The sequence below is a fragment of the Salinimicrobium oceani genome, from assembly GCF_012037645.1.
Window position 1 is genome coordinate 1 of record NZ_JAAVJR010000006.1, and the last position, 169425, is coordinate 169425.

The window sequence follows — 169425 nt, forward strand, 5'->3', positions numbered from 1 at the left end:
ACGGATTGCTGTTACTTCTTTCATGAGGTTCGGGTACTTCTTCAACCAATGTTTGGAGTGGGTAGTTTTAGTATAACTTTTTGTTGATCTGATCAGCATATTCTCTGATCGCAGATATTTAAACAGATTGTCTCTTCCAATTTTAAGGTTGCAGCGTTTAAAATCCTCTTTAAGAAGATAATACAACTTTCGAGTACCAATCCTGGGCATTTTTCTACGAATCTCACTCACCATGGGCTTGATCAAAGCAAGTTCCGCAGCTCTTCTCTCACTGCGGATCTGCCCCTGATAAATGGCTTGTCTGCTTATCCCAAACAATCGACAACAACGAGAGAGGCTTACTTGTTTTTGCTGTCGGATGCCCCAGATTGTTTGGGAGAATACTTTTTTCTAATAGAAGTTCCGTATTGTTGATCGGAGATATCTATCATTTTGTTGAGAATCTCATTTTTTAGTTTCTCATCTGAAAGTTCTCTCTCCAATCTTTTAATTTTCTGGGCTGGTGTCTCTTTTGATTTAGGCATGGTCAATCTTCTTGGTTGGCTCCAATCTAAAGTACCATGTTTTCTTAACCAAACCAATACTGTACTTCTTCCTTGGATGCCATAGGTCTTCTGAGCTTGTTTATATGTCAACTCACCTTTTTCTACCTGGGATACTACTGCCAATTTAAAGCCTAAGTTGTAATCCTTCTGTGTCCGTTTAACTGCTTTGTTTGTTATTGATTTCATAAATAAGTCGATTTGTTGTCAACTTATTTCAGGACGGGTCATTTCAAAGAAAAAGGGCAGCTAAAAATATAGCTGCCCTTTTCTGTTCAGGAACAGAGAAAATCTAGAGGATGGAAAAATTTCCCTTTTCTCCATTGCTATTCTTGTATCTCTCAATACAATCTTCAATGATGGTATTTGCTTCCTGCAGGTCTCCCCAGCCTTCTACGTCTACCTTCTTTTGCTCAAGATCTTTATAGACCTTGAAGAAATGTTCAATCTCTTTGATAAGGTGACCGTTAACGTCATTAAGATCGTTCAACCTGTTCCAAATAGGGTCTGAAACGGGAACACAGATCACTTTTTCATCTGGTCCCTTCTCATCGGCCATGTGGAATACTCCAATGGGCTTCACTTCCATCACACAGCCTGGAAAAGTAGGTTCTGTTACCAGTACCAGCACATCAAGCGGGTCTCCATCTAAGGCAAGGGTTTCGGGAATAAAGCCATAATCTGCAGGATACATCATGGATGAAAAGATCATCCTGTCATAGCGGACTTTCTTGAGATCAAAATCGTACTCGTATTTATTACGGCTCCCTTTCGGGATCTCGATAAGAACGTCAAATGTTTTACTCATTACAATATTATATATTTAGTACTCTTTTTGCTTAGGGGCGGCAAATATACTACTTCATTCGGTTTTAGGCAGCAACATTATTTTAAGAAGTTGCTCTGGGATAAAAGTTTAGGTTTTTATTTAGAAAAATGAAATAGAAATTCTAAAAAGTCCTTTTAGTTCGCCACGAATACACGAATGCAATTTTCGCCCTCTCCCGGCTCTCCTAAAAAGAGTCTGGCTCTTGGTTCCTGTAGCGAAGCGGTCTTGTCAAAAGATACGCATGAACAATTTAGTTGCACTATCATCTAACAAAAAAAGCCTCCCAAAAAGGAGGCTCAAAAATGTCATTTTTGGAAGGTATTATTTAATCCTTGTACATTACTTTCTTTACCGCCTTGATCACATCCATGTGATTTGGCAACCACTCTTCCAATAGTACGGGAGAATATGGTGCAGGAGTATCGGCCGTATTGATTTTCACAATTGGTGCGTCAAGAAAATCGAAAGCCTGTGACTGCACCTGGTAAGTGATCTCTGTTGCAACATTTCCAAAAGGCCATGCTTCTTCGAGAATGACCAGCCTGTTGGTCTTTTTAACAGATTCCAGAATGGTTTCGTGATCCATTGGACGAATAGTACGCAGGTCGATGATCTCACATGAAATGCCGTCCTTTTCCAATTCTTCTGCAGCCTTATAAGCTTGTTTGATGATCTTTCCGAAGGAAACTATAGTAACATCACTACCTTCTCTTTTAATATCGGCTTTTCCAATTGGCAATACGTATTCTTCTTCAGGCACCTCTCCTTTATCTCCATACATTTGCTCAGATTCCATGAAGATCACAGGATCGTCATCACGAATTGCAGCTTTTAAAAGTCCCTTAGCGTCATAAGGATTAGAAGGTACGATCACTTTTAAACCGGGAGTATTTGCATACCAGCTTTCAAATGCCTGAGAGTGTGTTGCCCCTAATTGTCCTGCTGAAGCTGTTGGCCCACGAAAGACTATAGGTACATTGAATTGCCCACCACTCATTTGGCGCATTTTCGCAGCGTTGTTAATGATCTGGTCAATTCCCACCAGGGAAAAGTTGAAGGTCATGAATTCGATGATAGGCCGATTTCCATTCATGGCGCTTCCCACACCTATTCCTGAAAAACCTAATTCTGAAATGGGTGTATCAATAACCCTGTCCGGACCAAATTCGTCCAGCATTCCTTTTGATGCCTTATAAGCTCCATTATATTCAGCAACCTCTTCCCCCATAAGATAAATGGATTCATCTCTGCGCATTTCCTCGCTCATGGCCTCGGCAATTGCTTCCCTGAATTGGATTGTCTTCATTATACGTATTGTGTTTAATTTTTTTCGAACCACAAAAATAGTAATTCATAAAAGGATAATCACCTACTTCGGAACAAAATTTTCTTATGCACGCACAGTAATTTTCCTCACATTTTATGTATCTTCGTAGACCAATTATAAACTTTTTTTAAAAAATTTCTGAGATATATGAAAATATTAGTGTGTATTAGTCATGTACCTGATACTACCTCTAAAATCAATTTTTCTGAAGGAGATACAAAATTTGATACAGCAGGGGTACAGTTCGTGATCAATCCAAATGATGAATTCGGCCTTACCAGGGCCATGTGGTTCAAGGAGAAGCAGGGAGCAACCGTAGATGTTGTCAATGTAGGAGGTGCCGAAACAGAACCTACCTTAAGAAAAGCACTAGCCATTGGCGCCGATAACGCTATAAGAGTAAACACCCCGGCAACAGACGGAATATATGTTGCAAAACAAATCGCAAAAGTTGCTAAAGATGGTGGATACGACCTCATCCTTGCCGGAAGAGAATCCATTGACTATAATGGAGGAATGGTGCCAGGAATGGTGGCCGGACTTATAGACGCAAATTTTGTGAATACCTGTATAGGCCTGGAAGTAGACGGTACCGAGGCTACAGTCATTAGAGAGATAGATGGAGGAAAGGAAACTTTAAAAACCAGTCTTCCACTTGTAGTAGGGGCGCAAAAGGGAATTGTGCAGGAGAGCGATCTTCGAATTCCAAATATGCGTGGTATCATGCAGGCACGTAAAAAACCACTTAATGTAGTAGAACCTGTAGAGGCCGGTAGCTATTCTAATGCTGTGAAATTTGAAAAGCCACAGCCAAAAGGAGACATAAAACTAATTGACCCAGATAACCTTGACGAATTGATCAACCTGCTTCACAATGAAGCCAAGGTAATTTAGAATTCAAGGTTCAGGATTCGAGGTTCAAGGATTCAAGGATGGCCCTCCTTCGCTAAAGCTACGGCGGGTAAAATTTTGGAATTTGGTGCCTGGGATTTGGAATTTAATATTCAATAGTCAATATAAAATATTCAATAAAGAAAATATGTCAGTTTTAGTATATACAGAATCAGAAGAAGGACAGTTCAAAAAGACAGCGTTGGAAGTTGCTTCCTATGCAAAAGGAGTTGCCGACATGCTGGGAACAGAAGTCACGGCAGTCGCCTTTAACGCCGATAATGCAGCCGACCTCGGCAAGTATGGCGTAAGCAAGGTGTTAAAGATCAACAATGAAAAGCTCCAAAAGTTCAATGCCAAGGCCTATGCCGATGCACTGAAGCAAGCTGCAGAAAAAGAAGGCGCAAAGGTCATTGTTCTAAGCCAGAGTGCGAATGCAAAATACCTGGCTCCCTTGTTGGCCGTTCAACTGGAAGCAGGTTACGCATCAAATGTGGTAAGCCTGCCCGAAGGAACCGAGCCACTACAGGTGAAAAGAACAGCTTTTACGAATAAGGCCTTTAGTTTCACCACCCTGGATACAGATGTAAAGATCATCGGTTTATCTAAAAACGCTTTTGGCCTGAAAGAAAGTGCTGCCACGGCCAGTGAGGAAGATTTTTCCCCTTCTCTTTCAGAAGGAGACTTTGCAGTGAATGTGATATCGGTAGATAAAGCAGCAGATAAGGTAACCATTGCCGACGCCGAGATCGTGGTTTCTGGCGGTCGAGGCATGAAAGGTCCAGATAACTGGGGCATGCTCGAAGAACTTGCAGAAACCCTTGGCGCAGCAACAGCCTGTTCCAAGCCGGTGAGTGACATGGGCTGGAGACCTCACAGTGAACACGTGGGGCAGACGGGAAAACCAGTTGCAGCAAATCTTTACATTGCTGTAGGAATTTCCGGAGCTATTCAACATTTGGCAGGGGTAAGTGCATCGAAAACCAAAGTGGTAATCAACAATGATCCAGAAGCTCCCTTCTTCAAAGCTGCAGATTACGGCGTAGTTGGTGACGCTTTCGAGATCGTACCCAAACTCACTGAAAAATTAAAGGAGTTTAAGGCGAATAACGCATAATTTTTATAAATTGCGTGCCGTTTAAAGGGCTGTCTAAATTAGGTTTTTGCCCGTTTTAGACAGCTTTTTTTGTATTTTTGAAGTATGAGTTTAGTGCGCCTTAATATTAAAGGAATTTCTTACAGCCAAACACAGAACGGAGCTTATGCCCTAATCCTGAGCGAGGTAGAAGGAGAACGCAAACTCCCCATAGTTATTGGAGCCTTTGAGGCTCAATCTATTGCCATTGCTCTCGAAAAAGAGATCAAACCCCCACGGCCTCTCACCCACGACCTGTTTAAAAATTTTGCTGATCGCTTTGAAGTGGTTGTAAAACAGGTGATCATTCATAAACTTGTAGACGGTGTTTTTTATTCAAGTCTTATCTGTGAAAGAGATAAGATCGAGGAGATCATTGATGCTCGCACCAGCGATGCCATTGCACTGGCCCTAAGATTTCAGGCTCCCATTTTCACCTATAAGAATATCCTGGACAAAGCAGGTATATATTTAAAAGGTGACGAGAAGAAGGAACATGAGGAAGAACAGCAAAAAGAAGATATCATCGTAGAAGAACTGTTTTCAAACGAGGTCGAAATAAAATCGGATCGGCCAGATTATAAAAAACTTTCCCTCAGCGAACTAAATAATATGTTAGATCAAGCCGTAAAAAATGAAGATTATGAAAAAGCGGCCCGCATTCGTGATGAAATTTCGAAGCGAAAATAACCCCCCTTTTTATGAATAAAATCTGGTGCTGCCTGTTCCTGATCTTCTTCGGAATATCTCTCTCTTTTGCCCAATCGATCTCAAAAACCTGGAAATTTGAAGCTGTTGAAGACAGTACCCAAAATGCCTTTTTTGACACCTCCCCGGGCATAGATCAACTAAAACTGGATAACGGGAATTTCGAACTCCTGGGGAACCAGGAGACTACCCCCCGATCCAGTGGGAATTATGTTTTTCAAAATGACGTTCTGGTCTTTTTCCACGACAGCCCAAAAGATAGTATCCAGAATTTCAGAGTAACTACACTTACAGATTCTACCCTTGTTCTTTCCAGCCGAAGTTCAGAGTACAAGCTAACTGAAATACCTCAAACGGTAGACGAGGTCCTCCCGGTAGCAACCGCAAAAGTGATGATCCCAAACGCCGGATTCACCTTTCAGAGCTTTTGGAGAGGTGCAATTGGAATGATCTCCTTATTACTACTGGCCTTTTTGTTCAGCAGTAACCGGAGAGCAATCAACTGGAAAACCATTCTTGTGGGTCTAGCAGCGCAACTGCTGCTCGCAATTGGGGTGTTAAAAGTGACAGTTGTTCAAAATGTTTTTGAATTTGTAGGGAAGGGATTTGTACTTATCCTGGAGTTCACAGCCGCAGGAAGCGAATTTCTTCTGGGCGGGCTCATGGATGTGAACAGTTATGGTTTTATTTTTCTGTTCCAGGTTTTGCCAACCATAGTTTTCTTTTCTGCACTTACCTCGGTACTTTTCTACCTTGGCATCATACAGGTGGTGGTAAAAGGAATGGCATGGGTGCTCACAAAGCTCATGGGAATTTCGGGCCCTGAAAGTTTAAGTGTGGCCGGAAACATCTTCCTGGGGCAAACTGAAGCCCCTCTTATGATCAAAGCATATTTGGAAAGAATGACCAGATCGGAGATCTTGCTGGTGATGGTTGGTGGTATGGCTACAGTTGCCGGAGGTGTACTGGCAGCCTATATTGGCTTTTTAGGTGGGGATGATCCCGTACTAAGGCTGGAGTTTGCGAAGCATTTGCTGGCCGCTTCAGTTATGGCAGCCCCGGGAGCCATTGTAGTTTCCAAGATCCTGTATCCGCAGCAGCAGGAGATCGACACCAATGTCGAAGTCTCTTCAGAAAAAATCGGTTCCAATATTCTTGATGCTATTGCCAATGGTACTACAGAAGGTTTAAAGCTTGCAGCCAATGTAGCGGCAATGCTTCTTGTTTTCATTGCATTCATTGCAATGATCAATTACGGACTGGGAAAAATTGGAGAATTAACGAGCCTTAATGCGGTAATGGCCGAAAATACACCTTATGCAAAGCTCTCTCTTGAGTCTCTTCTTGGACTCGTATTTGCACCACTTATGTGGCTTATTGGAGTAGCTACCGAAGATATGATGCTCATGGGACAACTGCTGGGAATAAAACTCGCAGCAAGTGAATTTGTGGGTTATATTCAACTGGCAGAATTGAAAAATCCGTTGAACGCTCTAAGCCTGACTTACGAAAAATCGATCATCATGGCTACCTACATGCTCTGCGGCTTTGCAAATTTTGCTTCTATAGGAATCCAGATCGGAGGGATTGGTTCTCTCGCTCCTGGCCAGAGAAAGACCCTTTCAGAATTTGGAATGAAGGCCCTTATTGGAGGAACTATTGCCTCCTTGCTTTCAGCTACCATTGCGGGAATGATCATTGGTTAATTTGCACTTTTAGTCCTAAAGGAGAACTAAGAGCCAAGAATAAAGACCTTTATTTTTTTTACCGGGAGTCTTCTTTCTCTCAACCCGAATAAAATTCTTCTAGTTAATAAGTCTGTTATAACTCCCTTTTGGAATTAACTTTATTAATTGGAACAGTTTTTTATTTTAGCTGAAATTGATCCGGAATTTGTCATTTTTGACCCGGAAGCATCCGGCAACTTATACCTCTAAGGCAGTTACTTACAGAACTACAAAGTAGAATATCAGGCATTGCAGTTCTTTTAATCTAATACTATGAAGCAATACCACGACCTTATAAAACACGTGCTGGAGAACGGCAATGAAAAAGGAGACCGCACAGGTACGGGTACTAAAAGTGTTTTTGGTTATCAAATGCGCTTTGACCTCAGCAAAGGTTTTCCTATGGTAACCACTAAAAAGTTACATCTTAAATCCATCATTTACGAATTGCTCTGGTTCCTTAATGGGGACACGAACATCAAGTACCTCCAGGAAAATGGGGTGCGCATCTGGAACGAATGGGCCAATGAACATGGTGATCTTGGTCCCGTATACGGCCACCAGTGGCGCAACTGGAATAGTGAGGATATTGACCAGATCAAGGAAGTTGTGGAGACGCTCAAGAAGAATCCCAATAGTCGCCGAATGCTGGTGACCGCATGGAACCCTTCAGTCTTACCTGATACTTCAAAATCGTTTTCAGAAAACGTGGCCAATGGGAAAGCAGCCCTTCCCCCCTGTCATGCTTTTTTTCAGTTCTATGTGGCTGACGGAAAATTATCTTGTCAGCTATACCAGCGCAGCGCAGATATCTTTTTAGGCGTGCCGTTTAATATCGCATCTTATGCCCTGCTCACGCTCATGATAGCGCAGGTATGCGGCTATGAACCCGGAGATTTTATTCACACTTTTGGCGATGCCCATATCTACAACAATCACCTGGAACAGGTAAACCTCCAGCTGTCACGGGACCCAAGGGAGCTGCCAACCATGAAGCTGAACCCGGAAGTGAAAAATATTTTTGATTTTAAATTTGAAGATTTTATATTGGAAAATTACGATCCGCATGCTGCCATAAAAGGCAAAGTAGCGGTATAATTTTTTTCTAATTTTTAAATTTTCAAGAAGTATGAAGAAGTTCTTAATGATCACCTGTTTTTTCTTTGGAGGAATGGCAGCAGCCCAGGCCCAGCAAACATCTCCCGTTTGGCCCGGCTGCGAAGACAGCGAAGACAAAGCAGCATGTTTTAATGAGAAATTGAGCGCACATGTAAGGGAACATTATGAATACCCTATGAAGAACAATGAATACATCAGGGCCCAGGTAAAGGTTTCCTTTGATGTAAACGAAAAAGGAGAGGTTGTCGTTAAATCTGTTGAGGGACCAAAACCTGAAGTAAATAAGGCAGCAAGAGAGATGCTGGAAAAGATCCCAGATATGAAGCCAGGAACCCTAAATGGAAAACCTGATTCAAGAAATTTTACTACCACTTATAAATTTTAAACTTAAAAGCCCCTGTCATGAAAAAATTACTGCTCATCCTTTTTCTTTTTACAGGGGCTAGCCTCTTTGCACAAGAAGGCGTTAAAGTCACTGGCAATACCATGACCACCAAACAGACGCCACCGGTATGGCCGGGGTGCGAGGCAGCCACTGTGCCATCAAAAGTTTGTTTTAAGGAAAAACTTACGCAGCATTTAAAGGAGAATTACAAATTCCCCAAAGATGCCAATGGTAATTTCATTCGGGGAAAAGCTATTGTTTCTTTTGTGATCAACGCCAAAGGAAAACCAGAGATTACAAAGGTAGAAGGTGCTAAAAAGGAACTTAACGAGGAGGCAAAACGCATCATTCTCGCAATTCCGCAAATGAAGCCGGGACAAGTAGCTGGAAAACCTACAGCGGTAAGTTATAAAGTTCCCTTTACTTTTTGATACGGCGTAGATTTCTCTATTGCATATTCAGAGCTGCTGCCGTACAATTGTTAGTATAGCTTTAACTAAAAGGCACTTATAAAATTTTAAATTTGAAGGAAACCGGCAGGTTTCCTTTTTTGTTCGAGATAAAAGGGGCTGCCGGAAATCCTTTTTTTATGAATAGAACAAAACCTCCGGAATTTAAAACACAATTTGCTGAAGATGTTTTTTGCGGCCTCACTTCCTATCCTAAGAAACTGAGCTCCAAATTTTTTTACGACGAAAAAGGAGACCAGCTTTTTCAGCAGATCATGGGTTTGCCCGAATATTATCTCACAGGTAAGGAATACCAGATCCTTGTACGGCATAGAGAGGAAATAGGCGAGGCCTTTGCTTCCCTAGAAGGTTTTGACCTCATCGAACTGGGAGCAGGTGACGGCAAGAAAACAAAGGTTTTGCTACGGCATTTTGAAGAAAAAAATTATGATTTCAAATATTTGCCTGTAGATATAAGTCAGAATGTACTTGAGCAGCTAAGCCAAAGCCTGGAAACCGAAATTCCAGGGATAGAGGTCGAACCTCAGCAGGGAACTTATGCCCAGGTACTAACCAAACTTTCAGAATACAAGAACAGAAAAAAGATCATTTTGTTCCTTGGGTCCAATATTGGAAATCTATCGCAGCAGGAGGCAATCAATTTCCTTTCTGGGATAAAGGCTTCTATGAATAGTAAAGATCTGTTCTTTATGGGCGTTGATCAAAAAAAGCATCCCCAGGTAATTCTTGATGCATATAATGACACCTCCGGCATAACTGCAGCTTTCAATAAAAATCTGCTCACCCGAATAAACCGTGAACTGGAAGCCAATTTCGATTTGGAAGCTTTCATGCACTGGCCATTGTACGATCCGGAGACGGGGATTGCAAAAAGTTACCTGGTGAGCAAAAAAGAGCAGGTCGTTCAAATCAATGATCTAAATCTCGAAGTGCATTTCCAGGCATGGGAAACCATTCATACTGAAATATCCCAAAAATATGATGACACCTCAATTTCCTGGCTCGCCGAAGAGGCTGGGCTGCAAATAGTAAAGAACTGGACCGATAAGGAAAAGTGCTTCAAAAATTACCTTTTTCAAACCTTATGATATGAAAGCTATCTGGAACAACACCATCATTGCCGAAAGCGATAAAACAATTGAAGTAGAAAATAATTTTTATTTTCCTCCCGATGCTATAAGATCAGAATTTTTTCAGCTAAGCGATACTCATACTATCTGTTCCTGGAAGGGAAAAGCTTCATATTTCCACCTGCAGGTGGGTGATGCTTCAAATCCCGATGCCGCCTGGTTTTATCCGCATCCAAAGCCAGAAGCCGCCCAGATTAAAGATCATGTTGCATTTTGGAAAGGCGTGGAAATTCAGAAATAATTTTTTATTTCAGAAAAAACAGCTAAGTTTACAAAGATCAAAAAAGACAAATCTGGTGATTTTCAATAACAACAATAATAATTTCAATAACAATCTGAATTTACTCAGATTGCGGAGAGCTCTTATTGTTTAGAAAAATCCTACTACAATATTTAAAGCCTTTCCGCCACCGGAAAGGCTTTTTTTTTGCACACATATGAAACGACTTCAGAATAATAATATCAATAATAATAGTCCGCCACCCGAGGGAGAGGAACTCTGCGCTTAAAAGCCTGCCTCCTTCCCGGGGCGGGCTTTTTAATTTCAGGAAAAATTTTATAACACACAAAAACCACATAAAATGAAATCTACAGTACAATTATCAGAAAAGTTAGCCACCGAAGAATCGGTGCAATTAGTAAAAACAGCTTTTGAACAGTATCTTAAGGAGCAGCTTGCCCTAACCAAAGTTTCGGCACCAACTGTTGTGCTTCATGGAACCGGGGTAAATGATGATCTTAACGGTGTTGAGCGGCCCGTGGGATTCCCTATAAAATCAATGCAGGAACGAAGGGCCGAAGTGGTGCAGTCTCTGGCAAAATGGAAACGGCTCAGATTAAAAGAATACGAGCTTGAACCGGGCACAGGAATTGTCACCGACATGAAGGCGCTAAGACCAGATGAAGATTTGGGACCCTTACATTCCATCTCGGTAGATCAATGGGACTGGGAAAAAGTAATTGCTCCAGAAGATCGTAACCTGAAATTTCTTAAGCAGGAAGTAAGAAAGATATATGCCGCAATGCTTGCTGCCGAAGCTGCTGTTGCTGCATCTCATCCCCTGCTCACTCCTGTACTTCCTGCAAAAATCATCTTTTTACATTCCGAAGAACTTCAAGAAAGCTATCCTCATCTCTCTCCTAAACAAAGAGAGGATCGTGTAACAAGAGAATTTGGAGCTGTCTTTTTAATGGGGATCGGAGGGGTACTTGGAAGTGGAGAGCCGCATGATGGGCGTGCGCCAGATTATGATGACTGGAGTACTCCAACTTCGGCTACTACCAAAGGTCTTAACGGGGACATCCTGGTATGGCACCCTGTCCTGGAGCAGGCATTTGAGATTTCCTCTATGGGAATAAGAGTAGATGCAGCGGTACTAGAAGAGCAGTTAAAGATAAGGAAGGCAGAAGACAGAACAGCATTCCATTATCACCGGGAACTACTGCAAGGAAAATTACCTCAAACTATTGGCGGCGGAATTGGGCAGTCAAGACTTTGTATGTTTCTGCTTAGAAAAAACCACATTGGAGAGGTACAGGTAAGCATTTGGCCAGAGGAAATGCGACAGGAACTAGAAACAAAAGGTATCTTTCTTCTATAATACAGAAAAGCCTCCAGGATTTGAAAACCCGTGAGGCCTTTTTTTTATTCATTCGTTTAACCTAAGAGATAGAAAATTAATGCTAGTCAAAAATGCCATTTTTGACTAGCATTAATTTATTTGTTTTAGCAGTTGATCAAGATCAGCCTCAGTATTGAAATAATTAAAACTAACTCTTATGCCATCTCCTCTTTGAGAGCAGATGATCCTGCTGCCACTAAATTTCTGAAACAATTTCTCGTCTCCTTTAATATTGAAAATGGAAGAATGCTGCTTCCGGTTAACAACCGAATTTTCCAGCATACCTTTTTCAGAAAGCTTCTGTTTAGCGAGCTTAGAGAGGTCTTTAATTCGCGTCTCGATTTCCTCCATCCCTACCTGCTTTATAAGATCAACAGCAACTTTTAAACTTCCGAAGTTAAGCGTATCCAGGTGACCTGGCTCAAATTTTCCGATAAAGCTGCCGTGATAAGGCTTGTTCCTGCTTTGAAGCTCTTTTACCTCAAGATTTTCAGAAGTAAAGAGCTCCTGCATATGATCTTTGAACAGGAAAAAACCATTTCCGTAGCCGGCATTCAGCCATTTATAAGCACTGGCTCCAAGAACATCCAGGGCAGATGTTGAGAAGTCAAAGCTTTCGGTGCCGCAATATTGCGTACCATCAGCAAAGAGAAGCAACGCGGGATATTGCGATTTTAGCTGCTTTAAAAACTCCTGGTCCATCTTGATGCCGTCGATATACTGCACCAGACTAAAAGCAAAAATATCTGGCCGCTCCTTTGCAACTGCCTCAGCTATATTCTTTTCGAGATCTTCATTGATCTCTGCATAACACACGTCAAATCCCCGAGAGGTCACGGTCCAGTTCACAGCCGGGTAATCGTTCTTTAACAAGAGCACCTTTTTACTGGGATCTATACCAGCCATAAGGAGATTAAAACACAGGGAAAAATTAGGCGTTAAAGCCACCAAGTTCGGGGCGCATCCAAACAGGCCGCCAACCGCTTTTCTAGCCAGTAGAAATACCTCATTCCGCTGTTCTCTAAAAAGGCTGCCTCCAATCAAAAAATCGAGATCGTGCTCCTGTCTAAAATCAAGTAAGGCTTCAGAAAGTAATCCTGAAGCAGCTGCGTTAAGGTAAGTGTACTGCTCAAGCAGCGGAAACTGTTTCTTAAAATTCTTCATTTGCGGGAATTATTCCGAAGTAAAATCAATAAATTTGAGATCCTTACTAAAATAGATCATAAAATGATGTCAAAAAATAATACTTCTTCCAAGATCGATCCCGAACAACGGGAGTTAATTGAAAGGGCGCAGCTAAGGGCGAGGCAAAAAAGAAGGCTCTACCAGCACTTTATAGTCTTTTTATTTGGCGCTGTAATATTGATCCTCCTCAACGTCATTTTCGAGATTGGCACAGATATCAATCCCTTTGGCATCGATTGGTTTGTATGGGCGATCATCTTATGGGCAATCATTTTTCTCATTCACGTTTTCAATGTGTTTGTGACCAATAAATTCTTCGGAAGGGCCTGGGAGAATGAACAGGTGGAACGGCTCGTGGCGAAACAGCAGAGAAAGATTGCCGAACTTCAGAAGAAAGTAGAGCGGGATCATCCCTTACCCCATAAAGAAGAACCCTACATTCCTCCTACCACACCCCGCCCCATAGATCCCGATCAACCTACTAACACTTGAAAAATGGCAAAAATCACCATAATTGCAGCGGCTGGAGAAGGAAATGAACTTGGCAAGGATAAAGATCTTGTATGGCATTTGCCAGATGATTTCAAGAGGTTTAAGCAACTTACTACCGGCCACACCATCATCATGGGCCGCAAAACTTTTGAAACCTTTCCAAAGTTGTTGCCTAACCGAAAACATGTCATCATCACCCGCAAGAAGGATTATCAACCAGCTAATACTATAGTAGTACATTCTTTAGATGAAGCTCTCGAGCTTGTAAACAATGAAGAGGAAGCCTTTGTCATTGGGGGCGGTGAGATCTATGAACTGGCTATGGAAAAGGCAGATTGCATTGAGCTTACAAGGGTTCATGGCACTTTTGAAGCCGATACGTTTTTTCCTGAAATAGACAAGGATAAATGGAAACTCACAGCTTCTGAAAAACATTCGGAAGACGAGCGCCACAACTATGCCTTTACCTATCTCACTTATGAGCGTTCAGAATGACGAAAAGGTAATAAAACAACTTGGAGAGCAACACAATTTCCAGGTAAAGACTAGCATTTCCCTCGCCGGCGGAAGTATTAATCGGGTTTATCTTTTACGGACCTCTGAAGGTGAAAGGGTTATTAAAATAAATTCTGCCACAAAGTTCCCCGGTATGTTCGCTGCAGAGAAAGCGGGACTGGACGCGCTGAAAATTGCCAAAGCTTTAGATGCCCCAGAAGTTTTTGCCGTGGGACAAATTGAAGAGTCTGCTTATCTCCTGCTGGAGTACAAAAAAGAAGGGTCTCAAAAAGTGCATTTTTGGGAGGTATTTGGTCAACAACTTGCTCAGCTTCACAGAAACACTTCCATAAATTTCGGATTTCCATCTTCAAATTATATTGGCAGTCTTGCTCAATACAACAATGCTGAAAGTTCGGCCGCCGACTTTTATATTCATCAACGATTGGAACCGCAAATAAAAATGGCATCAGAAAGAGGATTTTTACTCCAGAATCTTTCCCGTGTTTTTAAAAACATCGCCCTGGAAATACCCAATGAACCTCCCGCCCTCATTCACGGAGATCTTTGGAGCGGAAATTATCTTGTCAACCAGGAAGGCCTGCCCTGTCTCATAGATCCTGCTGTTTGTTATGGCCCCCGGGAAATGGACCTGGCGATGATGAAGCTTTTTGGAGGTTTTCCCGAAGATGTCTTTCAAATATATCATTCTGCTTTTCCGCTTGAATCGGGATGGAAAGAAAGACTTTCGATGTGGCAATTGTATTACCTCCTGGTGCACCTCAATATTTTTGGGAGCAGCTATCTTCCGCAGGTAAAAAAAGTCATCGCAGGCTTTTCATAATCTTAACAGGCGCACTGGCAGTTTTAGCAGTTCTTTAGTGGAAGAGCCCTCTCATTTCAATTATATTTAAGAACATAAATAAAAAATTGATATGAGTACCGAAAACCTGAATAAAGAAAAATCCTGGGAGAAACTCAGAGATCTGGTAGATGATATAAAGGTGGCCATGATGGTCACAGGGCTGGAAAAGAAGCCCATCAACGCGATCCCGATGAGGACCAAAAAAGTAGATGACAAAGGTAATATCTGGTTCATAAGCATGGGCAATAGTGACCATAATAATAATCTACAGCTCAATAAAAATGTACATCTTCTGTACAGCGACCCAGATGACAACGAGTTCCTAACGATTTATGGAGAGGCTGAGATCACTAAAGACCGGTCCGTTCTAAAGGATCTTTACAACTCCACCAGTGATAACTGGTTTGACGGGGTTGACGATCCTAATCTCACTGCAATTAAAGTACGCCCAGTAGAGGCTTACTTCTGGGATTCTAAGGTGAATAAGTACGTGACCCTTCTAAAAATGGGCATTGGAGCCTTAACCGGTGAGCGACAGGACATTGGAGAAAAAGGAAAATTGAACCTTTAAAAAGAGGAAAATTCAGAAACCTTACAGGCTGAAACTGTAAGGTTTTTTATTTTATTAATTTTGCAAGCCTAATCAATAAAGTTATGAAAGCATACGTTTTTCCGGGACAGGGAGCCCAGTTTAAAGGAATGGGCAAAGATCTTTACGAAAGATCTCCTCTTGCAAAAGAACTCTTTGAAAAAGCCAATGAGATATTAGGTTTCCCCATTACCGATATCATGTTCGAAGGAACTGATGAAGACCTGAAACGCACTAAGGTGACGCAACCGGCTGTATTCCTGCATTCAGTTATCCTCACCAAGGTATTGGGAGCTTCCTTTGATCCTGATATGGTTGCGGGGCACTCTCTGGGAGAATTTTCGGCACTTGTTGCCAACGGAGTTTTGGAATATGAAGATGCGTTAAAGCTGGTCTCTAAGAGGGCAATGGCCATGCAGAAGGCCTGTGAACTGGAAGAATCAACAATGGCTGCAGTATTAGGATTGGAAGATCATTTGGTGGAAGCTGTTTGTGCTGATATTAAGGGTACAGTGGTAGCTGCAAATTATAATTGTCCGGGGCAACTGGTGATCTCGGGAGACTTACTGGCCGTTGAAAGAGCCTGTGAAGAGCTAAAAGAAAGAGGAGCGCGACGTGCCATGATCTTACCAGTTGGAGGTGCCTTCCACTCTCCCCTAATGGAACCCGCCAGGGAAGAACTCGCGGCTGCTATTGAAGAAACGAATTTTGCAAAACCTGTTTGCCCAATATATCAGAATGTTTCCACCTTTGCAATGACCGATGCTTCGGAAATAAAGAAGAACCTTATTTTACAATTAACAGCTCCTGTAAAATGGACGCAAAGTGTTCAAAACATGATCAAAGATGGAGCTACGGAATTCATTGAGGTAGGACCAGGAAAAGTACTGCAGGGACTGGTCAAGAAGATCGACAGAAATGCCCAGGTAAGTTCGGCAGAAATCTAAGAACGAACCAGGAATAATGATTAAGACTGATTAAACCCGGTTGATACAATAAAAAACTCCGGAGGTATTTAAGACTTCCGGAGTTTTTTTCCAAACAGAGGATTTGTTGAGCCAAATATCTCGATGCCTACTAGGCACTACTTCTTATAGACTTCCCCTGCTTTCATCACAAAATGCACCTCCTCGAGAGTTTTCACATTCTTTGTTGGATCTTCCTTTACGGCAATGATATCGGCGAAGAATCCAGGTGCAATTTGTCCTAGTTCATTTTCAAGATTCAGAATTTTTGCCGGCACTATTGTGGCACTCTGAATTGCTTCAAGAGCTGGCATTCCTGCCTCTACCATATACCCAAATTCTTTTGCATTTTTACCGTGTTCAAAAACTCCTGCATCGGTCCCAAACGCAATTTTAACTCCTTTCTTATATGCTTTTCCAAAAGTGCTTTGCAGCTGTGGACCAATTTCCCGTGCCTTTGGCACTACCAGTTCGGGATAATAATTCTGGATCTCAGCTTTTTCTGTCACTTCCTTTCCTGCGGTGATGGTCGGGACGAGGTAGGTGCTATGTGTTTTCATAAGATCCATTGTCGCATCGCTCATTAGCGTCCCGTGTTCAATTGTAGTTACACCTCCCTTGATTGCCCTCTGCATACCTTCATCTCCATGGGCATGTGCCGCTACATGAAACCCGTAGTCTTTAGCAATATCTGTAATGGCCTTGATCTCTTCTAATGTAAATTGTGGATTGGAACTGCTTTTGGCAACACTCAGCACTCCTCCGGTTGCAGTGATCTTGATGAGATCGGCTCCATTTTTATATCGCTGCCTCACAGCCTTTCTCGCGTCATCCACGCTATTCACGACCCCCTCTTTTGGACCCGGATCTCCGGTAAACTGTCGGTTCATTCCATTAGAAGGATCTGCGTGACCTCCTGTAGTGGCAAGAGATTTTCCTGAAGTATAGATTCTTGGCCCCTTCACCTTACCTTTGTTGATCGCATTGCGAAGAGAAATATTCACCCCTGTACCTCCCAGGTCGCGCACTGTGGTAAATCCAGCCAATAATGTAGTTTCTGCGAAACCTACAGCGTTAAAAGCATCATCTGCCGGATCGTTTGTAAAACGCTCCAGGTATTTCGACGGATTGGTTTCACTTTCAAGATGCACATGCATATCTGTCAAGCCAGGGAGCAGGAACATATCTTTCAGGTCAACCAAACTATCGCCAGGATTTGCAGGTTGTATAAACCCATCTCTTATTTCTTTTATTCTGTCTCCTGAAACTATAATGGTCTTTTCATTGTGTACTTTTCCAGTCTTCGTATCTAGAAATTTTCCGCTGTGGATGTAAGTATCCTGAGCAGCGACTACTATAGTGAATAACAGGCTGCAGGCAAAAAGAAAATATTTCATAAGTTTCTATTGATTAAAAAAATCTTTTATAGCACCCGTAATATATGAAATTTGCTCCTCATCCAGTTCTGTGTGCATCGGGAGAGAAATTACCTCCTTTACCAGTTGGTTGGTAACAGGGAAATCGGCTTCATTATAGCGTTCATCCTTGTAAGCCTTCTGACTGTGCAGAGGAATAGGATAATAAATACCAAAAGGAATATCCTTTTTTGAGAGGTATTGGGCTAAAGCATCACGCTTTCCATCGGCAATTTTAATGGTGTACTGGTGATAGACATGAGTATCATCAGAGTTTTCAGTATACGGAACAGTAATTCCATTGATATCATTTAAGGCTTCAGAATATTTCCTGGCAGCCTTCTGCCTCGCTTTATTATACGTGTCCAGGTTTGGAAGTTTAGCACGAAGCACTGCTGCCTGAATACTGTCAAGTCTTGAATTCACGCCAACCACATCGTGATGATAGCGTTCATACATGCCGTGATTTACAATTCCTCTAATGCTATGTGCAAGAGCTTCATCATTGGTGAAAATAGCTCCTCCATCTCCATAGCAGCCTAAGTTTTTGGATGGAAAAAACGAAGTTGAGCCCACATGTCCTATGGCTCCTGTCTTCCTGATAGCACCGCCCTTTGAATGGAAATTTGCACCTATTGCCTGCGCATTATCTTCAATAACAAAAAGGTCGTGTTCCTCTGCTATTTCCATAATGGCGTCCATATTTGCAGTCTGCCCAAACAAATGTACTGGTACAATTGCCTTTGTTTTAGGAGTTATAGCTCTTCTTATAGCATTGGGATCAATATTAAAAGTATCTGGCTCTACATCCACCAGCACCGGTGTGAGTTGTAGCAGGGCAATGACCTCTACCGTCGCCGCAAAGGTAAAATCGGCAGTGATCACCTCATCGCCGGGTATAAGCCCCAGACCCATCATGGCTATCTGTAAAGCGTCGGTACCATTTGCACAGGGAATCACATGTTTTACCTGAAGGTAATCTTCCAGTTCCTTCTGAAAAGCATGAACTTCGGGACCGTTTATAAAAGAGGTAGTATCTATTACCTCTAAAACCGAAGTATTTACCTGCTCTTTTATTTTCTCATATTGACCCTTAAGGTCAACCATTTGTATTTTTTTCATTACTTAATTTTGTGTTACGAAAATACGAAGAATGCCACTTTTGCCAATGCTATTTTCTTAATTTAGCACCTCAAATTCCTCATCTTGAAGTTTCTTTACGATTTCGTTATTAGTTCTGCTGAAAAGCTCCTTCCCGTTGCAGGAAGATTGCATGATAAATTAAATTTATTTACAGAAGGAAGACTAGGTCTTTTTGAACACCTTGCCGCTGAAATTAACAACAGTGACAGCACCATCTGGATCCATGCAGCTTCTCTTGGAGAATATGAACAGGCAGTGCCGGTAATCAAGGAGCTACGGCATCAATTTCCAGACCACAAGATTGTAGTAAGCTTTTTTTCTCCCTCAGGATATGAAGTGAAGAAAGCATCCTCGTTAGCCGATGTGGTGACATATCTACCTCTGGACACGAGGAAGAATGTCAGGAGATTTCTAGACCTCGTACACCCGGAATTGGTGATGTTCGTAAAATATGAGTTTTGGCCAAATTTTTTGGACGAACTTGCAACACGCAGGATCAAGAGCCTGTTAATCTCGGGTGCTTTTAGAATAGACCAGGCGTTTTTCAAGTTTTATGGAAAATGGATGCGCAAATACCTGTCTGCCTTTGACTTCTTTTTTCTTCAGAATCATAGCTCGCTTGAGCTTCTTCAGGAAATGGGCTTTAGCAATGCTGTAGTAAGTGGGGATACCAGATATGACAGGGTCTTTGCCCAATTGTCACAGGATAATCATCTAGATTTTATAGAAGAATTTGTAAACGGAGATCTCTGCATCGTTGCCGGAAGTACCTGGCCCGAAGATGAAGATCTGATCCTGGAATTTATCAATTCAGATGAAACTGGAGCAAAATTTATTATAGCGCCACATACAATAAAGAATTTCAGGATCAAAGAATTAGAAGCCAAACTGGAGGTCCCTTCAGTAAAATATTCAGAATGGGAAGGTGAAAACCTGAAGGAGAAGAAAGTATTCATCATCGATACTATAGGCCTGCTTACCAGGATTTACAGCTATGCCGATATTGCTTTTGTAGGAGGGGCATCTGGAAATACTGGCCTTCACAACGTACTTGAACCTGCAGCATTTGGAGTGCCAATCATAATTGGTAAGCACTACGGCAAATTTCCGGAGGCAGCAGAATTGTTAAGAGTCGGAGCTCTTTTTTCAGTTAAAAATTCCGAAGCTGCCACAGAGACCTTCAAGGATTTGGTAGCAGATAAAAACCTCAGGAAACAATTGGGTCTTATGGCGGCAAATTATATTGCAAACAAGCGCGGTGCGACTGAAACAATCATGGATTATCTTAGCAAAAACCGTAACCCATAGGTACCTAAGCATCTCTTGTTGCACTTTATGCAAAGACTTCTTTGGATATATAAAAAATAGTTTAAATTTGTTTTAACTAATTAAACATACTAACATGAAAAAATTATTTTTAGGATTACTGGTTGCCGCATTTACTTTGTCTATCTACTCTTGTAGAGAAACTACTGAAGAAAATGTGGAAAACAACGTAGAAGAAGTAGAAACTGACCTTGAAGAAACTGGAGAGGATGTAGAATCTGGTCTTGAAGAAGCCGGAAACGAAATAGAGCAGGCTGGTGAAGAAGCCGGTGAGGAAATCGAGGCAGAGGTTAACGAAACTGACGATGTGCAGTAGTTTATAACCTCGAATAAATTTAAAAGCCATAAGATTTCTTATGGCTTTTTTTAATTTAAAAATGAAGGATATGAAAAAGTTGATGTTAGTTCTTGTTACGGTAGCATTAGGTTTTGCTACTTTTTCCTGCAGGGAAACCACTCAGGAAAAAACTGAAGATGCTCTTGAAGCAATTGGTGAAGATGTAGAAGATGGCACTCGCCGTGCTGCAAAGAAGGTTGAAGAGGGTGCAGAGAAACTGGAAAAGGAGATCGATGAAGAAATTCATGAAACCGACGACCAGATAGAGCAATAAGAGAAATCTTTCACAATAAGGCTGCTTTTAATGAGCAGCTTTCTTATTTTTCTCGGCCTATTCAAGGCATAGGCCAATTTTTTTACTTTGCGAACGTTATAAGTGTGAAAAATAGTTGGAGGAAACAGCTATTTTCTTTTTTATTTGTAGTTATATCAAGACACCAAATCTTATGAAAAAATGTATAGTAGGGCTGGGAATATTCTTCAGCCTCATTTCCTCTGCCTTCTCACAGGAATTTAGTTATGGATTAAAGGGAGGTGTGAATTATTCCATGGGGGGACAAATAACAGGGGAAAGCTCTGGAGTAGGAAACTGGGATGAGACTATTGAAGGCACTCCTGCATATGGTTTTCATGGTGGAGTTTTCGGTCAGGTCAATTTTGGAAAATTTTTCATCAGGCCCGAAGTGGTGTATACTTCGTTGGAACTGGATTTCGAATTTCCCGAAAAGACTTCCACTTATTCGGTGCAAAAGTTTGATATCCCTTTGATGATAGGCTATAATGTGTGGGGACCATTGGACATTTTTGCAGGCCCCTCTTATTCCAACATTCTTGATTCTGCCTTGATGGGAAATGAATTAGAAGATCCCATTGTTGTTCAGAATACCCCTATTAATGCTCAGATAGGTGCTAAAGTGGAATTTGGACGGTTTGGAATTGATGTTCGCTACGAACATTCCCTTTCTAACGCAGAGGTCCAGAATCTGGATATCGTTCGGTCTGAGTATGGTGTGAACAGAGCTTATTTTGATGATGCACGAATCAACCAGTTGATTGTAGGTGTCATCTTCAAAATTGGTGGCCCAGGGCTGAACGAGAGGCGACGACGAGCCTGCTATTAAAAATCCTTTATTTCTTTAAAGAAGTGTCGTTCCTGAAGGAGCGGCACTTTTTTATTAAAAGACAAATAGCAGAATCTTAATTTTAGAGACTGACTCTTGAAGTTTATCAACACTCCTTCTTAACTTGTACTATATAACAATGCAGGTGAAAAAGCACCACAAAAATAATGTTCAGATCATCGGCCATAGAGGAAATCCTGTCTCCTTTCCCGATAATACTTTAGAGGGTTTTTTAAACGCCCTGAGCCTAGGTGCCGACGGTATAGAGATGGACCTGGTGCTTTCAAGGGACAGAAAAGTGGTAATCTCTCATGAACCGTACATGGACGCAGGCTACATGTTTAAACCCAACGGTAAAAACATCAGAAGAAATGAAGAACGAGATCTCCTGCTTTTTAAAATGGATTATGAGCAGATCAGAAAGTTCAAAATAAAATCCGCCCCCGATCCTGAAAGTTTTGAAAACATACAAAAGCCCAAAACTAAACCGCTTCTTGAAGAAGTGATTCAGGTTATAGAGAATGAGGTGAAAGCACAGCGTATAGCACCACCCACGTATCACCTGGAACTAAAATCGGAAGTATCAGAATATAACATTTCCCAACCTCTGCCCGAGGAGTTCATGTCTGTAATCATGCAAGTAATAGAAGCCTTTCCAATTTCCCACCGGGTCTTTATATCTTCTTTTGACCCAGTACTTCTAAATCTATTTAACGAAAACAATTCTCCTCTTAAAATTTCGTACCTGATAGCCGGAGGATCAATACCTGAAGAACTCCAAAAATTACATATTAAACCCGAGGCTATTGCACCGCATTTTTCACTCATGCAGGAACAATCCGAAGTGCTCAACTTATTGGAACAGGGATACATGATCTTTTCCTGGACAGTCAATGAGGAAAAGATGATAAACAAAATGATCGATCTCGGGGTAACTGGTATAATTACAGATGCCCCAGAAAAAGCTGTTAAAATTAAGAATAGGAAATCAGCAACCTAGGAAGTTCTATCGTTTAATACTTCAGATATTTTCTTAGTGAGATCATCCATCTCAAATGGTTTTGCAATGAAATCATCTGCCCCCGCTTCCCTGCATTTTTTATCGGCATCATGTAAGGCAGACATCATGAGCACCGGGGTATCCGCGGTTTTAGGATTTTGTCTAATGCCTTTACAAACGTCTGTCCCATTCACTCCAGAAATGAGCATATCCAGCATAACCAGCTCAATTTTTTCACGAACAATGAGTTCTTCTGTCTCCTCTGGTTTTGCTGTAACTGTCACCTGATATCCATAATATTCCAGCAAAGTTTTAAGCATCTCTCCTATTCCGGAATCATCATCTACTACAAGAATTCTGTGTTTACTCATCGTACTGTTTATTAGGTGAATATTCTGAAAGAATAAAACTAAAATCTGAACCTTTTCCTTTTTCGCTTTTGACAATGATTTGTCCCTTGTGCCTTTCAATAATCTCATCTGCGAGATAAAGGCCTATCCCAAAACCGGAATAGGTATCTTCACTCTCTCTTCCAATTCTATAGAAGCGTTTGAATATATTCTTCTGGTCGCGCACGTCAATTCCTATCCCCTTATCCCGAACACTCACTGCAATCTTTCCTTCCTCTGGCTGTAATACGTGAATTTCGATATATTGACTCTCAGGGGAATATTTGATCGCATTGGTAACAAAATTTATGAGCACCTGCCCTATTCTGTCTTTATCGGCATTCACTCTGGACCTGTAGGAATGAAAGATTTCAATCTTGTGTTGAGTATTGGTGAGTTGGATATCCTGCACGGTTTGCACAACCAGATCATTGACACAAAAAATTTCCTTTTGAAGTTCCAGCTGATGTTCTTCAAGTCTAGAAAGGTCCAGCATTTCGGAGATTAGTCGTGTAAGCCTAACGATCTGATTATCTATTCTTTCTAACGAGGGTTTAATAGGTAAGGTAGATGCAGGTTGATCTTCTTCCTTTCTAAGAATATTTAAAAGAAGCTGCACATAACCCTTTATTGAAGTTACGGGAGTTTTAAGCTCATGGCTCACCATCTTTAAAAAATCTCCCTTCCTTTTTTCTTCCTCCTTTAGCCGCTGAATTTCTGTGTTTGTGCCTATCCACATCAATATTTCTCCGGCCTCTTCTTTTACTGCTTCTGCTCTGCTCAGATGCCAGAGATACTTACCCTCTCTGTCTCTAAGTCGCAATTCCATTTCAAAACCATGACCTGTTGATATTGATGCCTCCCATTTCCTGGCGAACTCTTTCTGCTCTTCTGGGTGTACGAGTTTCTTCCAATCTACTAGTTTTAATTCCTCACTTGTTTTTCCTGTGAATTCCAGCCAGTTCTGGTTAAAATAAACCGCTCGCCCTTTTGCATCGGTGTTTAGTACTTTCTCGGGCATAAGATCTGCCATCAACCTGAAATGCTGCTCTCTCTCCCGGAGCAGGTTTCGTGACTCTACCATCTCGGTGACATCTAAGGCCATATTCAGAATTCCGTAGATCTTTCCCTCTCCGTCTCGCAGTGGCTTATACGTGAAATTGAAAAAGCCGGTTTGTAACTGTCCGTTTCTCTCAAGATCTACTCTATCTTCTTTTCCCCAGTAGGTCTTCCCGGTATGAAATACCTCCTGAAGCAGACCATGGAAAGGCTGTCCTTCTAGTTCTGGCAATGCCTCTTCCAGAGGTTTCCCTATTACACTGCGCTCCTTACCCCATAATTCAAGCATGGCATCGTTTGCAAATTCGATGCGCATATCTTCTCCAACATAAACTCCGGTGGCCACCGTCGCTTCCTCTACAATGCTTCTGGTACGATGCTCCTTTTCCTTTATGATCTGCTCCTTTATCTTATCTTCATGTACATCAAGCACACTTCCAATATAACCTTGAAAATCTCCATTTGATGCAAATTTTGGCCTTCCTCTATCAATTACCCAGCGGTATTTCTCAGATTTTGTTCTTAATCTATAGGCCAGGCTAAATTCTTTCTGCTTTTGATTTGCATCGAGAAAATTTTTCTTTACCTGGTCACGATCATCTGGGTGAACAGCAGTCATCCAGCCATGGCCTCTCGAGTCTTCATAAGTTTGACCGGTGTAACTATACCAGTTCTTATTAAAGAAAACGCCCTGACCTTCAGGATTGGTGAGCCAGACAATTACCGGCACAGTGTCGATCACATTTCTCAGTTCTTTTTCACTGTTTTCAAGGGCACGGCGATTGAGCACCTTTTCACTTACATCTATGGCATGAACGAAAATACCTTCTACATTTCCCGAACTATCCTTTATAGGCTGATAAACAAAATCCAGTAGAGAGTTTTTTAGCTCTTTTCCATCAGCCAGGTCAACAGAAAATTCTTTCCCTATGTATGCTTTCCCTGAGTGGTAGACGTCGTTCAAAATTTCCAGGAGTCCCTGACCTTCCACCTCAGGCAAGACTTCTCTTACCGTCTTACCTATGATTTCCCTATTGCCTACCAGTTGAAAATATTTTTCATTGGCCAACTCGAATATATGCTCAGGTCCTCTCAAGATACACATCATTGCCGGAGCTTCAGAAAGTACCTCGTTAAGAAGTTTCCTATAATCAATTTCACCATTCCATTGATCTCCTATGATCTCAAAGGAAAGCAGACAAAGCTTTGGTTCCTCATTATAAAAGTTTAATGGATTTCCATTGATCCAAACAGGAATATAGTTTTGATCAACAGTAGGAAGATATAAATTTTGCTTGACTTTCGGATCGGGCTGGTCCCACAGTGTTTTGAGGTATTCCCTCAATCCACATTGTGCCCAAAGGCCCTTTGAAAAACTAAAAATATTATTGCCAACTAAGGAAATGCTTTGAATAGAAAACTCTGAACAAAAGCTCTCATTTGCTGCAAGAATTTCCCCATCCTCCCTTACAATCAAGACGGGTTCTCTAATAGGAGATACTATAGAGGAGGCTAATTCTTTAAAATCAGGACAATTGGTAGAAGGCTCCTGCGAATCTATCATGAAAAGGAAAAGTTGAAAGAGAAAAAAGCTAAAATAAACTTTTAGGTCTGTTCTTTTCTAAAAGAAATCAAAAAATTACGGGCAACCTACCCCTTTCTCACCTAAGCAGTATATTTAAGAACTACGTACACCGCAAGGGCTACACTAGAAATAAGAAGAAGAGACCGCCAAATACGATAGGATTGATTTAACATGCTAAAAGATTTGCAATCAAATTACAGTGCCCTGCTACAAAAACCTATAAGGGAATTCCCCCATTTTCTAACAGAAAAAATGGACAGGCGAAAGACGTAAACTAAAAAACCCTTGAGAATCAAAAGATTAACAAGGGTTTCTGTACTCGGAGCGGGATATTGAATTTTATTTTAGTTAAAGCCTATTGTTTAGTTACATCCTTTAATAGCTGATTTTTAGTGGTCTACAATATTTTTCCACAGTAAATAATCTTGTTTAATTTCAATGGATGTCGGGAAAGTGTCGGGAAAGGTTTATTTTTATAATAAATAATTTTGCCATGGCTACAGTGAAGTTTATCATCAGAGGAAAAGAAGATCCCGTATCTATTTATGTTCGCTTTATCCATGGCAGGAAACATGACTACACTAAAAGCACCGGAAAAATTGTAAATCTTTCAAATTGTATTTTATCTGGTATTGGCAAAACAAGTCCAATACTAGAAGGAGTAAAACGGAATTCTCCCGAAATGAAAAACCTTAATAGAAGGTTGAGAGATCTCAAGAACCAAATAATAGATTGGTATGACGAAGCTGAACCGGGTGAGATTAGCGGAGAGTGGCTTCAAAAACAGATCGATATTTTTAACGGCAACTTAAATCCGGCAGGAGAGACAAAAAGTGATCATTTAGTAGATGCTATTCAATATATAATCGATACTGCTGGGCTACGGGCAAATTCAAAAGGAGGGTTAGGTCTTTCTAAAAACCGTATTGACTCTTATAATAACCTTCTAAAAATCATTAAAACTTACCAGGGCAAAAAAAGGCTAAAGGTCCAGGACGTAAATATCAAATTCGGTAAGGATTTTCTTGAATGGATGCTTAATAAGAGGAATTATTCAGAAAGCTACTCAAAAAAGAAAATAGATGATTTGAAGACTGTCTGTGCTGATGCCGAAATTAATGGTCTCACAATTAGTCCGCAACTCAAAAAGGTAAAAGGAGGCAAAACAAAAAACAAATATATTATATATCTCAGTCTCGAAGAACTCAAGAAAATTGAAGGGACCCCTCTTACCAGCCAATCATTAATAAATGTGAGAAAATGGCTCCTACTCGGCTGCAATCTCGGACAAAGAGGCCAGGACCTTCTTAACTTGACTGAATATAATTTTGTTACAAGACATGGACTTGAAGTTATCGAACTAAAACAGCAGAAGACCGGCAAACAGGTTACAATCCCAGTTCTTCCAGTAACCAAGGACATTTTGAAAGAAGGTCTCCCTTATAACATTTCCCTACAAAAATTTAATGAACTACTAAAACAATTATGCAAGGAAGCAGGAATTGACCAAGAAATTCCGGGAACGAAAATAGAAATGGTGGATAAATATGGAAAAATAATTCCAAAAGATGAAAACGGAAAGAGGAAGCAAAAAGGGGAAAAACGAAAAGTTAAAGGATCTTTTCCAAAGTGGCAGTTAATGAGTTCACACGTGTGCAGGAGATCATTTGCTACCAATACGTATGGAAAATTGCCGACCCCTTTAATAATGCAAATAACTGCCCATAGTACCGAAAAGATGTTCCTTGGCTATATAGGTAAATCTTCAATGGACTACGCTCAACAAATTGCAGATTTTTACGCTAAGGAAGCACAGAAACAGTCGTAAAACAGATTTATATTTAGATAAAAACTTCTTTTTACTAAAAGGGTCAGCACTTAAAAAAGTTTTTCAAGGGATTGTAGTAAATTTTCTAATAAACTTCTAAAATGGATTTTTGAATCTCTTATAAACAGTGGGGGAAGAACCCATGACATGGCGCAGCGTGTCATCCTCTTGCTTTCTCACTATATATAATTTAATGAAAAACAGGAGCTCTAGGAAAAAGTCTTGAGACAACTACCAAAATAATTTGGTCGAAAAAATTGAAATTTTATAGTATGGTCAAAAAATTTTAAGTAACATATTTTTAATTACCATTAATGATATTCAAAAGTTTCTTCATAAAATCTCCGAATTTTATCTCCAGGTTTAACTCCCATTCTTCTAAATATACATCATAGGTGTCTTCGAATTTATTTAGAAATAAATCAATTTCTGGTCTTGTCAGATAAAGTTCTTCCAAGGTTTTTGATTTGATAACCTCGATACTATTATAAATATTGAGTTCATCTTCTATAAGGTTTCGAAAATCTTTATCTTCTTTAAGATTATTGTTGTCCATTTCCGCTAAAATTCAAATGTATTTTATATTCATTTATGTTAATCCTAATTTAAGTCTGCCTATTCTTCTAACAATTTCTTCATACATTCTTTTCCTTTTTCAGTTGTAATAGCATTCATATATAACATTAAGGCTTCCTGCTGATAAGTAGCTCTGGAAATTTCTTTGGTATCAAGAAATGCAGAATTATCATAGGTCATAGTCATTTGAAAGTATAGTTTAGAAAAAATCTTCTCATCAAAGTTCTCCCGGTATAGCCCCTGTTTTCTGCCTCTTTGAATATTATGAATCAGAATCTCCGAAAGCTTTTGAGAGAAATAAAGCATATGCTTATTAAAGATCTGCGGATAGTATTTAATTAGTTGCCTGAGCATAATAGAATCATTGGTCCTCGATGCTCTTTCAATATCAGAATCCCTTTTAAACATTCGCTCCACGGCATTTTCAATGGTCTCATCCAAATTTTTCATTTTGCTTAATACCACTTCTAATTTATATGCCAGCACTTCTTCCAAAAGTGCTTCCTTATTTTCATATTTCTGGTATAAAGTTTTTTTGGAAATCTTTAATTCTTGTGCAATATCATCCATAGTTACTGTTTTAGCACCGTTCTCAATGAACAGATCAGAAACTTTTTCCAGTAGTTCGGTATCTTTTTCCATATTTCCCATTTTAAGTATGCTTTTTCAAAGATCCATTATTTTTAAAATTTATTATTCAGGAAGACTAAAAAACCGACTGTTCTGAGACTGTCGGCTTATCTTTCTTAGTCAAATTCCAATTCATGTTCGGGATGGATGTGCTCGAATTCTGCTACCATTAACTCCTCATAATTGGTCTTTTCTTTTTTGCTAAATTTCTCTTCAAGGCGCACAAAGATCATGAACACCACCGGGACGATTACCAGCGTAAGGAACAACGAAGACAATAGGCCACCAATAATCACGATGGCCAGTCCGTTACTCATCTCTGCCGCCGCACCAGATGCCAGTGCAATTGGCAACATCCCGAATACCATCGCAATGGTAGTCATCAAAATTGGCCGAAGCCTTGCATGGTTCGCCTGGATCAATGCCTCACGAATCTTCTCCCCGTGAGCGAGTCTGTGGTTAGCAAAATCTACTAACAAAATGGCATTTTTGGCAACCAGTCCTATGAGCATAATAATTCCCAGGATGGTAAAGATATTTAAGCTGTTATTGGTGAGTGCAAGTGCCCATAATGCTCCGATAAAGGAAAGTGGAATGGAGAATAACACTATAAACGGCTTTACAAAGTCATCATACAATACCACCATGATCATGTATACAAGCATAATAGCAGCTAAAAGTGCTATCCCCAGGGTTCCAAAACCTTCGCTCTGGTTCTCCATGTTTCCACCCCAGGACCAGGCTACTCCTTTAGGCTTCTCTAGGTTTGCGAGTTTTTCTTCCCATTCCTGGGCTACTGCTCCCGTTGTTCTACCTACAGTTTGTGCCATTACAGTTACCGAAGGGGAACGGTCATATCGCTCCAGCAAAGAGGGACCAGATTCATAAGTGATTTCTGCAAACTGAGCCAGGTCAATTCTTTGCCCCTGGTTGTTTGTAAATTGAATATTCTTTACATCTTCAATACTGTTCCTGGAAGCTTCATCAAAGATGATATTAATATCATACTCTGTACTTCCGGTACGGAATTTATTGTCTGTATTTCCGCTGAAGGCTGTACGGAGGGTCTGCCCCACTACAGCAACATTTAGTCCTAGAGAAGCCATTTTGTCCCGATCTACATTTACTGAAATTTCGGGGTTTCCTTCCTCCACACTCATATCTATTTCTGTAGCCCCGTCAATATTTCTTAAAACTTCTTCCGCTGCTTCAGCATAAGTAATGGCTTCCTCAAATGAGTTTCCGGTAATGGTCATTTGTAAGGGTGCCTGTTCCGCCCCAACAATTCCAACAGGTACTGTAGTCACCTTGGCTCCTACCAGTTCCTGTTCAAGGGCACGGGTCAGTTTAGCAGCAAAGACATTGGTCTTATCCTCCCTTTCAGATTTATCCACCAGGGTAACATTAATCTCAGACTTATAATTTGTAGCCTGGGCTCCACCCATTCCGCCACTACTGGATTGACCTACAGTGGTGATCATTCGTTCCACCTCGGGCAGCTGCGAAAGATAATTCTCTGCCTGCTGAGTGATAAAATTCGTTTCCTCAATAGAGGCATCTTTATCGATCTCCAGTTGTACCAGAAACTCACCCCTGTCTGTTCTAGGGAAGAAGTCTGATCCAATATAACCCATACCCACCAGAGTAATAGAGCTTACAAACAGAACAAAAACAATAAAAAAGGTCTTGATCTTGTTGTCAAGTGACCAGTTAAGGATCTTTGTAACTTGTTCGGTAAACCAAGTAAGACCGGCTTCAAACTTATGAATAATCTTTCCGAAGAACGAGTCTCCACTAATCAATTCCAGTTTTCCATACCTTGAAAAAAGCCATGGTACTACGGTAAATGAAACCAGCAATGAAAGTAAAGTTGCGATAATAACGGTCACACAGAATTGTGCAATAATATTGGCAACCAAACCTGAACTAAGCGCAATTGGAAGGAATACCACCACAATTACAAGGGTAATTGCCGTTACGGTAAACCCAATCTCTTTTGAACCATCATAGGCCGCACGCACTTTATTTTTTCCCATTTCCATATGGCGGTGAATGTTCTCAATGACTACAATTGCATCATCCACAAGAATACCCACAACCAGGGAGAGTGCCAATAAGCTCATAAGGTTCAGGCTATAGCCCAGAAGTAGCATCCCAATAAAGGTCGCGACAAGTGAAGTTGGAATGGCCACCATCACAATTAGCGCGTTTCTGTAACTGTGCAGGAAGAAAAGCATCACAAAAGCCACAAGCCCTACCGCTATTAAAAGGTCTTTTATCACAGAGTCTGCCGCAGCAAGAGTAAAGGTTGACGTATCATTGGCCATGGTAAGTTCTATACCCTGCTCTGCATATTGCTGTTCTATCTCGGCCATTTTTTCCTGTACCAGCTCACTCACAGTTACCGCGTTAGCATCTGTTTGTTTTTGAACCTGGAGTAAAATGGTACTTTGGCGGTCAATTCTGGCAATCTTCTCCGTTTCCTTTTGAGTATCCTGAACTTCAGCAACATCATTTAACCGAATATTTTGTCCATCCTGAGAAGCGATCACCAGATTTCTTAACTCATCTACAGACTGGATCTTTCCTGAAAGTCTAATAAGGGTGGTATTCTCCCTGGTGGTAAGGTTTCCGGTAGGAAAATCCAGGTTGGAGGCCGTAATGATTTGCTGTACCATGGGCACAGTGAGACCGTAGCCTTCTAGTTTGTTGGGATCAAGGTTCACCCTAATCTCTCTTTCCTGTCCACCTACTAAATTCACCTGTGCAACTCCAGGAAGTCTTGAAAAAGCCGGCTGGATCTTTTGATCTATAAGCTCATAAAGCTCATTTTCTGAAAGATTCCCTGTCACCCCAAGACTTACAACCGGTAAGTCTGAAAGGGAGAACTGCGAAAGTGATGGCTCTTCGATATCTTCAGGTAAGTCTGAACGTATAGAGTTGATCTTACGCTGAGCTTCGTTCAACAAGAAATCTACATCGGCGTCATTATTAAATTGAATAGTCACTACAGATAAGCTCTCGAAAGACTTGGTCTGGATCTTTTTAATATTTTCAAGAGAAGAAACTGCATCCTCAACCTTACGGGACACCGTGTTCTCGACTTCGGCAGGTGATGCGCCGGGATAAATAGTCATCACGGTCACCACCTTTACTTCAAATTTTGGGATCAACTCATAATTAAGCTGACTATAGCTGAAAAGTCCGCCAATGATAAGCAATGCAAGCATTACGATCACTAGGCTGGGCCTTTTTATAGATATTTCTGCTAATTTCATTTTCTTATTTTATAATGTTTACCGCGGTATTGTCGGTAAGGTTGATTTGTCCACTGGTCACCACTACATCTCCTTCATTCAATCCTGCAGTCACCTGTACTTTATTTCCGTAGTTAATCCCAGTTTGAATCTCTTTTAGTTTTGCGGTTCCGCTTTCTACAACAAATACAAGATTGTCACTCACACTGCCTACAAAAGCTTCTCTTGGAACAGTAAGAACATTATCCTTTCCGGTTTGATTAAAGACAGCAGTCGCATACATTCCGGCTTTTCTTTGGCCTTCAGCATTATCTACAGTAATCTCTACAGGGAATTTAAGTGCTCCATTTGAAGCAGGGGCTATAAAAGTGATCTTTCCTTTGATGGTATCTTTAGTCACACTGGGTACTACATTTACGGTATCGTCACTTCTAAGGCGACTTACCACAGCTTCATCAACTTCTACCCTGAGTTTTAGAGATGAAATATTAACTACTTCAATAATTGGAGTGCCGGCACCTACTACCATTCCTGCTTCTACCATTTTCTTATTCACAATTCCGTTAGACTTGGAGCGAACACTAGTATCTCCCGAACTTATTTGTGCAGATTCGTACTGAGCCCTTGCATTTTGTACCTGCAAACGCGCCTGGTCAAGTTGGACTGCAGTAACACCGCCGGTTTTATACGCTGCTTCATATCTTTCAAAAGTTGAAACTGCATTATCCAAATTTGCTTTCGCGTTATTGACATTCACATTGATTTTATCTCCGGAAAGTTTTGCGATCACCTGTCCCGCTTTGACTTCACTACCTTCTTCCACATAGATCGCTACAACCTGTCCCCCCATTTCTGCAGAAATATTTGTGCGGGTTTCAGGCTGAAAGGTTCCATTTACTGTGAATTGTCCATTTATACTTTCACTTTGAGCAGTTGCGGTCCTTACAGCAACCTCTGTATTCTTTTGGGCTACAATCTCTAATTCTGCCTCGTTTTTGCTTTTGTTATTCTGAAGGATCAGATAGAAAGCTACAGCAACTCCTGCCAAAGCTAATATGGTGATGATGGTTTTCTTTTTCATTTTAAAGTGTTTTATTAGTAAGCATTTCTAGTTGTCCCTGTGATCTCAACAGTTGTACCTCGGCAAGTTTATATTCCAGTCTGGCATTGGTAAGATTATTCATCGCTGCGGCAAGATCTCTCTCCACATCGAGCATATCATTTAGGCTTGCCAGGCCAAGACCATAGTTATTTTGAGTATCTTCCAGCACTTCTCTTGCGAGTGCCACATTTTCTTCCTGGGTCCTAATTGTAAGCAGGCTATTCTCTAACTGTGCAACTGCATTGGCGTGCGCCAGCTCCATTGCCAGTTTGGTATCTTTGAGGTCTTCCCGAGCTTTTTCAATTTCGATCTGATTTTGTTTAACCCTGGATTTTGTTGCCCCTCCGTTAAAGATGGGAATGCTAATATTTACGCCCACAGCTGCAAGGTCTGACCAGTAGACCCCTTTATCTTCTCCATTTCCAACAGGAAAAACATCTCCCTGTCCTAACCAGCCGTAATTAGCAACAAGGGCTGCCGAAGGATAAAACTCTGCCAGGCTTGCTTTTTTCTGCCAGTTAAGCAGTTCCAGTTGTTTGTTCAAAAGCTGAAGTTCTGTTCTTTCAACCTCTTCTATATTCGTTTCCGGAAGGATTTCAGGTTTAAATGTTTGCTCGGGCAGACTTATTTCCTGCGCAATAGGCATTCCTATCATGAACTTTAGAGCATTCTCACTAAGAGCTACCGAATTTATCACCTGCTGCCGGTTGGCAATAAGGTTGTTGAGAGCTACTTTACTGCGGTCAAAGTCTATTTTCTTTGCAAGTCCATTCTCAAAAAGACCTTTTACTATGTCTACTGTCTGCTCTGTAAGCTCTAGATTACTTTGTAGATTTTCCAACATTTGCTGTGCCTGATATACCTGGTAATACGCATTTGCAACCCGCTCAATAATTTCTTCATTAGTAAGCTGCGCATTGAGCTGGTAAAATTCCTTGGTAGATTTTGCCGCCTTTAAACCTGTAAACACCTGCTGATTAAAAAGTGTTTGTGTTAACTGGGCATTGGCATTGGAAGTCCATTCCTTGCCAAAAGCCACGGCTATATCCTGGCCCGGTATTCCAAAGATCTCCCCGGGCAGTACATTCTCTTGTAGTAGCGGATTGTAAGTAGTGTTTGCACTTGCAGACACGTTGGGTAAAGCATTCGCTCTTACTTCGGCAATCCGTGCATCGGCATTTTTAATATCCAGCCGTGCCTTTTCAGCTTCTGCTTTATACTCCAACGCATAAGCTACTGCTTCTTCAAGATCCAGTTCTACGGGATCCTGGGCAAAAGCAAAGCCGGTGGTAAAAAGCAGGCCTATTAATAATTTTTTCATTTTCAATTCTGTTTTTAATTCTTTGATCGTGTAAATCGAATGCAAAGATAAAACCAAAATAAACTAAAAAACAAAAAAAGTTTTCTAGTTTATTTATAAATATATGTTCTTCCCTATTAAAAGCGTTTAGATTTTTCACCTAATCCTCATAAAACACTTAATTCCTAAGCATTGAGAATAAGAAACTCCTATTTTTAACTTAATTAATGAGATATAATTATTAGGCATTTTTTTAGTACGCTATTTATTTACTTATTGTATCCTGAAGCGTCTTCCATTTTCTTTTTGATTTTTTCCCTCTGAACATCGGCTAATCTTATATTTATTTACTTCCCGTAGAGCCTTCGCGCAACCATTTTCTATTGCTCTTTTTTTGTAATTCGGAATTAGGATAGGCCGTAGTGATAATTATGAAAAGTATTTTCCCGTTCATCCAGGCCGACTAATTTCCGAATTACATTGCTTTGCATTTTGAAAATGGTTGCCTGAAGGCATGGGAAGAATTATAGGGTGAAGGAGGATTCTCTTTTGTATTTAATTTGAATTGAAATTCTGTTTAGCGAACTCGTGGTAGGAGTGGCGACCGAAATGGAGCGACTGGATTTTCCCGGGAGCGAAATGGAGAGAGTCCTGCTGCCATGTGTTCAAGATCTTTTCCGAGGCTCTTTTCCCGCAGCAGAGCGAAGGGGAATGTACTGAGGAATGTTTTCTTTTAAAGCTTTTTAAATTGCTGCGGTAGCAGCCTAAGTTTTTCATTTAAATCTTTAGAACCTTTATAGGTACAGGAACAATCCCGGATGTTCAATGGAAGTACTTTTATTTTTTGTGCAGCTTTCTTTCCAGCATGATCATTATCCAGATATAAATAAATCCTCTGGTACTTATTCAGCAGTGGCAAGCTTCTACTTATAAAGCCAAGAGAATTGAGCACCAGGCTATCTGATGAAGCTATTAAATCTTTATCCATGGTAGCCAGGGATAGGAAATCAAATATTCCCTCAAATAGTAGAAGCTTTTCTTTTTGTTGACCGATCAGACTGTAAGATTTTGGAGCCGTTGAATTTTTGAAGAACTTATTCCTCAGCTCCCAGCCTCCTGAAGAGTTCGGAAGGCCGATTGAAAAATGAGTTCTTCCATTGTACTTGTACCATACCTCTTTACAAAAGTTCCGAGCAGTTGATACTAATATTGATCTTGATCGAATATATTGGATTAGTGCCGGGTGTTGTATTTCTTTAACCTTAAATACTTGAAGTGTTTCATCTCTTTTAGTTTGGTCGATTTCCGGCGGGATAAAGAAAAAAGAAGTTTGGCTGCTTAGGTAGTGAAGGGCTTCAATTGAAGAGCAGGATTTTAATTCTATAATCAAGTCTATCACATTTCCTCCTTTTGCAATTCCGAAGTCGTACCAAAGGTTTTTGTTCAATGTAACACAGAAAGATGCTTCCTTTTCTGTTCGCAGCGGACTCAGATACCAGGCAGCTTTGACGGTTTGGGTTTTAGGCGCAATACCCATGTCTCCGAGAACTTTGATGATACTCTTTTGCCTTGCCTTCTTCCAATCTAATAATTTACTCTCCATTTTACGACTTTTCACATACCTATCTTACCTACCGCGTCCCTACTGGTCTGGAACTTACCTAAGCCCTTATTTTCCTCTCTACCTTACTTACCTTTTCCAGGTAGAAACAGGTAAGTCATTTATTTTTTCTTTTACCCGCTCAGAACCCTTTATTGAAGCGGCTTTCCGTTAAATAGGTAAGTAGGTAAGTAATTTTTACTTTATTTTATATTACCTATATATCACGAAAGCTCCAAAGGAGAAGCTTTAAAAAGGGGCCGGACCAGGTAACCGTAAACCTGCCGCTTAGGCTCCTTTATCCTCTCAAATCCCCGGCTCTTGAGTGCCTTCCCCATACTAACCACATTCAGCCGGGAATTAATACAATTAAGTCTGGCAATAATATCTGAAGCTGTCATGAATTCCTGTGGATCACTGCTTATCTCAAAGTACTTCGATAGAAATTCTTCCTCCATTGTAGGTTCATTGTAAGGTTTATTGCGCTCCTCATTTTGAAGGATATCCTGTAAGGACAATTCCGGATCAAAATTTTCTTCGCTATAAGCAAGATAATAAGCCTGTGCCCAGACATCATTTATATTTACTTCCTTCCGGTAATCAAAATTGATCTTCCCCTGAAGATCAAAACATAGCCACCTGACAGATCCTGTTTCATCATTAAGAAAGGTTGTTCTGTTAGTTGATCCTATAAAGCTGCAAATTCTTTGGAGGGAAGTATTTTTCCGATCATACGGCAGTCTTTCATTGATCATGGTTTTAGAAAAATAAGCTTTAAGAGCATTTATTTCCTTTTTAGCCAGGATTGACAACTCATCCAGGTTGATCAGGAAATTCCTTGCCAGCTGGATCCTTGCATCTTTATCTGTGTTCATGTCTTCAGCAAAGTAATTTTCCAGTTCAGGAGGACACAGAAATCGACACCAGGTTGACCTGCCTGAATTCTGTTGTGCCTGCACCAGGACAAGGCATTGCTTATTAAAATAATTATTCTGCAGAGCACATTTCACGCTCCGGACCAGCCACTTCTTAAAATGATACTCGAATAATGCTTGTTCTTTCAATGGTAAATAACCGGTGAGTTTACTTATATAATCTTCTCCATCCCATTGAGGTAAATTTTCAAAGTATTCCCTGATAGGGTTGAACTTTGGAATCAGATGAGAGTTAAGGAAAATTTCAAGTTTTGATAAAGTGACTTCAATATTGGCCTGGGCCAGTTCTATGAGAAATGAATTCACTGCTAATTTCTCCCAGATGTGCTCATCTTTAAAGGATATTTGAATATCATGAGTGATCTCATTATAGCGGATATCGTATTTCTTATTGATGTAATTCAGCATCACATCATAAATTGTCTTCTTATTAGATCGGGAGACCTGGTATATTTTACGTTCGTCCTTCACAGCTCCATTTTTTTAGATCTCCCCTTCATTAACTGCCACCTGTTTGAGTTCGAACAACCTTATCCTACTTCCCTTGTATGGATTATGAGAAGGCATATAAGAAATGTACTGCTAGTTATCCAGATCTTTTATGCAACGATGATAGGTGCCTTTGGCTCCTATTTTTGCCACCTGCATCACGTCCTCCCTGTTAATATAAAAGGATTCAGGAAACCGCAGAATGTTCCAAAGTCGGAATAGGGAAAGGTAGAGACTAATGTGGGTAGGATTCAGCCTGGGATCCTTCCTGATGTTTTCCATCAAGATGTTCATGTGTTGTACATAATTCATAGCTTAGAAATTAAAGGTTAGGTTTCTGTTCATCATCGAACAGCAACCGGTGATCTGATTCTCGTCCTTCAAAGATGAATGAGAGCAAGACAACTTCTAAACTCTTGAAGGAAGTTTAACTAATTTCAGGCTGTAGAATTATGAAAATCTCATTAAAAGCAGCATTTCTTAAAGAATTATCAGGAACCAATTTTTCATACACCGTCATTTATTGTATCCAATCTTTCAAACTCAGATGATCTAAAGTTAACAGGAAAGGCAAATGAACTAATAAAAAAGGGTGTCAGATCAAATAATATAAAATCAAAAGAAATGCAGTGGTAATATCATTGCTTTGTCGGGAAAGTGTCGGTAATAGAAACTTTTTAAAATCAGAAAACCCTTATAATCAACTGATTATAAGGGTTTAAAGTACTCGGAGCGGGACTTGAACCCGCACGAACATTGCTGTTCATTGGATTTTAAGTACTAAATCCCAAATTCCTGTTTTTCTTAAACCTCTGTTTTTATTGCTGTTATATTTTTTTTTACCCTTTTATATCCTTTACTATTCTGGATTTTGTGCCGACTTTAGGGCTATCATATTCTTCTAAAAAAAGTGCCTAAAACAGCACTTACTCTTTTTTTTCGTTACTCCAATTAATTTTACTTTCGCGAATCGGGCGGAAGTTTATGAACTACCTTTAGGCTATTTTACTTTTATCTGCACTTCTTTCTCCTGTGAGAGTTTGAATGTGAAGCTGAAGCATTTCTTTATCTTTCTTTAAATCTTCCTTATCACACTCCAGATCTTTCACTCTTTTTTGGAGCATTTCATTTTCTTCTTTCAGCTTTTCATATAGCTGATGGTCAGCCCCAACTTTTAACCCTTCTCCTTCAGGAAGAAATTGAGAGAACTCGTACCGGATTAGTTTTTTTACCGTTTCGGTAATATTCCCACCAGCCTCGAACTTCGTTATACTCTGAGAAGTCAATCCCAACCTGGCACCGAACTCCTTTTGAGACAATCCTGTCTTTTCGCGTAACTTCTTAATATTCATTCATTTAAAAATCTAAGCCTATAAAATTTTACATAACCTATTTTTTATGTAATAATTTTTATAAGTTTGTACTGTAATTAATTACACAATGATGTAAAATAGTATAAGTTATTGTCAAATACTGTAAATATCGAGCACTAAGATAATAAATTATGATTACGAAAAAGGAAATAAAGAAGCTAAAAGAAATATCGGAAGAGGATCATGCCAAAGACATCGCTCAGAAATTGAACGACCAGGGAATTAAACCAAGAAGATCTGAAGAATATAATGCCCGAACAATTACCCGCATAATGAGAGGTGAACAGGAGGATATTAATGCTGAATGGGCAATTTTCAATCACTATCATGAATTAAAAGAGCGTAAAAATGAGCTGGAAGAGAATAGAAGAAAATTAACCCAGACCGATGAAAATGGTCAACTAAATCAATAATTACAATGAGTACAGAACAAAAAGTAGAGAAAACAGCCCACTTGATTGCACAACTTAAAAGTAGAAAAATTTTTGATTTCCCAATTCAGAACAGCAGGGCCATAACCAATTATTATAATCGCAGACTTAACCACTACAGTACATTTTAGAAGTAATGAGTCAGTTAACCGCACATATTGTATATGCCACTTTTAAAGCCTTAGATGAAGGCGAAAAGGAGGCATTTGTGCAGTTGATTGCAGAAGAAAAGGAAAGGTACAGCAGGCGTAAAAATCGGAAGAAAAAATCCGTCTATGATAAACTGCCTGAGAAGTACCGACCTGAAAATTTAGAAATGTTAGTTGCTGAAATAATGCACGAATGAAACCCGGGAGCAAAAGCTCCATAAATGGGGCGAAGTCTTCGCATAGGCCGCCCCATTTTTTATGAACAGGAATTTGAGATAGGATATTTTCCAGAAGATTAGGAAATAAAAAGGAGGGCACCCCTGCCCTCCTAAAACAATTTGTCTTCCAACAAAAAGTAGAGTAATGCAAACATACAATAATAATGATAACTCCCTCATGCTTAATAAAGCAATATTAGAATTAAACGGGATTTTTAATGTCAATAAGAAGTCAACACAAAGTTTTCCACAGCAAGAAACAACGGCTGCAACGGCTACAAAACAATTTGTTCACCCAATCCTTACAAAGGAGAATATCAGGGAAACAATGTCTAATTACCGTAAAGCCGTTGATGCCTATAACGACCGAGTTTTAGCAGAGAATGTGACTATAAAGTCTTATAATAAACAGGTGAAGCAACGGCGGGAGAAAGAGCCGTTGCAAATGGAACAGAAAATTCTTCTCAGCCGCTTCTACAGTTCCATTGCTCCCCTCAGTACGTGGGAAAGAAATGAGCGAATAAAACATTTTAACCAGGAGAGCGGGATGATTGCAGAGAAGGACAAAATCCAGACGGTAAAATTTCCAGCAGAACAAGTCTTTGCAGCCATTTTGTGGCACTATAACCAGCAGCTGTACAAGAGACAATACCAGCGCATACAGTTAGATGTATATGTGCCTGGAAAACTTCCTTACATAGAACTTCACAGCGGATGGATCACCAGGGCAAAAGAAGATGGAGTGGTAAGACTTAAGATCTGCAACCGCACTTTCAGGCGATACAGGGAACGTTTAGAGGAAGCAGGGATCTTACAGGACTATATTTTTGAAGGTTCCTCGCGGCCTGTTAAAATGCGTATCAACCCTCAAATTTTAACCATTACAGACAACTATTCCTCCAAAAAAGCCGCTATTAAAAATCAATGCGTTACCTCTGGCGGACGGACAGAGTTACCACATAACAATGTATCTAATAGAACAGATTTAAATAAGTTTCAAATAAAAGCGAATGTTGAAAAACATTCTGAAGAAAGGAGTTCGGCCACAGGCCTCACGTCACTTAATTCTTCTTCTATCAGAAACACCCGGAAGCAAGGTGAAGAAAAAAAAGTTGCCGCCGCCGGCGAAAAACTTTCTTTGAGCCAGTTTTTACGGCAAAGAATAGAGGATAAGGAAGATTTTGCCCAGGATCTTGCCGCGCACCGGTTCGACAACTACACGCCGTTGCGCATTGAGATCCTGCAGAAGGAAGCTTATGCCGGTACCCTGGACCGGGATGAATTTAAAGAGCTCGTTCTACAGGATTTTTTTAAGACCGCGGCCAAACTCTGGAAGGACAAGCAGCCATATATCGGTAGCTGGATGAAGGCGTATAATCATTGGATGGCCCAAAAATGGATTACTCCCGGAGGCCTCAGTAGCAATAAACACAACATTCTCACAAGGATTCCTGAACTACGCTACCGCCTGCAGAGCGTAAACCGATTCCTGAAAAAGCACGAAGAGTTTAATCTTCTTTTCCCTGGAGATTATTTCGACACTACCCGCACAACGGCCAAAGAAGGAGGTTTTGAATACACGCGGAAAGCTTGGAAAAAACATGAAGTTTATCTGCAGTCTAAAAAATCTACAGAAAACAAGACCGGAATCAAGGCTAAAAACAGAAAACGCCGCCTTTCAGAAAGACAGAAGGCAGATAAACATGTACGGGATTATTTAAGAGGCAAATATGATCTGCAGGAACTTTTCACCAAGGTAGAGCAATTAGGAAACAAAGAACTTTCTGCCCACCTGCCAGAGATCCTTAAGAAGGCAAATCTGAAATTCCAACTTAATCAACGGTAATTATGAGCTCCAGAAGATGTACTTGTGGTGCCGGTCAAAAGATCTACTGTAAGAACTGCAGTAAGATCCAAATGGCAATTTTGCTCAAAAATGGCAATGATCATTTGAAATACCAGAATAACAGGGGCCGCCTTTGCAATCCTGTATGGTATAGTTTATTAAAATTTAATCCCCTTGGGGAGAGGCAAATTATTGAAGGAATGATGCGCCGTTTTTATAATACTCCCCTGCTTTCTTCTGCCAACATCATTGAATTCTATAACAATTCCACTAACGAAAAAATATACAGCCACAGATTATGACTTTACAACTAAAGTTAGAAAAGGTACTTCAAAAGGACCTGCAATTGTTCAAATGTGCCATCAATCATTACTCCGGCACCCTTCAATTTCTCTTGGAAACATCGGATAATAAAATATACGCAAAGGATCTTTCAATAACCGTGGAGCTCTGGTATGAGATCAACAAGAAAACAGTGCAGCAACACCCGGCAGAAAAATCTAAGGTGAAGTTGAGCCTGCATAAAGCCTATGTTCTTCTTGATGCTCTAAAAAACTACAGCTGTAGCAATATTACAGATTATGAAAAAAGCCGTTGCAATCGCTATTTCATGGCAATAGATCAACAATTGCCAACTTTTACTCAACTCGCAATCACCTTGAAATAATCGTATAACCTAAATAACTTAACTGATGAATATCCTTAACATCACTTCTTACCTTTTTTCCTCCATATTCCTAATCTTTTTAGTTCGTGCTGTTTATTCAGTTCTAAAAATGAACCGAATACACCATCAAACGATTCAACAAAGGAAAAAAACAAAAGATGAGAAAAAGGAACTAAAAAGATTAGGCCTGAAAGAGTTCTACTTTGGGAAGAACAAAAGTACTATGATTATGGCCGTAAATTATAAAGAGGCCGCCGCGCTATATCAAACCAATCGCAAGAAAAATAACCGTTAACAACCCTAAACTCTCATTTATGTTTCCCGAAAAAAAAATAAAGAAACTTTTGCCCTGTGGTGCTTTCAAGCGACAAGTATTTAAGATGTACCCCAAAACTCCGGAAAAAACTTTAAGGGAAGATATCCTGTACTGCCAACAAATGGTATACCCCCACAAATCTGAAGAAGAATTGAAAAATAAGCAGTGGTTGAACAGAAAAGTACTAAAAAAGATTGTTGAAATACATGATGCACCTGAAGGGTACCTCCATGAACTGGATTAATTCCCCAGGAAATGGGATTAGTTCAAGTTACCTTTTAGAAAATAAAATCTCAGAGGAAAATCCGGCGTGGATCGTACCGTTATATTTCCATTGTTAATATCCCTACGCAGTCTGACTTCTAAATAGGAAAAAGCGATCTGTTAGAGCCATTTGAATTAAAGAAGGAAAATTCATTCAAAATATATATCTTTAAAAATGCAAACAAATACTCGGTACGTGAAATTCTCGCAGTTCATTGAAAGCAATAAAGAAGAAATTGTTATGGAATGGGTGAAATATGCTCAGGACAATATAAGTCTTGTTAACAAACTGCAGTTGGAGGAGGTTCAGGATCATCTTAATGATATGCTTGACAGGATAGTACAAGACATGGAGACAAAACAAAACGCTGCGGAACAGGAAGTAAAATCAAAAGGTAATAAAACTTTGCAGGTTAGTGAAACCATAGCTTCTATTCTCCATGGTGAACAACGGGCAGACATCGGTTTTACTATTAAGGAATTATGTTCCGAGTTCAGAGCTCTTAGGGCCAGTATATTAAGACTGTGGGAAGTAAAACGTAAGACAGAAAAACTGGAAACTGATTTTCAAGAAATGATTCGTTTTAATGAGGCCATTGACGAATTATGGATGTTATCTATAGAGCGCTTTGAATATAAAATCGATGAAAGTAAAAATTGGTTTATAGGTATCTTAGGACATGATTTGCGCAATCCCCTTTTTACTATTTCAGGCATACAGTCGATCCTCAAGCTATCCAAGAATTTATCAGAAAAGGAAAGGTCCTTGGTTGAACGTCTGAGTTCTAGTGTAAAGCGTATGTCAGAATTGACAGACAATCTTCTGGAATTAACAAACTTGAGATTGGGAACTGGAATGACAGTGAATAAATCTACTGTTGATCTTTCTACTCAAAGTGAGAAGATAGTTCAAGAAATGCAATTGGGTTATCCTGAAGCCAACATTGTCTTTGAGTCTACAGGCTCGATACAGGGGGAATGGGACGCTCTACGCCTCGATCAATTAGTGACGAATTTAATTACTAATGCCCTGCACCATGGAAAACCAGGAGGCCCTGTCATAGTAAAAACTTCCGCTAAAGGCAATGAGGCGTATTTTGAAGTTCACAATGAAGGACTGCCAGTTCCGGAGAAAATTAGAGACATGATGACAACAGGGAAGGTTACTAAGACCGAGGGAGATCCTACACGAAAAAACAGTCATGGTCTTGGTTTATTTATCGTGCAGCAAATAGTAAATAAACATAAGGGAAAAATAAAAATAAGAAGCACTGCAGAAAGCGGTACGACTTTTACAATTATTCTTCCAAGACAGCATTGAAATAAATTAAGATTAGTTAACCGTACATCTTATAGCCGTTGCAACTTGCAACGGCTTTTTTATGCCTTAAACTTTCCTAAACCTTTTAAACTTTAAAAAAATTTCCTGTAAATCCGATAAGAGAATTAATTAGTTCTTAAAGCTGCAAGATTGTAGATAAGTCTCTCAGTTCCTTCCCAAACCTTAAACCGCAACCTTTTTCTTCCCCACTTTAGCAGCCTGAGAGCTAAACAAAAGTTCATTGCATTTTGATTAATGGCTAACAAAACAGGAATATCTACAGCTTTAAAGCGCGATCTGAAAGATGGGAAAGAGTACAGTAAACTTATCCCACGTGTAAGATGCGAGCGCACCAATTTAGGTGAGGGCGATACTTTTCACACTGTAGATGCTATGCGGGACTGGATTAATAAATTCAGGTTCCAAACAGAAAAACTTGCTCCTAAACTTGTTGGCCGGGATTTGAAGGAAACAGTAGATAATATCTACAACTTCCTTTACAGTCATATCCAGTATGAAGCAGACGGGGCTTTACAACAGTTGAGAAGCCCCGCCTGTACCTGGATGCAAAGATCCTCCGGGGTTGATTGTAAAAGCTTTAGTGTATTTGCAAGTTCAATTCTTTCCAATCTGGGAATAAAACACGCTATCCGGCAGGTCCGGCAGCCTTATTTCTACCCCGAAGAATTTACGCACGTGTATGTTGTAGTCCCAAAAAATCAAAATAGCAGCAGTAATAAAAACGCAACGTTCGTCCTGGATGCCACGAAGCACCGGAATGTAGAAGGTAGTTATATCGAAAAAGTAGATCTTAATATGAATCTAAAACACATTGGACTGAATGCACCGCAGGACGAGCGCACACAGCGAATAATAGAGAATTTTGATAAGTTTTGTGCCTTTCTTCTTCAAAAAGGAGTACCCGTTGAGTCAGTGAATGATATCCGCGACCGCGTAAGTACATTTACTGCTAAAGGAAAAGATCCTGATATTAAGATCGTCCCCGAAGGTCTTACTGTTCAGGGTCTTACTTTTCCTCTTGAATTAAGAGAATATGTTCCCTTTTTGGCTATACAACAGGCTTTTGGAGGGCCTAAAGGATTAGGTTTTGCTTCCGCTTTTGGCCGTTCGGGATTAGGTTTCAGTTTCGGTGATGCTTTCTCTAAGCTCTCCAGTGGATCTTTCACAGGTGGATCTACAGGGGGGAATCAGACAGCAGGAATAGTAGATGCAGGTATGGAATTAGCTGCAGGTGCAATTCCTTTCGGAAACATCATTAAAGGCCTTTTAGATAACCTGGATCTTTCCGGAAACATTAGCAACGTGCTAAAATATGGTCTTTCTTCCTGGGGAGCTTCAACTACTCCTGAAAAGAAAAAAGCACAATTTGGCGAAATGGTCTATCCCTGGTTACAAAAGGAGCTTTCCGCAACCACTATGGATAACGTAGCCGAAAAAATGACAGCTATCGATATTATGCTAAGAGGTAACGCCGCTTTTGCAAAGGGACTTCTTCATAATCACTCAAGGGCAAAATCTACAAGATTGGCAAACGATTGGGCTACTAAAGAATATACCAGGCTTGCAAATGAAACTCTGGAAGGTTTCAATAAGAAGTTCCAGGAAATAGGTGTTCGCGTAACAAAGAGGCAGGTAGATGCCAAATCCTCTGAAGTTAACAGGTATCCTATCACAAACTTGATCAAAGCCGGCCACGACCTGAAAAAGGACCGGTATTGGGATCAAACCCAATTCTACGTGTACAGTGTAGATAAGTCAAGCCTTAAAAACTGGAATAATAGCCTGCAACAGCAAGCCAACGGCTCAACCGGTAATGGATCTGTAGGCAATCTCAAACCTGAAAAAGAATCAAGTAATACAGGGTTAATTGTTGGAGGTATAGCCGCCGCAGCCCTGCCTTTATTCTTTATGATCAAAAATAAAAAGTAATGGTCTGGTATCAGAGGTTAATCAGTCGTATTGAAGTTGCCGGTAACGGTATGGTTGCGGAGTTTTTGAGATCCACCGTTGAAACCGGATTATTTTCAAAAGCACCTAATATCAACGCCCTTGATGCTTCAATCCCTGGTGACGTTTCGGAGTGGTTCGCTTCAAGCTTCAAGCCATGGTTTATGAAAGTAACCCTAAATCTTGGGGTGCTGGCAAACCAGGAAATTCTTACTTCTCAGGCTTTCATCAATACAGTAAACCAGGTAGTAGAATCCCTGAATGTGGCCCGGTCCTATTACGCAAAGGAAGCAGATTTTTCCATGATCACTTCCCTGGAGAATGCAGCCCGGTTAAAAGCTCAAATGTGCGAAGAAGCAGCTTCAGCAGTTTTCACCGCCTATGAAAAAGCCCTGGCACAGTTTGGTCTGGTCCCGCAGTACGGTATGGCAATAACAGAATCTTCCTCTTTCGATGGTTCAACGCCGGAGGTTTTCAAGTGGAAAAAAATAACTGAAGCGTATCACAAAAAAATTATTGACGTGAATAAAGAAGGAACAGAAAACCAGGAACAGCAACAAAAAACATCACATATTCCGCAGTATTTACCCTGGGTATTTACAGCAGCTTTCGGATTGATCGCCTGGAGTGCTGCAGCGAAAAAGCAATAAAAACAACGGCAAAGCAACGCAATTTTTAATCAGTAATCTTTTAAACAATTAATTATGAAGTTCGGTAAAATTACAGCCGCAAATGTTAGCCACGATGCCCTCTCTCTGGGTGGTGCGCTTGCCGGTGGAGCTTTGTCCGGAGGTATTATGACTTTCGTACCTGAAAAGCAGGCTTTGCTTGCTAAAGGAGGTATGGCAGCAGTAGGCCTTTTGGGTGCAGCTTCATTGAAAGGAAAAACCAGTGCTGAAAACCTGGTAAAATTTGCCCTTTTAGGTATTGGAATCCGTCAAGGATCTGAATTGATCAAGCATTTTGCAGGTCGGCAAATCACTATTAACGAAACATCAACTGCAGCTAACAAGTTTGTTGGTGGTATGGTTGGTCTTGCCTGTCCTTGTGACCACGTGCCTGCCCTTGCAAGCCCGGTAATCAATTTCCCTGCATTAAGAAGCGCAGACCCTTATCAAGTACAAGCTTCTTACCAGGAAGAAGAAACTGCCTCATCAGCAGTATTTATGTAACCGGTCCAACAAAATCATCATCAATCATTATTCAATCAAAAAACAACAGTAAAAAATGAACTCAATCGCAAACCGTTCAAAAATTCTTGCTGCCTTTCAATTCCTGGTAGCTATATCTACAGCTTTTTCTTCTGAATTAGCAAGTTTAATTAAGCCTGGTATGGGTCGCGAGATCGAAGCCGGTCTTAAACCTACAGTAGTTTACGTCCGTAGAAATGCAACTAACGCTTCAAGTCGTTGGGCAATCATTGACGAGAACACTACCAAAGTAGATGGTGTTTCTACAATATCAAAAACTTCTCTTCCGAAGAACGAAGCAGTAGTATTTGATAAGATCGCTCTTGGGTTCGCTAAAGGAACTGCAGAAGGTCAGGAAGGAGCTTTGGACTACTCCAGTACAAAACTTCCGGCAGCCCTGAGAAACGCGGATCTTGTAATCATTCAAAATGGAAGGGAAGTAGTTTCTATTCCTGTAGCTGAACTTGGTAAGCAAGTTTCTCCTGCAGCCAACGAGGACTACTACCACGATCTTGAATCTTTCCAATACCTGGTTGACGATCAGCCAATGCAATGGGATCTACGTTTTCCTGCAGGTCAAGCTCTGTCCCCTGCTGCAGCCGGCGATGTTAACTACATCGAGGTAAGACTGAAAGGTTTCAAAACTCAAAGAAAGCAGAAGTAATCTTAAAATTTGGTGAGTTAATTAGTTAAAAAAAGCCCTACCTGCTTGGCTGGGTAGGGCTTTTTTTATCCCGATTCCTACCTAAAAAATTCCACAAATGAGAAAAGTACACTGGAAAACCTTACGGGTAGTATTGCCTGTAGGTGAAACCAACGCAAATAAAGATCTATTCCTGGATAAAGGAGAAAGAATTGTTACTGCAGTAGCAGTAAACCAAGATCCAGGGCAGCTTGTTAGCCTGGGATTATTTGAAGGCAATCAGGAAGTATCAACGCCAATGAATGTTGACTTCTGGAAAAGGAGTAACGCCGGCCAGTACCTGGACGGATTTAAGCCTATTGAATTTACCGGGGGTAGTACCATCACTGCCAGGATCACAACTTCTAAAGCTTTGGCTACCGCCACAGATCTTGAGGTAGAAATTGTATTCGGAATTATACAAGAAGATAAGCAATGCTAAAAGCAACCCTGGGCTATAAAAAGATCACCGAGGATCAGGACAACTTCAGCCTTAAAGGAATGATCGAACCGACGTTCTACAATTTCGGAGCTGAAACTGTATGGGTCCTGCATTCCCCTGTTAAACCTGGTGAAAGTTTCTTAGCCGGGGTTTCGCAAATGGTGATGGATAATGACGTAGTAATACGATTTGAAGGAAACGATAAAAGAGGCCGGAACCTCATGGTTTATTATGGGGAACCGGTAAGCAACTGTTAAGACAATGGCAAAACCACAATTAAACGAACTATTCGAATGGTTGAAGAAAAGTGGTGCAAATCGCTTTGAGATTTACGATGTAGATCGCAACCGAACTATTGAAAAATGCGCCGGTTATGAAGATCTGACTGCCGGAGGTAAAACCCTGGAACAATATTTCATAGATCTATTGGATAAGGGAGTAAAAACTATACAGCTTGTCAAAAAGCGCAAAAATGGATCAACATATATTCGTGAAGGTTGTGGCTTAAATTATAGTCTTTCAACGGGTGCTGAAGATAACGTTGCTGCCAGTGGTCAGTCTGCTTCAAGCAGGCCGGCCACGCCGCAACAATATAATTCACCCGGTCTCATGGGTGCCCCTTCAAGTTTCGGTCTTGGCTTCCCGGAAATTATGAGTATGCGCAGTGATGCCGATCGCTTTAGGGAAACAAAGAGCGAAAACAGCGAGCTTAAATCAAAATTAGAACGCCTGGAGGCAGAAAACCGGAAACTGGAAACAGAATGCCTTACCTACAAGATAGGGGCTGACAGCAAACCTTCTGCAGTAGATAAGTTGGTAGAAGCTTTGGCAGCTAATCCTTCAGTCATTCCTTCTATGATCCAGTCTTTTAAAGGTGGCCCGCCTAACCCTGGATTAAACTCACCGCAGCAGCCGCAATTGAGCGACACTAAATCCCAGGTAGTAGATACGATTTCTAATCCTGGAATATCTGATGATCACGTTGCAGCAGCTTACTATGTCTTAATAGAGGCCGTAAAAGGCAACCAGGACTTTATGAATCAATATCATTCACTTTTAATCAAACACAATATAATTTCTGATGGCAGCGACAGTAATAGTGACAAAATCTAATAAGGCTGAAGAAGCCAAAATGTCAAAGGCCCTTCAATTTATGGCGAACAATTTGTCTTTACAGGAAATAGGCCGCCTTGAGGAAATGGCAAGAAGTAAGAAAGCCAGGGCAATGCTCAATGAGAACTGGGAATTGCTCAAAACCATGATCTAACATTATGATCCCCTTAGCAATAGCATCTATGGCAATATCATCTATACCTTTGGTCAGCAACACCAAATCTGCAGTAGCAAAATATGCTATACCCGTCCTGGCAATTACAGCAGTTGGAGGGGTAACCTATGTTGGTTATAAGTACCTAAAGCAAAACGAACTTCCAGAGCTACGCACAAACCCAAGCTTCCCGGCAAGTAAGTTAACCGATGTACAGGCCCAAGCTATTGCCGAAAGACTTTACGTTGCAATGAAAAGTGTAGGGACTGATGAAGCTGCGATAAGATCTGCTTTAACTAATCTGTCTGAAAATGATTTTGTAAAGGTTTACAAGGCCTTTGGCAAAAGACAATATTCCCTTACCTGGGGAAATATGGGAGATCCATTGACAAGCAGCAAGCACCACTTGATTACCTGGTTGCAAAATGAATTGTCTTCTTCAGATCTGAAGGAGATCCAAAAAATAGTCCCCAACCTTTTAACTGTTTCAGTGTAATGATGGAAATTAGAACTTTATCAAGCCGGCCCCTGGTAAAACCTGTTTTGGACCCAAATTACACCAGGCAAACAATTACAACTACCAGACAGCCGATATATAGAACAACTTCAGCCCCGGCACCTACAACCAAAATCACCAAAAACGTAAGGGTTTTGGATGATCAGGGAACTCCGATACCAGGTGCACATGTCTATTTTAATCAAAATACCGGTACTACTACCAACTTTAACGGCCAGGCCAGTATTTCTTCCACAGATCCAAACAAGAAGGTTTATATCACTTTTGTTGGTTTTGAGGCGCAGGGCTTCAGACTTGCAGATCTTCCTGCAACTGTAACAATGAAAGCCGGAGAAACTTTGAAGGAGGTAGTTATAACAGCCCCATCAGGAAGAAAAACAGATAGCAAGGTGCCAAAATATCTTTTCCCCGCAATTGGAGGAATTGCCTTGCTTGCTATTCTTATGTCGATGGCCGGAGGGAAAGGATCAACACCTAAAAAGGTTACTCTGTAATGGCTGATTTCTATTCATATTTGCCGCTTCTGCAGCAGGTCGAAGGAGGCTTTCAGAAACTTTCTAAGGATCGCGGAAATTATAATTCACGCGGAGAATTAGCTGGTACCAATTACGGCATTTCTGCCCGTTGGTACGAATCTGTTTTAGGTCGGCCCCCGGTGGAGGCAGATATGAGAGCTATAACCAAGAGCCAGGCTCAAGAATTATTCAAAAAATATTTTTGGAATGCCCAGGGAGGAAACTTGATCAATAACCAGGCAGTTGCCAACACGATTATAGATCACGAAATAAACGCCGGAAACGGGGTTTTAATAGCTCAACGTATCCTAAACCGTTACTTCGGTTTCAGGCTTTCTGAAGATGATGTAATTGGCCCTAAAACTTTAGCTGCAGTAAACAGTGTAGATCCTGCTGGATTTATTGAAAAATACAACGAGGCCAGGGCAGCACATTACCGTAGTCTTAATTCCGGTTTTTTAAACGTTTGGCTTAACCGATTAAAAAAATTTGCCGGCGCACCTGAAGCCGGTATTTCCATGTTAGCAGTTGTCACCGTTGCAGTTGCGGGCTTTTTGATTTACTACCAAATAAAAAACTAAACTATGCCAGGGTTAATTATCGATAAAGTTGGAGGGGGAAGTAATATTGCATTACAGAATATATACAAGGAAGGGGACTATAATTTTCTAAAAGCCCTGAAGGATGAAGGGAAGCTTTTGCCAGGGCAAAAATACCTGCTTAAAGGCTATCAGACCAAATATTTAATTGCTGGAAGCGACACTTCTTCAATTATTGAAGAATCTCATGTTGACGAGCTTCTTTACAACTACTACCATCACTTTGCCAGTGGAATAAGTTACCCGGATCTCACGAGCGGGGATAAATTCACAATCACTTGGCTGCCGGAAACCTATACCGGGAACAGAAAAGTTGGGGATAGTTTTGTTATTCAGACAGCTTACGAAGGTGGATATTTTACAGTACCGGGACTTCCTTTGGTTATGGGAATGAAGGTAAGTTACCAGGCTTCATTTTATAAAAATGAATATGTACACGAAAAAACAATCCGGGAGCGATTCTACCGGGATCTTACCGGAACTATCACAGCAACCGCAGACAGCGATGTAATTGCCGGAGAGGGAACAATATTCATGCAGGAGCTTCAGCCAGGGGACCGGATCAGCTACTTTGTGGATGCCGGGTACCGATGGGACCGAGTAATACAGAGCATTGAAAGCGATACGTCTTTAACGATTACGCAGGTAGTTGCCCCGGAGGATATTGCTACCGGAGTTACTTTTGAAAAGTTGACTTTTGGAAAGGTTATTATGCAGCCTGGAGGTCTTTTAAATACCGATGTTTACGATGGTACGCCTTATTCCGGCATGACTGCAGCCGAAAACCAGGCACCGCCGGTAGAGGATCTCATTTTAACTGCCCTTACAGAAAATGAATTTTCCAGGGAAGCGGAGAGCGCGACTTTTATAGGGGACCAGGTAGAATATCTTATTGATGAGACTCAGATCTTTGATAGATCCAGTAGATTAGTGGCTACCAGACCAGGCCTTGTAATTTACCGGGAGAATAAAAAGCTGAAGATCCGGGCAGATAAAGACTGGAGAGCGCAAAGGTATAGAAGATTCAGGATGAATGACGATCACTGGAGCCGGATAGACTACAGGAATAAGGATCTTTATAAGCTTGCCAGTGAAGCTAAAGACGGTGGATCTGCTCATACTTATTACGTTGGAGGGATTAGTGGGCTTAGTAAAAAGGAGCATAAAAGATTTATGTTCAGGGATATTCAAAACGGCTTCAGTCTTATGGATTTCACCCTAAAAGGCGAACAACCAAATCCTTTTACCAGTGGTTACGAGGCTTCAAATTATGGTTATTATCCTTCCGATGATCCAAACAAGCGCGATTATTACCAGTATAATTTGCTTGCCGGGCAAACTCATGGATCTTATTTTCAATACGACTTACTGCTAAACTTCAATGAAATTGAGGTTAAAGACTATACCATTATTCCGCTTGATGAAAACCACAATCCTAAACCGGTAGTTACCAGGTTTAAAGTGGATCACTTAGAGAATACCATTTTTCTTGATCATGGAAAAGGCCAGGGAGAGAGCAATAAAATTGATATTGACTGCAACCACATTACAAACAGTGTATTCTTTACAGGAGGCAGGATCAGCGCAAAAACCGGTACGATAAACAAGGTTACTTCCCTGGAGGATTTTGATATAGAAAACGCCGGAGAAATTGATGATCTCCTGAATTTTGCCAGTTTAAATATTTTAAATCATGGTAAATTAAAATCCGTACAGTTCGGTGGAGCTTACAGCTACCCGGTAAATTTTGTAGCCCAGGTTTCTATGTCTTTCAGCGCAAATAGCATTGTAGTAAACAGTGTTTTTGGTTTCGGACACGCGATTGCCTGGACACAGGTAGTTGACACCTTCTGTAAAGACGTGCTTTTCAGATATTTTTCATTTGGAAATAACATACTCAAACTCAACGGCTGCTTTTTCACTGTAGCAAACACCGAGGACCACGATTTCTTAGGAAATGGATATTATCAAAAATCCGCTACGACAGGCTGCAAGTTAGACTTTCATCCTGGTTGGTATAGGAGGACCGGCCTGCAATATTGGCTGCAGGGGGCGATCCGGGATAGGGAGATTAAAACCAAAAATTCTGACAAGACTTTGTACTACGAAACTATTTCCTCTACCGGAGTAAAGGCAATTATTTCTATCGGACCGGACGGTACCGAAACAGAGCAAACGATCACTCAGGGTAATATCAGGATTAAAGATCTTGTTTTAGAAGCCGCCAACTGGAAGCAAAATGTTGACACCGGAAAATGGGAATACCTAATAGAAAATGAACTCATATCAGCTTCCAGTGAAGTAAAGTTTATTCCAACCACAGGAAGCCTAGATGCTGTTTTCGCTGCGGAAATAAGCCCCTTTACCCCTGCCGTTGCAGGAGGAATACTCATATCTGCAAACATACAACCTACTGCAGAAATCCTTGTTGACCTTTTAATATCACCGGTACAAGATGTATAGTTTACTGTTAATGAATAACTCCTTTGCTCCTTCTGGTTAATTACCAGCAGTATCAAAATAAATTTTGAATCAATTTTAATCTAATACAATATCTAAATGAACAAATTCCTGAAAATAGTAGAGAACACTACCTGGTACATTCAGCTCCTTTACGGCGCGATCTTGGCCGTATTCTTTGGAGCTATCACCTTATTTTGCGGGTTTAGTCTTTTTTGGACCCTTCTTCAGATAGCACTTATTGCTACAATGCGCGAACATTACAACGAGCATTTAGATAACCGGTTTAACTGGAGGAACTTTTTTCTTCTCCTGGTGCCAATTATCCTGGCGAGCTACCTGTATTAATCAAATCATCAATCATCAACGCATCACAAAATGAAAAGATTTTTAACCCTTTTTTTCGTCCTACTTCTGGCCGCAACATCAACGGCCCAGGATCAGGAATTTTCAGCCCAGGAAAAAGCAGATCTGCAGGCTTACGCTAATCATTTAGGGAGTATCAGAGATCAGAACTTTCCAGGTGCAAGACAAATGCACGTTTTTAAAGTTGGTCCTCTGGATCATATAGATACCCATAATGATCCGGTCCTGGAGGATCTACTTGACAGCTTTTATAATGGTGCGCGATTTGCCCAGGCTAATTATGCCGCGAAGCTGCAGAAGCTTCAGAAAGTAGTTTATATAGATGCAGATCCCTATTTCTTAGGTGAAGTTTCTAAAGATGGCAGCTCTATCTACTTAAACTCAAATCTAAAGAACTTTAAAAATCTTAACTGGATCATTTTTCACCGGCAGATGGGGAAGCTTTACGGAATGAAGGAAATTAAAACCGGCCATGAGATCATGTCCAGCCATTGGGAAATAGATGTAAAGCATGAAGATATCGCTGAAGCCCGCAGATCCCGCCCGCATGACAGGAAAGCTTTTTTTGATGCCCTGGCAGAAGAAAACCCGTCAAAAAAGAAAATTTAACCCTGTAAAAGCCCAGGCCTATGAACTTACCTCTTTTCCAAAGTTTTTCAGATGCTACTAATCTACTCTCTATTGAGAATGTATCGGTTATAGGCTTGTTACTGGCTTTCTGCGCTTACCAAGTATGGCAAAACAAACTTTCCAAGGACGATTTTAAAATCCAGGTTGAACGCCTGGAGGCTGAAATTAAGCTGAAAGACGATAAGATTGATCAAATAATTGAGGAACACAGGAAAGATCTAAAAGATTCTTCTAAGGATGCAGTAGAGATGGTCAACCGCTATCACATATTTGTTGAGCAATTAGGCACCCTTACGAGAAATGGCAGATCACACCACTAAACCCGATTACAGCGAAAAGTATAGGAGGCAGCGCGTAAAGATCAAGGCCTTATTAAGTCAGATTGACGAAAGAAGGGACCTTGTTTTTAGGCAATTCCAGGAAACACAACCGGTCCAATGATCAAAATAACAGTAGAGCGAGTATTAATCCTATTTCTCCTTGTAATTCTTGCCTTAAGGAGTTGTACCGGATCTGCTACAGGTAATTGCGATCCAACGCCCGCAGAAGTGGAGATTAAGAGGGAGATCATTACTACTATTGATTCTATTTCCAATACTACGGTAAAGGATCAGGAGCCGGAAAAGATACCGATAATTGAAACACCGGACCGTATAGAACGTGTTGAAGATCCCCTGAAGCTTCCGGCCAAAAAACGCCGAGAAGTAAAGGAGGTTTATCGATATCTTGACACTACCAGGTTAAACGGAGCCATCATATTCAGTGAAATCCTTTCCGAAGGTCGAATTTTAGAAACCAATTTGGTTGCTGAAGTTGATCACCAGGAAACCACACTTACAAAAACAGTTATAGTCAAGCCTGAAGGATTTTATATTTCTCCAGGCTTAGACTATTCCCCCCTTGGAGGCCTGGAAGCTGTTGAAACAACAATAACGTACTTAAAAGGCAATTTTGGCGGCAGTATAGGCCCTTATTACAATTTTAGAAACATTCCCTTCATTCCAGGAGTACGGGCATACGATACCGGCTCCCTGGGATTGAAAATTAAAATCCATATTAAATTATGAATATCAAAACAATTCTAGGTGTTGCTGCAGTAACTGCAGTAGGTAGTACACTTTTTGGAAGCAACAAAATAAGTAAATACCGGTCCCTAATGGAAAACCTTGAATTTGAAGTCAAGGGAGCCAGAAATATTAAGCTGAAGAACGGAATTGTTTCTGTTGATGTTGATTTAGCCGTTATCAACCCCACCTCAATAGCAATTGATATTCCAGGAAATAATCTTGTAATAAAAAAGATTCATTTATTCAGTCCTTCCGGGCAGAGAATAGGAATTGCAGAGCCTAACATTTCAGATATAAATGTACCGGCCAATGGCACCAGGAAGATCACCAATATACCTGCAAAGATTTCCCTGGTCACGATTGGGAACAACTTTTCCGAAGTTTTAAACATTATGTCTAACCCGAAAGAAAACCTGGTAATTGAAACTGAAGTTTCTGTTTTCGGGAAATCCTTCACCGTATAAAGATCCCCAATGACAGTAATAGAGAAATACAACGCCCTGGATGGGCGAACCGTTACCCGCGAAGAATTACAGCAGATAGCACAGCTCGGAAAGGAGCAGGAAGTTTTTGAGGTTCACGAAAGAATCAAGGTCGTACTGGAGGCAAACGATGATGATACTTTTGAGATCAATATTTCAAAGCCTGTTGGTCTTAATGCTGCCCGGCATACTGGAGCCGCAAGAATTGCTTTAGATGAATGTGGCCGCTTGAAAAAAGGCTACAAGTACCAGAACGGGAAGATTGTCAAGATTCAGAGGAAAAAGAAAAAAGCCGTCACCAAAAGAAAGCCTGCAAACAAAAAAAGCACCAGAAAAAAAACAAATTCCGGAGCCCAGAAAAGACCGAAAGAAAATTCTGAAAAAGAGAAGCTTAGGAAGAAGGTTTTAGGGCTTAAAAATTTGCTTAAAAAAGACCTTCCGGTAATAACCAGAGGACTTAACGGTGCATACCTAGCGGATGGTCATGAGATCTTGACAGACGAGGAAATTGACCTTTTCGGAGAGGTAGAATACTTAAACGGACTTAATGCTGCAGCAAAAGATGTTGAAGCAATAGTAAACGAATTGATCCTGGAGAAGATCAAGACCGGGCAAGAACTACCACCCTGGAAACAAAGTTGGGCAAACAAGGCAGATATTCCCGCACAAAACTTTGTCACAAAGAAACCATATACCGGTAGTAATTCAGTAATCCTAAACGTCCTTTTAGGATCTGTTATGCCTACCCCTTACTACGTCACTTTCAACCAAGTTAAAGAGCTTGGCGGAAAGGTAAAGGAAGGTGCAAAATCGGTCCCGCTGGTTTATTACAACTTTGTACATTCCTTAAAAGATTTTTCAGACGAACCGGCAAAAGAAGCTCAATTGCTTAAAAAGATTGACGGTAGAATGATTAAGCGGAAAAGGCCAAAAAAGGATATAATCCTTTCAAAAGCGAATTATGCAGGCGTTGCTGTTTCTGAAGCGAATATCAAATATCTAGGATTAGATGATGATGAATACATTTCCAAAGGCTTTTTAAGGTACTACAGGGTATTCAACATTGCAGACACCACCGGTATTAAGTACGAGGTGCCAAAGGGTCAAAATAAGACCAAAAAAGAGCGCATTGATATAGCGGAAGCCATAGTAAAGAGCTTCAAAGATAAGCCGGAGATCCTAACAGATAATAAGAAAGCTTATTATAAACCGAAGGAGGATAAAATTTGGGTCCCGGAGATCCACGAATTTGATACTGCAGAAGAATACTACTCTACTCTTTTCCATGAATTGATACACTGTACACTTCACGAAAGCAGACTAAACCGGCAGAAAGATTATGAGAAAAAAGAGAACGAAGCTCAATATGCGTTTGAGGAATTGATTGCGGAGCTTGGTGCTTCTTATCTGTGCGGCCTGGCGGGAATATTAGAGGTGACACATATTAATCAGGCAAGCTACCTCAAAGGATGGTATGAGAAGTTAGTTAAGGCTGCAGGGAAAAATAGTGACTTCTTTTTATACGCCACAAGGGAAGCGCAAAAAGCCGTTGACTACATCATAAAAGATTATGATCCTGAAAAGTCGGAGCCTAAAAAAGAAACCAAAGGATCTACAGGGAAATATGATGAAAAAACAAAAGCCCTGGCAAAAGCCAAAGCCCTGAAATTGAAATTGAAACTAAAATTAAAAGCTTAATTCCCCCTGAAATGTATTTTACAGAAAACTTAGATAAGGAAGCATTATTATTAATCAAATCAGACAGTGATATTAAAGAATCTTACGAGGCTATTAAAATCCTTTCAGATGATTTTCAGACCAAACAGGAAGATGCCCTGGAACTGGATAACATGATTGCTTCCTGGCTACAGAAACAAACCAAAAAAACAAAAAAGGAAGCTAAGCCGAAGCCGCAGAAAACTTCAAAGCCACCAAAAAGCAAAACACCGAAGCCGCCAAAAGCACAGGAGCCAAAGGAACCTAAAAAACCAGGCAAAAAGAAGAAAGAGGATCTTATTAAAGAACTACTAGAGCAGTTGGGGGATGATCAACAGGTTTCCGCAGATCAGGTGGAGATCATTGTAAAAAACATTCTCAATAACCGGAAGATCTGTTTCGAAGATCTTTGCGAGGATCTTACAAAGGCTATCAGCGAAACCAGGAATGTAAAGGTGCATATCCCGAAGATGAATACCAACAGCTTCAAAGATGAAACACCTAATTTACTGAAGATCATAGATGATATTGTCCTCGGAAATAATGTTATGCTCATTGGAGGGGCCGGTACAGGTAAAACTTTTCTGGCTGAAAAAGTTGCTTCTGTCATGGGACTTGACGTGGAAGTAATCAACTGTAATCAATTTACATCCCCTATAGAAATCAACGGAGGGCAAACCATAGAAGGGTACCAGGAAGGAAAACTGATTAAAGCCTGGAGTACCGGAAAGCTCTTAATCCTGGACGAATTACCAAAGCTAGATCCAAACACGGCGGGAATCTTAAACGAAGCCCTGGCAAAAACTGCATTACCTGAAAATTCTTCAAGAGCATACATCACCAACACCAGGGGAGATCGTTTTAAAAAGAAACAAGGTTTTGGAGTAATTGCAACCGGTAATGTTTACCCAAACACTGAAAGCACTGCATACGGAGCCAACAACAAGCAGGATCTTTCCCTACTGGATCGTTTTGGAGGATCTGTTTACGAGATAGAAAAAAATCCTGATTTTGAAAAGAATGTTATCCTACCTAACCACCTGTTTATTTGGGCTGTGGCAGATTCCATAAGGACCCTGGTAGAAACTAACAAATGGGAAGCTCAGGTTTCTATAAGGTTTATGGAAACTTCTCTAAGATCTTACCTGGCTGAAATGGCCGCCATTAGAGATGGGGAGAAAAATATGGAGGACCGGAAAACCTATAAATCGGTAGTAGATAGCTTCTTGTGGACCTTTACAGAAGTACAGCAGGTAGAGATCAAGAGAGTAATTCAATATTCTAAGTATTTCAACAACTATCAATACAGGAATATTGATATTGATAAAAACCCACTTTAGCAATGGCTTTTGATTTTTTACCCGACCAACAGCCGCCGGAGCCAAAACCCAACACTGAAGAAGCCGCAGGGGGGCAATTTAGCGTTGGGAAAAACGTGTTTTATGACGACTATAAGCACCATTTGGATGCACACGCTTTATTTGAGACCCCACCCCAGGCTAAAAATTTCAAGCTACCATACAACTTTAACGAGGTAAAGGATTATTATTTCGATGAATATAATCTGAAAAATAAGATTAAAAATAATTTCTACGGGTCTGGCACTACCTTGGAGAAGCTAAAGGAAGGATATACTACATTCCAAGATCCGAAGTTGCTCAATGAAACGATAAACAAAATTGACAACGAGATACCGGCAGAAATGTTTTCAGCTATTGATAAGCCGAAAATGAAGATCAATGATCGTTTCGGCATGTTCAGCTTTGATTTGGCTTCAATGGCAATGACTTTCGTTTTTGATTATTACACCAGGAAAGGTGAGCAGGTAGATTCTTCTTTTGTGGAAAAAGATAAATCAACTTCCAGGTTTATTTTTCTGCCGACAAAAGAAGAAGTAGAGCAAAGAATCCGCCGCCGGGCGGACGGTACGCCAGTTGTGGTTTCATCTGTTCGCAATTCTCTTATAGATTTTGAAAAGGATTCAAAACAGGATAGATCTGTAGAGATCATGGTTTTTAATTCGTTTGCCGGAAGAGAAGATGCAGGCACCGTTATTTATAATTCTATGGCTTCTATTAGTGTTGCTAAGAACTTGCTTTTAAAAGGATTCCGGGTGAAGCTAACTTCTGTTTTGGTTGTCGCCGGAGCCGGTAAAAATTATTTTCATTTTGTCCCGGCCAAACGTTTTAATCAGCCCCTGGATATTAATGCTGCAGCTTATGTTTGTGGAGATCCACGTTTTTTCAGATACCAGGGATTTAAAATGATCTGCTCCGGTTATGACCGGGACGGAGAGAGGATTGTAGGAGGCCTTGGGACTATTTTAACCAACATCAAACCGTTATCTTTAACTATAGAAAAAGAGTATGTTTCTAATTCAGAATTAAAGCAGGCAGATACCAGGCTTTATTTTGGAGGATCAAGATCTTTAAGATCTGTAAACAGAGAGGTTAAACAAGCTATAGAAATTCTCAACAACAAATATGGCAATGAGAAAAATTAAAACAAACCACCCCTTTAGCAGAAAGCAACTGCAGACCTTAAACGAGGAATTAAGGAAAATTTCCAATGCGGAAATCGTTGCTTTACGTGGCCCTGGTATTCAAGGGAAAAGCAATGATTATATAGATATTAGGATCACGCATTCACCCTACTTATTGGATGTTTTTCTGTCTTATATGGATATTTCAAATCCGGACCGGCCTAAATCCAATATGATTAAAATTGACACCAAAGGAAACGTGGACCGGAGCGTAAGACAGACCATGAACTTTAACACACTGGCCGACCGGGTAAGCTTTTTTAATTCTCTTTTACCCGTTGAACTAACATATTAAATACATGATTTCAGTAAAAAAATTTTCTTCTGTAAAGAAGCGGGATCTACCTTCGAGGTACCAGGATCACTACAGCACTATTGAAAAAACTATTTCTTCCGGGCTTTACCTGGAGGATAAAGAAGTACAGAAGATTATAGATGCGCTGATCAACCAGGTAAACAATGAAATTAGAGCCAAGGAGCCAAAGAAAAAAAATCAGGTAAAGATCAAGGGATCTGAATCGGATGGATCTGTATTGAGCTATCCTATTTCCAGGATCAAAACGGATGAAAAGAGGTTTCAAAACCGAAGCCGGTTAAATGAAAATACTGTAAACAATATTGTTGACAACTACAGCCCTACACAATTAGATCCTCTTATTGTTTGGAAAGATCCAAAGACCGGCGAAACATTTTTACTGGCCGGCCATCACCGCCTGGAAGCTTTAAAACGCATGAAAAAGTCCAAAGGACCTGTAAAATTTGCGAACAAAGATTTCCCAACAGAAAAGGATGCTATTAAATACGCCCGCCAATTAAGTAATGCCAACCGTACCCTGGAGCAACCGCATGAGAGAGCGAAGATCTACCGTGAAATGCGCTTAGCCGGAGAGAGCAAAAAGGAGATCGAGAAAGCAGCGCAGATCGAAGGAAAAAACAAAAGCTATATCCTGAATCTTAGCTATCTGAACCCCAACGGCACCGTTGCTGAAGGTTTGACCAGGTTTGAAGGTGCAACAGACAAGGATAGTAGCGCAAAAGTGGAGAGGATTGCAGATTGGATCGGGCAGGCCCGCAGGCAAAATAATAAGCTTACCAACGCCCATGAATCTGAAATGTACAAGTTTCTGAATGATGCAGCCCAATCTAAGCGAGTTACCTCAAAAGCTGATTTCCTGCAGAAAGTTTCCAGTATTACCGGGGATATGTTCTACAATTACGAAGATCCTTTGAACCTGGCGAAGTTTAAATACCAAACAGAAGGGGAAAAGGTTTATGATGCTGAAGTAGAAGAATTAAAAGAAGCTATTGCGGCCAGGCAAGACAGTATTGACGAGATCAAGCAGCGTTTTGTGAATCCGAACAGCAAAAACTACATAAGCCCGGACGCCAAAGATTACCAACAGGCCAAGAATATTGCTGACGAAAAAATTTCCAGGTATAACGTGGAGATCCAGGAGCTTCAAAAGTTACTCCAGGAGCTTTACCAAAACAAAGGGAAATATGTAAACGCCGGAAGTAATCAAATCGGTTTGTTTGGAGCCTGGAAAAAGAAGCAGAAAAGCAGATCTACCGGTTTGGAAATGCCGGCTGCAGATCCAAGTGATTATTATCCTGCAGCACCAATATCAAAACCGGTAAAACAGCCCAACGGGGCCAAAAATCTTGCTGATGCCATGAACCTGGATAACCCGTCAGAGATTTTCCCGATTGCAGGCGAAATTGGCCGCTTTTTAGGCCAAGTTGAGAGAAAGCCGGTACATTCGGTAGTAACCACTCTCGACGCAGAGCAGGGAGCCGGCAAAACTCGTTTCTTATTTCAGGTAATGAACGAAATGGCCGCCGCCGGATTAAATTGTCTTTTTATCTCCCTGGAGGAACACCCTACAAGTAATCTTTTCAAAGACAAAGTAAGGCAGTATATAAATTCCGACAATCTAACTCGAATTTCAGTCTTAGATGAAGTTGACAGTTGGGGTAAAATAAGTCCAAACATTAATCGCGCAGACGTAATTTTTATAGACAGTTTTCAGAAGTTACCCCCTAACTTGGATCTTGACCAGGATATTAGAAAGGCATTTCACGGGAAATGGTTTTTTGTGATTTACCAACAGACCGGGACCAAGACTATGCGTGGTGGTAGTAGAGCCGCCTTTGATGGTGATCAAATCTTAAAAATAGAAAAAAATGATGATTATAGAGAGAACTTATTATATGCTAATAAGAACCGCTATAATGATGCTCCAGATTTAAAGCTAAATATTTTCACAGGGAAATTAGTTGGAAATAGCTATGAAGAAGTAGAAGAATTTGAAACGATGAATACCCCTCTGGCACATATTAGCAGTGGACAACTAATTGCAATTCCAATTCTGTAAAGCAGGACCTAATTTCTTAGGTCCTATTTAATCTCCCACGCATTTAATGGAGCTTTTAAGCATTGGCATTTTTATCCGTTTAATGTACTCTCCAAGGTTGTTTTAAATTCATTCTCATTTGCGTAATTGTAGAACGGTACTGCTGTGATCAAATACTTGTCTGTATGTATTTCGATGGTTTTTCTATCCGTTCTTATTTCTTCCAAAAAGTCTTCCTTCCACTTGTCTTTAGCGATAAAGCCGTTTCCTTTCGGTTCGATGAATACCTGAAAAGTCAATTGTTCGCCTTCTCTTTGTTTGCAAAATAGGAGAAAGTCAGGTTCAAATGCTCGTCCTTGCTGGTCGAAGATTTTTAATTCTCGCTCATTACGAATCAAGTAGATGTTCTCAAATTTTTGGTTGAGCCCTTTAAAGCGTCTGGAGAAGAGTTCTACAAACTGCTTTTCTTCAGATGTTCCGTAATTGGCATTGTAAACATACCAAGGTTCATTAGCTACCAGGTCTTCTTGACCATTGGCACGTTCATCGTATTTGTTCACTCTAATTTCTTTGTCCTGGAATACTTCGTGAACGGGTTTTTTGATGTAGTTAGAGCCTTCGTACTCGGTGGAACTATTTTTTATTTCAGATTCGATACTTTCCAACAATCCGCTGATGGCTTGCAGATAGTCAAAGTTGTCGATGTTCTTAATACTATCAGGTGTTCCACGGAAGGTCATCTCTAAACCTGCTAAATAATTTTCGCTTTCAATAAATTCAGATAGCGACTCAATGTTTGGAAATTTTCTTGTCAGATGATCAAAATGAAAAAATGGAAACTGGCTTAAAGCGTATCGAATTACATGTTTTGGAATATCAGCGAGTTTGACATCAATCGGTCTAATTGAAGTTTCTAATGAAGAAGAAGAATCGTTACTATCTCCAAAACCACGAGACATATCACCAACACCTGACGAAAGAGTATGTCGATGATTTTGTTTGGCTACTCCTAAGTCAGCGAATGATTTAACATTGTTAAAGCTCCGAGGCACTTTTTTATTAAAAAAAACATGACCGTCACGATAAAAATCAGTTTTCTTAAATTCTAACTTCAATGTGAGCTGCTTCTTAACCAAATTTTCATCATCTTCATAAATTCCTGAATTAATAAGAGCTTTCTTCAATTCAGAAATGTACTTACTGTCCTCTTTGGTGTGGTAATAGAGTTCTTCCAATGTTTTTAAATCATTGGAAATGTCATCATATTTTCGAGTAAATTTTTCCTGCTCGTCTTCAATGATAAAAGGAAAGTATCTTGCTCCACGACCAATCAATTGAGCTTCTGACAAAGTGGTTTTACCTGGATTTCCTGCCCGACCATCTCGACCCTCGTAGAGACGCACGATATCGAAAAGGTTGAGTACGTCCCATCCTTCATTAAGTTTTTGAACGGCAAATATAGCCCGAATAGGGTTGTTTTCATCTTCAAGCGTGTTCAGCAAGATTTGATTTTTCTCTGCTTCCTTATCGTTGTTTGCGCTCAGGCAGTTTTCTTCTCTGAAATTATATTGGATGCGTTTAACGATATCCGTAGTTGATATTCCTTTTTGTTTGAAGAACTCAAATGCCTCTTGAACTATGCTGACTGTGGATGTTTTCTGAATCTTCTCGATCTGTTCTTCTGAAAAACTTTCAATGAGCTTGTGGAAATTAGCCTTATTCTGTTCCGATTCTGCTATGGTTCTCTTGGCCTTAAACAGAATAACTGGTTTAAGATTGACATTATGGGAAGTGGCTAATTCTTGACGATAAAGGTTTAAAATTAAGGCTTGGATAATTCGCTCCTGTTCATCATAAAGTGAGCGAATCAGGTTGATTTCTTTGGAATACTTGTCAAGTCTGAACTGGGCTAGATCGTATTTGTAAATAACTTTATCCTGATACTTTTCTACAATCTTTTGGCTTTCGTAATCTAAGGTAGCCGTAAATTCCAAAAGGATGTTTTCATAATTCATCTGGTGAATTTTTTCCACCAAATCGCCCCAAACTTCTGCGTTGTTGTGATGAGCTTCATCGCCAATCAGAACCAATTTTCGGTCTTCAAAATCTTCAAAGCTTAATCCATTTTCCCGAACATTTAGCAGTAAGCCCGAAGTAAGCATCTGAATAGAAACGAACTTGATATTGATGTTGCGGTCATCGGCTTCATCAAAGTTGTCGATTTCTTTAATCAATACTTCCTTGCCGTCAATTACTATCTTGTCAGTGAAAAGGTATTTTGAAGCCTGCGGGTTGAGAAAGTTCTCTTTAGTCTTTTGAATGATATTGTTGCTATTGACAAAAAAAAGAAAGTTGCGATAGCCTTGCTCGTAAAGGTGCAATATTAAGCCTGCCATCACCATTGTTTTGCCGCTTCCTGTGGCCATGTTATACAATAAGTGTAACGGCTTTTTTGGCTTTTCGTCAAACTCTTCCTGGTCGGTGTATAAATAGCGTTTGAATGCTTCTTCCTGATAAGGACGAATACTATATTTCAAATTATCTCTGATTCCATTTGGAATAGGCACTTGTGCTAAAGCCTTTCTCGCAAATGGGTTGTTGAATATTTCATAGAGAAATGCCATTTGCTTAGTCTTTTATTTGGTAAAAATCTTTGGTTACCGCTTTTTCTTCATCCGTACATGCAAAGTCGTTATCATTAAGTGAAGAAAGATTTACGTAAAGCTGATTTAAATCAAGCAGCTTGAGCAAGAGCTGCTTCTGATTTTTGAGCGAATCTGCCTTGAATTCTTCTAAATGCTTTTCCTGTTCTTGAATATCCACGTTATAATTAAGGAAGCTTTTAGCTTTCATTTGCTCCCAAATGTCTAAAAGTTCTTCCGTGTTTTTGGATGCTTCAATTTTGTCTATGAAAGTTTGGTTATACTTTTTAAGTTCGAAGTAGACAAACGATCCGCCACCTTTCCAATCTACTGCCTTTGAAATTCCGCCTTGCTCTCCTTCGATGACCTTTTTCAGTCGTTCAACGGCAACATCTTCTATGTATTCCATTTGCTCGACACCTATATATTGACGGCCCATTTTATGAGCTACAGCCGCGGTCGTTCCGCTGCCAAGGTGATAATCTAAAACTATTTCTGATTCAATTGTAGCGATTTCTATAATTCTTTTGATTAATGCTTCAGCTTTAGGGAAGCTAAAAGCTCTATTGCCGAATAATGACTGGATTTCTTTTGTACCCTTGTTTGAAATAAATTCCGTCTCGAACCAAACAGTTTTTGGCATAGTGGTAGATGAGCGATACTTTTGATAAATTCTCACCACACCATCTGAACCTTTCCTAGCGGTCAGATACTTATTTGTTTCATTACCTGACTTCTCTTTTCCCCATCTCCAAACACTTTTATTTGAATTAATTGTGATCGGCCAAACTTCTGTTAATCCCTTATTAGACTTTATTGATAATTTGCATAAACCGTTTTTGTCTGGATTATCTAAGTCAACATAAAAGGGGTATCTTAAATTAGGCCGGTTGGTCGAGTTGAAAGCTTGAGTATTCTGATTTCTTAATTCCTTTAAGTCAAAACCACCAAATTCATCTTCGTAGGAGAAAGTTTTTCCTTCAATTTCCATTTGGAACATTTCAGTATCATTAATGTTCTTTGAGTAGAGGAGGATATACTCATGAGTCTTAGCTACATTTCCATATCTCCGTCCTTCGGTTTTGACAATTGTTGTGAGATTTGCTTGAAAGTTCTCATGTCCAAAAATTTCATCCATTAAAACTTTGAGGTACGCTTGTTCATTATCATCACATTGGATTAGAATGACACCATTGTCGCTTAACAAACTCTTTGCATTAACTAACCTGTTCTTCATAAAAGTTAGCCAAGCTGAATGATTGAAATTGTCATTGTATCTAAAACTATCACCACCCGTGTTATAAGGCGGATCGATATAAATCAACTTCACTTTACCCGCAAACTCTTCTTTGAGTGTATGCAAGGCTAAAAGGTTGTTACCTTTTATAATCAGGTTGTCGATTATAAAGCCGTCTTCGTCTCGGTTAAATTGTTTAAGTGGTTTTTCTCCATCTTTGTCAATTCGTTTGGAATTTGTTAAAACTTTAGGTTCAAGTAGATGGGTAATTTCATCCTGTGCTAAAACTTCATTGAAGAAAATTTCTTCACGGTTTTGTTCTTCACGGCTTTGTCCCCCTTCTAGAATGCAATCTTTAAACGGCCACACCAAAGCCACGTCGTTTCGTTGTTTCAGGTATTCCCCGTCAATGTTCAACCCAACTTTGTTTTTATATTGAGTGTAACTGTCTTTTAGATAGCTCTTTTGTTCCAAGAATTGGCTGAAAATATTTTGATTAAAAACCAAGATGTCTTTCACCTTCACAAAAAACTTTTCTTTCAAGTCGGCATTGTCGAGCAGCAAACCGATAAGTTCTTCATCAAAGTTCTGTGCCTTGTTTAATACTACCCATTTTTTCAACTCTCCGTCATCTGTTACGAAGTTGGGCTCTTTTTTTAGTTGCTGTTCAAGTGTTTCGTATAACTTCATTTATGATGTCTCAGTTTTTCTCGACAAATTTAACTCTTTCCTTCTGTTTCTTCGTCGTGCCCCAGCTAAAAACCAGGCTCTTTTGCTTGCGAAGCATCAGCCTAGTTGAGACAAGAAAATTTGCCTGTTTTCGCATGGATTTTTTAGCATATTGCACAACGTTTCTCAATTCATTGTTGCCAAGTATTTTAACCTCAAATCTTCGTGCTTTTTGTGTATTTTCTAACGGTTTTTATCAAAAGAAAGATAATATGGAGGAGAATTGCTACACCTAAGCAAGAGAATATGATTATTAAACCGACCTTTATGTCTTGGTCATATCGAATATACTTGGAAATGAGTGTTGCTACATAATTTCCTAATGATAAAAATAAGCTTATAATTAAATGGCGATTTAAGTTGCTTAAAGAATTTATATATGAAATAGCATTCGCTTTTCTTTGAGTAAGTATTATGTCTTTCTCGCCGCTTTTGATTCTGTCGCTTATTTCTTTTAATTGTTCTCTACGACCAATAATAAAGGAATATAACACTGTGAAAAGTGTAGCACTAAACCCAAAAATTACAAGTGAAAAATTACCTGCATCACTCAAAATATTGTTTAATAATATGTCTGTTGGACTACTATTCATTTTCGCTTAAATATTCTTGAAGTACAGGTGTCAATTTATCAATTATGAATTCAATATCGAATAATTTTTCTGTTTCAACTTCTCCAATGATAACGTCCGGATTAAAAATTTCTTCTACTGTCTCTTTAATCGTTTCTTGAGCTTCGACATATTCGCTGGTAAGCTTTATTTCTTTTTTATTTAAAATGAATTTCAAAACTCTTTTTTGAAAGTCCTTTTCATATTCTTTATCATTTATCAATTTTTCAGCATCTTCGAAAGGAACATTCTGGAACTTTTCATTTTTAATTTGTATCAAAGATGCAGAAATTAAGTATTGCTTTAAATTAGTATCAATCTCATTTTCATCATATGTCTGTGATTTAAATTCCATTTTCAATTCCGAAATCACTTTCCTGTCTGAAAGTTTTTTAAGTACTCTTTCCAATTTAATATTAGCCACTTTTATATTGAGTACTTTGTCTAGAACTAATTTGCAAATAGAGGTAAGCTCGTGATTATCTTTTGTCGGATCTTCGTAAAGTAAAATCTTCCATTGATATTGGTATTTATTTGAATCCATTCCAAAGATCGTTGGATATAACAACATAAAATTTGTTTCGCTTCCAACTTTATCTTGTTTGGTAAGATTTATTTTTTCATTAGTTTCCACATAACCATCCATAAGATTGGTGTTGTAGGCAGTGATTTTTACAAGTCTTGCGGGAATTTTTCCTATTTGACAATTATGATTTTCAATATTCTGAACTTCAATTTCTTTAATTTTATTTCTCCTTTTCCTCGATAATTTGGGTTTAAGCCGAGAATATTCATCTATTTTTCTATCAAGATAGCCTATCATATCCTCATAAGAATGTCCTTCAAAAAGTCCCTTTGTGTTCTCAAATAATTCTGAAGAATAAACCGGAACTTTTATTTTGTAAGTTTTTTCTTTTTTATCCATATTTTCTTAGATATCGTTGCCAACGCCCCAGTTAACAGTGCGGAGTTGGGGAACGGAATTAATTTTTCATCTACTGCTTTTAAAAGCACTCAAAAATGCCATTTATGACTGGTCTGCCGTATTTGGTATTTGTGTTAACCGCCTTTGTTGTACACGGTTATTTTTAGTTGCTTTTTGAATTCCTTTTTATTCTTTTTGAAGTTTTGAAGTAGAAGTTTTTTATTGACTCTAATCTTGAATGTTTCTGTTGCGCAAATTTCCTTTTTAACCTCCGGCAAATTCAGACTAGAGTTTGGTAAGTAAGTATCTTTAAAGTCTGACAAAGTAATTTTTCCATTAACTAATGCTTGTACAAATTGAAAGTTGTCATTTAAGTTTGAATAAATTAAGTCGCATTCTTCAATTACTTCCGAACTACTACTTTGATGCCGAGTCCAGAAAATAAAACCGATCAGATAGAGTGTATATGTTTCAGGTCCAAACAGTGAATTTTCAACTGGTTTTTCTAAAGTTAGTGGCGCGTAAATTTCTTTTAGATAAAGAAGGTTAGCTACAGGTTTTGGATTTGTATGTATTTGGAAAGCACTTCTTATTAAGAAAGGACAATGAGTCTGATTTACTTTTGAATAAAACATGGTGTAGTGTGCGGAATTATGGTCATAAATAACACCTGTTTTGAAATGTTTATATTTTACAGTCTCTGAATTAGTTACAAACCGATGTAGTGGCTTTACAACGAATTTTTTTCTTTCTGTTTTAGAGGATTTTGGAATCTGAATTACTTGATTACTGTAATAATTAACCAGTTCGAGATTATTTAGAAAAAAAACGAAAAATGAATTCGTATAAAGTGAGCTATTCTCCTCTCTATCGAAATACCTGATCGCATTTTCAATAGTTGATTTAAGATAATACAAAAGAGTAGCTACATCACTACTGCCTTCTAATGACAAGAAATATGCATCTTTAATATTATTCTGAATTTCAATTAAATCATTTTTTTCTATTCTTTTGTGTAAATGAACCTGAGGAAAGTATTTATCCTTTAATTTTTGAACTAATAAATGAAGTTTGAAATTACTGGATTGAATTTTTTCTAATCTCCACGAAATATGATTTGCCGTAAGTTTTCTTTTAAACAATGGATAGGATAATATAATACCAAAAAGTGCAACGAGTGGTCCGGCAAACTCTGCCAAGTAGTCTAAAAATTCTTTCATTTGATTCTCTGGAAACGAATTTTAATAATAATTCTGTACGACGTATTCCTAAATGCAGTAATACTTTTATTTAAAAATAAAAAGGCGTACAGCTATAAATCAATTTAACTAAACCTGCGTCTTATCCCAAGCTGTTTGTTAGAAGGCTTCCCTCCGTCACAATATGTCCTAATTCAATTGAAAAGACCAATTTTGGTTTCGTTAAAGCTACACATTTTTAAATTTTTTTTAACAGGAATTTTAATTTTTGAGCGCCATTACGATTTCAAAATTCTATGGTATAAATGTCGCTGTGATCTGCAGGCATGATCATTTTTAAGTTTCGGAGATAATTTTTTAATCCTGCGATACTCTTATGCTGAGTAATAGGCATTAACTTGAACAGAATTTCCTGCTCATTCATCTTTCTTTTTTGGAGAGAATAATACAAATCTAAAATAGCGGTATGCCGGCAACTGTAGAGACCGTATTCTCTTCCATAGCCTAATGCTTTTTTAACAACGCGAAACCGTTCACCAAAGTGATCATAACGACTTTTTAATTTGGCCGAGCTCCAGTCTTTGGGTTCATTTTCATTTGTGAAGATGTGGAATGATCCCGGCTTTCCCTCTATATCCAAGGCAGCCAGAGTAGGTTTGATTTTATCAATAATTCGGCGGTAACTTATACTACTGGTTTTTGTCTCGACAGAAAAGAACCAATTTGTCGTATTAATATCCCTTACCCTTAGACGACATATTTCCCGTGGGCGAAGAAGCGGGTAAAGCATAAAGCTAATAAAATGAATCAGATATGGATCGCGCTTAGCGAGATACTCCTTAATTTCTAATATTTGATCTACCGTAAATGGTTTGTTATTTACCGGTTCAGAATCAACTGCAGGAATATCTTTAATGAAATTACTGTCTATTAACCTTTCATTCTTCATCGTCGAAAATAAGGCCGAAATAGATCGTTTGAAATTATTTACCGAAGATCCTGATAAAGGCTCTTTAGTATCTTCCTTTACATATTCAAATCTCAAATAATCATGAAATTGGTAGAAGTGATCCAGGGTGAAATTACGAACGTCCATTCCATAAAAACCATTATTCTTTGCCCATTCAAGAAACTTGTTCATGTGGAATTCGTAACCGTGAAGTGTAGTTTCTTTTTTCCCAGATCTTCTTTTGATCTCCATGGCAAATTCCATAGCAGATGCCAGGGTTTTTATATTTCCCCTGTCAATCTTTTTTGGATCTGAAGTTTCTTCTTGTTTCTTGTTTCCTGGAACCCATCCTCTGTCTAATGCAACGGCAAGACCTTTTTTTAATGCTTCCCCTGCAGCTTTTCTTTCCTGAACAGTTTTGAGGAAATTAATTTTTTTGGAGTATTTAAATTTTTGTCGACTTCCGTCACTGTAAGTCCACCGGAACCAAACATACCAATGTTTTCCAGGTGCAACCGTTGGTTTCCCGTTGATCTTTGGAATATATAATTTTGGATCGGTGTACTTCTTCACCGCCATGTCGATGGTTATAATTTTGTGCCGACCGTTGGGCCGACTTTCATCATAAATTTCAATTTTCATACTCGATAAGCGAGGACGAAAAACAAAAAAACCCCTGTGTTTACAGGGGTTTCAATGGTACTCGGAGCGGGACTTGAACCCGCACGACCGTTGCTGGTCATTGGATTTTAAGTCCAACGTGTCTACCAATTCCACCATCCGAGCCTGGTACAACCAAAAAAATAAAACCCGGAGAAACCGGGTCTCATTTTAACTTTTCAGAGCGAAAAACGGGATTCGAACCCGCGACCTCCACCTTGGCAAGGTGGCGCTCTACCAACTGAGCTATTTTCGCGATTTTAAAGAACATCTCTCATTGCTGAGAGTATTGCGGTGCAAATTTAATACATTTCTGAAACTGGCAAAGATTTTTTTAAAAAAACAGTTGTCATTCCCCTCCTCCCAATAACTATCTAAACTCCTGCTTTTTGCCCCTTGGTAAGCATCCTTTTGATCTCATTTAGTTTCATAAGCGCTTCAACTGGAGTGAGCGTATCTATATCGGTATGGAGAATTTCTTCCTTAAGCTCCTCCAAAATAGGATCATCCAGGTTAAAGAAGCTAAGCTGCAGATCCTCTTCTGCCGATTTTCTTAATTGCCCTGCCTTTTGCTGTATACCACCATGCGACTCTTCAAGCTTTTTAAGGATCTTGTTAGCCCTTCTAAGCACTTGCTGCGGCATTCCTGCCATTCGGGCCACATGGATACCAAAACTATGCTCACTTCCTCCAGCCACAAGTTTCCTTAGAAACAGCACATTGTCCTTTAGTTCCTTGACAGAAACATTGAAGTTCTTTATGCGCGAAAAAGTCTCGCTCATATCATTTAACTCGTGATAATGGGTGGCAAATAAAGTTTTTGCCTTTGCAGGATGCTCGTGAAGAAATTCTGTAATTGCCCAGGCTATTGAAATTCCGTCATAGGTACTGGTTCCTCTTCCTATTTCATCGAGCAGGACCAGGCTTCTATCAGAAAGGTTGTTGAGAATGCTGGCAGTTTCATTCATCTCTACCATAAAAGTAGATTCGCCCATTGAAATGTTGTCGCTTGCCCCTACCCGGGTGAAGATCTTGTCTACTAATCCCATTTTTACTGCCCCGGCAGGAACAAAACTCCCCATTTGCGCCATGAGTACAATAAGGGCAGTTTGTCTTAATATAGCCGACTTTCCACTCATATTGGGCCCTGTGATCATTATGATTTGCTGACTCTCCCTGTCGAGATACACATCATTAGCCACGTAAGATTCAGAGAGCGGCAACTGCTTCTCTATCACGGGATGCCTTCCATTGGTGATCTCCAGTTCAAATGAATCATCTATTTGAGGCATACAGTACTGCTCGGAGATCGCCTGTTGCGCAAAGGAACACAAACAGTCTATCTGCCCAATTAACCCGGCGTTTTGCTGCACCGGCTGAATATAATCGGAAATCCATATTACAAGCCTCTGAAAGATCTCCTGCTCGAGCTGCAGGATCTTTTCTTCTGCTCCAAGGATCTTTGCCTCATACTCCTTTAATTCTTCGGTAATATATCGTTCGGCATTTACAAGCGTTTGCTTCCTTATCCAGTTCTCCGGCACCTTATTCTTATGTGAATTACGCACTTCAATGTAATACCCGAAAACATTATTACTCCCAATTTTTAGGGAGCTGATCCCTGTTGCAGCACTTTCCCGCTCCAGGAGCTTATCAAGATAATCTTTGCCCGAAAATGCTATTTTTCGAAGCTCATCTAGCTCCGGATTGTATCCATCTGCAATGGTATTTCCTTTTGCGATGTTTACAGGTGCATCTTCGAGAAGTGTTTCCTTGATCTTATTCCGAAGCAGATCGCAGCTGTGTAATTTATCGCCCAATACTTTCAGGGCTTCATCATCTGAAGACACTAAAATTCCTTTCACCGGAATGACCGCCTCCAGCGAATTCTTGAGCTGAATAACTTCCCGCGGACAAACTTTCCCGGTCGCCACCTTCGAAATAAGCCGCTCAAGATCATTGATCCTTTTAATGTTCGACTGGATTTCCCGAAGCAAATCAGGATGTGACAGCAAATAAGCCACTACCTGATGACGTCTTCTTATCTTCTCGGCGTTCTTAAGGGGAAGTGCCAGCCATCGCTTCAACATTCTCCCCCCCATTGGGGAGATGGTGTTGTCGATAATATCCAGCAAGGTCACCGCATTTTGAGCTGTTGAACTGTAAAGCTCAAGGTTGCGGATGGTAAACCTGTCCATCCACACATACTCCTCCTCTGCAATGCGAGTAATACTGGTGATATGCTGCAGGCGATGATGCTGGGTTTCGCCCAGGTAATAAAGCACCGCTCCAGAAGCAATAACTCCTTCCTCCAAATGGTCCACTCCAAATCCCTTCAGAGATTTGGTTTTGAAATGTGTATTGAGGGTTTCAAAAGCATAATCTGCCTTGAAGATCCAGTCTTCCAGAAAAAAAAGATGATGATCTTCACCGAAGTTTTGATAGAATTCTTTTTTCTTTTGCTTTGGAACCAGCACTTCACTGGGACCGAAATTTTGCAGCAGCTTATCAATGTACTCTACAGAACCTTCGGCAGTAAGAAACTCGCCTGTAGAAATATCCAGAAAGGAAATTCCCATTGATCTCTTTCCGAAGTGAACCGCACATAGAAAGTTATTGCTTTTACTTTGCAGCACCTCGTCATTCATGGAAACCCCAGGCGTAACAAGCTCTGTCACCCCACGCTTAACGATCTTCTTCGTTAGTTTTGGATCTTCCAGTTGATCGCAAATCGCAACCCGCTCTCCTGCCTTGACCAGCTTTGGCAGGTAAGTGTTAAGAGAATGATGTGGAAATCCTGCCAGTTCACTGCGCTCACTTCCATTGTTTCGATTAGTAAGAACAATATTAAGGATGCGCGCTGCCTTCACGGCGTCTTCTCCAAAGGTCTCGTAAAAATCGCCCACCCTGAACAGCAACATCGCATCTGGATATTTCTTCTTGATAGCATTGTACTGCTGCATTAACGGGGTGATCTTTTTCTCTGCTTTTCCTGACACGCGTATCGTTTTTTACTGCTGGCTAATGTAAAAATTCTCTTCTTTTAAAGATAATCTTCCCCTTTCTGATTTTCAAACTTTTATCCACAACCTGTTAAATTTTTTTTCATACCGGTCACCAGCCGAAAAATGTATCTCAGAAGCCATGGGCGTTAAGAAGATTTTATTCAGGGAAATCCTACATACCTGGTTGAGAACCAAAAAGATAAATAGTGCATTTCATCGATTTTTTTTGCTGTTTATCTGATTAAGTGCTTTATTTGTTCCGTGTAATGACAGAAAGATGAAGAAAAATTTTACCCTGCAAATAATTACGAATCAGAATCTTATGGAAAAATTAACTTTTTCAAAAGTAATTTTTTCTGTTCTGTTTCTTTCCTTCGGCCTTCTTAGCTCCTGTTCTAAAGAGGAACTGGATCCACTTAACCTGGAGGCAAAACCTTCTACAGGTGTAACCGCAACTCAGGAGATCCAGTATAAAGGAATATACGCCAGTAAATCCTCCAATACCCGCGGAATTGTTGAACTGTCCCTAATACAGGAAAAGGAAAACCCTGCTAATATCATAAGTGGTAAAGCAAAGTTAACCTTGTCTACAGGCACAGTTGTTGAAGCCGACATGACCGACTCAAAGAGCACAGATAAAGCTTCTGAAGATTTTAATGTCTCTTTCGATTCTAATGACATGTCTTTCAATTTTTATCTTGATGCTAACGGCGTTCCCGTGGTGGCCGATGTGGTTTATAAGCAGCAGGAAGGCGCTGTAGTTGTTGCTGAACATTCTTCAGCTTCACCAGTGACACCAATCACTGGAATTTACAGATGCACAAATTGTGAAGATCAAACTTCTACCCTTAATGGCATCGAACTAAACAACGAAGACAGAATATTTAATATGCTCCTCACCACGAAAGACGGCCAAACGGGAATGACCATTCAGGCGGTCCTGGGATCCCTTGTCAATGCCGAACTTGTGGTTGAGCAGGCTTGTTCTACAGATGCTGGTTATACTTTTTGCACACTGCAAACAGGAGCAAAGGCCACTACAGAACCAGTACAGTGGAGCGGAATTCATCGATATACAACAGATAGCAGTAGTGGCGACGCCTGTTCTACCATTTGGGGTGACCTGGTATTTAATTCTCCCGAAAATGGCATTATTGAAGCAGAATTCCAAAGTGATAATACTTGTCCAAATAATACATATTATGTAAGTGCCACTGGCGACGATTCCAATTCTGGCCTGACTCCAGAGGATGCCTGGAAAACCATTTTAAAAGTCAACAGTGTTACCGCCAAACCTGGAGATCGAATTCTATTTGAAGGAGGAAGAACCTTTAACGGCAGCCTTAAATTTACAAGTGAAGATGCAAATGGCGGAAATAATCCAGTCACTATCTCCTCTTACGGAACCGGTGAAGCGACCATCTTCTCCGGAAATCAAACTGGGATCGATATCTACAATACGGCAGGTTTCAGGATCGAAAATCTTATCGTGACCGGAAATGCCTCCCCCGAACTAAGAAATTCAGGCATTCAGTTCTATACAGATCTTGATGGCGACGTAAAACTGGATTTTGCCGAGATCAAAAATGTAAAGGTGCATGGCTTCAGTGATTATGGGATCGTTTTTGGCTCCTGGAAAGATGGTTCAATAAACAATGCAGGCTTTAAGAACATAGTGGTGGAAAATGCTAAGGTTTACAATATTCTCAATGTGGGAATTGGATCTTATGGGAATTTTTCAGCCTCAAAAACAGGATATGCCCATGCTAATATCAGCGTTCGCAACTGCGAAGTTTTCAATATTACCGGCAACTCGACCATCACGCATAAACATTCCGGAAACGGGATATTATTATCTGACGTTCAAAATTCAGTAATTGAATATTCTACGGTCTACAATTCAGGACAGCTCAATGCAAACCCAAGCGGAGGACCGGTAGGAATCTGGTATTGGGATGCAGATCAGGTCACCATTCAGCATAATGAAGTTTACGGAATGAAATCGGGCACCAGCAAAGATGGCGGTGGCTTTGATCTTGACGGCGGGGTAACTAATGGGATCATGCAATACAATTATTCTCATGATAATTATGGTGCAGGTTATTTGATTGGCCAGTTCACAGGAGCTCGCCCAATGCGTAACATTACTGTTCGCTATAACATCAGTGAGAATGATGCTGCTACCAACGGAGGGAGCATCTATCTTTTCAATGGTGCCTCCCCTTCTTCTATGCGAGACATCTGGGTGTACAACAACACGTTATATATTAAAGAAAAACCCTCAAATTCTGGTGCGGCGGGTATTAAGCTCCTTCAATGGAAGACTATGAGTGAGAATATCAATTTTCACAATAATATCATTGTTGCCGAAGACGGTGCAGATCTTGTACAGGTGCCTGCAGGTTATAAAGCTAATTTCTCCGGAAATCTCTATCACAGCACTACAGGTTTTTCTGTGAAGTACCAGGGAATGGCTTATAGCTCCTTAACCGCTTTTCGCGCTACCGGAAATGAATTTTACAACGAGCAGGAAGTGGGCATTGAGGCAGATCCACTGCTCTCCAACCCGGGGAATGGCGGCATTATTGGTTTCGGCAATGCGCTCACCAGCCTTACCGCCTATAAATTGAGTTACAACTCCCCTGCAATAGACGCCGGAATAAAATTATCTCAGGACATGGGAGAACAGGATTTTTACAACAACGTGATCTTAACCGATCCTGCACCCGAAATGGGTGCGCATGGCAACCTAAGCCAGGAAGCAGTTGCCTCTAACTAATTCCCCAATTATTTAGAAAAGCTGCTTAAAAGCCACTCTCCCCCAAAGAGTGGCTTTTTAATTTCCCTATTTTTGCAGCATGGAGCACCGAAAATTAAAGAACAGCGAACTCGAGAGAAAATCTACGGAAGAATTCAAGGCTGCGGAAAAGACCCCTATAATTGTCATTTTAGATAATGTTAGAAGCCTGAACAACATAGGATCTATTTTTCGTACTGCCGATGCTTTTCTCATTGAGAAGATTTGGCTGTGCGGGATCACCGCCACTCCGCCTCACAAGGATATTCAGAAAACGGCTCTGGGCGCAACAGAAACTGTTGATTGGGAATATGCAAAAGAGGCTTTAGAAGTGGTGAAAAATCTGCAGGAAGCCGGCATAAAGACCTTTGCAGTGGAACAGGCAGAAAAGGCTGTTTTCCTCGACGCCTTTACCCCTCAAAAAGGGGAAAAATACGCTCTTATTTTCGGAAATGAGGTGAAAGGCGTTCAGCAAAAAGTGGTTTCACAAAGCGATGGCGTACTGGAAATCCCTCAACTGGGCAGCAAACATTCTCTCAATATTGCAGTTAGTGCGGGAGTAGTACTGTGGGATCTGTTTTCAAAATTGACTAAATAAGGGGAGTCGAAAATGCCTTTTTTGACACCTCTATATTTTTACCGTTAAAGGTCAAGTATTAACCTGTGATCTCCTGCAGCAGGCTCAAATAATCTTCCCTGTTCTTGACAAAATCCAGTTCAGATATATCAATGATCTTCACGTTTAGACCCGGCTGAGATTTAATGAACGCAAGATAACTGCGATTGATATTCGCCAGGTAATCTGCCTCTATGTTCTGTTCATATTCCCGGCCCCTCTTCTTAATATTTTCCAGTAATCTTTCGGTGTTCTGGTACAAATAAACATAAAGATCGGGCTTTACCAGTTCTTTGTACATGAGATGAAACAGCTTCTGGTAGAGCGAATATTCATCTTCATGAAGCGTGATCTTTGCAAAGATCAGCGACTTGAACACGTCGTAATCTGATATGACAAAATCCTTGAAAAGGTCGTACTGCGCAAGGTCATCTGAAAGTTGCTGGTAGCGGTCTGCAAGGAAAGACATCTCCAGGGGAAAGGCATACCGCGGCTGGTCTTCATAGAACTTCGGAAGAAAAGGATTGTCTTTAAACCGCTCCAGAATAAGCTTCGCATTATAATCCTGAGAGACCATAGTTGAAAAACTGGTCTTCCCGGCACCAATATTACCTTCAACGGCGATATAATTATAGCCTGAAAAGGAAAATTTCTTCGGAAGTTCGAGGTTTGCTGATATTTGCTGAAGTCCTTCTTTTTCTACTGCTTCAAAAAGGCTTTTTATTTTGACCTTTTTGAGAGGATGTACTACTTCCGAAGCAATATCGTTAAGCGGTGCCAGGACGAAATTGCGATGTTGCATTTCGGGATGAGGAAGGCTAAGATCATTTGAGGTGATCGTCTCCTGCTCCTGCAAAAGGAGATCAAGATCAATAGGCCTGTTTTGATATCCGGTACTCACCGCTCTCTGTCTGCCCAAATTTTGCTCTATTTCAAGAAGCTGCCTAAGGACCTTTTGAGGCTTAAAACGAGTTTGTACGGCAATACATGCGTTGATGAATGGCTCACCATCGAATCCGAATGCCGGTGTTTCGTAAACTTTAGAGATCCTTTCTACCTGCCCAATTTTCTGCTGAATTGCAGTCACAGCTTTTTGCAGAAAATCAATTCTGGCACCCTGATTGCTACCAAGGGCTATATATGCTGTTTGTAAGGGCTTCAAGAGATTTTAAGAAAATTTTAGTAAGACGAGCTTCAGTAATTTCACAGCAAATTAAATAAAACAAAATAACATACTCTTAACTTTGTTGGAAAGAGTATCAACAAAATGTCGGTTGGGGAATCGCAAATTTTTCCGCAGGCATTCAGAATGTTAGGTCTCAAAAAAGCCAAAAATGAAAAAGTTTTTAAAAATAACCGGAATTGTATTGGGAGTGATCCTCCTGCTGCTCTTCCTCGCTCCTTTTCTCTTTGAAAAACAATTAAAAGCTCTGGTGCAGGACACTTTGAATAAGAACCTGAATGCTGAGGTCGCGTTTAACGATATCGACTTAAGTATTTTCAGGAATTTTCCAGATGCCACCTTGGGTATTGAAGGGCTCAGCGTCATCAACAAAGCCCCGTTTGCAGGAGACACTCTGGCCATAAGCGAAGAGGTTATTCTGCAGATGTCTGTAAAGCAGCTGTTCAAAAGCGGGGACGAACCCAAAAAGATTGATGTGATCAAGATCAACAACACCTGGCTCAACATAAAGGTGGACTCCCTTGGCAATAACAATTACGACATTGCCATACAACAAAATGCCCCGGTGACAGATACTACCAGTTCTACGGGCTTCAGTTTTGATGTGGAACATTATGAGATCAAGAATTCCCGGGTAGATTATCACGATGAAGGGGCCAAATTGAAATTGGCAGTAGAAGACCTCAATCACAGCGGCACCGGAGATTTTTCTGCCAGGACCTCTACTTTAAGCACTTTTTCTACCGCCCTGGTGAGCCTGGAAATGGATTCAGTCAATTATTTGAGAAGGAATAAGGTCCAGCTGGAAGCAGATTTTGAGATGGATCTTGAGCAAATGCGATATACCTTCCTCGAGAATGAGGCACTTATCAACCAGCTGCCTCTCACCTTTGATGGTTATGTACAGGTGAATGAGAACAACAACGAAATTGACCTGCGATTCAAAACTCCTACCTCCTCTTTTAAGAACTTTCTTGCGGTGATCCCTGAAGAATATTCCAAAAATATTGAGAGCGTTGAGACCTCGGGAGATTTTGTAGTTGATGGTTTTCTGAAAGGAATCATTGATGATACCTACATTCCAAAAATGCAGATCAATATTTCCTCTAACAATGCTGCCTTTAAATATCCCGACCTGCCAAAAGCCGTACAGGACATTACTATCGCAGCAGTTATCAATAATGAAACGGGGCTGGCTGAAGACACTTATGTAAATATTGACCAACTGAATTTCAGGATCGACCAGGATGTCTTTCGAGCCAATGGCAGCCTTCGGAACATCACCGAAAATATGCTGGTCAATATGGCCTTACAGGGCACTATTAACCTCGAGAATCTCACAAGAGCTTATCCTCTGGATCTCGAACAGGACCTGAACGGGATCGTCACTGCAGATCTTACCACCAGCTTTGACATGAATTCTGTAGAGACCGAGCAGTATCAGAATGTTAAAAGTAGCGGTACAGCTACTATCAGGAACTTCAGTTATCGCTCTCCCGAAATTCCGAACGAAATTCGACTCGCAACAGCGCAGGTCAAATTCAATCCTGCTACAGTTACCCTTGAAAACTTTGCTGCTACTACCGGTAAAACAGATATGCTGGTCACTGGGACAATTCAGAATTTAATGGGGTATCTGTTTACAGATCAAAAATTGAAAGGGAATTTCAAGGTGCAGTCAAACACTTTTGCTGTAAATGATTTTATGGTCAAGGAAACTGCCAACAACGATCCATCAGAAGGAAGTTCCACTCCTGCAGTTACTACTGGTGAAGAGGCCATAAAGATCCCTTCTTTTCTTGATGCCACTCTTGACTTTTCTGCGAACAAGGTTTTTTATGACAACCTGGTCCTGGAAAATACCACCGGGAATCTCAAAATTGCAAATGAGGCTGCAACCCTTACCAACTTCTCATCTACAATTTTTGGCGGAAATATTCTCATTAATGGCCTGGTCTCTACAGCCCAGGAGACTCCGAATTTTGCCATGCAGCTGAATTTAAAGACCATTGATATTGCCCGAGCCTTTAATGACATGGAACTATTGAGGAATCTTGCTCCCATTGCAAAGGCGCTACAGGGAACCCTAACTACAAATATTGATCTTCGGGGTAACCTCAACGATGATCTAACGCCACAATTGCAGACCTTAGCAGGGAACGCCCTTGCCGAGATCATTGGCGCCAAGGTAAACCCAGGGCAAACTCCGCTTCTCACACAGCTCGATCAAAGACTGAATTTTATCGATCTCAATGACCTCAACCTAAAAGATCTGGAAACAAAACTCATCTTTAATAACGGACAGGTAGAAGTACAGCCATTTGATTTTAATATCAAAGGCATAAAAGGGAGAGCTTCGGGTTCCCATGGATTTGACATGGATATGAATTACCAGGTCGCTATGGAGATCCCTGCAAAATATTTAGGAAGTCAATTGGGTAGTACTCTCGCCAGACTTAGTGCCCAGGACCAGGAGAATCTAACTGTGGCCCTACCCGTGAATATTAAAGGAAATTTCAGCAATCCTAGTATAAATGTAAATGTGCAGCAGGCAGTGAACAACCTTACTCAAAACATCATTAGCACGCAGAAAGATCAATTAAAGGAAAAAGGCCGGGATGTGCTAAGTGAGATCATTACGGGCAGCAAGAGAGATACTACTACCTCAACGAATTCGACACAACAGGATTCGATAGCAAAGAAAAAACCTAACGAAGCCGTGAAAGAAACCGCAAAAGATATCCTGGGCGGCATACTTGACGGAGCCAGAAAAAAGAAAGACACTACAAATCAGCAGTAAGTTATGAGAGGGAGAGACTAACGTTGAAGCCTTCGTGCTTACGTACGTTAAAGACCATGCCATCCTCGAAAATAAGGTATTGTCCTTTGATGCCTTTAAGAACACCCTCGTAAAATGGCATTTTTGCGAGGTTAAGCGTTTTGCACTTTGCAGGATAAGATAAAACCGGAAATTTTATTTCCAGTTCCCGGGAATTTGCAAGATAGTAATCGGCTACTTCAGCGGGCAAATATTGGCGCATCTCCTCTCTGATAGCAACCAGGTCGAGGTCCTTCAGGTCATTGGTGAGCATACTTCTCCAGTTGGTTTTATCTGAAAGATGTTCTTTTAAGGCAACTTCTGTAATGCCTGCGAGATAGCGATTAGGCACCTCAACGATCTCTATGGCTTCATGTGCTCCCTGATCTATCCAGCGGGTCGGGATCTCACTTTTACGCGTTACTCCTACCTTGACGTTACTGGAGTTGGCCAAATAAACCACATGAGGTTGCAGCTGAACAGCCTTTTCAAATTCCAGATCTCTGTCTTCTGTATCGAGATGGGCTTTGCTCAGCTCGGGTCTTATCACCCATTCGCCGTTTTGAGGAAGCTCCATAAAGCAGTTGTAGCACACGCCATTAGCAAATACCTTCTTCTTTTTCTTACAGGCCGTACATTCATAATTCAGGAAATTTATCGCCAGCTTCTTATCCAGCACCTGATTCATGTTTAAAAAATCCTCTTCGAAAATGAGATAATACTGAACATTTTCTGCCAGTTCGGTTTTCATTTTGGTGAGGACGCCTTGGTATGTCATAAAAGATGATATTTATCGTCTGCTATTTTTTTGCAGGCTTTAGGAATAGTTTTAATTTTAACCGGGTTTCAAACCTTAGAAGGGTCTAAAGATAAAAAGAAAAATGCCAATTCCATTAGTACATTCTGTTGCTTCCTGGTTTCTCAAGAAGCGTATACACCAAATGGAATTGTTCATTAAATATCCGCACGAGGTACAATTTGAACTTCTCAAAAAATTAATCACCAAAGCAAAGCATACAGAAGTTGGAAAGCGCTACGACTTTGAGTCGATTAATAGTTATGAAGACTTTGCGCGTCGTGTTCCTTTGCAGCAGTATGAGGATTTTGAACCTCAAATAGAACGAAGTCGCCGGGGAGAAAACAATATCTTCTGGCCCACGCCCATCAAATGGTTTGCAAAATCCAGTGGCACAACAAATGCCAAGAGCAAGTTCATTCCTGTAAGTGATGAGTCTCTTGAAAAGTGTCATTATGCCGCTGGAAAGGATATGTTGTGCATGTATCTTAACAACAATCCCGGTTCCCAGCTCTTTAGCGGCAAAAGTTTGAGGCTGGGTGGCAGCAAGGAACTTTACAGCCGCAACGGCACCCAATTTGGAGATCTGTCTGCAATCCTGATAGACAATATGCCCTTCTGGGCTGAATACAGCAGTACGCCCAGCAGCGAAGTATCTTTGATGAGCAACTGGGAGGTGAAAATGCCTGCTATTGTCAACGAAACGATCAAAGAAAATGTGACAAGTCTTGCAGGAGTGCCTTCCTGGATGCTGGTATTGCTCAACAATGCACTAGAAGCTTCGGGCCGGGAGAATCTCTTTGAGATTTGGCCTAACCTGGAAGTCTATTTTCACGGCGGAGTTAACTTCGCTCCTTACGCCGATCAATATAAGAAGATCCTCCCCTCGTCCAGCTTCAGATATTACGAGATCTATAATGCTTCGGAAGGTTTCTTCGCCATTCAGGATTCCAATGAATCCAAAGAATTGTTGCTGATGCTCGATTATGGGGTTTTCTATGAATTCATTCCGATGGAAACTTTTGGAACTTCAGAAGAAAAAGTGATTCCACTGGCTGAAGTTGAACTGGCTAAAAATTACGCCGTGCTCATCACCACCAATGCCGGCCTTTGGCGTTACAAGATTGGCGACACCGTGCGTTTTACCAGTCTCGATCCCTACCGTATTAAAATAACTGGCAGAACCAAACATCACATTAACGTATTTGGAGAAGAGCTCATCATTGAGAACACAGATGAGGCCTTGAAAAAAGCCGCACAGCAAACAGATTGTGAGATTGTGGATTATACTGCCGCTCCGGTCTTTATGCTCGACAGGGAAAAAGGAGCTCACGAGTGGATCATTGAATTCAAAACGCCTCCAGTGGATTTTGAATTCTTTGTATCCTGTCTCGATACGCACCTGCAGCAAATTAACAGTGATTACGAAGCTAAACGCTTCAATAACATGACGCTCAACCCACCTAAAGTTCACCAGGCGCGGGAAAATCTTTTCTATGACTGGCTTAAAAAACGCAACAAATTAGGAGGACAACATAAGATCCCACGGCTTTCCAATAAACGCACCTATGTGGAAGAATTGCTGGAAATGAATGGAGATTAGTCAGTTGACGGTAGAATTTGGAACCATTTCTGGTTTTGTAAACCTATGATTTATATGTCACTCCTCCAGCGCTCCTGCCCCAGAGTCTTTCCCGCAGTATAAATATTCCGCTCTCTGGAGCTGGAACTTTCATAATAGCTCCGGAGGAGCGAAATATTTATAGTAAAAGATTAATTGCTATATAAGAAAGCGCCGGAGTTGCGGCATATCTAAAACAACAATTCTACAATTCCTTAGAAACCTGATGCACCGCTTCTATGGTCGCCTCAAGATCTTCATAAGAGAGTGCATCGGTAATGAACCAGGTCTCAAAAGCACTGGGCGCGATGTAAATCCCGTGGTCCAGTAAGCCGTGGAAGAACTTATTGAATTTTCCCGTTGAGGCAGACCTTGCTGAAGATTTGAAATCACTCACCGGTTCCGCTCCAAAATGTACCGAGATCATTGATCCCTGCTGATTAATAGTATGGTCTACTTCATTTCGGGTAAGTACATTCTTAATGCCTTTGTGCAGGTAGGTTGTTTTTTCTTCCAGCCTCTGGTATATTCCGGCATCTGAATTCAATTCCTGGAGCATAGCCAGACCCGCAGCCATCGCCAGCGGATTTCCACTCAGGGTTCCCGCCTGATAAACCGGTCCTTGAGGTGCGAGGTGATCCATGATCTCGTTTCGGGCAGCAAAAGCTCCCACGGGTAATCCGCCGCCAATTACTTTTCCGAAGCAAACAATATCTGCATTTATGCCATATACTTCCTGAACTCCCCCTTTTGCAAGTCGGAAGCCCGTCATTACCTCATCAAAAACAAGCAACACATCGTGCTCATCACACAGCTGCCGAAGACCTTCTAAAAATCCATTTTTTGGAGGGATACATCCCATGTTCCCTGCCACTGGCTCGAGAATGATACACGCGATCTCTCCTTTGTTAGCTTCCAGAAGTTGCTCAACATTCTCAAGATCGTTGTAAGCGGCCAGCAAAGTATCCTGGGCAGTGCCTTTAGTCACGCCTGGACTATTGGGAGTTCCGAAAGTTACGGCTCCACTCCCTGCCTGAATGAGAAAGGAGTCACTGTGCCCATGGTAGCAACCGGCGAATTTAATGATCTTATCCCGGTTCTTGAAGCCACGGGCAAGACGCACCGCACTCATGGTAGCCTCGGTACCCGAATTTACCATTCTTATTTTATCAATATTTGGAACCATGGATACAGCCAGTTCTGCTATAGTAGTTTCCAGCTGAGTAGGAGTACCAAAAGAGGTGCCTTTTTTTGCCCTTTCCACCACTGCATTAACAACAGGATCAAAGGCATGTCCTAATATAAGCGGACCCCAGGAATTGATGTAATCAATATATTTGTTGCCATCTTCATCAAACAGGTAAGCTCCTTTGGCTTCTTTAATAAAAATAGGTTCCCCCCCAACAGCACTAAATGCTCTCACAGGAGAGTTTACTCCACCGGGAATAACTTTTTTAGCTGCAGCAAATAACTCGCTGCTTCTTTTATAGATCATAATATGATTTTAAGGTGTCACTAAAAGGGTTTGGCCAATGCCGATATTAGTGCCTTGAAGATTATTAATTCGTTGTAATTGTTCAACCGTTAGGTTGTGTCTTTTTGCAATTGAATACAGCGTATCTCCCTTTTGCACCCTGTACTCACTAGTGCGGTAGCTCTCTGAAGCATTTGAGGCAGAATAGGCAATTATTTCCCTCGCCGGGGCATCGCCGTCGTACAAATAGAGCTGGTATCTTTCTATAAGACTTATCAGTTTATCTGGATACTTCCTGTCTGTCGCATATCCTGCTGCCCTAAGACCATGCGCCCAACCTTTATAGTCGGAAATATCAAGATCGAACAAGGCAGCATAGCGCTTTCTTTCGGTAAGAAAAAGAGAATGATCGCGATAGGAATACTTCGGGTCCTTGTATTTTCTAAAACATTCCTGAGATTCGTCATCATCATGATAGACACTACCCCCGCTCCAGCCATGACATTTAATTCCAAAATGATTGTTGGCCTTAAGCGTAAGTTCGCCTTCCCCGGCCCCCGATTCCAAGATTCCCTGAGCAAGGGTAATGCTGGCAGGAATTTTATATAACTGCATTTCTTCCTGTGCTATAGGAGCATATTGCTGCACATAAGCCAGGATTTTGTCTCCATAAGTCTTGGGTGCAGCAGGTACCTGAGTCTCTTTTTTTCCAGGGGCATTGCGGTCGACCACCGCAGGCACCTCCCTTTTTTTGGTAGAAGTCTGTTGATCTTTGGTGACTTTCTTCCCTGTTCCACATGCTACGGTGAATATGAGCAACAATAACATTAAATATCTAAAAGCAGCTTTCATCTTACATCAAAATTGGGGGTAAATTCTTCATTTTAAGCACTTCATTCATTCCGGAAATCCCCTGGAGGCCTCCCGTATGAATGGCTAAAATACGAGTATTTTTAGAAAAATATTCCTTCTCTGCAAGATCAAAGAGCCCGTACATTAATTTCCCTGTGTACACAGGATCGAGCTGTACGCCAAATTCATTTCGGAAGCTGTTAATGAAGTGGATCAATTCCGCATTCACCTTAGCATAACCTCCAAAATGGTAATCTGGTATTATTTTCCAGTTATTTTTTTTGCTGAAACCTTCTACTTCAGCTTTCAGAAAATCGCCTTTTAATGCCGGAAAGCCCAGGATTTGCTGATCTTCTCCTGAAGCATTGATCAAACCGCTGATGGTTCCACCCGTTCCTACGGCACAAGCAATCAGGTCAAAATTTTCATCTTCGGGAGTTAGTATTTCTTCACAACCTTTTACGGCCAGTTCATTTGTTCCGCCTTCGGGGACCAGGTAGAAGTCTCCGAATTTCTTCCGCAGCTCTTCAATAAATGCTTCGGAAGTTTTCTCGCGATAATCACTTCGGCTTATAAAATGAAGTTTCATTCCGCACTCATGTGCAAACCCAAGGGTAGAATTCTCCTGAAGGGTTTTTTCAAGATCCTTTCCCAGCTCCTCCCCTCTTATTACTCCCACGGTTTCAAAACCTGAGATCTTACCGGCAGCGGCCGTTGCAACTATGTGATTTGAAAAAGCTCCGCCAAAGGTGAGTAGAATTTGCCTTTTTTGAGAGGTAGCTTCAGCTATGTTGTACTTCAGCTTCCGGAATTTATTGCCCGAAACTTCAGGATGCAAAAGATCTTCCCGTTTCATATAAATGAAAACTCCATTCACTTCAGTAATGAATTGGTTGGGAGTAACGGGAGTTGAGGTGAACAGGGTTGGTGTTGTGGTCATTGGTTTACAAGTTCGAATCCAGGTGCAGGGATCTTGTGCAAAGATTATGAACTAATTATAATAAATGCAGGAGGTTATTCCAAAAAGTCTTATTAATTTCTGAAAACATGGAATCAAGGCAGGAAATCTTCAGAAGTAATTGAAAAAGCAATGAAAAAATATGACGCGATCATCATAGGCACCGGGCAGGCTGGTCCGCCGCTGGCCGCCAGTCTCGCCCAACATGGCCAGAAGGTTGCAATAATTGAAAAAGACGATCTTGGCGGTACTTGTGTGAACACGGGTTGTACACCCACAAAAGCCTACGTGGCTTCAGCCCGCCGGGCCTTTGTTGCAAAGCACAGCAGTGAACTTGGCGTGAACATCGAGGGAAAGGTGCAGGTAGATCTGAAAAAAATAAAAGCCCGAAAGGATAAATTAATAGCCGATTCCCATGCGGGCCTGGAGAAATTGTTTTCTACCAGTGAAAATATAAGCCTTATTCGCGGGGAAGCGGTTTTTGAAAATGACTTTACGATAAGAGTAAATGATGACCAAATTACTGCCAGTAAGATCTTCATCAACGTAGGAGGCCGACCCCGTGTCCCGGAAGCCTTCAGAAATATAAATTATCTCACCAACAGGAGCATTTTAGAGTTGGAAGAGATTCCTAAAACCCTTGTCATTATTGGAGGTGGCTATGTTGGTTTGGAATTCGCTCAAATGTTCAGTCGTTTTGGAAGCCGGGTCATCATCATAGAACGTGGGGATCGCCTTATGAAAAAGGAAGATAAGGATGTTTCAAAACTTCTGCTGGAGATCATGTGAGACAGCGGGGTCGAGGTGTTTCTCAATTCCGATTGCATTGCAGCGAAAGAGCGTGATGGCGAGATAGAAGTGACATACAATTGTGAAGCAGGCTCAAAAATGATAAAAACATCTCAGCTTTTGCTGGCGGTGGGAAGAGTGCCAAATACCGACAGGCTGGGATTGGAAACCACAGGAATAAAGCAAAACGAGCATGGATTTATAGAGGTCAACAAACAGCTCCAGACTTCTGTGCCCCACATCTGGGCCACGGGCGATTGTAATGGCGAAGGAGCCTTTACCCATACTTCTTATAATGATTTTCAAATAGTACGTGCTCAGCTCTTTGAAAATAAAAAGAGGAGCCTCACCGACAGATTTCCCTGTTATGCAGCATATATAGATCCACCCCTGGCACGTGTGGGTTTAAATGAGCAACAAATAAAGGAAAAGGGAATAAGAGCAAAGTTGGCCGAAATGCCGATGGAAAATATAGCCAGGGCAAAGGAGAAAGGAGAAACCACAGGCATGCTCAAGATCTTTATTGATGCAGACACTGATAAAATACTGGGAGCGACTTTCTTAGGAACCGGGGCAGACGAGTTGATCCATACCGTCATAGATCAAATGTATGCCGGCGCTTCCTATAAGGTTTTAAGAGATGCTGTTCATATTCACCCTACTGTAAGTGAACTATTACCTACCATGCTTGAGGACCTAAAAGACCTGGAATGACGAATGCAACTACAGGTATTTTCTGAAATTCCAGAACCTTCTGTTCCTAATGTAATTCAGGTTACGTTCGTTGGCATAAGCCTCACGCTCAAAGCAGATCCTGTTATACGCCTTGTATGAATCCCTGTATTTAACAAGCCTGATAAAATATTCAAAGAAATACCAGATAAAGAAGAAAATCACCAGCAGTTCCACCTGTTGCTTGAGATGAATGCGTTCATGGTTCATAAAAACAGCGTCTCTTTTGAGTTCTTCGCGCTTCACAACTACAAACGGCCATAAGACCACTCCGTCGAAGTGTTTGGCGAGCATGAATTTATTTACCACCACAAACATAAGGGCAAGATAAGAAAATGCTATTTTTGTAATATGAGTTTTTTAAAGAAAAAAATTCCGCTGGAAGAAGGAGATTACTACCTCACTCCCGAAGGCTACCGCTGCTTTACCGAACAATACCATCTCAAGAGAGGGTACTGCTGCCAGAGTGGTTGTCGCCATTGCCCTTACGGCTTTAATAAGAAAACCAACCAACAGAAAAAATAGCTCAAATGGACTTCAAAAATGCCATTTTAGAAGGTATTCCTGAAAACTTACCTCCCGCAAAAGCCTACGATCCACAAGTTAATCACGCTCCAAGAAGAAAGGACATCCTTACTCCCGCAGAGAAAAAACTGGCCCTGCGCAATGCCCTTAGGTATTTTGATAAGCAACATCACGAAGAACTGCTTCCGGAATTTCGACATGAGCTGGAGACCTATGGCAGGATCTATATGTATCGCCTGCGTCCCGCTTATGACATTTATGCGCGTCCTATCTCCGAATACCCCGGAAAGTGCGAGCAGGCAAAAGCTATTATGCTTATGATCCAGAACAACCTGGATCCTAAAGTGGCCCAGCATCAACATGAATTGATCACCTATGGCGGTAACGGAGCAGTTTTTCAGAATTGGGCGCAGTACAGGCTCGTGATGAAATATTTGGCCGAAATGACCGAGGAACAGACGCTCGTCATGAACTCTGGCCACCCGCTGGGGCTATTCCCATCTCATAAAGATGCACCTCGCGTTGTAGTGACCAATGGAATGATGATCCCGAACTATTCAAAGCAGGATGACTGGGAGAAATTCAATGCGCTGGGAGTAACACAGTACGGACAAATGACCGCGGGAAGCTACATGTACATTGGCCCGCAGGGAATTGTGCATGGGACCACGATCACGGTGCTCAACGCCCTACGAAAAATAGCAAAAAACTCATCCTCCTTGCCAGGGAGGGGGCCTGGGGGAGGGTCCCTTTTTGTGACTTCAGGTCTTGGAGGAATGAGTGGTGCGCAACCTAAAGCCGGAAACATTGCCGGCTGCATCACTGTTTGCGCCGAGGTAAATCCAAAAGCAGTTCACACGCGTCATTCTCAGGGGTGGGTAGATGTAGTTGTTGAGGATCTTGAGGAATTGACCCAAAAAGTGACCGAAGCAAAAGCTGAAGGAAAAACAATTTCCTTCGCCTATTTAGGAAATATAGTAGATGTATGGGAGAAATTTGATAAAGCAGACATACATATCGACCTGGGAAGCGACCAGACCTCTCTTCACAATCCATGGGCCGGCGGCTATTATCCCGCTGGATTAACTCTGGAAGAATCAAACGAGATGATGAGCACAGATCCTGAAAGATTTAAGGATAAAGTAAGGGAAAGTCTGCGCAGGCAAACGGAAGCCATCAACCGCCACACCAAAAAAGGCACGTACTTCTTCGATTACGGAAATGCCTTTTTACTTGAAGCCTCTCGGGCCGGAAGATGAGGATGGAAATTTCGTTAGCGGAACTTCAGGCGGCGACGATAAGGACTTCGCCTACCCCAGTTACGTACAGGATATCATGGGACCTATGTGCTTTGACTATGGCTTCGGACCTTTCCGCTGGGTTTGCGCTTCCGGAAAAGAAGAAGATCTGGAACGAACAGATGAAATTGCACGGGCAGTGCTTCAGCAGTTAAAACAGAAAGCACCAGAGGAGATTCAGCAGCAAATGCAGGATAATATCAAATGGATTGAAGGTGCCCGCGCCAATAAGCTGGTAGTAGGCTCCCAGGCCAGGATTCTTTATGCCGATGCCGAAGGTCGTATTGAAATTGCAAGAGCTTTTAACAAGGCTATCGAAAAAGGGGAAATTGGACCTGTAATTCTGGGCAGGGATCACCATGATGTTTCGGGAACAGATTCTCCTTACCGGGAAACCTCCAATATTTACGATGGATCCCGCTACACGGCCGATATGGCCATACAGAATGTCATTGGAGACAGCTTTAGAGGAGCGACCTGGGTGAGCATCCATAATGGCGGCGGAGTTGGCTGGGGAGAAGTGATCAATGGCGGCTTCGGTATGGTTCTTGAGGGTAATTTGGAGTCAGAAAGACGACTTAACGCTATGTTGTTCTGGGATGTAAATAATGGTATTGCCAGAAGGTCCTGGGCTAGAAATGAAGGTGCCATATTCGCTATAAAACGGGCTATGGAAACCGAGCCCAGGTTAAAAGTCACCATTCCAAATATAGTTGACGATCGTCTCCTGGACACTTAACCTAAAAATTCTTTTTTTATGAAAGCAATTAAAATTACTTCGGTACTTGTGCTTTTTGTGCTGGTGATGACATCCTGCAGCAGCGTTAAAGTAGCGACAGATTACGACCGGGAAGTAAATTTCTCACAGTACCAGACTTACGCATTCTTTAAACCCGGAATCGACAAAGCTGAAATTTCTGACCTCGACAAGAAAAGGATCCTGAGAGCCATAGATCAGGAAATGCAGGAAAAAGGATTTACAAAGTCAGACAATCCCGATCTGCTGGTAAGTATTTTCACAAAGACGAAAGAAAATGTGAACATTTACAACAATCCTTACGGATATGGTTATGGCTGGGGATGGCACCCCTGGTACTGGGGAGCTGGACATAACACTGTGAACTCCACTACAGAAGGAACTTTGTACATCGACCTTGTAGATGCCAGTGAAAAGGAACTGGTATGGCAAGGAATGGGTACAGCCGCACTTTCAAGTAAAGTAGAAAAGAAACAGGAGAGAATCAACGAGATTGTTGAGGAGATCCTTAAAAAATATCCCCCGTCGTTGAATTAAACTTCAATTCCCCTGATAAAGCCGCAAAAACCTCTAATTTTTGCGGCTTTTTATTTTCTTTACATCGGCATTCCACATGAGGTACAATCTATTGGAAAGTCAATAATTTTGTATCTTTAGAACCTGTTCATTACCTATAGCTATGGAACAAGAATTTGAATCTAACGAGATCATCGACAGGCTTCCGGCACACCTGAAGCAGTTTATAAAACCACAGAATTACGAGGACTACACGCCTATCAATCAGGCAGTGTGGAGATACGTGATGCGTAAAAATGTGGATTACCTGAGTAAGGTAGCCCACTCCTCTTATCTCGACGGCTTAAAGCAAACCGGGATTTCCATAGATCACATTCCCAACATGTATGGAATGAACAGGATCCTTAAGGAGATAGGTTGGGCTGCAGTAGCGGTTGACGGATTTATTCCGCCGGCAGCTTTTATGGAATTTCAGGCATTTAATGTACTGGTCATTGCCAGTGATATTCGGCAGCTCGAACACATTGAGTACACTCCGGCACCCGATATCATCCATGAAGGTGCGGGCCACGCTCCTATTATCGCGAATCCTGAATATGCCGAATACCTGCGCCGCTTTGGAGAAATAGGCTGTAAGGCGATATCCAGTGCCAAAGATTATGAGATCTACGAGGCTATTCGTCATTTATCTATCATTAAAGAAGCCGAAGATACTCCTGAAGAAGAGATCGCAGCGGCCGAAAAAAGAGTCGATGAACTGCAGAATGACCTGCGGGAACAAAGTGAAATGGCCCAAATTAGAAACCTGCACTGGTGGACCGTGGAATACGGACTTATTGGCACTGTAGAAAATCCGAAGATCTATGGCGCCGGACTTCTTTCTTCTATTGGTGAAAGCGCCTGGTGTATGACCGATAAGGTTAAAAAGATACCCTATACCATTGCAGCTGCACAGCAGGAATTTGACATTACAAAACCTCAGCCTCAGCTATACGTAACACCAGATTTTGCTCATTTGAGCATGGTGCTCGAAGAATTCGCGAATAAAATGGCTCTCAGAGTGGGTGGTTTGGAAGGCTTACGAAAGCTCATAACATCAAAAAATATTGGCACCATTGAATTAAGTACGGGAATACAGATCTCCGGAAACTTTAGCCGCGTAATTGAACATGAAGGAAAACCTATCTATTTCCAGACCACCGGGGAAACAGCTTTGGCAGCGAGAGAAAAAGAACTTGTGGGTCATGGAAAAGTAAATCATCCGGAAGGTTTTGGATCGCCCATAGGTAGATTAAAAGGTATAAATCTTGCCATTGAAGATATGAGTCCGAGAGATTTGAGGGCGTACGATATCTACGAAGGGGAACAAGTAAGCTTTGAATTTGAAGGCGGATTAACAGTTGAAGGAGAGATCATCACCGGAACCAGGAATCTCCAAGGGAAAGTTATTCTTATCAGCTTAAAAGATTGTACCGTTACCTGTAAAGACGAGGTACTATTTAAACCTGAATGGGGGAATTACGATATGGCCATTGGAAAAGAAGTGGTTTCGGCTTTTGCAGGACCTGCAGATGCGAAATCCTTTAACCTCATCACCCACACGCCTTCTTCTACGACCATTAAAAGCAAAAAAACACCAGAACGTGAGGAACTGGAGTCTCTATACGAATCTGTACGCAATATAAGACAGGGTAAGAACACCAAATTTTCCCTGCAGGCAGCCTTTGATCTGGTTAAGAAATATCACCAAAAGGATTGGTTGCTATCGGTAGAAATCTTTGAACTGGCCCATGGTAAAGATGAAAAACTTGCCAACGAAGTTGTGGAATATCTTGAGGACGTGAAAAAACGCAGGCCCGAAGTCGCCCATCTCATAGACAATGGTCTTGAACTGGTCAAACCTTCTCTGGTTACAGGTTGATCAAAGTTTTAGCTCCTGCATTTCGCGGGCTGCACCAAACTCCTCGTCGTTATAGGTAAGGGTCCAGCCAAGAGTATTTGTAAGGATATAGATCTTTTGCAGCTCACTGATCAGCCGGTTTTTGGCATTCGATTTTAATGACGAATTCTCCACTTTTTCACGCATGGATTTATTGATGCGCGTCTTGATCTTATTGTAATCTTCGGCAGTAAATTGATTGAGATAATCCTGCGTGATGTCGTAATATTTTATGTCGGGATAAATGTTGATCTCTTCTTCAGGAATGTGTGTGATTCGCACCGTCTTATTTTCGACATCTACTTCTGTTTGCAGCTGACTCAGATCGTAGGCCACAGTAGCTTTTGCATTGACAATGATCAATGCCTTTTTTCGGGCTGGAAGTACGTCCAGGAATCGATTTTTGGTGTCTTTATAAGTGTAGACCTGTGAAAAAGTACCTTCGGTCACCACCAGTTTGCCAACATTCTTTATTTGTTGCTGGATCATTGCGGTACTCTCCTCCAGGCGATCCCTCTCCTCATTCCTGTTTTCCCAATACCTATAGCCCAAAAAAATGATAAGGACCACAAGAGCACCAACAATGTATTTTTTCATGTTCTAAAAATACGAATTAGGAACAGGCTTTATTTGAAGAAAATGTGAAGATTCTTCTAGAATCGGATTTCCGGCACCTCTTTTTCCAGCTTTTCTATCTTTTGCTGAAGATCTTTTCTGAATTTTTGGTGTGCTTCGGAAGTTTCATTAAAAGGTCGGTGTAAAAGCCCTTTTTGGATGGTATCCACTCGTTTCATTACTTCGGAAGCTTCTGAAGCTATCCACGCCTCCCGGAATTTCTCCCAGATGTAATCTACAGCTGTGGAATTAGGATGTATCATGTCTTCAGCATAGAACCTGTAATCCCTAAGCTCATCCATCATGATCTCATAAGAAGGAAAGTAAGAGCAATGTTCTTCGGAAGCTACGATTTCCTGAATTGCAGTGATCAATTTAGCCTTGCTCAGCTGATTTTCAACAAAACCATCTTTTAGATGGCGAACAGGAGAAACTGTAAAGATAATTTCAGCTGAAGGATTCAGGATCCTCACAATTTCTGAGGTCTCAAAAAGGACATTTTTGACCTCTGTTATTTCCTTGCTGAAATTCGCCTGCGGCACCTTGTGGCAATTGGCCACCACCTCACGAGATTCCTTCAACCTGTAGCCCCAGGCAGTCCCCGGCGTAATGATCACATGAGTAGCCGACTTCAAAAATTCCGCTGTTTCTTTTACTGCGGCATTCAACTTGTTCAGGATTTCTTCCTTTTCCACCGCATTAAGATCTGAATGTGCTTCGTAGCAGTGCCAGGTTTCGTTGTGGAAGAAGATATCGGCTTCAGAATAAACATGCTGCTCTTTTACCCTTTTTAAAAGGTTATGTATGGCAGCAGGATGGAATAGAATTCCGAAGGGATTAAGTAAGTTTCGGAATTTAAAGTAGTCCAGTTTCTTCCCAATATTTTCGACAAAACAGGAACCCAAAAGCAGCACTTTTGAGGAGTAACCAATTTTTGGTTCCTGAGGTGTTACGGGAATTTGGGTTCGAAATTCCATTTTAATATTTTCAAGACCTCAAAGGTTTTTCAAACCTGTGAGGTCTGATTTACTATAAAACCTACAAGGTCGGAAAAAAGACCTTGCAGGTTAGGTATGATTAAAACCCTTTCAGGGTTCTGAACCCTGAAAGGGTTGTTATGCAGTTATTTCACAAACTCTACCGCCTTTTGCAATGCTTCATTGAGTCCGGCGGGGTTTTTACCTCCGGCTGTGGCGTAAAAGGCTTGTCCGCCGCCACCGCCCTGAATGTATCGGCCTAATTCTTTTACTACTTTCCCTGCATTCAATCCCTTTTCCTCTACCAGGTTCTTAGAGATGTAACAGGAAAGCATGGCTTTTTCATCCTGTTGTGCACCAAAAAGGAGAAAAAGATTGTCCATTTCATCTCCCAGCTGAAAAGAAAGATCTTTTACCCCGCCCATATCCAGGTCAAGCTGCTGCGCCAAGAAATTCACTCCGTTGACCTCTTTGATCTGGCTCTTAAGATCTCCTTTTAAATTTTTAGCTTTATCGCGAAGCAGAGTTTCGATCTGTTTCTTTAGTTCAGTATTTTCTTCCTGCAGGTTCACCACCGCTTTCACCGGATCCTGTGCGTTTTTAAGCACTGCTTTGATCTCGCTGAAAGTCTTTGTTTGATCTGAAAAATATTCCTTTGCAGCTTCATTTGTTATCGCCTCGATCCTTCTGATTCCCGATGCTACCGCACCTTCAGAAAGGATCTTAAAATGCCATATATCTGACGTGTTTCCAACGTGGGTTCCCCCGCAAAGCTCCATAGATTTTCCGAAGCGAACCGCACGGACCTTGTCCCCGTACTTCTCTCCAAAAAGGGCAATTGCGCCGTCATTTATAGCTTCCTGATAAGTCATCTCCCGATTGTCAACAAGCGGCAGTTTCTCGGCAATCCTGAAATTTACAAAATCTTCTATTTGCTGTAATTCCTCTGAACTTACCTTGCTGAAGTGTGAAAAATCGAATCGCAGGTAATCACTTTGCACCATAGAACCTTTTTGCTCCACATGTGTTCCAAGAATGCTTCTTAACGCCTGGTGCAGCAAGTGAGTGGCGCTATGATTTGCAGCTGTCCGCGCACGTTGTGCCGCGTTGACCTTAGCAGTGAAAGTTCCCGAAAGTTCTTCAGGAAGTTCTTTTGCCAAGTGAATGATAAGGTTATTCTCCTTTCGGGTGTCTAAAATGTAAATTACAGCTCCATTTTTTGCCTCCAAAACTCCCTTGTCCCCTACCTGGCCCCCGCCTTCAGGATAAAAAGGAGTTTTGCTGAAGACCAGCTGATACAGCTCGCCTTCTTTTTTCGATTCCACTTTTCGGTACCGCAGGATCTCCACTTCAGCTTCAAGGCTGTCATAACCTACAAAACCTTCGGTTTCGGCATCCTTCACCACCTGCCAGTCACCCGAAGTCACTTTTGAGGCATTTCTCGAACGATCTTTCTGCTTTTGAAGTTCTGCTTCAAATCCTTTATGATCCAGGGAATATCCTTTTTCGCTGAGAATAAGTGCTGTTAGGTCTATAGGAAATCCATAAGTATCGTATAATTCAAAGGCTTTTTTGCCCGAAACATTTTTGTCTTTGCTCTCCTGCATGATCTGGTCCAACAAAACCAGTCCCTGATCAAGGGTGCGTAAAAAGGAATTTTCCTCCTCTCTTATCACATTAGTAATGAGGTTCTGCTGAGAACGTAATTCGGGAAAAGCTTCTCCCATTTGATTTGCCAGCGTTTCCACCAGCTTATATACAAAGGCTTCTTTTTGATTAAGAAAAGTAAATCCATATCGAATTGCTCTTCTCAAAATTCTTCGAATCACATATCCTGCTCCGCCGCTTCCGGGTAACTGCCCGTCAGCAATAGCAAAGGATACCGCCCGCACATGATCTGCGATCACACGTACAGCTATATCAGTTTCTTCGTTCTTTCCGTAGTTTGAATTAGTGATCTCGCAAATCTTCTTGATTAGGGGCGTAAAGACATCGGTATCATAATTGGATTTTACTCCCTGCAACGCCATGCAAAGGCGCTCAAACCCCATCCCTGTATCCACGTGTTTTTCCGGCAATTTCTTCAGGGAACCATCGGCTTTTCTATTAAACTGAATAAAAACCAGGTTCCAGATCTCCACTACCAGCGGATGGTCGTTGTTTACAAGGTCTCTTCCGGGAGTTATGGCCTTTTCTTCAGCCGACCTTAAATCAATATGAATTTCAGAAGAAGGTCCGCATGGTCCCTGGTCTCCCATTTCCCAGAAGTTGTCTTTTTTATTTCCGTAGATGATGCGGTCTTCAGCAACTATCTGCTTCCAAAGATCAAGCGCTTCCTTGTCTAAAGGCAGATCTTCTTCTTCGTTTCCTTCAAAAACTGAAACATAGAGATCTTCCTTGTTCAGCTTGTAAACCTCTGTAAGTAATTCCCAGGCCCAGCTAATCGCTTCCTTCTTAAAATAATCTCCAAAACTCCAGTTGCCCAGCATCTCGAACATGGTGTGGTGATAGGTATCCTTCCCCACTTCTTCGAGGTCATTATGCTTTCCGCTTACGCGCAGACATTTCTGGGTATCGGCAATACGACGACTTTTAGGAATTCCGTTGCCCAGGAAGAATTCCTTGAACTGGTTCATCCCGGCATTGGTAAACATCAACGTAGGATCATCTTTCACCACCATGGGCGCAGATGGCACTATGCTATGGGCTTTATTTTGGAAAAATTCGAGGAATTTAGAACGTATCTCCTGGGATCTCATGAAAGTAAAAATTTAATATTATGCTTTAGGAAAAACAATTTTTATATTTGTTCGTTTCTCAAGCTGACTGTTGCACTGTTTTTGCAACATTTTAAGTAACGCAAAAATAGAATAATTTAACTTATGTCTAAGGTTAAATATTATTACGACAGCGAGACGCTTTCCTATAAAAAGATCGAGCGCAAGAAGGGCCGCCGCCTGGGAATTGCTGCTCTCAGCGTCCTAGGATCTTTCCTGGCAGGTTTCGTTCTTCTGGTAATTTACCTCAACATTCCGCAGTTGGAAACTCCTAAGGAAAGAGCACTTTCAAGGGAACTTGCAAACATGAAATTACAATACAATCTTCTCAATCGAAAAATGGAGCAGGTTGAACAGGTTTTGGCCAATGTAGAGGATCGAGACAACAATATTTACCGACTTTATTTCGAGGCAAATCCTATTCCAGAAGAGCAGCGGCTTGCCGGATTTGGAGGAATTAACCGCTATAAGGATCTTGAAGGCTTTGACAATTCAAAATTAATCATGGACAGTCATAAAAAGCTGGACATGCTCACCAAAAGGCTGGTAGTACAATCTCGTTCTCTTGATGAAATTGTGAGCCTTGCAAAAGACAAGGAAAACCTGCTCGCTTCAATTCCCGCAATAATGCCTGTGAAAAACGAGAACCTTAAAAGGATGGCTTCGGGGTATGGATGGAGAACAGATCCATTTACTAAAGTTAGGAAATTTCACTACGGTATGGACTTCACTGCCCCTCGCGGCACCCCTGTCTATGCAACCGGAGATGGCGTTGTGGAAAGGGCAGATAACCGCTCAAGTGGCTATGGAAATCACATAAGGATCGATCATGGCTATGGGTATGTAAGCCTGTATGCGCATTTATACAAATACAATGTTAGAAGAGGCCAGAAGGTGAAGCGTGGAGATCTTATTGGCTTTGTGGGCAGTACAGGGCGATCACAAGCACCACACCTGCACTACGAGATCTTCAAGGACGAGGACAAGATCAACCCGATCAACTTCTATTATGGTCATCTTTCTCCAGCCGAATATGATGAGATCCTCGAACAGTCACAACAGGAAAATCAATCTCTGGATTAATGCATGTAGACCTGCCCGATAAGCTGTATTATGGAATTGGTGAAGTAGCCGAAGCATTTGGCGTCAACACCTCGCTTATTCGATTCTGGGAAAAGGAGTTTGACGTTATCCAGCCAAAGAAGAACGCAAAGGGCAATCGCAAATTTACCAGGGAAGACATAAAGAACCTCGAACTCATCTTTCACCTGGTCAAGGAAAGAGGTTTTACTCTTGAAGGTGCTAAAATCCATCTAAAGGAAGAGAAAAGCCGGAAAACATTGTCTAACTTTGAGATCATCCGAAAATTGGAGAATATAAAATCCACACTAATCAAACTAAAAAACGAATTATAACATGAAAAAATGGCTTGTGCCCGTTCTAATTATTGGGGCAATTCTACTAGGACTCTACTTGCTAACTGTAGGTAAATATAATACTGCCGTAGAAAGGCAGGAGAATGCCGAGACTGCCTGGTCTCAGGTAGAGAGCGCTTATCAGCGACGAAATGACCTGATTCCAAATCTTGTGAACACTGTAAAAGGCGCGGCCGATTTTGAACGTGGTACACTTACAGATGTTATCGAGGCTCGTGCTAAGGCGACTTCAGTAAATGTCGATGCAGACAATCTTACCGAAGAAAATCTGCAACAGTTTCAACAAGCCCAGGGGCAGGTTTCTTCTGCACTTTCAAGGTTACTCGTAACTGTGGAGAGATATCCAGAGTTACGGGCCACCCAAAACTTTCAGCAGCTACAGTCACAACTGGAAGGCACAGAAAACAGGATCAATGTAGAAAGGAACCGATACAATGAAACCGTTCGGGATTACAATACCTACATTAGGAAATTTCCAAATAACCTGATTGTTGGCATGTATGGTTTTGATGAGATGCCTTTATTCGCAGGAGATCCAGGTTCCGAAAATGCACCCGAAGTTGACTTTGACTTTTAAAAATGGCAAAAATTGAAGATTTTCTTTCCAAGGAAGATGAAGCAGAAATAGTAGCAGCTATTCAGCAAGCCGAGCAAAAGACCTCGGGAGAAATTCGCGTGCACATTGAACATACCTGTAAAGGTGACATCTGGGCCAGGGCAATGGAAGTCTTTCATTTGCTCAAGATGGACAATACCAAAGAAGATAATGGAGTGCTTATTTATGTTGCGGTAGATGATCGCCAGTTCGTCATCTATGGAGATAAAGGGATTAATAATGTGGTGCCTAAGGATTTCTGGGAAACAACAAAAGATGCCATTGTAGCGCAGTTTAAAAAGGGAAAATTCAAGCAGGGTTTAATTGACGGAATTTTAAAAGCCGGTCACGAATTACAGGAACATTTCCCCTGGACCGAGGGCGACAAAAATGAACTCTCGGATAAAATATCCAAATAATGAAATATTTACTTCGGAAATTCCTCGTGCTTTCTATTGTCTCAGGCTGTTTCCTTGGAGTACAGGCCGTACATGCACAACGTGACATCCCAGAAAAACCTGCGAATCAAACCAGCGTTTACGATGGCGCCGATGTACTTTCCACAAGCGAAGAGCAGGCGCTGGAGCAAAAGCTCATTAATTATGCCGATACTACCTCCACACAAATTGTCATTGCCACCATTGAAAGCCTTAATGGAGAATACATTGGAACTTATGCTGCAGAATGGGCACATGAATGGGGCGTAGGACAGGCGGAAGAAGACAATGGTATTATGATCCTGCTGGCAGAGGCCGAACGTAAGATCTGGATCTCTACCGGCTACGGTATTGAAAGCACTCTTACCGATGCTCTTTCTAAAGAGATCATAGAAGGAATTATTTTACCCGAGTTCAGGGCGGGTAGTTATTATCGTGGACTGGACGCAGGTACAACAGCAATTTTTGAAGTCCTCAACGGAAGCTTTAAAGGTTCGAGGCCTGCAGGTACCGGTAGTGGCGTTTCTGCACGCTTTATAATTCTGGCCATTATCTTTATTTTCTTCCTTATTGTAATGAGTTCCCGAAACAAAAGAGGTGGCGGCAAAGGCGGCTACCGGCGTGGCGGCGGACTTCTAGACGTACTCATTCTTAGCAGCCTTGGACGCGGCGGATTTGGCGGCGGTGGCAGCTTTGGAGGCGGAGGAGGCTTCGGCGGAGGCGGTGGCTTTGGCGGCGGCTTCGGAGGCGGTGGCTTTGGCGGCGGTGGCGCCGGTGGGGGATGGTAGATTCTAGAAATACCAAATTACAAGCACCAAATTACAATCTGTTTATTTCATTTACTGCCTTCGAGCAACACATTGGTAGCCTCGAAATTCATTCCGGGGGAAATGGTATTATTAAAAGTTACAGCCCCAGAGGGGCGAAATATTTATAGATATGGGCAAACCCCGGCAAGGAAACCCAATGTTCATCAGAGCCCTGGAAGGGCGAAATATGGGCCAACACAGCAAGGATTGCATATCTGCCTTGGCATTCCATTTATGCTCAAAAAAATAGACCTCTCAAAAATGTCATTTTTTGAGAGGTCTTGTTGTTCAACTGCAATTCAATTGCTTTAAAACATAAAAATTCCGCCTCTTCCTCTGCCTCTGTTCGGATCTTTACCTCCAAATCTGCTAAGTTTATAAGTAAAACTAACCATGAAATATTGTTCCAGGATCAATTCCTGCGTATCCTGCACGTAATCATCGCCTATTACTCTTCGGGTGCTGACGTTCTCATTCAGGAGATCGTAAACCTTTACCTTTAGCGTGGCATTATCTGCCAGAAATTTGTATCCCAGGCTCATGTTCCAAAGCAGGGAAGTAGAATCGAATCCCGGCGCCACGTTTCCGAAGGAAATAAAAGAAACATCATTACCAAATACCACATTTTTGGGCCAGTAGGTAGTGGCTTCCAAGGCGATAGTGTGATTGGTATATTCCTCTTCCCTTCCAAAATTAATATCATATCTGGACTGATTATAATTCATTTCATACCGCGGATTGATCTCTACAAGATCATTGTAATTATAGCCTAGTCTCAGGGAAGGATTGAAAGAATAACGATCTGCATTATATCTAAAACCATTGCTGAAGCCAATTTGACGGTTGTAATTTCCGAAGATCCCCAGCCTGTAACTCAATTCCCGCTCCTCCTTTTTAAACCTCTTACTCAAAGTAACACCCGCATAACTGGAAATTCCGCCATCAACATTGCGATAAGTGGTGGTAGTCACAAGGTCTTCGCCCGTAACGCTGTAAGGCACTACCTGATCGTCATATATAGTGGCCGATGCAAACACACTCATCCCGCTGCGGGTTGCGAAATCAAAGTTCTGGTATCCTAAATGAAAGCGCCGGGAATATTCGGGGCGCAATTCAGGATTTCCTATGATTATGTTGAGCGGATCTGTAAGGTTAGGTACAGGTTGCAACTCCCGAATAGATGGAATTTCTGTATCACTTCGAAAGTCGGCATACAATGTTTTCCCACGCTCTATTTCGTAACGCACATTGGATCTTAGAAAAAGATTGTTGTAAGTATTCTTAAAATCGACATCGGCAAGGAAGTTTGTATTTTCAAGGGAAGTGCTTAATAGTCCTACATCAAAGCCTGCTCTTAACTTCTTACCCTCAAAGGATACCCCAGCATTGGGGATGTGCTTCAAACTCTTCACTTCAAAGTCATTAGACAGCACCTCATTAAATCGATCATATTCGCGGGTGTCTTCGTTAAATTCTAAAACGTTTCGCGTGTTACTCAGGATTTGTGTACTAAAATCGTAGGACAGGTCTAAGAACAGCTTTTCGGCCAGAACTGCCCGTTGGGAGATCCCGGCTTCATATTCGTCTGTCGTATTTTCCTCATCTATGAACTGGTCCTGAATTCTGGTTTCTACAAGCTCCCCAGCTTCGGTATCTAAAAGTTCGGAATAGAAAAAATTCTCGCTTTCCCGCAGCTGGTTTGTATTTTCAAAAGAGGCCTCCAGATAGGCTCCGCGTTTCCCAAATTTTCGGGTGAAGCCAATTCTGTTGTTAAAATCTGAATTGTAAACATCCTCCCTGTCATCTGTGTTCGTAAGCAGCTCTCTGTTACTGTCAATTCTTTCAGAAGCGCTTGTTCTATGCGCAAAACCGTTACTGATGCTCAAAGATGGCCGAAGTTCAATCCTGGTCATTGTATCCAGTTCCACTTCAAAGGAAAGATTGGCCCGATGATTTTCATTTATAATATTGGCATCAGACACTATGTTTGTATAAAAAGTGCTGTTAGGCAAAAAGGTTTCCCTTTCCACAACACTTGCCGTTTCTGTATCGCTCTTCCCAAAAAAGTAATCTCCGGTTAGTTCGAGCTTTTCACCCCAGTCGTTCGTAAAATTGAGACCTGCAGTTTCACTTTTCGTAATTCCCTGGTCACTACCAAATGACATTCCATTCACTGCAAAAGTTCCGTTACTCCTAATCATAATACTTCTTGAGCGACCTCGCATCATATCAAAAACCTCATCCATACTAAAGCCCGAGCTGTTGATGTTGTTGGAACTGGCCAGCACGCTTACCCGCAGGTCATCCTTAAAATAATTCGCAATCCCACTTAGTTCATAACGTTCATCTGTACCACCGCCAGCTGTAAATCGAGAGAAGTACCCTTTATTTTTATCCTCCTTTATGGTCACATTAATAGTTTTATTTTCAGGATCTCCAGCCTTACCGGTAAATTCTTCAGATTTGGTTTTGGTGTCTACCACCTGAATCTTATCTATGATCTCCTTCGGAAGGTTCTTAGTAGCGATCTTAGGGTCATTCCCAAAGAATTCTTTCCCGTTCACGAGGATACGCGATACAGGTTTTCCATTAACAGTTATATTTCCCTGTGCATCTATCTCTACGCCGGGAAGTTTTTTCATTACCTCTTCAAGATTGGCATCCTGCCTGGTATTAAAGGAGGCCGCATTAAATTCAAGGGTGTCAGCTTTTACCGTAACAGGAGCTCGTTCAGAAATTACAGTGACCTCTCCCAGGAGGTTATTGGCAACCTCCATCTTTAAGACACCCAGTTCCATAGTTGGCTCTTTTAGAACAAGAGTTTTTGAAAGAGACTTATAACCGTTATAGGTACTTACCAGCCTTAGCGTATCGACCTTTTCGGAACCTTCGATGACAAAATTCCCTGTTTTACTGGAGATGGTATAGGACACGAGGCTGCTATCCTGGACCTTCTCTACAAAAAGAGTTGCAGATTCCAGGGGTGCCTGTGTCTCGGCATCAACTACTTTTCCGGAAATTTTGAATTGCTGAGCCCAACTTCCTGTGGCAACAAGAAATAGGCATAGAAAGAAAAAATGCTTCATTAAGAGGAGGTTATAAAATAAAATGCTGCCACTTCTCTTGTGGCAGCACTACATTGGACTACAAATTCCTCCAAAAGTTACAAAGAACCTCCTATTTTTTTCGGAAGTAAACAGAAACCGGAACGCCAGTAAAATCAAATTTTTCTCGCAGTTTGTTTTCCAAAAACCTCTTATAAGGATCTTTTACATACTGCGGAAGGTTGCAAAAAAATGCAAATTGCGGCTGAGGTGTAGGCAGCTGCATGCAAAACTTGATCTTCACATACTTCCCTTTATATGCTGGCGGAGGGTAAGATTCTATTATTGGCAGCAGGACTTCATTCAATTCGCTTGTCTTGATCTTTTTACTGCGGTTATTATAAACTTCTACTGCTGTTTCAATTGCTTTAAAGATCCTTTGTTTATTAAGTACAGACATAAATACAATAGGAACATCTGTAAAAGGCTCCATTTCCTGGCGAATACGAGCTTCATACTCCTTCATGGTATTCGTTTCCTTTTCAAACAGGTCCCATTTATTGACAAGGATCACAATACCTTTCCTATTGCGCTGGGCAAGCCAGAAGATGTTTTGAACCTGTCCATCAAATCCGCGGGTAGCGTCCATAACAATGAGACACACATCACAATGTTCAATCGCTCTAACAGAGCGCATCACTGAATAAAACTCAAGATCTTCCTTGACCTTTGATTTTCTGCGTATCCCGGCAGTATCAACCAGGTTGAATTCAAATCCAAACCGATTGTACTTGGTATCTATGGAATCACGTGTGGTTCCCGCAATATCTGTAACTATGTATCGATCTTCTCCAATTAAGGCGTTGATAAAAGAAGACTTTCCGGCATTGGGACGCCCCACCACAGCAAATCTTGGCAGTTCTGCCTCTTCTTCCCTGGTGTCTTCCGGAAGTGCTTCAACAAGTGCATCCAAAAGTTCTCCTGTACCACTTCCATTGGTACTTGCTATAGGAAAATATTCTCCCAGACCTAAAGCGTAGAATTCCACTGCATTTTCAAGCCGCTTTGAATTATCAACTTTGTTGACAGCTAAAAAGACAGGCTTGTTCACCTTCCGAAGCAATTGTGCCACATCCTCATCCATGGGAGTTACCCCTGTTTCCACATCTACCATGAAAATGATGGCATCGGCTTCTCCAATAGCAAGTTCTACCTGCTTGTCGATCTCTGCTTCAAAGACATCATCGCTTCCCAGCACGTACCCACCGGTATCAATGACAGAAAAGTTGCGGCCATTCCAGTCGGTTTTCCCGTAATGACGATCACGGGTCACTCCGCTAACGGAATCAACAATGGCTTCCCGGCGCTGGATCAACCGGTTAAAAAAGGTAGATTTTCCAACATTAGGTCGCCCTACAATGGCTACAATACTGCTCATAATTTTATTCTTAAATAAGGGTGCAAAATTAGGTGATTTAAAACAATTGACCTGCAATTACAGCGATCTAAATTCCAGGGAGATAAAAGTTCTAAAAATCATGCGAGAAAAGAAAATCAAACTGCTACAAAGAGCTGCCTGAAGCATAAATTTAAAATGCTATTTTTTATCGCCCGAATAGCCAAAGCGCTTCAATTGTCTGCTGTCACTGCGCCAGTTCTTATTCACTTTCACATATAATTCGAGATGCACCTGTTTTCCGAAAAATTTCTCAAGATCCTTTCGGGCCTCTACTCCCACTCTTTTAAGAGCCGCACCTTTGTGCCCAATGATTATTCCCTTTTGAGTTTCTCTTTCTACCATAATAATGCTGCGCATCCTAATGATCTCTTCCTCCTCAAAAAATTCTTCAGTATCAATTTCCACACTATAAGGGATCTCCTTTTTGTAATGCATCAGGATCTTTTCGCGGATGATCTCGTTCACAAAAAATCTTTCAGGCTTATCTGTAAGCGTGTCTTTAGGATAGAAAGGTGGCGAATCTGGTAAAAGTTCAACGATCCTTCCAAAAACCTGAGGTACATTAAATCCTTCCAATGCTGAAACGGGAAAGATCTCGGCATTTGGCACCTTTTCCTGCCACAGCTGCACCTGTTCTTCAAGTTCATCCTGATTGGATTTGTCGATCTTGTTCAGAAGTAAAAGAACAGGGATCTCCGAATGAATGATCTTGTTGAAAAAGCTTTCATCCTTTAATTCCTTTTCCCCAATTTCCACCATATACACCAGAACATCTGCATCTTCAAAGGCAGACTTGACAAAATCCATCATTGACTCCTGGAGCTGATAAGCGGGTTTGATGATTCCGGGCGTATCGCTCAAGATCACCTGGAAATCCTCTCCATTAACGATCCCCAGGATCCTGTGTCTGGTAGTTTGCGCTTTTGACGTAATAATGCTCAACTTTTCGCCTACAAAGGCATTCATGAGCGTGGATTTCCCAACATTTGGATTTCCAATTATATTTACAAAACCTGCTTTATGCGCCATAATCTCAATTTTTTACAAAGATACCTCTTATTTTCTAAGAGGCGAATTAGAGAAATAATAGAGATTGCTCTCATATAGATGTATCATAATCCAGATTTCCTAAACTCGCTCATAAGTCCTTTTAACAGAGAATTATAACAAAAGGACCTGTGCTTTTGTAATTTTGTAAACAATAACCTTCAAAACCAACAAAAAATGAAAAAATTTATGATCATATTGTTCTCGATGGCTGTTTTATCTGCCTGTGGAGATAATGAAAAAGAGTCTCTTTCAAAGGAATTTGATGACCTAATGGCTCAGAATGATAGTATCCAAAAAGTTCATTCAGAATTTACCTCGGCCCATGAGCAACTGAAACAGAACCACAGCAGTATTTCTCAGCAACTTGAGACAATGCAGGTATCAGATTCCTCTTACTTTGAGCAGATGGCACAGTACGAGGTGGTATTAAAAAAACACGAAGGAATGCTCACAGGACATGAGGAGATGATGAAAGGACACCAGGACCTGAAGAATGACTTCGGAAATCTTTCCAGCGACGAAATGAAGGCGCAGATCTCCAAGATGCAGGAGGTTCATGATGAGATCATGAATGACCACAGCTCCATGAAGAGCGAGCACGAAGAGATGATGAAAACCCATGATGAAATAAGAAAGAATCTCATTGACAGTAATCAGCCGGATGAGATGAATGCTGAATCTTAATTGTATAGAGGATTTTATATACATAAGGATCCCATAGTCTTAGCTATGGGATCCTTATTTTTTACAGATCTATCTTTTTGATGTTCAATACGTTGTTTCCAAGAAGTTTTATGGATACAAGCAAGGTTTGTTGACCGGGGATAATTTCCTGGACTCTAAATTCATTTATTTTACCAGAGAGGCTTATTCCATCGACCACTTCCTTGCCAGAGGAAAGCTCAAGATTCAACTTCTCCAGTCTCTTATTTATTACCGGCCTCAGGTCGAAATGCATTTTCTCCTTGATCTTTGCATACATAAAGCTATTAATAAACGTCTCTACCACCTTATTGGTGAACCATCCTTCATTCTCACCATCTAGTCGAAACTTAGTTATGAGTACCTCCTGTTGAGCCTCTTTAAAACCAAGAGAAAGATGCATCACTATTTTGATCTCTCTATTTGTAAAAAGGGTGGTAAGCAGCTGTAGCTGCAGGTAAACTGAGAGGTCATAATCCTCCAGCGGACTACGTTCAAGGTTGATCTTCTGGATCTTTGCATGATCGGAAGTTGCACCATTAGCCTTTCCTTTGCTAAGAATCTTACCCAAAAATTTCTTCTGAAGATAAGTCTCCAGCACCTTGTATTCTATTTTTACCGGCAGGTAAATTGACACCTTATGCAGGTTTTCTAAAACTCCTCCTTCCATATTTCAATTTTGGCATTGGCATGAAGAAGATACACAATTTTACAATTGAAATCAAGGTGAGCTAGAAAACAGCTGAACTATAAAAACTCCGACTAATTTCAAAGCGGGCTTTAAAATGCCCTTTTTGGAAGGCGTTATTAATTCACAGATCAGGGCTTATTTTGTATTTTAGAGGCAGTAAATAATTACGTATGTCTTTGATCTTACCGGTTCAGAAAAAGGAGCCAACATTTGGAAAAAACTGTTTCATCGCCGATAATGCTACCATTACAGGAGATGTGGAAATAGGGGAATTTTGTTCAATTTGGTTTAATGCTGTAATACGAGGAGACGTCAATGCAATAAGGATTGGAGACAGAACAAACATACAGGATGGAGCAATTTTGCATTGCACATATCAGGAAGCTGCAACCACAATAGGTGATGATGTTTCAATAGGCCATAGGGCCATAGTTCATGGCTGCAAGATAAAAGATAAAGTACTTATTGGAATGGGTGCAATAGTGATGGACCATGCTGTAATTAATGAAGGATGTATTATTGCAGCTGGTGCAGTGGTCCTGGAAAATACAATTTGTGAACCCGGGTATATTTATGCGGGAATACCAGCCAGGAAGATCAAGCAAGTATCGGACACGCAAAAGGAAAAACAGGTAAAGACTGCAAATAATTACATCATGTATGCCAGCTGGTATGACTGAAAAACTATAGTGCAGTAAGCCTGGAAAGCGACAAGATCAGAACTACGCCAGCAACCGCAGCCAGGCAAAATATGATAATGAGCACCAGGGTAGAACTGTTTAATACTTTTAAAATTTCCTGCTTCGACATCTCCAGATTCTTTGGAGCTATAAAGAATCAAATCTAATGCCACTTTTGCCTTTCCAACCCACAGCAGCCCGGAATCTTTTCTATAAAAATTCGAAGAGTTCGAACCTTTGATGTAACCAGAAAATAAATATTCCAAGAACAACAAAAAACAAAACAACGAAGCAGACTAAAGACTTATGAAAGATTCCATAGTCCTTTTGAAAAGGCTTGTTCAGGTTCATAACTTTTTCTTTTTTAGACTCATAGCCCTACAAATGTAGTTTTATATTTATATTAGGATTAACATTTTTTAGGTTATTTTTAACTCAATTAGTTTCACCTGAATATTTCTGAATTCAAGTTTATAGTAAGGAACCCAAGATTCAGGCCTTTGCAGTTTCTAAACCAATGCAAAAATTGATATCTTGGCTTTAGATTCTCGCCAGGCACAATATGAAATTAAGATCAGAAATTATTTGGGCTGCACTAGTTATCGTAACAGCAGTAGTCTCCTTTTTTATAGGTATCGAAACTGGAAAGTTGGAGATTGAAGAAACTTTTAATACCAGCCTCGAAAAAAAATCAGATAAAATAGCTGCATTAGAGTTTAAAGTGCAGCAGTTGTCTGAAGAGCTAACTTCCAGAGGCATATTTAGTTATCCACAGGCCAGTATTGTTTCTGGCAAAAATAAAGAGACAGCAACAGTTCTTATTAATCTCAATGGCAGGGAAGCTATCGATAATTTAGAGATTGAAAGAAGAATACGTCCCGATTACACTTCGAATAAAACAGAAATGCCTCAACCAAAAAGTACCAGAGCAACTGTGGGCCTCTTAAATGCACACCACCCAGTGATGTTCGAAGTAGAGAAATTCGAGAATGAAATTGCTATTGATCTCATTTTCCGTTCCAAGGAAAAAAAATGGCATCAATATTTAAGAGCGCATAAGAATGATCAGGGGGAGATAAAAACCTTTTGGGTAATTACTAACAGTGAATCTGAAGTGATCGATAAACATATTGATGAAGGTTTTCCGGTTGATAAAGAGGAGCATCTTAGTTTCGGACCGGAAAAGGAACTGAAGTATTCAGAAATTAGAATGAATTCCATATTTCGTCCTTAGGTTTCAGAGTAAAGTCATTACCCTGTACTACAGATGTCCTTTTTCTTGTAACCAGATCTGCTTACCTGTCAAAAATGCAAAATCTGAACTGAGTTTTTTTCTATAAATTTCTGAAAATACAAAAGGCCTCACATTTCTGTGAAGCCTTTTCTTTGCTAGTAGCGGGAACAGGACTCGAACCTGTGACCTTCGGGTTATGAGCCCGACGAGCTACCTACTGCTCTATCCCGCGATATTGGACTGCAAATATACAACTGAATTTCACTCTGCCAAAGAAAAAATAAAAAATTTAAGAAGAAATCCAGTTGAGCGCCTCCAGGCGATCTTTGTTGTCAAAGATCTTTATATTGGCATCTGCTAATTCAACGTTTACTTCATAAACAGCTTTGATCCATTTCCTGTCTGTCACCACTGCAATCTTACAGAATTCTCCTCGATGTTTGATATTGAACTTCAGGTTCTCGAAAAAAGCTTGCAGGGAGATGGTCTTACCTCTCTTTAACTCGCAGAAAAGATTAATAGTCTCATGAGCCTTCATGCGGTCCAAAATACTGGCGATGATCTCTTTCATCAATTCCTTATCAACATCAGTATCTATTGTAATCCCTATTACGTTATCAGCAAATTCAAAGTTTAAGACCATTTTTTTATCTGAATTTAGGAAAAAAAGTTTCCAAAAATGGCCAATTACTGTTCAATTCTTTGCGCATGAAATTCAAGTATTTGCCCATTCTCAAAATTGAAATGTAATTCGATGGGATTACAGCAGACTTCACAGTCTTCTATATAGTCCTGCCTCCCTTCGGAAGGATCAATTAGCATAGATATCTCTTCTGCACAGTAAGGACAAACAAAAAATTGTTCCAGCATTGTAATTATTGATTTTCTTCAATGGACAATTGTACCTGTTCCCAGTCTTTCATTAATCGCTCCAGTTCCTTTTTCTTTTCCTGATATTTAGTCAGAAAATCTTTTTGCGAGGCTGTTTTTTCATAATTGGTGGCCAGTTCAAGATCTTTTTGCTTTATTTCCTTCTCAAGTTTAGCAACCTTGCTCTCTATATTACTTAATTTATTATTCAAAGATTTCAATTTCTTCTGATTCTGATAGCTATCCTTATTACTTTCCTTAGGCCCCTGCTTCACTACATCTCTCTTTTCAACTTCGCGCATGTCCGCCAGCTTGCGTTGATCTAGGTAATAATCAATGTCTCCCAGATATTCTTTGATCCTGTGATCTTTGAATTCATAAACCTTATTAGTGAGCCCCTGGAGAAAATCCCTGTCATGAGAAACCAGGATCAAGGTCCCTTCAAAACTCTTTAAGGCATCCTTTAGAACATTCTTCGATTTGATGTCCAGGTGATTGGTAGGCTCATCCATTACCAGCACATTAAAAGGCTGCAGGAGCATTTTTGCGAGGGCAAGTCTGTTCCTTTCTCCTCCCGACAAAACCCTGACATATTTCTCAACTTCATCTCCTCTAAAAAGGAACGAGCCAAGTATGTCCCTTACTTTGGCCCTGTTTTTTTCATTCGCTGCATCGATCATGGTGTCCAGAACGGTTTTCGTGCCGTCAAGATATTCTGCCTGGTTTTGAGCAAAGTATCCTATCTGCACATTATGCCCAAGTTTCAATTCGCCCAGAAAGTCCAGTTCTCCTACTATGATCTTGGCAAGTGTAGATTTTCCCTGCCCGTTCTGCCCCACAAAAGCAGTCTTTGAATCCCGTTCGATAAGGAGGTTAATGTTTTTTAAAACATTTTTATGGCCATAACTCTTAGAGATATGGTGCGCTTCCACTACCACCTTTCCAGGTGTCACAGAAACCGGAAACTTAAGATTCATTACTGAATTGTCGTCTTCATCCACTTCAATTCTGTCGATCTTATCAAGCTTTTTAATAAGAGACTGCGCCATATTTGCTTTGGAAGCCTTAGCCCTGAACTTTTCGATAAGTTTTTCAGTTTGCTGAATTTGCTTTTCCTGATTTTTTTGAGAGGCCAGCTGTTGGTCTCTAAGCTCCTTCCTTAAAACAAGGTATTTAGAATAGGGTTTGTTGAAATCGTAAATTCGTCCAAGGGAAATTTCGATGGTCCTGTTCGTGACATTGTCAAGAAACATTTTATCGTGGGAAACGATCACTACTGCCCCGGGATAATTATTTAAGAACCCCTCAAGCCAGATGATCGACTCAATGTCGAGGTGGTTGGTAGGTTCATCGAGCAGGAGGATGTCATTTTGCTGAAGTAAAAGCTTCGCCAGTTCTATTCTCATTCGCCATCCTCCCGAAAAGGTATCTGTAAGTTTGTTGAAGTCTTCTCGTTTAAATCCAAGCCCCTGGAGAATACGCTCGGTTTCCCCCTGGTAATTATAGCCTCCATGGATCACGTATTGATGCTGCACATCATTAAGATCTACCATGAGCTGGTGATATGCCTCACTTTCATAATCTGTCCTTTCGGCCAATTGATGATTTATACGCTCAAGCTGCTGCTCCAGTTTCTTTATTTCTGCGAATGCTTCATAAGATTCTTCAAGTACAGTTCTTCCTTCTACAAAATCTATATCCTGCTTTAAAAATCCTATTTTCAGATCCTTATCTGCCGCTATCTGGCCCGTATCTGGCTCCATTTCCCGAGACAGGATCTTCAGCATTGTGGATTTTCCAGCTCCATTCTTACCAATCAAGCCTACCCGGTCTCCAGCTCCTAACCTAAAGGTGATCTCTTCAAATAAATACTCTCCTCCAAAGGAGACAGACAAGTTGTGAATATTCAACATTTCTCTTCAAAATTTTTGCAAAGATGCTTAAATTTACGGGGCTAAAAAAACCTTGTGAAATCTTTAAAAGGGACTAAGTTGTACAGTATTTTTTCCGGTAGCTGTCCTGTATGCCAGGAGGAAAGCATGTACCGGGACAAAAATCCCTACCATCTCTCCCAATTATTTGACATGAATACCAGGTGTTCTACCTGTGGTACAAAGTATAAGATAGAACCCTCTTTCTTTTTTGGCGCTATGTACGTTAGTTATGCCGTGGGAATAGCTTTTGCTGCAGCTGCCTTTGTTGTTTCCTATTACTTTTTAGATCTTAACCTCCTCAATACCTTCATTGGAATTGTCATCACTCTTGTGGTATTTCTTCCCGTTATTGTAAGATGGAGCCGGAATATCTGGATCAATTTTTTCTTCAGCTATGATCCCGGAAAGGCGCGGGACTAATTTTCCTTATACCACTTCTTTGTAAAGCGGGAAATATCGATCATGGGATCCAGGGGCTGCTGCTCCTCTATATGAGCCAGCAGCTCTTCTGAAAGGCTGGGGGCGAGTAAGATCCCTCTGCTTCCAAATCCATTACAGGTATAAAGATGGTCATAAACAGGATGTCCTCCCACAAGAGGCTTACGGTCAATGGTAGAAGGACGAATTCCCGCAATCTGATGTACCACCTCAAACTTTACATCAATAAGATCTTTCAATTTTTCTACCAGCTCTTCCTTTGCTGAAGCACTGGGACTTCGGGATTTATCGGTATTACTATAGGTTGCACCAACCGCATATTGGTCGTCACCGACTGGAAAAATGAAAACTGAAGATTTAATGGCCGCATTGAGGTCCAGGCCTGGAGCTTTAATGATTATGTATTCTCCCTTATTTCCTTTGAGCGGCAAATACTGAAAAAAGGGATTATCCTTTAGCCCAAAACCTTCGCAAAAAATGACATTTTTGGCAGGTATATCTTTGTATACCACCCCGTGATCTGTGAAGGACAAATGCTCGTATTCAAAACGCTCCTGCCTCAGCCAACCGTTCTTCTGAAGATGTTCCGCATAAGAATCCAGAAGATACCGGGTATTTAATCGGGAGATCCCTAAAACCCTTCCGAAAGAAAATCTGCCGGGCACGTGCTCGTTGACACTGGATATAATTTTGGGGTCCAGATAAGGTGACACCCGCGGATTATCTGTCGCAGAAAACCAGTTATTCTGTTCCTCAACAGACGAAAATCGGCGGTACACCTCCAGAGGGGATAGAAAACTTTTGTTCAAGGATCTTTCCATTCCCCGGTATAAATCATACGCCTTCTCCAGTTGCCTATCGGCATTCCATGCCAGCGTAAAGCGCTTCAGGATGACCGGATTCATAAACCCTCCGGCAACCTTTGAAGCCTCCTGGCTCCCGTCGTCAAAAACCAGAAAGCTTTTTCCGCTTTTTTCGAGCCTATAAGAAAGACAGCTTCCGCTTAAACCAGCACCAACAATAAGATAATCTACCATAGGACAAAATTAAACATAAAAAAACGCCTTTCAGAAGAAAGGCGTTTCTTAAATATCAATTTATGTCGAGGATCAATAGTTCCACATGTCCTGCTCAAAATTCCTGATCTGTTCTTTTATGCGTTCAGATTCCAGTAGCTGCATAAATGCATTGTTACTAATATAATCTTCCACCTGCCGGTCTCCCTGTACGTTATCTTCTGCATAGATCGTAGCATTGAACCTCCTGGCATTGAGCAGGTGGTCAAAGGAAACAGGATTTGAGGTATTCTCCGGATTAAAAGCATAAGATTCATTCAGGATCTCTCTTGCTCCCGGAAACCATACCCAGAATAGTTCTACAAGAGCCGAGGCTCCTCCTTCATCAATAAAGTTCACATCGGGTGCCACAGGCGCAATACCAAGCAATCTGTATTTTAGCTCCGCCTGCCGCTTATCGAAGTACCAGTAACCACGAATATGATATTCAGCAATATCGGCAGAGGAGATATCCCTCCGGCTGATATACTGCTGATCGATGGCTTCTCCAGCGTTATACTGTTCGATACCAAGATCTGTGGTGTCCACCTTTGAAAGTGCAGCAGAGATATCCTTTAAAGTGATCTTATCGTTAAAGTAAGAATCGGCATAGATATTCTTGATCTTTCCGCTTCTTATCCCCGATACCAGCACATCATAAAGGGACCTTCTGGAACCTCCAATTTGGTTCGTATCTATTGGGTAATACAGAGGGAAATTCACTCGCTCATCGAGATCGATCACCTCCCATGTAGTTTTAGCCCACAGTACATCTCTGTCATCTACATAACCATACTCAAGAGGTTTACTTTTACCGTATTTCTTTTCGGCAACGGTAGGACCACCTATTTGATCGGGAGTTTTGGCATTTAATAAATTACTCTGGCCAAATGATGTCACCGAAATGAGCATGCCGCATAATCCTATCAAAAATCGGTTCCAGTTCATAATATTTATTTTTAGTTTGTTAACTCCACAACCACTGGAGAAACTTGTTTCAGCTTGTATCCAGAGTTGTTTGCGAGTTGCGCTTCTACATCGAAAATCTGTACAGCCTCTCCTCTTCCTGCACGACGTAAGGCTGCTTTAGCCCTTTCATCCAATTGCTGACCCCGTACCTGTACAGTTGGCTGTCCCGGAACTTTAAACTTGAATCCGGTTACTCTCAAGGCAAGATCGAAATCGAAATCTGGAAGCGCTGCACCAATAGTTGCAATCTCTAAAGTATTTCGCTGCATTCTCACTGTTCCATCTTCTCCTCTTACGGTCCCAACAGGTCTTGGAATATCTTTAACCCTAAAAGTTTTGCTGTCGCTCACTTTCTCACCTCCAGGAAGCTGACCACTAACGTTAATCGTTACTTCTCTAGCCTGTAAAGTGGTAACATCCATAATATAATTCCCTGCACCGCCAGCTGATCTTAAACCAGGAGCATTTGCCGAAACATTTCCTACCCCAGGAATAGAAATAGTCATAGGGTTTGCCACTCCGCGATAGACCACATTCATCTTATCGGCAGAAATAACTGCGGAATTAGGCTTAGGAATTACACTATATGAACTTTTCACAGGAATAGTAACAATAGAATCCCCCTCCTTGAACTGAAGCTGCCCGGTGATCTCATTTTCTCCTACATTTCCTGCAGGGAAATCAAGTTTAACCTGCCCAGCCTGTGTACTCTTTACTTCGCGTCCATTGATCACAACCTTATCGAATTGAAGGGTCTTATCAACTCGCCCAAGAACAACACTACCTGTAAAGTTCTCTCCATTAAAGAATGCCGTCTTGGATGGAATTACAATAGCCTCATAGTTGGTAAGCGAAACTTCACTTTGCAACTGCCCGGAAAGCATAGCCGATAAAATATCATTTTCGGCCGACTTTGCATCTCCCTGCATTTGGGTTAGTTTCGTAAGAGAAGCAATTAACGGGAAACCTTCAAAGTTGTAGGCAAGCCATGGACGTTTGACGCCTTCGCTGTCTACAACAGGTTCTGTACTAAATTCCCTTCTTACCTCAGCAGCTATTTGGGAAAATTCATCCCCCAGGATACTTGCAACCCCTTCACGGTATTTCTCAATTTGCGCAAGAAATTCTTTTCCTGCTTCACTTGGTTGCCCACTGGAGAAAAGATATTCGTCCAGCTGATCTGGCTTATCCATAGCCTCATAATCCTGACGCTCTTCGCCTTCTCTTTCTTCAAGAGCTTTTTCCTTTAGATCCTCCAGGTATCCCGTAAATTCGGTCGTTAACTGGTGAATTTGATCTGCTTTCTCCTTTAAGGGAATATATTTTGCCGGTTGTTCTTCGGCCTTTGCAGCCAGTCCTGCAATTGCAGCATTATTTCTTTCAGTGACAGAAGCATTAGATTCCGCAAGACTCTCATTGATCATCCCAAAAGCAGTAAGTACTTCCTTTGACATGTTAAGAGCCATCATTGCGATGAAAACCAGATACATCAGGTTAATCATCTTCTGCCTTGGTGTTTGTTTTCCAGACGCCATTCTCTTATTTTAAGTTTGTTTTTTTATTACTGATTACGCCATTCAAAGCTACTATGCCTTTACATGCATTGCAGATAACATACCTCCGTAAACATGATTTAGAGAAGATAGGTTGGAAGCCAATGATTCCATTTGCTCATTTAGTCTTCCGGCGTTTTCAGCTACAGCTTCATTCACTTCTGCCTGACGGGCAGCAGATTCTACCTGTACTTTATAAATACTATTAAGAGATTCCAATTGATTGGCAGCAAGGCTCATTTCTTCACTATACTTCTTTTGAGAAGCCATTGCATCTACGGTTGGAGTAATGTTTTTGGCGGCACCTTCAAAATTGCGAATGCTCTCTCCCAGGCTTCCCATTAGATTTGCATCTATTTTGGCCTCACGAAGAATTTCATCAAGTTTTCTGGAAAGCATTCCTTCAGTTTCCTGGTCGCTTATTAAAGCCTGATTATTTCTTGCAGTTGGCTCCCCACCGGCCAATTCTGGATAAACTAATGACCAGTCAACATCATCATCAACAGGTTCAAATGCAGAAACCGCAAATACCAGCGCCTCCACAATAAGCCCTATGATAAGCATCTCGTTACCAAAAGGCCAGTGCATAATTTTAAAAAGCGCTCCGAGGATAACCACAGATGCACCTAAACCATACACCATGTTCATTAGTTTCTTACTTGACTTTGCTTGTGCCATAATAAATAAAAATTAGGTTCTTTTTTGTTATAGGTTTATGTAAAAATAGGGATTTTTTATCTTCGTTGATTGAGCGTAAGATCTGTACCTAAATAATCCTGTACAGTTCTGAATCCAATGTAGCTCCTTGCAGAATCGGCATATTCGTAATCTCTTGAGCTAACCTGCAGGAAGTATGCAACATCCTTCCAGGAACCTCCACGCACCACTTTCTTCATATTTTCCTCATCGTTCACAGAAGGGTTCATAGATGAAGAATACTCATATGAAGCAGGGTCATAGGAAGAGAAAACCCATTCCGCAACATTTCCAGCCATGTTGTATAGACCGTAGTCATTTGGCTCATAAGACTTAGCCTCTACAGTGTAAAGAGCCTGATCTGCAGCGTAGTCTCCTCTTAAAGGCTTAAAGTTCGCCATAAAACAACCGCGATCGTTCTTCGTGTAAGGTCCACCCCAAGGATAGCTGGCAGATTCTAATCCCCCACGCGCAGCATATTCCCATTCTGCTTCAGTTGGTAAACGATAGGAATTCACATTGTGCTTTCCTCTCTCCTTACGGTATGCATTGTGGTAAAGTGTGCGCCACTGTGCGAAGGCACGGGCTTGTTTCCAGTTAACCCCAACTACAGGATAATCGCCATATGCATCATGCCAGAAGTAATCATTGTGCATTGGCTCATTATAGGAATAATTGAAATCCTTGATCCATACTGTGGTATCAGGATAGATCTGGATCTCTTCAGTTTTAATGAAATCGGCACGTCTTCCTGGTTCAGCTCTCGCTGCCTGCCCTACATCCATCCAGGTATACCTGAACTTAAGATGATTCACATCAAAAGAACGTTGCCCGTTGTAAGCTTCTTCTATAGGAATGTAAAGAGTATCCATTACCTCGGCATAATACTCATCTGGATAATCACGGGTATCCCAGATGATATCTACCCGCTTATTAATTTTTCTCCCTTCGTAGCCACCCAGGCTGTAGTAATTGTCATACATGTACTTTTCATAAGGCGTCATATCAGCCTCTTCGGTATCGGCAAAAGCAAATTCTCCAATTCCTCCAGTACCAGGAGTTTCTCCAATTTCTTCAGCAAAGATCGCAAGTTTCATGCGGGTAACAGAATCCTTTACCCAGTTCACGAATTGACGATATTCTGCATTTGTTATTTCGGTTTCATCCATATAGAAGGAACGTACCGTAACTGTTTTTGGAGGTGCGTTCTCTAATGCAGCGATGTCATCATCACTCTTACCCATAATAAATGCTCCTCCGGGAATTAAAGTCATTCCCAAAGGTTTTTCCGGATGCCATTTTTTACCCTGCGCACCTACCAATTGCCCTTGATCACCGCGGCCGCAAGAGGCCAAAACAGAAATTACAGCAATAAGCAAAAAAAGTTTCCTCATAATATCTCTCAAAGTTAGGACGTAATAGCTTCAAGGCAGTAAACCTATTTATTTATTTTCTAATAAACAATTTATTTAGGCAAAATGCAGGAGCTACAGATTTCTATAAAAGTTAAATTTCGTTCTTTCTCTTAGTTTTATACCACCTCTCGGGGATCATTTGATTACAGGCATCCAGATAATCTCCTTCTGTGCAAGGTAATAACGAATGTCTTTTCAATTTATTATTGGCCGGTGAAATAAAGGGTATCTCTATCCACCAGCGACCACTCACCGGACTCTTAAAAAACACAAGCACCTCGTCATCTATTGGCACCTGATATCTTATAAACTCCTTTTTTGCAGAAATAGTATTTTCATTCTTTCTAAAATTCACACCCTCTATAAAATACCATAACATTTGTGCAACTAACATATGAGCAGCAGGGAAATTGAATTCCGCTCCAAATTCGAAGATCCCGAATGAAGAAACCTTATCGCTGATTCCCGCATATCTCGAGAGCGCACAAATTTCCTTTCCATCAAAGCCATTCGGACTTTTTAATCTGTAATTTCCAAGAGCACCCCCTCCTATTGCATGAAGATCAACTCCTACAAGATTAGCATCTCTCATCACCGGCTCCACTACCGTGATATCTCCACTAACCTCCCCCAATCTATAGGCATCGAAGAACAACCTGTCCATCAATTCGATCTCATCCTGTGAATTAAAATAGGTTTGATAACCCAAATTGGAATAGTTGAAGAGATTATAAGGTTTGGTAACGACAATTCGTCCTACATAAGAGCGATTACTAATTGGCCTATCTGCGTCTCCAAGATCAAATCTTGAATCTATGTTGACAAGGTTGACCATATCCTCTACCCCATCATAAGCACGGTATTGAGCATATAGAAGATCCTGACTACCACCTAAAAGAACAGGAATAATGCCTTTTTTGAGACATTGTGATACAGCAGCTTGTACTGCGAAAAAAGTATCTTCTACAGTTTCGCCCTTCTCTATATCTCCTAAATCTGCAACCTGTAAGTGCCAGTTGCCAGGGAAAAGCCCATAAAATTCTCTACGGATCTGGGTGAAATCGAAGGGTTCTCCGCTGCGGTTTTCATCCAGCCTGTCTTCAAGAACTCCAAAAATTGCGACCTTCACCCCATCAAGATCGGGAAAAGATCTCCCCAGAATATTGATCTGGAGCGACGAAGCCAGTAGGTTGCCGCCTTCGGGAAGAAGCTCCTCATTAACAGGAACAAAAAAATCCATCTCCATTAATTAGCTCTTTTTAGCTGTGTTCTTTTTTCGCGCTGCGCTCTTCGTCGTTGTCTTCTTTTTTCCTGCCGTCTTTTTAGAAGCCTTCTTCTTGGGAGCCTTTTTCTCCAGGATCTCCTTCACCTCTTCCAGGCTCAGTTTCTGGGCATCGACAGTTTTAGGCAATTCTATTTTGGTCTTGCCTTTAATAATATTAGAACGACCCCATCTCGCCTTCTCTACTCTAATCCCTTCATCTTCCCAGTTATGGATCACTTTCTCCCGCTCTTTCTTCAACTTATCCTCAATGAGTTCCTCTATATCTTCTGCAGAAAGGTTATCGAAGTCATATTTTTTATTCACATTGATGAACATATCATTCCACTTGAGAAATGGCCCAAAACGTCCCACTCCTTTTTGCACAGGCAGTTCCTTGTACTCATATATTGGCGCATCTGCTTTCTCCTTCTCTTTGATGAGCTCCAGAGCTCTTTCCATCGTTACCTCAATAGGATCTTCCCCTTTTTCCAGGGACACGAATTTTTTACCGTAACGCACGTAAGGTCCAAAGCGGCCATTATTGACTTCTACTGTTTCTCCCTCATAGGTTCCAAGTTCCTTAGGAAGTTTAAATAGCTCCATTGCCTCTTCAAAGGTCACAGAGTCCAGCGTCTGGTCTGGTGAAAGACTTGCAAATTTTGGTTTTTCTTCATCCTCTACAGAACCCATTTGCACCATAGGTCCAAATTTTCCTAATCTCACACTCACGGGTTTTCCCGTTGCAGGATCTTTCCCAAGTATTCTCTCCCCTACTTCCCTATCTGCATTTTCAGCTACATCCTTCACATGTGGATGGAAATCGCTGTAAAAATCCTTCATCATCTTCGTCCACTCCTCATTTCCTTCGGCAATGTCATCAAAATCCTGCTCTACCTTTGCAGTGAAATTATAATCGAGGATACTCGAAAAATGATTCACAAGAAAATCATTCACAACCATTCCCACATCTGTGGGCACCAGTTTTCCTTTATCACTTCCCACTGTTTCTGTGAGCTTCTTCTCATTGATCTTCTCACCTTTTAAAGTAAGTTGGAAATATTCTCGCTCAATACCCTCAACAGATCCTTTTTCTATATAGTTCCTGTTTTGTATGGTAGAGATCGTTGGCGCATAGGTAGAAGGTCTTCCTATTCCCAGCTCCTCAAGCTTTTTAACCAGTGAAGCTTCTGTGTATCTATATGGTGGCCGGGTAAATCGTTCTGTAGCCGTGATATAATTATTCTGAAGTCTTTCATTTATTTTAAGCGCCGGCAGCATTCCTTCCTGTTCCTGTAGATCTTCATCCTCCTCGTCTCTCCCTTCCAGGTAAACTTTCAGGAAACCATCGAATTTAAGCACCTCTCCATTTGCTGTGAACTGCTTATCGTGTTTATCGGCTTCAATTTTTACGTTGGTTCGCTCCAACTGCGCCTCGCTCATTTGAGAAGCAATGGCTCTTTTCCAGATCAGTTCATAAAGTCGCTCTTCATCTCTGTCGGCCCTTACAGTATGTGCTGCAAAATTTGTTGGCCTTATGGCTTCGTGGGCTTCCTGGGCTCCTTTTGTCTTTCCTTTAAACTGGCGTGTTTTGCTGTACTTTTCTCCGTAGGCATCAAGGATTTCCTTTTTTGCCCCGTTGCGTGCGTCATCAGAAAGATTGACGCTATCGGTTCTCATATAGGTAATATGACCTGCTTCATATAGCCGCTGGGCCATGGTCATGGTCTTACTTACAGAAAAATATAATTTCCTGGCGGCCTCCTGTTGCAAGGTCGAGGTGGTAAAAGGTGGTGCCGGAGATTTCTTAGCGGGTTTGGTAGTAAGATCGGCCACCTTAAAATTGGCGCCCAGATTTTCTGAAAGAAATTGCTCGGCCTCAGTTTTTGTGCTGAAATTCTTCGGAAGCTTCGCCTTAAAGGTTTTTCCTTCTTCATTAGTGAATTCCGCATCTATTCTAAAGGAAGCTTCTGGCTTGAAATTCTGAATTTCGCGCTCCCTTTCCACTATAAGTCTTACAGAAACCGATTGTACCCTTCCGGCTGAAAGGCCACCTTTGACTTTTCTCCAAAGCACCGGAGAAAGTTCATAACCTACAAGCCTGTCAAGTACCCTTCTCGCCTGCTGTGCATTGACGAGGTTATAATTTATGTCTCTTGGATTTTCAATAGCTTTGAGAATGGCCGATTTCGTGATCTCGTGGAAAACAATTCTCTTCGTCTTGCTTTTATCCAGATCCAGCTCTTCTGCAAGATGCCATGCAATAGCTTCTCCTTCCCGGTCCTCATCACTTGCCAGCCACACCATCTCGGCGTTCTTAGCAAGATTCTTGAGCTTCTTGACCACTTCTCGCTTATCTTTCGATACTATATATTTAGGAGTAAAATCACCTTCGGTATCCACCCCAAGCTCCTTTGTGGGTAGATCGGCAATGTGACCAAAACTCGAAGCAACGGTGTAATCTTTACCCAGAAACTTCTCGATGGTCTTTGCCTTCGCAGGGGACTCTACAATCACTAAATTCTTTGCCATAGTATCTTTTTTAGTTTTGCAAAAGTATAGGAATTTTTAAATATGGCTTTTTTATTTTGTTAATTACCCATTTTCAACGCTCCCGAATTCTCAATATTTCCTCCTGTCACTTTGTCATATCTCAACTAAAAATGTATCTTTGCGCGTTCTAATACCTAATGGTACCTATATTGATTATGGAGAAGATTATAGACGAAAAACAACAGGGGAATACACTGGTGATGGAGCCTAAGGCCGGAAACGGAAAAAAGCTGATGATCGAGAGCTACGGCTGCCAGATGAATTTCAGCGATAGTGAGATTGTTGCATCCATCTTAGCAAAAGAAGGATTTGACACTACCCAGAGCCTGGAAGAGGCAGACCTGGTTCTTATAAACACCTGTTCTATTCGTGATAAAGCCGAACAAACAGTAAGAAAGAGGCTGGAAAAATATAATGCCGTAAAGAAGATCAACCCAGGAATGAAGGTAGGAGTGTTAGGCTGTATGGCCGAACGCCTTAAAGCTCAGTTCCTGGAAGAGGAAAAGATCGTCGATCTTGTAGTGGGTCCCGACGCTTATAAGGATCTTCCAAACCTTATCAATGAAGTTGAAGAAGGAAGGAACGCAGTAAACGTGATCCTCTCAAAAGATGAAACTTACGGCGATATTTCTCCCGTACGTTTGCAAAGCAACGGTGTTTCTGCCTTTGTTTCTATTACCAGGGGCTGTGATAATATGTGTACTTTCTGTGTGGTGCCTTTTACCCGCGGAAGGGAGCGCAGCCGCGATCCACAAAGTATTCTTGAAGAAATAAATGACCTTGCCGCCAAAGGCTTTAAAGAAATCACACTTTTAGGACAAAATGTGGACAGCTATTTATGGTATGGCGGCGGACTCAAAAAGGATTTCAAGAATGCTTCAGAAATACAAAAAGCCACCGCCACCAACTTCGCAGCACTTTTGAGAATGGCTGCAGAAGCTCATCCAAAAATGAGGATCAGGTTCTCTACTTCAAATCCGCAGGATATGACCCTGGATGTGATAGAGGCCATGGCTAAATACCCGAACATCTGTAAATACATTCACCTGCCTGTGCAAAGCGGTAGCGACAGAATCCTGAAGGAGATGAATCGACTTCATACAAGGGAAGAGTATTTTGAATTGATCGACAATATCAGAAGATTAATGCCAGATTGTGCCATCTCGCAAGACATGATCACCGGCTTTCCAACAGAAACTGAAGAAGACCACCGGGATACACTTTCCCTGATGGAGTACGTGAAGTACGACTTCGGATTCATGTTCGCGTATTCGGAAAGGCCCGGCACCATGGCCGCCCGTAAGATGGAAGATGATGTGCCCGAGGAGGTCAAGAAAAGAAGGCTTACCGAGATCGTGAACCTGCAGCAAAAGCACAGTCACTATCGTACCCAGCAATTTGTAGGGAAAACAGTAGAAGTTCTTATAGAAAAGGAATCCAAAAAATCTGATCTCCACTGGAGCGGAAGGACCTCACAAAATACCGTAGCTGTTTTTCCGAAGGAAAAATACAAGGTAGGAGATTTCGTGAATGTCAGGATCAATGACTGCACCAGCGCAACCTTGATAGGAGAAGCGGTTGGATTAAGTGAGAACAATTAGTATTCAGTGCTCAGTGTTCAGTGATCAGTAACTGAACTTTGAACCTTGAACCTTGAACCTTGAATTTATAGATGGAAAGTATACAGGCGATAAAACAGCGGTTTGGCATTCTGGGAAATGACCAGAAATTGAATCGGGCGGTAGAGAAAGCCATGCAAGTGGCTCCCACAGATATTTCTGTACTTGTTACGGGAGAAAGCGGAGTGGGAAAAGAAAGTATTCCTAAGATCATTCATTCCCTGTCACATCGCAAACATGGAAAATACATTGCTGTAAACTGCGGCGCCATTCCTGAAGGTACCATTGACAGTGAACTCTTTGGGCACGAAAAAGGTGCTTTTACCGGTGCTACCCAAACCCGTAGCGGATATTTTGAAGTGGCCGATGGCGGAACTATCTTTTTGGACGAAGTAGGAGAATTGCCTTTAACCACCCAGGTGCGTTTGCTCAGGGTGTTGGAAAACGGCGAGTTCATCAAAGTTGGATCTTCAAAAGTGCAAAAAACCAATGTTCGTATAGTCGCCGCTACGAACCTGAACATGGTGGAAGCCATCAAAAAAGAGAAATTCAGGGAAGACCTTTATTACCGTTTAAGTACGGTTGAAATTTACCTGCCGCCATTAAGGGAGCGGAAGGATGACATTCACCTGCTTTTCAGAAAATTTGCGGCCGACTTTGCCATGAAGTACAAGATGCCCACCGTGCGTCTTAAGGATGATGCTGTTGCCCTGCTGCAAAAGTATCGCTGGAATGGAAATGTGAGACAGCTGCGAAATATAGCTGAACAAATTTCTGTACTGGAACAGGAGCGAAATATCGACGCCGAAAAACTGAAGGAGTATTTGCCCGGCTACGCCAGTAATTTGCCTGCAGTCATTGAGGAGAAGAAAAAAGACAGTGACTTCAGCAATGAGCGTGAAATTCTTTATAAGGTCTTGTTTGATATGAAAAGTGATCTCCATGACCTAAAAAAGCTTACCCTTGAGCTCATGGAGAACGACAGCCATAAAAATGTGCGGGAAGAGAATGAAAGCCTTATCCAAAAGATCTATGGCAATGATGAGGAAGAGGTGATTCCAGAAGAGATCACAGATGAGCAACTGGAAGTGCTTCAAATTCCGCAGCAAAATACTCCCGATAAACAGGATAAATATTATTTTGCTGAAGAAATTGAGGAGGAAGAAACGCTATCCTTACAAGATAAAGAACTGGAACTAATTAGAAAATCTCTGGAGCGGCATAACGGCAAGCGCAAACCTGCAGCCGAAGAGCTGGGCATAAGCGAACGCACCTTATACCGAAAGATCAAACAATATGACCTCTGAAAAAAGGCATTTTTGACACCTGTTATTTTATGAGAAATTTTAGAATGCTAATTGCCGGAATCCTTCTTTTAAGCACGATCTCCTGCGGAATTTATTCCTTTTCGGGTGCCGATACGGGGAATGCACAGACCTTTCAGGTGAATTACTTTCAGAATTCTGCCGCAATCGTTGAACCGGGAATTGACAGGACCTTTACCTTACAACTTCAGGATCTTATTCAGAGCCAAACTAACCTTAGCCTTACAGATTCCAACGGAGACCTTGTATATGAAGGTGAGATCGTTGATTACTACGTTTCTCCAATGAGTGCTACTGCCGAAAGTACTGCGGCTCAAAACCGTTTGACGATAGTCGTGCAACTAAGATTTTTCAATACCTTAGATCCAGAGAAAGACCTGGATCGCAGATTTTCCTTTTATTATGATTATCCTGCCAATGCGCAGTTACAAGGTGCGGTATTATCTACGGCCCTTGAGGAAATCTTTACAAGGATCACTCAGGATATTTTCAATGCTACCTTAGCTAATTGGTAATGAAACAAGAGGAATTACTTTCCCTGCTGCAACATCCTGCTGCCATTTCTTTTGAGCAGACAAAGGGGCTGCATGAGGTTTTAAAGGAATTTCCCTATTTCCAGGCAGCACGGGCCGTGCGACTTAAAGGTCTTAAAAATGCCAATAGCCTTCATTATAATAAGGAATTAAAGCTCACGGCAGCCCATACGGCAGACAGGGGTGTGTTGTTCGATTTTATCACTTCGGAAGAATTCAACCAGAACCAGATCGCCAGCACGATCAAGAAACAGGAGGTCTCACAAAAAGAAGCTGAAGTAGATCAAGCCCAGAAGCAACCGGCAGAAGATGACCACCTTAGCCTGGACACTGCTTTAAAAATGAAAGTTCGGGAATCTGAACAGGTTTTTGATCCGGAACTTTTCAGAAAAAGAGAAGAAGAGAAAGCTGCCGCGCAGACCGAGGAAAGCCTGGAGCTGGGCAAACCCCTATCCTTTGACAGGAACGAGAATCACTCTTTTTCTGAATGGCTCAAACTTGCAGCCGCAAAACCAGTTAAGAGGAAGAAGCTATCTCCAGAAGAAGAGGAAGCCAAGAACAGAAAATTTGAATTGATAGAGGAGTTTATTGCGAAGAATCCGCGGATTTCGCCTTCCAAATCTGCCAAAAAGGCAAATCTTGCAGAAGAGCACCTGGCAGCGCCCGAAGCTCTAATGACAGAGACTCTGGCCCGGGTTTACCTGGAACAGAAAAACTATAAAAAAGCAATTCAGGCATATAAAATTTTAATTTTGAAAAATCCGGAAAAAAGTGGTTTCTTTGCGGACCAAATTCGGGCGATCGAAAAATTACAAGACAATAACAGTTAGAGAATGAGCACGTTTACAATCTTTTTAGCATTAATCATTATCGTAGCATTTTTGCTAATCGTAGTTATCATGGTTCAAAACCCTAAGGGTGGCGGACTATCCTCTGCATTTGGTGGAGGCGCAAACCAAATTGGTGGAGTTCAGAAAACTTCAGACTTTTTAGATAAGAGTACCTGGACCCTTGCAACCCTTCTTTTGGTGCTTATCCTGCTTTCTAACGTAACCATCATGGATGGTAACGGCATTGGAGAATCCAAGATCATGGGCAGCGAACCAGAAGTAGAATCTAATGTACCTGCTCCAATTCAGCCTCCTGCAGATAATCCGCAAGAATAGAACATTCAATTTTCAATATATGATGCCAGCCTATGACAAGCTGGCATTTTTTTTTGGCTTTTGTCAGCATTTTTCAAGTGGCACAATTTTCGTCTTTAAGGCAGTTCAAATAAAGAATTCATTAACTAAAATACATTTGTAAAATGGCACTAAACATTAAACCTCTTTCAGACAGAGTACTTGTTGAGCCTGCCGCAGCCGAAACACAGACTGCATCAGGTATTTACATTCCCGAAACCGCAAAAGAAAAGCCTCAAAAAGGTACCGTAGTAGCCGTTGGCGGCGGTAAAAAAGATCACGACATGACCGTTAAGGTTGGTGACAGCGTGCTTTATGGAAAATATGCAGGTACCGAACTCAAACTGGAAGGTAAGGATTACCTTATCATGAGAGAGGATGATATTCTTGCCATAGTATAACAAACTGTGGTTTTAACCGCAAGGTAACTTTTGGCGGTTTTTCACCTTATTTTCAGGAAAACAACTAACTAATTCCCAACACCGGGAGAAAAAAAATTTAAGTAAAATGGCAAAAGAAATAAAATTTGACATTGAAGCTCGCGACGGTATTAAGCGCGGAGTGGATGCATTGGCAAATGCAGTAAAAGTAACTTTAGGGCCAAAAGGCCGCAACGTGATCATTAATAAGTCTTTTGGAGCTCCAATAGTGACCAAAGATGGGGTTACAGTTGCAAAAGAAATTGAATTAGAAGATGCTCTTGAGAATATGGGAGCTCAAATGGTCAAGGAAGTAGCTTCCAAAACCAATGATATTGCAGGTGACGGTACAACTACTGCAACCGTACTTGCACAGGCCATCGTAAAAGAAGGTCTTAAGAACGTTGCAGCCGGTGCAAACCCAATGGATCTTAAGAGAGGTATTGATAAGGCGGTTGAAGCTTTAACTGCCAACCTTAAGGAGCAAACTCAGCAGGTTGGAGATTCTTCAGAAAAGATCAAGCAGGTAGCTTCGATCTCTGCCAACAACGATGACCAGATCGGGGAACTTATTGCCCAGGCTTTCGGAAAAGTTGGAAAAGAAGGAGTGATCACTGTTGAAGAAGCAAAAGGAACAGAGACTCACGTTGATGTTGTGGAAGGAATGCAGTTTGACCGCGGATACCTTTCTCCTTACTTCGTTACCAACAGCGAAAAAATGACTGCAGATCTTGAGGATCCATACATCCTTATCTATGACAAGAAGATCTCTTCAATGAAAGACCTGCTTCCTGTACTTGAGCCTGTTGCTCAATCTGGAAAGCCGCTATTGATCATTGCCGAAGATGTTGATGGAGAAGCTCTTGCTACACTTGTAGTGAACAAATTAAGAGGTTCCCTTAAGATCGCTGCCGTTAAAGCTCCAGGATTTGGAGACAGAAGAAAAGCAATGCTTGAAGACATCGCTATCCTTACAGGTGGTACTGTGATCTCTGAAGAAAGAGGTTTCACTCTTGAGAACGCTACACTTGATATGCTTGGTACTGCCGAGAAAGTAGCCATAGACAAAGACAACACAACTGTAGTGAACGGTGCCGGTGACAACCAGGCGATCAAAGATCGTGTGAACCAGATCAAGTCTCAAATGGAGAGCACTACTTCAGATTATGATAAGGAAAAACTTCAGGAGCGTTTGGCTAAGCTTGCCGGAGGTGTTGCCGTACTTTATGTAGGTGCAGCTTCAGAAGTTGAAATGAAAGAAAAGAAAGATCGTGTTGACGATGCGCTTCATGCAACCCGTGCGGCTGTAGAAGAAGGAATCGTTGCCGGTGGTGGTGTTGCTCTTGTTCGTGCGAAAGCAGTACTGGCTAACCTGGAATCTGCAAATGCAGATGAGGCTACAGGAATCCAGATCGTGAGTCGTGCTATTGAAGCTCCACTGAGAACTATCGTTGAGAATGCTGGTGGCGAAGGCTCTGTTGTGATCAACAAAGTTCTTGAAGGAAAAGATAACTTTGGTTACGACGCAAAATCTGACTCTTATGTAGACATGATGAAAGCTGGTATTATTGATCCTAAGAAAGTTACTCGTGTAGCTCTTGAAAATGCAGCTTCTGTTGCCGGAATGATTCTTACTACAGAATGTTCTTTGGTAGACATTAAGGAAGACAACGCCGGTGGTGGAATGCCACAAGGAATGGGCGGCGGTATGCCAGGAATGATGTAGTCGCACGACCAACGCAAATATAAAAGAACCCGTTCCTGTAAAGAAGCGGGTTCTTTTTTTTCTGAAGAAAATAAAATAAGAGGCTCCAAAAATGGCATTTTTGGAGCCTCTTATTTTGCTATTATACTTTGGCTTCGGAAGCTGTTATGCTTTCCAAAGCCCTCTTCGCCTGAAGTAAATGTCTTTGGTTGTGATAAACCACCACGCGAAAAGTATCTCCCACCCTCAGCCTGATGTATTTCGAAATACTAATACCGGTTTTGGTGCGGGTAAGACTCACATGTTTGGCTTTTTTTAGCAGATCCAGGAGCTGTTGCTGCTGAGCCATAAAATGCTGAAGCACCTCTTTATCCAGTTTCTTCCCCATAGGATTTGAGCTTCTAAGGGTTTTCATCTTCTTCATGCCCTCTTTGGGAAGCATACTTTGCGCAAAGTAATTCCCCAGGAATCCGCTTTTAAAATTGCCTTCTGCAGCATAGGGAGAAGTCGCTATCTGCTGCGCTATCTCAGGCAGGTAGTAATTGCCATAGAAGTTGAGATGTTCAATACACTCCATTGCACTCCACGCCTGCGGCGCTGGACGGTAGTTAAGCTCGGCCTCTGTTCTTTTGTTCAGTTCACGTGCGGCTCTTAGATTAGCTTCAGTGCGTAAAATAAGGTCATTGATTACCGCGGCAGATGATGTTTTCATACGGTAAGTGATTAAAATAAGATCTATTTTTTCATGAAGTCGAAACCGCCTTTTCTAAGATTGATATCGTACTCCATATAAGCTTTTAAACAGGCTAGAAAATTTGCCCAACCCTCTGTATTCTGTGCCAGCCATTTAATACCCTTCGCGTCTGCCTCCATTTCTCCCTCGGTCACTCTTACCAGCGTATGGTCATTGCCTCTATCTTCAAGAGATATCTCAACCTGCAGGTTACTACCTTCCTGACCTTCCCATTCAAAAATGACCTTTTCAAAAGCTGTTACTTTTTTAACCTTGACTGGAAAGGAATCTGGAAATTCAGGAAATGACCAGGTAACGACATTTCCTTCTTCCATTCTTCCTGAACCCCGTGCAATAAAATAATTTGACATTTTTTCGGGATTTACAATAGCTTCAAAAATGTCATTTCTGGATCTGGCTATTTGTAAGGCAGTATGTATCTGCAGTTTTTCCATGATCAGGTATTTCCTTCTGGTTTAGCGTAATTAATTATCCAGGTAACTCCAAATTTATCTGTGCACATTCCGTAATAACTGCCCCAGAAAACATCTCCTATCTGCATGGTGATCTTACCTTCATTACAGAGGCTCTCGAACAGATGATCTGCCTGTTCCCGTGATTCGGCATTTATAGACAAAGACACATTGTTACCTACAACTACTTCGGGGCACCAGCCATCATCGCAGTCACTGCCCATGAGCAGGCATCTTTCTCCCAGGGGCAGGGCAATGTGCATGATCTTATTCATCCTGTCTTCGGGAATAGACAAACCCTCTTCAGAAGGGATGTCACTAAACCTTCCAAGAAAGGAGAATTCTCCTCCAAAGACAGATCTGTAAAAATTGAAAGCTTCTTCACAATTGCCGGGAAAAGTTAAGTAGGGATTTAATTTTTCCATTTTTTTACTGATTTACAAAAGGTTACATTCAATCTAATTTACATTTTATAATCATGCGTTGTATTAAAATTTTCTAAAAAAGAAGCCTTTTCCGTTAATCTATTGGGGTGGTGCAGAAGTCATATAAAAACCCAGCTCCCCACCTTTCATAATATCTGAATGGTCCAGGAAAGGTTCCGTCAAAAGCTTTCCATTGAGCTCCACCTTTTTTACGTATACATTCTCCGCTGACTGATCCTGAGCGATGATGGTGAATGTTTTTCCATTTTCCAGGTTAATGACAGCTTTCCTGAGAGAAGGACTTCCCAAAGCGTATAATGGAGAACCCGGGGCTACAGGATAAAATCCCATAGCACTAAAGATGTACCAGGCGCTCATTTGACCAAAGTCGTCGTTCCCGCTAAGGCCATCGGCCCCGGTCTTATATTTTTCCCTAAGGATCATTCGTATTTTATCATGTGCCTTCCATGGGGTATCGGTCCAGTTGTACAAATAAGGAACATGATGAGATGGTTCGTTGCCATGCACATAATTTCCAATGATCCCTTCCCTTGAAATATCTTCGGTATTGGCAAAGTACGTATCAGGTAATTCCATGGTAAAAAGAGAATCAAGATATTGGGTGAAACGTTCTTTCCCACCCATAAGCTCGATCATTTCTTGAGGCGCATGAGGTACGTACAGGCTATAATTCCACGCATTACCTTCTATAAATCCCTGTCCGTGGGTATCGAGAGGATCAAATTCCTTTTTAAAGGAACCATCGTTCAAGCGAGGTCGCATAAATCCTGACACGCTGTCAAATACATTTTTATAATTCTGAGCACGTCTGCTGAATTCCCGGTAGATCTCTTCCTTGCCTAATTTCTTAGCCGCCTGCGCAATTGCCCAGTCATCATAAGCGTATTCGAGCGTTTTAGATACAGATGCTCCATTTTTATCTTCGGGCACGTAGCCTTTCTTCATATAATATTCCAGCCCGTCATAGTATTTTGTTCTGGCCGTGTTCACCATTGCTTCCAATGCTAGTTCCTCGTCAAAATCTGCATTGTCCTTCACAATGGCATCGGCGATTACCGAAGCGCTGTGATAGCCTATCATGCACCAGTTTTCATTAGCATAATGAGACCAGACGGGCAGCATGGAATGCACGCTCTGCTCGTAATGTGCCAACATGGATTCCACCATGTCAGCATTTCGTTCTGGTTGCACAATATTGAAAAGTGGATGCAGTGCTCTATAGGTATCCCAGAGGGAAAAGCTGGTGTAATTGGTGAAGTTCTCTGCCTTGTGTATGTTGAGATCCAGCCCCCGGTATTGGGCATCTACATCCATATACTCTGTAGGGCCCAGGAAGCTGTGATACATCGCAGTATAAAAGTTCGTTTTTTCAGTTTCTTCTGCAGGTTCAATGTCGATCTTGTTCAGTTCTTTATTCCACAGCTCCCGGGCATTTTTCCTTACCCGCTCAAAATCCCAGTGCGGAATTTCGGAGGTAAGATTCTGCAGTGCCCCGCGAGTGCTTACCGGAGAAAGCGCAAATTTTACCTGCAGCTCTTTATTGTGTTGCGTGTCGAAATCAAAGTACATTCTTATCTGTTCTCCGGCTATTTCAGGGAAATTCTCTTCCTGATCGAATTTTCGCCAAAAGCCGTTGTAAGGTCTTTTATCATATTGCTCCCTGCCATAATTCAGTATTGGTCTATTAAAGCTCATCGCAAAATAAACGGTGCGGGTGCGGGCCCATCCTGTGGTTTGCCTGTAACCGGTAACCAGCGTATCATTTTCTACCCTAACCACCGTCCATACATTCTTTTCCTTGTAGTTGTATATCCCATGAACAAGGTCAAAAATGAGATGGGAAGAGGAAGCACCTTCCGGAAAGGTATATCTATGCATTCCTACTCGGGTGGAGGCGGTAAGTTCAGCTCTTATGTCATGATCCAGTAACTTTACACTATAATATCCGGGTTCTGCGTTTTCCTGTTCGTGTGAGAATCTGGACCTGTATCCACTCTCAGGATTTGTTTCGGTACCGGGATTGAGTTGCAGGTCGCCCGTGGTTGGCATAAGCAGAAAATCCCCAAGGTCTGAATGCCCGGTTCCGCTAAAATGGGTATGGCTGAAACCTACAATAGTGGGATCTTCATATTGATATCCTGCACAATATTTATACACATCTGGGTTGTACTGCCCATCTACCGCATAAGGAATGGTATCTGTATCTGGGCTTAGCTGCACACTTCCAAAAGGAACTGTAGCCCCGGGATAGGTATGTCCCATTTTTGCGGTGCCGATCATAGGATCTACAAATCGGGCAAGATCCTTCAGCTCGTGCTGAATAGCTTCAGGTTGATCTTGCTTAGCAAAAGAAGTGTCACAGGAAGTAAAACTTCCAAGGGCAGCAGCTAAAATTCCGAAGTACAAAAAGCTACAGGTGTTCTTTAAATGGTTCATTAGTTGTCATTAGTTAAAGAGTAAGGAAAATCCTCCTTTTTGACACCTCTGGAGGTATTAGGTTCGGGTCCCATTTCGAAATCAATGACAGCGCCTTTCATTAATTCTGAATGACTCAGCCAGTTTTTGCTGTAGGGTTTCCCATTATAGGTGATCTGCTGAATATACCTGTTCCTGTCACTGTTGTTGGGCGCATTAAGAATGACCTTCTTGCCGTTTTCCAGCTGAAGCGTCACCTTTTGGAACAGAGGAGCACCAATAACGTATTGATCTGAAGCCGGCGTAACAGGATAGAACCCGAGCGCCGAAAAAACATACCAGGCAGAGGTCTGCCCATTATCTTCGTCTCCAATATAACCATCGGGAGTAGGATGATACATCCTGTTGAGGGTTTCCCGAACCCAGTATTGGGCCTTCCAGGGCTCCCCTGCGTAATTATAAAGATAGATCATATGCTGTATGGGCTGATTACCATGAGCGTATTGTCCCATATTTGCAATTTGCATTTCCCTTATTTCATGGATCACCTGCCCATAATAACTTTCATCAAAGACCGGAGGCAGGGAGAACACCTTGTCAAGCTGAGCAATAAATTCTTTATTCCCACCCATGAGATCGATTAGCCCCTGCACGTCATGAAAAACTGACCATGAGTAATGCCAGCTGTTCCCTTCTGTAAAGGCATCTCCCCATTTAAACGGATTGAACGGCTTCATGAATTCACCATCTTTATTTTTCCCTCTCATCAACATTGTTTGAGGATCATAGAGATGCTGGTAATTTCGACTACGTAACTTGTAAAGGTCAATTTCCTCCTGAGGTCTTTTCAATGCTTTTGCCAATTGGTAAATAGCAAAATCATCATAGGCATATTCTAAAGTCCGTGCTGCATTTTCATTAATACCTACATCATAAGGCACATAACCCAGTTTAGTATAATAGTCTGCACCGGCCCGCCCTACTGCAGTTAAAGGTCCTGCATTGTTGGCGCCATGAAGAAGAGCCTCATAGAGATTTTCAATATCATAGCTATAGGCATTCCTGCTTTTTAAATAAGCTTCTGCCACAACAGAGGCAGAGTTATTTCCCACCATCACGTTTCTCGAGCCGGGACTCGCCCACTCTGGCAGCCAACCGCTTTCATCATAAGCATGCGAAAGCCCTTCCTGCATTTTGCCGTTTAGTTCGGGATACATCAGGTTAAGGAAGGGGAAGAGGGCTCTAAAAGTATCCCAGAATCCTGTATCTGTGAACATGTAGCCGGGATTCACCTCACCGTTGTAAGGGCTGTAATGAACTACGTCCCCACTGGCATCATATTCGTAAAATTTCCGCGGAAAAAGCAGAGATCTGTAAAGGCAGGAATAGAAGGTCTTCATCTGCGCATAGGTACCTCCTTCTACCTGGATCCTGCTCAATTCCTTATTCCAGGTCTCCCGACCCTGAGATCTTATCTCATCAAAATTCATTTTCCCAAGTTCCAGTAAATTTCTTTCGGCCTGCTCATGATCAATAAAAGAAGAGGCAACTCGCGCAGTGACCTTCTCTCCTTTTGAAGTTGCGAAACCTATTACAGCACCTGCATGATTGGACGTGGAATGCAGGGCACTGGTCAAGGTAGAGTCGGCGAAGGTGGCTGTGTAGCTGAAATCCTTGTTGAACTCTACGACAAAATAGTTCTTGAAATTATCGGGTACTCCTCCACTGTTACGAGTGGTGTAACCAATGATCTTCCTTTGCTCCGGAAGGATCTTCACATAGGAACCTTTGTCGAAAGCATCGATAATTACAAAGGAAGAATCTGTTTTGGGAAAGGTGAACCTAAAAATGGCGGCTCTTTCTGTAGGTGTGATCTCGGTAGTCACATCATGATCGGCCAGATATACTTTATAGTAATGGGGTTTTACGATCTCCGACTTATGTGAGAACCAGCTTTGTCTTTCCTCTTCCCTGAATTTCAACTTCCCTGTGGTTGGCATGATGGAGAATTGTCCATAGTCGTTCATCCAGGGCGAAGGCTGATGGGTTTGCTTAAAACCCTTTATTTTTGTGGCATCATAGGTGTAGGCCCAGCCATCACCCATTTTTCCAGTTTGCGGAGTCCAGAAATTCATGCCCCAGGGCATAGCGATGGCAGGATATGTATTTCCATGGGAAAGGCTGTAATGGGAATCGGTTCCCATAAGAGGCTCCACAAGATCTACAGGAGGTTCTGCCTGCTGCACCACCACTTGCTGCGCAACAGTTGAAAGGGAAAAGCTAAGCAGGAACAAAGCAGGCAGGGAAAAGGATTTCATAAATGACGGAATTTAATCTGTCCAAATTAACAATTCAGCATTAAAAAACCAGCAAAAGCAGCAGCATCTTTAATTCTTCCCTACCTCCTTAAAATCATCGCATAAAAAAAGCCACGTAAGAACGTGGCTCAAAAATGTCATTTTTGACAGGTCTTATGAAACTGCCTTCAATCTCTTAATTCCAGATTTATCCAGCTTTTCTTCGGCATAATCCTTATCGACCACAAGTTTATTATCTGCACCTTCGGGCATTTCAAACATGGCATCTGTGAGGATAGCTTCACATAAAGATCGTAATCCACGGGCTCCTAACTTATACTCTATTGCTTTTTCAACAATAAAGTCAAGCGCCTCATCTGTAATACTGAAATCTATATCATCCATTTCAAACAATTTCTGATATTGTTTGATAATGGCATTCTTAGGCTCGGTAAGTATGGAACGCAAAGTAGCCCTGTCTAACGGATTCATATGTGTAAGAACCGGAAGTCTACCAATGATCTCAGGAATCAAACCGAAATCTTTTAGATCTTTAGGAATGATGTACTTCAGGAGGTTTTCTCGCTCAATAGCGTCATCACTCTTGGACGCACTAAAACCAACGGCCTGCATGTTGAGTCTTTTGCTAATGTTTCTTTCAATTCCGTCGAAAGCTCCGCCGGTTACGAAAAGAATATTTTCCGTGTCTACTTCGATAAACTTTTGATCGGGGTGCTTTCGGCCACCTTTTGGCGGAACATTCACTGTAGTTCCTTCCAAAAGCTTTAACAAAGCCTGCTGCACACCTTCTCCCGAAACATCCCGGGTAATGGAAGGATTGTCGCTTTTACGGGCAATCTTATCGATCTCATCGATGAAGACGATCCCGTGCTGTGCCTTTTCCAGGTTATAGTCGGCTGCCTGCAGTAATCGGGTAAGAATGCTTTCCACATCTTCTCCCACATAGCCAGCTTCTGTAAGGACTGTAGCATCAACAATGGCCAAAGGCACATTAAGCATTTTAGCAATGGTCTTTGCCATGAGGGTTTTCCCCGTTCCGGTTTCTCCCACCATGATGATGTTACTCTTTTGAATTTCAATATCATCATCACTCACCGGTTGTAACAATCTCTTATAGTGATTATAAACCGCAACAGAAAGCACCTTTTTTGTGTGCTCCTGCCCTATCACATATTGATCTAAAAACGACTTTATAGCCTGAGGTTTTCTCAGTTTTAATTCAGAAGAAAGCTCTCCTGTGCCATCCTGTTTAGATTCTTCTATTACAATACCATGAGCCTGCTCAATACAGCGGTCGCAAATGTGTGCGTCCAGGCCTGCGATGAGCAGATTGGTTTCAGGTTTTTTCCTTCCGCAGAAGGAACATTCTAATTCTTCTTTTGCCATACAATTTAAGTTGCAGCCTTTAAGGCTTTCCTTTCATTCTTTAAAAAGAGATCTTTATTCTCTCGTTAAAATTTCATCAATCATTCCATATTCCAAAGCTTTATCGGCTTTCATCCAGTAATCCCGGTCACTGTCTTCGTGGATCCTTTCATATGTTTGTCCTGTATGTTTTGCGATGATATCATACAGTTCCTTTTTGAGGATAAGGATCTCTCTGGCTGTGATCTCGATATCACTTGCCTGCCCCTGCGCTCCTCCAAGAGGCTGATGGATCATCACCCGGGAATGAGGAAGACCACTTCGCTTTCCTTTTTCCCCTGCACATAAAAGCACTGCACCCATAGAGGCTGCCATTCCGGTACAGATGGTCGCCACATCGGGCTTTATGAACTGCATGGTATCATAAATACCAAGACCTGCGTAAACACTTCCTCCCGGGGAGTTAATATATATCTGAATGTCCTTAGAGGAATCTGTACTTTCCAAAAACAACAACTGTGCCTGAATAATGTTTGCTACCTGGTCACTTATCCCGGTACCCAGAAAGATGATCCTGTCCATCATCAATCGTGAGAACACGTCAAAAATGGCAATATTCATTTGTCTTTCCTCGATAATATTAGGGGTCATCCCCTGGGGATACATGCTGCTTATGATCTTGTTGTAATAGTTACTATTGATCCCATGATGCTGGGTAGCATATTTTTCAAATTCTTTTGCGTAATCCATTGAATTCCTATGTAGTTTTTCCGGTTATAGAAAGGAAATTTCTGTTTCGAAACTTCCCGTGTTACTTGCTAAAAAAGGCGTTAGACCCAATTTGGTCTAACGCCTTAAAGATAAGTATTAATTTATTAAAGATCTATTGATATACCTCTTTAACAAATTCTTCATATGTTACTTCCTTCTCCTCAAGATTTACTTTCTCCTTGTAAAGTTCAAGAAGCTTTTGGTTCATCAATTGCTCAGAAAGACGCTTCACCTCATCCTGACGGGAAAGAATTCTCGCTGCGATGTCATCAAGTTCCTTTTCCTCTGGATTCAACTGGCCAAACTGTGCCATTTGTTCTTTGATCCTTTCTTTCGCAAAAGCTCTAAGATCTTCAAACTTCACCTGCAGGTCGTGGTTCGCGATCAGCTTTCCTTCGATAAGCTGGAATCTCAAACCTTTTTCACTCTTTTCGTACTCTTCATGAGCTTCTTCTGGGGTTAGTTCTTTTTCTCCTGCAGTCTGGATCCACTTCTGAAGAAATTCTTTTGGAAGATCAAACTCGGTGTTCTCAATAAGCATTTCGGTCACATCATTCAGCAATTGTTGATCGCTTTGTTGTTCGAACTGCTTAGCTGCGTCTTCCTTGATCTTGTCCTTAAGTTCTGTAACTGAAGTCACTTCTCCATTTCCAAAAAGCTTGTCAAACAATTCCTGATCAAGGTCTGCCAGCTCCTGCGTGTTCACTTCTTCAACGTGAAATTCAACTTCCACATCAAGTCCATGTGCCTTGTCATGCTCCACTTTAAGAACTTCCATAAGATCATGATCATCGGCAAAAAGACCCTTGGTGCTTACTTTTACCACATCTCCTGCCTTTGCTCCCAAAAATGGCTTTTTGTTCTCAACTTTTTCCAGCTGAAGTGTAGTTTTGGCATCAATGCCTTCAGCCTCATTCTTAAAAGTACCGGTTAACTGGTCCCCTTCTTCAGCAGTCTCCTTAGAGATAAGTTTTCCGTATTGCTTCTGAATGGTTTTGATCTGGTTATCGACCATTTCATCACCGGCAACTATTTTATAATAGGTAATTGGTTTTTCATTTTCAAGGCTCACCTCAAACTGTGGAGAAAGACCAAGTTCAAATTCAAAGGTATAGGTCTCGCTGTCCCAGTCGAAATTATCCTGCTCTTTTGGCAATGGATTTCCAAGAACGTCCAGTTTTTCTTCAGTAAGATATTTGTTCAAAGCATCCTGAAGCAGTTTGTTCACCTCATCTACCAAAACAGCTTTTCCATACTGTTTCTTCACCATTCCCATAGGTACATGTCCTTTTCGGAAGCCAGGGATATTCGCATTCTTGCGGTAATCTTTCAGGACTTTGTCAACTTTGCCGCTGTAATCTTCTTTGGCTATATCAACCTTGATCACTGCATTAAGTTCGTCAATGTTCTCTCTCGTTATATTCATTATAAGCGCTTATAAAAATTGGTCTGCAAAAGTACAACTTTTTTGAGAGCGAGCAAAGTTTCAAAATTCTGAAATTCAGGTGTCTTATTTCCTTTCAGCAATTGAAAAAAACAAGGACTGAAATATCGACAGCAATAAACTGAAGAGTACTGCAATCCAGAAGCCGCTCACCTGGAAACCTGCAACAAAAGCATCGACCAGAAGAATGATGATTGCATTGATCACGATAAGAAAGAGACCCAGAGTAAGTATGGTCACCGGCAGGGTGAGCAGAACGAGAATGGGCTTCACAATGAGGTTGAGCAGTGCCAGCACGAGGGCAACAACAATGGCGGTCACATAACCGGTAACCGTAACACCGGGAAGAAAATTAGCAAGAAAAACCACCACTACGGCGGTAAGGAGAATTCTTAACAAGAACGTCATAGCTAGTTAGATTTGTTACTAAGATACATTTTTAATGAAAAACGCCGGAAGAGTTCCGGCGTTTCAAAAGTTTAATGTTATAAAAGAATTAGTTTACGTCCTGGCTTGGAGTAATTGTACCGTATGCACCAATGTTCACTTTAGGAACGGTAGCATCATAGGTACTGTTAATGGCTTCAATAATTCGGTTTGCAACCAGGGCGTAGCCCCTTGGAGTTAAGTGCACACCGTCAAGAGAAAAGGCTCCGCCTGTGGCAAAGGTGGAAGTAAGAACACCTCCATCAAAAGTGATCCCGCCCCCTGCAGTTTCTTCGAGAATAGCTGCAGCATCAACAAATGTCAGCCCTTTTGATTCTGCCAGTTGTTGAATGATCTGGTTGTATGCAGTACGTGCGGTGTTGATCGCCTGAATTTCGGAAGGTACGAGAACGAATTTATCTTCCATTGGGTAGGTCACTCCATTGACAGAAAGCTGCCCGGCCTGTTCCTGGGTCAAGCCCATTGCCATAAGCGCCGCAACTCTCTGCGTATTTACCTGTCCTATTGCTCCAGAACTTGTCAATACCAGAAGATCCTGGGCAGTAGCCTGTCTTGCCTGTCCATACTGCATTCCGTAGATGGTGGCAAGCCCCCGGTCCATTCCGTTATTAACCAGTACTTCTGTAAGTTGTTCAGAAATGTTAGGAAGAGATTCATCATGGATAAGTACAGGGCTCGCAGCAGAAGCGCTGAACTCTATAGAATATACCGATTCGCCCGGAGTTTCTTCTGAAACACCTCTAAGTGCAGTCAACGCAGGATTCAATTGTGCAAAAGTGGCATTAAGGGTTGGGATCATAGGTCCAAAGGACGAGTTTGCCGGACTTAACGGAGCGTGAGGTACAGTTGTGAAGAATGGCACATCTGTAACGTTCGGGATGTTCAATAAAACGCCTTCTTCGGCACCTGCGGCAATCATAGCATTCACTAGATTCATATAAACACTACCAAATACCTGTGGATCTGTTATGTCATTAGGTCCATACTTCGAAGGATCCATGTTGCCTGTTTGGTCAACACCTGCACCACCAGAAGTAGCAAAGCTCAATACGTCATTGTTCCCAATCCAGAGAGAGAAAAAAGTCGGGTTCTGGGCTGCTGCATCTTCAAGAACAGTAGCATTATCGGCAGATGCGAATCTTGCAAAATAAGGGTTAGCTGCGCCTGTAGCTACTCCTGCGGGATTTCCATAACCAGGTGCTACAAGGTGAAAGCTCTTCGCTCCAGGCACTCCCATGTTATTAAAGGAACCGGTAAGTTTGTTAAGCACTTCTGTTGTGGGTTGGCTTCCGGTGTAGTTCATTGGGGCTGGCCCGTTTGCACCAACTGCAAGTACAAGGCGAGTACCGGCAATTTGATTACCGTTTAAAAGGAGTCCGCCGGCATTATCTGCCATTAATGGCTGCAGGAACATTCCTGTCTCCTGTACCTTGGCAAACTGGTGCGCAAGAATATTAGGGTAAGAATTCTGCTGCCCGGTAATATACAGGGCATTATCTGCATATCCTGCCGTGAGGGAATTCCCTAAGGCCACATAGTTTGAAAAGTCGGCCTCTCCACTGGTGTAAGCTCCCTGTTCATCAACCGGATTTTCAAATTCAGGTTCACAAGCCACCATACCCAAGGCCAGGATCCCGATGTATTTTATATAATTTCTCATAATTTCTTTCTTTAATTATAATTTGTAAGTCACACCCAAACCAGGAATAAAGGCTACAGATTTGTAAGTACCACCAAAGGGCACATTCTGGTTATTTTCATCAACATAATGATCATACGAGGCATCTACCTCATCAAAACGGATATAAGCAAAAGAAGCATCAATAGCTAGTTTTGAAGTCACGTCAAGAGAAAGACCTCCTGTAAAGCCCATAGAATCATTTCTAGGAGTTTCGGGAGCAAAATATCCAGGTTGTACCGGAGATTCATCCAGGTAATATCCCGCGCGAAGCGTTAATTTATCTGTAGCGCCATATTGAGCTCCAAATCTCCAGGTATTGGAATCTTCGTAAGCACGTGGGTTTGAAGAGACTCTACCATCGGCAAATCGAATGTCAAGCGATTGATACACATCCCAGAAAGTTCTGTTGAAGTCAAAAGCTAACAGCCATTTTTCGTTCAGCTCATAAGAAAGTCCAACGGTTAGCTCGGCTGGAAGAGGCAATTCAGCATCAAACGTAGTATCCTCAAAAGGAGCAAGCGGGGTATTAGGAATGTTCTCGAAATCAGCTTTTCCACCTTCCGCATTCATGATGATCTCAGACCGGTAGTTCACTCCCACTCTCAGATCTTCTGTTGCAGTAAAAAGTGCACCGACAGACCAGCCGAACTCATTTACTCCGGAAGCATCAATAGTAACGTTTGCACGATTACCATCAATATCAGAAAGCGTGCGGGTAAGGTTACGGTTGAAGTTAACAGAACCGGTAACAAAGATAGGCCCACCTCCAACACTTAAGAATTCTGCCACTTTAAATGACACCAGGGGCTGAATGTAGATCGCCTGAAGCTCAATATTATTCACAAGGTGAGAGCCTGCCCAGTCTTCTTCCCATTTCACAGTACTTCCATAAGGAGTGTAAACGCTTAGACCTATGGAAAGCCAGTCTTTTAGATTGTATGATGCATTAAAGTAGAAAGGAGTTCCTGCGGGATTATCTGTACGGGCTGTTTCACCAGTAGCTGAATTTTGCCAGGCAACTTCAGCAAAAACGGCACTTACCCCTGCAGATATGGTGAGTTTGTTCTCTAGATGTACCAATCCTGCCGGATTGAAAAAGCCAAGCTCGGCACTATTTATAACTGCTACCCCCGTGTGCCCCATGGCCAGCGCACGCTGCCCCTGAACACCTACCCGATAACCACCGGCATAAGTTACAGTACCTGCCAAAGCAAGCACCATTAGAATTAAAATTTTTCTCATAATAGTTTGTGTAGATTATTAAAGGATCAATGGTTCAAAAATAGTATAAATTAGATATTACGCAACAAAATCCGCATTTTATTGTGCACGCATAATATTAGGTCGTTAAAATTAGAGAAAATTGATCACAGCCTCAAAAAATGCCGACTTATTTTCAGCGTGAACCCAGTGTCCGGCGCCGGAAATACTCACCAGCTCGGCCTTCGGAAAATGCTTTTTTATAAGCGGCTCATCTTCAGCAGAAATATAATCTGACCTTTCTCCTTTAATAAAGAGCGTGGGGTGCTGAAAGGAATACTCAGCTGGCAATTCCTTGCCCAGTTCCTCAATGTTTTCCTTTAAGGCATCGAGATTGAGACGTAATCCCAGGTGAGCTTTTGTCTTCCAGTAAAGGTTCTTGAGAAGGAACATCCTTACCGCCTTTTCCTTGATATACTGCGCAAGCAGATCTTCTGCATCTCCTCTTGAGGTGAGGCTGGCTTCATCTATAGCAGTGAGCCCTGCTAATATTTGCTGATGATGCTGAGGATAGTATTTTGGTGCAATATCTACCACAATGAGCTTATCTATTAAGTGCGGAAAAAGAGAGGCTGCCGTCATTGCTGTTTTTCCACCCATAGAATGACCCAGTAAAATGACATTTTTGAGGCTATAGCTATCCATATATTCCTTGACATCCTTTGCCAGCTCAAGATAATTGAAGCTGCTGCTGTGCGGGCTGCGCCCATGATTTCGCTGATCTATAAGGTGCACCTGAAAGCCAGCCTCAGCAAACTCATTTCCCAAGGTCTTCCAGTTATCGTTCATCCCCAGGAATCCGTGAAGGATCAAGAGAGGCTTTCCTGCTCCTAAAATATTGGAATTTAATTTCATTAGCTTCTCAGTAAACTTAAATATTGGTTGATGACGTATTCCATGCCCTGGTAAAGAGATTCGGCAATGAGGGCATGACCTATGGAGACTTCCAGCAAGCCCGGTACCTTATTTTTAAAATACGAAATATTTTCAAGGGACAGGTCATGACCGGCGTTGATCCCCAACCCAAGTTCATTTGCTATTTCGGCGCAGGCTACATAAGGTGCAATTCCTGCTTTATTTCCTTTGGCGAATTGTTTTGCATATTCTTCTGTGTAAAGTTCAATTCTGTCTGTACCCGTATGAAGAGCAGCTTTCACCATGGCAGGATCGGGATCTACAAAGATCGAGGTGCGAATACCTTTAGCTTTAAATTCGGAGATCACTTCCTTCAAAAAATCCCGGTGCTTCATGGTATCCCAGCCTGCATTTGAAGTAATAGCGTCTTCGGCATCGGGCACAAGGGTTACCTGCTCGGGTTTTGCCTTTAACACCAGGTCAATAAACTTCCTGATGGGATTCCCTTCTATATTGAACTCGGTTGTCACTACAGGCCTCAGGTCAAAGACATCCTGATATCTAATGTGGCGCTCATCGGGACGAGGATGAACGGTAATCCCTTCTGCTCCAAACTTCTGAGCATCCTTGGCTACCTGCACAACATTAGGCACATCTCCTCCCCTGCTGTTTCTAAGGGTAGCGATCTTGTTTATATTTACACTTAATTTGGTCATTTCTACCTGCTGTTTTGAACAAAAATACAAAGTTGAATACCCAAAAAAGTACTTTATTTTGATTAATTTGCAGAAAAACAGCCTGGGCTATGAGCATTCAACCCTACATACTTAACGAGATAAAAATTCCGCAGTTCACCTCAACCGTAAGTGAGGTTCTGGAGGTCTTTAACGAATTTCCATATTCACATTTGCCTGTAATGCAGGGAGATGTTTACATGGGCAGTATTCCCGTGGCCGATGCCCGCATGTTTGAGGTCAACAAGCCTATGGAAGAGTATCAGTATGCGCTTGAGGGCTTTTTTGTTAGAGAAAATGACAACTGGATCGATGTTTTGCACACATTTTCCAAGAATGATTCCAATATCATGCCTGTTCTTGATGCCGAAAACAAGCTACTGGGATACCTGGAACTGCAGGACATCATGAACCTGTTTACAGAGTCTCCATTCCTCAACAATCCCGGGGGTATCCTTATAGTTGAAAAAGGCATGAAAGATTACTCCTTTAGTGAGATCTGCCAGATTGTAGAATCTAATGGCACCAGTGTGCTTGGAGCCTTTATTTCGGGGATGGAAAACGACCGGGCCCAGATCACGATTAAAACCGGAGTCACACCTTTTAATGCCATTTTTCAAACCTTTAGAAGATACGGCTATGAAGTAGTTACCCAGCACCCGGAGGATTCTTTTAATGCCAACCTAGAGGACAGGTCCCGCTACCTCGATAAATACCTGAACATATAAGATGAAGGTTGGAATCTACGGGCAGTTCTATCATGCTAATTCGGGAATATATATAGAAGAACTTCTAAATGTGCTGGATGAGGAAAACATCAAAGTTGCCATTGAAGAGAATTTCTTAAAGCTTATTGATGAAAACAATGAGATCAAGAAAGATTTTCATCATTTCGAAACCTTTAAAAAGCTAGATGGAGATTTCGATATTTTCATAAGTGTGGGGGGAGATGGCACCATCCTCCAGTCGGTTAAATATATTCAGGATCTTGATATTCCAATAATGGGCATCAATACCGGTCGTCTGGGATTTCTTGCCACCGTAAACAAGGAGGAGATTCGCACAACAATTACGCGGCTGCTCAACAAGGACTATAAAATATCTGAACGCTCCCTGCTGAGTATTCGCACAAATCCAAAGGTTGAGGCGCTCTTCGAAAACAATTTTGCCCTGAATGAAGTAGCGGTGAGCCGTAAGAACACTACTTCCATGATCACGGTAGATACCTGGCTGGATGACGAATTCCTTACAGCTTACTGGGCAGATGGGCTTATCGTTTCAACTCCTACCGGTTCTACAGGTTATTCTCTTAGTTGTGGCGGGCCAGTGGTCACTCCTGCAACAAAAGCTCTCATTATCACCCCTATAGCCCCGCATAATCTTAATGCACGACCATTGGTCATAAAAGATAATACGAAGATCACGCTCAAGGTATCGGGCAGGGCAGATGATTACCTGGTCTCAATGGATTCCAGGATCGCCACTTTAAAGAACAACACCACCATAACCATTCAAAAGGCACCCTTCAAACTCAAGATGGTTGAATTTACTGAAGACAGCTTTCTTAAGACCCTTCGGAAAAAGCTTTTATGGGGAGAAGATAAGCGCAATTAAACAATAAAAACTCCTGAAATCTGTTAATGCTAAGGTACAAACCTGCTCAAATTGTTGTGGGGCAAACAATATTGTTATATTTGCAAACTTTTGAAAACCTATGAGGTATCTTGTTGTTGTGGTTCTTATGATACTATGCGGAAACCAGACATATTCCCAAAATTTTGAGCTAGGTCCTTTTATAGGAGGCGCGAACTATATTGGTGATGTTGGCAACACTACTTACATTAATCCCAACACTCTTGTTTTTGGCGGCCTGCTGAAGTGGAATCGAAGTGAGCGACATGCTTTCCGGTTTTCGCTAATGTATGCAAAGCTCGAGGCAGATGATGCGAGATCAAATGAAGGGCGAAGGCAGCAGCGCGGCTACTCATTTTCAAACACTATTGCAGAAGCTTCCCTGGGTCTCGAGTTCACTTTCTGGGAATGGGACCTGCATTCCAACACATATCAATCCACTCCTTATCTTTACACCGGGATAAATTACTACTTTGCGAACCATTACATGTTAAAGAACAAGGCATATACGAACCCTGCAGCAAACGAATTACAGGAAGCAGGAAATAACTGGGAGTTTTCGGTGCCAATGGTGATGGGATATAAGCAAACGCTGAATAAATTCCTTTCTGCCGGAATTGAGATTGGTGCCCGTTACACCTTTACCGACAACCTGGATGGCAGTCAGCCTTCAGAAGTTGATGGTGATTACAACCTCTGGAACTTCGGAAACAGCAATACCACAGACTGGTATGTATTTACTGGTTTGTACCTCACCTTTAATTTTGGGAGAGGCTCAAGTTGCTTCAACAAATACTGATATGAATTTCAAAGAGAAGATCGATCCCAGCAAATTACCTCAGCATATTGCGATCATTATGGATGGCAATGGCCGGTGGGCAAAGAAACAGGGGTTGATGCGGGTGCGAGGCCATGAAAAAGGCACCAAAGCCGTGCGGGATGTTGTAGAAGGAAGTGCAGAAATAGGTGTCAAAAACCTCACTTTATACGCCTTTTCCACAGAAAACTGGAACCGCCCAAAATTAGAAGTAGATACCTTGATGAAACTCCTGGTCTCTTCTCTAAAGAAGGAGATCAAGACCTTACAGGACAATGACATTAAGCTTAATGCCATAGGTTGTCTTGATAATCTACCCACAAAGGCCCTGCGAGAACTGAATGAGGTCATCAAAAAAACCTCCACCAACAGCAGGATGACCCTTACCCTCGCATTGAGCTATGGATCTCGCGAAGAACTGACGCATGTGGTGAAAGAAATTTCCGAAAAAGTGTCCAGCGGTGAGATTTCAGCAAAAGCTATTGATGAATCGGTTATAAATAAGCATCTTTACACCCACAATTTACCCGACGTGGATCTTATGATAAGAACGAGCGGGGAACAACGCATTAGTAACTTCCTGTTATGGCAGTTGGCTTATGCCGAGTTATATTTTTCAGAAATACTTTGGCCAGATTATCGTAAAGATGATCTTTTTGAGGCCATTTATAATTATCAAAACAGAGAACGAAGATTTGGAAAAACAAGTGAGCAACTTAGTTAGTGCCTTTACCACAAAGCATATTTTAGCACTTTTAGCCTTTGGCCTTTTAATTAATTTTACTTCCGCAGCTCAGGATCTGCCACTTGCAAACGGGAAAGAATATACCATTGGAGATATTAATGTAACCGGCACTGTCTCTTACAACGAGCAAACGGTGATCGCCTATACCGGGTTAAAAAAGGGAGAAAAGATCTTCATTCCGGGAGATCGCATTAGCAAGGTATTAAAGAAACTGTGGGATCTCGGTCTTTTTAGTGATATTAATATTTACGTCACCGGAATTGAAGGCGACGTAGCCGACCTGGAAATTGAGATCCAGGAAGTGCCTGCTTTAGCCGATGTGAGAATACAGGGGGTAAAGAACAAAAAACAGCAGGATCTCAAGACCGAAACCAAACTGAATGTTGGGGCAAAGGTCACCGAAAACCTCATTACTACAACCAAGAATTACATACAGGAGCATTTTCGAGATGAAGGTTATTTAAATACCAAGGTGGTTGTGAATACTGTACCTGTTGAAGATACCCTTAACACCAATCTCGTTAACATGGTTGTCAATATTGACAAAGGAGAGCGCGTTAAGATCGAAGATATTGAAATTACAGGAAACGAAGCATTGTCTGATGCGCGATTAAGACGGGCAATGAAAAAGACGAAGCAGGAAAATTTCCTGAGATTCTGGAAGCGTTCAAAGTTCATTCCTGAAGAATATGAGAATGATAAGCAGAATTTGCTGAACGTCTATAAGGAAAAAGGCTATCGTGACGCCAGGATCGTTTCAGACACTTTAATAAACATAGATGAAGACGATGTTGCACTTCGCATAAATGTTGAGGAAGGTAACCAGTATTATTTTGGAAATATTGAGTTTATTGGAAACTCTGTTTATAGTGACCGGGAACTTCAAAGAGTACTCGGAATAAATAAAGGTGACGTTTACAACGGCGTATTGCTCGAGAAGCAGATCGCAGACAATACCAAGCCCGATGCTAATGATCTTACAAATAAATACCAGAACACCGGGTATCTCTTCTCCAATATCAACCCCGTAGAAGTAAGGGTCTATAATGACACTATAGATTTCGAGATAAGGATAAGAGAAGGTAAAGTCGCATATTTTGACAACATTACTGTAGTTGGGAACGACAAGACAAAAGATCACGTAATCTACAGGGAAATGCGAACCAAGCCGGGACAAAAATACAGTAAGGAGGCAGTAGTAAGAACGGTAAGAGAACTGGGGCAATTAGGTTTCTTTGATGCTGAAAATCTATCTCCCGAGTTCAAGAACGTAGACCAAAACAGCGGAACTCTGGACCTGCAATATTCTGTTGTGGAAGCAGGAGCCAGCCAGATCGAGCTGCAAGGTGGTTATGGCGGCGGCGGATTTGTTGGTACTTTAGGACTTTCCTTTAACAACTTCTCCTTAAGTGGCTTGTTCGACAAGGAAGCGTATAAGCCGTTACCTATGGGGGATGGACAAACCCTGTCTCTTAGAGCCCAGGCAAGTACTTATTACCAGACCTACAGCCTGTCATTTTCTGAGCCATGGTGGGGAGGAAAGAAACCGGTAAGGCTATCCACTTCCTTACAACATACAGAGCAGTATTTCTACGACTACAGAAACCGCGAAGCAGACAGAGATCGAAAATTTTCCATCTCCGGAATCACCTTAGGTCTTGCTAAAAGGCTTACAGTACCCGATGATTTTTTCATCTTATCTACCGCGGTTGCATTTCAGCATTACAACCTGAGCAACTATAATACAGGACTCTTCACATTTGGTGATGGTTATTCAAATAATTTCTCGCTTACCCTTGGCCTCACTCGTGATAACACCTTTAGCAACCCTATTTATCCAATGGGCGGTTCTAAGTTCGAGATCCTTGCCAAGGTCACGCCACCCTATTCTTTATTTAACGATATAGATTACGGTAACCTGGGAGATCAGGAAGAATTTCAGCTTAAGAATGAGAACGGAGTACTTATAAACAGGCAGGGCCGACCTTTAAGTGCCGGGGAAGATCCAGTTGCCGATCAAGGTAAGATCGATCAGGAAAAATACAAGTGGCTCGAATTCTACAAGATCAAGTTCAACGGAACATGGTACACTACCCTTTATAATTTTGGAGGGAGCAACAGTTTAGTTCTTAAAACCCATGCGGAATACGGTTTCCTTGGGGCATATAATAACGAACGCGGAGTACCACCTTTTGAAAGATTCTACCTTGGAGGAGATGGTATGGGAACATACAGCATGGACGGCCGTGAGGCTATAGCATTGAGAGGTTATCCAAACCAGTCGCTTACGCCTCTTGACAGAGGAGTTTTAAGCCAGGCTACAGATAATGATGGTGCGACGATCTACAATAAATATTCATTAGAGCTGCGTTATCCTATTACCTTAAAACCTACAGCTTCGATATTTGCACTTACCTTTCTTGAGGCAGGAGCATCATACGATGGCTTTAAGGACTACAATCCATTCCAGGTGAACAGATCTGCCGGCGCAGGATTACGTATCTTTATGCCAGCATTTGGATTACTGGGTATTGACTTTGGGTATGGCTTTGATCCACTCCCGGGCGAGACGCAGAGAAACGGGTGGGAAACCCACTTCATCATTGGACAACAGTTCTAAAAAAATGGCACGGTATTTTCTATAAACACTCAGAGCATGAAAAAATCGATTCTTTTTAGCCTTGCTTTTTCAGTTTTCACGGCCTTTGCGGTGCAGGCACAGCAAACGGTAAGAATTGGTTATGTGGACATGGAATACATTCTGGAGAATGTGCCCGAGTACCAGGAAGCTTCGGCACAACTTGAGAAGAAAGTGCAGCAGTGGAAGAGAGAGATAGAAAGCGAGATGAGCAGGATCGATAAGATGAAGCAGGATCTTGCTAATGAAAGACCGCTCCTAACCAGTGAATTAATAAGTGACCGCGAAGATGAGATAAGGTTTGAGGAGAGAAAGGTTCTGGATTACCAGCAAAAGCGATTTGGGCCAAATGGAGATTTGATCACCCAGAAGCTGCAACTGGTAAAGCCAATACAAGACCAGGTTTTTGTTGCAGTACAGGAAATTGCCAAAGCGCGGAATTACGATCTTATCTTTGACAAATCGGCCGATGTTGTGACCCTTTATGCTGCCGACAGGCTTGATGTAAGTGACCAGGTTTTGCGAAGTATCACCAGGGCATCAAACAGAGAAGAACTGGAAACGCGACAGGAGAAGCGGGAGTTGATAAGAGCTGAAGCTAAGACTGTTGAAGAAGACGCAGTACTTTCTGAAAGGGAAAAACTTCAGCAGGAACGAAAGGCAGAGCGGGAAGCATTGCTAGAGGAACGCCGCCGTGTAAGAGATTCAGCAAGAGCTGCGAAAATTGAAGAAGCCGAGCGACGCAAAGCTGAAATTCTGAAAGAGCGAGAAAGAAAAAGAGATTCTGTGGCAAAGGCCAGGGAAGAAAAAAAGGAAAATTAGTACAACCCGAAATGGGGAATAACAAGTAAAATTCAACAATTAAATAATCAATTCTAAAACAATGAAACAATTCAAGACCCTTCTAATAGCTGTAGCTTTAATTCTGGGAGCAACTTCTTTTACAAATGCACAAACCAAGGTAGCTCATATTGCCACCCAGGATCTTATTGAACAAATGCCGTCGTACAAAGCTGCAATGAACCAGTTGGAGAAACTTCAGAAAACATACGACACAGAGATCAAAGACATGGTAACTGAAGCTCAGAATACCATGAAACGATACGAGACAGAAGCTCAGACTAAAACAGATGAGGAAAACCAGAAAAGAGCTGCTGAGCTGCAACAGACTCAAAGAACTATAGGTGAATACCGCCAGAATGCAATGCAGGAGCTTCAAAAGAAAGAAGTTGAACTTCTAAAGCCAGTACTGGAAAAAGCACGTACCACTATTCAAAAAGTAGCCCGCGCTAAAGGTTTCCATTATGTGCTAGACTCAACTACCGGAACTGGAGTGATCATGGCCGATGGTTATGACCTTATGCCAGATGTTAAGAAAGATCTTGGGATCTAATACATCGACAAAAAATAAATTCAGGAAACTGCGCATCATTGATGCGCAGTTTTTATTTTTACAGGAATGAGTAAAGACAGTCCTATTGGTATTTTTGATTCGGGGGTTGGAGGCACCTCTATCTGGAAGGAAATTCACGACCTACTCCCGCTCGAGCATACCATCTACCTGGCCGACAGCCAGAATGCTCCCTACGGAGAAAAACCAGCAGAAGAGATAGTAAGGCTAAGCGTTAAGAACACAGAGAAACTGCTGCAAATGGGCGCCAAGATCATTGTAGTTGCCTGCAATACCGCGACCACAAACGCAATTCAACACCTAAGATCGTCATACACCATTCCCTTTATAGGCATTGAACCCGCCATAAAACCCGCAGCTTTGAACACCAGGACAAAAAGCATCGGGATCCTGGCTACAAAAGGCACTCTTACAAGCGCACTTTTCGCAAAGACATCAGATCTTTATTCCCGGGACAACCAGGTGGTGGAAGTAGTGGGAAAAGGCCTGGTGGAGCAGATCGAAAATGGACAGAAGGATGCGCCACAGGTAGAGCAAATGCTAAGACAGCTGTTGCGCCCCATGCTGGATGCCGGGATCGATTACCTGGTGCTTGGCTGCAGCCATTATCCTTACCTTATCCCCACTTTAAAAAAGATCCTTCCCGCGCATGTGACCATTATAGATTCGGGTATGGCAGTGGCAAAACAAACCAAACATGTACTGCAAAGCCTTGGTTTGCTTTCAGACATCCAGTTAAAAGCACCGGAGTTCTTTACCAACGGAAATTTAGAAGTACTTCGGAATTTATTACCCGAGCCACAGGAAAGATTCGAGGTAAGCCATCTGGAATTTTAAAAAAACCAGAAGGCCGAACAATCAGCCACTCCCAATTAACCATTCCCCAATTAACCAATCCCTAATTAACCAAGCCCCAATTAACCAAGCCCCAATTAACCACTCCCCAATTAACCAATCCCCAATTAACCAATCCCCAATTAACCATTCCCCAATTAACCACTCCCCAATTAACCATTCCCCAATTAACCACTCCCCAATAACCAATCCCCAATTAACCATTCCCTAATTAACCATTCCCCAATTAACCACTCACCAACAATTAACCATTCCCCAATTAACCCTCCTGCACTTCCCGCGATCAATCTTCGGCTTCAAATTGAATCATTCTAAATAAGCTTCAAAAGACCAACATAAAATCGTATTTTTGCCGAAATTTTTAGTCATGCAGCAAATCAATATCAGCATACAGCCTACTACAAAACCCAGCATTGTAAAATTTGAGGCTAACACTTTCCTTACGAAGCACGAAACCTTTGAATTTCATAATATTGAAGAGGCCCAGCGCTCTCCCCTGGCACAGCAGCTTTTTCACCTTCCGTTCATAAAGACGGTTTACATAGCACAGAACTTTGTGGCCATTGAAAAGTACAATATTGTTCATTGGAAAGATGTGCAGCAAGAAATAGCAGAACAGATACAGGCATTTTTAAATAATGGGGGCCAGGTGATCACCCCATCAAGCGAAGAGCTTAAAAAATTACCTGCCACGGTTTATGCTGAAAGTACGCCAAACCCAGGAGTTATGAAGTTTGTTTCTAACAGAAAACTGGTATTGCAAACGGTCGAGTTCAAGAATATTGATGATGCAAAAGATGCACCATTAGCCAGGGCTTTATTTCATTTTCCATTTGTGAAGGAGGTCTTCATAGATGAAAATTACCTGTCCATTACGAAATATGATATTGCGGAGTGGAATGACATCACTCAGGAACTTCGGGAATTTATAAGAGAATATCTGGAACAGGGCAAAGATGTACTTACCGAAGACGGAATTCAACCTACGCCTGCTACGCCTGAAGGTCCTTCTACGCCAGTTGCGGCATTACAACTGGATGATACCTCGAAGGAGATCGTAGCCATTCTGGATGAATATATCAAGCCGGCTGTTGCGAGTGATGGCGGGAATATTCTGTTTGAGAGCTATGATGAAAAGGAAAAAGTGGTGAAGGTGATCTTACAGGGCGCCTGCAGTGGCTGCCCATCATCTACTTTCACTCTTAAGAATGGTATAGAAACCATGTTAAAGGAAATGCTACAGGGCCGGGTAGAACGTGTGGAAGCCATTAATGGCTAAAAAATAAATCAGCAAAAACATTAATGCCGGAACTTTTTTAGGTTCCGGCTTTTTATTTCAGGGAGCCCTGAAGAGCTCAGTTCAAATTAAGCTTAAGTGAAAATCCCAATGCCGATTGGCCATAGCTCTTAAAGACCACGGGGTCACCACTCATTTCCAATTTGGCAGCTTTACCGTGCTTTCGGGCGGCAACGAATAATGGTATAGAACCAACAACACTTGCAGCACCAACATAGGCGGGCCAAATGCCTTCGTTAGGATCTACGCCTTCACATTCGAACATACAGAAGGTCTTGTCAAAATTATTGGCTACACCAAAAACAATTAAGCCTACACCTCCTCCAACTGCTACCCAACCTCCTGTTCTATTTTGGTTGCGCTTTTTAATATGGTATTCATAGGTTGAATTTTGTTCGATAGACCCAGTTTCAATCTTCTGGCTCAACCCCTGGTTTGCACCTCCAATAATCATAGAGACAGCAATTAGAATATGAGATTTCATAGCTAGCTATTTAGTTTATTTTCAGGTGCTTACATTATATGAAATTACGAAAAATATCAATTGCTATCTATATGTTTCTTTCGGAAAACTGTTCAGCTCTAAAAAATGCAGAGAGGTTTATTAATATTAGATTTTGAGACGTACAAAATATCCGATACCTCTCAAAAATGCCTCTTTAGGGTATCTTTAAGTTTCCTTCCTACCCAATACTAATCTCTGAAACACTTCATCTTAAATGGATCTATCTCGAGATCATCTCTCAGATCTACTCTACCACCCAAAAATTCAGTAAGCGTGTAAGGAAGTGGAGAAAAAAATTACTCTGGACCAATTCCAAAATGTCCCTGCTTCAAATTGCATCTCTCCGCTGCATCGTTCAGGTCGCCTTCTGGTAATTAAAGGGAATTTTTCCGCAGCAAATTTTTTTACAAGGCCAGGAGTCAGCACTTATTTTCAGCGGCTTCAGCCACAATGTGAATGCAGGAATTTACGCACTTTTTTCAGTACTCATTTCAGCTATATTTATCTAAAAATCAGCAGTATGAAAAAAGTTTTCCTCACTCCTCTTCTGTATAAAGGTGCATGGCAAATTTCCGTCAAATTTCCTTTTGATCTTTACATAAGCAGTACGCTTAAAAAGTTAAAGATCATGAAGTGGTCAAATCACCACGGCTGTTATTATGCTCCCTGGACTGCAGAAAATAAGCGTCTTATCTATTCCAGGCTTCGGGTCATGGATGTTTTCGTGGATTATTCTGAAATTCAGAATTTTGCAATTCCAATAAAACAGGAACCTGTGAAGCAACCGGTTTTTAGCCGGAAACAGAAAAAGGTGTTACATGAATACGTGGCTTACCTAAGAGGCCAGCGACTTAGTGAGAGCAGTGTGAGGACCTACTATAATTTTGTTCTAAAACTGGTGGATCATGTAGGAGAAAGGCCGTATGCAGATCTAAAACCCAGGGACATAGAGTTGTTCATTGAGCAGCGCATTGCAGCCGAAAATTATGCTCTTAGCACTCACAGGCAATGTATAAGTGCGATCAAGCATTTTTTTGATCTTTATACCAGCGAAAGCATTGATACGAGTGAAATCAAGCGGCCGCATAAAAGCCGGTATTTACCTACGGTGTTAGCGAAGGAGGAGGTCATTTCCCTGCTCAGGGTCACCCGGAATTTAAAGCACCGGGCCATCCTGGCCATGATCTACTCGGGCGGATTGCGGATTGGGGAATTACTGGAGTTAAAACTGGCACATATTGATGTAATGCGCAGGCAAATTATGATCAAGAATTCGAAAGGCCGCAAGGATCGTGTTGTGGTTTTGGCCGAAAGCATGTTGCCTCTGCTCAACAATTACCTGATGACCTATATGCCAAAGGAATATTTTACTGAGGGGCAGGCAGGAGGACCTTATAGTGCGCAGAGCATTCGGACTTTCTTGCAGGAATCCTGCAGGCGGGCAGGAATAAGAAAGAAGGTGACCCCACATACTTTACGACATTCTTATGCGACGCATATGCTCGAGAACGGGATCGATTTAAGGTATATTCAGGAGTTACTGGGACATAGCAAGCCAGAGACTACGATGATCTACACCCATGTTTCCCGCAAAGACATTTTAAAGATCGAGAGTCCGTTGGATGTAACGCTCAAGGAGCTGTTTCAAACCGATAAAAGAGAAGAAAACCTGTTGTTATCCCGCCAGTATAAGAGATAAAAAACTATATTAGTTTTCATATAACGAGTTGCCTGCAATATGAAAAAAACTCTACTTATAATAATAACAGTCTTCATCACAGCTTGTGGTTCGACCAAAATGAAAACGGACCGAATTATTGATGAAAAATTTAAACTTTGTTCTGACATAAAATATGACCGCCTCATTACTGTCTTTTATCCAGATGAAGAAAAGCGGTTAATTACAGAGAATATTCACAGTCTATTCGAAAATTCGCTCTTAAAACAAGGGCATCTGACTGATATAAGTAAAGCTGGTTATTCCAATTTATTGGGAAAAATAAAACGTGGCGAAGTAGGCGAAGAATCGACTAAGAAATTTAGCCAGGAATTAAGTTTTAATCCTGTTTCTTTATTTCCAGATAGTTATTTCACAAGCTGTTATGCAGAACTGATTGAAGAATTGGAACTGGTGAATGAACAAAGCTGGCAATATCAATTTAGAGATGCTTACTGGAAATTTGAAGCCGAGGGAGACTTAAATTCAGATAATGTAAATCAGGTTGAAAAAGCCTTGCAGCTGATCCCAGCAGAGAAGTTCAAAGAAATTGCCTACCGCAAATTATTTTTAGATTTAATCTATATGCACCTCAGATAATACTGCAGGCAACAATATATAAAACCAATGCTCAAACCTGTCTCGAATCGAAAGTCCGTGCTCGCTTGTTGCGCCTGATTGTCCTGCGGACAATCACGCTCGCCAGCTCGCACAGTTTTTATACGAGACGTTGTGTGCAATAAGTCGGCCTTCTGGATATCAACAATGATTTTTGCGGAAAAGGATTTAAAAAGCGGACACTCTTTTGGAACTGATAAGGGGACTGCCCAGAGGAAGGTCACCGGTTTCAGACTTGTGCGATGGGATCGTTGAGAGTTTCACTATCAGAACGTTAACACGTACCAAAGTCTGACGGAAGGTATCGGAAAAATTTCACATTTCCTAATGAGGAATTCCGATATTTTCAGGTCAGTTTCAAAAGAGTGATCTCTTCCCCGACTTTTTTCCCACCATGCTTTATTGGACCGAACAATAAAGGCAGATGAGAAAAAATAAAAATCATTGTGGAAGTACCCAAAGTAGCGCCCGACTGACTGCGTAATTTTTGAACCGCACATTTTCACAAATAGTGCTAAATTACTGCACACAACAAAGAACTGAGTTAAAAAACAAGTTTTCTAAGCTAATCTCGAAACAAAATTTTCCTCATAAGGCAGACCTGATTTAGCGATAGCAAATGCCTGTTTCAGTAGCTTGTTACATACAGCGATAAGAGCTAACTTTTTACTTTTCCCTTTTGCTATAATCCGTTCATAGATCTCTCTACAGGCTTTATTGTGTTTACAAGCGGAAAAACTGCACATGAATAATAGATTTCTAAGCTTTGCATTCCCCATTTTTGTTATCCGGCTCCTGCCTCTCACACTAATACCTGATTCACGCAAAGTGGGCGTGATCCCGGTGTAGCTACAAAGTTGTCGGGCGTCTTCAAAGTTTGAAAATCCGTCGGTTAGAACAATTAGCATAATGGCTGTTTTACTGCCCATTCCGGGAATGCTTTTGAGAAGGGTCAGTTGTTTTTGTTGCTCTTCCTTTACGATCTCCGTCAGGCGGTCCTCCAGGATCTGGATTTCTTTCTGCACGGCTTTTAGAGAGCGATTTAAAGAATGATATACTACCTTGGATGGTTTCCCCAGGGTTTTCTCTCCGTGCATTTTATTCTTTAAGGCCGTACTTTGTTTTAAGTAGATATCGATGAGGCGCATGAGCTGTAGGCATTCCGCCTGGTTCTTGTCCCTAGCAGTATATAATGGAACTTCATTTACAGTGGCATATTCACAGATGGCCTTAGCATCAGATTTATCTGTTTTTATTCTAGAAAGTTTCATTTGGATAAACCTTTTAACAGATAGTGGATTTACTACAGAGACCTTTACGCTTTGCTCATACAGGAACTGAGCCAACCGGTAATGATAATATCCTGTAGCTTCCATTACAACTAAAGCATCGGCAGGAAGAGCTTTTTGAAAGGTTTTAAATCCATTACCATCATTCTTAAACTGAGAGTGATTTCCCTGGGAGTCTACAACATCGAATACGTTTTTACTGATGTCTACTCCATAAATTTGGCTACATTTATTCATAGAAAATTGATTAGGAAAGGACACCTACTTTGCTTTCAACAACTTAAAAACGAGATCAAAGTCTCATAGAACTGAACGAAATTGAAGTAGAAAAGAGAGGGGATTATCAATGTTGTCGGAATCTCCAGGTTCCCACGAATAACATAACCTTACTCCTCTCTTTTGTTCTTTCTGATTAGTACTCAAAAATTAGGAAATCAAACTTAAGCTGTATAAAAACAATGCTAAAACCTGTCTCGAATCAATAGTTAGTGCTCGCTTGCAGCGCCTGATTGTCCTGCGGACAATCAAGCTTGCCAGCTCGCACTGTTTTTATACGGGACGTTGTCAACCATAGCTCCGGACCTTACTCAAGCTGCTTAAAAAATAAAATTTTGACTCTTCTCCTGGAGATGAAAAACGGACAATTACTCAGCCACATAAAATTAAAAGAAACTAATTTCTCACTCAGCCGCTGATTTTAATTTATCACTCTTGCGGATAGAAAAAAGATAAATTAGAACACAAAAGATTAATTTAAGGAAGCGAGATTATGAAGTTGCGGATGCCACTCAGACGCAAAAAAGAATTTCTCACTGTTGCGAATAAAAAATGCGAACTAAAAAGATAAATAATAATTCAAATTAGAAACCAAGCAGACGGCAAAACGGAACGGCAAATCATTCGTGCTTACTCGGCTGTGTCGCTACGGATTGACAACAACGGTTAACACAAATGCGGCAAGACAGTCAAAAATGGCATTTTTGAGTACCTTTAAAAAAAGTAATTAAAAGATCCATTCGTTTCCCCACTCCGCAACTTGCGTTAACCGAAACGTAAACCATAGCCCCGAACTCAACTTGCGATAACCGTAACCGTTGTACGAAACCTAAAAAGAAGGTGATTTTATTTTTATGTTTCCTGATATTCTAATATATCACCAGGCTGACATTCCAGAACCTGACATATTGAATTTAATGTGCTAAAACGAACAGCCTTTGCCTTTCCAGTTTTTAAAATTGATAAATTTGATAAAGTAACACCCACCCTCTCAGAAAGTTCATTTAAGGACATTTTCCTCTTGGCCATCATAACGTCTACATTAACAACTATAGCCATAATTAAACTGTTAATTCGTTTTCCAACTGTATTTCAATTCCTCTCTTGTAAAATAAAGCAACAATAAAAATTACACCCGCCATAAAAAGAAATTCTTCTGCACCCCAATCGAATGGTATAAGAATATTTTTTATACCCAACCATTTGCTGTACCCTGTCCCAATTGACGCGATCAATCCTGTAAAAAGAGAAAAGTAGCTGATCTTGAGGATCAACTTTGATAATTCTTTATTAAATGGAGAATGTTCATCGAACTTGGTAAATAGTTTGATTACGAGAAAAAATATATAAGCCTGGAGAACTAACAATGAAATTATTAGAGCTAAAAGCATTACATAATGGCCAACACCAAATTCATAAAGCGTTGAAAGATTGAGCCCCAAGTATAAATCTTTGGTCGCCCCCTGATTTACAAAAAGACTGACAAAAGAAGAAATAACCATCGCTCCTGCTTTAATACATATTCCAATAAAAATCACCCACGAAACGACTTTCATTGTGCTTAAAATTTTATTTGTTTTCATTTTGGCTTTTTAAGTATTACACAAATATCAATAATAATTTATTGAAAAACAATAATTTATTATTATTAGTCATCAAAATCGAAAAAGCCTGCGTACAATAATGGATACCAATAACTGCTGAATACCTCTTAAAAATGGCATTTTTGACTACCTTTAAAATTCAGCCTTTAATGATAATTCGGGTTCCCAAGTCGCAATTTGCGTTATTCGGCCATTAGCACAAGCTGAAAAATCCAAACTCATAAAATATATGTTGAATTTTAAAAGAAGACTTCAACTACAAAGTTTAATTATTGTTACAACCCTATCTATCAGCCTTTTATCCGTATCCTGCAAAGAAAGATCTGATTCTTCAAACAATGGAGAAAGTGAATTAATAATGAAAATCAATGCTGTTCAGGAACAGGTTATGGCACAGGGAAATTTGACAAAAGAAGAGGAACAAGCAATACGAAGTATATGCAGTATTATGTCACAGGAGGACGGTTTGGCAAATTATACTACTGACAATAGTATGATATTAAAAGATGTAGAAATTACGCCAGTGTATAATGGTTGTGAAGATCTCTCTAGAGAAGAAACAAGAGAATGCTTTAAAGAAAAAGTAGCGGAATTTATAAAGCGGGAATTTAATACAAATTTGTTGAAAGAATTAAATCTTTCAGAATCAAAGAAGGTTGAAGCTTTTTTTATAATCACTGAAGACGGGAATCTAACCGGCATGAAAGTCAGAGATGCAGAATTAACTATTCAAGCTGAAATTTTGAGAGTACTTAGAAAAATGCCAGTAATGGAACCCGCTATTAACAATGGAAAAAGTGTCTCAGTGTTATGTTCTTTGATAGTTGAATATGGAGATGAAATCGAAATTAATTTCGTTTACATTCCTGAAAGACCAAATAACGAATAAATTTAAAGCTCTAATTATAGAGCCGGGAAAAAGCCAGTTGCCAACACGGTTACCACAAACACGACAGACACGTCAAAAATGGCATTTTTGACTATCATTGAAATTTGTGTTAGGCGAAAAATTATAGCTCCCACACCACACTTTCGTAACCGGGACCTTATTTGAAGCAGTCAACAATGATGAAATTAAATAAAATTTTATACTTAATCATCTTCATAAGCCTTAATACCTACTCGCAAAGAATTTTCGAAGAAAATGGCAATAGAAAATTTTCAGACACCTTAAACATTCAATTACTTCACAAAGTTTGTGATAATTTGAGAATAAAATTTTCGAATGTTTATACTTACAAATCTCATTCAGTCAGCTTGCAAGCAGACAAAACCTTCTTTGCTATACAATACATTATTAAAAATACCAATGATGGAGATCTATATACAACAAAATATTTATTTGCTGACAATGCAAGTGGACAAGTGATTGATCATGTTGATGATACAATACACTACTACAGTCAAGAAGCGGTTCAACCTTCTCCATCATATATTTTAAAAAACCCAATTCAATTATCTGAGAATATATCTGGAATCGGTGTAATAACTGAAGAATCGGCAGGAAGTTGCGCAACATTATATTCTCAACAAAGAATATCGATATTTACTTTGTCAAAAAACAAGATAAAGGAAGTATTGAAAGGCTATCCTATAAGAAAGACTCAGGGAGAATCAAATTGTTCAGGAAGTTATGAAATTGAAATCTTTGAAAAGTCCATTGAATTGACGACAGAAAAAACCAAGGGGTTTTTTGATCTTTTGGTAACACAAATGTTCACCTATGAAAAGGTGGTCGAAGAAAACTTAAATGAAAATAAAGCAGGCAAAAAAACAGTAAAAAACAAAACTGAATTTCAGAAACTTACGTTTAACGGAATAGACTACAATTTTAAAAAAGATGAATATTGAAGTTTTCTAAATTATTGAAGAACGAAGGCCAGATTACAACAAAGGTTAATTTAGTCTTGAATCGAAACCCTTGTGCCCGCGCCGGTAATGCCTGTTTGTTCCACTCCCAGTCACACCCGCGAGCTCATTCCGTTTTTGTACGAAACCGTCAGCGCTATTTTAATATGGAAAAACTATTAATTAACCTACTTCTAATCTTTTGCGTTGCCTTCAATGCATCTTCCCAATCTCTCTCTTCTGCTCGATCCAACATCTTTGATCAGTATACCACAAAATTTGGTCACCCACGGGAAATAAGAAATACAAATACTTTTTACAACGACTCTGGCAAAGAGGTTAAAGAAGAAAAAATTATTTTTTCAAAATCTTCAGATACTATATCGGAGCTGAGATATAAAAATTCCCTGCTGGATGCGAGGCTCATTTTCATTTTTGATAAGGAGGGTAAACTAATTTTAAGAACATTAACCAACAAAATTCCCCTGGTGGGCTGGCAAAGTCAAAAAGCCGAATACAGATATGGTAAAAACGGACTTACAGCGATCATTAACTATAATTCAAATGACGTAATTTCTGGAAAAGCAATTTTTAAAAATGATTCCAAGGGAAACCCTGTTTCTATGGAGCTCTATGATCAAGACAGCAGATTATTAGGATATGAAAAAGCGGAATATAATTATGAAGACAGCACCTACACTTACAAAGTCTATGATTCCAGTAATAACCTACAAACCAGCAAAGAGTACGAAATCAATTCTGAAAGACCTAACTCATCAGAATATAATGAAATTGGAGATGTCATCTTGTATCGGAGGAACTGGAACGAAAATGATAACACTTTCTATTTGATAGAATATAAATACGATGAGTTAGGAAACTGGATTGATAAAAAGATCTTCACTATTGAGAAGAAAGGAGATAAATTCGTTAAAAAGAAAAAAAATAAAAGATTTAAAAGAAAGATCAAATACTGGTAACGGTTACTAACCCCAGCATCATATAGCAAAAACACGAAAGACCCGTCAAAAATGGCATTTTTGAGTACCTTTAAAAGGGGGTAATTAAAATTTCCATTTTTTTTCCCAATCTGCAACTTGTACTATTCTAGACCCTGGGGAGCAAGTAAAACAATATAATGGTGGTAATCAAATTCTTGATATTACTTTTGATCTTCACTTCGTGTAAAGTGGTTAAACAGAACAAGCTCAATGTTGACGCCTCTTCTTCACTCCAGGAAATTGTATTTGTAACTGATAGAGATGGCAACTCCGAAATATATGTCATGGACATACACGGAGAGAATCTACGAAATATTACAAATAATGATTCTCTAGACTTCAGTCCTTCGTGGTCTCCTGATGGCCAAAGTCTTTATTTCTATTCTAAAAGAGATGGTAATGCCGAAATATATTCTCTCAAATCTGGAGGAGCAGATTTAACCCGACTAACAAACCATCCGGCATCTGACATACTTCCCGAATTATCACCCGATGGAGAGACTATCGTGTTCATGAGTGATAGAGATTCTCTTTCAAGGAACATTTATCTAATGAACAAAGACGGCTCGAATATAAGACCTCTAACAAAAAACAGGTTCTATGAAGAAAGTCCCAGTTGGTCAAAAGAAGGTCGGGAAATTTTATTCACGAGACAATTACGTGATTCAGCGGATACTTCTCATGCGGCTAATGGAGAAATACATATCATGGATATTAAAGGCGAGAATATCAGAAGACTAACCAGGAAAACTGGTTACGATTCAGGTGCCAGGTTTTCACCAAATGGAAAGCAAATCGCCTTTTACGGTTTCAATGATAAGAATTGGGACCTATACATTATGAATTCTGACGGCACAAATTTGTATAATCTCACTAATGATAGTGTAGAATGCTATTCGCCGGATTGGTCTGCAGATGGACAATGGCTTGTTTATACAGCAGGAAAGAAAGGGAATTACAATATTTGGAAAATACATATCAGCACAAAAGAACGAATCCAGTTGACCAATACCAACGGCAGAAATGAAAGCCCTGTTTGGAAGAAATAGAAGGAAAAAAACGTTTTATAGTTCCTTCTGGCTGAATTTTCAGTCGGAATTCCTTGCAATTTGATATCTTCCGATTACTGCTGAAAACAAAGCCAGGTTCAGCAATTAGCCATCCGACATGAAAACACTTCCGGTTCTATTAATTACGTTGTTTACCTACTTCGCTTCAAGTAGTCAATCTGTGGTGAAGGAGTTAAGTGAAAGCGATTTTTCTATTGGCAAATCAATTACGATTGAGTCCAAAATATTAGGAGAAGAACGAATCCTGAATATCTATTTGCCTTCCTCCTATTCCACAGATAGCTTGAAAACCTATTCCTTGATTTATTTACTCGATGGCTCAAGGGATGAAGATTTCATTCATATCAGTGGAATTGTGCAGTTCGCGTCATTCCCATGGATCAACACCCTACCGGAAAGTATAGTTGTGGGCATTGCAAACATCGACAGAATGCGAGATTTCACCTATCCGTCAGGAAACAAATTAGATCAGACAGAATTTCCTGAGTCTGGAGCATCAGAAAAATTTATAGGTTTTTTAGAGAAGGAAGTACTTCCGTTTGTAGAAAATAGATTCAGAACTAATGACGAAAGAACTTTTATTGGACAATCACTAGGCGGACTTTTAGGAACGGAAATTCTGCTTAAAGCACCGCATATGTTCGATAATTATATTTTAGTAAGTCCAAGTTTATGGTGGGATGATGAGAATCTTTTGAAAGCAGAGATCGGGAATTTTGACTCCTGTAAGAAAATCTATATTGCTGTAGGTAAAGAAGGTGATGTCATGGAAAGAACAGCAAAAGGTCTCTATGAAAAATTACTGACCGAAAAATCGAACAACACCAACCTCTATTTTAATTTTTTAGAAGATAAAACTCATGGAGATGCACTGCATGAGGCCGTATACAAAGCTTTTGAGGCTTTTGCCCAGAAAACTACCTCTACCAGTGATTAACGAAGCTGTGACAGACCTCTCAAAAATGGCATTTTTACCAGCCCTTCAAATCGCACCTCAACCTGCCCCTCCTGCCCCAGGCTTTCTGTGCTCTAAAGTTGCGAAGAGTTCAAGCAGCCTTCAGTATCGCGGGCGTGTCATACCATTAGGTGAAACGGGTGGCGTAATTTTTAAAGTAGAAATGAAGACAATCTTCTTGATTTGTATGCTGCTTTTCAATACTGCAATGGCGCTGGCGCAAGGACAAGAACCTAAAGCAATACTCATAAAGAATATCAAGCTGATCGATGGTACAGGTGGCCCTGTTTTAAAGGAAAGATCGGTTTTAGTAGAGAACGGGGTGTTCAGAATGATTGGACATTCCTCCGATTTTCAAGCCTTGAAGGATGTAACGATCGTTGATGGGAAAGGGAAAACCATGATTCCCGGTTTGGTAGGAGTTCATAACCATCTTCATATTCCGGGATTTCCGTTTATAGGAGAAGTGGCTTCCAAGTTGTACTTAGCATCTGGCGTTACCACTATTCAGACCTGCGGAGCCGCTTCAGCAAAAAGAGAAATAGCGCTTGCTAAAAAAATTGCGGCAGGTGAAGCAATTGGTCCCGAAATAATTCCGAGTGGGCCCTATATTACAGGTAAAGGTGGCAATCCAAATATGATCATTCCCCAAAATGAGATCCATTTGCGAGATACTATAAGGTTCTGGGCAAATCAAGGCGTGAAGTGGCTGAAGGTGTACAGAAATATAGAACCAGAATTTCTTAAAATTGTGATTGATGAAGCACATAAAAGGAATCTTAAGGTTACAGGGCATCTTTGTTCTGTCACATTCAAGGAAGCTTCCGAAATGGGCATAGATGCGATCGAACACGGTTTTAATAGCGTTTCATATTTCAGGAGCAATAAGAAAACAGGAACATGTTCTGGTACAAGAGAATACATTGACACTCTTGATATGCAGTCTAAGGAGGTGGATGATCTCTTGCATCGACTGGTGAAAAATGGAACTGCTTTAACCTCTACCCTGAGTATTTATGAAGCCAGCATTCCCTCGCGCAGATTTATAGATGAACGTAGTGCAGAAATCATGGCAGCTTCCTTTCGGGAGGATTTTCAGCACTTGAAGGATCAGCCAGACCAGAAAGAGATTAATGCGATTCGAGAAAAACGTTTCAAAAGGATCATGGAATTTGAATACAGATTCTATCAAAAAGGAGGCATCCTTTCAGCAGGCGTAGATGCAGGCCGCCATGTGCTACCAGGGTTTGGAGATAAGAGAAATTTCCTGCTCTTGCTGGAAGCTGGTTTTACGACACTTGAAGCGATCAATATTATGACAAAAAATGGCGCTCTTAAGTTAGGCAGGTCCGACATTGGCACTATAGAACCTGGAAAAAGGGCCGATTTTGTGATCCTCGACGGAGACCTGGAACTGGACCCAAAGGTGATAGAAAAGACGGAAAAGGTTTATAGCAACGGAAAGCCTTACGATCCAGAAGTGATCCTTGAAAGTTTAAAAGGGAAATATGGCGAATGAAACCTGCATTTCCAAGATCCATTTCAGCTGAAGGATTCACTCCAACTGAGGATTCATCTCAATCATCCTATTACATTGATCGTTTACAAAAGCATTTGACCTCAGCCTGAATTGGAATAAATGAGAACCACCAGAAAACAACTGACTTTATTCATTGATGATGCGTCTGGAAATATTGAGAGAATTCGGGCGACTTATAATCCTGTCCAGTTCAGCATTATTCCTGCGCACGTAACGCTGTGCCGGGAGGACGAGCTTGAGTTTATCGATGATATTCTTGCCCGAATAAGAACTATTTCTCTCGAGAAACCCCTGCATGTCGCCTTTCAGGGGGTGGAAAGGTCTGCCGACGGGAAAGGCGTTTTCATGCCATCTTCAGGAGAAAATGAGGAATTTAGGGAATTAAGACAAAACGTGCTGGGGGAAACCAATTTGAAGAAAGAACAGGTCCCTCATATCACCCTCATGCACCCCAGGAATTCGACATGTGATGATGAGATTTTTGAGCAAATAAAGCAATATGAACTGCCCGTTACCCTCGAATTTGAAAAAATAAGTTTGATCGAACAAAGTGATGATGGGAAATGGAAGCTGTTGCAGGAATTTCACCTGGTCAAAAAATGAATTAAACAGGTGGAGTTTTAAGCCAGAGCTTTTCCAGTTGCAGGTACAAAAATTTTACCGCTGCACTTCTGCTTATCTGAAAAAGAAAAAAACTGGGCGACGAATAATTCCCTACATTTATTAGAAGATCTGGAGCAGGAGGTGCAGGAGTTTTTGCTGAAAACATGGCGCTATGCAAGGATTAGTCAAATAATTAGAAACGAATGGCATCAATCAATCCACACCTCAACTTCAACGGAAATGCCGAAGAAGCCTTTAAGTTTTATCAGTCGGTTTTTGGAGGAATTTTCGAAAGGATTATCAGGTTAAAAGATCTGGAAAGTTCCGATCTTCAAATCGAACCTGAAGACGCAAATAAGATCATGCACATTGCGCCGCCCATTGGTAGTAATCAGTTAATGGGTAATGACGTGCCTCAGAGTATGGGCAGGGTCAATGAAAATGAGAACAGGTCCAAGATTTCTGTATCTGCTGAAAGCCGGGAAGAAGCCGACAGAATTTTAAACGGACTCTCAGCCGGTGGCGATATTGAAGTGCCCATAAGCGACAGCCCCTGGGGTTCCTATTTTGGAATGTTCAGAGATAAATTTGGGATTGAATGGATGGTCAATTTTGATTCGACCCAAACAAGCAGCTAGCTCTAAAGGTGCCAAAAACGTCATTTCGAAGCAGCTTTTTTTGCGACTGAACAATCTATCTTGTCTCCAATTGGAATTTGGTGCTTATAATTTGGAATTTCCTTTCAGGTTTCTCGCAAAGCCCGCAAAGTTTATCCGCAAAGGCCGCAAATCGTTTGTCATTTCGACAGAGCCTTTTCTTTTGAGAAAAAGAAGAGGCGACGAGAAATCTCTAATGGAAGCTCTCACAAAGGTCACAAAACCAAAAAATAAGAGCACGAAGAAATGGTCCTCCAATTTGGGCTTGGGTGCTTGTGATTTGGAATTTCCTTTCAGATTTCCCGCAAAGCCCGCAAAGTTTGCCCGCAAAGCCCGCAAATCGTTTGTCATTTCGACGAGAAATCTCTATTGGAAGCTCTCACAAAGTTCACAAAGCCAAAAAATAAGAGCACGAAGAAATGGTCCTCCAATTTGGGCTTGGGTACTTGTGATTTCGAATTTCCTTTCAGGTTTCTCGAAAAGGCAAAGCTCAACCGCAAAGGCCGCAAATCGTTTGTCATTTCGACAGAGCCTTTTCTTTTGAGAAAAAGAAGAGGCGACGAGAAATCTCTAATGGAAGCTCTCACAAAGGTCACAAAACCAAAAAATAAGAGCACGAAGAAATGGTCCTCCAATTTGGGCTTGGGTGCTTGTGATTTGGAATTTTGTACGTCCCTGATATAGGTTGACCACTAAATCAACTTATATGAGATCTAATTTCAAATTACTAAAGAAGCATCGTCGGTATTCTGATGAGTTTAAGAGGCAGATCGTTGCCGACTATGAAAGTGGA

157 protein-coding genes, 3 tRNA genes and 3 pseudogenes are annotated in these 169425 nt (G+C 41.2%); 96 read left to right on the plus strand and 67 right to left on the minus strand.

All coding sequences use genetic code 11. The features are described 5' to 3' along the window. The 3 genes and pseudogenes from HC175_RS24225 to HC175_RS11275 all read right to left on the minus strand — a co-directional run. Window positions 1-731 (minus strand): annotated as a pseudogene (locus HC175_RS24225) (transposase family protein); the annotation flags it as partial. 103 nt (window positions 732-834) lie between these two features. Beyond that, the gene (locus HC175_RS11270) at window positions 835-1350 is read right to left on the minus strand and encodes an inorganic diphosphatase (protein WP_168138607.1); all 516 of its coding nucleotides are present in this window, start codon (window positions 1348-1350) and stop codon (window positions 835-837) included. Between the two features lie 346 nt (window positions 1351-1696). Then, window positions 1697-2677, minus strand: coding sequence for a pyruvate dehydrogenase complex E1 component subunit beta (locus HC175_RS11275; protein ID WP_168138608.1), 981 nt, complete (start codon window positions 2675-2677; stop codon window positions 1697-1699). 168 nt (window positions 2678-2845) lie between these two features. Between HC175_RS11275 and HC175_RS11280 the strand changes: the two genes are divergently transcribed. From HC175_RS11280 to asnA, 10 genes are all read left to right on the plus strand, one after another. Beyond that, the gene (locus HC175_RS11280; protein ID WP_168138609.1) at window positions 2846-3592 is read left to right on the plus strand and encodes an electron transfer flavoprotein subunit beta/FixA family protein; all 747 of its coding nucleotides are present in this window, start codon (window positions 2846-2848) and stop codon (window positions 3590-3592) included. A gap of 145 nt (window positions 3593-3737) precedes the next feature. Beyond that, window positions 3738-4706 carry an electron transfer flavoprotein subunit alpha/FixB family protein gene (locus tag HC175_RS11285; protein ID WP_168138610.1) on the plus strand — a complete coding sequence of 323 codons (969 nt, stop codon included), beginning with the start codon at window positions 3738-3740 and terminating at the stop codon, window positions 4704-4706. Window positions 4707-4790: 84 nt separating this feature from the next. After that, window positions 4791-5414 carry a bifunctional nuclease family protein gene (locus HC175_RS11290; RefSeq protein ID WP_168138611.1) on the plus strand — a complete coding sequence of 208 codons (624 nt, stop codon included), beginning with the start codon at window positions 4791-4793 and terminating at the stop codon, window positions 5412-5414. An 11-nt stretch (window positions 5415-5425) separates the two neighbouring features. After that, a complete protein-coding gene (locus HC175_RS11295; protein WP_168138612.1) occupies window positions 5426-7138 on the plus strand; it encodes a nucleoside transporter C-terminal domain-containing protein in 1713 nt (570 codons plus the stop codon). Window positions 7139-7432: 294 nt separating this feature from the next. Beyond that, window positions 7433-8257, plus strand: a complete 825-nt coding sequence (locus tag HC175_RS11300; RefSeq protein ID WP_168138613.1) for a thymidylate synthase — start codon at window positions 7433-7435, stop codon at window positions 8255-8257. 31 nt (window positions 8258-8288) lie between these two features. Beyond that, a complete protein-coding gene (locus HC175_RS11305; RefSeq protein ID WP_168138614.1) occupies window positions 8289-8663 on the plus strand; it encodes an energy transducer TonB in 375 nt (124 codons plus the stop codon). A 17-nt stretch (window positions 8664-8680) separates the two neighbouring features. Then, entirely contained in the window at window positions 8681-9094 is a 414-nt protein-coding gene (locus HC175_RS11310; RefSeq protein ID WP_168138615.1) for an energy transducer TonB, read from the plus strand. Window positions 9095-9252: 158 nt separating this feature from the next. Continuing rightward, window positions 9253-10221: an L-histidine N(alpha)-methyltransferase gene (gene egtD, locus HC175_RS11315; protein ID WP_168138616.1), complete on the plus strand. Its 969-nt coding sequence runs from the start codon at window positions 9253-9255 to the stop codon at window positions 10219-10221. A 1-nt stretch (window position 10222) separates the two neighbouring features. Beyond that, window positions 10223-10504 carry a DUF427 domain-containing protein gene (locus HC175_RS11320; RefSeq protein WP_168138617.1) on the plus strand — a complete coding sequence of 94 codons (282 nt, stop codon included), beginning with the start codon at window positions 10223-10225 and terminating at the stop codon, window positions 10502-10504. Window positions 10505-10844: 340 nt separating this feature from the next. After that, window positions 10845-11864 carry an aspartate--ammonia ligase gene (asnA, locus tag HC175_RS11325; protein WP_168138618.1) on the plus strand — a complete coding sequence of 340 codons (1020 nt, stop codon included), beginning with the start codon at window positions 10845-10847 and terminating at the stop codon, window positions 11862-11864. A gap of 111 nt (window positions 11865-11975) precedes the next feature. Here the strand turns inward: asnA and HC175_RS11330 are convergent, their stop codons facing one another. After that, a complete protein-coding gene (locus HC175_RS11330; RefSeq protein ID WP_168138619.1) occupies window positions 11976-13049 on the minus strand; it encodes an aminotransferase class V-fold PLP-dependent enzyme in 1074 nt (357 codons plus the stop codon). On the opposite strand from HC175_RS11330, the gene HC175_RS11335 reads away from it, so the two are divergent. The 5 genes from HC175_RS11335 (at window position 13050) to fabD (ending at window position 16458) form a co-directional block, all read left to right on the plus strand. Next, window positions 13050-13562 carry a 2TM domain-containing protein gene (locus tag HC175_RS11335; RefSeq protein WP_235942602.1) on the plus strand — a complete coding sequence of 171 codons (513 nt, stop codon included), beginning with the start codon at window positions 13050-13052 and terminating at the stop codon, window positions 13560-13562. Between the two features lie 3 nt (window positions 13563-13565). After that, the gene (locus HC175_RS11340) at window positions 13566-14057 is read left to right on the plus strand and encodes a dihydrofolate reductase (RefSeq protein WP_168138620.1); all 492 of its coding nucleotides are present in this window, start codon (window positions 13566-13568) and stop codon (window positions 14055-14057) included. Beyond that, window positions 14020-14901, plus strand: coding sequence for a fructosamine kinase family protein (locus tag HC175_RS11345; RefSeq protein WP_235942603.1), 882 nt, complete (start codon window positions 14020-14022; stop codon window positions 14899-14901). The genes HC175_RS11340 and HC175_RS11345 overlap by 38 nt, the downstream gene beginning before the upstream one ends. Before the next feature lie 91 nt (window positions 14902-14992). Continuing rightward, entirely contained in the window at window positions 14993-15493 is a 501-nt protein-coding gene (locus HC175_RS11350) for a pyridoxamine 5'-phosphate oxidase family protein (protein WP_168138621.1), read from the plus strand. A gap of 83 nt (window positions 15494-15576) precedes the next feature. Beyond that, window positions 15577-16458 (plus strand): ACP S-malonyltransferase, encoded by an 882-nt coding sequence (fabD, locus tag HC175_RS11355; protein ID WP_168138622.1) that lies wholly within the window; start codon window positions 15577-15579, stop codon window positions 16456-16458. 137 nt (window positions 16459-16595) lie between these two features. Here fabD and HC175_RS11360 read toward each other — a convergent pair whose 3' ends face one another. Continuing rightward, complete coding sequence (locus HC175_RS11360; protein ID WP_168138623.1) at window positions 16596-17873, minus strand: metal-dependent hydrolase family protein; 1278 nt, start codon at window positions 17871-17873, stop codon at window positions 16596-16598. 6 nt (window positions 17874-17879) lie between these two features. Next, window positions 17880-19013: a DegT/DnrJ/EryC1/StrS family aminotransferase gene (locus HC175_RS11365; RefSeq protein ID WP_168138624.1), complete on the minus strand. Its 1134-nt coding sequence runs from the start codon at window positions 19011-19013 to the stop codon at window positions 17880-17882. 84 nt (window positions 19014-19097) lie between these two features. On the opposite strand from HC175_RS11365, the gene HC175_RS11370 reads away from it, so the two are divergent. The 5 genes from HC175_RS11370 to HC175_RS11390 all read left to right on the plus strand — a co-directional run bounded on the left by HC175_RS11370 (window position 19098) and on the right by HC175_RS11390 (window position 22818). Beyond that, window positions 19098-20342, plus strand: coding sequence for a 3-deoxy-D-manno-octulosonic acid transferase (locus tag HC175_RS11370; RefSeq protein ID WP_235942604.1), 1245 nt, complete (start codon window positions 19098-19100; stop codon window positions 20340-20342). 94 nt (window positions 20343-20436) lie between these two features. Then, the gene (locus tag HC175_RS11375) at window positions 20437-20676 is read left to right on the plus strand and encodes a hypothetical protein (protein WP_168138625.1); all 240 of its coding nucleotides are present in this window, start codon (window positions 20437-20439) and stop codon (window positions 20674-20676) included. A 70-nt stretch (window positions 20677-20746) separates the two neighbouring features. Continuing rightward, on the plus strand, window positions 20747-20971 hold the full coding sequence (locus HC175_RS11380; protein WP_168138626.1) for a hypothetical protein: 225 nt from the start codon (window positions 20747-20749) through the stop codon (window positions 20969-20971). 172 nt (window positions 20972-21143) lie between these two features. Continuing rightward, window positions 21144-21818: a porin family protein gene (locus HC175_RS11385; protein ID WP_168138627.1), complete on the plus strand. Its 675-nt coding sequence runs from the start codon at window positions 21144-21146 to the stop codon at window positions 21816-21818. Between the two features lie 139 nt (window positions 21819-21957). Next, a complete protein-coding gene (locus HC175_RS11390) occupies window positions 21958-22818 on the plus strand; it encodes a glycerophosphodiester phosphodiesterase (protein WP_168138628.1) in 861 nt (286 codons plus the stop codon). Here the strand turns inward: HC175_RS11390 and HC175_RS11395 are convergent. Together HC175_RS11395 and HC175_RS11400 are read right to left on the minus strand one after the other, a co-directional pair. Then, the gene (locus tag HC175_RS11395) at window positions 22815-23189 is read right to left on the minus strand and encodes a response regulator (protein WP_168138629.1); all 375 of its coding nucleotides are present in this window, start codon (window positions 23187-23189) and stop codon (window positions 22815-22817) included. The two genes, HC175_RS11390 and HC175_RS11395, sit on opposite strands and share 4 nt — an antisense overlap. Continuing rightward, complete coding sequence (locus HC175_RS11400) at window positions 23182-25830, minus strand: PAS domain S-box protein (RefSeq protein ID WP_168138630.1); 2649 nt, start codon at window positions 25828-25830, stop codon at window positions 23182-23184. Before HC175_RS11400 ends, HC175_RS11395 begins: the two co-directional genes overlap by 8 nt. A gap of 514 nt (window positions 25831-26344) precedes the next feature. On the opposite strand from HC175_RS11400, the gene HC175_RS11405 reads away from it, so the two are divergent. Then, window positions 26345-27679 carry a phage integrase SAM-like domain-containing protein gene (locus tag HC175_RS11405; protein ID WP_168138631.1) on the plus strand — a complete coding sequence of 445 codons (1335 nt, stop codon included), beginning with the start codon at window positions 26345-26347 and terminating at the stop codon, window positions 27677-27679. 301 nt (window positions 27680-27980) lie between these two features. On the opposite strand, the gene HC175_RS11410 is transcribed toward HC175_RS11405, so the two are convergent. The 9 genes from HC175_RS11410 to HC175_RS11450 all read right to left on the minus strand — a co-directional run bounded on the left by HC175_RS11410 (window position 27981) and on the right by HC175_RS11450 (window position 38920). Then, window positions 27981-28235, minus strand: coding sequence for a hypothetical protein (locus tag HC175_RS11410; protein WP_168138632.1), 255 nt, complete (start codon window positions 28233-28235; stop codon window positions 27981-27983). A gap of 59 nt (window positions 28236-28294) precedes the next feature. Beyond that, window positions 28295-28897 carry a TetR/AcrR family transcriptional regulator gene (locus HC175_RS11415; protein ID WP_168138633.1) on the minus strand — a complete coding sequence of 201 codons (603 nt, stop codon included), beginning with the start codon at window positions 28895-28897 and terminating at the stop codon, window positions 28295-28297. Between the two features lie 104 nt (window positions 28898-29001). Then, on the minus strand, window positions 29002-32163 hold the full coding sequence (locus HC175_RS11420) for an efflux RND transporter permease subunit (protein WP_168138634.1): 3162 nt from the start codon (window positions 32161-32163) through the stop codon (window positions 29002-29004). A gap of 4 nt (window positions 32164-32167) precedes the next feature. Then, window positions 32168-33223 carry an efflux RND transporter periplasmic adaptor subunit gene (locus HC175_RS11425; protein ID WP_168138635.1) on the minus strand — a complete coding sequence of 352 codons (1056 nt, stop codon included), beginning with the start codon at window positions 33221-33223 and terminating at the stop codon, window positions 32168-32170. 1 nt (window position 33224) lies between these two features. Then, complete coding sequence (locus tag HC175_RS11430) at window positions 33225-34565, minus strand: TolC family protein (protein WP_168138636.1); 1341 nt, start codon at window positions 34563-34565, stop codon at window positions 33225-33227. Window positions 34566-35277: 712 nt separating this feature from the next. Then, a complete protein-coding gene (locus HC175_RS11435; RefSeq protein ID WP_168138637.1) occupies window positions 35278-36147 on the minus strand; it encodes a toprim domain-containing protein in 870 nt (289 codons plus the stop codon). A 221-nt stretch (window positions 36148-36368) separates the two neighbouring features. Then, a complete protein-coding gene (locus tag HC175_RS11440; RefSeq protein ID WP_317172108.1) occupies window positions 36369-37550 on the minus strand; it encodes a VapE domain-containing protein in 1182 nt (393 codons plus the stop codon). Window positions 37551-37661: 111 nt separating this feature from the next. Next, window positions 37662-37880, minus strand: a complete 219-nt coding sequence (locus HC175_RS11445; protein ID WP_168138638.1) for a hypothetical protein — start codon at window positions 37878-37880, stop codon at window positions 37662-37664. Between the two features lie 683 nt (window positions 37881-38563). Beyond that, window positions 38564-38920 carry a helix-turn-helix domain-containing protein gene (locus HC175_RS11450; protein WP_168138639.1) on the minus strand — a complete coding sequence of 119 codons (357 nt, stop codon included), beginning with the start codon at window positions 38918-38920 and terminating at the stop codon, window positions 38564-38566. Window positions 38921-39072: 152 nt separating this feature from the next. Here HC175_RS11450 and HC175_RS11455 point away from each other — a divergent pair, with 152 nt between their 5' ends. The 29 genes from HC175_RS11455 to HC175_RS11595 all read left to right on the plus strand — a co-directional run bounded on the left by HC175_RS11455 (window position 39073) and on the right by HC175_RS11595 (window position 62971). Beyond that, complete coding sequence (locus tag HC175_RS11455; protein ID WP_168138640.1) at window positions 39073-39354, plus strand: recombinase family protein; 282 nt, start codon at window positions 39073-39075, stop codon at window positions 39352-39354. Between the two features lie 154 nt (window positions 39355-39508). Continuing rightward, window positions 39509-39718: a hypothetical protein gene (locus tag HC175_RS11460; protein ID WP_168138641.1), complete on the plus strand. Its 210-nt coding sequence runs from the start codon at window positions 39509-39511 to the stop codon at window positions 39716-39718. A 166-nt stretch (window positions 39719-39884) separates the two neighbouring features. Beyond that, window positions 39885-41585, plus strand: a complete 1701-nt coding sequence (locus tag HC175_RS11465) for a hypothetical protein (protein ID WP_168138642.1) — start codon at window positions 39885-39887, stop codon at window positions 41583-41585. 2 nt (window positions 41586-41587) lie between these two features. Beyond that, complete coding sequence (locus tag HC175_RS11470) at window positions 41588-41887, plus strand: hypothetical protein (protein WP_168138643.1); 300 nt, start codon at window positions 41588-41590, stop codon at window positions 41885-41887. Next, window positions 41884-42252, plus strand: coding sequence for a hypothetical protein (locus HC175_RS11475; protein ID WP_168138644.1), 369 nt, complete (start codon window positions 41884-41886; stop codon window positions 42250-42252). The genes HC175_RS11470 and HC175_RS11475 overlap by 4 nt, the downstream gene beginning before the upstream one ends. Before the next feature lie 314 nt (window positions 42253-42566). Then, window positions 42567-42812, plus strand: a complete 246-nt coding sequence (locus HC175_RS11480; RefSeq protein WP_168138645.1) for a hypothetical protein — start codon at window positions 42567-42569, stop codon at window positions 42810-42812. A gap of 216 nt (window positions 42813-43028) precedes the next feature. Then, window positions 43029-44153, plus strand: a complete 1125-nt coding sequence (locus HC175_RS11485; RefSeq protein WP_168138646.1) for a sensor histidine kinase — start codon at window positions 43029-43031, stop codon at window positions 44151-44153. A gap of 255 nt (window positions 44154-44408) precedes the next feature. Further along, window positions 44409-46103 (plus strand): hypothetical protein, encoded by a 1695-nt coding sequence (locus HC175_RS11490; protein WP_168138647.1) that lies wholly within the window; start codon window positions 44409-44411, stop codon window positions 46101-46103. Next, window positions 46103-46771, plus strand: coding sequence for a hypothetical protein (locus HC175_RS11495; RefSeq protein WP_168138648.1), 669 nt, complete (start codon window positions 46103-46105; stop codon window positions 46769-46771). Before HC175_RS11490 ends, HC175_RS11495 begins: the two co-directional genes overlap by 1 nt. A 54-nt stretch (window positions 46772-46825) precedes the next feature. Next, window positions 46826-47293: a hypothetical protein gene (locus tag HC175_RS11500; RefSeq protein WP_168138649.1), complete on the plus strand. Its 468-nt coding sequence runs from the start codon at window positions 46826-46828 to the stop codon at window positions 47291-47293. 55 nt (window positions 47294-47348) lie between these two features. Further along, a complete protein-coding gene (locus HC175_RS11505; protein ID WP_168138650.1) occupies window positions 47349-47975 on the plus strand; it encodes a hypothetical protein in 627 nt (208 codons plus the stop codon). 97 nt (window positions 47976-48072) lie between these two features. Further along, window positions 48073-48435, plus strand: a complete 363-nt coding sequence (locus HC175_RS11510; RefSeq protein WP_168138651.1) for a hypothetical protein — start codon at window positions 48073-48075, stop codon at window positions 48433-48435. Continuing rightward, window positions 48429-48692, plus strand: coding sequence for a hypothetical protein (locus tag HC175_RS11515; protein ID WP_168138652.1), 264 nt, complete (start codon window positions 48429-48431; stop codon window positions 48690-48692). Before HC175_RS11510 ends, HC175_RS11515 begins: the two co-directional genes overlap by 7 nt. A gap of 4 nt (window positions 48693-48696) precedes the next feature. Then, window positions 48697-49548 carry a coiled-coil domain-containing protein gene (locus tag HC175_RS11520; RefSeq protein WP_168138653.1) on the plus strand — a complete coding sequence of 284 codons (852 nt, stop codon included), beginning with the start codon at window positions 48697-48699 and terminating at the stop codon, window positions 49546-49548. Then, a complete protein-coding gene (locus HC175_RS11525) occupies window positions 49517-49702 on the plus strand; it encodes a hypothetical protein (RefSeq protein WP_168138654.1) in 186 nt (61 codons plus the stop codon). Before HC175_RS11520 ends, HC175_RS11525 begins: the two co-directional genes overlap by 32 nt. Before the next feature lie 4 nt (window positions 49703-49706). Continuing rightward, the gene (locus tag HC175_RS11530; protein WP_168138655.1) at window positions 49707-50198 is read left to right on the plus strand and encodes an annexin; all 492 of its coding nucleotides are present in this window, start codon (window positions 49707-49709) and stop codon (window positions 50196-50198) included. Continuing rightward, window positions 50198-50713 (plus strand): carboxypeptidase regulatory-like domain-containing protein, encoded by a 516-nt coding sequence (locus HC175_RS11535; RefSeq protein ID WP_168138656.1) that lies wholly within the window; start codon window positions 50198-50200, stop codon window positions 50711-50713. The genes HC175_RS11530 and HC175_RS11535 overlap by 1 nt, the downstream gene beginning before the upstream one ends. Further along, window positions 50713-51315, plus strand: a complete 603-nt coding sequence (locus tag HC175_RS11540; protein WP_168138657.1) for a glycoside hydrolase family 108 protein — start codon at window positions 50713-50715, stop codon at window positions 51313-51315. The genes HC175_RS11535 and HC175_RS11540 overlap by 1 nt, the downstream gene beginning before the upstream one ends. Window positions 51316-51318: 3 nt before the next feature. Beyond that, window positions 51319-53796, plus strand: a complete 2478-nt coding sequence (locus HC175_RS11545) for a hypothetical protein (RefSeq protein WP_168138658.1) — start codon at window positions 51319-51321, stop codon at window positions 53794-53796. A 96-nt stretch (window positions 53797-53892) separates the two neighbouring features. Continuing rightward, on the plus strand, window positions 53893-54141 hold the full coding sequence (locus tag HC175_RS11550; protein ID WP_168138659.1) for a hypothetical protein: 249 nt from the start codon (window positions 53893-53895) through the stop codon (window positions 54139-54141). Window positions 54142-54171: 30 nt separating this feature from the next. Beyond that, window positions 54172-54768: a hypothetical protein gene (locus HC175_RS11555; RefSeq protein WP_168138660.1), complete on the plus strand. Its 597-nt coding sequence runs from the start codon at window positions 54172-54174 to the stop codon at window positions 54766-54768. Window positions 54769-54788: 20 nt separating this feature from the next. Further along, the gene (locus HC175_RS11560) at window positions 54789-55109 is read left to right on the plus strand and encodes a hypothetical protein (protein WP_168138661.1); all 321 of its coding nucleotides are present in this window, start codon (window positions 54789-54791) and stop codon (window positions 55107-55109) included. Between the two features lie 117 nt (window positions 55110-55226). Further along, window positions 55227-55856 carry a hypothetical protein gene (locus HC175_RS11565; protein ID WP_168138662.1) on the plus strand — a complete coding sequence of 210 codons (630 nt, stop codon included), beginning with the start codon at window positions 55227-55229 and terminating at the stop codon, window positions 55854-55856. Next, complete coding sequence (locus HC175_RS11570; protein ID WP_168138663.1) at window positions 55853-56320, plus strand: hypothetical protein; 468 nt, start codon at window positions 55853-55855, stop codon at window positions 56318-56320. The genes HC175_RS11565 and HC175_RS11570 overlap by 4 nt, the downstream gene beginning before the upstream one ends. A gap of 9 nt (window positions 56321-56329) precedes the next feature. After that, window positions 56330-58036, plus strand: a complete 1707-nt coding sequence (locus HC175_RS11575; RefSeq protein ID WP_168138664.1) for an ArdC family protein — start codon at window positions 56330-56332, stop codon at window positions 58034-58036. 11 nt (window positions 58037-58047) lie between these two features. Next, complete coding sequence (locus HC175_RS11580) at window positions 58048-59394, plus strand: AAA family ATPase (protein WP_168138665.1); 1347 nt, start codon at window positions 58048-58050, stop codon at window positions 59392-59394. Window positions 59395-59396: 2 nt separating this feature from the next. Next, entirely contained in the window at window positions 59397-60557 is a 1161-nt protein-coding gene (locus tag HC175_RS11585) for a hypothetical protein (RefSeq protein ID WP_168138666.1), read from the plus strand. Beyond that, complete coding sequence (locus HC175_RS11590; RefSeq protein ID WP_168138667.1) at window positions 60544-60891, plus strand: hypothetical protein; 348 nt, start codon at window positions 60544-60546, stop codon at window positions 60889-60891. The genes HC175_RS11585 and HC175_RS11590 overlap by 14 nt, the downstream gene beginning before the upstream one ends. A gap of 4 nt (window positions 60892-60895) precedes the next feature. Next, window positions 60896-62971 carry a ParB N-terminal domain-containing protein gene (locus HC175_RS11595; RefSeq protein WP_168138668.1) on the plus strand — a complete coding sequence of 692 codons (2076 nt, stop codon included), beginning with the start codon at window positions 60896-60898 and terminating at the stop codon, window positions 62969-62971. 71 nt (window positions 62972-63042) lie between these two features. Here HC175_RS11595 and HC175_RS11600 read toward each other — a convergent pair whose 3' ends face one another. The 8 genes from HC175_RS11600 to mutS all read right to left on the minus strand — a co-directional run bounded on the left by HC175_RS11600 (window position 63043) and on the right by mutS (window position 74865). Beyond that, window positions 63043-65574 (minus strand): DEAD/DEAH box helicase family protein, encoded by a 2532-nt coding sequence (locus tag HC175_RS11600; RefSeq protein ID WP_168138669.1) that lies wholly within the window; start codon window positions 65572-65574, stop codon window positions 63043-63045. A gap of 4 nt (window positions 65575-65578) precedes the next feature. After that, window positions 65579-67519: a DNA methyltransferase gene (locus tag HC175_RS11605; RefSeq protein WP_168138670.1), complete on the minus strand. Its 1941-nt coding sequence runs from the start codon at window positions 67517-67519 to the stop codon at window positions 65579-65581. 624 nt (window positions 67520-68143) lie between these two features. Beyond that, entirely contained in the window at window positions 68144-69094 is a 951-nt protein-coding gene (locus tag HC175_RS11610; protein ID WP_168138671.1) for a hypothetical protein, read from the minus strand. 134 nt (window positions 69095-69228) lie between these two features. Then, the gene (locus HC175_RS11615) at window positions 69229-70314 is read right to left on the minus strand and encodes a hypothetical protein (RefSeq protein ID WP_168138672.1); all 1086 of its coding nucleotides are present in this window, start codon (window positions 70312-70314) and stop codon (window positions 69229-69231) included. A gap of 265 nt (window positions 70315-70579) precedes the next feature. Continuing rightward, window positions 70580-71884 (minus strand): tyrosine-type recombinase/integrase, encoded by a 1305-nt coding sequence (locus HC175_RS11620; protein WP_168138673.1) that lies wholly within the window; start codon window positions 71882-71884, stop codon window positions 70580-70582. Between the two features lie 55 nt (window positions 71885-71939). Beyond that, window positions 71940-72028 (minus strand) — tRNA-Leu (locus HC175_RS11625). Window positions 72029-72085: 57 nt separating this feature from the next. Further along, window positions 72086-72158, minus strand: a tRNA-Gly gene (locus HC175_RS11630). 118 nt (window positions 72159-72276) lie between these two features. After that, complete coding sequence (gene mutS, locus HC175_RS11635) at window positions 72277-74865, minus strand: DNA mismatch repair protein MutS (RefSeq protein ID WP_168138758.1); 2589 nt, start codon at window positions 74863-74865, stop codon at window positions 72277-72279. Window positions 74866-75229: 364 nt separating this feature from the next. Between mutS and HC175_RS11640 the strand changes: the two genes are divergently transcribed. After that, window positions 75230-77686 (plus strand): right-handed parallel beta-helix repeat-containing protein, encoded by a 2457-nt coding sequence (locus HC175_RS11640; protein WP_168138674.1) that lies wholly within the window; start codon window positions 75230-75232, stop codon window positions 77684-77686. Window positions 77687-77765: 79 nt separating this feature from the next. Then, window positions 77766-78302: an RNA methyltransferase gene (locus tag HC175_RS11645; protein ID WP_168138675.1), complete on the plus strand. Its 537-nt coding sequence runs from the start codon at window positions 77766-77768 to the stop codon at window positions 78300-78302. A 58-nt stretch (window positions 78303-78360) separates the two neighbouring features. On the opposite strand, the gene folK is transcribed toward HC175_RS11645, so the two are convergent. Next, a complete protein-coding gene (gene folK, locus HC175_RS11650) occupies window positions 78361-79482 on the minus strand; it encodes a 2-amino-4-hydroxy-6-hydroxymethyldihydropteridine diphosphokinase (protein ID WP_168138676.1) in 1122 nt (373 codons plus the stop codon). A gap of 172 nt (window positions 79483-79654) precedes the next feature. Here folK and HC175_RS11655 point away from each other — a divergent pair, with 172 nt between their 5' ends. Next, on the plus strand, window positions 79655-82303 hold the full coding sequence (locus HC175_RS11655) for an AsmA family protein (protein WP_168138677.1): 2649 nt from the start codon (window positions 79655-79657) through the stop codon (window positions 82301-82303). 1 nt (window position 82304) lies between these two features. Here HC175_RS11655 and HC175_RS11660 read toward each other — a convergent pair whose 3' ends face one another. Next, window positions 82305-83099: a DUF2797 domain-containing protein gene (locus tag HC175_RS11660; RefSeq protein ID WP_168138678.1), complete on the minus strand. Its 795-nt coding sequence runs from the start codon at window positions 83097-83099 to the stop codon at window positions 82305-82307. A gap of 103 nt (window positions 83100-83202) precedes the next feature. On the opposite strand from HC175_RS11660, the gene HC175_RS11665 reads away from it, so the two are divergent. Next, window positions 83203-84720, plus strand: coding sequence for a GH3 auxin-responsive promoter family protein (locus HC175_RS11665; RefSeq protein WP_168138679.1), 1518 nt, complete (start codon window positions 83203-83205; stop codon window positions 84718-84720). 223 nt (window positions 84721-84943) lie between these two features. Here the strand turns inward: HC175_RS11665 and hemL are convergent, their stop codons facing one another. From hemL to HC175_RS11680, 3 genes are read right to left on the minus strand one after another with little or no spacing between them, the layout of a single operon-like run. Next, complete coding sequence (hemL, locus tag HC175_RS11670) at window positions 84944-86233, minus strand: glutamate-1-semialdehyde 2,1-aminomutase (protein ID WP_168138680.1); 1290 nt, start codon at window positions 86231-86233, stop codon at window positions 84944-84946. Window positions 86234-86242: 9 nt separating this feature from the next. Beyond that, window positions 86243-87064, minus strand: a complete 822-nt coding sequence (locus HC175_RS11675) for a glucosaminidase domain-containing protein (RefSeq protein ID WP_168138681.1) — start codon at window positions 87062-87064, stop codon at window positions 86243-86245. 1 nt (window position 87065) lies between these two features. Then, a complete protein-coding gene (locus HC175_RS11680) occupies window positions 87066-88004 on the minus strand; it encodes a 1-aminocyclopropane-1-carboxylate deaminase/D-cysteine desulfhydrase (RefSeq protein WP_168138682.1) in 939 nt (312 codons plus the stop codon). Between the two features lie 150 nt (window positions 88005-88154). Here HC175_RS11680 and HC175_RS24635 point away from each other — a divergent pair. Together HC175_RS24635 and HC175_RS24705 are read left to right on the plus strand one after the other, a co-directional pair. Next, window positions 88155-89090: pseudogene (locus HC175_RS24635) on the plus strand (FAD-dependent oxidoreductase); the annotation flags it as partial. 99 nt (window positions 89091-89189) lie between these two features. Further along, window positions 89190-89525, plus strand: a complete 336-nt coding sequence (locus tag HC175_RS24705) for a hypothetical protein (protein WP_369074331.1) — start codon at window positions 89190-89192, stop codon at window positions 89523-89525. Window positions 89526-89534: 9 nt separating this feature from the next. Here HC175_RS24705 and HC175_RS11690 read toward each other — a convergent pair whose 3' ends face one another. Beyond that, window positions 89535-89861 carry a hypothetical protein gene (locus HC175_RS11690; RefSeq protein ID WP_168138683.1) on the minus strand — a complete coding sequence of 109 codons (327 nt, stop codon included), beginning with the start codon at window positions 89859-89861 and terminating at the stop codon, window positions 89535-89537. 33 nt (window positions 89862-89894) lie between these two features. Here HC175_RS11690 and HC175_RS11695 point away from each other — a divergent pair, with 33 nt between their 5' ends. The 4 genes and pseudogenes from HC175_RS11695 (at window position 89895) to HC175_RS11710 (ending at window position 94560) form a co-directional block, all read left to right on the plus strand. Beyond that, window positions 89895-90068, plus strand: coding sequence for a C1orf53 family protein (locus tag HC175_RS11695; RefSeq protein WP_168138684.1), 174 nt, complete (start codon window positions 89895-89897; stop codon window positions 90066-90068). Window positions 90069-90073: 5 nt separating this feature from the next. Further along, window positions 90074-92105 (plus strand): annotated as a pseudogene (locus tag HC175_RS11700) (urocanate hydratase). A gap of 18 nt (window positions 92106-92123) precedes the next feature. Next, window positions 92124-92660 carry a DUF4136 domain-containing protein gene (locus HC175_RS11705; protein ID WP_168138685.1) on the plus strand — a complete coding sequence of 179 codons (537 nt, stop codon included), beginning with the start codon at window positions 92124-92126 and terminating at the stop codon, window positions 92658-92660. 142 nt (window positions 92661-92802) lie between these two features. Continuing rightward, a complete protein-coding gene (locus HC175_RS11710; RefSeq protein WP_168138686.1) occupies window positions 92803-94560 on the plus strand; it encodes an aromatic amino acid hydroxylase in 1758 nt (585 codons plus the stop codon). Here HC175_RS11710 and HC175_RS11715 read toward each other — a convergent pair whose 3' ends face one another. The 3 genes from HC175_RS11715 to alaS all read right to left on the minus strand — a co-directional run bounded on the left by HC175_RS11715 (window position 94561) and on the right by alaS (window position 98929). Next, window positions 94561-95175, minus strand: coding sequence for a DUF4230 domain-containing protein (locus HC175_RS11715; protein ID WP_168138687.1), 615 nt, complete (start codon window positions 95173-95175; stop codon window positions 94561-94563). Between the two features lie 56 nt (window positions 95176-95231). Beyond that, the gene (locus HC175_RS11720; protein WP_168138688.1) at window positions 95232-96170 is read right to left on the minus strand and encodes a GSCFA domain-containing protein; all 939 of its coding nucleotides are present in this window, start codon (window positions 96168-96170) and stop codon (window positions 95232-95234) included. 146 nt (window positions 96171-96316) lie between these two features. After that, window positions 96317-98929: an alanine--tRNA ligase gene (alaS, locus tag HC175_RS11725; protein ID WP_168138689.1), complete on the minus strand. Its 2613-nt coding sequence runs from the start codon at window positions 98927-98929 to the stop codon at window positions 96317-96319. 123 nt (window positions 98930-99052) lie between these two features. On the opposite strand from alaS, the gene HC175_RS11730 reads away from it, so the two are divergent. The 6 genes from HC175_RS11730 to HC175_RS23870 all read left to right on the plus strand — a co-directional run bounded on the left by HC175_RS11730 (window position 99053) and on the right by HC175_RS23870 (window position 102536). Beyond that, window positions 99053-100030, plus strand: coding sequence for a M23 family metallopeptidase (locus HC175_RS11730; RefSeq protein WP_168138690.1), 978 nt, complete (start codon window positions 99053-99055; stop codon window positions 100028-100030). Continuing rightward, window positions 100030-100362 (plus strand): MerR family transcriptional regulator, encoded by a 333-nt coding sequence (locus tag HC175_RS11735; RefSeq protein ID WP_168138691.1) that lies wholly within the window; start codon window positions 100030-100032, stop codon window positions 100360-100362. The genes HC175_RS11730 and HC175_RS11735 overlap by 1 nt, the downstream gene beginning before the upstream one ends. Before the next feature lies 1 nt (window position 100363). Further along, on the plus strand, window positions 100364-100960 hold the full coding sequence (locus HC175_RS11740) for a LemA family protein (protein WP_168138692.1): 597 nt from the start codon (window positions 100364-100366) through the stop codon (window positions 100958-100960). A gap of 2 nt (window positions 100961-100962) precedes the next feature. Beyond that, entirely contained in the window at window positions 100963-101397 is a 435-nt protein-coding gene (locus HC175_RS11745; protein WP_168138693.1) for a TPM domain-containing protein, read from the plus strand. After that, window positions 101397-102203 carry a TPM domain-containing protein gene (locus HC175_RS11750; protein WP_168138694.1) on the plus strand — a complete coding sequence of 269 codons (807 nt, stop codon included), beginning with the start codon at window positions 101397-101399 and terminating at the stop codon, window positions 102201-102203. Before HC175_RS11745 ends, HC175_RS11750 begins: the two co-directional genes overlap by 1 nt. Window positions 102204-102305: 102 nt before the next feature. Further along, window positions 102306-102536 (plus strand): hypothetical protein, encoded by a 231-nt coding sequence (locus tag HC175_RS23870; protein WP_209309979.1) that lies wholly within the window; start codon window positions 102306-102308, stop codon window positions 102534-102536. On the opposite strand, the gene HC175_RS11755 is transcribed toward HC175_RS23870, so the two are convergent. The 3 genes from HC175_RS11755 to era all read right to left on the minus strand — a co-directional run bounded on the left by HC175_RS11755 (window position 102533) and on the right by era (window position 107756). Next, window positions 102533-105310 carry an outer membrane beta-barrel protein gene (locus HC175_RS11755; RefSeq protein ID WP_168138695.1) on the minus strand — a complete coding sequence of 926 codons (2778 nt, stop codon included), beginning with the start codon at window positions 105308-105310 and terminating at the stop codon, window positions 102533-102535. The two genes, HC175_RS23870 and HC175_RS11755, sit on opposite strands and share 4 nt — an antisense overlap. A 91-nt stretch (window positions 105311-105401) precedes the next feature. After that, window positions 105402-106706, minus strand: a complete 1305-nt coding sequence (der, locus tag HC175_RS11760) for a ribosome biogenesis GTPase Der (protein ID WP_168138696.1) — start codon at window positions 106704-106706, stop codon at window positions 105402-105404. 159 nt (window positions 106707-106865) lie between these two features. After that, window positions 106866-107756, minus strand: coding sequence for a GTPase Era (gene era / locus HC175_RS11765; protein WP_168138697.1), 891 nt, complete (start codon window positions 107754-107756; stop codon window positions 106866-106868). A gap of 195 nt (window positions 107757-107951) precedes the next feature. On the opposite strand from era, the gene HC175_RS11770 reads away from it, so the two are divergent. After that, a complete protein-coding gene (locus HC175_RS11770; RefSeq protein WP_168138698.1) occupies window positions 107952-108461 on the plus strand; it encodes a hypothetical protein in 510 nt (169 codons plus the stop codon). 61 nt (window positions 108462-108522) lie between these two features. Here HC175_RS11770 and HC175_RS11775 read toward each other — a convergent pair whose 3' ends face one another. After that, the gene (locus tag HC175_RS11775) at window positions 108523-109149 is read right to left on the minus strand and encodes a DUF4403 family protein (protein ID WP_168138699.1); all 627 of its coding nucleotides are present in this window, start codon (window positions 109147-109149) and stop codon (window positions 108523-108525) included. 191 nt (window positions 109150-109340) lie between these two features. Here HC175_RS11775 and HC175_RS11780 point away from each other — a divergent pair, with 191 nt between their 5' ends. Both HC175_RS11780 and HC175_RS11785 read left to right on the plus strand, forming a co-directional pair. Further along, a complete protein-coding gene (locus HC175_RS11780; protein WP_168138700.1) occupies window positions 109341-109850 on the plus strand; it encodes a gamma carbonic anhydrase family protein in 510 nt (169 codons plus the stop codon). 562 nt (window positions 109851-110412) lie between these two features. Then, on the plus strand, window positions 110413-111084 hold the full coding sequence (locus HC175_RS11785) for a hypothetical protein (RefSeq protein ID WP_168138701.1): 672 nt from the start codon (window positions 110413-110415) through the stop codon (window positions 111082-111084). Between the two features lie 159 nt (window positions 111085-111243). Here the strand turns inward: HC175_RS11785 and HC175_RS11790 are convergent. The 4 genes from HC175_RS11790 to HC175_RS11805 all read right to left on the minus strand — a co-directional run bounded on the left by HC175_RS11790 (window position 111244) and on the right by HC175_RS11805 (window position 113867). Beyond that, a tRNA-Met gene (locus HC175_RS11790) sits at window positions 111244-111316 on the minus strand. A 57-nt stretch (window positions 111317-111373) separates the two neighbouring features. Next, window positions 111374-111727, minus strand: coding sequence for a SpoIIAA family protein (locus tag HC175_RS11795; protein ID WP_168138702.1), 354 nt, complete (start codon window positions 111725-111727; stop codon window positions 111374-111376). 44 nt (window positions 111728-111771) lie between these two features. Then, complete coding sequence (locus tag HC175_RS11800) at window positions 111772-111954, minus strand: CPXCG motif-containing cysteine-rich protein (protein WP_168138703.1); 183 nt, start codon at window positions 111952-111954, stop codon at window positions 111772-111774. A 5-nt stretch (window positions 111955-111959) separates the two neighbouring features. Continuing rightward, window positions 111960-113867, minus strand: coding sequence for an ABC-F family ATP-binding cassette domain-containing protein (locus tag HC175_RS11805; RefSeq protein ID WP_168138704.1), 1908 nt, complete (start codon window positions 113865-113867; stop codon window positions 111960-111962). Between the two features lie 126 nt (window positions 113868-113993). Between HC175_RS11805 and HC175_RS11810 the strand changes: the two genes are divergently transcribed. Then, window positions 113994-114308: a DUF983 domain-containing protein gene (locus tag HC175_RS11810; RefSeq protein ID WP_168138759.1), complete on the plus strand. Its 315-nt coding sequence runs from the start codon at window positions 113994-113996 to the stop codon at window positions 114306-114308. On the opposite strand, the gene HC175_RS11815 is transcribed toward HC175_RS11810, so the two are convergent. From HC175_RS11815 to topA, 7 genes are all read right to left on the minus strand, one after another. Further along, complete coding sequence (locus HC175_RS11815; RefSeq protein ID WP_168138705.1) at window positions 114305-115363, minus strand: NAD(P)/FAD-dependent oxidoreductase; 1059 nt, start codon at window positions 115361-115363, stop codon at window positions 114305-114307. The genes HC175_RS11810 and HC175_RS11815 overlap by 4 nt on opposite strands. Window positions 115364-115435: 72 nt before the next feature. Then, window positions 115436-116329, minus strand: a complete 894-nt coding sequence (gene porN / locus HC175_RS11820) for a type IX secretion system ring subunit PorN/GldN (protein ID WP_168138706.1) — start codon at window positions 116327-116329, stop codon at window positions 115436-115438. A gap of 11 nt (window positions 116330-116340) precedes the next feature. Then, window positions 116341-117885: a type IX secretion system motor protein PorM/GldM gene (gene porM, locus HC175_RS11825; RefSeq protein WP_168138707.1), complete on the minus strand. Its 1545-nt coding sequence runs from the start codon at window positions 117883-117885 to the stop codon at window positions 116341-116343. 51 nt (window positions 117886-117936) lie between these two features. Next, entirely contained in the window at window positions 117937-118581 is a 645-nt protein-coding gene (gene porL, locus HC175_RS11830) for a type IX secretion system motor protein PorL/GldL (protein ID WP_168138708.1), read from the minus strand. 56 nt (window positions 118582-118637) lie between these two features. After that, the gene (gene porK / locus HC175_RS11835) at window positions 118638-119993 is read right to left on the minus strand and encodes a T9SS ring complex lipoprotein PorK/GldK (RefSeq protein WP_168138709.1); all 1356 of its coding nucleotides are present in this window, start codon (window positions 119991-119993) and stop codon (window positions 118638-118640) included. A gap of 112 nt (window positions 119994-120105) precedes the next feature. After that, window positions 120106-121260, minus strand: a complete 1155-nt coding sequence (locus HC175_RS11840; protein ID WP_168138710.1) for a formimidoylglutamase — start codon at window positions 121258-121260, stop codon at window positions 120106-120108. Window positions 121261-121263: 3 nt separating this feature from the next. Continuing rightward, entirely contained in the window at window positions 121264-123807 is a 2544-nt protein-coding gene (topA, locus tag HC175_RS11845) for a type I DNA topoisomerase (protein WP_168138711.1), read from the minus strand. A gap of 176 nt (window positions 123808-123983) precedes the next feature. Here topA and miaB point away from each other — a divergent pair, with 176 nt between their 5' ends. The 7 genes from miaB to groL all read left to right on the plus strand — a co-directional run bounded on the left by miaB (window position 123984) and on the right by groL (window position 130634). Next, on the plus strand, window positions 123984-125429 hold the full coding sequence (miaB, locus tag HC175_RS11850; RefSeq protein ID WP_168138712.1) for a tRNA (N6-isopentenyl adenosine(37)-C2)-methylthiotransferase MiaB: 1446 nt from the start codon (window positions 123984-123986) through the stop codon (window positions 125427-125429). Window positions 125430-125500: 71 nt separating this feature from the next. Next, window positions 125501-126754 carry a sigma-54 interaction domain-containing protein gene (locus HC175_RS11855; RefSeq protein WP_168138713.1) on the plus strand — a complete coding sequence of 418 codons (1254 nt, stop codon included), beginning with the start codon at window positions 125501-125503 and terminating at the stop codon, window positions 126752-126754. A gap of 44 nt (window positions 126755-126798) precedes the next feature. Next, window positions 126799-127287, plus strand: coding sequence for an LPS assembly lipoprotein LptE (lptE, locus tag HC175_RS11860; protein ID WP_438865936.1), 489 nt, complete (start codon window positions 126799-126801; stop codon window positions 127285-127287). Continuing rightward, window positions 127287-128135, plus strand: a complete 849-nt coding sequence (locus tag HC175_RS11865; RefSeq protein ID WP_168138715.1) for a hypothetical protein — start codon at window positions 127287-127289, stop codon at window positions 128133-128135. Before lptE ends, HC175_RS11865 begins: the two co-directional genes overlap by 1 nt. Before the next feature lie 3 nt (window positions 128136-128138). Then, entirely contained in the window at window positions 128139-128471 is a 333-nt protein-coding gene (gene secG, locus HC175_RS11870) for a preprotein translocase subunit SecG (RefSeq protein ID WP_168138716.1), read from the plus strand. A gap of 143 nt (window positions 128472-128614) precedes the next feature. Then, complete coding sequence (locus tag HC175_RS11875) at window positions 128615-128890, plus strand: co-chaperone GroES (protein WP_029038864.1); 276 nt, start codon at window positions 128615-128617, stop codon at window positions 128888-128890. Between the two features lie 106 nt (window positions 128891-128996). After that, window positions 128997-130634 (plus strand): chaperonin GroEL, encoded by a 1638-nt coding sequence (groL, locus tag HC175_RS11880; RefSeq protein WP_168138717.1) that lies wholly within the window; start codon window positions 128997-128999, stop codon window positions 130632-130634. 121 nt (window positions 130635-130755) lie between these two features. Here groL and HC175_RS11885 read toward each other — a convergent pair whose 3' ends face one another. From HC175_RS11885 to HC175_RS11945, 13 genes are all read right to left on the minus strand, one after another. Continuing rightward, entirely contained in the window at window positions 130756-131325 is a 570-nt protein-coding gene (locus HC175_RS11885) for a DinB family protein (RefSeq protein WP_168138718.1), read from the minus strand. A gap of 23 nt (window positions 131326-131348) precedes the next feature. Further along, window positions 131349-131801, minus strand: a complete 453-nt coding sequence (locus HC175_RS11890) for an SRPBCC domain-containing protein (protein ID WP_168138719.1) — start codon at window positions 131799-131801, stop codon at window positions 131349-131351. Window positions 131802-131803: 2 nt separating this feature from the next. Then, window positions 131804-132244 (minus strand): VOC family protein, encoded by a 441-nt coding sequence (locus HC175_RS11895; RefSeq protein WP_168138720.1) that lies wholly within the window; start codon window positions 132242-132244, stop codon window positions 131804-131806. Between the two features lie 99 nt (window positions 132245-132343). Then, complete coding sequence (locus tag HC175_RS11900) at window positions 132344-134701, minus strand: GH92 family glycosyl hydrolase (RefSeq protein WP_168138721.1); 2358 nt, start codon at window positions 134699-134701, stop codon at window positions 132344-132346. Further along, window positions 134701-136998 (minus strand): GH92 family glycosyl hydrolase, encoded by a 2298-nt coding sequence (locus HC175_RS11905; RefSeq protein ID WP_168138722.1) that lies wholly within the window; start codon window positions 136996-136998, stop codon window positions 134701-134703. The genes HC175_RS11900 and HC175_RS11905 overlap by 1 nt, the downstream gene beginning before the upstream one ends. Window positions 136999-137151: 153 nt before the next feature. Then, window positions 137152-138384, minus strand: coding sequence for an ATP-dependent Clp protease ATP-binding subunit ClpX (clpX, locus tag HC175_RS11910; protein WP_168138723.1), 1233 nt, complete (start codon window positions 138382-138384; stop codon window positions 137152-137154). A gap of 54 nt (window positions 138385-138438) precedes the next feature. Beyond that, a complete protein-coding gene (gene clpP / locus HC175_RS11915) occupies window positions 138439-139113 on the minus strand; it encodes an ATP-dependent Clp endopeptidase proteolytic subunit ClpP (RefSeq protein ID WP_168138724.1) in 675 nt (224 codons plus the stop codon). 133 nt (window positions 139114-139246) lie between these two features. Beyond that, a complete protein-coding gene (gene tig, locus HC175_RS11920) occupies window positions 139247-140560 on the minus strand; it encodes a trigger factor (RefSeq protein WP_168138725.1) in 1314 nt (437 codons plus the stop codon). An 84-nt stretch (window positions 140561-140644) separates the two neighbouring features. Beyond that, window positions 140645-140986 carry a phage holin family protein gene (locus tag HC175_RS11925; protein ID WP_168138726.1) on the minus strand — a complete coding sequence of 114 codons (342 nt, stop codon included), beginning with the start codon at window positions 140984-140986 and terminating at the stop codon, window positions 140645-140647. Between the two features lie 88 nt (window positions 140987-141074). Beyond that, the gene (locus HC175_RS11930) at window positions 141075-142685 is read right to left on the minus strand and encodes an SGNH/GDSL hydrolase family protein (protein WP_168138727.1); all 1611 of its coding nucleotides are present in this window, start codon (window positions 142683-142685) and stop codon (window positions 141075-141077) included. A gap of 15 nt (window positions 142686-142700) precedes the next feature. Continuing rightward, complete coding sequence (locus HC175_RS11935; protein WP_168138728.1) at window positions 142701-143948, minus strand: OmpP1/FadL family transporter; 1248 nt, start codon at window positions 143946-143948, stop codon at window positions 142701-142703. Between the two features lie 111 nt (window positions 143949-144059). Continuing rightward, on the minus strand, window positions 144060-144821 hold the full coding sequence (locus HC175_RS11940; protein WP_168138729.1) for an alpha/beta fold hydrolase: 762 nt from the start codon (window positions 144819-144821) through the stop codon (window positions 144060-144062). After that, on the minus strand, window positions 144821-145537 hold the full coding sequence (locus HC175_RS11945; RefSeq protein ID WP_168138730.1) for a pyridoxine 5'-phosphate synthase: 717 nt from the start codon (window positions 145535-145537) through the stop codon (window positions 144821-144823). The genes HC175_RS11940 and HC175_RS11945 overlap by 1 nt, the downstream gene beginning before the upstream one ends. A gap of 89 nt (window positions 145538-145626) precedes the next feature. Here HC175_RS11945 and HC175_RS11950 point away from each other — a divergent pair, with 89 nt between their 5' ends. From HC175_RS11950 to murI, 8 genes are all read left to right on the plus strand, one after another. After that, window positions 145627-146283, plus strand: a complete 657-nt coding sequence (locus tag HC175_RS11950) for a CBS domain-containing protein (protein WP_168138731.1) — start codon at window positions 145627-145629, stop codon at window positions 146281-146283. Window position 146284: 1 nt separating this feature from the next. Further along, window positions 146285-147169, plus strand: coding sequence for an NAD kinase (locus HC175_RS11955; protein ID WP_168138732.1), 885 nt, complete (start codon window positions 146285-146287; stop codon window positions 147167-147169). Window positions 147170-147269: 100 nt separating this feature from the next. Next, on the plus strand, window positions 147270-147986 hold the full coding sequence (gene porG, locus HC175_RS11960) for a type IX secretion system protein PorG (RefSeq protein ID WP_168138733.1): 717 nt from the start codon (window positions 147270-147272) through the stop codon (window positions 147984-147986). Between the two features lies 1 nt (window position 147987). Next, the gene (locus tag HC175_RS11965; protein WP_168138734.1) at window positions 147988-148728 is read left to right on the plus strand and encodes an isoprenyl transferase; all 741 of its coding nucleotides are present in this window, start codon (window positions 147988-147990) and stop codon (window positions 148726-148728) included. Continuing rightward, window positions 148652-151369 (plus strand): outer membrane protein assembly factor BamA, encoded by a 2718-nt coding sequence (gene bamA / locus HC175_RS11970; protein WP_168138735.1) that lies wholly within the window; start codon window positions 148652-148654, stop codon window positions 151367-151369. The genes HC175_RS11965 and bamA overlap by 77 nt, the downstream gene beginning before the upstream one ends. A gap of 36 nt (window positions 151370-151405) precedes the next feature. Continuing rightward, window positions 151406-152209 carry an OmpH/Skp family outer membrane protein gene (locus HC175_RS11975; protein ID WP_168138736.1) on the plus strand — a complete coding sequence of 268 codons (804 nt, stop codon included), beginning with the start codon at window positions 151406-151408 and terminating at the stop codon, window positions 152207-152209. Between the two features lie 61 nt (window positions 152210-152270). Next, complete coding sequence (locus HC175_RS11980; protein WP_168138737.1) at window positions 152271-152780, plus strand: OmpH/Skp family outer membrane protein; 510 nt, start codon at window positions 152271-152273, stop codon at window positions 152778-152780. A gap of 66 nt (window positions 152781-152846) precedes the next feature. Further along, complete coding sequence (gene murI / locus HC175_RS11985) at window positions 152847-153635, plus strand: glutamate racemase (protein WP_168138738.1); 789 nt, start codon at window positions 152847-152849, stop codon at window positions 153633-153635. 61 nt (window positions 153636-153696) lie between these two features. Here murI and HC175_RS24770 read toward each other — a convergent pair whose 3' ends face one another. Next, entirely contained in the window at window positions 153697-153828 is a 132-nt protein-coding gene (locus HC175_RS24770) for a hypothetical protein (RefSeq protein ID WP_369074332.1), read from the minus strand. A 192-nt stretch (window positions 153829-154020) separates the two neighbouring features. On the opposite strand from HC175_RS24770, the gene HC175_RS11995 reads away from it, so the two are divergent. Next, the gene (locus HC175_RS11995; protein ID WP_168138740.1) at window positions 154021-154932 is read left to right on the plus strand and encodes a NifU family protein; all 912 of its coding nucleotides are present in this window, start codon (window positions 154021-154023) and stop codon (window positions 154930-154932) included. Between the two features lie 76 nt (window positions 154933-155008). Here the strand turns inward: HC175_RS11995 and HC175_RS12000 are convergent, their stop codons facing one another. Then, on the minus strand, window positions 155009-155434 hold the full coding sequence (locus tag HC175_RS12000) for a hypothetical protein (protein WP_168138741.1): 426 nt from the start codon (window positions 155432-155434) through the stop codon (window positions 155009-155011). Window positions 155435-155975: 541 nt separating this feature from the next. On the opposite strand from HC175_RS12000, the gene HC175_RS12005 reads away from it, so the two are divergent. Both HC175_RS12005 and HC175_RS12010 read left to right on the plus strand, forming a co-directional pair. Further along, window positions 155976-157154: a tyrosine-type recombinase/integrase gene (locus tag HC175_RS12005; RefSeq protein ID WP_168138742.1), complete on the plus strand. Its 1179-nt coding sequence runs from the start codon at window positions 155976-155978 to the stop codon at window positions 157152-157154. A 39-nt stretch (window positions 157155-157193) separates the two neighbouring features. Next, on the plus strand, window positions 157194-157772 hold the full coding sequence (locus tag HC175_RS12010) for a hypothetical protein (RefSeq protein WP_168138743.1): 579 nt from the start codon (window positions 157194-157196) through the stop codon (window positions 157770-157772). A gap of 578 nt (window positions 157773-158350) precedes the next feature. Here the strand turns inward: HC175_RS12010 and HC175_RS12015 are convergent. From HC175_RS12015 to HC175_RS12025, 3 genes are all read right to left on the minus strand, one after another. Further along, window positions 158351-159316 (minus strand): IS110 family RNA-guided transposase, encoded by a 966-nt coding sequence (locus HC175_RS12015; RefSeq protein ID WP_168138744.1) that lies wholly within the window; start codon window positions 159314-159316, stop codon window positions 158351-158353. 891 nt (window positions 159317-160207) lie between these two features. Next, window positions 160208-160414, minus strand: a complete 207-nt coding sequence (locus HC175_RS12020; protein ID WP_168138745.1) for a helix-turn-helix domain-containing protein — start codon at window positions 160412-160414, stop codon at window positions 160208-160210. Between the two features lie 2 nt (window positions 160415-160416). Next, window positions 160417-160938, minus strand: a complete 522-nt coding sequence (locus tag HC175_RS12025) for a DUF2975 domain-containing protein (protein WP_168138746.1) — start codon at window positions 160936-160938, stop codon at window positions 160417-160419. Between the two features lie 250 nt (window positions 160939-161188). Between HC175_RS12025 and HC175_RS12030 the strand changes: the two genes are divergently transcribed. From HC175_RS12030 to HC175_RS12065, 8 genes are all read left to right on the plus strand, one after another. Further along, window positions 161189-161848 carry a hypothetical protein gene (locus tag HC175_RS12030; protein WP_168138747.1) on the plus strand — a complete coding sequence of 220 codons (660 nt, stop codon included), beginning with the start codon at window positions 161189-161191 and terminating at the stop codon, window positions 161846-161848. Between the two features lie 176 nt (window positions 161849-162024). Beyond that, window positions 162025-162810, plus strand: coding sequence for a PA3715 family protein (locus tag HC175_RS12035; RefSeq protein ID WP_168138748.1), 786 nt, complete (start codon window positions 162025-162027; stop codon window positions 162808-162810). A 164-nt stretch (window positions 162811-162974) separates the two neighbouring features. After that, window positions 162975-163787 (plus strand): hypothetical protein, encoded by an 813-nt coding sequence (locus HC175_RS12040; protein ID WP_168138749.1) that lies wholly within the window; start codon window positions 162975-162977, stop codon window positions 163785-163787. Between the two features lie 158 nt (window positions 163788-163945). Beyond that, on the plus strand, window positions 163946-164857 hold the full coding sequence (locus HC175_RS12045; protein WP_168138750.1) for a DPP IV N-terminal domain-containing protein: 912 nt from the start codon (window positions 163946-163948) through the stop codon (window positions 164855-164857). 118 nt (window positions 164858-164975) lie between these two features. Continuing rightward, window positions 164976-165815 (plus strand): alpha/beta hydrolase, encoded by an 840-nt coding sequence (locus tag HC175_RS12050; protein WP_168138751.1) that lies wholly within the window; start codon window positions 164976-164978, stop codon window positions 165813-165815. A gap of 181 nt (window positions 165816-165996) precedes the next feature. Then, window positions 165997-167352, plus strand: coding sequence for an amidohydrolase family protein (locus tag HC175_RS12055; protein ID WP_209309980.1), 1356 nt, complete (start codon window positions 165997-165999; stop codon window positions 167350-167352). A gap of 120 nt (window positions 167353-167472) precedes the next feature. Next, entirely contained in the window at window positions 167473-167976 is a 504-nt protein-coding gene (locus HC175_RS12060) for a 2'-5' RNA ligase family protein (protein ID WP_168138752.1), read from the plus strand. Between the two features lie 203 nt (window positions 167977-168179). After that, window positions 168180-168614 (plus strand): VOC family protein, encoded by a 435-nt coding sequence (locus tag HC175_RS12065; RefSeq protein ID WP_168138753.1) that lies wholly within the window; start codon window positions 168180-168182, stop codon window positions 168612-168614. The last annotated feature ends 811 nt before the right edge of the window (window positions 168615-169425 follow it).

Excerpts from the sequence above, each read along its gene's own strand:
- HC175_RS11270 (WP_168138607.1), bottom strand. The coding sequence starts at position 1,350 with ATGAGTAAAACATTTGACGTTCTTATCGAGATCCCGAAAGGGAGCCGT.
- HC175_RS11275 (WP_168138608.1), bottom strand. The coding sequence starts at position 2,677 with ATGAAGACAATCCAATTCAGGGAAGCAATTGCCGAGGCCATGAGCGAG.
- HC175_RS11280 (WP_168138609.1), top strand. The coding sequence starts at position 2,846 with ATGAAAATATTAGTGTGTATTAGTCATGTACCTGATACTACCTCTAAA.
- HC175_RS11285 (WP_168138610.1), top strand. The coding sequence starts at position 3,738 with ATGTCAGTTTTAGTATATACAGAATCAGAAGAAGGACAGTTCAAAAAG.
- HC175_RS11290 (WP_168138611.1), top strand. The coding sequence starts at position 4,791 with ATGAGTTTAGTGCGCCTTAATATTAAAGGAATTTCTTACAGCCAAACA.
- HC175_RS11295 (WP_168138612.1), top strand. The coding sequence starts at position 5,426 with ATGAATAAAATCTGGTGCTGCCTGTTCCTGATCTTCTTCGGAATATCT.
- HC175_RS11300 (WP_168138613.1), top strand. The coding sequence starts at position 7,433 with ATGAAGCAATACCACGACCTTATAAAACACGTGCTGGAGAACGGCAAT.
- HC175_RS11305 (WP_168138614.1), top strand. The coding sequence starts at position 8,289 with ATGAAGAAGTTCTTAATGATCACCTGTTTTTTCTTTGGAGGAATGGCA.
- HC175_RS11310 (WP_168138615.1), top strand. The coding sequence starts at position 8,681 with ATGAAAAAATTACTGCTCATCCTTTTTCTTTTTACAGGGGCTAGCCTC.
- egtD (WP_168138616.1), top strand. The coding sequence starts at position 9,253 with ATGAATAGAACAAAACCTCCGGAATTTAAAACACAATTTGCTGAAGAT.
- HC175_RS11320 (WP_168138617.1), top strand. The coding sequence starts at position 10,223 with ATGAAAGCTATCTGGAACAACACCATCATTGCCGAAAGCGATAAAACA.
- asnA (WP_168138618.1), top strand. The coding sequence starts at position 10,845 with ATGAAATCTACAGTACAATTATCAGAAAAGTTAGCCACCGAAGAATCG.
- HC175_RS11330 (WP_168138619.1), bottom strand. The coding sequence starts at position 13,049 with ATGAAGAATTTTAAGAAACAGTTTCCGCTGCTTGAGCAGTACACTTAC.
- HC175_RS11340 (WP_168138620.1), top strand. The coding sequence starts at position 13,566 with ATGGCAAAAATCACCATAATTGCAGCGGCTGGAGAAGGAAATGAACTT.
- HC175_RS11345 (WP_235942603.1), top strand. The coding sequence starts at position 14,020 with ATGCCTTTACCTATCTCACTTATGAGCGTTCAGAATGACGAAAAGGTA.
- HC175_RS11350 (WP_168138621.1), top strand. The coding sequence starts at position 14,993 with ATGAGTACCGAAAACCTGAATAAAGAAAAATCCTGGGAGAAACTCAGA.
- fabD (WP_168138622.1), top strand. The coding sequence starts at position 15,577 with ATGAAAGCATACGTTTTTCCGGGACAGGGAGCCCAGTTTAAAGGAATG.
- HC175_RS11360 (WP_168138623.1), bottom strand. The coding sequence starts at position 17,873 with ATGAAATATTTTCTTTTTGCCTGCAGCCTGTTATTCACTATAGTAGTC.
- HC175_RS11365 (WP_168138624.1), bottom strand. The coding sequence starts at position 19,013 with ATGAAAAAAATACAAATGGTTGACCTTAAGGGTCAATATGAGAAAATA.
- HC175_RS11375 (WP_168138625.1), top strand. The coding sequence starts at position 20,437 with ATGAAAAAATTATTTTTAGGATTACTGGTTGCCGCATTTACTTTGTCT.
- HC175_RS11380 (WP_168138626.1), top strand. The coding sequence starts at position 20,747 with ATGAAAAAGTTGATGTTAGTTCTTGTTACGGTAGCATTAGGTTTTGCT.
- HC175_RS11385 (WP_168138627.1), top strand. The coding sequence starts at position 21,144 with ATGAAAAAATGTATAGTAGGGCTGGGAATATTCTTCAGCCTCATTTCC.
- HC175_RS11390 (WP_168138628.1), top strand. The coding sequence starts at position 21,958 with ATGCAGGTGAAAAAGCACCACAAAAATAATGTTCAGATCATCGGCCAT.
- HC175_RS11395 (WP_168138629.1), bottom strand. The coding sequence starts at position 23,189 with ATGAGTAAACACAGAATTCTTGTAGTAGATGATGATTCCGGAATAGGA.
- HC175_RS11400 (WP_168138630.1), bottom strand. The coding sequence starts at position 25,830 with ATGATAGATTCGCAGGAGCCTTCTACCAATTGTCCTGATTTTAAAGAA.
- HC175_RS11405 (WP_168138631.1), top strand. The coding sequence starts at position 26,345 with ATGGCTACAGTGAAGTTTATCATCAGAGGAAAAGAAGATCCCGTATCT.
- HC175_RS11410 (WP_168138632.1), bottom strand. The coding sequence starts at position 28,235 with ATGGACAACAATAATCTTAAAGAAGATAAAGATTTTCGAAACCTTATA.
- HC175_RS11415 (WP_168138633.1), bottom strand. The coding sequence starts at position 28,897 with ATGGAAAAAGATACCGAACTACTGGAAAAAGTTTCTGATCTGTTCATT.
- HC175_RS11420 (WP_168138634.1), bottom strand. The coding sequence starts at position 32,163 with ATGAAATTAGCAGAAATATCTATAAAAAGGCCCAGCCTAGTGATCGTA.
- HC175_RS11425 (WP_168138635.1), bottom strand. The coding sequence starts at position 33,223 with ATGAAAAAGAAAACCATCATCACCATATTAGCTTTGGCAGGAGTTGCT.
- HC175_RS11430 (WP_168138636.1), bottom strand. The coding sequence starts at position 34,565 with ATGAAAAAATTATTAATAGGCCTGCTTTTTACCACCGGCTTTGCTTTT.
- HC175_RS11435 (WP_168138637.1), bottom strand. The coding sequence starts at position 36,147 with ATGGAGAGTAAATTATTAGATTGGAAGAAGGCAAGGCAAAAGAGTATC.
- HC175_RS11445 (WP_168138638.1), bottom strand. The coding sequence starts at position 37,880 with ATGAATTATGTACAACACATGAACATCTTGATGGAAAACATCAGGAAG.
- HC175_RS11450 (WP_168138639.1), bottom strand. The coding sequence starts at position 38,920 with ATGAATATTAAGAAGTTACGCGAAAAGACAGGATTGTCTCAAAAGGAG.
- HC175_RS11455 (WP_168138640.1), top strand. The coding sequence starts at position 39,073 with ATGATTACGAAAAAGGAAATAAAGAAGCTAAAAGAAATATCGGAAGAG.
- HC175_RS11460 (WP_168138641.1), top strand. The coding sequence starts at position 39,509 with ATGAGTCAGTTAACCGCACATATTGTATATGCCACTTTTAAAGCCTTA.
- HC175_RS11465 (WP_168138642.1), top strand. The coding sequence starts at position 39,885 with ATGCAAACATACAATAATAATGATAACTCCCTCATGCTTAATAAAGCA.
- HC175_RS11470 (WP_168138643.1), top strand. The coding sequence starts at position 41,588 with ATGAGCTCCAGAAGATGTACTTGTGGTGCCGGTCAAAAGATCTACTGT.
- HC175_RS11475 (WP_168138644.1), top strand. The coding sequence starts at position 41,884 with ATGACTTTACAACTAAAGTTAGAAAAGGTACTTCAAAAGGACCTGCAA.
- HC175_RS11480 (WP_168138645.1), top strand. The coding sequence starts at position 42,567 with ATGTTTCCCGAAAAAAAAATAAAGAAACTTTTGCCCTGTGGTGCTTTC.
- HC175_RS11490 (WP_168138647.1), top strand. The coding sequence starts at position 44,409 with ATGGCTAACAAAACAGGAATATCTACAGCTTTAAAGCGCGATCTGAAA.
- HC175_RS11495 (WP_168138648.1), top strand. The coding sequence starts at position 46,103 with ATGGTCTGGTATCAGAGGTTAATCAGTCGTATTGAAGTTGCCGGTAAC.
- HC175_RS11500 (WP_168138649.1), top strand. The coding sequence starts at position 46,826 with ATGAAGTTCGGTAAAATTACAGCCGCAAATGTTAGCCACGATGCCCTC.
- HC175_RS11505 (WP_168138650.1), top strand. The coding sequence starts at position 47,349 with ATGAACTCAATCGCAAACCGTTCAAAAATTCTTGCTGCCTTTCAATTC.
- HC175_RS11510 (WP_168138651.1), top strand. The coding sequence starts at position 48,073 with ATGAGAAAAGTACACTGGAAAACCTTACGGGTAGTATTGCCTGTAGGT.
- HC175_RS11515 (WP_168138652.1), top strand. The coding sequence starts at position 48,429 with ATGCTAAAAGCAACCCTGGGCTATAAAAAGATCACCGAGGATCAGGAC.
- HC175_RS11520 (WP_168138653.1), top strand. The coding sequence starts at position 48,697 with ATGGCAAAACCACAATTAAACGAACTATTCGAATGGTTGAAGAAAAGT.
- HC175_RS11525 (WP_168138654.1), top strand. The coding sequence starts at position 49,517 with ATGGCAGCGACAGTAATAGTGACAAAATCTAATAAGGCTGAAGAAGCC.
- HC175_RS11530 (WP_168138655.1), top strand. The coding sequence starts at position 49,707 with ATGATCCCCTTAGCAATAGCATCTATGGCAATATCATCTATACCTTTG.
- HC175_RS11535 (WP_168138656.1), top strand. The coding sequence starts at position 50,198 with ATGATGGAAATTAGAACTTTATCAAGCCGGCCCCTGGTAAAACCTGTT.
- HC175_RS11540 (WP_168138657.1), top strand. The coding sequence starts at position 50,713 with ATGGCTGATTTCTATTCATATTTGCCGCTTCTGCAGCAGGTCGAAGGA.
- HC175_RS11545 (WP_168138658.1), top strand. The coding sequence starts at position 51,319 with ATGCCAGGGTTAATTATCGATAAAGTTGGAGGGGGAAGTAATATTGCA.
- HC175_RS11550 (WP_168138659.1), top strand. The coding sequence starts at position 53,893 with ATGAACAAATTCCTGAAAATAGTAGAGAACACTACCTGGTACATTCAG.
- HC175_RS11555 (WP_168138660.1), top strand. The coding sequence starts at position 54,172 with ATGAAAAGATTTTTAACCCTTTTTTTCGTCCTACTTCTGGCCGCAACA.
- HC175_RS11560 (WP_168138661.1), top strand. The coding sequence starts at position 54,789 with ATGAACTTACCTCTTTTCCAAAGTTTTTCAGATGCTACTAATCTACTC.
- HC175_RS11565 (WP_168138662.1), top strand. The coding sequence starts at position 55,227 with ATGATCAAAATAACAGTAGAGCGAGTATTAATCCTATTTCTCCTTGTA.
- HC175_RS11570 (WP_168138663.1), top strand. The coding sequence starts at position 55,853 with ATGAATATCAAAACAATTCTAGGTGTTGCTGCAGTAACTGCAGTAGGT.
- HC175_RS11575 (WP_168138664.1), top strand. The coding sequence starts at position 56,330 with ATGACAGTAATAGAGAAATACAACGCCCTGGATGGGCGAACCGTTACC.
- HC175_RS11580 (WP_168138665.1), top strand. The coding sequence starts at position 58,048 with ATGTATTTTACAGAAAACTTAGATAAGGAAGCATTATTATTAATCAAA.
- HC175_RS11585 (WP_168138666.1), top strand. The coding sequence starts at position 59,397 with ATGGCTTTTGATTTTTTACCCGACCAACAGCCGCCGGAGCCAAAACCC.
- HC175_RS11590 (WP_168138667.1), top strand. The coding sequence starts at position 60,544 with ATGAGAAAAATTAAAACAAACCACCCCTTTAGCAGAAAGCAACTGCAG.
- HC175_RS11595 (WP_168138668.1), top strand. The coding sequence starts at position 60,896 with ATGATTTCAGTAAAAAAATTTTCTTCTGTAAAGAAGCGGGATCTACCT.
- HC175_RS11600 (WP_168138669.1), bottom strand. The coding sequence starts at position 65,574 with ATGGCATTTCTCTATGAAATATTCAACAACCCATTTGCGAGAAAGGCT.
- HC175_RS11605 (WP_168138670.1), bottom strand. The coding sequence starts at position 67,519 with ATGAAGTTATACGAAACACTTGAACAGCAACTAAAAAAAGAGCCCAAC.
- HC175_RS11610 (WP_168138671.1), bottom strand. The coding sequence starts at position 69,094 with ATGGATAAAAAAGAAAAAACTTACAAAATAAAAGTTCCGGTTTATTCT.
- HC175_RS11615 (WP_168138672.1), bottom strand. The coding sequence starts at position 70,314 with ATGAAAGAATTTTTAGACTACTTGGCAGAGTTTGCCGGACCACTCGTT.
- HC175_RS11620 (WP_168138673.1), bottom strand. The coding sequence starts at position 71,884 with ATGAAAATTGAAATTTATGATGAAAGTCGGCCCAACGGTCGGCACAAA.
- mutS (WP_168138758.1), bottom strand. The coding sequence starts at position 74,865 with ATGCAGCAGTACAATGCTATCAAGAAGAAATATCCAGATGCGATGTTG.
- HC175_RS11640 (WP_168138674.1), top strand. The coding sequence starts at position 75,230 with ATGGAAAAATTAACTTTTTCAAAAGTAATTTTTTCTGTTCTGTTTCTT.
- HC175_RS11645 (WP_168138675.1), top strand. The coding sequence starts at position 77,766 with ATGGAGCACCGAAAATTAAAGAACAGCGAACTCGAGAGAAAATCTACG.
- HC175_RS11655 (WP_168138677.1), top strand. The coding sequence starts at position 79,655 with ATGAAAAAGTTTTTAAAAATAACCGGAATTGTATTGGGAGTGATCCTC.
- HC175_RS11660 (WP_168138678.1), bottom strand. The coding sequence starts at position 83,099 with ATGACATACCAAGGCGTCCTCACCAAAATGAAAACCGAACTGGCAGAA.
- HC175_RS11665 (WP_168138679.1), top strand. The coding sequence starts at position 83,203 with ATGCCAATTCCATTAGTACATTCTGTTGCTTCCTGGTTTCTCAAGAAG.
- hemL (WP_168138680.1), bottom strand. The coding sequence starts at position 86,233 with ATGATCTATAAAAGAAGCAGCGAGTTATTTGCTGCAGCTAAAAAAGTT.
- HC175_RS11675 (WP_168138681.1), bottom strand. The coding sequence starts at position 87,064 with ATGAAAGCTGCTTTTAGATATTTAATGTTATTGTTGCTCATATTCACC.
- HC175_RS11680 (WP_168138682.1), bottom strand. The coding sequence starts at position 88,004 with ATGACCACAACACCAACCCTGTTCACCTCAACTCCCGTTACTCCCAAC.
- HC175_RS11690 (WP_168138683.1), bottom strand. The coding sequence starts at position 89,861 with ATGTTTGTGGTGGTAAATAAATTCATGCTCGCCAAACACTTCGACGGA.
- HC175_RS11695 (WP_168138684.1), top strand. The coding sequence starts at position 89,895 with ATGAGTTTTTTAAAGAAAAAAATTCCGCTGGAAGAAGGAGATTACTAC.
- HC175_RS11705 (WP_168138685.1), top strand. The coding sequence starts at position 92,124 with ATGAAAGCAATTAAAATTACTTCGGTACTTGTGCTTTTTGTGCTGGTG.
- HC175_RS11710 (WP_168138686.1), top strand. The coding sequence starts at position 92,803 with ATGGAACAAGAATTTGAATCTAACGAGATCATCGACAGGCTTCCGGCA.
- HC175_RS11715 (WP_168138687.1), bottom strand. The coding sequence starts at position 95,175 with ATGAAAAAATACATTGTTGGTGCTCTTGTGGTCCTTATCATTTTTTTG.
- HC175_RS11720 (WP_168138688.1), bottom strand. The coding sequence starts at position 96,170 with ATGGAATTTCGAACCCAAATTCCCGTAACACCTCAGGAACCAAAAATT.
- alaS (WP_168138689.1), bottom strand. The coding sequence starts at position 98,929 with ATGAGATCCCAGGAGATACGTTCTAAATTCCTCGAATTTTTCCAAAAT.
- HC175_RS11730 (WP_168138690.1), top strand. The coding sequence starts at position 99,053 with ATGTCTAAGGTTAAATATTATTACGACAGCGAGACGCTTTCCTATAAA.
- HC175_RS11735 (WP_168138691.1), top strand. The coding sequence starts at position 100,030 with ATGCATGTAGACCTGCCCGATAAGCTGTATTATGGAATTGGTGAAGTA.
- HC175_RS11740 (WP_168138692.1), top strand. The coding sequence starts at position 100,364 with ATGAAAAAATGGCTTGTGCCCGTTCTAATTATTGGGGCAATTCTACTA.
- HC175_RS11745 (WP_168138693.1), top strand. The coding sequence starts at position 100,963 with ATGGCAAAAATTGAAGATTTTCTTTCCAAGGAAGATGAAGCAGAAATA.
- HC175_RS11750 (WP_168138694.1), top strand. The coding sequence starts at position 101,397 with ATGAAATATTTACTTCGGAAATTCCTCGTGCTTTCTATTGTCTCAGGC.
- HC175_RS23870 (WP_209309979.1), top strand. The coding sequence starts at position 102,306 with ATGGTATTATTAAAAGTTACAGCCCCAGAGGGGCGAAATATTTATAGA.
- HC175_RS11755 (WP_168138695.1), bottom strand. The coding sequence starts at position 105,310 with ATGAAGCATTTTTTCTTTCTATGCCTATTTCTTGTTGCCACAGGAAGT.
- der (WP_168138696.1), bottom strand. The coding sequence starts at position 106,706 with ATGAGCAGTATTGTAGCCATTGTAGGGCGACCTAATGTTGGAAAATCT.
- era (WP_168138697.1), bottom strand. The coding sequence starts at position 107,756 with ATGGCGCATAAAGCAGGTTTTGTAAATATAATTGGAAATCCAAATGTT.
- HC175_RS11770 (WP_168138698.1), top strand. The coding sequence starts at position 107,952 with ATGAAAAAATTTATGATCATATTGTTCTCGATGGCTGTTTTATCTGCC.
- HC175_RS11775 (WP_168138699.1), bottom strand. The coding sequence starts at position 109,149 with ATGGAAGGAGGAGTTTTAGAAAACCTGCATAAGGTGTCAATTTACCTG.
- HC175_RS11780 (WP_168138700.1), top strand. The coding sequence starts at position 109,341 with ATGTCTTTGATCTTACCGGTTCAGAAAAAGGAGCCAACATTTGGAAAA.
- HC175_RS11785 (WP_168138701.1), top strand. The coding sequence starts at position 110,413 with ATGAAATTAAGATCAGAAATTATTTGGGCTGCACTAGTTATCGTAACA.
- HC175_RS11795 (WP_168138702.1), bottom strand. The coding sequence starts at position 111,727 with ATGGTCTTAAACTTTGAATTTGCTGATAACGTAATAGGGATTACAATA.
- HC175_RS11800 (WP_168138703.1), bottom strand. The coding sequence starts at position 111,954 with ATGCTGGAACAATTTTTTGTTTGTCCTTACTGTGCAGAAGAGATATCT.
- HC175_RS11805 (WP_168138704.1), bottom strand. The coding sequence starts at position 113,867 with ATGTTGAATATTCACAACTTGTCTGTCTCCTTTGGAGGAGAGTATTTA.
- HC175_RS11810 (WP_168138759.1), top strand. The coding sequence starts at position 113,994 with ATGTACCGGGACAAAAATCCCTACCATCTCTCCCAATTATTTGACATG.
- HC175_RS11815 (WP_168138705.1), bottom strand. The coding sequence starts at position 115,363 with ATGGTAGATTATCTTATTGTTGGTGCTGGTTTAAGCGGAAGCTGTCTT.
- porN (WP_168138706.1), bottom strand. The coding sequence starts at position 116,329 with ATGAACTGGAACCGATTTTTGATAGGATTATGCGGCATGCTCATTTCG.
- porM (WP_168138707.1), bottom strand. The coding sequence starts at position 117,885 with ATGGCGTCTGGAAAACAAACACCAAGGCAGAAGATGATTAACCTGATG.
- porL (WP_168138708.1), bottom strand. The coding sequence starts at position 118,581 with ATGGCACAAGCAAAGTCAAGTAAGAAACTAATGAACATGGTGTATGGT.
- porK (WP_168138709.1), bottom strand. The coding sequence starts at position 119,993 with ATGAGGAAACTTTTTTTGCTTATTGCTGTAATTTCTGTTTTGGCCTCT.
- HC175_RS11840 (WP_168138710.1), bottom strand. The coding sequence starts at position 121,260 with ATGGAGATGGATTTTTTTGTTCCTGTTAATGAGGAGCTTCTTCCCGAA.
- topA (WP_168138711.1), bottom strand. The coding sequence starts at position 123,807 with ATGGCAAAGAATTTAGTGATTGTAGAGTCCCCTGCGAAGGCAAAGACC.
- miaB (WP_168138712.1), top strand. The coding sequence starts at position 123,984 with ATGGAGAAGATTATAGACGAAAAACAACAGGGGAATACACTGGTGATG.
- HC175_RS11855 (WP_168138713.1), top strand. The coding sequence starts at position 125,501 with ATGGAAAGTATACAGGCGATAAAACAGCGGTTTGGCATTCTGGGAAAT.
- lptE (WP_438865936.1), top strand. The coding sequence starts at position 126,799 with ATGCTAATTGCCGGAATCCTTCTTTTAAGCACGATCTCCTGCGGAATT.
- HC175_RS11865 (WP_168138715.1), top strand. The coding sequence starts at position 127,287 with ATGAAACAAGAGGAATTACTTTCCCTGCTGCAACATCCTGCTGCCATT.
- secG (WP_168138716.1), top strand. The coding sequence starts at position 128,139 with ATGAGCACGTTTACAATCTTTTTAGCATTAATCATTATCGTAGCATTT.
- HC175_RS11875 (WP_029038864.1), top strand. The coding sequence starts at position 128,615 with ATGGCACTAAACATTAAACCTCTTTCAGACAGAGTACTTGTTGAGCCT.
- groL (WP_168138717.1), top strand. The coding sequence starts at position 128,997 with ATGGCAAAAGAAATAAAATTTGACATTGAAGCTCGCGACGGTATTAAG.
- HC175_RS11885 (WP_168138718.1), bottom strand. The coding sequence starts at position 131,325 with ATGAAAACATCATCTGCCGCGGTAATCAATGACCTTATTTTACGCACT.
- HC175_RS11890 (WP_168138719.1), bottom strand. The coding sequence starts at position 131,801 with ATGGAAAAACTGCAGATACATACTGCCTTACAAATAGCCAGATCCAGA.
- HC175_RS11895 (WP_168138720.1), bottom strand. The coding sequence starts at position 132,244 with ATGGAAAAATTAAATCCCTACTTAACTTTTCCCGGCAATTGTGAAGAA.
- HC175_RS11900 (WP_168138721.1), bottom strand. The coding sequence starts at position 134,701 with ATGAACCATTTAAAGAACACCTGTAGCTTTTTGTACTTCGGAATTTTA.
- HC175_RS11905 (WP_168138722.1), bottom strand. The coding sequence starts at position 136,998 with ATGAAATCCTTTTCCCTGCCTGCTTTGTTCCTGCTTAGCTTTTCCCTT.
- clpX (WP_168138723.1), bottom strand. The coding sequence starts at position 138,384 with ATGGCAAAAGAAGAATTAGAATGTTCCTTCTGCGGAAGGAAAAAACCT.
- clpP (WP_168138724.1), bottom strand. The coding sequence starts at position 139,113 with ATGGATTACGCAAAAGAATTTGAAAAATATGCTACCCAGCATCATGGG.
- tig (WP_168138725.1), bottom strand. The coding sequence starts at position 140,560 with ATGAATATAACGAGAGAGAACATTGACGAACTTAATGCAGTGATCAAG.
- HC175_RS11925 (WP_168138726.1), bottom strand. The coding sequence starts at position 140,986 with ATGACGTTCTTGTTAAGAATTCTCCTTACCGCCGTAGTGGTGGTTTTT.
- HC175_RS11930 (WP_168138727.1), bottom strand. The coding sequence starts at position 142,685 with ATGAGAAATTATATAAAATACATCGGGATCCTGGCCTTGGGTATGGTG.
- HC175_RS11935 (WP_168138728.1), bottom strand. The coding sequence starts at position 143,948 with ATGAGAAAAATTTTAATTCTAATGGTGCTTGCTTTGGCAGGTACTGTA.
- HC175_RS11940 (WP_168138729.1), bottom strand. The coding sequence starts at position 144,821 with ATGAAATTAAATTCCAATATTTTAGGAGCAGGAAAGCCTCTCTTGATC.
- HC175_RS11945 (WP_168138730.1), bottom strand. The coding sequence starts at position 145,537 with ATGACCAAATTAAGTGTAAATATAAACAAGATCGCTACCCTTAGAAAC.
- HC175_RS11950 (WP_168138731.1), top strand. The coding sequence starts at position 145,627 with ATGAGCATTCAACCCTACATACTTAACGAGATAAAAATTCCGCAGTTC.
- HC175_RS11955 (WP_168138732.1), top strand. The coding sequence starts at position 146,285 with ATGAAGGTTGGAATCTACGGGCAGTTCTATCATGCTAATTCGGGAATA.
- porG (WP_168138733.1), top strand. The coding sequence starts at position 147,270 with ATGAGGTATCTTGTTGTTGTGGTTCTTATGATACTATGCGGAAACCAG.
- HC175_RS11965 (WP_168138734.1), top strand. The coding sequence starts at position 147,988 with ATGAATTTCAAAGAGAAGATCGATCCCAGCAAATTACCTCAGCATATT.
- bamA (WP_168138735.1), top strand. The coding sequence starts at position 148,652 with ATGATCTTTTTGAGGCCATTTATAATTATCAAAACAGAGAACGAAGAT.
- HC175_RS11975 (WP_168138736.1), top strand. The coding sequence starts at position 151,406 with ATGAAAAAATCGATTCTTTTTAGCCTTGCTTTTTCAGTTTTCACGGCC.
- HC175_RS11980 (WP_168138737.1), top strand. The coding sequence starts at position 152,271 with ATGAAACAATTCAAGACCCTTCTAATAGCTGTAGCTTTAATTCTGGGA.
- murI (WP_168138738.1), top strand. The coding sequence starts at position 152,847 with ATGAGTAAAGACAGTCCTATTGGTATTTTTGATTCGGGGGTTGGAGGC.
- HC175_RS11995 (WP_168138740.1), top strand. The coding sequence starts at position 154,021 with ATGCAGCAAATCAATATCAGCATACAGCCTACTACAAAACCCAGCATT.
- HC175_RS12000 (WP_168138741.1), bottom strand. The coding sequence starts at position 155,434 with ATGAAATCTCATATTCTAATTGCTGTCTCTATGATTATTGGAGGTGCA.
- HC175_RS12005 (WP_168138742.1), top strand. The coding sequence starts at position 155,976 with ATGAAAAAAGTTTTCCTCACTCCTCTTCTGTATAAAGGTGCATGGCAA.
- HC175_RS12010 (WP_168138743.1), top strand. The coding sequence starts at position 157,194 with ATGAAAAAAACTCTACTTATAATAATAACAGTCTTCATCACAGCTTGT.
- HC175_RS12015 (WP_168138744.1), bottom strand. The coding sequence starts at position 159,316 with ATGAATAAATGTAGCCAAATTTATGGAGTAGACATCAGTAAAAACGTA.
- HC175_RS12020 (WP_168138745.1), bottom strand. The coding sequence starts at position 160,414 with ATGGCTATAGTTGTTAATGTAGACGTTATGATGGCCAAGAGGAAAATG.
- HC175_RS12025 (WP_168138746.1), bottom strand. The coding sequence starts at position 160,938 with ATGAAAACAAATAAAATTTTAAGCACAATGAAAGTCGTTTCGTGGGTG.
- HC175_RS12030 (WP_168138747.1), top strand. The coding sequence starts at position 161,189 with ATGTTGAATTTTAAAAGAAGACTTCAACTACAAAGTTTAATTATTGTT.
- HC175_RS12035 (WP_168138748.1), top strand. The coding sequence starts at position 162,025 with ATGATGAAATTAAATAAAATTTTATACTTAATCATCTTCATAAGCCTT.
- HC175_RS12040 (WP_168138749.1), top strand. The coding sequence starts at position 162,975 with ATGGAAAAACTATTAATTAACCTACTTCTAATCTTTTGCGTTGCCTTC.
- HC175_RS12045 (WP_168138750.1), top strand. The coding sequence starts at position 163,946 with ATGGTGGTAATCAAATTCTTGATATTACTTTTGATCTTCACTTCGTGT.
- HC175_RS12050 (WP_168138751.1), top strand. The coding sequence starts at position 164,976 with ATGAAAACACTTCCGGTTCTATTAATTACGTTGTTTACCTACTTCGCT.
- HC175_RS12055 (WP_209309980.1), top strand. The coding sequence starts at position 165,997 with ATGAAGACAATCTTCTTGATTTGTATGCTGCTTTTCAATACTGCAATG.
- HC175_RS12060 (WP_168138752.1), top strand. The coding sequence starts at position 167,473 with ATGAGAACCACCAGAAAACAACTGACTTTATTCATTGATGATGCGTCT.
- HC175_RS12065 (WP_168138753.1), top strand. The coding sequence starts at position 168,180 with ATGGCATCAATCAATCCACACCTCAACTTCAACGGAAATGCCGAAGAA.